Origin of the sequence: Sphingopyxis sp. USTB-05 (genome assembly GCF_023822045.1) — a bacterium.
Classification (GTDB): domain Bacteria; phylum Pseudomonadota; class Alphaproteobacteria; order Sphingomonadales; family Sphingomonadaceae; genus Sphingopyxis.
The window spans coordinates 3,010,858-3,233,954 of sequence record NZ_CP084712.1; the positions used below are offsets into that span (position 1 = coordinate 3,010,858).

At 63.9% G+C, this 223,097-nt stretch carries 228 protein-coding genes, 1 tRNA gene and 1 pseudogene (2 of these 230 only partly in view); 100 read left to right on the plus strand and 130 right to left on the minus strand.

The window, feature by feature from the left end; translation table 11 throughout:
- The 7 genes from KEC45_RS13910 to KEC45_RS13940 all read right to left on the minus strand — a co-directional run.
- Positions 1-517 carry the 5' portion of a hypothetical protein gene (locus KEC45_RS13910; RefSeq protein WP_152682296.1) on the minus strand. The gene continues 419 nt to the left of window position 1, outside the view, so only the first 517 of its 936 coding nucleotides appear in the window; it begins with the start codon at positions 515-517; its stop codon lies off the left edge, out of view.
- Between the two features lie 98 nt (positions 518-615).
- Complete coding sequence (locus KEC45_RS13915; RefSeq protein ID WP_152682295.1) at positions 616-978, minus strand: hypothetical protein; 363 nt, start codon at positions 976-978, stop codon at positions 616-618.
- Positions 979-1,040: 62 nt separating this feature from the next.
- Positions 1,041-1,649 carry a hypothetical protein gene (locus KEC45_RS13920; RefSeq protein WP_062178076.1) on the minus strand — a complete coding sequence of 203 codons (609 nt, stop codon included), beginning with the start codon at positions 1,647-1,649 and terminating at the stop codon, positions 1,041-1,043.
- Positions 1,650-1,788: 139 nt separating this feature from the next.
- Positions 1,789-2,415 carry a response regulator transcription factor gene (locus KEC45_RS13925; RefSeq protein WP_062178072.1) on the minus strand — a complete coding sequence of 209 codons (627 nt, stop codon included), beginning with the start codon at positions 2,413-2,415 and terminating at the stop codon, positions 1,789-1,791.
- 89 nt (positions 2,416-2,504) lie between these two features.
- Complete coding sequence (locus KEC45_RS13930; RefSeq protein WP_062178069.1) at positions 2,505-2,789, minus strand: Hpt domain-containing protein; 285 nt, start codon at positions 2,787-2,789, stop codon at positions 2,505-2,507.
- Complete coding sequence (locus KEC45_RS13935) at positions 2,782-3,153, minus strand: response regulator (protein ID WP_062178066.1); 372 nt, start codon at positions 3,151-3,153, stop codon at positions 2,782-2,784. The genes KEC45_RS13930 and KEC45_RS13935 overlap by 8 nt, the downstream gene beginning before the upstream one ends.
- Complete coding sequence (locus KEC45_RS13940) at positions 3,150-5,273, minus strand: CHASE3 domain-containing protein (protein ID WP_193749106.1); 2,124 nt, start codon at positions 5,271-5,273, stop codon at positions 3,150-3,152. Before KEC45_RS13940 ends, KEC45_RS13935 begins: the two co-directional genes overlap by 4 nt.
- Before the next feature lie 260 nt (positions 5,274-5,533).
- Here KEC45_RS13940 and KEC45_RS13945 point away from each other — a divergent pair, with 260 nt between their 5' ends.
- Both KEC45_RS13945 and KEC45_RS13950 read left to right on the plus strand, forming a co-directional pair.
- On the plus strand, positions 5,534-6,445 hold the full coding sequence (locus tag KEC45_RS13945; RefSeq protein WP_062178061.1) for a LysR family transcriptional regulator: 912 nt from the start codon (positions 5,534-5,536) through the stop codon (positions 6,443-6,445).
- 95 nt (positions 6,446-6,540) lie between these two features.
- Complete coding sequence (locus KEC45_RS13950) at positions 6,541-7,785, plus strand: acyl-CoA dehydrogenase family protein (protein WP_083435671.1); 1,245 nt, start codon at positions 6,541-6,543, stop codon at positions 7,783-7,785.
- A gap of 22 nt (positions 7,786-7,807) precedes the next feature.
- Here KEC45_RS13950 and KEC45_RS13955 read toward each other — a convergent pair whose 3' ends face one another.
- From KEC45_RS13955 to KEC45_RS13975, 5 genes are all read right to left on the minus strand, one after another.
- Positions 7,808-9,145 carry a hypothetical protein gene (locus tag KEC45_RS13955; protein WP_062178055.1) on the minus strand — a complete coding sequence of 446 codons (1,338 nt, stop codon included), beginning with the start codon at positions 9,143-9,145 and terminating at the stop codon, positions 7,808-7,810.
- Between the two features lie 12 nt (positions 9,146-9,157).
- Positions 9,158-11,314 (minus strand): polysaccharide biosynthesis tyrosine autokinase, encoded by a 2,157-nt coding sequence (locus tag KEC45_RS13960; RefSeq protein WP_083435670.1) that lies wholly within the window; start codon positions 11,312-11,314, stop codon positions 9,158-9,160.
- Positions 11,315-11,336: 22 nt separating this feature from the next.
- Positions 11,337-12,194 carry a UTP--glucose-1-phosphate uridylyltransferase GalU gene (gene galU / locus KEC45_RS13965; RefSeq protein WP_062178052.1) on the minus strand — a complete coding sequence of 286 codons (858 nt, stop codon included), beginning with the start codon at positions 12,192-12,194 and terminating at the stop codon, positions 11,337-11,339.
- 158 nt (positions 12,195-12,352) lie between these two features.
- On the minus strand, positions 12,353-13,450 hold the full coding sequence (locus KEC45_RS13970) for a hypothetical protein (RefSeq protein WP_252171117.1): 1,098 nt from the start codon (positions 13,448-13,450) through the stop codon (positions 12,353-12,355).
- Positions 13,359-14,630 (minus strand): aldehyde dehydrogenase family protein, encoded by a 1,272-nt coding sequence (locus tag KEC45_RS13975; protein ID WP_062178046.1) that lies wholly within the window; start codon positions 14,628-14,630, stop codon positions 13,359-13,361. Before KEC45_RS13975 ends, KEC45_RS13970 begins: the two co-directional genes overlap by 92 nt.
- A gap of 309 nt (positions 14,631-14,939) precedes the next feature.
- Between KEC45_RS13975 and KEC45_RS13980 the strand changes: the two genes are divergently transcribed.
- The 3 genes from KEC45_RS13980 to KEC45_RS13990 are packed head-to-tail and all read left to right on the plus strand — an operon-like array spanning position 14,940 to position 18,530.
- Entirely contained in the window at positions 14,940-16,292 is a 1,353-nt protein-coding gene (locus KEC45_RS13980; RefSeq protein WP_062178043.1) for a UDP-glucose/GDP-mannose dehydrogenase family protein, read from the plus strand.
- Positions 16,289-17,302: an NAD-dependent epimerase/dehydratase family protein gene (locus tag KEC45_RS13985; RefSeq protein ID WP_062178039.1), complete on the plus strand. Its 1,014-nt coding sequence runs from the start codon at positions 16,289-16,291 to the stop codon at positions 17,300-17,302. Before KEC45_RS13980 ends, KEC45_RS13985 begins: the two co-directional genes overlap by 4 nt.
- A gap of 37 nt (positions 17,303-17,339) precedes the next feature.
- Positions 17,340-18,530, plus strand: a complete 1,191-nt coding sequence (locus KEC45_RS13990; protein ID WP_062178036.1) for a glycosyltransferase family 4 protein — start codon at positions 17,340-17,342, stop codon at positions 18,528-18,530.
- Here the strand turns inward: KEC45_RS13990 and KEC45_RS13995 are convergent.
- Entirely contained in the window at positions 18,527-18,799 is a 273-nt protein-coding gene (locus tag KEC45_RS13995) for a hypothetical protein (RefSeq protein WP_062178032.1), read from the minus strand. The genes KEC45_RS13990 and KEC45_RS13995 overlap by 4 nt on opposite strands.
- Positions 18,800-18,833: 34 nt before the next feature.
- Positions 18,834-19,994 (minus strand): acyltransferase, encoded by a 1,161-nt coding sequence (locus KEC45_RS14000; RefSeq protein ID WP_062178028.1) that lies wholly within the window; start codon positions 19,992-19,994, stop codon positions 18,834-18,836.
- A gap of 185 nt (positions 19,995-20,179) precedes the next feature.
- Here KEC45_RS14000 and KEC45_RS14005 point away from each other — a divergent pair, with 185 nt between their 5' ends.
- From KEC45_RS14005 to KEC45_RS14015, 3 genes are read left to right on the plus strand one after another with little or no spacing between them, the layout of a single operon-like run.
- Positions 20,180-21,340: a glycosyltransferase gene (locus tag KEC45_RS14005; protein ID WP_062178025.1), complete on the plus strand. Its 1,161-nt coding sequence runs from the start codon at positions 20,180-20,182 to the stop codon at positions 21,338-21,340.
- A gap of 17 nt (positions 21,341-21,357) precedes the next feature.
- On the plus strand, positions 21,358-21,921 hold the full coding sequence (locus KEC45_RS14010; RefSeq protein WP_062183551.1) for a polysaccharide biosynthesis/export family protein: 564 nt from the start codon (positions 21,358-21,360) through the stop codon (positions 21,919-21,921).
- Positions 21,921-22,649, plus strand: a complete 729-nt coding sequence (locus KEC45_RS14015) for a serine acetyltransferase (protein ID WP_252171118.1) — start codon at positions 21,921-21,923, stop codon at positions 22,647-22,649. Before KEC45_RS14010 ends, KEC45_RS14015 begins: the two co-directional genes overlap by 1 nt.
- A gap of 6 nt (positions 22,650-22,655) precedes the next feature.
- On the opposite strand, the gene KEC45_RS14020 is transcribed toward KEC45_RS14015, so the two are convergent.
- The 4 genes from KEC45_RS14020 to KEC45_RS14035 are packed head-to-tail and all read right to left on the minus strand — an operon-like array spanning position 22,656 to position 26,699.
- Positions 22,656-23,954 (minus strand): outer membrane beta-barrel protein, encoded by a 1,299-nt coding sequence (locus tag KEC45_RS14020; protein ID WP_062178022.1) that lies wholly within the window; start codon positions 23,952-23,954, stop codon positions 22,656-22,658.
- Positions 23,951-24,868, minus strand: a complete 918-nt coding sequence (locus KEC45_RS14025) for an endonuclease/exonuclease/phosphatase family protein (RefSeq protein WP_152682292.1) — start codon at positions 24,866-24,868, stop codon at positions 23,951-23,953. Before KEC45_RS14025 ends, KEC45_RS14020 begins: the two co-directional genes overlap by 4 nt.
- Positions 24,865-25,830, minus strand: a complete 966-nt coding sequence (locus KEC45_RS14030; RefSeq protein WP_062178013.1) for a glycosyltransferase family A protein — start codon at positions 25,828-25,830, stop codon at positions 24,865-24,867. The genes KEC45_RS14025 and KEC45_RS14030 overlap by 4 nt, the downstream gene beginning before the upstream one ends.
- Positions 25,830-26,699, minus strand: a complete 870-nt coding sequence (locus KEC45_RS14035; protein WP_062178011.1) for a glycosyltransferase family 2 protein — start codon at positions 26,697-26,699, stop codon at positions 25,830-25,832. Before KEC45_RS14035 ends, KEC45_RS14030 begins: the two co-directional genes overlap by 1 nt.
- 225 nt (positions 26,700-26,924) lie before the next feature.
- Between KEC45_RS14035 and KEC45_RS14040 the strand changes: the two genes are divergently transcribed.
- From KEC45_RS14040 to KEC45_RS14050, 3 genes are read left to right on the plus strand one after another with little or no spacing between them, the layout of a single operon-like run.
- Positions 26,925-27,686: a glycosyltransferase family 25 protein gene (locus KEC45_RS14040; RefSeq protein ID WP_238586563.1), complete on the plus strand. Its 762-nt coding sequence runs from the start codon at positions 26,925-26,927 to the stop codon at positions 27,684-27,686.
- Complete coding sequence (locus KEC45_RS14045; protein ID WP_062178008.1) at positions 27,676-29,157, plus strand: oligosaccharide flippase family protein; 1,482 nt, start codon at positions 27,676-27,678, stop codon at positions 29,155-29,157. The genes KEC45_RS14040 and KEC45_RS14045 overlap by 11 nt, the downstream gene beginning before the upstream one ends.
- A complete protein-coding gene (locus tag KEC45_RS14050) occupies positions 29,154-30,152 on the plus strand; it encodes a polysaccharide pyruvyl transferase family protein (RefSeq protein ID WP_062178004.1) in 999 nt (332 codons plus the stop codon). Before KEC45_RS14045 ends, KEC45_RS14050 begins: the two co-directional genes overlap by 4 nt.
- Positions 30,153-30,174: 22 nt before the next feature.
- Here KEC45_RS14050 and KEC45_RS14055 read toward each other — a convergent pair whose 3' ends face one another.
- Complete coding sequence (locus KEC45_RS14055; RefSeq protein ID WP_062178001.1) at positions 30,175-31,563, minus strand: exopolysaccharide biosynthesis polyprenyl glycosylphosphotransferase; 1,389 nt, start codon at positions 31,561-31,563, stop codon at positions 30,175-30,177.
- A gap of 271 nt (positions 31,564-31,834) precedes the next feature.
- Between KEC45_RS14055 and KEC45_RS14060 the strand changes: the two genes are divergently transcribed.
- Positions 31,835-32,932: a thioredoxin family protein gene (locus KEC45_RS14060; RefSeq protein ID WP_152682291.1), complete on the plus strand. Its 1,098-nt coding sequence runs from the start codon at positions 31,835-31,837 to the stop codon at positions 32,930-32,932.
- Between the two features lie 4 nt (positions 32,933-32,936).
- Here KEC45_RS14060 and KEC45_RS14065 read toward each other — a convergent pair whose 3' ends face one another.
- Both KEC45_RS14065 and KEC45_RS14070 read right to left on the minus strand, forming a co-directional pair.
- A complete protein-coding gene (locus KEC45_RS14065; RefSeq protein WP_062177995.1) occupies positions 32,937-33,608 on the minus strand; it encodes a UTRA domain-containing protein in 672 nt (223 codons plus the stop codon).
- On the minus strand, positions 33,605-34,954 hold the full coding sequence (locus tag KEC45_RS14070; RefSeq protein WP_202966781.1) for a formimidoylglutamate deiminase: 1,350 nt from the start codon (positions 34,952-34,954) through the stop codon (positions 33,605-33,607). Before KEC45_RS14070 ends, KEC45_RS14065 begins: the two co-directional genes overlap by 4 nt.
- Positions 34,955-34,983: 29 nt before the next feature.
- On the opposite strand from KEC45_RS14070, the gene hutI reads away from it, so the two are divergent.
- The 11 genes from hutI (at position 34,984) to KEC45_RS14125 (ending at position 45,061) form a co-directional block, all read left to right on the plus strand.
- Positions 34,984-36,195 carry an imidazolonepropionase gene (gene hutI / locus KEC45_RS14075; protein WP_252171119.1) on the plus strand — a complete coding sequence of 404 codons (1,212 nt, stop codon included), beginning with the start codon at positions 34,984-34,986 and terminating at the stop codon, positions 36,193-36,195.
- Positions 36,192-37,724: a histidine ammonia-lyase gene (hutH, locus tag KEC45_RS14080; RefSeq protein WP_062177987.1), complete on the plus strand. Its 1,533-nt coding sequence runs from the start codon at positions 36,192-36,194 to the stop codon at positions 37,722-37,724. Before hutI ends, hutH begins: the two co-directional genes overlap by 4 nt.
- Positions 37,724-38,527 (plus strand): N-formylglutamate deformylase, encoded by an 804-nt coding sequence (gene hutG / locus KEC45_RS14085; RefSeq protein ID WP_062177984.1) that lies wholly within the window; start codon positions 37,724-37,726, stop codon positions 38,525-38,527. The genes hutH and hutG overlap by 1 nt, the downstream gene beginning before the upstream one ends.
- Positions 38,524-40,203, plus strand: a complete 1,680-nt coding sequence (gene hutU / locus KEC45_RS14090) for a urocanate hydratase (protein WP_062177981.1) — start codon at positions 38,524-38,526, stop codon at positions 40,201-40,203. Before hutG ends, hutU begins: the two co-directional genes overlap by 4 nt.
- 74 nt (positions 40,204-40,277) lie before the next feature.
- Complete coding sequence (locus KEC45_RS14095) at positions 40,278-41,441, plus strand: acyl-CoA dehydrogenase family protein (protein ID WP_062177977.1); 1,164 nt, start codon at positions 40,278-40,280, stop codon at positions 41,439-41,441.
- A complete protein-coding gene (locus KEC45_RS14100) occupies positions 41,441-42,283 on the plus strand; it encodes a MaoC family dehydratase N-terminal domain-containing protein (RefSeq protein WP_062177974.1) in 843 nt (280 codons plus the stop codon). The genes KEC45_RS14095 and KEC45_RS14100 overlap by 1 nt, the downstream gene beginning before the upstream one ends.
- 67 nt (positions 42,284-42,350) lie before the next feature.
- Positions 42,351-42,533 (plus strand): ATP-binding protein, encoded by a 183-nt coding sequence (locus KEC45_RS14105; protein ID WP_062177971.1) that lies wholly within the window; start codon positions 42,351-42,353, stop codon positions 42,531-42,533.
- A gap of 194 nt (positions 42,534-42,727) precedes the next feature.
- Positions 42,728-43,261: a hypothetical protein gene (locus KEC45_RS14110; protein ID WP_152682290.1), complete on the plus strand. Its 534-nt coding sequence runs from the start codon at positions 42,728-42,730 to the stop codon at positions 43,259-43,261.
- An 81-nt stretch (positions 43,262-43,342) separates the two neighbouring features.
- Entirely contained in the window at positions 43,343-43,744 is a 402-nt protein-coding gene (locus KEC45_RS14115; protein WP_062177966.1) for a hypothetical protein, read from the plus strand.
- Positions 43,745-43,760: 16 nt separating this feature from the next.
- Positions 43,761-44,486 (plus strand): C39 family peptidase, encoded by a 726-nt coding sequence (locus tag KEC45_RS14120; protein WP_193749103.1) that lies wholly within the window; start codon positions 43,761-43,763, stop codon positions 44,484-44,486.
- Positions 44,487-44,494: 8 nt separating this feature from the next.
- Positions 44,495-45,061 (plus strand): hypothetical protein, encoded by a 567-nt coding sequence (locus tag KEC45_RS14125; protein WP_062177961.1) that lies wholly within the window; start codon positions 44,495-44,497, stop codon positions 45,059-45,061.
- Between the two features lie 105 nt (positions 45,062-45,166).
- Here the strand turns inward: KEC45_RS14125 and KEC45_RS14130 are convergent, their stop codons facing one another.
- Together KEC45_RS14130 and KEC45_RS14135 are read right to left on the minus strand one after the other, a co-directional pair.
- Positions 45,167-46,618 carry a hypothetical protein gene (locus KEC45_RS14130; protein WP_062177959.1) on the minus strand — a complete coding sequence of 484 codons (1,452 nt, stop codon included), beginning with the start codon at positions 46,616-46,618 and terminating at the stop codon, positions 45,167-45,169.
- Positions 46,615-47,295, minus strand: a complete 681-nt coding sequence (locus KEC45_RS14135; RefSeq protein WP_062177956.1) for a helix-turn-helix domain-containing protein — start codon at positions 47,293-47,295, stop codon at positions 46,615-46,617. Before KEC45_RS14135 ends, KEC45_RS14130 begins: the two co-directional genes overlap by 4 nt.
- A 373-nt stretch (positions 47,296-47,668) precedes the next feature.
- Between KEC45_RS14135 and KEC45_RS14140 the strand changes: the two genes are divergently transcribed.
- Positions 47,669-47,920, plus strand: a complete 252-nt coding sequence (locus KEC45_RS14140; RefSeq protein ID WP_238586562.1) for a response regulator transcription factor — start codon at positions 47,669-47,671, stop codon at positions 47,918-47,920.
- Here KEC45_RS14140 and KEC45_RS14145 read toward each other — a convergent pair.
- From KEC45_RS14145 to KEC45_RS14160, 4 genes are all read right to left on the minus strand, one after another.
- A tRNA-Arg gene (locus KEC45_RS14145) sits at positions 47,921-47,997 on the minus strand.
- A gap of 49 nt (positions 47,998-48,046) precedes the next feature.
- Positions 48,047-48,514: a DUF1178 family protein gene (locus tag KEC45_RS14150; protein WP_062183516.1), complete on the minus strand. Its 468-nt coding sequence runs from the start codon at positions 48,512-48,514 to the stop codon at positions 48,047-48,049.
- 1 nt (position 48,515) lies between these two features.
- The gene (gene grxC, locus KEC45_RS14155) at positions 48,516-48,776 is read right to left on the minus strand and encodes a glutaredoxin 3 (protein WP_252171120.1); all 261 of its coding nucleotides are present in this window, start codon (positions 48,774-48,776) and stop codon (positions 48,516-48,518) included.
- A gap of 4 nt (positions 48,777-48,780) precedes the next feature.
- Entirely contained in the window at positions 48,781-49,695 is a 915-nt protein-coding gene (locus KEC45_RS14160; RefSeq protein WP_368389947.1) for a double zinc ribbon domain-containing protein, read from the minus strand.
- Between the two features lie 51 nt (positions 49,696-49,746).
- Here KEC45_RS14160 and KEC45_RS14165 point away from each other — a divergent pair, with 51 nt between their 5' ends.
- Positions 49,747-50,538 carry a methyltransferase domain-containing protein gene (locus KEC45_RS14165; RefSeq protein WP_238586552.1) on the plus strand — a complete coding sequence of 264 codons (792 nt, stop codon included), beginning with the start codon at positions 49,747-49,749 and terminating at the stop codon, positions 50,536-50,538.
- On the opposite strand, the gene KEC45_RS14170 is transcribed toward KEC45_RS14165, so the two are convergent.
- The gene (locus tag KEC45_RS14170) at positions 50,535-50,963 is read right to left on the minus strand and encodes a (deoxy)nucleoside triphosphate pyrophosphohydrolase (protein ID WP_083435651.1); all 429 of its coding nucleotides are present in this window, start codon (positions 50,961-50,963) and stop codon (positions 50,535-50,537) included. The genes KEC45_RS14165 and KEC45_RS14170 overlap by 4 nt on opposite strands.
- Before the next feature lie 66 nt (positions 50,964-51,029).
- Here KEC45_RS14170 and KEC45_RS14175 point away from each other — a divergent pair, with 66 nt between their 5' ends.
- Both KEC45_RS14175 and KEC45_RS14180 read left to right on the plus strand, forming a co-directional pair.
- Positions 51,030-51,200: a Flp family type IVb pilin gene (locus KEC45_RS14175; RefSeq protein WP_083435650.1), complete on the plus strand. Its 171-nt coding sequence runs from the start codon at positions 51,030-51,032 to the stop codon at positions 51,198-51,200.
- Between the two features lie 144 nt (positions 51,201-51,344).
- Complete coding sequence (locus KEC45_RS14180; RefSeq protein WP_062177648.1) at positions 51,345-51,512, plus strand: Flp family type IVb pilin; 168 nt, start codon at positions 51,345-51,347, stop codon at positions 51,510-51,512.
- A gap of 88 nt (positions 51,513-51,600) precedes the next feature.
- Here KEC45_RS14180 and KEC45_RS14185 read toward each other — a convergent pair whose 3' ends face one another.
- From KEC45_RS14185 to KEC45_RS14200, 4 genes are all read right to left on the minus strand, one after another.
- Positions 51,601-53,100 (minus strand): M48 family metalloprotease, encoded by a 1,500-nt coding sequence (locus KEC45_RS14185; RefSeq protein ID WP_062177645.1) that lies wholly within the window; start codon positions 53,098-53,100, stop codon positions 51,601-51,603.
- Positions 53,101-53,235: 135 nt separating this feature from the next.
- A complete protein-coding gene (locus KEC45_RS14190) occupies positions 53,236-54,183 on the minus strand; it encodes an acetyl-CoA carboxylase carboxyltransferase subunit alpha (protein WP_062177642.1) in 948 nt (315 codons plus the stop codon).
- A 9-nt stretch (positions 54,184-54,192) separates the two neighbouring features.
- Positions 54,193-55,116: a tyrosine recombinase gene (locus KEC45_RS14195; protein ID WP_062183514.1), complete on the minus strand. Its 924-nt coding sequence runs from the start codon at positions 55,114-55,116 to the stop codon at positions 54,193-54,195.
- Positions 55,109-56,926 carry a hypothetical protein gene (locus KEC45_RS14200; protein WP_062177639.1) on the minus strand — a complete coding sequence of 606 codons (1,818 nt, stop codon included), beginning with the start codon at positions 56,924-56,926 and terminating at the stop codon, positions 55,109-55,111. The genes KEC45_RS14195 and KEC45_RS14200 overlap by 8 nt, the downstream gene beginning before the upstream one ends.
- Positions 56,927-57,085: 159 nt before the next feature.
- Here KEC45_RS14200 and KEC45_RS14205 point away from each other — a divergent pair, with 159 nt between their 5' ends.
- The 3 genes from KEC45_RS14205 to KEC45_RS14215 all read left to right on the plus strand — a co-directional run bounded on the left by KEC45_RS14205 (position 57,086) and on the right by KEC45_RS14215 (position 59,296).
- On the plus strand, positions 57,086-57,676 hold the full coding sequence (locus tag KEC45_RS14205) for a shikimate kinase (protein WP_083435649.1): 591 nt from the start codon (positions 57,086-57,088) through the stop codon (positions 57,674-57,676).
- Positions 57,664-58,758 carry a 3-dehydroquinate synthase gene (gene aroB / locus KEC45_RS14210; protein ID WP_062177636.1) on the plus strand — a complete coding sequence of 365 codons (1,095 nt, stop codon included), beginning with the start codon at positions 57,664-57,666 and terminating at the stop codon, positions 58,756-58,758. The genes KEC45_RS14205 and aroB overlap by 13 nt, the downstream gene beginning before the upstream one ends.
- A 181-nt stretch (positions 58,759-58,939) precedes the next feature.
- Positions 58,940-59,296, plus strand: a complete 357-nt coding sequence (locus tag KEC45_RS14215; protein WP_062177633.1) for a hypothetical protein — start codon at positions 58,940-58,942, stop codon at positions 59,294-59,296.
- Between the two features lie 978 nt (positions 59,297-60,274).
- Here KEC45_RS14215 and nth read toward each other — a convergent pair.
- A complete protein-coding gene (nth, locus tag KEC45_RS14220; protein WP_062177626.1) occupies positions 60,275-60,931 on the minus strand; it encodes an endonuclease III in 657 nt (218 codons plus the stop codon).
- Positions 60,932-60,936: 5 nt separating this feature from the next.
- Positions 60,937-61,665, minus strand: a complete 729-nt coding sequence (gene dapB / locus KEC45_RS14225; RefSeq protein ID WP_062177623.1) for a 4-hydroxy-tetrahydrodipicolinate reductase — start codon at positions 61,663-61,665, stop codon at positions 60,937-60,939.
- Positions 61,666-61,789: 124 nt separating this feature from the next.
- On the opposite strand from dapB, the gene KEC45_RS14230 reads away from it, so the two are divergent.
- Together KEC45_RS14230 and KEC45_RS21985 are read left to right on the plus strand one after the other, a co-directional pair.
- Entirely contained in the window at positions 61,790-62,494 is a 705-nt protein-coding gene (locus tag KEC45_RS14230; RefSeq protein WP_062177620.1) for an NAD-dependent deacylase, read from the plus strand.
- 396 nt (positions 62,495-62,890) lie between these two features.
- Positions 62,891-63,001: an F-box-like domain-containing protein gene (locus KEC45_RS21985; protein ID WP_368389973.1), complete on the plus strand. Its 111-nt coding sequence runs from the start codon at positions 62,891-62,893 to the stop codon at positions 62,999-63,001.
- 104 nt (positions 63,002-63,105) lie between these two features.
- On the opposite strand, the pseudogene KEC45_RS14235 reads toward KEC45_RS21985, so the two are convergent.
- The 4 genes and pseudogenes from KEC45_RS14235 to radA all read right to left on the minus strand — a co-directional run.
- Positions 63,106-64,659, minus strand: a pseudogene (locus KEC45_RS14235) (cation:proton antiporter); the annotation flags it as partial.
- A complete protein-coding gene (locus tag KEC45_RS14240) occupies positions 64,656-65,084 on the minus strand; it encodes an iron-sulfur cluster assembly scaffold protein (protein ID WP_062177613.1) in 429 nt (142 codons plus the stop codon). The gene KEC45_RS14240 and the pseudogene KEC45_RS14235, both read right to left, overlap by 4 nt.
- A complete protein-coding gene (locus KEC45_RS14245) occupies positions 65,081-65,626 on the minus strand; it encodes a CvpA family protein (protein WP_083435648.1) in 546 nt (181 codons plus the stop codon). The genes KEC45_RS14240 and KEC45_RS14245 overlap by 4 nt, the downstream gene beginning before the upstream one ends.
- Before the next feature lie 10 nt (positions 65,627-65,636).
- Positions 65,637-66,998: a DNA repair protein RadA gene (radA, locus tag KEC45_RS14250; RefSeq protein ID WP_062177610.1), complete on the minus strand. Its 1,362-nt coding sequence runs from the start codon at positions 66,996-66,998 to the stop codon at positions 65,637-65,639.
- 147 nt (positions 66,999-67,145) lie between these two features.
- Between radA and fsa the strand changes: the two genes are divergently transcribed.
- The 3 genes from fsa to KEC45_RS14265 all read left to right on the plus strand — a co-directional run bounded on the left by fsa (position 67,146) and on the right by KEC45_RS14265 (position 70,261).
- The gene (fsa, locus tag KEC45_RS14255) at positions 67,146-67,796 is read left to right on the plus strand and encodes a fructose-6-phosphate aldolase (protein ID WP_062177607.1); all 651 of its coding nucleotides are present in this window, start codon (positions 67,146-67,148) and stop codon (positions 67,794-67,796) included.
- A gap of 166 nt (positions 67,797-67,962) precedes the next feature.
- Complete coding sequence (locus KEC45_RS14260; protein ID WP_252171121.1) at positions 67,963-68,757, plus strand: enoyl-CoA hydratase-related protein; 795 nt, start codon at positions 67,963-67,965, stop codon at positions 68,755-68,757.
- Between the two features lies 1 nt (position 68,758).
- Positions 68,759-70,261, plus strand: coding sequence for an acetyl-CoA acetyltransferase (locus tag KEC45_RS14265; protein ID WP_062177604.1), 1,503 nt, complete (start codon positions 68,759-68,761; stop codon positions 70,259-70,261).
- Positions 70,262-70,264: 3 nt separating this feature from the next.
- Here the strand turns inward: KEC45_RS14265 and KEC45_RS14270 are convergent, their stop codons facing one another.
- Positions 70,265-71,764, minus strand: coding sequence for an aldehyde dehydrogenase family protein (locus KEC45_RS14270; protein WP_252171122.1), 1,500 nt, complete (start codon positions 71,762-71,764; stop codon positions 70,265-70,267).
- 97 nt (positions 71,765-71,861) lie between these two features.
- On the opposite strand from KEC45_RS14270, the gene acs reads away from it, so the two are divergent.
- A complete protein-coding gene (gene acs / locus KEC45_RS14275; protein ID WP_252171123.1) occupies positions 71,862-73,826 on the plus strand; it encodes an acetate--CoA ligase in 1,965 nt (654 codons plus the stop codon).
- 183 nt (positions 73,827-74,009) lie between these two features.
- Here the strand turns inward: acs and KEC45_RS14280 are convergent, their stop codons facing one another.
- From KEC45_RS14280 to KEC45_RS14315, 8 genes are all read right to left on the minus strand, one after another.
- A complete protein-coding gene (locus tag KEC45_RS14280) occupies positions 74,010-75,212 on the minus strand; it encodes a serine hydrolase (protein ID WP_062177594.1) in 1,203 nt (400 codons plus the stop codon).
- A gap of 48 nt (positions 75,213-75,260) precedes the next feature.
- Positions 75,261-75,995, minus strand: a complete 735-nt coding sequence (locus KEC45_RS14285) for a peptidase (protein WP_062177591.1) — start codon at positions 75,993-75,995, stop codon at positions 75,261-75,263.
- A 46-nt stretch (positions 75,996-76,041) separates the two neighbouring features.
- A complete protein-coding gene (locus tag KEC45_RS14290) occupies positions 76,042-76,845 on the minus strand; it encodes a transglutaminase family protein (protein WP_062177588.1) in 804 nt (267 codons plus the stop codon).
- 2 nt (positions 76,846-76,847) lie between these two features.
- Positions 76,848-77,792, minus strand: coding sequence for an alpha-E domain-containing protein (locus KEC45_RS14295; protein ID WP_062177586.1), 945 nt, complete (start codon positions 77,790-77,792; stop codon positions 76,848-76,850).
- Positions 77,792-79,189, minus strand: a complete 1,398-nt coding sequence (locus KEC45_RS14300; RefSeq protein ID WP_062177583.1) for a circularly permuted type 2 ATP-grasp protein — start codon at positions 79,187-79,189, stop codon at positions 77,792-77,794. Before KEC45_RS14300 ends, KEC45_RS14295 begins: the two co-directional genes overlap by 1 nt.
- Positions 79,190-79,493: 304 nt before the next feature.
- The gene (gene secA / locus KEC45_RS14305) at positions 79,494-82,229 is read right to left on the minus strand and encodes a preprotein translocase subunit SecA (RefSeq protein WP_062177580.1); all 2,736 of its coding nucleotides are present in this window, start codon (positions 82,227-82,229) and stop codon (positions 79,494-79,496) included.
- Positions 82,230-82,337: 108 nt separating this feature from the next.
- The gene (locus KEC45_RS14310; RefSeq protein WP_062177577.1) at positions 82,338-82,604 is read right to left on the minus strand and encodes a hypothetical protein; all 267 of its coding nucleotides are present in this window, start codon (positions 82,602-82,604) and stop codon (positions 82,338-82,340) included.
- Between the two features lie 277 nt (positions 82,605-82,881).
- A complete protein-coding gene (locus KEC45_RS14315; RefSeq protein WP_062177574.1) occupies positions 82,882-83,397 on the minus strand; it encodes a hypothetical protein in 516 nt (171 codons plus the stop codon).
- Between the two features lie 109 nt (positions 83,398-83,506).
- Between KEC45_RS14315 and KEC45_RS14320 the strand changes: the two genes are divergently transcribed.
- Positions 83,507-84,310, plus strand: a complete 804-nt coding sequence (locus KEC45_RS14320) for an SDR family oxidoreductase (protein ID WP_062177571.1) — start codon at positions 83,507-83,509, stop codon at positions 84,308-84,310.
- A 484-nt stretch (positions 84,311-84,794) separates the two neighbouring features.
- Here the strand turns inward: KEC45_RS14320 and KEC45_RS14325 are convergent, their stop codons facing one another.
- Positions 84,795-85,517, minus strand: coding sequence for a head GIN domain-containing protein (locus KEC45_RS14325; protein ID WP_062177570.1), 723 nt, complete (start codon positions 85,515-85,517; stop codon positions 84,795-84,797).
- A 43-nt stretch (positions 85,518-85,560) separates the two neighbouring features.
- Entirely contained in the window at positions 85,561-86,310 is a 750-nt protein-coding gene (locus KEC45_RS14330; RefSeq protein ID WP_062177567.1) for a head GIN domain-containing protein, read from the minus strand.
- Positions 86,311-86,430: 120 nt separating this feature from the next.
- Here KEC45_RS14330 and KEC45_RS14335 point away from each other — a divergent pair, with 120 nt between their 5' ends.
- From KEC45_RS14335 to KEC45_RS14355, 5 genes are all read left to right on the plus strand, one after another.
- The gene (locus KEC45_RS14335; protein WP_062177564.1) at positions 86,431-86,907 is read left to right on the plus strand and encodes a GreA/GreB family elongation factor; all 477 of its coding nucleotides are present in this window, start codon (positions 86,431-86,433) and stop codon (positions 86,905-86,907) included.
- On the plus strand, positions 86,904-87,083 hold the full coding sequence (locus KEC45_RS14340; protein ID WP_062177561.1) for a hypothetical protein: 180 nt from the start codon (positions 86,904-86,906) through the stop codon (positions 87,081-87,083). The genes KEC45_RS14335 and KEC45_RS14340 overlap by 4 nt, the downstream gene beginning before the upstream one ends.
- A gap of 7 nt (positions 87,084-87,090) precedes the next feature.
- On the plus strand, positions 87,091-88,269 hold the full coding sequence (locus KEC45_RS14345; RefSeq protein ID WP_062177558.1) for an NAD(P)/FAD-dependent oxidoreductase: 1,179 nt from the start codon (positions 87,091-87,093) through the stop codon (positions 88,267-88,269).
- Positions 88,270-88,336: 67 nt separating this feature from the next.
- Positions 88,337-90,196, plus strand: coding sequence for a DEAD/DEAH box helicase (locus KEC45_RS14350; RefSeq protein ID WP_062177555.1), 1,860 nt, complete (start codon positions 88,337-88,339; stop codon positions 90,194-90,196).
- A gap of 100 nt (positions 90,197-90,296) precedes the next feature.
- Positions 90,297-91,283, plus strand: a complete 987-nt coding sequence (locus KEC45_RS14355; protein WP_062177552.1) for a quinone oxidoreductase — start codon at positions 90,297-90,299, stop codon at positions 91,281-91,283.
- Positions 91,284-91,307: 24 nt separating this feature from the next.
- Here the strand turns inward: KEC45_RS14355 and fghA are convergent, their stop codons facing one another.
- From fghA to KEC45_RS14420, 13 genes are all read right to left on the minus strand, one after another.
- The gene (gene fghA / locus KEC45_RS14360; protein WP_062177549.1) at positions 91,308-92,156 is read right to left on the minus strand and encodes an S-formylglutathione hydrolase; all 849 of its coding nucleotides are present in this window, start codon (positions 92,154-92,156) and stop codon (positions 91,308-91,310) included.
- Positions 92,153-92,656 carry a prolyl-tRNA synthetase associated domain-containing protein gene (locus KEC45_RS14365; protein ID WP_062177547.1) on the minus strand — a complete coding sequence of 168 codons (504 nt, stop codon included), beginning with the start codon at positions 92,654-92,656 and terminating at the stop codon, positions 92,153-92,155. Before KEC45_RS14365 ends, fghA begins: the two co-directional genes overlap by 4 nt.
- A gap of 9 nt (positions 92,657-92,665) precedes the next feature.
- Positions 92,666-93,046, minus strand: a complete 381-nt coding sequence (locus KEC45_RS14370; protein WP_062177544.1) for a VOC family protein — start codon at positions 93,044-93,046, stop codon at positions 92,666-92,668.
- Between the two features lie 56 nt (positions 93,047-93,102).
- Positions 93,103-93,963, minus strand: a complete 861-nt coding sequence (gene purU / locus KEC45_RS14375; protein WP_062177541.1) for a formyltetrahydrofolate deformylase — start codon at positions 93,961-93,963, stop codon at positions 93,103-93,105.
- A 123-nt stretch (positions 93,964-94,086) separates the two neighbouring features.
- The gene (locus KEC45_RS14380) at positions 94,087-95,199 is read right to left on the minus strand and encodes an S-(hydroxymethyl)glutathione dehydrogenase/class III alcohol dehydrogenase (protein ID WP_062177538.1); all 1,113 of its coding nucleotides are present in this window, start codon (positions 95,197-95,199) and stop codon (positions 94,087-94,089) included.
- 114 nt (positions 95,200-95,313) lie between these two features.
- Positions 95,314-95,643 (minus strand): SMR family transporter, encoded by a 330-nt coding sequence (locus tag KEC45_RS14385; RefSeq protein ID WP_062177536.1) that lies wholly within the window; start codon positions 95,641-95,643, stop codon positions 95,314-95,316.
- A gap of 342 nt (positions 95,644-95,985) precedes the next feature.
- On the minus strand, positions 95,986-97,365 hold the full coding sequence (locus KEC45_RS14390; protein WP_062177533.1) for an L-serine ammonia-lyase: 1,380 nt from the start codon (positions 97,363-97,365) through the stop codon (positions 95,986-95,988).
- 232 nt (positions 97,366-97,597) lie between these two features.
- The gene (locus KEC45_RS14395) at positions 97,598-98,212 is read right to left on the minus strand and encodes a superoxide dismutase (RefSeq protein ID WP_062177530.1); all 615 of its coding nucleotides are present in this window, start codon (positions 98,210-98,212) and stop codon (positions 97,598-97,600) included.
- A gap of 189 nt (positions 98,213-98,401) precedes the next feature.
- Positions 98,402-99,970, minus strand: coding sequence for a cisplatin damage response ATP-dependent DNA ligase (locus tag KEC45_RS14400; protein WP_062177527.1), 1,569 nt, complete (start codon positions 99,968-99,970; stop codon positions 98,402-98,404).
- Positions 99,967-100,980: a ligase-associated DNA damage response exonuclease gene (locus KEC45_RS14405; protein ID WP_062177525.1), complete on the minus strand. Its 1,014-nt coding sequence runs from the start codon at positions 100,978-100,980 to the stop codon at positions 99,967-99,969. Before KEC45_RS14405 ends, KEC45_RS14400 begins: the two co-directional genes overlap by 4 nt.
- Complete coding sequence (locus KEC45_RS14410; RefSeq protein ID WP_062177522.1) at positions 100,980-102,410, minus strand: UdgX family uracil-DNA binding protein; 1,431 nt, start codon at positions 102,408-102,410, stop codon at positions 100,980-100,982. The genes KEC45_RS14405 and KEC45_RS14410 overlap by 1 nt, the downstream gene beginning before the upstream one ends.
- Positions 102,407-103,657 (minus strand): putative DNA modification/repair radical SAM protein, encoded by a 1,251-nt coding sequence (locus tag KEC45_RS14415; protein WP_062177519.1) that lies wholly within the window; start codon positions 103,655-103,657, stop codon positions 102,407-102,409. The genes KEC45_RS14410 and KEC45_RS14415 overlap by 4 nt, the downstream gene beginning before the upstream one ends.
- Positions 103,658-103,707: 50 nt before the next feature.
- Complete coding sequence (locus KEC45_RS14420) at positions 103,708-105,255, minus strand: sensor histidine kinase (protein ID WP_062177517.1); 1,548 nt, start codon at positions 105,253-105,255, stop codon at positions 103,708-103,710.
- Between the two features lie 206 nt (positions 105,256-105,461).
- On the opposite strand from KEC45_RS14420, the gene KEC45_RS14425 reads away from it, so the two are divergent.
- The gene (locus KEC45_RS14425) at positions 105,462-106,256 is read left to right on the plus strand and encodes a response regulator (RefSeq protein WP_062177514.1); all 795 of its coding nucleotides are present in this window, start codon (positions 105,462-105,464) and stop codon (positions 106,254-106,256) included.
- 48 nt (positions 106,257-106,304) lie between these two features.
- Here the strand turns inward: KEC45_RS14425 and KEC45_RS14430 are convergent, their stop codons facing one another.
- A complete protein-coding gene (locus KEC45_RS14430; protein ID WP_062177511.1) occupies positions 106,305-106,907 on the minus strand; it encodes a sigma-70 family RNA polymerase sigma factor in 603 nt (200 codons plus the stop codon).
- A 409-nt stretch (positions 106,908-107,316) separates the two neighbouring features.
- Here KEC45_RS14430 and KEC45_RS14435 point away from each other — a divergent pair, with 409 nt between their 5' ends.
- From KEC45_RS14435 to KEC45_RS14450, 4 genes are all read left to right on the plus strand, one after another.
- Positions 107,317-107,547, plus strand: a complete 231-nt coding sequence (locus KEC45_RS14435; protein WP_062177508.1) for a NepR family anti-sigma factor — start codon at positions 107,317-107,319, stop codon at positions 107,545-107,547.
- Complete coding sequence (locus KEC45_RS14440; protein WP_062177505.1) at positions 107,547-108,182, plus strand: sigma-70 family RNA polymerase sigma factor; 636 nt, start codon at positions 107,547-107,549, stop codon at positions 108,180-108,182. Before KEC45_RS14435 ends, KEC45_RS14440 begins: the two co-directional genes overlap by 1 nt.
- Before the next feature lie 102 nt (positions 108,183-108,284).
- Complete coding sequence (locus tag KEC45_RS14445) at positions 108,285-109,463, plus strand: PQQ-dependent sugar dehydrogenase (protein ID WP_062177502.1); 1,179 nt, start codon at positions 108,285-108,287, stop codon at positions 109,461-109,463.
- 47 nt (positions 109,464-109,510) lie between these two features.
- A complete protein-coding gene (locus tag KEC45_RS14450) occupies positions 109,511-110,284 on the plus strand; it encodes a triacylglycerol lipase (RefSeq protein ID WP_062177499.1) in 774 nt (257 codons plus the stop codon).
- Here KEC45_RS14450 and KEC45_RS14455 read toward each other — a convergent pair.
- On the minus strand, positions 110,263-110,781 hold the full coding sequence (locus KEC45_RS14455) for a GNAT family N-acetyltransferase (protein WP_062177497.1): 519 nt from the start codon (positions 110,779-110,781) through the stop codon (positions 110,263-110,265). The genes KEC45_RS14450 and KEC45_RS14455 overlap by 22 nt on opposite strands.
- Positions 110,782-111,034: 253 nt before the next feature.
- On the opposite strand from KEC45_RS14455, the gene KEC45_RS14460 reads away from it, so the two are divergent.
- Entirely contained in the window at positions 111,035-111,499 is a 465-nt protein-coding gene (locus KEC45_RS14460) for an Rrf2 family transcriptional regulator (RefSeq protein WP_062177493.1), read from the plus strand.
- A complete protein-coding gene (locus KEC45_RS14465) occupies positions 111,492-112,187 on the plus strand; it encodes a class I SAM-dependent methyltransferase (protein WP_062177491.1) in 696 nt (231 codons plus the stop codon). The genes KEC45_RS14460 and KEC45_RS14465 overlap by 8 nt, the downstream gene beginning before the upstream one ends.
- Before the next feature lie 6 nt (positions 112,188-112,193).
- On the opposite strand, the gene KEC45_RS14470 is transcribed toward KEC45_RS14465, so the two are convergent.
- A complete protein-coding gene (locus tag KEC45_RS14470; RefSeq protein ID WP_252171124.1) occupies positions 112,194-113,309 on the minus strand; it encodes a fatty acid desaturase in 1,116 nt (371 codons plus the stop codon).
- A gap of 118 nt (positions 113,310-113,427) precedes the next feature.
- On the opposite strand from KEC45_RS14470, the gene KEC45_RS14475 reads away from it, so the two are divergent.
- The 3 genes from KEC45_RS14475 to KEC45_RS14485 all read left to right on the plus strand — a co-directional run bounded on the left by KEC45_RS14475 (position 113,428) and on the right by KEC45_RS14485 (position 117,213).
- Positions 113,428-114,594, plus strand: coding sequence for a hypothetical protein (locus tag KEC45_RS14475; RefSeq protein WP_062177485.1), 1,167 nt, complete (start codon positions 113,428-113,430; stop codon positions 114,592-114,594).
- 63 nt (positions 114,595-114,657) lie between these two features.
- Positions 114,658-116,088, plus strand: a complete 1,431-nt coding sequence (locus KEC45_RS14480; protein ID WP_062177482.1) for a DUF1800 family protein — start codon at positions 114,658-114,660, stop codon at positions 116,086-116,088.
- A 3-nt stretch (positions 116,089-116,091) separates the two neighbouring features.
- On the plus strand, positions 116,092-117,213 hold the full coding sequence (locus KEC45_RS14485) for a DUF1501 domain-containing protein (protein WP_062177479.1): 1,122 nt from the start codon (positions 116,092-116,094) through the stop codon (positions 117,211-117,213).
- A 3-nt stretch (positions 117,214-117,216) separates the two neighbouring features.
- On the opposite strand, the gene xth is transcribed toward KEC45_RS14485, so the two are convergent.
- The 7 genes from xth to KEC45_RS14520 form a co-directional block, all read right to left on the minus strand.
- Complete coding sequence (xth, locus tag KEC45_RS14490) at positions 117,217-117,987, minus strand: exodeoxyribonuclease III (RefSeq protein WP_062177476.1); 771 nt, start codon at positions 117,985-117,987, stop codon at positions 117,217-117,219.
- Positions 117,988-118,026: 39 nt separating this feature from the next.
- Complete coding sequence (erpA, locus tag KEC45_RS14495) at positions 118,027-118,368, minus strand: iron-sulfur cluster insertion protein ErpA (RefSeq protein WP_252172041.1); 342 nt, start codon at positions 118,366-118,368, stop codon at positions 118,027-118,029.
- 92 nt (positions 118,369-118,460) lie between these two features.
- A complete protein-coding gene (locus KEC45_RS14500) occupies positions 118,461-119,135 on the minus strand; it encodes a M23 family metallopeptidase (RefSeq protein ID WP_238586550.1) in 675 nt (224 codons plus the stop codon).
- 143 nt (positions 119,136-119,278) lie between these two features.
- Positions 119,279-120,070 carry a ferritin-like domain-containing protein gene (locus KEC45_RS14505; protein WP_062177470.1) on the minus strand — a complete coding sequence of 264 codons (792 nt, stop codon included), beginning with the start codon at positions 120,068-120,070 and terminating at the stop codon, positions 119,279-119,281.
- Entirely contained in the window at positions 120,070-120,534 is a 465-nt protein-coding gene (locus KEC45_RS14510; protein WP_193749092.1) for a peroxiredoxin, read from the minus strand. Before KEC45_RS14510 ends, KEC45_RS14505 begins: the two co-directional genes overlap by 1 nt.
- Entirely contained in the window at positions 120,531-123,239 is a 2,709-nt protein-coding gene (locus KEC45_RS14515) for a bifunctional [glutamine synthetase] adenylyltransferase/[glutamine synthetase]-adenylyl-L-tyrosine phosphorylase (protein WP_062177467.1), read from the minus strand. The genes KEC45_RS14510 and KEC45_RS14515 overlap by 4 nt, the downstream gene beginning before the upstream one ends.
- Before the next feature lie 64 nt (positions 123,240-123,303).
- Positions 123,304-124,098, minus strand: coding sequence for a response regulator (locus KEC45_RS14520; RefSeq protein ID WP_062177464.1), 795 nt, complete (start codon positions 124,096-124,098; stop codon positions 123,304-123,306).
- 209 nt (positions 124,099-124,307) lie between these two features.
- On the opposite strand from KEC45_RS14520, the gene KEC45_RS14525 reads away from it, so the two are divergent.
- Positions 124,308-124,478 (plus strand): NepR family anti-sigma factor, encoded by a 171-nt coding sequence (locus KEC45_RS14525; protein ID WP_193749091.1) that lies wholly within the window; start codon positions 124,308-124,310, stop codon positions 124,476-124,478.
- Between the two features lies 1 nt (position 124,479).
- Here the strand turns inward: KEC45_RS14525 and tgt are convergent, their stop codons facing one another.
- The 3 genes from tgt to KEC45_RS14540 form a co-directional block, all read right to left on the minus strand.
- Positions 124,480-125,619 (minus strand): tRNA guanosine(34) transglycosylase Tgt, encoded by a 1,140-nt coding sequence (tgt, locus tag KEC45_RS14530; protein ID WP_062177461.1) that lies wholly within the window; start codon positions 125,617-125,619, stop codon positions 124,480-124,482.
- 45 nt (positions 125,620-125,664) lie between these two features.
- A complete protein-coding gene (locus KEC45_RS14535) occupies positions 125,665-126,153 on the minus strand; it encodes a hemerythrin domain-containing protein (RefSeq protein ID WP_062177458.1) in 489 nt (162 codons plus the stop codon).
- A 61-nt stretch (positions 126,154-126,214) separates the two neighbouring features.
- Positions 126,215-128,353, minus strand: a complete 2,139-nt coding sequence (locus KEC45_RS14540; protein WP_238586549.1) for an EAL domain-containing protein — start codon at positions 128,351-128,353, stop codon at positions 126,215-126,217.
- Positions 128,354-128,623: 270 nt separating this feature from the next.
- Between KEC45_RS14540 and KEC45_RS14545 the strand changes: the two genes are divergently transcribed.
- Positions 128,624-129,289: a helix-turn-helix domain-containing protein gene (locus tag KEC45_RS14545; protein WP_083435885.1), complete on the plus strand. Its 666-nt coding sequence runs from the start codon at positions 128,624-128,626 to the stop codon at positions 129,287-129,289.
- A gap of 71 nt (positions 129,290-129,360) precedes the next feature.
- Here KEC45_RS14545 and KEC45_RS14550 read toward each other — a convergent pair whose 3' ends face one another.
- The 6 genes from KEC45_RS14550 to KEC45_RS14575 all read right to left on the minus strand — a co-directional run bounded on the left by KEC45_RS14550 (position 129,361) and on the right by KEC45_RS14575 (position 135,767).
- On the minus strand, positions 129,361-129,774 hold the full coding sequence (locus KEC45_RS14550) for a hypothetical protein (protein ID WP_062177449.1): 414 nt from the start codon (positions 129,772-129,774) through the stop codon (positions 129,361-129,363).
- 121 nt (positions 129,775-129,895) lie between these two features.
- Complete coding sequence (locus KEC45_RS14555) at positions 129,896-130,813, minus strand: hypothetical protein (RefSeq protein ID WP_062177446.1); 918 nt, start codon at positions 130,811-130,813, stop codon at positions 129,896-129,898.
- Positions 130,814-130,821: 8 nt separating this feature from the next.
- Positions 130,822-133,440, minus strand: a complete 2,619-nt coding sequence (locus KEC45_RS14560; protein ID WP_238586547.1) for a hypothetical protein — start codon at positions 133,438-133,440, stop codon at positions 130,822-130,824.
- On the minus strand, positions 133,437-134,240 hold the full coding sequence (locus KEC45_RS14565; RefSeq protein WP_062183492.1) for a molecular chaperone: 804 nt from the start codon (positions 134,238-134,240) through the stop codon (positions 133,437-133,439). The genes KEC45_RS14560 and KEC45_RS14565 overlap by 4 nt, the downstream gene beginning before the upstream one ends.
- A gap of 103 nt (positions 134,241-134,343) precedes the next feature.
- Positions 134,344-135,096, minus strand: coding sequence for a hypothetical protein (locus tag KEC45_RS14570; protein ID WP_062177443.1), 753 nt, complete (start codon positions 135,094-135,096; stop codon positions 134,344-134,346).
- A gap of 146 nt (positions 135,097-135,242) precedes the next feature.
- Entirely contained in the window at positions 135,243-135,767 is a 525-nt protein-coding gene (locus KEC45_RS14575) for a spore coat protein U domain-containing protein (protein ID WP_062177439.1), read from the minus strand.
- A 517-nt stretch (positions 135,768-136,284) separates the two neighbouring features.
- Here KEC45_RS14575 and KEC45_RS14580 point away from each other — a divergent pair.
- The gene (locus KEC45_RS14580) at positions 136,285-136,977 is read left to right on the plus strand and encodes a helix-turn-helix domain-containing protein (RefSeq protein ID WP_062177436.1); all 693 of its coding nucleotides are present in this window, start codon (positions 136,285-136,287) and stop codon (positions 136,975-136,977) included.
- 84 nt (positions 136,978-137,061) lie between these two features.
- Entirely contained in the window at positions 137,062-137,814 is a 753-nt protein-coding gene (locus KEC45_RS14585; RefSeq protein WP_062177433.1) for a MerR family transcriptional regulator, read from the plus strand.
- Here the strand turns inward: KEC45_RS14585 and queA are convergent.
- From queA to KEC45_RS14610, 5 genes are all read right to left on the minus strand, one after another.
- Positions 137,793-138,839 carry a tRNA preQ1(34) S-adenosylmethionine ribosyltransferase-isomerase QueA gene (gene queA, locus KEC45_RS14590; protein WP_062177430.1) on the minus strand — a complete coding sequence of 349 codons (1,047 nt, stop codon included), beginning with the start codon at positions 138,837-138,839 and terminating at the stop codon, positions 137,793-137,795. The two genes, KEC45_RS14585 and queA, sit on opposite strands and share 22 nt — an antisense overlap.
- A 23-nt stretch (positions 138,840-138,862) precedes the next feature.
- Positions 138,863-139,666, minus strand: a complete 804-nt coding sequence (locus KEC45_RS14595; protein WP_062177426.1) for a peptidylprolyl isomerase — start codon at positions 139,664-139,666, stop codon at positions 138,863-138,865.
- A gap of 87 nt (positions 139,667-139,753) precedes the next feature.
- Entirely contained in the window at positions 139,754-140,260 is a 507-nt protein-coding gene (gene coaD, locus KEC45_RS14600; protein ID WP_062177423.1) for a pantetheine-phosphate adenylyltransferase, read from the minus strand.
- Positions 140,260-141,141 (minus strand): polyprenyl synthetase family protein, encoded by an 882-nt coding sequence (locus tag KEC45_RS14605; protein ID WP_062183488.1) that lies wholly within the window; start codon positions 141,139-141,141, stop codon positions 140,260-140,262. Before KEC45_RS14605 ends, coaD begins: the two co-directional genes overlap by 1 nt.
- 45 nt (positions 141,142-141,186) lie before the next feature.
- Positions 141,187-141,450 carry an exodeoxyribonuclease VII small subunit gene (locus KEC45_RS14610; RefSeq protein WP_062177420.1) on the minus strand — a complete coding sequence of 88 codons (264 nt, stop codon included), beginning with the start codon at positions 141,448-141,450 and terminating at the stop codon, positions 141,187-141,189.
- 72 nt (positions 141,451-141,522) lie between these two features.
- Between KEC45_RS14610 and KEC45_RS14615 the strand changes: the two genes are divergently transcribed.
- From KEC45_RS14615 to KEC45_RS14630, 4 genes are all read left to right on the plus strand, one after another.
- Positions 141,523-142,176 carry a hypothetical protein gene (locus tag KEC45_RS14615; RefSeq protein WP_062177419.1) on the plus strand — a complete coding sequence of 218 codons (654 nt, stop codon included), beginning with the start codon at positions 141,523-141,525 and terminating at the stop codon, positions 142,174-142,176.
- A 130-nt stretch (positions 142,177-142,306) separates the two neighbouring features.
- Positions 142,307-142,603 (plus strand): hypothetical protein, encoded by a 297-nt coding sequence (locus tag KEC45_RS14620; protein ID WP_062177415.1) that lies wholly within the window; start codon positions 142,307-142,309, stop codon positions 142,601-142,603.
- Positions 142,604-142,686: 83 nt separating this feature from the next.
- Positions 142,687-144,930 carry a phosphoribosylformylglycinamidine synthase subunit PurL gene (gene purL, locus KEC45_RS14625; RefSeq protein WP_062177411.1) on the plus strand — a complete coding sequence of 748 codons (2,244 nt, stop codon included), beginning with the start codon at positions 142,687-142,689 and terminating at the stop codon, positions 144,928-144,930.
- Positions 144,931-145,060: 130 nt separating this feature from the next.
- Positions 145,061-145,798 (plus strand): DUF72 domain-containing protein, encoded by a 738-nt coding sequence (locus tag KEC45_RS14630; RefSeq protein WP_062177408.1) that lies wholly within the window; start codon positions 145,061-145,063, stop codon positions 145,796-145,798.
- Between the two features lie 30 nt (positions 145,799-145,828).
- Here KEC45_RS14630 and KEC45_RS14635 read toward each other — a convergent pair whose 3' ends face one another.
- Positions 145,829-146,608, minus strand: coding sequence for a Coq4 family protein (locus KEC45_RS14635; RefSeq protein WP_062177404.1), 780 nt, complete (start codon positions 146,606-146,608; stop codon positions 145,829-145,831).
- A 140-nt stretch (positions 146,609-146,748) separates the two neighbouring features.
- Here KEC45_RS14635 and KEC45_RS14640 point away from each other — a divergent pair, with 140 nt between their 5' ends.
- Positions 146,749-147,996: a DUF418 domain-containing protein gene (locus KEC45_RS14640; protein WP_152682274.1), complete on the plus strand. Its 1,248-nt coding sequence runs from the start codon at positions 146,749-146,751 to the stop codon at positions 147,994-147,996.
- On the opposite strand, the gene KEC45_RS14645 is transcribed toward KEC45_RS14640, so the two are convergent.
- The 6 genes from KEC45_RS14645 to panB form a co-directional block, all read right to left on the minus strand.
- Positions 147,990-148,394 carry an Hpt domain-containing protein gene (locus tag KEC45_RS14645; RefSeq protein ID WP_193749089.1) on the minus strand — a complete coding sequence of 135 codons (405 nt, stop codon included), beginning with the start codon at positions 148,392-148,394 and terminating at the stop codon, positions 147,990-147,992. The genes KEC45_RS14640 and KEC45_RS14645 overlap by 7 nt on opposite strands.
- A gap of 117 nt (positions 148,395-148,511) precedes the next feature.
- A complete protein-coding gene (locus tag KEC45_RS14650) occupies positions 148,512-148,742 on the minus strand; it encodes a sulfurtransferase TusA family protein (protein ID WP_062177401.1) in 231 nt (76 codons plus the stop codon).
- Positions 148,739-150,127: a ribosome biogenesis GTPase Der gene (gene der, locus KEC45_RS14655; RefSeq protein WP_062177398.1), complete on the minus strand. Its 1,389-nt coding sequence runs from the start codon at positions 150,125-150,127 to the stop codon at positions 148,739-148,741. The genes KEC45_RS14650 and der overlap by 4 nt, the downstream gene beginning before the upstream one ends.
- Before the next feature lie 46 nt (positions 150,128-150,173).
- On the minus strand, positions 150,174-151,508 hold the full coding sequence (locus KEC45_RS14660) for a PQQ-binding-like beta-propeller repeat protein (RefSeq protein WP_062177394.1): 1,335 nt from the start codon (positions 151,506-151,508) through the stop codon (positions 150,174-150,176).
- A 1-nt stretch (position 151,509) separates the two neighbouring features.
- Positions 151,510-152,283, minus strand: a complete 774-nt coding sequence (locus KEC45_RS14665) for a tetratricopeptide repeat protein (RefSeq protein WP_062177391.1) — start codon at positions 152,281-152,283, stop codon at positions 151,510-151,512.
- Positions 152,284-152,393: 110 nt separating this feature from the next.
- A complete protein-coding gene (gene panB / locus KEC45_RS14670; RefSeq protein WP_062177388.1) occupies positions 152,394-153,257 on the minus strand; it encodes a 3-methyl-2-oxobutanoate hydroxymethyltransferase in 864 nt (287 codons plus the stop codon).
- A 127-nt stretch (positions 153,258-153,384) separates the two neighbouring features.
- Between panB and KEC45_RS14675 the strand changes: the two genes are divergently transcribed.
- From KEC45_RS14675 to KEC45_RS14685, 3 genes are read left to right on the plus strand one after another with little or no spacing between them, the layout of a single operon-like run.
- Positions 153,385-153,807, plus strand: a complete 423-nt coding sequence (locus tag KEC45_RS14675; RefSeq protein ID WP_252171125.1) for a hypothetical protein — start codon at positions 153,385-153,387, stop codon at positions 153,805-153,807.
- Positions 153,808-153,846: 39 nt separating this feature from the next.
- On the plus strand, positions 153,847-154,272 hold the full coding sequence (locus KEC45_RS14680; protein ID WP_062183479.1) for a hypothetical protein: 426 nt from the start codon (positions 153,847-153,849) through the stop codon (positions 154,270-154,272).
- Positions 154,265-154,489, plus strand: a complete 225-nt coding sequence (locus KEC45_RS14685) for a helix-turn-helix transcriptional regulator (protein ID WP_062177383.1) — start codon at positions 154,265-154,267, stop codon at positions 154,487-154,489. The genes KEC45_RS14680 and KEC45_RS14685 overlap by 8 nt, the downstream gene beginning before the upstream one ends.
- Positions 154,490-154,548: 59 nt before the next feature.
- Here KEC45_RS14685 and KEC45_RS14690 read toward each other — a convergent pair whose 3' ends face one another.
- The 4 genes from KEC45_RS14690 to KEC45_RS14705 are packed head-to-tail and all read right to left on the minus strand — an operon-like array spanning position 154,549 to position 157,629.
- Positions 154,549-155,478 carry an aldo/keto reductase gene (locus KEC45_RS14690; protein WP_062177378.1) on the minus strand — a complete coding sequence of 310 codons (930 nt, stop codon included), beginning with the start codon at positions 155,476-155,478 and terminating at the stop codon, positions 154,549-154,551.
- Positions 155,475-156,548: a glycerophosphodiester phosphodiesterase gene (locus tag KEC45_RS14695; protein ID WP_062183476.1), complete on the minus strand. Its 1,074-nt coding sequence runs from the start codon at positions 156,546-156,548 to the stop codon at positions 155,475-155,477. Before KEC45_RS14695 ends, KEC45_RS14690 begins: the two co-directional genes overlap by 4 nt.
- Positions 156,545-156,895, minus strand: coding sequence for an ArsC family reductase (locus tag KEC45_RS14700; RefSeq protein WP_193749088.1), 351 nt, complete (start codon positions 156,893-156,895; stop codon positions 156,545-156,547). The genes KEC45_RS14695 and KEC45_RS14700 overlap by 4 nt, the downstream gene beginning before the upstream one ends.
- Positions 156,896-156,951: 56 nt before the next feature.
- The gene (locus tag KEC45_RS14705; protein WP_062177375.1) at positions 156,952-157,629 is read right to left on the minus strand and encodes a cyclic nucleotide-binding domain-containing protein; all 678 of its coding nucleotides are present in this window, start codon (positions 157,627-157,629) and stop codon (positions 156,952-156,954) included.
- 253 nt (positions 157,630-157,882) lie between these two features.
- Between KEC45_RS14705 and KEC45_RS14710 the strand changes: the two genes are divergently transcribed.
- On the plus strand, positions 157,883-159,256 hold the full coding sequence (locus KEC45_RS14710; protein WP_062177372.1) for a class II 3-deoxy-7-phosphoheptulonate synthase: 1,374 nt from the start codon (positions 157,883-157,885) through the stop codon (positions 159,254-159,256).
- 59 nt (positions 159,257-159,315) lie between these two features.
- On the opposite strand, the gene KEC45_RS14715 is transcribed toward KEC45_RS14710, so the two are convergent.
- Positions 159,316-160,818, minus strand: a complete 1,503-nt coding sequence (locus KEC45_RS14715) for a M28 family peptidase (protein ID WP_238586545.1) — start codon at positions 160,816-160,818, stop codon at positions 159,316-159,318.
- Positions 160,819-160,885: 67 nt separating this feature from the next.
- Positions 160,886-161,698 carry a CoA ester lyase gene (locus tag KEC45_RS14720; RefSeq protein ID WP_062177368.1) on the minus strand — a complete coding sequence of 271 codons (813 nt, stop codon included), beginning with the start codon at positions 161,696-161,698 and terminating at the stop codon, positions 160,886-160,888.
- Positions 161,699-161,781: 83 nt separating this feature from the next.
- On the opposite strand from KEC45_RS14720, the gene KEC45_RS14725 reads away from it, so the two are divergent.
- Together KEC45_RS14725 and KEC45_RS14730 are read left to right on the plus strand one after the other, a co-directional pair.
- Positions 161,782-162,696: an SPFH domain-containing protein gene (locus KEC45_RS14725; protein ID WP_062177365.1), complete on the plus strand. Its 915-nt coding sequence runs from the start codon at positions 161,782-161,784 to the stop codon at positions 162,694-162,696.
- 1 nt (position 162,697) lies between these two features.
- A complete protein-coding gene (locus KEC45_RS14730; protein ID WP_062177362.1) occupies positions 162,698-163,144 on the plus strand; it encodes an NfeD family protein in 447 nt (148 codons plus the stop codon).
- Here the strand turns inward: KEC45_RS14730 and KEC45_RS14735 are convergent.
- The 3 genes from KEC45_RS14735 to KEC45_RS14745 all read right to left on the minus strand — a co-directional run bounded on the left by KEC45_RS14735 (position 163,141) and on the right by KEC45_RS14745 (position 165,286).
- The gene (locus KEC45_RS14735) at positions 163,141-163,671 is read right to left on the minus strand and encodes a GNAT family N-acetyltransferase (RefSeq protein ID WP_062177347.1); all 531 of its coding nucleotides are present in this window, start codon (positions 163,669-163,671) and stop codon (positions 163,141-163,143) included. The two genes, KEC45_RS14730 and KEC45_RS14735, sit on opposite strands and share 4 nt — an antisense overlap.
- A gap of 31 nt (positions 163,672-163,702) precedes the next feature.
- Positions 163,703-164,263: a hypothetical protein gene (locus KEC45_RS14740; protein ID WP_062183467.1), complete on the minus strand. Its 561-nt coding sequence runs from the start codon at positions 164,261-164,263 to the stop codon at positions 163,703-163,705.
- Positions 164,264-164,395: 132 nt separating this feature from the next.
- Complete coding sequence (locus KEC45_RS14745; protein ID WP_062183464.1) at positions 164,396-165,286, minus strand: metal-dependent hydrolase; 891 nt, start codon at positions 165,284-165,286, stop codon at positions 164,396-164,398.
- Positions 165,287-165,342: 56 nt separating this feature from the next.
- Between KEC45_RS14745 and KEC45_RS14750 the strand changes: the two genes are divergently transcribed.
- The 3 genes from KEC45_RS14750 to KEC45_RS14760 all read left to right on the plus strand — a co-directional run bounded on the left by KEC45_RS14750 (position 165,343) and on the right by KEC45_RS14760 (position 168,011).
- Positions 165,343-165,957: a TetR/AcrR family transcriptional regulator gene (locus KEC45_RS14750; protein WP_062177344.1), complete on the plus strand. Its 615-nt coding sequence runs from the start codon at positions 165,343-165,345 to the stop codon at positions 165,955-165,957.
- 168 nt (positions 165,958-166,125) lie between these two features.
- Positions 166,126-167,166 (plus strand): GTPase ObgE, encoded by a 1,041-nt coding sequence (gene obgE, locus KEC45_RS14755; protein ID WP_062177342.1) that lies wholly within the window; start codon positions 166,126-166,128, stop codon positions 167,164-167,166.
- A gap of 50 nt (positions 167,167-167,216) precedes the next feature.
- Positions 167,217-168,011, plus strand: coding sequence for a MipA/OmpV family protein (locus KEC45_RS14760; RefSeq protein WP_062177339.1), 795 nt, complete (start codon positions 167,217-167,219; stop codon positions 168,009-168,011).
- A gap of 39 nt (positions 168,012-168,050) precedes the next feature.
- Here the strand turns inward: KEC45_RS14760 and KEC45_RS14765 are convergent, their stop codons facing one another.
- The gene (locus KEC45_RS14765) at positions 168,051-168,938 is read right to left on the minus strand and encodes an OmpA family protein (protein ID WP_062177337.1); all 888 of its coding nucleotides are present in this window, start codon (positions 168,936-168,938) and stop codon (positions 168,051-168,053) included.
- A 245-nt stretch (positions 168,939-169,183) separates the two neighbouring features.
- Entirely contained in the window at positions 169,184-169,618 is a 435-nt protein-coding gene (locus KEC45_RS14770) for a VOC family protein (protein ID WP_062177335.1), read from the minus strand.
- Positions 169,619-169,778: 160 nt separating this feature from the next.
- Here KEC45_RS14770 and KEC45_RS14775 point away from each other — a divergent pair, with 160 nt between their 5' ends.
- Both KEC45_RS14775 and KEC45_RS14780 read left to right on the plus strand, forming a co-directional pair.
- Positions 169,779-171,098: a S41 family peptidase gene (locus KEC45_RS14775; protein WP_083435647.1), complete on the plus strand. Its 1,320-nt coding sequence runs from the start codon at positions 169,779-169,781 to the stop codon at positions 171,096-171,098.
- A complete protein-coding gene (locus KEC45_RS14780; protein ID WP_062177330.1) occupies positions 171,082-171,561 on the plus strand; it encodes a MarR family winged helix-turn-helix transcriptional regulator in 480 nt (159 codons plus the stop codon). Before KEC45_RS14775 ends, KEC45_RS14780 begins: the two co-directional genes overlap by 17 nt.
- Here the strand turns inward: KEC45_RS14780 and KEC45_RS14785 are convergent, their stop codons facing one another.
- The 3 genes from KEC45_RS14785 to KEC45_RS14795 are packed head-to-tail and all read right to left on the minus strand — an operon-like array spanning position 171,562 to position 173,680.
- Positions 171,562-172,044, minus strand: coding sequence for a GNAT family N-acetyltransferase (locus KEC45_RS14785; protein ID WP_062177327.1), 483 nt, complete (start codon positions 172,042-172,044; stop codon positions 171,562-171,564). It lies immediately after the preceding gene.
- A complete protein-coding gene (locus KEC45_RS14790; protein WP_062177324.1) occupies positions 172,041-172,433 on the minus strand; it encodes a thioesterase family protein in 393 nt (130 codons plus the stop codon). The genes KEC45_RS14785 and KEC45_RS14790 overlap by 4 nt, the downstream gene beginning before the upstream one ends.
- Positions 172,430-173,680 carry a threonine ammonia-lyase gene (locus KEC45_RS14795; protein ID WP_062177321.1) on the minus strand — a complete coding sequence of 417 codons (1,251 nt, stop codon included), beginning with the start codon at positions 173,678-173,680 and terminating at the stop codon, positions 172,430-172,432. The genes KEC45_RS14790 and KEC45_RS14795 overlap by 4 nt, the downstream gene beginning before the upstream one ends.
- A 58-nt stretch (positions 173,681-173,738) precedes the next feature.
- Between KEC45_RS14795 and KEC45_RS14800 the strand changes: the two genes are divergently transcribed.
- From KEC45_RS14800 to KEC45_RS14815, 4 genes are all read left to right on the plus strand, one after another.
- The gene (locus tag KEC45_RS14800; protein WP_062183458.1) at positions 173,739-174,617 is read left to right on the plus strand and encodes an NAD(P)-dependent oxidoreductase; all 879 of its coding nucleotides are present in this window, start codon (positions 173,739-173,741) and stop codon (positions 174,615-174,617) included.
- Entirely contained in the window at positions 174,614-176,275 is a 1,662-nt protein-coding gene (locus KEC45_RS14805) for an amidohydrolase (protein WP_083435646.1), read from the plus strand. Before KEC45_RS14800 ends, KEC45_RS14805 begins: the two co-directional genes overlap by 4 nt.
- Positions 176,265-177,536: an FAD-dependent oxidoreductase gene (locus tag KEC45_RS14810; RefSeq protein ID WP_062177319.1), complete on the plus strand. Its 1,272-nt coding sequence runs from the start codon at positions 176,265-176,267 to the stop codon at positions 177,534-177,536. Before KEC45_RS14805 ends, KEC45_RS14810 begins: the two co-directional genes overlap by 11 nt.
- Before the next feature lie 98 nt (positions 177,537-177,634).
- Positions 177,635-178,783: an alpha-hydroxy acid oxidase gene (locus KEC45_RS14815; protein WP_062177317.1), complete on the plus strand. Its 1,149-nt coding sequence runs from the start codon at positions 177,635-177,637 to the stop codon at positions 178,781-178,783.
- A gap of 101 nt (positions 178,784-178,884) precedes the next feature.
- On the opposite strand, the gene creD is transcribed toward KEC45_RS14815, so the two are convergent.
- Positions 178,885-180,282 (minus strand): cell envelope integrity protein CreD, encoded by a 1,398-nt coding sequence (creD, locus tag KEC45_RS14820; RefSeq protein WP_238586544.1) that lies wholly within the window; start codon positions 180,280-180,282, stop codon positions 178,885-178,887.
- 225 nt (positions 180,283-180,507) lie between these two features.
- Complete coding sequence (locus KEC45_RS14825) at positions 180,508-181,257, minus strand: TorF family putative porin (protein ID WP_062177312.1); 750 nt, start codon at positions 181,255-181,257, stop codon at positions 180,508-180,510.
- Between the two features lie 265 nt (positions 181,258-181,522).
- On the opposite strand from KEC45_RS14825, the gene ispG reads away from it, so the two are divergent.
- The gene (gene ispG, locus KEC45_RS14830; RefSeq protein ID WP_062177309.1) at positions 181,523-182,674 is read left to right on the plus strand and encodes a flavodoxin-dependent (E)-4-hydroxy-3-methylbut-2-enyl-diphosphate synthase; all 1,152 of its coding nucleotides are present in this window, start codon (positions 181,523-181,525) and stop codon (positions 182,672-182,674) included.
- A 21-nt stretch (positions 182,675-182,695) separates the two neighbouring features.
- Here the strand turns inward: ispG and KEC45_RS14835 are convergent, their stop codons facing one another.
- Positions 182,696-183,592: a beta-1,6-N-acetylglucosaminyltransferase gene (locus tag KEC45_RS14835; protein WP_062177306.1), complete on the minus strand. Its 897-nt coding sequence runs from the start codon at positions 183,590-183,592 to the stop codon at positions 182,696-182,698.
- A 269-nt stretch (positions 183,593-183,861) separates the two neighbouring features.
- Here KEC45_RS14835 and KEC45_RS14840 point away from each other — a divergent pair, with 269 nt between their 5' ends.
- Positions 183,862-184,341: a GNAT family N-acetyltransferase gene (locus KEC45_RS14840; protein ID WP_062177305.1), complete on the plus strand. Its 480-nt coding sequence runs from the start codon at positions 183,862-183,864 to the stop codon at positions 184,339-184,341.
- A 96-nt stretch (positions 184,342-184,437) separates the two neighbouring features.
- On the opposite strand, the gene KEC45_RS14845 is transcribed toward KEC45_RS14840, so the two are convergent.
- The 4 genes from KEC45_RS14845 to KEC45_RS14860 form a co-directional block, all read right to left on the minus strand.
- Positions 184,438-185,556, minus strand: coding sequence for a S41 family peptidase (locus tag KEC45_RS14845; protein ID WP_062177302.1), 1,119 nt, complete (start codon positions 185,554-185,556; stop codon positions 184,438-184,440).
- 79 nt (positions 185,557-185,635) lie between these two features.
- The gene (locus KEC45_RS14850) at positions 185,636-185,833 is read right to left on the minus strand and encodes a hypothetical protein (protein WP_062177300.1); all 198 of its coding nucleotides are present in this window, start codon (positions 185,831-185,833) and stop codon (positions 185,636-185,638) included.
- Between the two features lie 13 nt (positions 185,834-185,846).
- Entirely contained in the window at positions 185,847-186,980 is a 1,134-nt protein-coding gene (locus KEC45_RS14855; protein WP_062177297.1) for an acyltransferase family protein, read from the minus strand.
- 108 nt (positions 186,981-187,088) lie between these two features.
- On the minus strand, positions 187,089-188,615 hold the full coding sequence (locus tag KEC45_RS14860; RefSeq protein ID WP_062177294.1) for an acyl-CoA carboxylase subunit beta: 1,527 nt from the start codon (positions 188,613-188,615) through the stop codon (positions 187,089-187,091).
- Positions 188,616-188,673: 58 nt separating this feature from the next.
- Here KEC45_RS14860 and KEC45_RS14865 point away from each other — a divergent pair, with 58 nt between their 5' ends.
- Both KEC45_RS14865 and KEC45_RS14870 read left to right on the plus strand, forming a co-directional pair.
- Positions 188,674-189,165, plus strand: coding sequence for a thioredoxin family protein (locus KEC45_RS14865; protein ID WP_238586542.1), 492 nt, complete (start codon positions 188,674-188,676; stop codon positions 189,163-189,165).
- Between the two features lie 10 nt (positions 189,166-189,175).
- A complete protein-coding gene (locus KEC45_RS14870) occupies positions 189,176-189,955 on the plus strand; it encodes an SDR family NAD(P)-dependent oxidoreductase (RefSeq protein WP_062177288.1) in 780 nt (259 codons plus the stop codon).
- Positions 189,956-189,958: 3 nt separating this feature from the next.
- Here KEC45_RS14870 and KEC45_RS14875 read toward each other — a convergent pair whose 3' ends face one another.
- Positions 189,959-190,522 (minus strand): VOC family protein, encoded by a 564-nt coding sequence (locus KEC45_RS14875; protein ID WP_062177286.1) that lies wholly within the window; start codon positions 190,520-190,522, stop codon positions 189,959-189,961.
- 86 nt (positions 190,523-190,608) lie between these two features.
- On the opposite strand from KEC45_RS14875, the gene KEC45_RS14880 reads away from it, so the two are divergent.
- Positions 190,609-191,511 carry a DMT family transporter gene (locus KEC45_RS14880; protein WP_062177283.1) on the plus strand — a complete coding sequence of 301 codons (903 nt, stop codon included), beginning with the start codon at positions 190,609-190,611 and terminating at the stop codon, positions 191,509-191,511.
- Positions 191,512-191,616: 105 nt separating this feature from the next.
- Here KEC45_RS14880 and KEC45_RS14885 read toward each other — a convergent pair whose 3' ends face one another.
- Entirely contained in the window at positions 191,617-192,549 is a 933-nt protein-coding gene (locus KEC45_RS14885; RefSeq protein WP_083435880.1) for an L-threonylcarbamoyladenylate synthase, read from the minus strand.
- A gap of 72 nt (positions 192,550-192,621) precedes the next feature.
- Here KEC45_RS14885 and KEC45_RS14890 point away from each other — a divergent pair, with 72 nt between their 5' ends.
- The 8 genes from KEC45_RS14890 (at position 192,622) to KEC45_RS14925 (ending at position 203,595) form a co-directional block, all read left to right on the plus strand.
- On the plus strand, positions 192,622-194,364 hold the full coding sequence (locus tag KEC45_RS14890) for an acyl-CoA dehydrogenase (RefSeq protein WP_062177281.1): 1,743 nt from the start codon (positions 192,622-192,624) through the stop codon (positions 194,362-194,364).
- 114 nt (positions 194,365-194,478) lie between these two features.
- Positions 194,479-196,770 (plus strand): EAL domain-containing protein, encoded by a 2,292-nt coding sequence (locus tag KEC45_RS14895; RefSeq protein ID WP_252171126.1) that lies wholly within the window; start codon positions 194,479-194,481, stop codon positions 196,768-196,770.
- A 723-nt stretch (positions 196,771-197,493) separates the two neighbouring features.
- Positions 197,494-199,452 (plus strand): ribonucleoside-diphosphate reductase subunit alpha, encoded by a 1,959-nt coding sequence (locus tag KEC45_RS14900; protein ID WP_083435643.1) that lies wholly within the window; start codon positions 197,494-197,496, stop codon positions 199,450-199,452.
- A gap of 120 nt (positions 199,453-199,572) precedes the next feature.
- Positions 199,573-200,634, plus strand: a complete 1,062-nt coding sequence (locus KEC45_RS14905; protein ID WP_062177276.1) for a ribonucleotide-diphosphate reductase subunit beta — start codon at positions 199,573-199,575, stop codon at positions 200,632-200,634.
- Between the two features lie 122 nt (positions 200,635-200,756).
- Positions 200,757-200,987: a hypothetical protein gene (locus KEC45_RS14910; RefSeq protein ID WP_062177273.1), complete on the plus strand. Its 231-nt coding sequence runs from the start codon at positions 200,757-200,759 to the stop codon at positions 200,985-200,987.
- A 69-nt stretch (positions 200,988-201,056) separates the two neighbouring features.
- Positions 201,057-201,350 carry a BrnT family toxin gene (locus KEC45_RS14915; protein ID WP_062177270.1) on the plus strand — a complete coding sequence of 98 codons (294 nt, stop codon included), beginning with the start codon at positions 201,057-201,059 and terminating at the stop codon, positions 201,348-201,350.
- The gene (locus KEC45_RS14920) at positions 201,343-202,002 is read left to right on the plus strand and encodes a Panacea domain-containing protein (RefSeq protein ID WP_252171127.1); all 660 of its coding nucleotides are present in this window, start codon (positions 201,343-201,345) and stop codon (positions 202,000-202,002) included. Before KEC45_RS14915 ends, KEC45_RS14920 begins: the two co-directional genes overlap by 8 nt.
- A gap of 855 nt (positions 202,003-202,857) precedes the next feature.
- The gene (locus KEC45_RS14925; RefSeq protein ID WP_062177264.1) at positions 202,858-203,595 is read left to right on the plus strand and encodes a hypothetical protein; all 738 of its coding nucleotides are present in this window, start codon (positions 202,858-202,860) and stop codon (positions 203,593-203,595) included.
- Between the two features lie 31 nt (positions 203,596-203,626).
- Here the strand turns inward: KEC45_RS14925 and KEC45_RS14930 are convergent, their stop codons facing one another.
- Positions 203,627-204,379 carry a hypothetical protein gene (locus KEC45_RS14930; protein ID WP_062177262.1) on the minus strand — a complete coding sequence of 251 codons (753 nt, stop codon included), beginning with the start codon at positions 204,377-204,379 and terminating at the stop codon, positions 203,627-203,629.
- Positions 204,380-204,552: 173 nt separating this feature from the next.
- Between KEC45_RS14930 and KEC45_RS14935 the strand changes: the two genes are divergently transcribed.
- The 3 genes from KEC45_RS14935 to KEC45_RS14945 all read left to right on the plus strand — a co-directional run bounded on the left by KEC45_RS14935 (position 204,553) and on the right by KEC45_RS14945 (position 206,043).
- Positions 204,553-205,167, plus strand: coding sequence for a hypothetical protein (locus tag KEC45_RS14935; RefSeq protein WP_152682273.1), 615 nt, complete (start codon positions 204,553-204,555; stop codon positions 205,165-205,167).
- Positions 205,168-205,243: 76 nt separating this feature from the next.
- A complete protein-coding gene (locus KEC45_RS14940) occupies positions 205,244-205,411 on the plus strand; it encodes a hypothetical protein (protein WP_193749087.1) in 168 nt (55 codons plus the stop codon).
- Positions 205,412-205,575: 164 nt separating this feature from the next.
- Positions 205,576-206,043, plus strand: coding sequence for a hypothetical protein (locus KEC45_RS14945; protein WP_062177257.1), 468 nt, complete (start codon positions 205,576-205,578; stop codon positions 206,041-206,043).
- 289 nt (positions 206,044-206,332) lie between these two features.
- Here the strand turns inward: KEC45_RS14945 and KEC45_RS14950 are convergent, their stop codons facing one another.
- A complete protein-coding gene (locus KEC45_RS14950; protein WP_056368769.1) occupies positions 206,333-206,572 on the minus strand; it encodes a DUF2171 domain-containing protein in 240 nt (79 codons plus the stop codon).
- Positions 206,573-206,711: 139 nt separating this feature from the next.
- Between KEC45_RS14950 and KEC45_RS14955 the strand changes: the two genes are divergently transcribed.
- On the plus strand, positions 206,712-207,452 hold the full coding sequence (locus KEC45_RS14955) for a hypothetical protein (RefSeq protein ID WP_062177254.1): 741 nt from the start codon (positions 206,712-206,714) through the stop codon (positions 207,450-207,452).
- A 99-nt stretch (positions 207,453-207,551) separates the two neighbouring features.
- On the opposite strand, the gene KEC45_RS14960 is transcribed toward KEC45_RS14955, so the two are convergent.
- The 4 genes from KEC45_RS14960 to mnmA all read right to left on the minus strand — a co-directional run bounded on the left by KEC45_RS14960 (position 207,552) and on the right by mnmA (position 210,700).
- Positions 207,552-207,863, minus strand: a complete 312-nt coding sequence (locus KEC45_RS14960) for a hypothetical protein (protein WP_062177251.1) — start codon at positions 207,861-207,863, stop codon at positions 207,552-207,554.
- Positions 207,864-207,918: 55 nt separating this feature from the next.
- Positions 207,919-208,611, minus strand: a complete 693-nt coding sequence (locus tag KEC45_RS14965; protein WP_083435641.1) for a DsbA family oxidoreductase — start codon at positions 208,609-208,611, stop codon at positions 207,919-207,921.
- Between the two features lie 455 nt (positions 208,612-209,066).
- The gene (locus KEC45_RS14970; protein WP_062177248.1) at positions 209,067-209,486 is read right to left on the minus strand and encodes a hypothetical protein; all 420 of its coding nucleotides are present in this window, start codon (positions 209,484-209,486) and stop codon (positions 209,067-209,069) included.
- 53 nt (positions 209,487-209,539) lie between these two features.
- Positions 209,540-210,700: a tRNA 2-thiouridine(34) synthase MnmA gene (gene mnmA, locus KEC45_RS14975; protein WP_252171128.1), complete on the minus strand. Its 1,161-nt coding sequence runs from the start codon at positions 210,698-210,700 to the stop codon at positions 209,540-209,542.
- A gap of 132 nt (positions 210,701-210,832) precedes the next feature.
- On the opposite strand from mnmA, the gene KEC45_RS14980 reads away from it, so the two are divergent.
- The 4 genes from KEC45_RS14980 (at position 210,833) to KEC45_RS14995 (ending at position 212,227) form a co-directional block, all read left to right on the plus strand.
- The gene (locus KEC45_RS14980) at positions 210,833-211,213 is read left to right on the plus strand and encodes a hypothetical protein (protein ID WP_062177245.1); all 381 of its coding nucleotides are present in this window, start codon (positions 210,833-210,835) and stop codon (positions 211,211-211,213) included.
- 2 nt (positions 211,214-211,215) lie between these two features.
- Positions 211,216-211,515, plus strand: coding sequence for a DUF1153 domain-containing protein (locus tag KEC45_RS14985; protein ID WP_037518529.1), 300 nt, complete (start codon positions 211,216-211,218; stop codon positions 211,513-211,515).
- A 101-nt stretch (positions 211,516-211,616) separates the two neighbouring features.
- The gene (locus tag KEC45_RS14990; RefSeq protein WP_083435639.1) at positions 211,617-211,823 is read left to right on the plus strand and encodes a hypothetical protein; all 207 of its coding nucleotides are present in this window, start codon (positions 211,617-211,619) and stop codon (positions 211,821-211,823) included.
- Between the two features lie 119 nt (positions 211,824-211,942).
- Positions 211,943-212,227, plus strand: a complete 285-nt coding sequence (locus KEC45_RS14995) for a hypothetical protein (protein WP_062177243.1) — start codon at positions 211,943-211,945, stop codon at positions 212,225-212,227.
- 213 nt (positions 212,228-212,440) lie between these two features.
- Here the strand turns inward: KEC45_RS14995 and KEC45_RS15000 are convergent, their stop codons facing one another.
- Complete coding sequence (locus KEC45_RS15000; RefSeq protein WP_062183438.1) at positions 212,441-213,088, minus strand: GNAT family N-acetyltransferase; 648 nt, start codon at positions 213,086-213,088, stop codon at positions 212,441-212,443.
- 183 nt (positions 213,089-213,271) lie between these two features.
- Between KEC45_RS15000 and KEC45_RS15005 the strand changes: the two genes are divergently transcribed.
- Entirely contained in the window at positions 213,272-213,613 is a 342-nt protein-coding gene (locus KEC45_RS15005) for a helix-turn-helix domain-containing protein (protein ID WP_193749086.1), read from the plus strand.
- A gap of 76 nt (positions 213,614-213,689) precedes the next feature.
- Here the strand turns inward: KEC45_RS15005 and lepA are convergent, their stop codons facing one another.
- Positions 213,690-215,513, minus strand: a complete 1,824-nt coding sequence (gene lepA, locus KEC45_RS15010; RefSeq protein ID WP_062177237.1) for a translation elongation factor 4 — start codon at positions 215,511-215,513, stop codon at positions 213,690-213,692.
- Between the two features lie 428 nt (positions 215,514-215,941).
- Between lepA and KEC45_RS15015 the strand changes: the two genes are divergently transcribed.
- Positions 215,942-216,892 carry a beta-propeller fold lactonase family protein gene (locus tag KEC45_RS15015; RefSeq protein ID WP_062177233.1) on the plus strand — a complete coding sequence of 317 codons (951 nt, stop codon included), beginning with the start codon at positions 215,942-215,944 and terminating at the stop codon, positions 216,890-216,892.
- A 9-nt stretch (positions 216,893-216,901) separates the two neighbouring features.
- Here KEC45_RS15015 and KEC45_RS15020 read toward each other — a convergent pair whose 3' ends face one another.
- The 6 genes from KEC45_RS15020 to argH form a co-directional block, all read right to left on the minus strand.
- The gene (locus KEC45_RS15020; protein ID WP_062177230.1) at positions 216,902-218,077 is read right to left on the minus strand and encodes an aminotransferase; all 1,176 of its coding nucleotides are present in this window, start codon (positions 218,075-218,077) and stop codon (positions 216,902-216,904) included.
- Positions 218,074-218,844, minus strand: a complete 771-nt coding sequence (locus tag KEC45_RS15025; protein ID WP_062177228.1) for a bifunctional precorrin-2 dehydrogenase/sirohydrochlorin ferrochelatase — start codon at positions 218,842-218,844, stop codon at positions 218,074-218,076. Before KEC45_RS15025 ends, KEC45_RS15020 begins: the two co-directional genes overlap by 4 nt.
- Before the next feature lie 70 nt (positions 218,845-218,914).
- On the minus strand, positions 218,915-219,448 hold the full coding sequence (locus KEC45_RS15030; RefSeq protein ID WP_062177225.1) for a GNAT family N-acetyltransferase: 534 nt from the start codon (positions 219,446-219,448) through the stop codon (positions 218,915-218,917).
- A 61-nt stretch (positions 219,449-219,509) separates the two neighbouring features.
- The gene (lysA, locus tag KEC45_RS15035) at positions 219,510-220,769 is read right to left on the minus strand and encodes a diaminopimelate decarboxylase (RefSeq protein WP_062177222.1); all 1,260 of its coding nucleotides are present in this window, start codon (positions 220,767-220,769) and stop codon (positions 219,510-219,512) included.
- A 134-nt stretch (positions 220,770-220,903) separates the two neighbouring features.
- Positions 220,904-221,155, minus strand: a complete 252-nt coding sequence (locus tag KEC45_RS15040) for a hypothetical protein (RefSeq protein ID WP_062177219.1) — start codon at positions 221,153-221,155, stop codon at positions 220,904-220,906.
- Entirely contained in the window at positions 221,155-222,531 is a 1,377-nt protein-coding gene (gene argH, locus KEC45_RS15045) for an argininosuccinate lyase (RefSeq protein WP_062177216.1), read from the minus strand. The genes KEC45_RS15040 and argH overlap by 1 nt, the downstream gene beginning before the upstream one ends.
- Between argH and KEC45_RS15050 the strand changes: the two genes are divergently transcribed.
- Positions 222,530-223,097: the 5' portion of a TlpA disulfide reductase family protein gene (locus tag KEC45_RS15050; RefSeq protein WP_062183435.1), read on the plus strand. 62 nt of this gene lie beyond the right edge of the window; 568 of the gene's 630 nt are visible here — the first part of the coding sequence; its start codon is at positions 222,530-222,532; its stop codon lies off the right edge, out of view. The genes argH and KEC45_RS15050 overlap by 2 nt on opposite strands.

A 223,097-nucleotide genomic window follows, 5' to 3' on the forward strand; every position in this document is an offset into this window, starting at 1 on the left:
GCGGCGATCCGGCGTAATATGCCTGCAGCGCGCTCACCGTGTTGACGTTGATCCGGATCGATCCGGTATCGCGCGTCGGGACCGACACGCTCGCCATGCCATTCTCGCCCGAACAGATATAAAGGAGGTCGAGGATGATCGGATCGCCCGCCGACAGGTCGGTCCCCGGCGGCACCGTCACGCGCAGGTTGAGCGGCGTCGACGTGTCCGCAGCGAGCAGGCTGCCGAAATCATAGCGGATCTCGCCCGCCGCGCCCGCACCACTGTCCTTCGAATTCAGCGAGCGCGGACGTCCGGCAGTCGCCCCCTCTGGATAGATGACGCGATAGCCGTTGTAAGTAACGTCGAGCGCGGGGGAGCCCGAGGGCGATACGATCACCAGGCTGACCTCCCGCGTGCGGCCGAGGATCAGGCCCCGGTTGCGGCGGAGAATCAGCGGGACCGTCGCTTCGGACAGGCCGCCGGGCGAAAAGGGATCATAGGTGATGCTGGCGGGTGCGGTCGCGGCGCCGGTCACACCGCAAACCGATGATATCTGCGATTGGGCGGCCGCTGGCTCTGCGAGCGCGAATCCGAACGCCAATCCCAGCGCTGATAAACCGGTCGTCCAAACCCTCATAGCTGAGGTGTTACGACGATCTCCAATGCTGTGCGAGCGGAGAGTGATGCGGCGGCGACGGGCCGCTCTGTGGCTGCGGGAACTCGCTTTATCAGCAATCCGTCCGAATCGACCATCCGCACTTCCGACGCCAGAACCGGCCGCCCGTGATTGCAGATCGCCCGTGCCGAAATCACCTTCGGCGCCGCGTTCGTCGCGACGATCTTCATCGGATCGACAACCCAGCATCGCGGGGCGACCTCGCCGTAAACGGCGATCTGATTGACCTCTTCGGCCATTGCCGGCGCCGCAAGATTCAGCCCCGTCAGCACAAGCGCGACGCGAGCGATCCGGTTCGAAATCAATCTCGTAGGTGTCATATCGAACCCCGAAATAGGGTCCGATAGTTAATAAGGGCGGATTCGAATTGTTCAACATCGCGTTAAGGACTGACACTGACGGTGATCGAGAGAGTATCGGTGTAGCGACCCGCGGCGAGCGTGTCGGTTCCCGAGTAAGCCGGCGCGCTGACACGCAGATACGAACCGTTCGCCTTGGTCGAAGCGCCGCCAAGGCGAAGCCCGGCGGCCGTGCTCGCCGTGCCGGCGAAGGTGCAACTGCCGCCCGCGGCGAGCGTCGCGGCGGCACAGCTCGCCGAGGCGTTCGTGCCATTGTCGGCCGCCACATAGAGCGCGACATTATAAGGCGCCTTGGTCTGGTAGCCGGTAGCGCCCGTCGCGGCATTGGCCATGCCGCCATTGGCCGACGACACCGCGATCCGCGATGCGCCGGAGCAATTGAGCTGGATCGCGAAATCCTTGGTAAAGCCGCTCTGGTCGAAATCGGCCTGGTCAATGGCGCCCGACGGTGCACCCGACGTCGCGAAACCGCAGCGGCCGAGCACCGACGCGCGGACCTCTACCCCGACTTCGATGCTGTTAACGGCTCCCTGCCCCGCGGCATAAGCGGTCACCTGCGCATGCGCGTGCTGGCTGGCGATCACACTGATCACCGCCAAGGCCAGCAAGAAAAGGGTGCGCAAAAAGCCCATGAATCGCCTGTCGTCGGTGACGGCCCGATGCCGCCAACTTGATCGAAAAATGCGCTAACTCTTGCGCATGCGATATTCACCGGGAGGCGACAAAGGCGCTCCCCAACGGCTAAAACGGCTTATATCTTTCGGTATAGATTCAGGCGCCGCGGTCCTGCGCCAAAAGGATCAATTCGGTGCGGCCACGGATGTTAAGCTTATCAAAAACCTTGTGAAGATGAACCTTCACCGTCCCTTCGGTCAGCCCAAGCTCGTCGGCGATTTCCTTGTTGCGCAGCCCGCGCCGCGCCAGCGAGGCAACCGCACGCTCACGCCCGCTCAGCGCCTCGAACGGGTCGCGTGGAGCGTCCGGCGACATCGCCTGTTCCATCACGCGCTGCATCACGTCCTGGTCGAGCCAGCGCCGCCCCTGCACCACGCTTTCAAGACAGGTCAACAGGTCGCGCGGCGCGGTCGCCTTGATGACGATGCCGTTGATCGAAAGCTGGATCGCCTCGCGCGCAAGTTCGTCGTTGAGACCACCGGTCAGCAGGACGACGGGCCGGTTGTCGCCGCGGCTGCGCAGCGTCCGCAGCACGTCGAGCCCGCTGCGTTCGGGCATGCCGTTATCGAGGATCAGAAGATCGGGCCGCGCGCTGCCCAGCGTTTCGAGTACCGCAGCGCCGGTGTTGACCGTCGCCACCACGTCGAAATTCGTCTTGTCGAGAAGCGCCGTGATGCCTGCCATGGTCAGCGGGTCATCGTCCGCCACGAGCACTTTCGTCATGTAACTCCACCGACATGCTGTTGGGATTTATATATTATCACTCGCTGCGGGCCGCGGTCCACCCCGTTGCGGTTACCCGAATTAACCAATCAGCGCCCATTCATCGCGCCGAGCTGGCCAAGCAGGTCACGCGTCAGCCCTTTGACGTCGTCGGGCGACCGTCCGGCATCGATTGCTTCCTCCACAGCGCGCGCCGCGTCACCGATCGCGCCATAGCCGAACATGCCCGCGCGCCCGGCGAGGCTGTGCGACAGGCGCGACAGTTCGGCCCGGTCCCCGCGCTCCAGACTATCTTCGATCGCCACACCCGTTTCAGCGGCCTGCGCCGCGAAGCGTTCGGCAAGGGCGGCGAGGCGAGCGTCGATTTCACCCATCGAGGAACGTCCGCACCTGCCGCGCCAGCGTCATCGCGTCGAAGGGTTTCGCGATGACACCGCGCGCGCCGAGTTCGCGGAGCCGCGCCACTTCGTGCGCCTGCGTCCGCGCGGTGATGAAGACCACGGGAATGGCCGTCGTCGCAGCGTCCTGCCGCAGGATTTCGAGAACGCCTGGCCCGTCGAGTTCGGGCATCATCACGTCGAGCAGGATCAGGTCGGGCTGCCAGTCGCGCGCCGCCTTAATTCCCTCGCGGCCCGACCCGCAGGTGCGAATATCGAAATCGGCATCGAGCGAAAGCGCCATCTCGGCGACTTCGCGAATATCCGCTTCGTCGTCGACATAGAGGATTTGGATGCTCATTTACCGCCTCCACCGTTGCCGCGCCCCGAAACGATACGCCCACTCACCTCGCTGACCAATCGGTCGAGACTGGCGCGCGATTTTACGAGGACCAGATCGATACCGTTCTTCGGCGCTCCGTCGACTTCCTGTGCGGTGAAGAGAATGATCGGCAAGGTCGGCGATCGTTTGCGAAGCGGTTCGACCAAGTCGGTCCCGCAGCCGTCGAGCATCCCGATGTCGAGAATCGCGGCATCATAGCGCGTGCGCCGGATCGCGGCCCGCGCCTCCGCGACGCTGGGCGTCGAATGGATCATCGCCTTGCCGTCGAATGCGCTGGCCACCACCGCGAGCATGTCGGGGTCGTCGTCGACGTGGAGCACGACCGGAAGCGCGCGATCCGTTCGCTGGCTTGGTTCGGCCGCGTCGGGCGCGGGCGCCATGCCCGGGGTCTCCGCCGCCGGCAGGTCGACATGAAATATACTGCCCGCGCCCTCGACACTCTCGAAATCGACCGCACCGCCAAGCCGTACGACAATCTCGCGTACGATGCTGAGGCCAAGCCCGGTGCCGCCCTTCTGGCGCGAATCCGACGCATCCGCCTGCGCGAACTTTCCGAAGATGCGGTTGCGAAATGCCTCGGGAATGCCTTCACCGCGGTCGATGACGCTGATCCTGTAACGCCGATCGAGCGGTGTTACGCGCACCGTCACCGCTTCACCGCGCCGCGAAAATTTGATCGCATTGGAAAGCAGGTTAGTCACGACCTGCATCAACCGATCCTCGTCCGCGAGGACGGCGGCCTCCGGCGCGACGGTTTCGACCTGCACCGATACGCCATATTCGCCCGCAAAACCGGCCGCCTGATGCGCCGCAGCCTCCAGCAGCGGACCGAGCGCCAGCGGCCGGACATCGAACTGCATCCGCCCCGCTTCGATCTTCTCGATATCAAGGATATCGTTGATCAACCGCACGAGACGCGCGGCGTTGCTGTGCGCAATTTCGACCAGTCGCGCGGCCTTCGGGGGAATTTCCCCCGCCGCTCCACCGCTGATGAGTCCCAGCGATCCCGCGATAGAGGTCAGCGGTGTCCGCAATTCATGACTGACCGTCGCGACGAATTCGCCCTTCATCTGTTCGATTTCGCGGCGGTCACTGATGTCGCGGATCACGGCGACGAACAAGGTGGCGTCGGCAAGATGGACCGGGCTGACCGACACTTCGAGCGGAAAAGTCTGGCCATTCTGGCGGCGACCGACGAACTCCTGGATCTGTCCGTAGCTTTCCTTGCGGTTCGCCTTCAGGCGGCGCAGGAAGGTCTCGATCTGTCCGCGGTCGGGCGCGATTTCGAAAAGTGCCCCGATGTCGCGGCGCAACAATGATTCAGACGGTACGCCGAACATATTGGCCGCCGAAGGATTCAGGCTTTCGATGCTCCCGCTCGGGTTCAGCACGATCATCCCGTCCTTGGCGCTGTCGAAGATCGCTTCCTGACGCGCGGCCAGATCGCGGGCGCGGCGATGCGCCCTCTTCCGCGCCAACTGGCTACGCGCGATCAGGAAAGCCGCGAGCGCGAGCAGCATGATCAAACCGACCTGCAAGGTGAAGGTCCGCTGCCGCAGACGTTCGCGAGCATTATTCGCGAGCACGGTTCGCTGTTCGAGTTTCGCTCGCTCGCCTTCGGAAATCGTGCCGATCAGCGTGCGGATATGGTCCATCGACCTCTTGCCCTCGCCGCCCGTTATCAGCCGCGCCGCCTCGTCGCGTCGGCCCTCTTCGACGAGCGCGATCGTTCTCGCGACAAAGCGACGTTTCTCGATCGACGTGCGTTCGAGCTCGGCCATCAGCGCCGCCTGACCGTCGGCCCCCGCGAATTTTTCGAAGGCTTCGAAATTGGCATCGATCCGCGCCTCGGCACTCCGGTACGGCGCGAGAAAGCTGGGATCGCCGGTGATGACATAGCCCCGCTGCCCCAGTTCGATATCCTGATGCAGCGTCAGCACCGCCTGCAAAACGGCGCGCGCATTATAGGATTCGGCAACATCCTGCCTCAGGCGCGCATTCTGTTCGAAACCGCGGTCGGTCGCGAGCGAGAGGAACGACAGGATCAACAGCACGCCTATCGCGGCGGTGATCAACACCCAATTCGCTTTTCCTGCCCGCAGCCAGGCTGATGCACGACCCATCAATGCAAGTCCCAACCTACCGGACCAAAGGGCCCGTTCGACGGTATCGATAGCAGAAGAGAAACGGCGATGCATTGAAAAGGGATGGTTAATCAATGGTGTCGCGACATTATAACGCAAAGGGCAAGACGGACGGCCTAGCCACGGTTTCCTTCCGGATCATTAGCGATTAGGGCCGATAATCCATCACATGTCACGTCGCGGAGGAGGACGTCTTGCGCCAGCTCGCCAGGTTCGATCTCAACCTGCTGCGGATATTCGACGCGATCTTCGTCAAGGGCGGCGTATCGGCGGCGGCACGCCATCTGAACCTGTCGCAGCCGGCGATCAGCCATGCCCTGACGCGCCTGCGAACGCAGTTCGACGACCCGCTGTTCGTGCGGCAGGGCAACGGGCTGGTGCCCACCCCGGCGGCGCGCGCTATCGCGGGGCCCGTTCGCGAGGCGTTGCGCGGGCTCGATGCCGCGCTCGATGCCGCCGCATCGTTCGACCCGGCCGAAGCGTCGCGCGAATTCCGTATCGGCGTGCGCCTTTCGGGCGAAATGCCGCGCTTCTCTTCGCTCGTCGCGCGGGTCCGGCGCGAAGCCCCGCATGTCGCACTCGCCAGCGTGACCTTCCGCCGCCGAGATCTGGTGATGATGCTCGCGAGCGGCGACCTCGACCTCGCGCTCGATGTCGCCCTGCCCGCGGACGACCGGCTCCAGCGGCATTATCTCGGCACCGAGCCTCTCGTCATCGTGGCGCGCATAGGGCATCCGCGCGTCGACGGCGCGATCGACCTCGATACCTATCTCGCGCTCGAACATATCATCGCGACTTCAAGACCCTATGGTCCCGGGATCGAAGACATGGCCTTGGACCGCATGGGCCTGTCGCGGCGCGTCGCGGTCCGCTGCCAGCATGCGATCACCGCCTGGCAAATCGTCGCGGCATCGGACATGCTGTTCTCGCTGCCGCGGTCGCATGCGGAGGTTCTGGGTGCGATGTGGCCGATGCAACTCGTTGACCTGCCGTTGCCGGTCGAACAGGGCGGCAGCTATCTTTACTGGCATCAGGCAGCGCAGGCCGACCCGGGTCTGGGCTGGCTGCGCACGATCATCGCCGACGAACTGGCGCAGCCCGCATAGTTATTCGCGATACGAATATCCTATATTCATCCATATCATTTTCTTCGATAACATGGTGCGACTAAGGCTGCGGGCGAAACCAGCGGAGAATTGTCATGACCGAGATCGAACTCGAAGCCGAACTCAACGACCTCAGAATGTCGAAAGAAGCGCAGCCGCTGTTCGATGCGGTCAAGCGCCACATCGCCGAGAATGTCGACCCGATCACCGAGGAGTTTTTCCGCCTCGGCGAAGGCCGCGCCGACCGCTGGAGTTGGGCGCCAGGACAGCTCGAACTGCTGGAAGGCGCGAAGAACAAGGCGAAGGCCGCGGGCCTCTGGAACTTCTTCCTGCCGCACGGCGATACGGGCACCCCGCTCAGCAATCTAGACTATGCCTATATCGCCGCCGAACTCGGCAAGTCTCCGCTCGCATCGGAATCGCTGAACTGCTCGGCGCCGGACACGGGCAATATGGAAGTGCTCGAAATGGTGGGCACGCCCGAGCAGAAGGAGCGCTGGCTTAAACCCCTTTTGAACGGCGAAATCCGCTCGGCCTATGTCATGACCGAACCCGACGTTGCCTCGTCCGACGCCAGCAATTTGGAAACGAGCGCGGTGCTCGACGGCGACGAATGGGTGATCAACGGCGAGAAATATTTCATCAGCGGCGCCGGCGATCCGCGCTGCAAGATCCTGATCTGTATGCTCAAGACCAACCCCGAGGCGTCGCGCAAGGGACAGCATTCGCAAATCCTGGTGCCGATGGACACGCCCGGCGTGAAGGTGCTTGGCCCGATGCGCGTCTTTGGCGCCGACCATGCGCCGCAGGGGCATATGCACATGCGTTTCGACAATGTCCGCGTTCCGCGTGAGAATATCCTGCTCGGAGAGGGCCGTGGGTTCGAGATTTCGCAAATGCGCCTCGGGCCCGGGCGCATCCACCATTGCATGCGCACGATCGGCAAGGCCGAGGTCGCGCTCGACCTGATGGTCAAGCGGGGCAATTCGCGCACCGCCTTTGGCCGCCAACTGTCGCAGCTCGGCAAGAATCTGGAGGTTATTGCCCGCGCGCGCGTCGAGATCGAAGCGATGCGCCTGATCGTGCTGAAGGCCGCGAAGGCGATGGACCTGCTCGGCAATCGCGAAGCGCGCGTCTGGGTTAGCATGGCGAAAGCGATGGTCCCCGAACGCGCCTGCCAGATCATCGATCAGGCGATCCAGATCCACGGCGCCACGGGCATCTCGCACTGGACGCCGCTCGCCGATCTTTACGCAGACGTCCGCCATCTACGCTTCGCCGACGGTCCGGACGAGGTTCATTATATGGTCGTCGGACGTGAAGAGCTGGGGCGGCACTGAGCCGCTTCCGGCGCTCGCCCGCTCAGCCGCGGGCGAGCTGCAACGCGCGGACGCGTGGCGGTGCCGCGCGGGCCGCGTGGATGGTATAGCCGCAGAGCAACCCGTAGAGCGCGAGCCCCTCGACCTGCCAAAAGGGCATCGTCGCCATGTTGAGCAGGAAGAAAGCGAAATGCGCGGCGAGCAGCTTGAAGCGTTCGCCGCGTGCCGAAGCCGCCGCGGCGAACATCGCCGTCCATAGCGTGACCATCGCCCCGATCCCGAACCAGCCGAGTTCGTAAAGCGTCGCGACCAGCGTGTTGTGCGGATAGACCTTGAACACGCCTTCCCAGCTCTCCGGCCCCAGGCCGAACAGATGCTGGATCGGCGTGCCTTCGGCCCAGGCGTAGATATAGCTGCTCCAGATCAGCGGGCGCGCCGACATCACCTGCCGTTCGAGGAGATCGAAATCGCGCGGCGGTTTGATCATGCCCGCCGGGTCCGCGAGGAAGGCGGCGAGATCGGTGAATTTCTCGCTGTAGAACAGCGCCGCAACCGAGACGAACAGGACACCCGCCACCGCCGCGCTCACCGCCATCGCGGCGCGCTGGTCGCGCCGCACACTCATCGTCAGCCCGCTTAGGAACACTGCCAGGGCGAGCGGCGCGAACGCAAGGATTGTCGTGCGATAGCCTGCGAGCAGGACGCCGACGAAGGTCGCGGTCAGGAAAGCGACGCGGACCGCGCGCGGCGCCGACTTCGCAAAACAGCCGACGAGAAAACCCGTCATCATCGCGACCGAAAAGGCCGCCTCGTGATTATAGCCGCCGATCCAGACCAGCCCGTCGCCATCCTCCGATCCTTTCGGCAGGTTCAGCGCCAGCGAGAGCATCTGGAAGACAAGCAGCGGCAGGAACGAAACCATCGCCCAGCCTAGGAAGCGCGCTTCGGGATCGACGCGCAGCGCCTGGAACACCGCGATCATGATGACGATCATATAGGCATATTTGACCGCCGCGTTGATTCCCCCGGCCGCATCGCCGTTGAGGCCGGCGCTGACGAGCGCGAGCAGGATCAGCGCATAGACGGGCAGCAGCCATTTGAGCGCCAGATTGGCGGGCCGCACCACGAAGAGCAGCCCGAACGCCGTCACCCCGATCGAGAGCAGCGCGTTGCCCGAAAGGCCGGCCGCCAGCGGCTTGAACATATAGAGGTGATAGGCACCGGCCGTATATCGCATCCACAACGCCACGACGACGAAGGCGCCCGCCACGCTGCCCGCCCGCCGCGCCGCGATGACGAGCGAGACGAGCAGCACCGCCGTGACCGGCAGCAGGATGCCGAGTCCGAATGACGGACCATAGGGTAACGCCTGTCCGGTCACGGCGCCGCCCGATCAGTCGGCATAATAGGAGCGATACGCCTTCATAAAGGTGCCGCCATCTTCATATCCCGCCCGCTCCTGCTCGCGCACGTCGACCAGTGTCAGCACCGCGCCCAGCATTTCTGCGTGGACGTCGTAGAGCCGCCGCAGCGCCACAGAAACCGCCTTCGACGGCGTCTTGCGCCAGCGCACCAAAAGCACCACGCCGTCGGCCATGCTGGCAATCACGCGCGCCTCGTCCACCGGCAGCACCGGCGGCGTGTCGAGGATGACGAGGTCGTAGCGCTCGCGCACCTGCTCGATCAGTTCGGCGAGCCGCGGGCTTTCGGTCAGGCCAACACCCTTGGAATCGATCCGCTGGGGCAGAAGGAAAGCGCCCGACAGGCTGTCCTTGACGATCGCCTGATCGAGCGTCGCCTGGCCCGCGAGCACCTCGTCCAGCCCAAGCGTCACCCCATCGGTGAATTGCCGGCTTGAGGCGCGGCGGCGCGCGTCGGCATCGATCAGCAGCACTTTGCCGCCCGCAGCGGCAACCGCCCGGGCGAGACCCATTGCGGTGGTCGTCTTGCCCTCGCCCGGCACCGCTGAAGTGATTGCGACGACGCGGATCGGACTCGCTGCTTCGGCGAACTGGATCGACGTGCGGAGCGTGCGAAAAGCCTCAGCATAGGTGGATTGTGGACGCTTCAGCAACAGCTCCGCCGGGGGTGCCGGCGGGCCCAGCTTGCGATAGCCCGGCAGTGTGTTGGCGTCGGGGATCGAAGCAAGCGTTGAAAGCCCCAACATATCCTCGATCGCGTCGCTTGTTTCGATGCCGCGTTCGAGCAACTGCAGCAGCACAACCAGCAACACGCCGATACCCAGCCCGCCGACAATGGCCATCGCGGCATAGATGAGCATGTTGGGCGAACTCGGCGCACCGGGTACGCGCGCCCGGCTGACGATGTAGGAATCGCTCTGCTCCAGCCCCGCTTGAGCGACCGTCTGGCGATAACGATCAAGAAATGCCTGATAGAGGGTCCGTGAAGATTCGGCGTTACGTTCCAGTTCGCCCAGCCGGACCGATGCCTCGTTATCACTGGCAAGCTTGCCCTGCGATTGCGCGACCGAACCCGCGAGCGAACCCGCGCGCTGGTTGGCGATGCTCGCCTGGATCGAGACGTTGGCGACGATACGCTGCACTTCGGCCGCGATCGCCGCGTCAGCGGTGCGAAGCTGATTCTGCGCCTGCATCAGCGCGGGATGACGCGGACCGTAGCGTTTCTCGAGCGCCGCAACCTCGCGACCCGCTTCGGCACGCTGAGCACGGAGCTGACTGACCACCGGCGAATCGAGTGAGTCGCCCAACTCCTCGCCGTTCCGTCCGCCGGCAAGCTGCGCGCGAGCGGCCGAGAGGCGCGCCTGTGCCGCGGCATTTTCCGCTTTCGCCTGAGCGAGCTGGGTCGAAAGGCCCGAGAGCTCCTGCTGCGTGATCGTGCTCGCTTCCGAGACGGCGAAAAGATTGTGCGCGGCGCGATAATCCGCGACTTCGCGCTCGGCGCGCAGCAATTGCGTGCGCAGTTCCTCTAACCTTTGTTCGAGGAATTTGCTCGCGCGCTGCGTCGCGTCGGTCTTGGATCCGACCTGCCCCGACACATAATCGTCGACCAGCGCATTGGCGATCTGCGCCGCCTGCACAGGCGTGCTGCCTTCGTACGATACGCTGATCGCATAGGAGAGGCCGTCGCGTTTCACGGTCAACCCACCGAGCAGCGTGCCGATCGCGCGCTGGCGACCGATCAGGTCTGGCTGCGCCGTTGGCTGACCCTCACCGGCCGCATTGTTGAACGCCGGATCACGGGCCAACCGTAACCGATCGACCACGCGCCCAATCAGTTCGGGCGAACGTAGGGCCTGCACCTCGGTATCGACCGCAGCGGAATCGGGATCGGACGTCGGCACCACCGAATCAACGTTGATCACGCGCTCGGCCGTCCGTTCGAGCGCAACCTGTGCGGTCGCGAGATAGCGCGGTTCAGCGGCAATATAAGCGGCCGCGGCGATGACGATCGCCGCGGCCATCGCCGCACAAAGCACCATCCATCGCCGGCGCAGGACTCCGCCGACACGGCGCAAATCGATCAGCGCGCCGCGATCGACCTGCGGGTCTGCTTGCCGGCTGCGCGGCATGTGTCGTGTAACTGCGTCCATATCACGCCGCGGCCAGGAACGCGCGCACCGCGGGCGCGATGTCGGGACGGGCCAGTGCCAGCGCCAGCGTCGCGGTCACGAACCCGCTCTTGTCGCCGCAGTCGTACCGCTTCCCTTCGAAGGTGACGCCGTGGAACGGCTGCTGGCCGATCATCCGCGCCAGCGCGTCGGTGAGTTGGATTTCACCGCCCGCGCCTTCCTCCTGGCTGCCGAGGACATCCATCACCTCCGGCTGGAGGATATAGCGGCCGATGACGGCAAGCCGCGACGGCGCGACGTCTGCTGCGGGCTTTTCGACCAGCCCCCGGACTTCGGTGACCGCCCCCGCACTCACGCCCGGCGTGATGATGCCGTATTTATGCGTATCCTCCGCCGCAACTTCCTCGGTGCAGATGAGGTTGCCGCCGAGCTCCGCATAGGCGTCGACCATCTGCTTAAGGCACCCGGGCTCGCCGACCATCAGATCGTCGGGGAGCAACACTGCAAAGGGCTCGTCACCGACGAGACGACGGGCGCACCACACGGCATGACCCAGCCCCAGCGGCTCCTGCTGCCGCACGATATTGATGTCGCCCGGCGGCGGACGGGTGCCGTCGAGCGCGGCAAGCGATTTGCCGCGCCGCGCCATCGCCTCTTCGAGTTCGAAGGCATGGTCGAAATGATCTTCGATCAGGCTCTTGCCGCGGCTGGTCACGAAAATGAACTGCTCGATGCCCGCCTCGCGGGCTTCATCGACCGCATATTGAATCAAGGGCCGGTCGACGACAGGAAGCATTTCCTTTGGCATCGACTTGGTCGCCGGAAGGAACCGGGTTCCAAGGCCGCCGATGGGGAACACGGCCTTGCGTATCTTTCGCATCTTTTCACCCTTTTCTGGTCACTGGGTTCCCCCCCAAAAAACCAGCTTTCGGATTGTGCAGACACGATCGTCTCGCGCTGACGGACGGCAACTGCGCCTTTACGCTGCATTGCAGCAAGAGCCCGGCGTCGAAGCGTGTGCAAAGTGCGCCGGGCCATTCAGAGCGTCGGAGGTGTACCAACGAAGGACACTCCGCCCGGCACCGAACCGCCACCTCGCGAACGCCATAGCTGGGTACCGGGCGGAACATTGATGTCGTGCGAGCCGATGATGATCCGCGCCGCACCATTGTGGACGTCGAAGATCGGCCAGCCCCGATCGCTCTTTACGACCAGATGCTCGATATGGATGGTCACCGGTTCGCTCGCGCCCCGCGCTCCCATGATCGTGAAATGGTTTGTGTCACCGATCCCGCCGATCTTGACGGGGTCGAGACTGGTGAGCCGCGTCGCGCGAATACTGGACCACAGCCGAAAATTACGTGCATTCCGGCCGCTGATGCAGTCATCGAGCGTCGTTTCGGTCGATTTGAGATCAAATCCGCCATCGCTGTTGTCCCACGCGGCGCATTGTCGGAAGAGGAAGCGCGAATTGCCGCGCTCGGTCGAGAAGCCGTCGCCGTTCCAATATTGGCGGGGCTTACGCTGCCATTGAAACCCGCGCATCAAGCATCGTTCGATCCGGAAGTCGTGGGCGGTGCCGTCGAAGGCGATACCCACCGGCAGATCGGTCTTACCGGTCGCGAGCGTCCCGGAAGCGCTGACATCCTCGATCACGCCGTCATGACTGTCGTAGCGAATGCGGGCGAAGCTGCGGCGGAGATTGCTCGCCCGCGCGCCGCTGACCCGGAGCCCCGCGCAGCCTGCGCTTACTCGATCAGGCGCCGCACCATTTTCGATAACCCGGTAGCCGCCATCGACCTGGATGCCGGAAATCACGACATCGCGGACCGGCTCGCGGATCACGAACAGGCCGTTGCCGACATTGCTCGCCCGCACGCCGCGATAGACCCCGCCCGATTGCGCGAAATAGACCGGCTCCCCGCCCGCGACGACCGAAACGGCACTGGCGAAAAGAGAGGGGGTGCCATCCATAGGCCATGGCTTTTGATGTGGCGTACCGCGCGGCACCAGCCATATGCGGCGTTGCGTGGCGCGGCCGGGATCAGTGTAGTGCGGGCGCTGCCCCGCCCAGATCGTCGCCGGTTTCGCGCGCGAAGCGGCGAGCGAAATCGGGCCAGGGCTGGCGATACACATGCCGGATCCGGCTAAATCGGCGGAAGCCCGCTTCGCCATGGTCGATGTTAAGTGTCATGCCCGCGTCGGGTTTTGCCGCCGATGGCGCCCGACCGTCGATCGCGATGGCCGACGAAAGCGTATGTTCCAATATGTGCCGACGCTCCGCAGCATCGCGACCGAAATAATAGATGGCGAGCGGCGGCGGACGCCGGTGGATCGTATCGATCGCATCCTCGATCCGCGCATAGTTCCGCAGCGGCAGGATGGGCCCCGTGCTATCCTCCTGCATCACCAGCATATCCTCGCTGGCGTGGCGGATGATGTGGAGCGGCGCCGCCGACCCGCGCGGCTGTGCCGTCATCACCTCGCCCCCGCGCGCGCGCGCGTCGTCCAATAGCCGCGCCAGCCGCTGCTGATCACCCTCGGTCGATGGCGCATCTTCGGCAACCGGCTGCATCGCCGCACGCCACAGCCATGCCGCGATCGCCTCTTCCTGTTCGTCGGGCACGAGAAGATAGTCGGGCGCGAGCGGCCCCCGTCCGTCCTTGAGCCACTTGCGCGCGACCACATTGTCGGCCGCCTTGGCAAAGTCGGCCGAACGGCCGAAAATGGCCGGCGACTTGCTCGACCGCGCGATCGTTACCCCCTCGCCGTCCTGGGGCTCACTCGTCACCAGCAGGTCGAACGCCTGTTCCGCAAAGACGTCGCCGGACGCTACCGCCAGTTCGAGCATATCAAAGAAGCCCGGCGCAAGATCGCCGATCAGCCGCGCGAGTTGCGGCGAAGCAGCGTCGAATTTCAGCATCACCCGATTGCCCGCGGCGAGCGCGCTCGCGACGATGCTGGCCGTCTGGAGCAGCGGCAAGGAAGCCGGCGCAGATATGCCGATGACCCCGAGCGGCTGATATTCGGCATAGTCGCCGCCCCCGCCCAATCGCGCGAGCAGCCCATGCCCGCCTTCGGGACGCATCCAGCGGCCGACATTGGTCATCGAAGCGCGCAGAGCCGCGATCGCCGGCTTCACTTCGGTCAGCATCGCCGAATCGGCATCCTGATTCGCCTGATCCGCAGCGAGCGCCAAACAGAGCGCATCGGCATTTTGTTCGATCATCAGCATCGCGCGCCGCAGCCGGTCGCGGCGAATGGCCAGCGACACCGGCAAGTCGGCGAAAAATGCCGCGCGTTGCGCTTCCAGCATCCTGCCCTTCCCACCACTTATCCCGTCTGGCTTCTACTCCGACGCCGACCCGTGGCAAGTTCAAGTCGAAACGTTTCGTCGCATTGCAGCCAAATCGCCTGACCATCGTTTAGGCAAAGCCGCGAATTATCTGCTTATAATATATCCCCTTTTCTCGACTTGTCCCGTTTCGGGCCGGGATTTTGGGAACGATCATTTCGCCTTTCAATTGCCTCCGCTCAAAGCTGGCAAGTTGACCGTTAACCGTCGCGACGCGATTGTTCGCAGGCGCAGCAAAATCGCCTTCATATAAAAAGGGAGCAACGCGTAATGCGTATCGTAATGATCGGGTCCGGCTATGTCGGGCTCGTTTCTGGCGCGTGTTTTGCCGATTTCGGCCATCATGTGACCTGCGTCGACAAGGACGCGAACAAGATCGCCCGCCTGCAGGCTGGCGGCATCCCCATCTATGAACCCGGGCTCGATGATCTGGTCGCGCGCAATGTTGCCGCGGGCAATCTCGCCTTTACCACCGAGCTGTCCGAGGCTGTCGGCGCCGCCGATGTGGTGTTCATCGCAGTCGGCACCCCCAGCCGCCGCGGCGACGGCCACGCCGACTTGTCCTATGTTCATGACGCGGCGCGCGAGATCGCCGGGGCGCTCTCCGGCTTTACGGTGATCGTCACCAAGTCGACCGTGCCGGTCGGTACCGGCGACGAAGTTGAGCGGATCGTCCGCGAGTGCAATCCCGTCGCCGAGTTCGCGGTCGCCTCCAATCCCGAATTCCTGCGCGAAGGCGCCGCGATCGAAGATTTCAAGCGCCCGGACCGCGTCGTGATCGGCATCGAGGACGAGCGCGCCCGCGGGCCACTGGAAGAAGTTTATCGTCCCCTGTCGTTGAACAGGGCGCCGATCGTCTTCACACGCCGGCGGACGAGCGAGCTGACCAAATATGCCGCCAACGCCTTCCTGGCGATGAAGATCACCTACATCAACGAGATGGCGGATCTGTGCGAACGGGTGGGAGCGGACGTCCAGGAGGTCGCGCGCGGCATCGGGCTCGACAATCGGATCGGCGGCAAATTCCTGAATGCCGGCCCCGGCTATGGCGGCTCATGTTTCCCCAAGGATACGCTCGCGCTGATGAAGACGGCGCAGGATCATGACGCGCCGCTGCGACTGATCGAGGCGACGGTCGCGGTGAACGACCAGCGCAAGCGCGCAATGGGCCGCAAGATCATCGCAGCGATGGACGGGCAGGTGCGCGGCTGCACTGTCGCGGTGCTCGGTCTGACCTTCAAACCCAACACCGACGACATGCGCGATGCGCCGTCGATCGCGATCATCCAGACGTTGCAGGATGCGGGCGCCAAAGTCCGCGCCTATGACCCCGAAGGGATGGACGCGGCCAAAGCGGTGTTGAGCGACGTCGAATATGCGTCCTCCGCCTATGCCGCCGCCGACGGCGCGGCGGCGACAGTGATCGTCACCGAATGGGACGCGTTCCGGGCGCTCGACCTGGTTCGCCTGAAGGCCGCAATGGCCGAGCCGGTGCTTGTTGATCTGCGCAACATCTATCCCCCCGCACGGGCCGAAGAAGCGGGCCTGCGCTATGTCGGCATCGGCCGACCGGGCCAGCTCGCCGACGAGGCCGGAGCCGCGAACGAAAGGCACGCCGCGTGACCGACGACAGCCCCATTTTGGTAACCGGCGCCGCAGGCTTCATCGGCCATGCGGTGTCCGAACGGCTCCTCGCGCGGGGCGAACGCGTACTCGGGCTCGACAATTTCACCGACTATTACGACGTCGCACTGAAGAAGGCGCGCACGGCGCGGCTGGTCGACAATTTCAATTTCCGGCTGATCGATGGGGACATCGCCAGCCCCGGACTGATCAGCGAGCTGGTCGAGGCGAACGGCATCCGCCGCATAGTCCATCTCGCCGCGCAGGCGGGGGTACGCTACAGCCTCGAAAACCCCTTCGCTTACGAACATAGCAACCTAAAAGGGCATCTCGCGGTGCTGGAGGCGGCGCGCCACGCGGGCAATATCGAGCATCTCGTCTATGCCTCGTCGAGCTCGGTCTATGGCGACCGACCGCTCGGCGGCACGGGCTTTCGCGAGGACGAGCCCTGCACCGCGCCGGTCTCGCTCTATGCGGCGACCAAACGCAGTTGCGAGCTGATGAGCGAAAGCTATGCCAAACTCTATCACCTGCCGCTGAGCGGCCTGCGTTTCTTCACCGTCTATGGTCCCTGGGGCCGGCCCGACATGGCCTATTATGGCTTCGCGCAGAAGATCCTGCTCGGCCAACCGATCGAGGTGTTCGGCGAAGGCCGGATGGCGCGCGACTTCACCTATATCGACGATATTGTCGACGGCGTGGTCGGCGTGCTCGACCGGCCGCCGGCGGGCGGTGAAAACCGGCTGCTCAACATCGGCGACTGCAACCCCGTCGGACTGATGGACATGATCGGCCTGCTCGAACGCGCGCTCGGCCGGCCAGCGATCAAGCTGATGCGGCCGATGCAGCCGGGCGACGTGACCGCGACCTACGCGGACATTTCGGCGATAAATGCGCTCACCGGATACAGCCCCAAGGTCCCGCTGGCGCGCGGGATCGAGCGGTTCGTCGACTGGTATCTGGGCGAAATAGAAAATGGTGGAAGAGGGCCGATGGCAGCGGTTGCCTGAGCCGGGAAATCCGGCCGGGCGCTAGTGGAGTTTGATAATGCTGCAACGGACAAGTGCGTCTTCCAGCGATCCCGCGAGGTCGCCCATCATCTGCGTGACCGGCCTTCGCGGCTTCCCGCATGTGATGGGCGGCATCGAAAGCCACTGCGAGGAGCTGCTCCCGCGGATCAAGGCGATATGGCCCGATCATCGCTCGGTCGTGCTCGGCCGCGCGCCCTATCTGCCGGAAGCGGTCGGAGAACATCGCGGTGTCGAGATCGTCGGCATCCCCTGCCCGCGCTCGCAAAATCTGGAGGCGGTGGTGTCCACCTTCCTCGCGGTCCTGTCCGCCCGCAAGCGCGGCGCCGGGCTGATCCATATCCACGCGATCGGCCCCGGCCTGCTCGCGCCGCTGGCCCGGCTGCTCGGGCTGAAGGTCGTCGTGACGCACCACGGGACCGACTATCACCGCGCCAAATGGGGTCTGCTCGCGCGCACCGCACTCCGCGCCGGCGAGTGGTTGGCGCTCAGCTTCGCGAACCGGGTGATCGCTGTCTCTCCCTCGCTCGCCACCCAGTTGCAGCAGAGCTTTCCTAAACGCGCGCACGCAATTTCCTATATTCCCAACGGCACATCGGATTTGCCCGGTGATGCCGATCCGGCGTTGGTGCTGGAACGGCTGGGGCTACAGGATGGCAATTTCCTGCTCGCGGTGGCCCGGCTCGTTCCCGAAAAGGGCCTGCACGATCTGATCGATGCCTATGAGCAGTCGAATTGCACGGCGAAGCTGGTGATTGCGGGGTCGGCTGACCACGAAAGCGAATATGCCCGCGAACTGCTCGCGCGCGCCAGCGACCGCGTGATCTTTGCCGGTGTTCAGTCGCGCGCGACGCTGAAGTGCCTTTATGAACAGTGCGCGCTGTTCGTGATGCCCTCCTATCACGAGGGTCTGCCCATAGCGGCGCTCGAAGCGGCGAGTTGCGGCGCGCGGATGCTGCTGAGCGACATCTCCGCCAATCTCGATATTGGGCTCGATCCGGAAAATTATTTCCCGGTCGGCGATGTCGCGGCGCTCACCGGGCGGCTCAACGCCGATTGCGCGGATTTTCAGGTCGATCGCGACGCGGTGCGCGCTCGCTTCAGTTGGGACAGGGCGGCGGAAGAGACGCTGGACGTCTATCGCGCCACGCTCGCGCCCGGCCGCCGGGCTCCGCGCGCCACCGGCTATTCGGGGGCGGTGGAAGCCTAGGCGCCGAGCCGGGCGATAACCGTCGCCCGGTCCGCCGCGTCGATCGGCCCGTTCACCGATATCCCGGCATCGGTCCGTATCGCCGATGCAATCAGCGGGTGCCACGCATTCGCCCGCCACTGCCAACTGCGGATGCGCCAACGCCCCGTACCTTCGGCATCGATCGCCAGCGTCGGCCGCCCGGCGGCTTTGGATCCGGCGTCTTTTGCGGTGCAGCCAGCAATGGCTGCGGTTCCCGCCATCGACGTCAGCAACGTTCGGCGATCCATCGAAACATCTCCTCGTAAATCCAGCGACCGGTGATTACGGCGCGGCGATTTTTTCAGGGGCCGTCTGAAGGGCGCGGGGGGTACCGCGCCCGGCCACCCATTTGATCGCCGCTTTGCCGAGGCGCTGCCCGGGCACCTCCACAAGCCTGTAGGTCAGGAAAGCAACGGCATAGGTCGCCGGTATCACGATCGCCCCGGTCAGGGCAAAGCGGCCGACCGCGCCGAGCCCGGTTCCGAAATGTCCGATCACCATCGCCGCGACGGGCTGCAGGATCAGCAGATGGATCAGATAGGTGCCGTAGGACAGCTCACCGAGCCAATAAAAGGGCCGGCTGCCGAGCAGGCGTGAAGCCCAGCCGACCGGCCCGAGCGAGTGCCAATGGACCAGCGCGAAAAAGCCGAGAACGAGCAGCTCGCGCACGACAAAATGGAGCATGTCCTGATCGCCCCCGTTGGGAATCGCGGCGAGCAGCATCGCGGCGCCGAGGCGTAACCATAGCTGTGCGCCGCTCTCGCCCGGCCCCGCGGCGATCAGCATGCCGGCAAGGAAAAGCTGAAGTTTCAATGGCAGGAAAGACGGCATCGGATAGTCGAGCCCTGCCCCACCGGCGACAAGGGCAATGACAACCCCGGCTCCAGCCGCAAGAAATGCCGACGGGACCCATCCGATCCGCCGACCGAGCAGGATGAGGAAGGGAAAGAGCAGATAGAATTGCATCTCGAGCCCCAGGCTCCAGTCGGGCAGCGGGGTGCGAAAGGCATAGTCGGGCAGCAATCCGAACAGGAAGGTCAGGTGCAGCGCGATGTTGGTCGGGCTCGCGTCGGTATAGCGTTCGGCGGGCTGGAGTCCTTGACCGAGGAAAGTGTCGATCGCGACGCGGTCGGCATAGATCGCCGGCCCCGCGATCAGTGCGGCCGCGAGCGCCACATAGAAAAGCGGCGCCAGCCGGAAAAAGCGGCGTGTCCAGAAGGCGGCCCAAGTGCCGGGGGCGTTCCAGTCCTCGCTGCCCGCGCGAAGCCGGTACTGATACATCATCAAGAAGCCCGAAAGCAGGATGAACAGGTCGACACCGAGGTCCGGCTTGCCGATCAGCGGCAGGCGGAAACCGGTCAGGATCATCATATGTCCGATGAGCACCCAGAGGGCCGCGACGCCGCGCAGGCCATCCAGACACTCGACTCGCCGAATGTCCATAAAATACCTCCGCAAAACGTCCGTCGATGTTCGCCCTGATAGACGTATCGGGGGGCGAAACCCTTTGAAATCGGCCAGCCGCCCCGCCGGGGCGATGAAGCGGGGGATGCTGTGTGCACTGCAACAAATGGCCGTGGTAAGCGTTCTCCCGAAGCGAATTCCGCACCCCATATCAGCGAGGAAATATGTTGCACCGAAAGCGGATTTTATTCGCGATCAACTCGCTCGCGGGCGGCGGCGCCGAGCGCGTGCTCGTCACCTTGCTCGGCGGTTCCGAGCCCTGGCGCACGCGCTATGATATCCATCTCGCGCTGCTCGACGACGAGCCGCGCGCCTATGATGTGCCCGAATGGGTCGGGGTCCATCAGCTGGACGCAAAGCATAAATTGCTGCCGAGCCTGATGCAGCTACGCGCGCTCGCACGGCAGCTTTCGCCCGACGCGACGCTCAGCTTCCTGACCCGCGCCAATATTGCCAACGCCTGGGCGATGGCGGGGCGCGGCAAGCCCTGGCTGATCAGCGAGCGCGTCAATACCAGCGCGCATCTGGGCGGTGCGTTCGCGGCCAAGGCGATGGTCCGCATGGTCTATCCAGGCGCGGCGCACGTCATTGCCGTGTCCGAGGGCGTGGTCGACGACCTTGCCGCCAATTTCGGCGTCGCGCGCACCCGCATGTCGGCGATCGCCAACCCCGTCGACCATCGGCGTATCGCAGAACTTGCGGCCGAGCCGCCAGCTTTCAAGCCAGCGGGCCCCTATATCGTCGCGGCCGGGCGCCTGATGCCCAACAAGAATTTCCCGCTCCTCCTGCGCGCCTATGCCAAGGCGGCGCCGCAGGAACGCCTCGTCATCCTCGGCGAAGGACCCGAACGCGGCGCGCTGGAAGCGCTGGCCGGGACGCTCGGCATTGCCGACCGCGTCGACATGCCCGGCTTCGTCGCCAATCCGTTCGCGCTGGTGTCGCGCGCGCAACTTTACGCGATGCCGTCGAATGCAGAGGGCTTTCCCAACGGGCTGGTCGAAGCGATGGCGTGCGGCGTCCCCGTCGTTGCGACCAATTGCGCGTCGGGCCCGTCCGAAATTCTGGCCGGCCGGTCGCGCGATGCGATTGGCGGCAGGATCGATGTCGAAGCCGGTGCGTTGGTGCCGACCAATGATGTGCAGGCCTTTGCCGCGGCGCTCGTCGACGTGCTCGCCGAACCGCGGCGCAGCGCTTGCGGGCAGAGCGCGCGTGCGCGTTCGCTCGCCTATGGCGTCGAACAGGCCGCGGCAAATTACTGGGCACGGATCGAGGCGGCGCTGGGCGCACCCTCCGCGCTGCCCGAACTCACCGATATTGCAGCATGAAGGCCGGGAGCAAGTTGATGAAATGGCACAGACAGATCGCGTTGGCGGGGGCGCTTGCGATACTCGGCGGGTGCGCCGGGCAGGCCCCGCTAGCGGGCAGCGGGGACGCGCCGCCACCCGCCGCCGCGTTCGTCCTTTCGCCTGGCGACAAGGTAAAGGTCGCGACCTTTGGCGAAGAAACGCTGACGGGCGATTTTGAGGTCTCGCCCGCCGGCACGATCGCATTCCCGCTGATCGGAGAAGTCAAGGCGGCGGGGCTTCAGACCGAACAGCTTTCGAGGGATATCGAGGCGAAGCTTGGCCAGGGCTATCTGCTCGAACCCAAAGTTTCGGTGCAGGTCGCAAGTTTCCGTCCGGTCTATGTGCTCGGCGAGGTGAACAAGCCGGGAGAATATCCGTATACGCAGGGGCTGACCATTCGCGGTGCGGTCGCGAAGGCCGATGGTTTCACTTATCGCGCCAATGAAAAACGCGTTTTCCTGAAGCGCGCGGGCGAAGCTGGCGAGAAGGAATATCCGATGACCGCCGATTTCGCCGTACTACCCGGCGACACGATCCGTTTCGGCGAGCGCTATTTCTGATGGATATGGCCACCGCATCGCTCACGCCCGTCCCGGCGTTCGACGAACCCATGTCCGACGAGGCGGGCAAGCCGCATCTTCGCGGCTGCCCCGTAAGCTTCGCCAAGCTGAAGGCGCTGCTCGCAGCCGATCTCTACCGCTATGCGGGGCGTGTCAGTTTCGGCGCCTTCGCAAAGCATTATGCCTTCACCCCCGGATATAAATATACGGTCCTGATGCGCACCGCCGGCTGGCTGAAGCTCAAGCCCGCCAAGGGTTTCGGACTCTATATCATCGCCAAATGGCTGCTGCTGCGTGCGCGCTACAAATATGGATTCGCGATCCCCGAATATATGGAGATCGGGCCGGGACTGTTCCTCAACCGCTTCGGCGGATTCTATTTTCACGGCGACACGGTGCTGGGCAGCAACGTCAATATCACGCACGGCGTCGTCCTTGGATATATGAACCGCGGCAGCCGGCGCGGCGCACCGATGATCGGCGACCGCACCTTCCTGGGATCGGGTGCGAAGGTCATCGGCGGGATTCATGTCGGCGCGGAAGCCGCGATCGGCGCCAACGCCGTCGTGACAAAGGACGTGCCCGAGCGCGGGGTCGTTGGCGGCATCCCCGCGAAATTGCTCTCGGATCAGGGATCGCACGGCTATATCAACCGCCTTGCACCGCCCGAGCTTCTCGCGGCCTGCGAAGGCGCGCTCTATGGCTCGCGGGCAAAAAGGGCCGACTGACCGGACCTAAAGGCCCGAGAAAGTCACACCGACCGAAACGCGATTATCCGCAAATTCCCGCCCGGCGGTCGCACCCCAGCTTGACTGGGTGCGGCGCTGGAGATCGACGCGCAGCGCCATCCGCTTGCTCACCAGGTACGTCGCGCTGCCGCGCCAGGTCCAACGGTCGTCTTTTCGGTCGATATTGTTGAAATCGCGCTTTTCCAACTCGCCGCCCGCGCTGATGATCAGGTTGCGCAGCAGTTCGTAATCGGCGCGCACCGTCATGTCGGTCGCGAGATAGCCGGTCGCGCCATTCACCCCCGTTTCCTTGATGCCGCGGTCGACGGTGCCGGTGATCGTCACCAGCGGGGTCAGGAAATAGGCAAGCTCGCCGCGCACAAGGAGGCCCGAGACATCCTCGAACTCGGTCGGCCGGTAATCCTGCTGGAAATAGCCGAGCCGCAGCGCCCCCCTCGCCTTGCGGCCGAGTTCGAAACTCGCGCCGCCGGCAAGCTCGAAACCTTTGGAATCGCGCGCCGGAACCGGGCCGATCCGCTCGCGATAGTCGCGTTTGTTGACCGACCCGGCCACGAACAGGGCGATGCTCGGGCTCAGCGCATATTCACCGACGGCGGTGCCGGTATAGATTGTGTGATCGCGAAAATCCTGGTCGATCTCTTCGCCGCCGGGGGTCAGGCTGTCGCCGTAATTGCGGTTCTCGACATCGAGCACGCCGCGAACGCGCAGCCGGTTGAAGACATGCGTATAGGTCGCCGTGCCGCCGTTCAAATCGAAGCGGACCGGGCGCGATGCCTGCGTCGGACTGTCGGGCGAAACGCGTTCCTGGCTGTAGCGCCCATTTCGCAAGGTGACGTTGAGCGTGTCAGACTTGCTGATCGTATAGAGCGCCCCCGCATTCACCGAATATTGCGTGGCGTTCTCGCTCGCACGATCCGCATAGCGCAAGAGGTCGAGCTCGCCATCGAGCGACAGCTTGAGGTCGGGCGAGGGCCGGACCAACGACAAGCGCGGGCGAATGCGCAGATAGGCATCGCCGATCCGGTCGTCCTCCTGCGCATAGAGATTGTCGTCGTAACCGGCGCCGATCGCCATGCGCGGCGTCAGTTCAAGGACGCCGAGTTGGATCGCCTCGGGCGTGTAGTCGGGCCGGCGGCGTTCGAGCACGGCGATATTGCGGTCGCGCCCGAAACTGTTTTCGCTCGAAACCGAGCCGAGGCCATCGGTCGCATCGGATTGCTGCGCGGTCGCAGGCATTGCGACGCCGCAGCCGCCGAGCAGCGCAAAGGTAATCGCGCGTTTCACGGGCGCGCCAGCGTCACGAGGATCGGAACATGGTCCGACCCGGTGGCAGGCAGCCGCCGCGCCGATACCAACCCCCAATCGGCCCCGGCATAAAGCTGGTCGATCGGCAGCACGGGAAAGGCGCGCGGCCAGCTAGGCAGCGCGCGCGTCATGCGGGTAAGCGGTGCGAGGGCGCGGTCCTGCTCGCGCATCGCCGCGGCCCAGGGGGTAAGGTTCATGTCGCCTCCAACGATCAAGGACCCGCGTTCGATCCGTGCCAATGCATGCGCCACATCGCGCCTGCGCACCGCCTGATCGCGCGATGTGGGGCGCGGATAGTGGAGCGTCACCACGGTAAACGGATCGACGCCGGGCTCCGCGATTTGCGCCCAGAGCATCGGGGGGCCGAATTTGCGGCCTTTCGCATCCTCTAGGAAATAGTCGCTGTCGGCGATCGGCCAGCGCGAGAAGATCGCAAGATCGCATCCCGGCGGACATTTGGTTGCATAGGCGAAATGCTGGCGCAGCGCCGCAAGCATCGGCTGAAAACTGCCGTCCACCTCCTGCAGCATCACCACATCGGGCTTTGCATCGATGATCGCCTGCGCGGTATCGGCGGGGTCGCTGTTCCCGCTCCAGACATTGTGGGTCAGCAGCCGGACGGGGGTCGCGCCCTTTTGCGCGGCTGGTATTTCGCGCGCCAGTTCGGGCATGACGCCGATCGCCACCGGCGTCAGCCCGAGCAAGGCCACGACGGCCGTCCAGCGCAGGCTTCGGCGGGCGAACAGCAATCCCAACAGGACGGCCGCGCCGAACAGCGGTAGAAACGACGCCAACACGTCGAGCGCCGGAACCAGCCCGCCCCCAAGCGACAACCAAGCAGCAAGGCAACCCCCGCCGGCCAGCAGGACACCAAGAGTGCGGATCGGCTTCACGCGCGGGCACGCAGCCGGTTGCGCAGCGCGTAGCTCGATTGGCGGAGCGAGGCAGGGATCAGCTTCGCGGCGAGGAGCAGCGCGGCGGTGCTCGCCCCCTCGGGCAGGTAAAGGTCGCCGACCCGGATCGCCGTGCGGCCGGGATATTTCATGGCGTAGCGCGCATAATGGGCGATTTCCTGGTTCACGAGCCGCCGCAGCAACGCGGCCTCGCGCCCGGTAGCGACGGCAATCATTTCGCGCGCGGTCTCGACGAGACAAGGGACGTCGAGCGTCGTCGTCGAATTGCTGACCTTGTTGTCGCTGTCGCGGTGAAAGACCGCGGTGACGCGCGGGTCGTACCGCAGCGCACCCCTGGCGAGCACGCGCAGCCACAAATCCTTGTCGCCGCCGCGTACGGCGCGCCCTTCGGGGAAAAGCCCCGCCTCGAACAGCGTATCGCGCCGGATCGCGATCGCACCCGTCCACATCGGGCACTCGCGCACGGCCAGCCAAGCGGCAAGAAAGCCGGCGAGGTCGAGGCTTTGCGGTTGCTCCAGCTCCGGCGCGATCCGCTGCGGCTGCACGCGATCGTCGAAAACATGGTCAAACCGCGTCGCTGCCGCGCGCGCAGCCGGGTCGGCACCTATGCTTTCCGCAAGGACAGCGAGATGATCGGGATTCCACAGATCGTCGGCGTCGAGAAAAGCGATCCAATCGCCACGCGCGGCGCGAATACCGATATTGCGCCCGGCATAGCCGCCCGGCCCCGGCGTCGACAGATCCAGCAGCTTGATCCGCTCATCCCCGATCGCCGCGACGATCTCGCGCCCGCCGTCGGTCGAACGATTGTCGACCACCAATATCTCGTGCGGCTGGAATCTTTGGGCAAAGATGCTCTCGATCGCCGCACGCACATGCGCGGCCTTGTTATAGAGCGGCATCACCACGGAAAATTGTGGGGCGTCATGGAGAGAAGTCATCAGTCGCGTGCTGCCTTTCGTCCCCCCGCAAGATTGAGAAATTCACCCACCGCCACCCCGGCGAGTTGCAACGTCAGCCCCATCACCGCCAGCCGGCGTCGCAAAGGCAATTCGCGTGTGATCGCCGCGCGGCGTAGTCGCCGGACCGTGTCGACCGCGGTGATACCGAGCACATGGGCAAGGCGTGGACGCTGCCTCGTCCGATCCCAACGCCCGCCGCTCAGCCGCTGACGCTTGCGCACCAGCTCGGCACGGCTTGCGCGCACCGGATGGCGTACGACCATCGTAGGAACATAGACGAGCGGATAGCCTGCATCGCGGATGCGTAGCGCCATCTGCCGGTCGCCGCCCGACTTCAGCGCAGCATCGAACCCGTCCAGCGCCTTCAACACCGCCGTCTCGCTCGCCCAGTTCGCGGTCGCGCAATTGCCGCGCGCGGCATGCGCCTGCGGAAAGCTGAACAGTCGTTCGTAATCGCCGAATACCTCGCGCTCCTGCGCGATCTCGTCGAACAGTTCGATCTTGCCCGCGAGCACACCGAAGCCGGGATTCGCCTCCGCCGCGCGCAATATCTGTTCCAGCCAGTCGGGGGCGGGTTCGCAATCTGCGTCCGTAAAGGCCGTGATCGGGGCGCGCACGCGCCCGATTCCAAGGTTGCGCGCGACATAGGAACCCGGCTGCTTCTCTTCGAGCAGATCGACACCGGGATAGCTGCGCGCGATGTTACGCGTTGCGTCGCTCGATCCATTGTCGACGACGATAATCTGATACGCGCTGCGGGAAAGCGTCTGACGCGCGAGCGCGTCGAGGCAACGGCCCAGCACGGCCTCGCCGTTCCATACGGGTATGACGACTGCGACTTGAAACATAGATACGCCTGTCCAGTGCCCCCGCACGGGACCCAATCGGCCCGCCGCCGCCTCCGGGTCAACCGGATGCTGCACCTGCGAAGACGAGTTGCCCTGTTGGCCGGACGACCGGAGCGCGAGCGCCTTCGCTCTCAAATAATTGCCCGCTACCAAGGATCGCGTCGGGCCCGTCGTTGGTTCTGAACCGCGCAGCCATGCGCAACCGCAAGTAAAAGGCGATATCAAGTGGGTGATTCCTTACCCGAATCGGGCGTAGCAACCGAAGTGCTGGTGGTGTCGCTCGAAACGGCCACAGCGCGCCGGGCAGCCTTTGCCGCGCGCGCCAAAGACACGTCGCTCGGCTGGCGCTTCTTCGATGCCTGCACCGCCCCCGCGCTGGGAATGACAATCGACGAACCCGCGATCCGCAGCAACAAGGGCCGCCCGATGAGCAAGGGCGAGATCGGATGCTACGCCAGCCATTTCTCGATCTGGCAGGACATGGTCGCGCGCGGCGTGCGGCAGGCGATCGTCCTTGAGGACGATACGGTCGTCGACTGGGCGTATCTCGAACCGCTCGCCCGCACCGATCTTCACGCCGAGGGTATCGATTACCTGAGGCTCTATGCAAAGCGCCCCACGTGGCAACGCGTCGTTCGGCGCGACTTCCTCCAGCATTCGCGCGCGATCGTCGAGCTGGTCGGACTTGCCTATGGCACGCAGGGCTATGCGATCACGCTCGACGGCGCGCGGCGGCTTGCCGAGCATTGCCGCACCGTCCGCCGCCCGATCGACGACGAGATGGACCGGTCGTGGGCGCATGGCCTGCCCAATCTCGCGCTCTATCCCGCGCCAATTCTGGAAGCGGCGATCGTTTCCGATATCGGCAGCTCGCGCTTCGGACCCAAGAGCGATCCGCTCTATCATTCGGTCAGGCAAAAGGCCTGGCGCTCGCTCGAACGCGCACGCATGCGGATGCTGAAAGCGAGACGCCTGCTTGAGCGCTGACCTCCCCGCCCGCTTCGACGACGGGTTACGCGCGCGCAGTCGCAGCTCGATTGGCTGGACGGTCACGCGCTTCCTGTCGGACCAGATTTTCTCGTTCATCGTCTTCGTGATCCTTGCGCGTCTGCTGACGCGCGCAGATATCGGCGCCTTTGCGGTGATGGCGGTGACCGCCGAAGCCTTCCGCATCATCGCGACCGCGGGGCTGGTGCAGACGATTGCGCGCAAACGCGACATCACCCCCGCCTTCCTCGACACCATCTATCGTTCGCAACAGGCCTTTTCCTTCGTGTCGGCGATCCTGATCATGGCGCTTGCGGCGCCGATCGCCGACTGGATGGGCGCGCCAAATATCGCCCTCCCGCTTGCGGTGATGAGCCTTGCGCTGCCGATATCCTCCTTTGGCGCCACCCATATGGCGCTGCGGCTGCGCGAATTCGGGCATCGGACCACCGCGCTCCGTTCGGTCGTCGGCGGGTTGATCGGCGGTGCCTGCGCGGTGGCCGCCGCCTTTGCGGGACTGGGCCTCTGGAGCCTCGTCATCCAGCGCCTGGTCACCGAGATCGTCGGCGTCGTCCTGTCGCGCGCCTCTTATGACTGGAAGCCCGGCTGGCAATTCGACTGGGCCATATTGCGCGGCAACATCATGCTCAACGCCAGCCTGATCTATGTCCAGCTCGCCTTCCTTGCCACCGTACGCGTGCAGGAGATGGCGATCGGCGCAGGAATCGGGCTGGCGGCCGTCGGCGTCTATCGCACCGCCTGGCGCACCGTCGAACTGATCGGCCGCGGCGCGATCCAACCTTTCACGCAGGTGGCAGTCCAGACGCTCGCGCGCGTGAAGGACGATCCTGCCGAACTGCGCGAAGCCTATCGCTGGATGATCTCGCGCGCCTCTGCTCTGTCCTTTCCGGCGCTCGTCGGTTTCGGCGCGCTCGCGCCGATCGCGATCCCCACCGTGTTCGGAGCGAAATGGGACGAGGCCGGGCAGCTCGCACAGATTTTCGCCTTCATGGCCGTGCCGTTCACGCTCAATTTCTTTGCCTCGCCGTCGCTCAGCGTCCTTGGCGCATCGCGCAGCCTGATTTCGCTTTCGACGACGCAATTGGCGCTGGGCGTGATCCTGACGCTCGCGGCGCTACCTTATGGGCTGTTCGCGGTCGCCGTCGCTTATGTCGGGCGCGCTTATCTGACACTGCCAATGCAGATATGGCTGCTGCGCCGCGCCTCTGGAATCCGACCGATCGACAGTTTCCGCGCCGTGCGCGCTCCCTTGTTCGCCTCGACGCTGATGGGCGTGGCGCTCGCGATCGCGATGCGGCTGCTCGATGCGCGCCTGCCGGACTGGCAATCGCTGCTGCTGCTCATCGCAATCGGCGGATTTTTCTATGCCATCGCGCTGCTCGCCATCTCCGGGTCGTGGCGCGGCCATTTCCTCTCCCTGTTCAGACGCTTTAGAAAGATCCCGACATGACACAGAAGACCGCCGACCAGCTCGTCGGCGAACTCGCTCAGCGGTTCTCGCAGCAACTCGACCGGGTACTCCCCGCGGGCCAGCTCGCGCTGGTCGACTTCCCCGATCATTCCAACGTCGGCGATTCGGCGATCTGGCTCGGCGAGATGGCCTATCTGCGACGGTCGGGCCGCCTTCCCGCTTATTATTCGGCGATCGCCGATTTCGACGACGCCGCGTGCCGGGCGGCGATCGGCGGCGGGGCGATCCTGATCCATGGCGGCGGGAATATGGGGACGCTGTGGCCGAAGCACGAAGCATTTCGCCTGCACCTGCTGCGCACGCATCGCGGACGCCCGATCATCCAGATGCCGCAGTCGATCCACTATGCCGACCCCGCCGCAGCGGCCGAAATGGCCGAGGCGATCCGCGCGCACGGGCAATTCACCCTGCTCGTTCGCGACGCGCGCTCGCTCGCCTTTGCCGAGCAGCATTTCGATTGCGATATCCGGCTGTGTCCCGATGCCGCGCTGATGCTAGGGCGCCAGCGGCGCGACCCCGCCACCGTCCCGGTCTTTGCCCTGCTCCGTACCGACCATGAACGCGCCGCCGACGAGGCCACCCTGCCCGCCGGCGTCGTCGCCGACGACTGGCTAGAGGAAGATGCGGGCCAGAAACGCCGCCTGCGCCTGTCGCTAAAGCTCGGCCGCCTCTTCACTCGCGATCCGATGGCGCAGCGCGCCGCGCGACAACGGCGCCTTGCCGAATGGCGGTTCCAGCGCGGCCTCACCATGCTGTCGGCCGGCGAGCTGGTCGTCACCGACCGGCTGCACGCGCATATCCTGTCGCTGCTGCTCGACATCCCGCACGTCCTGCTCGACAACAGCTATGGCAAGGTCGCGGGTTTCGCCGATCAATGGACGGGCGATTATGCGGGGCTGATGCGCGCCACCACCCGCGCCGAAGCCTTCGACACGGCCCTGGCCTGCCGCGCCCCGCAGATCGTGGACGGCTGAGCGCCGTCCACAAGCCTTTACCTCAATAAGCGTTGCGGTGGACGAGTACTTGCGCGGTGCGCGCGAGGATCGAAACGTCGCGCAGCAACGACCAGCCATGCTGATATTCGAGATCGGATTCGAGCCGGTCGAGAATATCGCGCTTCGTGTTGGTGGCCCCGCGAAAGCCGCGAATCTGGGCGAGCCCCGTGATCCCGGGCTTGAGTGCATGACGGTGCCAATATTGCCGGTCGACGCGCCAGAACAGCTCGTCCCCGGCGGTCGAACCCAGCGCGTGCGGGCGCGGCCCGACAAGGCTCATCTCACCCGACAACACATTGATGAGCTGCGGCAGTTCGTCGATGCTCGTCGCGCGGATGAATTTGCCGACGCGCGTGATCCGGTCGTCGTCGCGGCTTGCCGACCGCGCCCCGTTCGCGTCGGTCGTCTCGACGCGCATGCTGCGGAATTTCAGGATGCGGAAGATGCGATTGCCGCGTCCCATCCGTTCCTGACGGAAAAAGACCGGGCCGGGCGTATCGAGCTTGATCGCCAGCGCGACAATCATCAGCAGCGGCGACAACAGGATCAGCGCAGGGATCGTCACGGCCAGGTCGAGCGCGCGTTTCTTTACCCGGTTCGCCCGGTTGAGCGGGCCCCACGACACGACCAGCGTCGTCACCCCGCCGCGCTGCCGCGTGGTGAGCGGGCCCAGTTCGGCAATCTCGGGCATCACGATCTCGCCCACGATGTTGACGCCCTTCAACGCGCGCGCCCATTCGGCCCGATGCGCGGGGGCACAAACGATCGTCACGCGATCATAATCTTGCAGCACCGTACCGAGACGATCGAGCATATAGGGATCGTCCAGATCGGTCCGCAGCCCCGATGCGCGCGCGTCGATGATCTCGCGATCAAGGTAGGAGGACGGCAGGTTCGCGCCGTCGACGATGACCAGTTCGGCGGTCATATCGCCGAAAGCGCGGCGCACCATTCGGCAGATCAGAAGCCGCTGCGCCACCAGCAACGTCACCGCGGTCACCATGCCCATCCCGATGGCGAGCCGCGGCACCTTGCCGGTGATCCGTAGCGAGAAGGCGACCAACAGGAAGACGAACAGGGTTGTCGCGAACGACAAGAGCGTCTGCCGCACGCTTTTGACCGGATGCGTCAGGCAGCGCGGATTATAGGCCTGATTCTGGAATGCGATCGCGAAATGGACGAACAGGGCACCCAGCATCGCGGTCAGCAATCCATCCGAAATGACGCGCGGCTGTTCGATCATCAGCGTCACCGCAAAGCCGACCGCGAGCGCGGCCGCGTCCAGGGCGATCAGCCCGAGACAGAGCCATATTTTGGCATCGCGCCGTGCCGCTTTGGCGAGTGGCGTTCGAACGGGCGCACCGTGGAGCGCCAAGTCGATCTTTGTCATGGGATGGGGAGGCTCCCTGAATTTGCATGATATTGTTGCGATGCAACATGCCTGGGCCCTCGGCGAATACAAGCGGACCGCGCGAGCACGTGCCGGATACAGGATGATCCGTGCGGAGACCGTCGGTCCACCGCGTTCAAGCGGGCGCGCGCAGCCGCCGCGCGCGGCAGGTAACTTTTCTGTCCGCGTAAACGAAGGTGTCATTGCGGCCGCCAAGCGCAAGCATGATCCTCGGCCTGTGAAGCATCTTTTATCGAAGGAAAGACAGTTTATGCCCGGCAAAGGACGCCGTTTCGGTTTCGCCAGCATTGCAGCGCTTGCCGCGGTGGGCGCCGTCGTCGCCTGTTTCGGCGACATTCCCGGGGGGCCGCTCGTCGCTCGCCCAATCCCCGTCGCCGGCGCTGCCGAGACGTCTGTCCGCCCCCTTGCCGCGCTGGACGCCGACGGACCCTGGCTGGGCAATGACGCACCGAAAGCGCTGCGCGGAAAGGTCGTCCTCGTCAATTTCTGGACCTATTCGTGCATCAACTCGCTGCGCCCGCTCCCCTATCTTCGCGACTGGGCCCAAAAATATAAGGATGACGGCCTGGTGGTGGTCGGCGTGCATACCCCCGAGTTCGCGTTCGAAAAGAATGTCGGCAACGTCCGGCGCGCCGTCGCGGAGTTGGGCGTCAGTTGGCCGGTCAAGCTCGACAGCGACTATGCCACCTGGCAGAAATTCGGCAACGACGGATGGCCGGGCTTCTATTTCATCGACGCCAAGGGCCGCGTCCGCAGCCACCGCTTGGGCGAAGGCGATTATGCGGCGTCCGAGCGGCTGCTTCAGGAATTGCTGGCCGAAGCGAACGGAAGGCCGATCCATGCGCCGCTAACCGGCGATATCGGAAAGGGCATCGAGGCATCGCCCGATTGGGCCGAACTACGCTCGGGCGAAACCTATGTCGGCTATCGCCAAGCCCAGAACCTCGCCGCGCCGCAGCGGTTCAAATCCGACAGCTCGGCCCAATATGACGCCCCGGCGTCGATCGGCCCGAACCAATGGAATCTCGCCGGACGGTGGACCGTCGGCGGCGAATACGCGCGTGCGGATGCGGCGTCCGCGCGGATACGCTACCGCTTTCAGGCCCGCGACCTGCATCTCGTCCTCGGCGCGCGGCCAGACGGCAAGCCCGCGCGCTTTCGGGTGACGCTCGATGGACAGCCGCCCGCGGGCGATCACGGCGTCGATGTCGATGCAAACGGGATGGGCGTCGTCACCGGCGACCGTTTGTATCAACTGGTCCGACAGTCGGCGGGCGTGAAGGCGCGGACGTTCGAAATCGAATTTCTCGACCCCGGCGTCCGCGCCTATGCCTTCACCTTCGGCTAGTTCGTCACGGCCCGGCGTTGAATTCGGCGACCAGATCGAAACGATCGCCGCGAAATAGCTGCCGCACATGCGTCACGACGCGGCCCGCGCGCCAGGTCGTCCGGTCGAGTTCGAGGCAGGCAGTGCCCGTGAGCAGCCCCGCTTCCTTGCGCGTCGGGTTCACCGCGCGGATCACGTGGCGCGCCTGCGTCCAAGGGATATGGCCGAGCAGCCAGGTTCCAGGCGCCTCCTGCGCAAAGTCGGCATCCGCCGCCTCGGGCACTTCGCCGAGCGCGATGAAGCGGCGCTCCAGCGCAAACGCCTCGCCCGCCGCCATGTGGACGCCCTCGATGCATAGCGCCGGTCCGGGACATAGCTCTTCGCCCGCCGTCGATGTTTCGATTGACGTCAGTTCCCAGCGATAGGCTTCGCCGCGCGCCGCGATCAGTTCGGCAAGGTCGGGCACGGTCATCACCGCCGAATGGACCGGCGGATGCGCTACGAATGTCCCCGCCTTGCGTCGGCGTTCGACCAACCCCGATGCGGCAAGTTCGCCGAGCGCCTTGCTCACCGTCGCGCGCGCGCAACCGTAGCGCGCAGCGAGTTCCTGTTCGGTCGGCACGCGGTCGCCGGGGCGCCATTCGCCAGTCTGGATCGACGCGGTGATTTCGTCGCGGATACGGCGCGCAGGGTTCATGCGAGCAGCCGCGCGACGCAGGCGCGATAGGTCGCACCGACTGCCTCGCCCTCGACATGACGGCCATGCGCGACGCGCTTGACGCCCGCGCGCCAAACGCTGTCGATCGCACCTGAGCGTGCCGCAAATATCCAGCGGTCGAGCAGCGTGGCATCGTCGGTTCCCGCGAAAACGGGATGATCGAGATCGAGGGAAACGATGTCCGCGGCGTGCCCGGCGGCCAGTCCGGCCGGCACGCCCAGCGCCTGCGCCCCGCCCTTTACGGCATTTGCGAAGAGATTGGCGCCGACGAACGGCGCCGCGTCGCTTGCAAGCAACGCGCGCGCGCGCTGCGCCAAGCGCTGCGAATATTCGAGCGCGCGCAGTTCCTGCGCCGCATCGACGAGGATATTGCTGTCGGTGCCGACCCCGAAGCGCCCACCCGCGGCGAGATAGTCGACTGCCGGAAAAATGCCGTCGCCCAGATTACCTTCGGTGATCGGGCACAGTCCGGCGACCGCGCCGCTTGCGGCAAGCCGAGGGACTTCGTTGGCATCAAGGTGAGTCGAATGGATGAGGCACCAGCGTTCGTCGACCCCGGCGTTATCGAGCAGCCATTCAACCGGTCGCGCGCCGCTCCATGCGACGCAGTCGGCGACTTCCTTCACCTGTTCAGCGGCGTGGATATGCACCGGCCCCGTCGGCGACAGGTCGAGCAGCGCCGCCAGTTCATCGGGCGTCACGGCGCGAAGCGAGTGGGGCGCGACCCCGATATTGGCGTCGCCGGAGAGTTTCGACCGCGAGGCGTCGAGCAACGCGGCAAAGCCGTCGATGTCGTTGAGGAAACGCCGCTGCCCAGGGCTCGGCGGCGCCGCATCGAAATTGCCATGCGCGTAAAAGACGGGGAGCAGCGTCAAACCGACACCCGTTTCGGCGCTCGCCCGCACGATCGCGCCGGCCATTTCCGCGCGATCGGCATAGGCAGCGCCCGCCGGATCATGGTGCAGATAATGAAATTCGCCGACGCGGGTGAACCCCGTCTCCAGCATCTCGACATAGGCCTGCGCGGTGATCGCCGCGACATCCTCGGGCGTTAGCCGATCGAGGAAGCGGTACATGATCTCGCGCCAGCTCCAGAAATTATCGTCGGGGCGGCTGCGGCGCTCAGAAAGTCCGGCCATGCCGCGCTGGAAGCCGTGGCTGTGGACGTTGCAAAGACCCGGAAGCGCGACGCGATGCCGTTCGTCATCGGGCTCGGCCGCAACACCGGTTTCGATCGATGCGATCCGGCCGTCGGCAACACCCAGCCGCACGTCCTTTTTCCATCCATTGTCGATCCACGCACGTTCGAACCAGAGAGCCATCACCTGTCGTCCTCATATTATGTCTAGACATAATGGCGCATAAGAACGACAGTGTCCAGATGGAGCAACACTGGACGAACGCCCGACTCGCGACGATGGCCGATGGAGACCTCGGCCTGATCGACGATGGCGTGGTGGCCGCGAAGGACGGCCGAATCGTCTATGCCGGTCCGGCCGAAGGCGCCCCAGCAGCGACAGGAACGGTGCATGATTGCAAAGGCCGGCTGATCACCCCCGGGCTGATCGACTGCCACACGCATCTCGTCCACGGCGGCAATCGCGCGAACGAATGGGCGATGCGATTGGCGGGCGCGAGTTATGAAGAGATTGCCCGCGCCGGCGGCGGAATCGTTTCGACGATGCGCGCAACGCGCGAGGCGAGCGAGGCCGAACTGGTCGCCAGCGCGCTCCCGCGTCTCGACGCACTGATCGCCGAGGGTGTCACGACGATCGAGATCAAATCGGGCTATGGCCTGTCGACCGACGACGAACTCAAGATGCTGCGCGCCGCGCGCGCGCTTGGCGATCACCGCGCGGTCCGTATCGAACCGACCTTTCTCGGCGCGCACGCGCTGCCCCCCCAATATAAGGGCGACAGCGACGCCTATATCGACCTCGTCGTCGGCGAGATGATCCCCGCGGCGGCGCCGCTCGCGACCGCGGTCGACGCCTTTTGCGAAGGCATCGGCTTTTCGCCCGCGCAATGCTCGCGCGTGATCGAGGCGGCGCAGGCGCACGGCCTCGCGGTCAAGCTCCACGCCGAACAATTGTCGGCGCTCCACGGCAGCGCGCTCGCCGCACGGCATGGCGCGTTATCCGCCGACCATCTCGAACATGCGACCGACGATGATGTCCGCGCGATGGCCGAGGCCGGAACCGTCGCCGTGCTGCTGCCCGGCGCTTATTATTTCATGCGCGAAACCAAGCTGCCGCCCATCGACGCGATGCGCCGCCATGGCACGCGCATTGCGATCGCGACCGACAACAACCCCGGCACCTCGCCGACGACGTCGCTGCTGCTGATGCTCAACATGGGCGCGACCTTGTTCGGCCTGACGGTCGTCGAGGCGCTGCGCGCCGTGACGGTCAACGCCGCGGCGGCGCTCGGGCTAAGCGCCGAGGTCGGCACGCTCGAGCCCGGCAAGGCATGCGATCTCGCGATCTGGAACGTCAGCGACCCCGCTGAACTTGTCTATCGCATCGGCTTCAACTCACTTCACCAACGCATCAAGGACGGACAATGATCATCGAGCCCGGGCATATATCGCTCGCCGACTGGCGTGAAATCTATGAGGGCGCGAGCGCTGAACTAAGCGACGGAGCATGGGAAGCGATCGACGCGAGCGTTGCCGCGGTCGCGCGTATCGTTGCGAAAGGCGCGCCCGTCTATGGCATCAACACCGGCTTCGGAAAGCTAGCGAGCGTGCGTATCGCCGACGACGATCTGGCGACGCTCCAGCGCAATATCGTGCTCAGCCATGCCGCGGGCACCGGCGCTCCATCACCGACAAAGGTCGTGCGGCTGATGATGGCGCTGAAGCTTGCGAGCTTCGGCATGGGCGCCTCGGGCGTGCAACGCGAAACCGTCGCGATGATCGAGGCAATGCTGGCGAAAGGCCTCACCCCCGTGGTCCCGTCGCAGGGTTCGGTGGGCGCGAGCGGTGACCTTGCGCCGCTGTCGCATATGGCCGCCGCGATGATCGGCGTCGGGGCGATCGAGGTCGGCGGCAAGACGTTGCCCGCCGCCGAAGCGCTGGCGCAGGCCGGCCTGGCGCCGCTCGACCTTGGTCCGAAGGAAGGCCTTGCGCTTTTGAACGGTACGCAATTTTCGACCGCCAATGCGCTCTCGGGCCTGTTCCGCGCCGAGACCGTCTTCCGCTCGGCGCTCATCACCGGCGCGCTTTCGACCGAGGCCGCGAAAGGCTCCGACGCCCCCTTCGACGCGCGCATCCACGCATTGCGCGGCCATGCGGGCCAGCGCGAGGTCGGCGACACGTTGCGCACTTTGATGGCCGGATCGGCGATCCGCGCCTCGCACGCCATCGACGATCCGCGCGTGCAGGACCCCTATTGCCTCCGCTGCCAGCCGCAGGTGATGGGCGCCGTGCTCGATCTGCTGCGACAGGCCGCAACGACGCTCGGCATCGAGGCCAATGGCGTTTCGGACAATCCACTGATCTTTGCCGGAGCTGGTCCGTTTGGGGACGAGGCACTATCGGGCGGCAATTTCCACGCCGAGCCCGTCGCCTTTGCCGCCGACATGATCGCGATGGCCTTGTGCGAGATCGGCTCGATTTCGGAGCGGCGGATCGCGATGCTCGTCGATCCCGCACTTTCGGGTCTGCCGGCCTTCCTCACGCCGCGTCCCGGCCTCAACTCGGGCTTCATGATCCCGCAGGTCACCGCCGCCGCGCTCGTCAGCGAGAATAAGCAGCGCGCCTATCCCGCCAGCGTCGACTCGATCCCGACCTCGGCCAATCAGGAGGATCATGTGTCGATGGCCGCACACGGCGCGCGCCGCCTGCTCGACATGGCCGACAATGTCAGCGCGGTGATCGGCATCGAATTGCTCGCGGCGTGCCAGGGCATCGACTTCCACGCGCCGCTGAAATCGAGCGATGCGCTGGAGGCGGCGCACAAGCATCTGCGCGCCGAGGTGCCGACGCTCGAAGACGACCGGCATTTCCATCCCGATATGGAGGCCGCAACCGCGCTGATCCGCACCGGCAGCCTCGTCGCTGCCGTACCCGCCAGCCTGCCGGGCGTAGGCTGATGGATTGGCTGCGCGTCCATCGCGGCGACGCGCCGCTCGTTATTTCCTTCCCACACGGCGGGACCGATCTGGCGGGTCTCGACGAGCAGTTCGTCTCACCCTGGCACGCGCAGATCGACACCGACTGGTGGATCGCCGAGCTCTACGCCTTCGCCGCCGATCTGGGCGCAACGCTGGTCGCGACCGACATCTCGCGCAGCGTGATCGACATGAACCGCGATCCCTCCGGCGCGTCGCTCTACCCCGGACAGGCGACGACCGAGCTGTGCCCGACGACGACCTTTGACGGAGATGCGCTCTATCGCTTTGATCCACCGGACGAGCCAGAGATCATGCAGCGGCTGAACTCTTACCACCGACCGTATCACGATATGCTGACACGGGAACTCGACCGCCTGCAATCGGCGCATGGCCGCGTCGTCCTCTATGACGCGCATTCGATCCGCAGCCATGTCCCGCGCCTGTTCGACGGCGAACTGCCGCAGTTCAACATCGGCACCAATGGGGGCGCGACCTGTGCGCCCGAGCTGGAAACCATCGTTGCGAACATCTGCGCCGCGAGCGGCCGCAGTCATGTCGTCAACGGCCGTTTCAAGGGTGGTTGGACAACGCGCCACTATGGCCGCCCCGACGACGGCATTCATGCCATCCAAATGGAATTGGCACAGCGCGGCTACATGACCGAACCCGAACCGATCACCCACGCCAACTGGCCATCCACCCTTGCCCCCAATCCCGCGATCCGGCCCGTGCTGGAGCAAGTGATCGCCGCGACCCTCGATTTTGCGAAAGGACATTCATGACCACCCGCCCCCTGAATCCAAGACTCGATAACAGCCGCGTGATCCGCCCGGCCACCGGCAGCGAGATCAGTGCGAAAAGCTGGCTCACCGAAGCGCCGATGCGGATGCTGATGAACAATCTGCACCCCGACGTCGCCGAAGCACCGCACGAACTCGTCGTCTATGGCGGCATCGGCCGCGCCGCGCGCGACTGGGAAAGCTATGACAAGATCGTCGAGACGCTGAAGCGGCTCGAAGGCGACGAGACTTTGCTCATTCAGTCGGGCAAACCCGTCGGTGTCTTCCGCACTCACGAAAACGCTCCGCGCGTCCTGCTCGCCAATTCGAACCTCGTCCCCGAATGGGCGAATTGGGAGCATTTCCATGAGCTCGATAAAAAGGGCCTGATGATGTACGGCCAGATGACGGCCGGAAGTTGGATTTATATCGGCAGCCAGGGCATCGTTCAGGGCACCTACGAAACCTTCGTCGAAATGGGCCGTCAGCATTATGGCGGCAGTCTAGCGGGGCGCTGGCTGCTCACCGCCGGGCTGGGCGGCATGGGCGGCGCGCAGCCGCTCGCGGCCGTGATGGCGGGCGCGAGCTGTCTTGCGATCGAATGCCAGCCGAGCCGCATCGAGATGCGCCTGCGCACCGGATATCTCGACAAGCAGGCGAACAGCATCGACGAAGCGATCGCAATGATCGAGGCGAGCCATGCCGAGGGCAAGCCCGTGTCGGTCGGCCTGCTCGGCAACGCCGCGGAGATCCTGCCGGAGATGGTCCGCCGCGGCATTCGTCCCGACCTGCTCACCGACCAGACCTCAGCGCACGATCCGGTCAACGGCTACCTCCCCGCCGGCTGGAGCCTCGACCAATGGTTTTCGAAACGCGAGAGCGATCCCGTCGCGGTCGCCAAGGCCGCGAAGGCGTCGATGGCCGTGCATGTTCAGGCGATGCTCGACTTTCAGGCCGCGGGCGTCCCGACAACCGACTATGGCAATAATATCCGGCAGATGGCCAAGGATGAGGGCGTCGAAAATGCGTTCGACTTCCCGGGCTTCGTCCCGGCCTATGTCCGCCCGCTCTTCTGCCGCGGCATCGGTCCGTTCCGCTGGGCGGCGCTGTCGGGCGATCCCGAGGATATCTACAAGACCGACGCCAAGGTGAAGGAACTGCTTCCCGACAATGCTCACCTTCACAACTGGCTCGACATGGCGCGCGAGAAGATCCAGTTCCAGGGCTTGCCCGCACGCATCTGTTGGGTCGGCCTCGGCGACCGCCACCGGCTTGGCCTCGCCTTCAACGAGATGGTCGCCAACGGCGAGCTCAAAGCTCCGGTCGTGATCGGCCGCGACCATCTGGATTCAGGTTCGGTCGCCAGCCCCAATCGCGAGACCGAGGCCATGCGCGATGGCAGCGATGCCGTCAGCGACTGGCCGCTGCTCAACGCGCTTCTCAACACCGCGAGCGGCGCCACCTGGGTGTCGCTCCACCACGGCGGCGGGGTCGGCATGGGTTATTCGCAGCACAGCGGCATGGTGATCGTCGCCGATGGCACGCCCGAGGCGGCGAAGCGGCTTGAGCGCGTGCTGTGGAACGATCCCGGCACCGGCGTGATGCGCCACGCCGATGCGGGCTATGACATCGCGATCGACTGCGCGCGCGAAAAGGGACTCGACCTGCCAAGCGTTTAGCGCTTGTTTCAGTTGCGCCGAAACAGCTTCGCATTCTAAGGCTCTCCCCACACCAAGGGGAGAGCCAAAAGCCGATGTCCGAAGCGCAGTCGCAGAGCCACCCGGAAATCCGCGATGCAGTGCGCAGGCTCTGCGCCGAATTTCCCGGCGAATATTGGCAGCGGCTTGACCGCGATCGCATCTATCCGACCGAATTTGTCCGCACGTTGACCGAGGCGGGGTTCCTCTCGGTCCTTATCCCGGAACAATATGGCGGATCGGGCCTGGGGCTGAGCGCCGCAACCGCGGTGCTCGAGGAAATCCATCGTTCGGGCTGCAACGGCGGTGCGTGTCACGCACAGATGTACACGATGGGCACGCTGCTCAAACACGGATCGGACGCGCAGAAACAGGCCTATCTTCCCGCCATCGCCAGCGGCGAACTGCGGCTGCAGGCCTTCGGCGTCACCGAACCGACCGCAGGCACCGACACCACGCGCATCCGCACCTTTGCCAAGCGGGTCGGCGACAAATATATCGTCAACGGCCAGAAAATCTGGATCAGCCGTGCCGAACATTCCGACCTGATGGTCCTGCTCTGCCGCACCACCCCGCGCGAGGAGTGCGCGAAGCCCTCCGACGGGATGAGCGTCCTCCTCGTCGACATGCGCGAGGCGCAAGGGAACGGCCTCACCATTCGCCCCGTCCGCACGATGCTCAACCATGCGACGACCGAATTATTCTTCGACGACCTTGAGGTTCCCGCCGCCAACCTGATCGGCGAGGAGGGCAAGGGCTTTCGCTATATCCTGTCGGGCATGAACGCCGAACGCATCCTGATCGCATCCGAATGCATCGGCGACGGCCGCTTCTTCATCGACCGCGCCACGGCCTATGCGAAGGACCGCTCGGTCTTCGGCCGCGCCATCGGAGAAAACCAGGGCGTACAGTTCCCGATCGCGCGCGCTTATGTACAGGTCGCCGCAGCGGCCGAGATGGTCGACAAGGCGGCGCGCCTGTTCGACGCCGGGCAGGATGGCGGGACCGAGGCGAATATGGCGAAGATGCTCGCATCCGAGGCGAGCTGGTACGCCGCCGATATGTGTGTCCAGACGCACGGCGGCTTCGGCTTTGCCGAGGAATATGACATTGAGCGCAAATTCCGCGAGACGCGGCTCTATCAGGTCGCGCCGATCAGCACGAATTTGATCCTGAGCCACGTCGCGACCCACGCGCTCGGTCTGCCCAAAAGTTTCTGATGGACGACTATTCCGCCTGGGTCGGTCGCAGCGAAACGCGCGTAGATGTCGCCACCGCTGCCCCGCTCGCTGGCCTCGCCGCGCTGCTCGATCATGACGTTTCGCCATGGGTTCCCGGCGAAGTGCCGCCGCTTGGTCATTGGCTCTATTTCCTGCCCGATGCGCGCCAGTCGGTGATCGGCGAGGATGGCCATCCGCGCCGTGACGGCACGGGTCTGCTGCCCCCCGTTCCTCTCCCCCGCCGCATGTGGGCGGGAAGCCGCATCGACTTCCTCGCGCCGGTCGCGGTGGGCGCCGCGCTGACCCGCGTCACGACGATCGAGGCGATCAAGCCCAAACGCGGCGCGAGCGGGGACCTCCTATTCGTTACCCTGCGTCACGACATTGCGGCGGACGGCGTCGCCGCGATCCGAGAGGAACAGGACATCGTCTTTCGCGAACCCGCGCCGACGGTTCCCGCGCCCGCCGCCCTTCCGGTCGCCCCGCCAGAATCCGAGCCCGCCGACGCGGTGCGCAGCCTGACGCCCGACCCGGTACTGCTGTTCCGCTACTCGGCGCTTACCTTCAACGCGCACCGCATCCACTATGACCGCGACTATGCCCGCGATATCGAGGGTTATGCCGGTCTCGTCGTCCACGGTCCGCTGATCGCGACCTTGTTGATGGATCATTTCCTGCAATCCACGGCTGGCGCGAAGCCGCGCCATTTCCGCTTCCGCGCCGAAGCGCCTCTCGTCGACGGCGCGCCCTTCGACCTCTGCCTTGCCCGCGATGGCAACACCGCGCGCTTGTGGGCGCGTGACGCGGCGGGGCGTGCAACGATGCGCGCGGATATCGGCTGATGGCGCGGCCATTCCCGAGCATATTCCTCGCGAAAGTCGGCGCGAGGCGGATTTCGGACTGATCAGCATGCGCGAACGCGCCGAACGGATCGGCGGCAAATTCGCAATCGACAGCGCACCCGGAAAGGGCACGATGGTGTCGCTGAGCGTGGCGGCTAACCTCGTCTACAAGCACTCCCGACGTGCAGGCCTTTGGAAACGGCTCAAGGATTATTTCGCCGGCGGTACTTACGATTCTCGTCCCGACTGACCTCCGCAAATCCCCCTACGGGGATCATCTGGGTATTTCTCCACGCCCGACATTGTGAATTCGCAAAGCGGGCGAGGCATCGGCGGATCATGATCGCCTTGTTCGCACCGATGCGGACGGAGTCGGGGAGGATCCGCATCAGCAATGCCGTTCGGGCATCGCGAGCCATCCCCTTTTATCGAGAGGAAGAAGTCATGATGAAGAAAGTCATGCTGGCGGTGTCGACGCTGGCTCTTGCTGTCACGGCCGCACCCGCCTTCGCGCAGGGCAGCCAAGATCAGGACAACGACAACACCACGACCGGCGCCGCAGGCGGCCTCGGCAACGACACCACTGTCGTCAACGACCTGATCGATCTGTTTGTACAGGACAATGCGGCCGACACCTTCTCGGACGACGACCAGGACAATGACGGCAATGGCTCGGGCAACGGCAATAATTCCGTTGTTGCGTTCCAGGTTCTCACCGCAACCAACACCAACCAACAGATGGACGAACTCGTCGATCTGGACGGTGAAGACGACACCGATACGGCTGTCGGCTACAACAGCGGCAACAACTCGGTCTCTGGCAGCGCCTTCGCGGCATATGCCGGTATTCTGAACGCTGCTTGGAACACGGGCATCAACTCGAATGCCCAGGCTGCAACCAACATCGCAGCACAAGGCACGGTCAGCTTCGGCGACAGCGCTCCGGCCGCAGCCGGCGGCGGTGGCGGCGACGACTAAGCGTCCCCCCGGATGGCCGGCCCGGCACCACTGGCGGGCCGGCCATTTACACCAGTTTCGCTTTCAAGGAGCGCCCGTGTCATGAAACCCCCGATCGTCCTGCTGCTCATGGCGGGCTTATCAACGCCGGCTTGGGCGCAATCGCCTCCTCCGCAAGCCCAGCTCCCGATCGTGACCCAGGCGGCTCCGTCCGACATCGTGGTGACCGCGGACGTGCCGGTTCGCGCCGAACGCAAGTCGCCGATGTTGAAGGATGCCGAGCTTGAAACATTGCGCGGCGGCCAATCGCTCGTGATCACCAATCAGACCATGGACTCGATCGTCAGCGGCAACGTCCTCAAAGGCGACTATACCGCCGGCGCGGTCACGCTGAGCGATTTTGCGCTGTCCAATTTCAACGGTGTCGGCAATCTTTTGATCAACACCGGTGCGCAGGTGAGTGCCCAGAGTGGTATGAACCTGACCATCAACCTCGGCGATTGAGCCCGCGATGCGGCGCATGCGCTTCTTGATCGCAGGCCTGCTGTGTGCCCTCTCCGTCACCCCGGCCACCGCCGAGGTCCGGCTCACCGGTCCCGAAACGGGCGGCAATTACCAGCTTCACGTGATGACCTGGTGGGACATCCCTTTCCGTTCCGTCATTCGCCAGCGGTATGATTTTAGCTGCGGCTCCGCTGCCGTCGCGACCCTGCTCACCTATCATTATGGCGCACCGACATCCGAATCGATGCCGTTCCGTTCAATGTGGGAAAAGGGCGACCGCGAAGCGATCCGCAAAGTCGGCTTCTCGATGCTGGACATGAAGAATTATCTCGCGACGCGCGGCTACCGCGCCGAGGGATTCCGGATCACCGCCGAACAATTGAAACAGGTCAAGCGTCCGACGATCGTCCTGATGGACCTTAAGGGCTTCAAGCATTTCGTCGTGATCAAAGGCGTGCGCGGCGATCGCGTACTCACCGGCGATTCGGTGCTCGGCCTCAACGAATATTCGCTCGCGGATTTCGAGAAGCACTGGAATGGCATTGCGCTGGCGATCGTGGAGGGCGGACAGAAGCGCCCTTCCTTCAATCTCGCCGGTGACTGGGGTCCCTGGTCACGGGCTCCCTTGGAAAGAGAAGGGTCGCTTCATGTATCGGTCGGCGATCTGACGACCAACCTTCCCCCTCAGTATCAGCTGTCGCCGCAGATCCTGCTCGATGTGCGCGTCGGTACCGTGAAATGAGATCAACCATGTCCCCACGCATCCTCCTGCTCGTCTTCGCGCCCACGCTCCTCGCCGCGAGCGAGCCGGAGGATGCAACCCTGCTGGCCGAGGCACAGACCGTACCCGACGAAGTGCTCGCCATTCAGCGCGGCGGCTTCGCCTTTCAGGGCATGACCATTTCCTTCGGCGCCGATATCCGCAGCTTCGTGAACGATGAGCTGGCGCTCCGCACGATCGTCAGCTGGACGCCGGAAGGACAGACGATCGAACGCTTTGTGTCGCCGTCGCTGACCGCGGTCAGCGCAGCGCAGGTTCAGGGCGGCATTTTGACCAGCGGCGGCATCACCATGCGGGTGGGCGATGAATCGGTGTTCCTCGCGAACAACGGACAAACGGCGCTCGTCCAGAGCACCGATGCAATCCAGAATGTCCTGATCAACACCGCCAGCAACGTCTCGTTGAATCAGCAGGTCGACGCCGTGCTCGACCTCAGCGGTTATGAAGGTTTCCGCGACGCAATTGCTTCAACCCGGATGAGCGATGCGATCGGATCTGTGATGGGCGCTCAAACGGTCAGCGCACTCGGGAACTGAACGACCCCCCGCCCCCGTTTCGACAGGGACGGTTCACCTGGCCCCGCCTCTTCAGGCGGGGCTTCTTTCGTTATAACTGCTGTTCCGAACTTTCGGCGTCGGGATTTATATCTTGCCGCCGAACGGCATCCGCAGCGTGATCGACACGTCCGGCGCATCCTCGGTCACGCCGATTTCGAAGCCGAGGTTTAAGACGTCCCGCTCGGTCAGACGGTAGGACATACCGAAATTGAGCGAACCGACGTGCAGGTAGTTCGATTTCTGACGCGTATCGCCGATCTCGGTCTTTGTCGGAAAGATATAGTTGTGCCGATAGCCAAGCGAGAAGGAAAAGCGCGGATTGAGCGCGAAACCGAAACCGATATTGGCCGAAACGGCGTCGCCCGGATCAACGCGCCCGATCATCACATCCCCGACCATCTTATTTACGTCGCGCGGGATATGGTAAAGATAGGCCATTCCGCCGTAGATCACTGCGGGATCCGACGGCATCAGGAAATTGACCCCTGGCTGCACCGCCCAAAATCCCGAACCGGTGGCAAGGCCCGTCGCGACGCCGAATTCGTCGTAACCGACCTCGAACGGCCCCTTGCCCGTATCCGACTTCACGCGCAGCGTTCCGACGAAGATCGGTTTTTGTCCGACCGGGCGATTGAATTGATAGCGCAGCGAAAATTCCGCATCGCCGATTCCGTCCTCGCGCAGCGCGATCGAACGGACGATACCCTCGTCTCGCTGCTGTACGACCTCGATCCGATCGTTGCGATAGAGATAGGGTATGCGCACCTCGGCTTCGAGCCGGTCGCTGATCCCGTAGCGGAGCGAGGCGGTGCCGACGAGCGTGTCGCGGTCGGCGTCGGTCGCCTCGATCAGCCCGATCTGGATGCCGGGAATCAGCTCGATCCCGCGGAACACAAGGCGATTGGTCGACGAGCGCGTATATTCGAACGAGGGTTCGAAGATGAGATTGCCGGCGCGCGTCAACACGCCCTGCCCCTCTGGAACAGCGGCAACGCGTTGCTCAGTCGGCTCTTCCGGCGGCGGCGCCTCGCCCACCGGCGCATCCGGCAGGGCGACCGCGTCGCTCCCTGGACCGGGAAGCGCGGGGCCGGCCACACCTTGCCCCCCCATGCCCGTTCCGCGAAACATCTCAAGCGGGGCCTCGGCGAGGGCAAAGGAAGAGAGACGGTCGATCTGTGCCTGCTGGGCGATCAACTGTCCCTGCACCTTCACTATCTGTTGCCGCTGTTCGACGAGCATCGTGTTCTGCTGATCGATTAGCGCACGCTGCTCCGCGATGATCCGGCGCAGCGCTTCGATCTCACTCTCGACGCTCGCGGCCGGCGGGCTTTCCGCAACGCCCCCCGAACCCGCCGGCGCCGCGGCTATCGCCGTGTTCCACGTCGGCGCAGTATCCAGAAATGGCAACGCTTCGCACAAACATTCGAGCGTCGGCATTTCATGCGCCTCGGCCTGCGAGGGCGTAAGAACCGCCGAAAGGCCGACCGCCGCCACACCCATATGGCGCAGCATCGGCGGAGCAACGATGCCGCTCATGCCCCTGCCCCTTGCCCAGTGAATGTTCGCCGGGGCCGCATCGCACCCATATTGTCGATCGCAACGCCCATTTCCTCGCCGGCGATCGCGCGGAGCCCGTCGAGATCGACCAGCCGGCACAATTGGGGGCCCTCCAGCTCGATCAGCCCCTGACGAACAAAGCCCGAGATCGTCCGGCTAACCGTATGGATCGTCAGGCCCAGATGATCGGCGATATCGCCGCGCGTCATCGGCAACGGAACGCTGCCAAGCGCCGACAGCCGTTTCGCCGCGATCAATAAAAACGCGGCAACGCGCTCATTGGCATTGCGGCGACCGAGCAGGAATATGCATTGGTTCGCACTGTCCAGCGCCCGTTCGAGCGCTCGATTCTGTCCAAACGAATCGGGATCGACGTTCAATGCCGGACGGCGGGTCAGGATCGTGTTGGTGACGGCTTCGGCCGCAGCATCGCGGGCGCCATATTCGACGCCAAAGACATCGCCTTGATAGAAGAAGCCGGTCAGTTGGCGGTGGCCATCGACGTGAAAATGGCAGGTTCTGACGGTTCCCGAGATGACTTCGAACCAGCAATCACCCGGATCGCCCTGCGAAAAAATAATCTCGCCTTTACGAAATTTTAGGATGGTATCCTGCGGAATGGACCCGCGTTGAAACTCTGCCGACAGACCTTGCACGCCACGTCTCCAATCTGGAATTGGTATTTGCGGCGACCCCGTTTGCGAGTCTCATCTGCCTTTGCGGGTGTTGAATCCATCCGCATAAAAACCAAGGAATTCGTGTGTATGAACAGCTAAGGAAAATCACTTACGTAAATTTCCTTAGCATTTCAGGGCAGATTAAGACTGAATTTCAATATCATAGGCCTATTGTCATAGGCAGTGTCGCTAGATAGTTAATTAGCTTAGGTTAATTGATAAACAGCGCACAAACATATATCATCGAAAGCAGAGCAGGTGGGTTGCGGCTATTGCCGCGCAAAAGATGCTCGTCGGTCGCACAGAGTCTACGCCTTGGGTGTCAGGGGATTGCGCCGTGCATCGAAACGCATTGAACACCGAACCGCATTTGACCTTTCGTGAGCATCAAATACTAGAATTGGTAGCAGTCGGCTGCTCGGCCAAGCAGATCGCGCTTGAGATCAATATCGCTCCGCGAACCGTTGAACGTCATATCGAAAATGTGCGGCTGAAACTGAACGCGCGCAACCGCGCGCATCTCATAACGCAGGCGATGCATCTTGGCCTGCTGATCATCGAAACCCCGCCTCCGGACGAACCGACGCTTTTCGAACTCAAATAATGGTGCACCCGACTGGATTCGAACCAGTGGCCCCCAGATTAGGAATCTGATGCTCTATCCTGCTGAGCTACGGGTGCGCCGTCGTTCGTGTAGCGGCGCTGCGAGCGAAGCGTCAATCGCGATGGATCAATTGGCTGCTTCGGGCGGAACAATTGGTACGAGCAGGGGCATCGCTGCGATCCCATCGTCGCGGAGCGATTGCGCCTCTTCGGGCGACGCCTGGCCGTGGATCAGGTCCTCGGTCGCTCGGCCTTCGTGCATTGCGCGCGCGGCGTCGGCGAAATCGCGGCCCACCCAGCGCGACTGCGGCAGCATCTCGGCCTGTTTCGCCGCAATATCCGCGAGCAATTTACGCACCAGTTCGGGCGACGGCTCCCCCGGCCCAGCCGCTTCCCGAGGGGCGTGAGCCACAAGTTGCTGGTTGGATTTGGCGCCGACCCGGGGTGCCATCACCGCCTTTTTGACATCGTCGTCGCCGCACACGGGGCAGTTGATGAGCCCGCGCACCTGCTGATCAGCAAAACTCTCGCTACTCGCGAACCAGGCTTCGAAACGGTGATCTCCGGCGGCACAACAAAGGTCGAAAACGATCAAGTCAGGCCAGTCCCAGCAACGGATCGAGGCCGCCGCGCGCATCGAGCGCCGCCATGTCGTCGCTGCCGCCGATATGCTTCCCGTCGATGAATATCTGCGGGACGGTGCGCGCGCCGCCCGCGCGCTCGACCATGGCGTCGAATCCGGCGCGGTCCGTCGTCAGGTCGATTTCCTGATATTCGACGCCCTTGCGATCGAGCAGCGCCTTGGCGCGCGAGCAATAAGGGCAGAAAAATTTCGTAAACACTTCGATCTTGGCCATGCGGCTATCCTGTCATCACTAGGTCCGTCATATCGGAATCCAACGAAGCAAAGTCAAATATGTTGCCTGTCATCAGGGCCTCGGGGACCACCCGGGCCCAGGTAAGCGCCGATACGCGCGCCGTGCCGAGGCGTCCGAGCAAGCGCGCCGCCGCACGGAGCGTCGCGCCGCTGGCATGGACGTCGTCGACCAGCACCAGATGCCGCCCCGCGGCCCGCACCTTGGCATCCGCTGCCAGCGCAAATGCGCCTGCAACGATCCGCTCACGCTCACGCCGTCCCTTGCCGCGCAGCGATGCGGTCGGCTTGGCCCGCAAAAGCAGGTGGTGGTCGTGGGGTACGCCGGTCAGCCGCGACAGTTCGTCGACGACCAACGCGGCCTGGTTGAACCCACGCGACCAGAGTCGCCAGCGATGCAGCGGCACCGGAACGAGCAACATCGCCTCCATATCGCCGAGCATATTAAGTTGCCGCGCCATCAGCCGCGCCATCAACCGCGCATGGCCGGTACGCCGCGCATATTTGAGGCGAAGCGCCACCGTGCGCGCGACGGGACCGTAAGCGACGGCAGCGGGAGCGCCCTCGAACGGCGGAGCGTTTGCGAGACACGCGCCGCATTCGACAAATCCGCCGGACAAGCTTGTCGGCAGTGGGATCGAGCAGCGCGAGCAGGACGGTCCATCGAGAAAATCGAGCGAGGACCAGCACGTCAGACAAAATTGCCGGTCTTCGCCGACGACAACTCCGCAGCCGGGGCAACGCGGTGGTAACGCATAATCGATGATCATACGCGCCGCGACGTGCAAACCGCTGCGCCAAGCCCCCGACGGCGCGCCGTCTTTTTCGACATCCCCCTTCGTCGTCGCCATCCCCGGCTTGTGCAGCATCGCCGGGAACGGCACAAGCGGCGCATGTCGCAACCTCCCCGCCCGCTTTTCTCCCCATCCCGTCATCGTGCCCAGCGCGACCGCATGGCGCGCCTGCCCGCATCGGCCAATTTTCTTGCGCCGATCATCGCCGAAACGCTTCTCGACCGGCTGACGATGGTCACGCGCGAATTTTCCCGCACCCTGCTGATCGGCGCGCATGACCCGGCACTGGCCGACCATCTGCGCAACACCGGCACCGACCTTACCCTTGTCGAGGCGGGGCCGTATCTTGCGGCGCAAACCGGCGCGATCACGGTCGAGGCCGACGCCATCGACCTGCCCTTCGGCAGTTTCGACCTGATCCTTTGGCCGGGCGGGCTCGACAGCGTCAACGACGTGCCGGGCGCCCTGCTCCGCCTCCGCGCGCTGCTCGCACCCGATGGCTTGCTCCTCGGCGCATTTGTCGGCGACGGCAGCCTGCCGCGTCTCCGCCGCGCGGTAATGACCGACGGGGTACGTTCGATCGCGCGCCTGCATCCACAGATTGATCTTTCCGCGATGGGCAATCTGCTCCAGCGCGTCGGCTTCACGCTACCCGTCGTCGACGTCGAGGCGTTGACAGTGCGCTATGGCGACTGGTTCACGCTCGTCCGCGATCTGCGTGCCGCGGGCCTGTCGAGCCGACTCCTGCCCACGCCTTCGCCATTGACCCGCGAAGAAGTCGCTCGGATTGCGGCCGCTTTCGCCGCCCACGCCGATCCCGACGGTCGGATCGGCGAAACATTCCGCCTCGTGCATTTCAGCGGCTGGGCGCCGCATCCCGATCAGCCGCAACCTGCGCGGCGCGGCAGCGGCACTGCCTCGCTGGCGGCAGCGCTGAAACCGAAGGATTAAACCAGCGCCTCCAGCAAGCCGATCAACGGCTTGTCGGCGGGCGGCATATCGAGGCCGTGCAGTTCGACGGGGCGCACCCAGCGGAGCGCGCTGGCGTGCTGGGCAACAGGCGTCCCGCGCCATTTGCGACAGACGTAGAGCAGCAGAAGAAGATGCCGGTCGCCGATCATATCGCTCGCGAAACAGGCTGGTGCGAGGCAGGCATGGTCGACATCGATCGCGAGCTCCTCTTCGAGTTCGCGGATCAAAGCCTGCTCGGGCGTTTCACCCGGCTCCAGCTTGCCGCCCGGAAACTCCCACAGCCCCGCCATCGACAGGCCTTCGGGACGCTGCTGGACAAGCAATCGCCCATCGCGGTCGACAAGCGCCACAGCGACAACCACAAGCGAGGTTTTCTGCGGATTTCCGGCTTCGGACACGGACAAATTATTAACCTTCCTGTGTAAATATTGGCACCCTCGGGAACTATAATTTCAGTCAGGGGTGGAACAATGCGAAACTTTTACAGGCTGATGCGGTCGACCAGGGCCGCCACAGCCGTCGAATATGGGCTGATACTGGCCCTTGTCTTTTTGGCGGCTATTGTTGCGATAACCGATGTCGCGAACTCGACGAGCGCCATGTGGGGCAAGGTCTCGACCGCCGCCACAGAGAATATGTAGCATATAACGGCATTCTCATTTCGGGACCGCGGTTCGGCGTGTCTCCTTCAGCCATTAAGATTTTCAAAACCTATTCGCCCTAAACCCGCTGATGTTGACCCAGACCAGACCGTCAACAGGGTAAGTGAAATCAGGAGACCAGTCATGAAGTTCATCAAGAAGTTCGTCCGCGACACCAAAGCCGCCACCGCCATTGAATATGGCCTGATCGCCGCTCTGATCGCCGTTGCCGGCATCGCCGCGATGGGCGCAGTTGGCAACAGCGTTACCAACACCTTCGAAAAGGTCGATACTGGCCTCCAGAACCAGTAATCGACGTCGCACCCGGTTTTCGGGCGCAACAAAAAGAAAGGGCGGTGGAGCAATCCACCGCCCTTTTTCTTGTCCGTCGCAGACGGCGTTACCGGCTGGCATATACCACGATCTTCACCCTCTGCCCCGGGGTCAGGCGGCTCGATGCGGTCAGGCGGTTGAGCACCTGGAAACGCTCCGCCTGATAATCGCTATAGGCCATCCGCCGCGCCAGGCTGGCCATCGTGTCGCCGCGCCCGACCGTAACGACATCGATCCGCCGCGGTTTGATGGCCGCCGCCTCCGCGGTGCTCAAACGCCGGACGCTGTTGAACATCGAATTGAAGACGCTTCCGCCACCCGCCTGCGTCAGCGCGACGAAGTGAAACGCGCTGCTACGCGAAAATTCATAAGCGAAAATGGTGAGGTCGACCTGTCCCGATTGGGTATTCACCCGCGCAGTCGAATAGGATGCGGGGATGCCGTTCACCGTCGTGCGCTGGATCGCGCCGGGGGTAATCGACGCATTGCCCGCGACAGCCTTGAACGCCGCTGCGATATAAGCGTTCATGTCGCCGCTGTACGGCCCCGTCGTAAATTGCGCCTGCCCGCCATTACCGCTGACGGAAACTGCATCGGCGCCATTCTGCATGCCATAACCGTTCGGGACGGTGAAACGCAGCTTGAGATCGGGATGCAGGAAATCGCGCCCCTCGACCACGCCTTGTGCAGGGTCGTCGCCATAAAGCACGCCATCGACCGAGGCGAGGAAGGCGTCGGCGTTGCGATTGCCGCCACTGCCCCCCACCCTGCTCGCAAGCGTCTGTGCATTGCGCACGCGCGAAGCGGGGTCGGGGTGCGTGCTCGCCCATTCGGGCAGCGACCGCGCATCGCCCCCCGACAGACGCGCGTCGAGCGTGGTCTGGTTGGCAAGGCTCGTCAGCATCGTCGACAGCGCGAGCGGGTCATAGCCCGCGCTTCGCAGATATTGCACCCCGAGCTGGTCGGCCTGCAATTCCTGGCTACGCGAAAAGCCCAGTGTCGCAAGCTGCGCGACGCGCATCGAATTATTCTGGAGGAGCCCGCCGAGCCCCCCGAGCAGTCCGCCATTGTCCCCTATCGCGCCGCCGAGCACGGCCCCAAGCACGCCGAGGATCTGATTGCGCGTCGCGGCCGACTGGCGCTTCTTGCTATGCTGCGCGGCGACATGGCCGACTTCGTGCCCGAGCACGCCGGCAAGCTCGGCCTCATCGTTCATCAGCGCCATCAGTTGGCGCGTGACGTAGACATAGCCCCCTGGGATCGCGAAGGCGTTATTGACCGGCGAATTGAGGAGCGTGACGGTAAAATCGCTGGGCGACCGCGAAAGCCCCGACTGGACCGCGATATTCTGGCCGATGCGGTTCACATAGGCGGCCTGCGGTCCGCTGTATGCGCCGCCGAATTCCTGAAGTAGCTGCGGATGCGCCTCGTCGCCCTGCTTGCGTTCGGCGGGCGAAATATTGGTCTGGGTCCTGATCGCCTTCAACTGCGCATCGGCGACGCCGGTAAAGGCAAGGCCGCCCACCGCCAGCACCGCCGCCAGTTTTTTTCCGGTCTTCCAGTTCATCGAAAAGCCTCCCACTGAACTTCTTCGGTCAGGGATATCCCCATCGCGCGACAAGGCAAGCCGCGCGATGAACCGCGGTCGCCGATTTCGAAATGGGAACGCGATGACCCGCGAACGGGTTCCGCCGGAGCGCGCCTAAGCGCGCCCCATCGCAAGGAATTTTTCCTCGCGCGCGGCGAGCAATGTCTCACGCGGGAGGCCTGACAGCGCGTCGAGCTCCTGCGCGATGGCATCGCCCAGCGCCGCGATCGCGACGTCGGGCGCACGATGCGCACCGCCGACGGGCTCGGTCACGATACGATCGATGACTTTCAGACCCAGCAGGTCCTGCGCCGACATCTTCATCGCGGCGGCGGCATCGGCCGCCTTGTCCGACGTGCGCCACAGAATCGACGCGCAGCCCTCAGGCGAAATCACCGAATAGACGGCATGTTCGAACATCAAGACACGGTTCGCGGCTGCCAGCGCAATCGCGCCGCCCGAGCCACCTTCCCCGACCACCGCGGCGACCATCGGCACGCCCAACGCAAGGCATTGTTCAGTCGACCGCGCAATCGCTTCGGCCTGACCGCGCTCTTCCGCCTGGATGCCCGGAAAGGCACCCGAAGTGTCGACCAGCGTCACGACGGGCAGCCCGAAGCGGTCGGCAAGCTGCATCAGGCGGATCGCCTTGCGATAGCCTTCGGGCTTCGCCATCCCGAAATTATGCTTCATTCGCGACGGAATATCGTCGCCCTTTTCATGACCGATCACCATGACACGCCGGCCGCGGAACTGCGCCAACCCGCCCAGGATCGCCTGATCGTCCCCGAAATTCCGATCACCGGCCAGCGGCATCCAATCGTCGAACAGGCCGGCGACATAATGTTTGAAATGCGGACGATCGGGATGGCGCGCAACCTGCGTCTTTTGCCAGGGCGTCAGCTTCGAATAGATTTCCCGCAACAATTTCGAGGACTTGCCCTCAAGCTGCGCAATATCATTGTCGATGTTGAGCGTGGGGTCGTCCCCCATCTCGCGAAGCTCGGCAATCTGCCGATCGAGCGCGGCGACCTGTTTTTCGAAATCCAGAAAGGCTGTCATAGGGGAGCGCTAGGACGAAGGCGTCGCAACGTCAACTTCGGGGTGGGTGCCATCCATCCGTGCCAGCGGATGCCGTTTGTTGACCAGTTCGACGAGGCGGCGGCTATCGACATGCGTGTAGATTTCGGTCGTCGCAATATCGGCGTGGCCGAGCATCAATTGCAATGCGCGCAGATCGGCGCCGCCCTCGAGCAGATGCGTGGCGAAAGCGTGACGCAGGACATGCGGGCTGATCGCAGCGGGATCGATCCCTGCGCGCGCCGCCAGTTCGCGCAGCATCTGGAACAGCCGCACGCGCGAGATATGCGCCTTGCCCGACGGAAACAGCCAAGTCGAACCGTCAGCCAGCAACGGCACCCAGCGGTCGAGCGCCTCGCGCGCACGTTCGGACAGAGGAACCAGCCGTTCCTTGTCGCCCTTGCCGCGCACGATCAGATATTCGCGCTCGCCGGCGATGGCGCGGCGCGGCAGCGACACCAGTTCGCTGGCGCGGAGGCCCGAACCATAGAGGAGTTCGAGCAGCAGCAGCATCCGGACGGCGGCTGCGGGCGGCGTTTCGCCTGACGCCTCCTCGCCGGCCTGCTCGAACAGCCGCGCGACATGCGCGTGGGTCAGTATCCGCGGCAGAGGTCGGCGCGTCGCGGGCCGCGCAATGTCGAGCGCCGGATTGTCCGCCCGTTCGCCTTCGCCTTGCAGAAAGGCAAAAAACTGGCGCAGCGCCGACAGCTTGCGCGCCGCGCTGCTTGCTGCAAGCGACTGATAATCAGCCATCAATTTGCGCAGGACCGCCGCGTCGGCGTCAGCCAGCGGGCCCTTTACCCACTCTGCCGCCTGCTCCAGATCGCGGCGATAGGCGGTCAGCGTGTTACGTGACGCTCCGCGCTCGGCCGCCATCATCTCGAGAAAACGGTCGATCAGGACGCCGTCAGACACGCACCAGCGCTTCGGCGGCAATCATCCGCGCTTCCGGCGCAAGGCCCACGTCGCGCAACGCCCGGACGATATAATAGAGATGATAGGGCGGCACTTTCGACCACTCGCCCTGCATCCCCGCCGCCGCGAGAAGCGCCACCATGCCGGGTTCGCGCCGTTCGGCGGCCGCCATGATCGCCCGCGACCAGCGCGTCTGCTTGCCCAGATCGACCTCAAGGTCGCTCGCCGCCGATGCCGCCGCGCTCGTGTCGAGCCGCCCCAGGCCGGCGAGGCCCGCAAGCAGGAATTTCGATCGCAGTGCGTCGGCGCTGTCGTCGTCGCCCGCGAACTGACCGACAGCGCCGGCGCTCATGCCTGTCAGCGGTCGCGGCGATCCCACCGCGAGCACGCCCCACGCGCGGCTGCCGACCGAAACGGTCGGGACCCATGCGACGGCATTTTCGTCATATCCGCCAGCCAGCATCGATCCCAGGAGCTGCCAGGGATCGCCGCCGACGTCGGTATTCACAGGCAAGGCGGCTGCGGCGCGTGCGGTTGCGACCATCGCCGCATAACGGCCGGTCGGATTGGCATCGGCGCCCCAAAGACGCTCCATTGCCGCATAGCGATCGGCACCGGTTGCCAAACGAAAGGCTGCGCGCAGTTGCTCGGTCTGCGCGGTGACCGCCTCGGCGGGTTCCTCTTCGCTCGCAGCGGCGCTCAGCAACGATACATAGGCCTCGCTCGACAGCACGCCGCGCGCGGCGGCTTCGGGCGCTGCGGCGATGCGGCTCGCCATATCGGTCATCGGCGCCAGGACCGTCCAGCTCTTGATATTGGGCGCCGCCGATGTGCGCAGCGCCTCGGGCACCGGAATCGCGGTCGCCGTCGCCATGCCAAAGCGCCAACTGGTCAGTCGGTCGATATTATTCCATTCGATCGTTGTCGAACGGCGGCCGGCGCCCGTCGCGCCCAGCACACGCTCGGCCAGCAATATGTCGAAGTTCGATATCCTGCCGCTCGACCGCACGCGGCCGATCGCCCAGCCCGCAGGCCCGGCTTCGCCCGACAGCCCCGAACAGATCGCCGACGACAGGCGCCAGGCCTGCTCGTCACCATGCGCAAGGCCCGCGGGAACATAGGGACACATGCCCGCCGGGTCGGCGTTGGCAAGATAGGTCTGCTGTGCCGCGGCGACCAGGCGCGGGCTCGCGCGGTCATAGTCGACCGACTGGACGATCCGGCGCGCCGTGATCGATTCGCCCATGCGCAGCAGCAACGAAGCACGGTCGGCGGCAAGGTCGGCACCGTTGATCGTCTCGGGCGTGTCGATCGCCGACGCGAGCGAGCGGCGGAGCAATATCTGGCCCCAGCGCGAGGCAAGCTGGCCATTCGTCTTGCGCATGATTGCAGCGGCATATTGCCCGCGTACGCCAAAGGCATCGGGAGCCAGCCCGCCCGTTTCGGGCGTCAGCGGCCCGATCCGGGTGAGCAGACGGCGCGCGCCCGGCGGCAGGTCATATTTCAATCCGCCTGCTTCGGCTTCTTCGCCTTCCTCACCCTCTTCGCCATCTTCGGCGGGTGCACTGACGCTCGAAGCCCCGATCGTCGGCGCGACGGGCGGTGGGGTGCTGCCATTTGCGGGCGCCGAACTCGGCGTCGGGGTTGCGGTCGGCGATGGCGTCGGGGCTGGGCGCGGCGCGGGCGTCTCGGCGGGGTTGCCAAAGCCCTCGGGCAACAAGGATTCCTGCGCGAGCGCGGGCAGGACCAGCACGGCTGCGAGCGCGGTGCCCGAAAGGCCCAACGTCAGCGAGAGCGTTTTCATCTTCATCGCACTTCGCTTTCGGGCGCAACACGCCGGGGCGGCGCGCTTGGGGCAATCTCGTCGGTCACATCCACCTCAATCATTCGCGGCTCGATCGGCCGGTCTTTTCGCCGCAGGCAGTAAAGCATTGTCCCGCGCGGCACGGGCGGTATAGCCGCGCGGACCATGTCGCGAAACCCGAAAAGCCCGGGCCCCGTTTCTTCGGGCGCCGTCCCCGCGTCGATCCGCGACCGGTCGATCGTGCTCGTCGGGCTGATGGGGTCGGGAAAGTCGACGATCGGCCGCCGCCTCGCGCAACGCCTGGGCATGCGCTTCGCCGATGCCGACGACGAAATAGAGCGCGCGGCGGGCATGACGATATCCGATATTTTCGCGCGTTTTGGCGAGGCGCATTTTCGCGACGGCGAACGCCGCGTGATTTCGCGCCTGCTGGGCGAAAAGCCGATGGTGCTCGCGACGGGCGGTGGCGCGTTCGTCAATGAAGAGACGCGCACCCTGATCCTCCGCGACAGCCTGTGCATCTGGCTCGACGCCGATATCCCGACATTAGTCGAGCGCGTCGGCCGCCGCAGCCACCGCCCGCTGCTCAGGAACCGCGATCCTGGCGAAGTGCTGCGCGAACTGGCGGCGGTCCGCAATCCCATCTATGCCGAAGCGCATCTTCGCATCAGTTCGGCAAGCACGCCGCACGACCATACGGTGCGCGCGATCCTGGAGGCCCTGTCAAAGTGGGAAAATCCGAAATGGAAAGCCTGACCGTTGACCTCGGCAGCCGCAGCTACCCGATATTGATCGGCGACGGACTGATCCGCGAGATCGGCGCGCATGTCGCACCGCTGCTGAAACGCCCGCGCACGATGATCGTCACCGACAGCCATGTCGCGGACCATTATCTGATCCCGCTCGGCACGTCGCTGGCGATGGAGAATATCTCTTTCTCCTCCTTCGTCCTCGAACCGGGTGAAGGAACGAAAAGCTGGGCCGGGCTCGCGCGGCTGACCGAATGGCTGATCGGTGAAGGGGTGGAGCGCGGCGATCATGTCATCGCTCTGGGCGGCGGCGTGATCGGCGACCTCGTCGGATTCGCCTGCTCGATCGTAAAGCGCGGCTGCAATTTCATCCAGGTGCCGACCACCTTGCTGGCGCAGGTCGACAGCAGCGTCGGCGGCAAGACCGCGATCAACGTGCCCGCGGGCAAGAACCTCATCGGTGCCTTCCATCAGCCCGCCTTGGTCGTGATCGACCCGACAACGCTCGAAACGCTGCCGCGCCGCGAACTCGGCGCGGGCTATGCCGAGGTCGTCAAATATGGCCTGATCGACGACGCCGATTTCTTCGCATGGTGCGAAAACCATGGCGCGGCGCTGCTCGCGGGCGACAGCGCGGCACGCCACAAGGCGATTGCGCACAGCGTCGCGGCCAAGGCGCGGATCGTCGCTGCCGACGAGCGCGAGACGCAGGATATTCGCGCGCTGCTCAACCTCGGACACAGCTTCGGCCACGCGCTCGAGGCTGAAACGGGCTATTCGGACCGGCTGCTCCATGGCGAAGCCGTCGCGGCGGGCATGGTGCTCGCGCATCAATTCTCTGCCGCGAACGGTCTTTGCACCGCCGCAGACGCCGAACGCGTGCGCGCGCATCTGGCAAGCGTCGACCTTCCGCACAGCCTTGCCAGCGCCGGAGTCAACACCGATGGCGCGACCCTCGCCGGCCATATGGCGCATGACAAAAAGGTCCGCGGCGGCAAGCTGCCGCTGATCCTGACCCGCGGCATTGGGCAGAGCTTCGTCACCGAGGACTACGGCCTCGATGCGGTGGCGGCATTCCTCGACCGCTGAAGGGGGCGCAGCGAGAGTCAGGTCGGTCAAGCGAACGTACACTTTCGACCGGAAGTCGCCATTTGCGCAGCCATGGTCGATGTCGCGTATGGGCGCCCAACCGCACGGCGCAGCCATCGTGTGAAAGGGGTTTTTAGTTTAGTTTGGCTAGCGCAGTAATCGACATTGCAGGTGAAACGAAGTGAAGCTGCCATTTATCGTTGGGACTGCGCTGATGATGACGGGTTGTCAGGTCTCCGAACCGGAGCGGCCTCGCTTTATCCCAATAGCCTCCCTTTCAAACGAGCAGCTCTGGAGCGTCGGGGTTCGGTATGGCGCCATTCAGGAACTCATGTGCGAGAACATCGCGCGGCCCGATGCCGAGCGGTTGCTGGATCAGCGCTATGGGGCGCAAGAGCGTCGCATTGCTGAGCGCCTAGGCGAGAAGACGGCAGAGGAAATTATTCTCACTCTGCCGCCATGCTCTTTTTTTCGCGGAGCCACGGATCGCTACGCGGACAGCCTACGCGAGCTGGGAAAGCGTCTTACGATGTTTTAACCGGGTTACGGACCGCTGCCTCTAAGCCCCCGCCCCGCTGCCCTTGCGGGTTTCGCTATTACGGCGGGAATCGACCGGTTGCTGCCGTTGCAGGTGTGTGCCCCGCCGAAGGCCGGGGTCCAGAGCGCAACGAGCAGAGGTCGGCTCTCTGAAGCCCTGGGCCCCGGCCTTCGCCGGGGTGCGCAAATGGGAAACGACCGGTTGCCGACCAATCCTTTTTCGTCACCCCGGACTTGATCCGGGGTCCCGCTTGAAATCGAAGTCAGTCAGCGCGCCAAAAAGCGGGATCCCGGGTCAAGCCCGGGATGACGAGAGCGAAGAAACGACCGGACACTAACGACGGTATTGTGTGCCCCGGCGAAGGCCGGGGTCCAGGGCGGCGATCCGCACAGCTCGGCTTTCCAGAGCCCTGGGCCCCGGCCTTCGCCGGGGTACAACATAGTAGCAAACGTCCGCTCACCACCCCAAAACAGACATCACCTTCAAAATAGGTCTTTCCTACATTATCCGGCTATGCCAGCCTTCATCCGGCTCTTTCATTCGGTGAACAAAAAGGTGGTCGCTGCCCGAATTGCGGGTGCGACCATGATCGGACGTGCCGCGCACATCCAGCACCCCGCGACTTGCAAATCGGGGCGCTCATAGGGCTGAACTTTCCTGAACTTTGGAATATTGCGCGGCCCTTGCGCCGATCCGATCCGGATACAGCCGGGCGAAGTTCCGCGCTTCGCTTTGGCGGCGGACATCAGGATGCGTTCGACAATGGCGTCAAACTCTTCCCTGCCCATCGGGTGGAGCGAATCGTAGCTGGTGACGCTGTCCGGCCACCGTCCATGCCCCTCGCCCGACAAATATAGCTGCCGGCTACGGTCTCGACCTCTTTGGCGGTTGAGCGATCGCTGCCTATGAAACGAGGCTGATGCATGACCGACGTCTATCGAAGCCAATATCCTCTATCCCCCCAAGCCGTCGTCTCCGTCACGCCGCCTTTTTTGCTTTCGGCGCCGGCGTCTTGGGCTTGTAACGGCAGAGGTCGTCGACCGGACACCGCCAGCATTCGGGGGTGCGCGCCTTGCAGATATAGCGGCCGTGGAGGATCAGCCAGTGATGCGCGCCGACGCGGAAGGGCGCGGGCGTGTTTTTTTCGAGCTGCTTTTCGACCGCAAGAACCGTCTTGCCCGGCGCAAGACCCGTGCGATTTCCGACGCGGAAGATATGGGTGTCGACCGCGAAGGTCTCGGCCCCGAAGGCACAGTTCATCACGACATTGGCGGTCTTGCGCCCGACGCCGGGCAACTCGACCAGCGTGTCGCGGTCGGCGGGCACCTCACCGTGAAACTCGCGGACGAGGATTTCGCTGAGCGCGATGACATTCTTTGCCTTGCCGTTGAACAGCCCGATCGTCTTGATGTGCTGCTTCAGCCCCTCCTCGCCAAGGTCGAGCATTTGCTGGGGGGTCTTTACCTCCTGAAACAGTTTCCGCGTCGCCTTGTTCACGCCGACATCGGTCGCCTGCGCCGACAGCACGACCGCGACGAGCAACTGATACGTGTTGTCGAACTCCAGCTCGGTCTCCGGACTTGGGTTAAGCTCGGCAAGCCGACGATAAAATTCGAAGATATCGGCCTTTTTCATGGCGGTCAGTTCAGCCCCAGCACCTGCGGCATCGTATAACGCTCGGGCTTCTGGTTCATCAGCCACAGCGCCGCTCGCACCGCGCCGCGCGCGAAGATCATGCGATTCTCGGCGCGGTGCGATAGGGTGATCACCTCTTCGTCGCCTGCGAAAATCACGTCATGGTCGCCCGCGACCGTGCCGCCGCGCAGGCTTGCGAAGCCGATATTGCCGCGCCCGCGCGCGCCGGTGAGGCCATCGCGGCCGCGTTCGGAGGCGGTGTCGAGATCGATCCCGCGCCCTTCGGCCGCAGCTTGCCCCAACAGCAGCGCGGTGCCGCTCGGCGCGTCGACCTTCATCCGGTGGTGCATCTCGACGACCTCGATATCCCAACCGGCGTCGAGCCGCGTCGCCGCCTCGCGCACCAGATGCGCAAGCAGGGTGACGCCCAGCGACGTATTGCCCGTCTGAAGCACCGCGATGTCCTTCGCAGCATCGTCGATCAGCCAATGGTGGCGCTCCTCGAGCCCGGTCGTACCGATGACGATCGGGGTTTTCGCGGCAACGCAGGCGTCGAGCGTCGCCTCAAGCCCGGCTGGCGAAGAGAAATCGACGAGCACGTCGGCATCGCTGGCGAGCTTCAGGACGTTGCCGCCCTTGTCGACGCCGATATGCTGCTGCCCCGCCTCGGATATCGCGGCCGCGAGCGCCACGCCCATCCGGCCTTCGCTGCCGATAATCCCGATGCTGGTCATGATGCGTCCCCTTGCTTTCGCTCCCCCTTAGCCGTTCGTGTCGAGCGAAGTCGAGATGCCCGTCGGCCAGACATGCCATCAGCGTGTCTCGACTTCGCTCGACACGAAGGGATAGATAGGAGGGATGAGCAGCATACAGAATATCGTCATCCTGACCGGCGCCGGCGTTTCGGCCGAAAGCGGCATCGATACCTTTCGCGATGGCGGCGGCCTGTGGGAACAGCATCGTGTCGAAGACGTGGCGACGCCCGAAGCGTTCGCGCGCGATCCCGACCTTGTCCTCCGTTTCTATGACATGCGGCGCGAAGCCATCCAGACGAAGGCGCCCAATGCCGCACACAAGGCGCTCGCACGGCTCGATGCCGAGTGGTCGGGCGAGCTGCTGATCGTCACGCAAAATGTCGACGATCTCCACGAGCGGGCGGGGGCGAAGCGGCTGATCCATATGCACGGCGAACATCTGAACGCCTGGTGCACCGGATGCGACACACGCGTGCCTTGGACGGGCCCGCTGCTTGACCGGCCGGCGTGTCCGGCGTGCGGCGCGGTCGGCCTGCTCCGGCCCGACATCGTGTGGTTCGGCGAGATGCCGTATCGGATGGAGGATATTTATCGTGCGCTGAACCGCGCCGACCTGTTCGTCTCGATCGGCACGTCGGGTGCCGTCTATCCCGCCGCGGGTTTTGTGCGCGAGGCGCGCGCATCGGGCGCGCGTACGCTTGAACTCAATATGGAACCAAGCCAGGGCAGTTACTGGTTCGACGAGACGCGCCAGGGCCCGGCGACGCAGCTTGTGCCCGAATGGGTCGAGCAAATGCTGGGCAATTAGGTCCTCCGCGCACAAGGCAGAGGCGGCGGGGGGGCACGGAGGCGGCGACTGGACGTTGTCGATAGAGACGTGCACCAAGGCGAAAGCCGGGGGACACAGAATTGCAACGCCATCTATGCGCTTTTTCGCATTGCCCCCCACTTTCGCTGGCGTGCACATAGGAACTGCTAACGGCAGCGCGTCAGACCCAAGCCGACGCCCCTTCCCCGCACGTCCTTTCCGCTAACCAGCTGCCTGCGATTTCCGCCGGCCTGATGACGCGGCAATCAGCCCTCGGTCTTCAGGCCCATCGCCTCATCTTCTTCGCGCGCGGCTTTCGCTTCCAGCCGTTTGCGGCGGAATTTTTCGAGCACACTGTCGGCCTCGCGCCCGCCGCCCGGTTTGAAGCGATGATCCATGCCCGCCGAAATATCGCCCTCGTCGATCTGCGCCTGCAGTCGCGTCTCGTCGAGATGGCGGAGCGTCGCCTCGACATCTTCCATCTCGCGCGGGTCGACGTCGAGATAGCGCAGCGCCGTGAGACCCATCGCGACCGAGCTTTCAAAGACCTCGCGAACAACCCCGTCGACCCCTGCCCCGTCGATCGCCAGCAATTGGCGCCGGTCGAACACGCGCATCAGGACTTTCGCGTTGGGAAAGGCGTCGACCACCGGTTTCAATGCCGCGGCATCAACCGATGAGTCGTCGATGCAAAAGATGATCAGCCGCGCCTCGTCGGCGCCCGCGCGGCGGAGTAGATCGACGCGTAGCCCGTCGCCGAAATAGACTTTGGTATCGAATCGACTCGACAGCTCGATCTGGCTCGGTTTTTTGTCGATCAGCGTCACCGAACAGGCAACACCGTGCAGCATCTGCGACACGATTTGGCCGAACCGCCCATAGCCAACGACAATCGCCGACCCGCGCGGCGCTCCGGCGGGATCGTCGAGGTCGGCGGGCTCCGCTGCCGGCGAAAACTCCAGATTGCGCGCGAAGAGCATCAGGAATGGCGTCGTCACCATCGACAGCGTCACGACAGCACTGAACAGGCTCGCCGCCTCGGGCTGGATCAGCAGCGCGTCGGCCGCTTGCGTGAAAAGCAGAAAGCCGAACTCGCCGCCCTGGCTGAGGAGCAGTCCGAGCCCGAGCGCGACCGGCCAGGGTTTGCCGAACAGTTTCACGATCAACGTGAGCACGACGACCTTTACCGCAACAAGGCCGAGCGCCAGCCCGACGACAAGCAGCGGACGCTCCAGCACCGCACCGACGTCGAGCACCATGCCGACCGCGAGGAAGAAGAGACCGAGCAGAATGAGGCGAAAGGGTTCGACGTCCGACTCGATCTCATGCCGATAGGGCGAGTCGGCGAGCATCACGCCCGCGATGAACGCACCGAGCGCGGTCGACAGGTGCAGGCTGTGCATCAGCGCCGCGCTCGCCAGGATGGTGAGCAGCCCGACGACGACGAACAATTCGCGCTCGCCATAGCGGCCGATAATCCGGAGCAGCGGATTCACGATGAAGCGGCCGGCAAGGACGAGAACGACGATCGCCCAAAGCGTAAAGAAGGCCATCTGCCATCCCGGGGGTGCCGACGGATCCGCGGGCGCGCGCGACAATACCGCGACGATGGTGATCATCGGAACGATCGCCAGATCCTGGAACAACAGGATCGAAAACGCCTTTTCGCCAAAGGGCGAATTGATCCGCCCCGAACTCTTCAGACCCGGCAACACCTGCGCGGTCGACGACAGTGCGAGCGGCAGTCCCAGCGCGAGCGAGGCCGCGGGGCTGAACCCCAGCGTCAGGTGGATGAGCCCGGTGAGGACCAGCCCGGTCACCACCACCTGCATCAAGCCCAACCCGAAGATAGCGCGCCGCATGTCCCACAGCCGGCGCGGCGACAGTTCGAGCCCGACGAGGAAGAGCAGAAAAGCGATGCCGAGTTCGGCAAAGGCGAGTTTCGATTCGCCGCCGCCGACAAGTCCCAACCCGTGCGGGCCGACGACCGCCCCCGCGATCAGATAACCGAGCACCGCACCGAGGCCGAGGCGGCGAAAGATCAGCACGAACAGGGTCGCGACGCCAAGCAGAATCGCGCCTTCGACCAGCGCCGTGTCGGTCGCGGTTTCCCCCACTTTCTCGGCCGCTTCCGCAGCAGCAGCGGTGAGCGCGAGCAAGGTCATGCCGCGGCGGCCTGTTCCTCGAGCGCCGCGATGGCGGCATCGAAGGGGAGCAGGATCGCACCGTGACGCGCGGGATAGCCCTGCGCTGCCGCAAGCAGGTCGAAACCCGGCCAGTCGGGCCGATCGCTCTCACCGGCGAACCAGCCCGCAATGCAATCGCGCGCGGCGCGCAGTTCGGCGAGCCCGAGTCCCGGCGCGTGACGTGCCAGCAGCGTTGCCGACGCCTGCCCCAGCGCGCACGCCTCCACATGCATGCCGATGCGCGTCACCCGGCCCGCATCGTCGGCATCGAGGTCGAGGATAATCGCGCTGCCGCACAGCGGCGCCCGCTTGCTCACGCGGTAGCGCGCATCGGCGATCGGCAGATATTCCGACGTTGCGACGGCAAGCGCCAAAATGTCGCGATTATAGAGCGGTGCGCTCATGACTTGTCGGCCTTGGCAGCTTCCGTCTCGGCTTCGCGCGCTTGCGCGCGGCGCTCCGCGATCACTTTGCTCATCGCGCTACTTGTCGCATTGAGCGCCGGATAGGTCCGGCTGTCAGTCATCCATGCCGGACGCTGTGCATTGCCATATCCGATGTCATAGAGAAGCGTCACGAGCATGAAGCCGATCGACGCGATCAACAGGCCTTTCACCGCACCGAATCCCGCGCCGAGCCCACGATCGAACCCGCCGACGAGCGACGCGCGGCTGCGCTGTCCCATCGCGCGCGATCCCCATTTGGCGAACGCAAACACGCCGCCAAACAAGAGAACGAAGGCCAGCGCCGCCGCACCACCCTCAGTCCCAACCCATCCCGTCAGCAGGTCGGTGACGAGCGGGTGAAAGAAACGTACCGCCGCGATCGCAAGTATCCATGCGAGCAGCGTCGTCACCTCCTGCACAAGGCCGCGCGAAAAACCGAGCACCGCGCCGCCGCCAACAAGCGTCAGCACGAGGATATCCAGAGCCGTCAAACTTCCCATTCGCCGTGCGCTAATCGCGCCCGAGCATCAGGTCAACGAGTTCGCCGAGCCGGCCAAAACCGGTAACCGAAATCCCGCCCACCGCTTTCATCCCCTTAGGCCCCCAGCCGCGCGAGAAACCGAGCTTCGCCGCCTCGCGCAACCGCAGCCCGTCGTGCGAAACCTGCCGAACCTCGCCCGACAGCGACAATTCGCCGAATACGATTGCGTCGGCGGGCACCGGCCGTTCACTAAATGCGGAAATCAGCGCCGCCGCGACGGCAAGGTCGGCGGCGGGATCGGTAAGCCGATAACCGCCTGCGATGTTGAGATAGACTTCGGCAGCGCCCATCTGGAGTCCGCAGCGCGCCTCCAGCACCGCGAGCACCATCGCCAGCCGCCCGCTGTCCCAGCCCACAACGGCACGCCGAGGTGTCGCGCCACTCGCCAAGCGGACGGTCAACGCCTGCACCTCGACGAGCACGGGGCGCGTGCCTTCCAGCGCGGGGAATACGACCGATCCCGGCACATCGCGGCTGCGGTCGGTCAGGAACAGGCTAGACGGGTTGCTCACCTCGCCCAATCCCTCCTCGCCCATCGCAAACACGCCAATCTCGTCGGTACCGCCGAAGCGGTTCTTCACGGCGCGAAGGATGCGATACTGATGGCTGCGCTCGCCCTCGAACGCCAGCACCGTGTCGACCATATGTTCGAGCACGCGCGGCCCCGCGATCGTTCCGTCCTTCGTCACATGGCCGACGAGCACGATCGCGGTATCGCTGTCCTTGGCATAGCGGATCAGTTCCTGGGCGCTCGCGCGGACCTGGCTCACCGTGCCGGGGGCGCTGTCGATCAGGTCGCTGTGCATCGTCTGGATCGAATCGATCACGACAAAATCGGCATCGCGCCCATCAAGCGTCGCCAATATATCGCGCACCGACGTTGCACTCGCGAGCGCGACCGGCGCATTGCCTAGCCCAAGCCGCTGCGCGCGGAGACGCACCTGCGCCGCGGCTTCCTCGCCGCTGATATAGACGACTGACTTGCCCGCTTTCGCCAGTCGCCCCGCGGCCTGCAGCAGCAAGGTCGATTTGCCGATACCCGGATCGCCCCCGATCAGCGTCGCCGATCCCGCGACGAAACCGCCACCGAGCGCCCGGTCGAATTCTGCGATGCCGCATAGCATCCGATCGGGCATCTTGCTGTCGGCATCGAGCGTTTCGAGCGCGAGCGTCCGACCGCCGCGGCTCAAATCATGCTTCGCCGAAAAGACGGTTTCGGCCGCCTCTTCGACAAGCGTGTTCCATTCGCCGCAATCGGCGCACTGACCCTGCCAGCGATAGGTGGCGGAACCGCAATTCTGGCAGACATATTGACGCTTCGCTTTGGCCATGCCGTGTCGCATAATCGGAACAAAGATGGAACGCCAGTCCTTTCCCTCTGGGGCCACGAAGAAGGGGCGGCGACGGTTCATTTTACGCGCATGTTGCTCTAGGGGAGCAGCAACGCCCGAATCACCTTCCCGCAGGAAAGCCCCATCATGAAATTCTTCGCCGACACCGCCGAAATCGCCGACATCCAGGAACTCGCCGCGACGGGCCTGCTCGACGGCGTCACGACCAATCCGTCGCTGATCGCCAAGTCGGGTCGCGACTTCAAGGAAGTGACGAAGGAAATCTGCGCGCTGACCGACGGCCCGGTGTCGGCCGAAGTCGTCGCGCTCGATCATGCGACGATGATGAAGGAGGCCGAAATCCTCCGCAAGATCGCACCCAACGTGTGCATCAAGGTGCCGCTGACGATCGACGGGCTCAAGACGTGCAAGGCGCTGACCAGCGACGGCACGATGGTCAATGTCACGCTCTGCTTCTCGGCGGCGCAAGCGCTGCTCGCCGCCAAGGCCGGTGCGACTTTCGTTTCGCCCTTCGTGGGTCGTCACGACGACAATGGCTTCGACGGAATGCAGCTCATCTCCGACATCCGGCTGATCTATGACAATTACGGCTATGAAACCGAGATCCTCGTCGCGAGCGTACGCCACGGCATCCATGTGCTTGAGGCCGCAAAGATCGGCGCCGATGTGATGACCGCGCCGCCGTCGGTGATCAAGGGACTGTTCAAGCACATCCTGACCGAAAAGGGCATCGAAGGCTTCCTCGCCGACTGGGCGAAGACCGGCCAGTCGATCTGAGGCCATCGCCTCACGATATTTTCGTCACCCCGGCGAAGACCGGGGTGACGATGTTTGGTGTGTCAACTCGCGCCCTTTCCAGTTGACGTAAACGTTAACGTCGGCCGATAGTTTTTCCCGACAGCCGGATTCGCGCCCTCGCGCGTCCGGCACAGGGAGAGACATGATGACCGACACCACCATCCTCACCGAACGCCGCGGCCATGTGTTGATCGTCACGATCAACCGGCCCGAGGCGCGCAATGCCGTGAACGCGGCGGTTCATGTCGGCATCGGCACTGCTCTCGAAACCGCCGAGAATGACCCCGAAATCCGCGCCGTCGTGATCACCGGCGCCGGCGACAAAAGCTTTTGCGCGGGCGCGGACCTCGTCGCGCTATCGCGCGGTGAGAGCCTCTATCCGTCGGACCAGGCGCAACAGGCGTGGGGTTTTGCGGGCATGGTTTCGCACCCGATTTCGAAACCGATCATCGCTGCAGTCAACGGCTTTGCGTTCGGCGGCGGCTGCGAGATCGCGCTGATGAGCGACATCATTATCGCCGCCGACCATGCGCAATTCGGCCTGCCCGAAGTCAAGGTCGGACTGTTCGCGGCCGCGGGCGGTGCCTTCCGCCTTGCGCAGCAGCTCCCGCGCAAACTCGCGATGGAATATATGCTCACCGGTGATCCGATCCCCGCTGCGCGGGCCGCCGAGTTCGGGCTGGTCAACCATGTCGTCCCGCTGGCCGATCTTATGCCGACCGCGCTCGCTCTTGCCGAAAAAATCGCCGGCAACGCGCCGCTGTCGGTTCAGGCGTCGAAGCGCGTCGCACTCGGCATCGATCAGGGCCGTATCGCCGCTGATGCACCCTATTGGGAACATAACACGCGCGAGCGTTCGGTCCTGATGCGCAGCGAAGACGCACGCGAGGGCCCGCTTGCCTTTGCACAGAAGCGCAAGCCCGAGTGGAAGGCGCGCTGACATGACGATGATCGATCCTGAGCGCATTCCCGTCATCATCGGCGTCGGACAGGTGAACGACCGCCCCGACGACCCCGATCGTGGCCTCGACTCGCTCGGGCTGATGGTTGCCGCGCTCAAGGTCGCTGCCGAAGACGCTGGCGTTTCACTCGCCGAGATCGACAGCCTCGCGATCGTCGACCAGATTAGTTTCCACAGCCTCGGCAAGTTGCCCGAACCGCTCGCCGCCGCCATCGGCGCGACCCCATCGATCAATTACCAATCGGCCGCCCCGCACGGCGACACGCCGGTGCGCCTGCTCAACGAGGCTGCGAACCGCATCGGCGCGGGCGAGGTCAAATTGGCGGCGGTGGTCGGCGCAGAGGCGCTGCGCACCGCTGCGGGTCGCGTCGCCAAGGCCGCGAGCGGCGAAGACAAAAGCTATAATGCGATCCGCCAGGTCGCGACACGGCGCGAGCCCAATTACGCGCAAAAGCACGGGCTCGCCGCGCCGGTTGATGTCTATCCGCTCTATGAGAACGCCACGCGCGCCGCGTGGGGCGAAAGCCTTGCCGAGGCGCAGGCCGAAAGTGCCGAAATCTGGTCGCGCTTCTCCGAAGTCGCGGCTGCAAACGACGGCGCCTGGATCAGGAAGCCCGCCTCACCCGCGGACATCCTGCGCGTCGACGAGCGCAACCGTCCGATCGCTTTTCCCTATTCGAAGCTGATGGTCGCCAATTCGTCGGTCAATCAGGGTGCGGGCTTTCTCGTCGCGAGCCTCGCCGAGGCCCGCCGTCGGGGCGTTCCCGACGATCGCCTGATCTATGTCGGCATGGGCGCAGCGGCGAAGGAGCCAGCGAGTATCCTGCACCGCGATCGTTATGACGGCAGTGTCAGCATGGAAACGTCGATTACCCGCACGCTCGACCTCAACGGTATGACGGTCGACGATTTCGACTTCGTCGAACTTTATAGCTGCTTTCCCTGTGTACCCAAAATGGCGCGACGCACGCTTGGCTGGCCGGTCGACAAACCTGCTACGGTGTTCGGCGGCCTGACCTTCGGCGGCGGGCCGATCGCCAATTATATGAGTCACGCGATCGTCTCGATGGTCGACAGGCTGCGAAGCGAAGGCCGCTATGGCTTCCTCTTCGCCAACGGCGGTTTCGCGACCGACAATCATTGCATTGTGCTGGGCAACCAGCCCATCGCCGCGGCAATCTTCCCGCAGGATTTCGACTATCAGGCGGAAGCGGAAGCGAAGCGCGGCCCCGTGCCCGAACTTGTCGAGGATTATGCAGGGCCGGCAACCGTCGAAAGCTACACTGTCTTCTACAGCCGCGACGGCGCGCCAAAGGCTGGCGTGGTCGCTGCGCGGACGCCCGACGGCAAGCGGACGTTGGCGCATGTCGACGTCGGCGACGCGGCGATGCTTGCATTTTTGACCGACGGCGCGGTCGAGCCGGTCGGCACGGCAGGACAAATCGTCGCGCTCGACGAGGGCTTCGGCTGGCGGGCAGCCTGACCGCTACAGGTCGAAACTGACCCCCTGCGCCAGCGGCAACGCATCGGAGTAATTCACCGTGTTCGTCGCTCGCCGCATATAGGCTTTCCAACTGTCCGAGCCCGACTCGCGTCCGCCGCCAGTGTCCTTCTCGCCGCCGAAAGCGCCACCGATCTCTGCACCGCTCGTCCCGAGATTGACGTTGGCGATCCCGCAGTCGCTCATGACAAGGAATTGCTCGGCTTCGCGCATGTCGGTCGTGAAAACCGCCGACGACAGCCCGGCGGCAACGTCGTTGTGCAAAGCCATCACCGCATCGAGATCATCATAGCGCATGATGTAGAGGATGGGCGCGAAGGTTTCCTCGAGCACCGGCCCGACTTGCCCCGGCATTTCGACGAGCGCCGGTTTCACATAGAAGCTTTCGCCGTCGCCGATCCGCTCCCCACCATAGACGACACCGCCTGCGGCGCGCGCGGCGTCCAGCGCATCCTGCATCATCTCATAGGCCGCGCGGTCGATCAGCGGCCCGACGAGCACATCGCCTTCCAACGGATTGCCAACACCGACGCTGGCATAAGCCGTCTTCAGCTTGGCGACGAAACCGTCGTAGATACTGTCATGCAAAAACAGGCGCCGGGTCGTCGTGCAGCGCTGGCCCGCGGTCCCCATCGCACCGAAGGCGACGCCCCGCAGCGCAAGGTCGAGATCCGCCGAAGGCGTGACGATCACGCCATTATTGCCTCCGAGTTCCAGGATGGCACGCGCGAAGCGTCCGGCCAATCGTGGCGCCACCGCGCGGCCCATGCGCGTCGACCCCGTCGCCGACACCAGCGCGACGCGCTTGTCGTCGACCAACGCCTCTCCCGCCTCACGCTCACCGATCAGTATCTGCGCGAGCCCTTGCGGTGCGTCGCCGAACCGCCGCGCCGCGCGGTCGAAAATCGCTTGCGTCGCTAATGCGGTCAGCGGCGTCTTTTCCGACGGCTTCCATACCACGCTGTTGCCGCACACCAGCGCCACAGCGGCGTTCCAGGCCCATACCGCAACGGGAAAGTTGAACGCCGAAATCACGCCGACGACGCCCAGCGGGTGCCACACCTCCATCATCCGATGCCCCGGCCGCTCGGTCGCGATGGTAAGACCATAGAGCTGCCGCGACAGCCCGACCGCAAAGTCGCAGATGTCGATCATCTCCTGCACCTCGCCGGCGCCCTCGGAGGGGATCTTGCCCGCCTCTATCGTCACCAGCTTCGCAAGATCGTCTTTCGCGGCGCGCAATTCCTCGCCCCACAGTCGCACCAGTTCGCCGCGGCGCGGCGCGGGAACCTGGCGCCAGGCGCGAAAGGCAGCACTTGCCCCGTCGAGCGCCTCGTCGATCGCTGCGGCATCCGCGATCCTCACTATGCCGATTTGTTCGCCGGTCAGCGGCGTCACCGCCGGCATCGATCCTTCGGTCCACAGCGCGCGGGCGACGCCCAGCCGATCGAGCAGTCCACCTATCTCCTGGCCCAGTTGAACCATATTCCGTCCCTTCGTAAGCGCGCATGCGCCTTGCAACTTGTGGCTCGCGGGTTATCGCAGCCAGCAAGTGAGTCAAATCGAAAGCGGGAGAATAGCCGTGTCCGACCTGCCCCCCTCCGAACCGCTGGTTCCCGTTCCGGCCGACGCCGCTGCGAATACGCATTGCACCGCCGCCGACTATGACCGTCTCTATGCGCAAAGCATCGCAGACCCCGACGCCTTCTGGGCGGAGCAGGCGAAGCGCGTCGACTGGATCACCGCGCCGACGAAGATCGCCGGTTGGTCCTATGATCCCGTCGAGATCAAATGGTATGAGGACGGCGTCCTCAACCTTTGCCACAACGCCGTCGACCGCCATGTTGCGGCGGGCCATGGCAGCCGCACCGCGATCATCTTCGAACCCGACGCCCCCGACGGCGAGACGCGGACGATCAGCTATGCCGCGCTGCTCGCCGACGTCGTCCGCTTCGCCAACACGCTCAAGAAAATGGGCGTCCAAAAGGGCGACCGCGTCACCATCTATATGCCGATGATCCCCGAAGGAGCGGTCGCGATGCTTGCCTGCGCGCGCATCGGCGCGGTGCACAGCGTCGTCTTTGGCGGCTTTTCGCCCGAGGCGATCCATGGCCGGATCGAGGATTGCGCGAGCGACTGGGTGATCTGCGCCGACGAAGGGCTGCGCGGCGGCAAGGTGGTTCCGCTGAAAGCCAATGTCGACAAGGCATTGGAGCGCGTCGAGGTCAAAGCAGTGCTGGTGATCGCCCACACCGGCGGCAACGTCGCGATGAAAGAAGGCCGCGACCATTGGTACGACGCGCTGTCTGCCGATGTCGGCGACACCTGCCCGTGCGAGCCGATGAACGCCGAAGATCCGCTCTTCATCCTCTACACCTCGGGATCGACCGGCAAGCCCAAGGGCGTGCTGCACACCGTCGGCGGCTATTCGGTGTGGACCGCCAGCACCTTCTATTATGGCTTCGACTATCGCCCCGGCGAAATCTTCTGGTGCAGCGCCGACATCGGCTGGGTCACCGGCCACAGCTATGTCGTCTATGGCCCGCTCCAGAACGGCGCGACGACTTTGATGTTCGAAGGCGTACCGAACTACCCCGACCACGACCGTTTCTGGCAGGTCGTCGACAAGCACCGCGTCAATATCCTCTACACCGCGCCGACCGCGATCCGCGCGCTGATGCGCGAGGGCGACGATTATGTCACGCGCCACGATTTGAGTTCGCTCCGCCTGCTCGGCAGCGTCGGCGAGCCGATCAATCCCGAGGCGTGGCGCTGGTATCACCAGATCGTCGGCAAAGGACGCGTCCCCGTCGTCGATACCTGGTGGCAGACCGAAACGGGCGGGATCATGATCACCACCCTGCCCGGCGCACACGCAATGCAGCCCGGCAGCGCAGGCAAGCCCTTCTTCGGCATCCGCCCGCAATTGGTCGATGCCGAGGGCGCAGTGCTCGTCGACGAACAGACGGGCGGCGCATCCGAAGGCAATCTGTGCATCACGCATAGCTGGCCTGGTCAGGCGCGCACGATCTACGGCGATCACCAGCGCTTCGCCGAGACCTATTTCTCGACCTACAAGGGCAAATATTTCACCGGCGACGGCTGCCGCCGCGACGCCGACGGTTATTGGCGCATCACCGGCCGCGTCGACGACGTCATCAACGTCTCGGGTCACCGCATGGGCACTGCAGAGGTCGAAAGCGCGCTCGTCCTTCACGACCTCGTCGCCGAGGCCGCGGTCGTCGGCTTCCCGCACGACATCAAGGGTCAGGGCATCTACGCCTATGTGACGCTCAACGCCGGGGTCGAGCCGACCGAGGAGGTCGCCGCCGCGCTCAAGCAACAGGTCCGCAAGGAAATCGGCCCGATCGCGACACCCGACCATATCCATCTGACACCGGGGCTGCCGAAGACGCGTTCGGGCAAGATCATGCGCCGTATCCTGCGCAAGATCGCAGAGAATGACTTCGGATCGCTGGGCGATACTTCGACGCTGGCCGACCCGAGCCTGGTCGACGGGCTGATCGAAGGACGCAAGAACCGCTGAGCGCAGGCGCGCTACGCACCGGCATAGGCCTTATCATGCTTTCGTATGATTGAGCCGAGAGGCAGCAGGCGTCATATCGGAGGCACCCCCGAGTTCCGGCGGCCCCTCCCCCCTCCCTGGCGGCCGGAGCAACAAGGCCCGGAAGGTTACGTACCTTCCGGGCCCTCCCTTTCCGGACTGGCCTTAGCGGTTTGAACCCGCCGCCGCTTCGCACAAGCGATCGGTGGCAAGCGCGATACGCGATTCCGCGGTTTTTCGATTGGCGGCGCTATTCTCGACTCCGCGCGTTTCGGTGTTGAACGCGAGCAGGCTGCCAAGATGTTGGTCGGGACAGAGGCTGAGATAGGCGCGAAAGCCGTTCTGGTCGCCATTATGTCCGACGAACCGCACCGCCGCGCTGCGGTCGATGAAAAAGGATAGCCCGGCCTGCGTTGTCTTCGCCATCCGGCCTTGTGTAAAATCATCGCCAGCCGCGATTTGCGGTGCCCACATCTCCTCGATCGAAGACCGCTTCAGCACTAGGTCATAGTCTGACTGGCGCGCCGGATCGCCGAGCAGAAACGCAGCATATTTCGCCATGTCGGGCATCGGCGCATTGAGCCCGCCATTCGACACCGTCACCCCGGTATCGACATCGAACGGCGCCGCGACCCGCCGACCATCGCGGATATAATAGCTGTGCGACCGATGCGGCAGCAGGTGCGGCGGTGTGCGGTCAAAATAGCTGGCGTGCATGCCGAGCGGCTTCAGGATGTTCTTGTCGATATAGACTTCATAATCCTCGCCCGACAAACGCTCGATGACCTGCCCCAGGTAGACGATGCCAGGATTGGAATAGCCGAAGCGGCTGCCCGGTTTAAACTCCACGCGGGTGTAAGGCAGCATCGCGACCAACTGCGCCCATCCCTTCGGTTCGAACGGCTGCCAATCATGATCACGCCACGGCCAGGTTCCGCTGCGAAAGCCCGCGCTGTGGCTCATCAACTGGCGCAGCGTGATCGCGCCCGTGTCGCCATAGGGGTTATGGACGGCCGCCAGTTCGGGCACATGAAGGACGATTGGGTCGTCGAGCGACAGCAATCCGCGATCGCGCAATTGCAGTATCGCGATCCCCGTCATCGTCTTGGTGATCGAGGCCCAATGATAGATGGTGTCGGCATCGACGGGAATATGGGCATCGGCGTCCTGCTCGCCGAGATGGTCGGCAACGACGGTCCGGCCGTCGCGTATGACATAGAAGCTGCTCCCCGCGATATTCGCCCGGCGCATTTCCGTGCGATGCAACTCCCGGAAATCGCGCAGCGCCGTGTCGAAACCGGCTTCTTCAGCCACGGCCGGCTGGGCAATGGCGGCGACGGTAAGTGCGGCGGCAATCCAGCGCGGCATGGCGATCCCCTCTTGTTCGACAACGAAAGGGACGGTGGCCGAAGGTGATCAGAAATGAAAGTCGGGAAGCTCCGCGAGCGCAATCCCCAACGCCTCGGCCCAGCCGTCGGCGACGCTTTCGAAATAGGGATCGTTGCGCTCGAACCGGCGCTCGCGCACGGTCGAGAAATCGTCGCGCTCATGCACTTTCAGGTCGATGGGCAGATCGACGCCGGCATTGGCGCGGATCGTCGAATCGAACGAGACGCAAAGCAGCTTCACCGCATCCTCGAACGACATCGCCGGATCGTACGACCGCACGATGATCGGCCGGCCATATTTCGTCTCACCGATCTGGAAGAAGGGATTGTCTTCGCCCGCCTCGATGAAATTGCCTTCGGGATAGATCAGGAACAGCCGCGGTTCCGATCCCTTGATCTGCCCGCCCACGATCAGCGAGGCCCGGAACAGTGAATCCGCCGCAGATTGGCCCTCGTCATTGTGGCGCATCACGATGTGGCGCAGCGTTTCGCCGATGATCGTCGCAACCGCGAACATCGACGGCGCGGCCAGGATCGAGGGATGACGTTCCTCGGGCGCCTTGGTGCGCTCGTCGAGCAGGCTTACCACTGCCTGCGTCGTCGCCAGATTGCCCGCCGACATCAATGTTATCACGCGCTCGCCGGGCACGTGCCAGCTACGCATTTTGCGGACCTGCGAGATGTCGTCGACACCCGCGTTGGTGCGGGTGTCCGACATGAACACCAGCCCCTTGTTCAAACGCATGCCAACGCAATAAGTCATCGAATCCTGTTTTCCCCGCCCGGAAAGTCCTGATCGTCCCGCCCGCTTATTGCTGGACCTGCAATTGGACAACCAGATTTTCTTGCGCTGCACCATAGCGCATGCCGCGAACCGGGGCGGCGTCGCGATAATCGAGGCCGGTCGCGACACGAATATAGCGCTGGTCGGGTGAGTGGCCGTTGCTCACGTCGAAACCGATCCAGCCTATATGCTCGAAATACGCCTCGGCCCAGCCGTGGGTTGCATCCTGATCCGTCCGGTCGTTCATCATCAGATAGCCGGAGACGTAGCGTGCCGGATGCCCGAGGTGACGCATCGCGGCGATAAAGATATGCGCATGATCCTGACACACGCCGCCCTCGCCGGCGAGCGCCTGCTCGGCGGTCGTCTCGGCATCGGTGACGCCGATCCGGTAGGGAAGCTTCGCCAGGGTCAGCGCCGAAAGCGCATGTGCGCGTTCGATCTCGTTCGCAAAATCGCGGCCGAGCTCGGCGGTCAGCGAACGCACTGCGCGCCCCGCGCGCGTCAGCGGCGTCGGACGGAGGAAGGTCCAGAGCGGCATTGCGCCGCGATGCGGCCCGATCACCCCGTCCCACGTCACCAGTTCGACCTCGCCGGTGCAGCGAATGAGCAGTTCCGGCGCGCCGCTATGGACCGAGACGAGGTCGACGCCATTGCCATGATGATCGGTGTAGTGAAGCTGCTGAGTCCCGCCCTCGATCTCGATCGACCAATTGTGGATCAGTTGCTGCCCCGGGCGCTCCTTCGGCGTCAGCTTCAATTGCTGGAGCGCATATGCGACATGGCCGTCGAAATTATAGTGCGTGCTATGTTCGACACGAAGACGCATGCTCACTCCACGAACCGGTAGTCGCGCTCGATCTGCCGCGCGAGCACGGCATTGGCGCGGAGAAAATCGGTGATGAATTCGTGCAAGCCGCCATCGAAGATCGACTGGATGGGCCGCGATAGCCGGTCGCGGCAGATCGACATTCCCATTCGCACCGCCTCGGTCTCCTCCCCATAAGTGCGTTCGAGCAGGCCGAGGTTGTCGTTCATCTGATCGCAGCAGAAAGCGAGGCTGCGCGGCATCTGTTTATAGAGGATCAGGAATTCGGCAATCTTGAGCGCGCTGATCTCCGCCCCGTAAAGCCAGTGATAGGCGCGGTGCGCTGAAACCGATCGCAGGATCGTTTCCCACTGCACATTGTCGATCGAGCTACCGATATGTGCAACCGATGGCAGCAGCAGATAATATTTGACGTCGAGGATGCGCGCGGTGTTGTCGGCGCGTTCCAGAAAGGTGCCGAGCCGCGCGAAATTATAGCCGTCGTTGCGCAGCATCGTGCCCGAAAAGGCACCGATCACCTGCGCGCTCTGCTGGCGGATCGACGCGAGCACGTCAGGCAGATCATCCTCGCGAACCTGCCGTTTGAGCAGCGCGCCCAGCGTCATCCAGCTTGTGTTGACCGCCTCCCACACCTCACGCGTGAGATACGTCCGCGCGGTGCGCGCATTGTCGCGCGCGCGTTTGACGACGGACAATATGCTCGACGGGTTGGCGGGGTCGCGCAGCAGGAAATCGACGACGCGCTGCGACGTATAGTCCTCGCCGTGCGCCTGCCGAAACGTGAGATCCTGTCCCGCGGTGACGAGCACCGATCGCCATTCGGACCGCGCGGTGCTCGATCGCGTGAGAGCGATACGGAAACCCGCATCGATCAACCGCGCATTATTCTCGCTCCGTTCGAGGTAGCGCGCCATCCAATAGAGGCTTCCTGCGGTTTTCCCGAGCATCAGTCTTCCAATACCCAGGTGTCTTTGGTCCCGCCGCCCTGGCTGCTGTTCACCACCAGCGATCCCTTGCTCATCGCGACGCGCGTCAACCCGCCGGGCGTGATCCGGATCCTCTGCGGCGACATCAGCACGAAAGGTCGTAAATCCACGTGCCGCGGCGCCAAGCCCGCCTTGGTAAAGATTGGTACGGTCGACAGCGACAGCGTCGGCTGCGCGATATAATTGCGCGGGTTCGCTTCAAGCTTCGCGCGGAAGGCGGCGATCTCCTTCTTGCTCGCGGCGGGGCCGACGAGCATGCCATAGCCACCCGACCCATGGACTTCCTTCACGACCAGTTCGGGCAACCGGTCGAGCACCTCGCGCAGATGTTCGGGCTCGCTGCAGCGCCAAGTCGGCACATTGGGAAGCAGCGCCTTCTCTCCCGTATAGAATTCGATGATGTCGGGCATGTAGCTATAGAGCGCCTTGTCGTCGGCGATCCCCGTCCCCGGCGCATTCGCGATCGTAATCCCGCCGGCGCGATAGACGTCCCAGATCCCCGGCACGCCGAGCACCGAGTCCGGGCGGAAATTGAGCGGGTCGAGGAAATCATCGTCGACGCGGCGATAAAGGACGTCGATCGGCGTATAGCCCTGCGTCGTCCGCATCGCCACGCGGCCGTCGACGACACGCAGATCATGACCCTCGACCAGTTCGGCACCCATCTGATCGGCAAGGAAGCTGTGCTCGAAATAGGCGCTGTTGTGGATACCCGGCGTCAGCACCGCGACCGTCGGCGTTCCACCACACGCCGGCGGCGCGCAGGCGGCGAGCGACTTCAACAGGTTTAGCGGATAATCGCTGACCTCTCGCACCGAAATCTTCGCGAACAGCTCGGGAAACATCTGGAGCATCGTCTCGCGATTTTCGAGCATGTAGGAGACGCCCGACGGCGTGCGCGCATTGTCCTCGAGCACATAGAATTCGTCGGCGCCGGTGCGCACGATATCGATGCCGCTGATGTGCGTATAAACGCCGCCCGGCGGATCCATCCCCATCATCATCGGCAGGAAGGCTTCGTTGCGCGAGATCAGCTCGACGGGAACACGCCCGGCGCGCAATATTTCCTGCCGGTGATAGATGTCGTGGAGGAAGGCATTGAGCGCGCGCACGCGCTGCTCGATACCGCGCGACAGGCGGCGCCACTCGCTCGCCGAGATGATGCGCGGAACGACGTCGAAGGGGATCAGCCGCTCGTCGGCCTCATCCTCGCCATAGACGTTGAAGGTGATGCCCGTGGTCCGAAAAAATGCTTCGGCCTGCTGCGCCTTGCGCTGGATGCGCGCCGCATCCTCGCGCCCGAACCAGTCCGAATAGTCGCGATAGGGCGAGCGGACTTCACCGCCCTGCCCCGTCATTTCATCGAAAAAGGAGATGCCCCGACCCTTTCCACGCTGCACGCCACCGTCGGGCCGCACGCGGGGAGCGGCCCCCTATGTTCCTGCCTGCTGCGCTGCTTGTCTGGCTACGCGGCCGCCAAGCTTGTGAGACGGATGCTAATCGCGCCCGCACACCTTGGCAAGCGGACTCGTCGCGCCGATTGATACGGCAACTTCAAGAGCTTGCGAGATGGGCTGTCGCCCCCGCGAAGGCCGGGGGCGCCGGAAGCCTTTCGCTCGGCCGATAGCGGCCCCCGCCTTCGCGGGGGCGACGACTATCGGGTCAGATCGCCCCGTGGCAATGTTTGTATTTGCGCCCCGAACCGCACGGACATGGCGCGTTGCGGCTGATCTCCAGCTCGGCGTAGGGATTTTCGCCCTCGGGCAGATCGGGCTTCGGCACCTGCATCGGCGGGAGCGTATTCGCGATCACGCCGAGCGTACCCGCATCGATGTCGGCGCTGTTATCCTCGCCCGTGAACGGGTCGATGTGCGTCGTCAGGAAATCGGGCAGGTCGGGCAGCGGCATCGCCTCGGGCTCTTCGAAGCGAAGGTCGATGCGCGCAACGGTCCGCGTCACATCCTCGCGGATATTCTGCAGCATGCGTTCGAACAGGGCAAAGGCTTCCTGCTTATATTCGTTGATCGGCTGCTTCTGCGCATAGGCGCGCAGGAACACGACCTGACGCAGCGCGTCGAGCGTCGAGAGATGCTCTTTCCAATGGTGATCCAGCGTCTGGAGCAGGATCGACTTCTCAATCCCCTTCCACGTTTCGGCATCGACCAGGCCGGCCTTTTCGGCGGCGACCGCGTCGGCCGCCTGCTGAATGCGCTCCTCGAACATTTCGGCGTCGACCGCATCTTCCTGCATCCAGTCGTCGATCGGCGGCGAAAGGTCGAGGATGTTCGCCGTGCGCTCCTTCATCGCCTCGACGTCCCATTGCTCGGGATAGCTGCCCGGGGGGCACGCGTCGGCGACGATTGCATTGACCGTTTCCGCGCGCATTGCGGTCATGACCTCATCGACGGTCTCGCTGTCGATGATCTCGCCGCGCTGTTCATAGATGACCTTGCGCTGGTCGTTCATGACGTTGTCATATTCGACGACCTGCTTGCGGATGTCGTAGTTGCGCGCCTCGACCTTTTTCTGGGCGGTCTCGATCGCCTTCGACAACCATTTCGATCCGATCGCCTCGCCATCCTCCAGATTCTTGTTCATCATCTTGGAAAACAGCGTGTCGGGGCCGAAGATGCGCAGCAGGTCATCGTCGAGGCAGAGGTAGAATTTCGACAGGCCGGGGTCGCCCTGGCGTCCCGAACGGCCGCGCAGCTGGTTGTCGATGCGGCGGCTTTCGTGCCGTTCGGTCGCGAGCACGAACAGCCCGCCGGCGGCCTTCACCGCTTCGCGCTCGGCAGCGACTTCGGCCTGGATACGCGCGACCGCGGCGTCGCGCTCGGGGCCTTCGGGCAGGTCCTTGAGCTCGTCGTCGATGCGGAATTCTTCGTTGCCGCCGAGTTTGATGTCGGTGCCGCGGCCCGCCATGTTCGTCGCGATCGTCACCGCACCGGTGCGCCCCGCCTGAGCGACGATATGCGCTTCGCTTTCGTGGAAACGCGCGTTGAGCACGCTGTGCGGCACATTTTCCTTTTCGAGGAACGACGACAGCAGCTCGGATTTCTCGATCGACACGGTGCCGACGAGCACCGGCTGGCCGCGCTCGTTCGCCTCGCGGATCGTCTTTGCGATCGCGCCGAACTTGTCGGTGATATTCTTGTAGAATTCATCCTCGTCGTCGATACGCGCGATCGGACGGTTGGTCGGGATGTTGACGACGTTCATCTTATAGATGTCGAAGAATTCGGCCGCCTCGGTCGCCGCGGTGCCCGTCATGCCCGAAAGCTTCGGATACATGCGGAAATAATTCTGGAAAGTGATCGAGGCGAGCGTCTGGTTCTCGGGCTCGATCTGCACGCCTTCCTTCGCCTCGACCGCCTGGTGCAGGCCATCGGACCAACGGCGCCCATCCATCATGCGGCCGGTGAATTCGTCGATGATGACAACCTTGCCGTCCTTGACGATATAGTCGGTATCGATCCGGAACATCTGGATCGCCTTCAGCGCCTGGTTGACGTGATGGACGACCTGCGTGTTCTCGATATCGTAGAGGTTGCTGCCCTGCAGCAGCCCCGCGGCTTCGAGCAGGCGCTCGACATGCTCGGTGCCGTCTTCGGTCAGGCTGATCGACTTGGACTTTTCGTCCTTCTCATAATCATCCTCGGTCAGGCCCAGCACGACCTCGTTGACGCGGATATACAGCTCGGACTTGTCGTCCGTCGGGCCCGAAATGATCAGCGGGGTCCGCGCTTCGTCGATCAGGATCGAATCGACCTCGTCGACGATGCCGAAATTGAAGGTGCGGTGGACCATCTGCTGACGGTCGAACTTCATATTGTCGCGGAGGTAATCGAAGCCGAGTTCGTTGTTCGTCGCATAGGTGATGTCGCTGTTATAGGCGTCGCGGCGCTGCATCTCGTTGAGGTTCGGGACGATGATCCCTGTCGTCAGGCCAAGGAAGCCGTAAACCGTGCCCATCCATTCGGCGTCGCGGCGAGCGAGATAGTCGTTGACGGTCACGACATGGACGCCCTTGCCTTCCAGCGCGTTCAGATAGCAGGGCAGGGTCGCCATCAGCGTCTTCCCTTCACCCGTCGCCATCTCGGCGATCTCGCCGCGATGAAGGACGATGCCGCCGACCATCTGCACATCGAAATGGCGCATGCCGAGCGTGCGGACCGCGGCCTCACGCACCGTCGCAAAGGCTTCGGGCAGGATGTCGTCGAGCGTCTCGCCGGCTTCGAGCCGGTCGCGAAATTTCTGCGTCTGTGCCTGCAGCCCGGCGTCGTCGAGCGCCTGCATTGCGGGCTCGAAAGCGTTGATCTTGTCGACGATCTTGCGGATCGAGTTGACGTAGCGATCGTTGGACGAGCCGAAAAGACTCTTGGCAAGGCCAGCAAACATGGGATTTTCCTCGGAATTTGAATGAGTGGGCGGCGCTGTTGCCGCGCGAATGTACGAAAAAGGGCCCGTCGCGGGGCGGCGCCTCAAGAAAGGCGCGGGAACGGCGCGCTATTCCAGCGCGCGGTCGCTGCCGGTGAGAATGCCGGGAAGATGCGGCGGCGCCACCTTGCGCGGTTTTCCGGTTCCGCTGGAAACGCGCCGCGTCGGCGCCGTGGTCGTCGGACGACGTTCGGTATCGCTTGCCTCAGCCTTGCCTGCCGTCTCGGCAAACAGGACCAACGCCCCCATTGCCGCCGGCATGGCAGGCGCGGCAACGGCCCGGTCGGCGGAAGCCAGGCCGGTCAACAATGCCAAAAGGGTCAGCAACAGCCGCAAGAATCGCCCCTAACTACGTCGGAGCCCCAATTATTGCGCCCCGTTCCCTGAACATAGGGTGAAAGCGTCGCCGCGTCTAGGGGCGCCGATTGTCGGCTTGGGGTGGCAATTGCCTCAGCCCCATTCCACTTTCGTCATCCCGGGCTTGATCCGGATCCCGCTTCTTTGCCGATCGATCGGCTTCAGCATCAAGCGGGACCCCGGATAAGGTCCGGGGCGACGAGGATGATAGGTGCGGCTCCCGATCGAAAACGGCTCCCCGGTTCCGTTGCCGCCCTCAACCCAATTGCGGGTTCATCCCCTTGACCTCGATAAGGAAACTCTTCGGCTTTTTGAACAATTTGCTCTTGCGATCGACCTTCAACCCAACAACCTCGGCAAGTTCCATCACGAAATGGACGCAATTGCGTTTGTTCAAACTGTAACTCGGCTGCTCGCGGTCTCGCCATTCGGCGACCTTCGCCATCACCCGCGCATAGGTCGCATCGTCGACCGACACATCGAACTGCCGGTCGCTCTTGGCGATATAATCGGCCTTGGACGATTCCACCTTTCCCTTCACCGATCCCAGAAGAATCGCGGGACTGACCGAAACCGCGGTGAAGCCATAGTTGGTGTCGACAACCTCACCCGTCGCGTCGAGCGTGCCCTTCACCACGATGAAGGCGTGCGGGAAACGGTCGCCGAAATCATGGCTGTAAAAGCTTACGACCACTTCGGCCCGCGCCGGGACGGCGAGGCTCGCGCACAGCATCAGCAACGACAGGAAGATCAAGCGGAGGGCGCGGGTCATCCGCGCCCTCTTAGCGAGCGGTACTTCGCCTTGCCAAGCCGCGATTGCCGCTTGACGGAAACGTCAACTTGGCATCTTGTCACGCTGACATCAATGTAAGGAGGGTGCTGTGGCACGGAAGGCGATTTTCATCACCGGGGGCGGATCGGGCATCGGCCGCGCCGTCGCGCGTCATTTCGCCGGGCAGGGCTGGTTCGTCGGCATCGCCGACGTCAACCGCGCCGGAATCGATGAAACCGCCGCGCTGCTTCCCGAGGGGGCATCATCGCGCCATGTCATGGATGTACGCGACCGCGATCAGTGGAAGGCCGCGCTCGCCGAGTTTGAGAAGGCCGGCGGCGGCCGCCTCGATGTGCTGTTCAACAACGCCGGCATCGGGTCGGGAGGCCAGTATATGGACATGGCGCCGGAGGAGGCCGACCGATTGATCGCGATCAATTTCGGCGGCGTCGTCAACGGCATCTATATGGCGCTTCCGCTGCTCCGCGCGACGCCAGGGTCGACGATCCTCAACACCGGATCGGCGTCGGGCTTTTACGGCGTCGCAGGGCTCGCAGTCTATTCGGCGACCAAATTCGCGGTGCGCGGTCTGACCGAGGCACTCGAAATCGAGTTCGCCAAACACGATATCAAGGTGCGCTCGCTGATGCCGGGCTTCATCGACACACCCTTGCTCGACCAGGTCAGCGCCGACAGCAACGAACCCGCGCGCACCCGCCTGTCGGACAGCGGCTTCGAAATCGTCCCTGTCGAACGCGTCGCCGAGGCCGCTTGGGAAGCGGTGCACGGGACCAGCGTCCACACCACCGTCGGCAAGATGGCAAAGCGGCTGTCACGCCTCGCGCGCTGGTTCCCCGGATTGATCGTCCGCCAGTCGAAAAAGATCGACGGGCTGGGCGCGGCGGGACACTAAACCGGACGAATGCCTCGGGAACGGCGGGAACGGGGTGGCGAACGGACGTTACCCTCTTTGGGCATCGCCCGGCTGGCTCTGGGATCGGAACGGCGCAAGGGCCGCGCAATATTCCAAAGTTCAGGAAAGTTCAGCCCTATGAGCGCCCCGATTTGCAAGTCGCGGACTGCTGGATGTGCGCGGCATGTCCGATCATGGTCGCACCCATAAGCCAGGCAGCGACCGCTTTTTTGTTCACCGAATGAAAGAGCCGGATGAAGGCTCGCACGGCCAGATAATGTAGGAAAGACCTAATTGAAGGCGATGTCTTTTTTAGGGTGGTGAGCAGACATCCCGTCACCCTCTTCCGTCATCCCGGGCTTGACCCGGGATCCCGCTTTTTGACGCACTCACTGGTTTCGACCTCAAGCGGGACCCCGGGTCAAGCCCGGGGTGACGACGAAAGATAGGTCCGTAACCGGGCGAAACCGTACGTCGAGCGAGCCTATTTCCCCGGCCCGCAGGTCACCGACCCACTGCCGATATTGCGCACCGTACAGACCGGCTTGCCGAGCACGACAGTCTTGCCGATCCCGCGCGCGGTGACCGTGGCGCTTTTGACCGCGCGCAGGATATGGTCGCCTGCGCCCTCGCTGTCGCTGATCAGCTCGTCGACCGTCAGCGCGCCGGCATCAACCGAGCCGGCGCCGGACAGCGTCATCTGTGCATTTTTGGCGGCGCCCGCGAGGATCATCGTACCATTGCCGATCATCCCGACCTGAAGCCGGTCGGTGATAATCTGTCCTACCGTCAGCCTTCCCGGGCCGCGCAGACCGACCATCGCGCGCTGTCCCTTCAATCTGTCGATCTGGAGCGACCCCGCCCCGGCAAGCGTTGCCGCACGCAGGTTCGCGGCATTGATGCGTACGACCACCGGCCCGCGTGGGCCGCGGCGCTTTTCATCGCCCGCAAACTGGCGCTCGCTGATCACCAGCTTGCCATCGCGCGCTTCGACGTTCAGCCGGTCGAGCGCGTCCTGCGGTCCGGTCGCGACGGCGCTGACGGGGGCGCGGTTCACCACCTCGACCGTCACATCGGCGCTGACGTCGATCGTCTCGAAGCTGGTGAGGCCATAGCGCTTTTCAGCCGCCGATGCCGGGCCGGAGAGAAGCAGCGCAGTTGCCGCGAGCGCGGCTCCGCGCAGGATGTCGGACGATAAGCTGGTCATGATGCTGCCCTACCCTTTTCGGCCGGGCAGCACCATAGCCGCATCAGTTGCAGGTCGCGGTGCCCGACCCCATCGTGCGCGTCGAGCATTTGCCGCCACCGCCGATCGTCGCGTCGCCCGATCCGAGAATCGCGATATCGGCGCTGCTGCTCGCTTTCGCGTCGACGTCACCCGATCCGGTGATCGATACGTCGAGCGTCGTCGCTGAAAGCGCCCCCGCGTCGATGCTGCCCGATCCCGTCACATCGAAATCGCCCGATCCGATCGTGCCGCCGCCGACTTCGATGTCGCCCGATCCCGAAACGGTGATTTTTGCGCTCTTGCCGTTCAGGGTCGCGACTTTCAGGTCGCCCGATCCGGTGACGACCGCCTCGACCGCATCGCCGTCCACAGTGTCCGCGTCGATCTCGCCCGACCCGGTCAGGCGTACCGCGCGCAGCGCAGGCATGGTGATCGCGATCTCGACATCGTCGTCGCTGCTGCCGAAACTGAAGCCCGAATTCTTGCGCCCGATCGACAACATGTCGCCGTCCAGCTTGATCTCGAGTTCGTCGATCACGCCCTTCGGCCCCTTCGCGGTGATCGAGAAGGCCGCGCCGCGGCGGATGGTAACATCGTCGGGGCCGGCCACCTTCACACCGGTAAAATCTTTGAGATCATAGCTCTGCGTGGTCAACGGTCCGGCCTCGACCGTGCGCTTGCCATTCTTGCTGTCGCTCGTCACCTCGGCGCTGCACGCCGTGACGGTCATCGCAAGAGCCAGCGGCAAAACCGTCATCGTCCAGTTACGCATCGATAATCTCCTTCGTGTATTGCGCATCTAACACACTGAGGTTGCGCCTGTCCAGCCCGCGCGCCATCTTGTCGCCACCTTCATGGGCCAGGGGCGGCCCTTCAATCAGGAATAGAGACGATGAGCGTAGCATTTCGCCGCGAAAGCGACGACGAACATAAGGAACCCGAGTTCGAACTGCCGATCCCGGTCGGCGCGAACCTTGTGACGCCGCGCGGTGCACGCCTGCTCGGCGAAGAGGTCGTGCGTCTCGAAAGCGAGATTGCGGCAGCGGCGGATGAGGACGCGCGCAAGAAGTTGCAGCGCCGCCTCCGCTATTTCCACACCCGGCAAGCGACCGCCGAGGTGCAGGCGCCACCCGAGGTCGGCAGCGTCGGCATCGGAAGCCGTGTAACGTACCGGCTGAACCAGGCCGAAAAGACGATCACGATCGTGGGCGGCGACGAGGCCGACCCGGCGCGCGGCCATATCGCCTTTTCCGCCCCGCTCGCCCGCGCGCTGATGGGCGCAGAGGCTGGTGAGAGCGTCGAATATCAGGACCGTCAGGATGCCATCGCAATCCTCGCAGCCGAGCCCGATCCGGAGACGCAGGCATGAAAGACAAGTTCGAACGCCACAAGCAGCCGTGGACCCCGGCCGAAATCGACAAGCTCCACACGCTCGCCAAAAAGGGCATGGCGCTGAAGGCCATCGCCAAGGCGCTGACGCGCAGCGAGGAATCGGTGAAGGTCCGCGCCAAAGCCGACGGCCTGTCGATCGCAAAGCTGCACTGACGATCCGATGACCACGGTCAATTATGACGCCATCGTGCTGGGTGCCGGCGCGGCCGGATTGATGTGCGCCGCGGTCGCGGGACAGCGCGGGCGGCGCGTGCTGCTGCTCGACCATGCCGACCAGGTGGGAAAGAAAATCCTGATATCGGGTGGCGGACGTTGCAACTTCACCAACATCCACACCGCCCCCGACCGCTATATTTCGGCAAACCCGCATTTCGCCAAGTCGGCGCTCGCGCGCTACACCGCTGCCGATTTCATCGCGCTCGTCGATCGCTATGGCATCGCGCATCACGAAAAAACGCTTGGCCAGCTCTTCTGCGACGGTTCGGCGAAACAGATCGTCGCGATGCTGCTCGACGAATGCGCCAAGGGCGGCGTCGACGTCCGCTGCGGCGAAGCTATCGGCCAAATATCCCATAGCGATGCGACGTTCCGCGGCACTTTCGGCAACTTCCACTTCGCCGCCCCAAGCCTTGTCATCGCAACCGGCGGCCCGTCGATCCCCAAGATGGGCGCGACCGGCCTCGCCTATGACCTCGCCCGCCAGTTCGGCCTGAAGGTCGTGGAGCCGCGCCCTGCGCTCGTCCCGCTCACGCTCGGCGGCGATGATGTCCTGTTCCGCGAACTTTCGGGAATCGCGGCTCCCGTCGAAGCCCGCGCGGGCAAAATGGCGTTCCGCGAGGCGGCATTGTTCACCCATCGCGGCCTGTCGGGTCCCGCGATCCTGCAAGTGAGCAGCTATTGGCGCCATGGCGAGCCCGTGACGATCGACCTATTGCCCGACGCCCCGCGTGGCTGGCTGCTCGACGCGAAACGCACCCGGCCCCGCACCACTCTGCGCGCCACGCTCGGTGCGCTTCTCCCCGACCGCCTCGCCGAAACCCTCGCCGAACGCCTCGCGCTTCCCGGCGAACTCGGCGCCCAGACCGACCGCAAGCTCGCCGATGCAGAGGCGCAACTCGCGGGCTGGATTTTCCGTCCGAACGGCACCGAAGGCTTCGCCAAAGCCGAGGTCACGGTGGGCGGAATCTCGACTGCAAACCTATCCTCGCAAACAATGATGGCCAAAACCGTCCCGAACCTCTATGCGGTCGGCGAAGCCGTAGATGTCACAGGGTGGTTAGGCGGCTATAATTTTCAATGGGCCTGGGCCAGCGGACACGCTGCCGGACAGGTGATTTAAGCCCATTGAGCCCCTTTTCCGTCGGCCCGTCACCGCACCGGTGACTGCCCATATTATTGAGATAAAAATGCCTTTCGAAAATCTTTCTCCCGTCCTTTCGGACGCCCTTGTCGCGCGCGGCTATGAAGCGCTCACCCCCGTCCAGACGCAAGTCACCGAGGGCGAAGCCAAGGGCCGCGACCTGCTCGTCTCGGCGCAGACCGGGTCGGGCAAGACCGTCGCCTTCGGCCTCGCGATGGCCGACGAGCTGATCGAGGACGGCCGGCTGCCGTTCGCAACCTCGCCGCTCGCGCTGATCGTCGCGCCGACGCGCGAACTCGCGCTGCAGGTCAGCCGCGAACTCGGCTGGCTCTATGCCAAGGCCGGCGCGCGCATCGCGACCTGCGTCGGCGGTATGGACGCCAGCAAGGAACGCCGTGCGCTCGGCCAGGGCGTGCAGATCGTCGTCGGCACCCCCGGCCGCCTCCGCGACCATCTGGAACGCGGCGCGCTCGACCTCACCGCGCTGCGGGTCGCCGTGCTCGACGAAGCAGACGAAATGCTCGACATGGGTTTTCGCGATGACCTTGAGGAGATCCTCGACGGCACCCCCGCGACGCGCCGCACGCTTCTTTTCTCGGCGACGCTGCCGAAGCCGATCGTCCAGCTCGCCAAGCGTTACCAGCAAGATGCGCTGCGCATCTCCACCGTCGGTGAAGACCGCGGCCATGGGGACATCGCCTATCAGGCGGTAACCGTCGCCCCCGCCGACATCGAAGGCGCGGTCGTCAACCTGCTCCGTCTGCACGACGCCGAAACCGCGATGCTGTTCTGCGCGACGCGCGACAATGTGCGCCGCCTCCACGCCAGCCTGGTGGAGCGCGGTTTCGCCGCGGTCGCGCTGTCGGGCGAACATAGCCAGAATGAGCGCAACGCGGCGCTGCAAGCCCTTCGCGACCGCCGCGCCAAGGTTTGCGTCGCGACCGACGTCGCCGCGCGCGGCATCGATCTGCCGACGCTCAGCCTTGTCATCCACGTCGAAATCCCGCGCGACGCCGAAGCGCTTCAGCACCGTTCGGGCCGCACCGGCCGCGCGGGCAAAAAGGGCACCGCGGTCATCATCGTCCCCTATCCGCGCCGCCGCCGCGTCGACGGCATGCTGCGCGGTGCACGCATCAACGCCGAATGGATGGATGCCCCCACCGCCGCCGACGTGCGCAAGCGCGATCAGGAACGGCTGATGGAAAAGCTGCTCACGCCCGTCGAGCATGAGCCCGAGGATATCGAACTCGCGCAGCGCCTGATGGCCGAGCGCACGCCCGAAGACATTGCCGCGTCGCTCGTCCAGGCGCACCGCGCGCTGATGCCGCCGCCCGAGGACCTGCTCGACAACAGCCCGCGCGGCCGCGACGCCGCCGGCCGCCCCGAGCGCGGCGAGCGCTTCGAACGCCCCGAGCGTGGCGGCGACCGCCGCGACGGATTCGAGGATAGCGTCTGGTTCCGCCTCAACATCGGCCGCCACCAGAATGCCGATCCGCGCTGGATCCTGCCTTTGCTCTGCCGCCGCGGCCATGTGAGCAAGAACGAGATCGGCGCGATCCGCATCGGTCCCAAGGAAACGATGTTCAACATTCCGCGCGCGATCGCCGATCGCTTTGCCGAGGCTGTGGTACGCAGCGCCAACGAGGATGGCGAGGACGACAGCGGCGTTTCGATCACCCCCGCGCCCGACGGTCCGACCTACCCGCCGCGCCGCGATAAGGGCGGCCATGGCGGCCCGCGCGACGCCGCTCCGCGCAGCACGCTCGGCCGGGCGCCGGGCGGTGATCGTGGGTTCGGCGATCGTTCGGGCCCGCGCGGCCCGCGTGGCCCCGGTGGCCCAGGCGGCAACGAACGCTACAAGCCCAAGCCCTACGGCCAGCGCAGCCCGCGTCGCCCGTCGAAGTAAGCGATAAACCCCTCCCCCGACGGGGAGGGGCTTTCACCGCTCCGCCCTTGCGCTCTATGTTCCGGCCCACCAGATGGACCGGACAGCAGGAGCGCGCGACATGAAAGCGATCGAAGCCTTTATCGAAAGCCAGGGCGGACCCGAGGTCATCGACTGGCGCGAGGTCACGCTCGGCGATCCCGGCCCCGGACAGGTGCTGCTGCGCCAGACCGCGGTCGGGCTCAACTATATCGACACCTATCACCGTGACGGAACCTATCCTGTCGAGCTTCCCGGTGGCCTCGGCGTCGAAGCTGCGGGCGAAGTCATCGCGGTCGGCCCCGACGTCCACGGCCTCCAGCCCGGCGACCGCGTCGCAACCTTTGGGCCGCAGCGCAACGCATATAGCTCGGCCCGCCTCGTCCCTGCAGCGTCGCTGTTCAAACTGCCGCCGGCTATCGACGACGACACCGCCGCCGCCGCACTGCTCAAGGCCTGCACGGTCGAGGCGCTGGTCGAACGCTGCGCAAAGGTCGAGGCAGGGACAAGCGTGCTCGTTCACGCAGCCGCCGGCGGAGTTGGACTGATCCTCGTCCAGTGGCTGAAGGCGATTGGCGCGACCGTTATCGGCACCGTCAGCACCGAAGCCAAGGAACATGCCGCGCGCGAAGCGGGCGCCGACCATGTCATCCGCTACAAGCAGGACGATGTCGCGGCACATGTCCGCGAAATCACCGACGGTCAGGGTGTCCCCGTCACCTTCGACGGGATCGGTATGGCGAGCTGGGCGACTTCGCTAAAAGCAACTGCGCGGCGCGGGCTGATCGTCAGCTATGGCAATGCCGGCGGCCCCGTGGCTGGCGTAAACCTCGGCATTCTTGCCCAGCACGGGTCGCAGTTCGTGACGCGCCCGACGCTGTTCGACTATTATCTTCATCCCGGCGAGCGGGCTGCGGGCGCAGCACGGGTATTCGAGATGATAGAAAGCGGCGCGGTGAAGATCACCGTCGGCCAGCGCTACTCGCTTCAAGATGCGGCGCGCGCGCACGCCGACCTGGAAGCCGGACGGACGACGGGTTCGACCTTGCTGATCCCGGAACATTCCTAACCGTCGCCCTCACGGGGGCGACGTTTACGCCTTCAACCGCTCCGCGTGCCAGGCGACATGCTCGGCCATGAAGGTCGAGATGAAATAATAGCTGTGGTCATACCCCGGCTGCATGCGGATTTCGGCCTTCTGACCGGCGCGTTCGCATGCTGCGACCAGCAATTCGGTCTTGAGCTGTTCGACAAGGAAATTGTCGGCGTCGCCCTGATCGACGAGCAGGTCGGGCACGCGAAGCCCCTGATCGAGTAGCGCGCACGCATCATAGGCGTGCCAATCCTCGCGGTCGTCGCCGAGATAACCCCCGAGCGCCTTCTCCCCCCACGGGCACTGCGACGGCGCGACGATCGGCGAAAAGGCCGAGACCGAGCGAAAGCGATCCTGGTTGCGAAGGCCGATGGTCAGCGCGCCATGCCCGCCCATCGAATGACCCGTGATCGCCTGCCGCGTCAGATCCGCGCTCGCAAAGTTGCGCAGCACGAGCGACGGCAGTTCATCCTCGATGTACGAGCGCATCCGATAGTTTGTCGCCCATGGCTCGGCGGTCGCGTCGACATAGAATCCGGCACCCAGACCGAAATCATAGGCCGTATCGGGATCGTCGGGAACGCCCTCGCCGCGCGGGCTGGTGTCAGGCGCAATGAAAATCACGCCATGCTCGGCGCAAGCGGCCCGATATTCGCCTTTCTCCATCACATTGGCATGGGTGCAGGTCAGTCCCGACAGATACCAGAGCACCGGCAGCCGCACGCCATGTTCGTGATCGGGGACAAAGACCGCGAAGGTCATGTCGGTACCGGTCGTCGTGCTCGAATGTTTGTACACGCCCTGCGTGCCGCCATGACTGCGGACGGTGGAGAGGGTTTCGAGGCTCATACAGGCTCCTGAACGGGGATGGACGCGACGACGGGCTGATGCCCCCAATGACGCAAGAGGTCGAGGATCTTTGCGCCCGGCAAGCCGAGTGTCGCGGTGTTGCGGAGCGGATGGACATTGACGGTTCCAGCCCTCGCGAGCCCCTCGTCAAGCACCACCGTGATGCTGCCCGGCGCGGCGTTGATCGCAGCGAGCGGGGTTACCGACCCCGGCGTGATGCCAAGCAGCCGCTCCATGTCTTCGGCCTTGCCAAAGCTCACGCGCTTGCTGCCGATCGCCGCGGGCAGCGCCTTCAAGTCGACGCGCGCTTCGCCCGGAACGGTGACGAGCCAATAGGCGCCACCATTGTCCTTCAGGAACAGGTTTTTCGTGTGGGCGCCCGGAATCGCGGCATTCACGCCGTCACTCTCGGCGACGGTGAACACCGCGACATGTTCATAGGCGGCGAAGGAGATACCAAGCGCATCCAGATCGGTCAGCAATCCCGCTTCGCCGCGCATGACAGGTCCTCAGACGACGCGGTGAAGCGCGCAGAGCTTGTTGCCCGACGGATCGCGGAGATACGCAAGATAGAGCTGGCCGAAACCACCCTCGCGCACACCCGGCGGGTCTTCGATCGAGGTGCCGCCGTTGGCGACGCCCGCATCGTGCCAGGCCTTCGCCTGCTCCGGACCTTCCATCGCAAAGCCGATCGTGCAGCCATTGCCCGCGGTCGCCGGTTCGCCGTCGATCGGCGGCCCGACAAGGAACAAGCCGCCATTGTGCATATAGATCAAACGGCCCTTGTCGTCCTGGATCGCGGGCTTGCCGCCGATCGCCTGAAAGGTCGCGTCATAGAATTTCCGTGCTGCGTCGATGTCATTCGCACCGACCATATTGTGACTGTACATTGGCTTCCGCTCCTCCTGATTATGGTTGCGATTCGGGACTTATCTTGCCCCCTTGGCTAACGGAAGACCACCGTCTTGCGCCCATCGATCAAAACGCGCTGTTCGGCGACCCATCGCACCGCGCGCGCCAGCACCTGCGCTTCGGTATCGCGGCCGATGCGGATCAGTTCGTCGACCGAATCGCGATGATCGACACGTTCGACCGCCTGTTCGATGATCGGCCCCTCATCGAGGTCGCTTGTCACGAAATGCGCGGTCGCACCGATCAGCTTCACGCCACGCTCCTGCGCGCGGTGATAGGGTTTGGCGCCCTTGAAGCCCGGCAGGAAGCTATGATGGATATTGATGCAGCGCCCCGACAGCTTTGCCGACAGGTCCTGCGACAACACCTGCATATAGCGCGCAAGCACTAGATACTCCGCCCCGCCGCGCGCCATGATATCGAGGATCGCGGCTTCCTGTTCGGCGCGGTTCGCGTCACTGACGGGCAAGTAATGGAAAGGTACGCCGTGCCATTCGCTCAGCCGCCGCTGCGCCTCATGGTTCGACACGACCCCGACGATGTCGATCGCAAGATTGCCGGTCGACCAACGGTGAAGCAGGTCGTTGAGGCAATGGCTGCCTTGCGACACCGCGATCACGAAGCGCGGCTTGGCGGCGCGATCACTGATCCGCGCGTCCATCGCAAAGCGGGTGACGATCGGTGCGAAGGCGTCCTCCACCCCGGCCAGTCCGTCGGGAAAGCTCGGCCCCGCCCCGCGAAACTCGACACGCATGAAGAAGCGCCCCGAATCCAGGTCCGCATATTGCTGGCTGTCGAGAATGAAGCCGTCGCGTGTCGCGAGCAGGCCCGTCACCGCGGCAACGATGCCCACCGCGTCGACGCAACTGAACGTCAGGACATAGGGTCCGGTCAAACGCTTCCTCCCACAATTTCGTCATTGCGAGCGTAGCGAGGAAATCCAGGGCGGTTTACGCACACTCTGGATTGCTTCGCTATGCCCGCAATGACGACGCGGATAGGCCGAACGGCGGAAAGGTCAATAAACGACCACGCTGCGGATGCTCTCGCCCGCATGCATCAGGTCGAAGCCCTTGTTGATCTCTTCCAGCCCCATGACGTGAGTGATCATCGGGTCGATCTCGATCTTGCCGGTCATATACATGTCGACGATCTTCGGCACGTCGGTGCGGCCCTTGGCACCGCCGAATGCGGTGCCGCGCCAGTTGCGCCCGGTGACAAGCTGGAACGGCCGCGTTGCGATTTCCTTGCCCGCTTCGGCGACGCCGATGATGATCGAGGTGCCCCAGCCGCGGTGGCAGGCTTCGAGCGCGGTGCGCATCACATCGGTATTGCCCGTCGCGTCAAAGGTGTAATCGGCGCCGCCGTCGGTCATCTGCACGATCGTTGCGACGACATCCTCGCGGCTCATACCCTTTGAGTTGAGGAATTCGGTCATGCCGAACTTGCGGCCCCATTCCTCGCGGTCGGGGTTGATGTCGACGCCGATGATCTTGTTGGCTCCCGCAAGGCGCGCGCCTTGGATCACGTTGAGCCCGATGCCGCCGAGCCCGAAGATGACGACATTGTCGCCGACCTGGACCTTCGCAGTGTTGATTACGGCGCCGACGCCGGTGGTCACGCCGCAACCGATATAGCAGCTCGACTGGAACGGCGCATCCTCGCGGATTTTCGCGACCGCGATCTCGGGCAGCACGGTGAAGTTCGAGAAGGTCGAGCAGCCCATATAATGGAAGATCGGCTGCCCCTTGTAGCTGAAGCGCGTCGTGCCGTCAGGCATCAACCCCTTGCCCTGCGTCGCGCGGATCGCGGTGCAGAGGTTGGTCTTGCCCGACAGGCAGCTTTTGCACTGGCGGCATTCGGGGGTGTAGAGCGGGATCACATGGTCGCCCGGCTTCACGCTGGTGACGCCCGCGCCGACTTCGCGCACGATGCCCGCGCCTTCATGCCCCAGCACGCTCGGAAAAATGCCCTCGCTGTCGAAGCCGTCGAGCGTATAGGCATCGGTGTGGCAGATGCCCGTCGCCATGATCTCGACCAGCACCTCGCCCGCCTTGGGGACTTCGAGATCGAGTTCGACGATTTCGAGCGGCTTCTTCGCTTCGAACGCAACGGCGGCGCGGGTCTTCATGGGGCTGTCTCCTTCTCGCTCGTCCCAATCAGGCAAACGCCGCAGCAATGCAAGCCACCAGCGATTGCATAGCTATGACAACGCTATCATCGTTTCTCTAGGGCGGCGTTGCGACTAGTGCGCGGCTGCCTTCGAAAACAGGTTCATCACGACCACGCCCGAGATGATCAACCCCATCCCGATCATCGCGGGGGCATCGAGTTTCTGCCCCTGGAAAATCCAGGCAACTGCGGAGATCAGAACGATCCCGACCCCTGACCAGATCGCATAGGCGACGCCTGTCGGAATGGTTTTCAACGTCAACGACAGACAGTAGAACGCGGCGACATAGGCCGTGATCGTGATCAGGCTCGGCACCAGCTTCGTAAAGCCTTCGGACTGCTTCATGAAAGATGTGCCGACGACTTCGGCGACAATGGCAAGTCCAAGAAGAAAATAGTTCATTTCACGCTCCGCTTTGCAGGTGGCCTGAGCGCGTTGCCTCACCGCGTCACACCGAACCCAAGCCAGTTGACGCCGAGGCTGAGAAGAACCCGCAATGCGGGCGCAGGAGCCACCACCCTGCTGCTCTATTTTCGACCGCTCCCATATAGGTGGCCAAGAACCGCGTGTCACGCGTCCGGCCCCGTCACGCCTCGCGGCAAGCATGTCCTGTTCCCCGGCGAAAGCCGGGGCCCACGAGGCGCAGCGCTGTATCTTCTGAGCCCCCGCCTTCGCCGGTGAACGCTCGCTTACTCGCCGGGGATGATCGCCGACCGGGTAAGAAGCCGCGTGAGCAATGTCAGCTCAACACTCGACCACACTAACCGCCAACCCACCTTTCGAGGTTTCCTTATATTTGTCGCGCATGTCACGGCCCGTCTGCAACATGGTGACGATGACCGTGTCGAGGCTGACGACATGCGTGCCATCACCGATCATCGCGATGCGGCTGGCGTCGATCGCCTTGATCGCGCCCATCGCATTGCGCTCGATGCACGGGATTTGCACAAGCCCGCCGATGGGGTCGCAAGTCAGCCCCAGATTATGCTCCATGCCGATTTCGGCGGCATTTTCGACCTGCGCATTGGTGCCGCCGAGCGCCGCGGTCAGACCCGCTGCGGCCATCGAGCAAGCGACGCCGACCTCGCCCTGACAGCCGACTTCGGCGCCCGAGATGCTGGCGTTGCGCTTATAGAGCGCGCCGACCGCGCCGGCGGCGAGCAGGAAGGTGCGCACGCCCTTGTCATCGCCGCGATAGCCGCGGCGGTAGAAGCGGATGACTGCGGGAATGATCCCCGCCGCGCCATTGGTCGGCGCGGTGACGACCTTGCCGCCCGCGGCATTTTCCTCGTTCACCGCCATCGCCCACAGATTGATCCAGTCCATCATCGCGAGCGGATCGGTCAGATTCTGTTCGTGGCGATTGCGGATGTCGGCGGCGATCTGCGGCGCGCGGCGCTTGACCTTCAATCCGCCGGGCAGAATGCCCGTGCTGCAACAGCCCGCTTCGATCGACGCGTCCATCGCGCCCGCGATCGCATCGAGCCCAGCCTCAACCTCTTCGAGGCTGCGATGCGCGAGCTCGTTCTCGAGCATCATCTCGGCAAAGCTCTTGCCCGATGCCGCACCCATCTCGAGCAGGTCGGCACCCGAGGTGAACGCGAAAGGCAGTTCGACCTCATCCTCGGCGCCGCGGCTGTTGCGCCCCGCTTCATCCTCGTCGACGACGAAACCGCCGCCGATCGAGAAATACATGCGCTTGGCGAGAATCTCGCCTTCGCTGTCGCGCGCGGTGAAGCTGACGGCATTGCTGTGAAAGGGCTGGCGCTGGCGCATCTGGAAATGCAGGTCGCGCGCGGGCTGAAAGCGCGCGCGCTGGCGCCCGAGCAGATAAAGGAAACCTTCGCTCTCGGCGCGATCCCAATGCGCCTTGATCGCGGCGAGGCTGGTCGAAGCCGGGATTTCGCCGGCAAGTCCCGCGACGATGGCAGTGTCGGCGGCGTGGCCTTTGCCCGTCAGCGCCAGCGAGCCATAAAGGTCGGCTTCGACATGCGCGGATTTGGTCAGCAAATCCTGCTCGTCGAGCCAGACCGTGAAGCGCCGCGCGGCGACCATCGGGCCCACTGTATGCGAGCTGGAGGGGCCAACACCGATTTTGAAAAGTTCGAAAAGGCTGATCGTCATGGCGGCCCTATAGGAGAAGCGCCAGCGTCGGGATAGGCCCGGACGGGCCAAAAATCCCTTCCCCCTTGATGGGGGAAGGATACGGCAGCCTTGCCGCAAAGCGGCTAGGCGGAGTTGGATGGGGGTGATGGTGCGACCTTATACTACGCCAAGACCGCACCCCCACCGCTGCGGCTAGCCAGCAAGCTGGCAAGCCTCGCTGCCTCCCCCATCAAGGGGGAGGGATGGCGAATTACGCCGGGTAGGTCCAGGTCGTGTCGCGCGCCAAATTCTCTGCGGCGAAATCCCAGTTGAGCAGTTCGTCGACGACCGCGTCGACATAGGCCGGGCGCAGATTCTTGCGGTCGATATAATAGGCATGTTCCCACACATCGATCACGAGCAGCGGCTTGATGCCCGCGACCAGCTCGGTGCCTGCGTCGTGCGTGTCGGTAACCGACAGCTTGCCGTCGCGCGAGACGAGCCATGCCCAGCCCGAAGCGAAATGGTTGACCGCGGTTTCCTTGAGCTTCTTTTTCAGGTCGTCGAGCGAACCGAAATCGCGTTCGATCGCGGCGAGCAAGTCACCCTTGGGTTCGGTCTTGGTCGGCGACAGGCTTTCCCAATAAAAAGCGTGGTTCCATGCCTGTGCGGCATTGTTGAACAGGCCCTTGTTCCCCGAGCCTTCGGCGTGATGGACGATTTCTTCGAGCGGCTTCGACGCCAGTTCGGTGCCCTCGATCGCGGCGTTGGTCTTGTCGACATAGGCCTTGTGATGCTTGCCATGATGCGTCGCCAGCGTGTCGGCCGAAATATGCGGCTCCAGCGCGTCCTGAGCGTAAGGAAGGGGAGGATGGGCGATAGTCATGGCAGTCTCCATTTTATTATCGAGGGGTTTGCGGCCTTAAACTCGGTATCGAGGCCGCGGGTTGCAACCCTGTGACGAGGAAATATTAGGCACCTTGTCCGTCATTGCGAGCGTAGCGAAGCAATCCAGAGCGGCTTGTGCCTACTCTGGACCGCCGCGTCGCTTCGTTCCTCGCAATGACGAAGCGACCTAAGTCACCATCGACTGAAGCGTCGCAATCCGGTCGGCTTCTTCAGCGGGCTTGTCGCGGCGGATGCGCGATATGCGCGGGAAGCGCATCGCGAGCCCCGATTTATGGCGCTTGCTGCTGTGGATCGAATCGAATGCGACCTCCAGCACCAGCGATTTCTCGACCTCGCGCACCGGACCGAAGCGGTTGAGCGTGTTGTCGCGCACGAATTTGTCGAGCCATTTCAATTCTTCGTCGGTGAAGCCAGAATAGGCCTTGCCCACCGGCAGCAACTCGCCGCCATCGGACCAGCATCCGAACGTATAATCCGAATAAAAGCTCGCGCGGCGGCCATTGCCGCGCTGCGCATACATCATCACGCAATCGGCGGTGAGCGGATCGCGCTTCCATTTATACCAGAGACCGGCGCGCCGCCCCGCGACATAGGGGGCATCGCGGCGCTTGAGCATCACGCCCTCGATCGCGGCATCGCGCGCACCCGCACGGCGTTCGGCGAGATCGTCGAAGTCGCTGGCATCGATCACCTGCGACAGATCGAAATGGCTGTCGGCGAGCCGCGGCACAAAGGCTTCCAATTGCCGCCGCCGCTCGGTCCAGGGCAGCCCGCGCAGATCTTCGCCGTCTACGCCCAGCAGATCATAGACGCGCACGAACGCCGGATAATCGGCGAGCATCTTCTTCGACACCGTCTTGCGCCCGAGCCGTTGCTGCAGCGCATTGAAGCTCGCCGCTTCACCGCCTTGCACTTCGCCGCGAACAAGCAGTTCGCCATCGATCACCGCATCCTGATCGAACGCCGCAACCAGTTCGGGGAACGCGCCGCTGATCTCTTCGCCGCCGCGGCTATAGATGCGCGTCTCGCCCCCGCCATGGACAATCTGGACGCGGATCCCGTCCCATTTCCACTCGGCGGCATAGTCGGCCAAATCGACGCTCGCTTCTTCCAGAGGGTGCGCGAGCATGAAAGGCCGGAAGAAGGCGACATTGGCAAGATCGGGTCGCTCGGCCCTGCCCTCGCCCCACGCGAACAGCGGCGCATAGGGCGGCGGGATTGCGTGCCACAGCTCCTCGACATCATCGACGGGCACGTCGAACGCCTGCGCAAACGCCTGTTTCGCCAGCCGCGCCGACACGCCGACGCGCATCCCGCCCAGCGCGAGCTTGAGCAAGGCATAACGTCCATCGGCGTCGAGCCGGTCGAGCAGTGCAGCGACGATCGCGGGGGCATCGCTGCGCGTGGCCGACGCAAGGGCGTCGACGGCGGCGGAGACACTGAGGTCCGCTTTCGCGCCCGGCGCGTCGGGCCACAGCAGCGCCGCCGTCTCCGCCGTATCCCCCACAAAATGCCGCGACAGCCGGAACAATTCCTCATCGACCCGCGTCGCGAGCAAGGTCCGCACTGTCCCCGCCTTCACCGCCGGAAAATCGAGGCTTTCGGTCAGCGCCGCGATCGCCCAGCCGCGGTCGGGATCGGGTGTGTGCCGCAGATAATCGACGATCAGCGCCAGCTTGCTGTTGCGCGATCGCGTATAGATCAGCCGGTCGATCAGGGCGGCGAAGCGCTTCACGCCTCTTCTTCCAGATCGCGGCCGACCAGATGCAAGGCGCGCGCCTTGCGCTGATGCAGCTCGCACCAACGGAGCAGCCCGTCTTCGCTGCCATGGGTGATCCAGCTTTCCTTGGGATTCACCTCCGATATCGTCGTTGTCAGCTCGTCCCAGTCGGCATGATCCGAAATCACAAGCGGCAACTCAACCATCCGCTGCCGCGCGCGCTGACGCACGCGCATCCATCCCGATGCCATTGCGGTCACCGGATCGGGCAGCCGCCGCGACCAGCGGTCGTTGAGCGCCGACGGCGGCGCAATGACGATCTGCCCCGCCATCTCGGCCTTGTCGGTTTCGCTGACGAGCCGGAGTTCGCCGAGATCGACACCATGCGCAGCATAAAGCTGGCACATCTTCTCTAGCGCGCCGTGCATATAGATCGGCGCATCCCAACCCGCGCCCCGAAGCTCGGCAATCACGCGCTGCGCCTTGCCCAGCGCATAGGCGCCGATGAGCACCGACCGATCGGGCTCGGCGCGCACCGCGCCGATCAGCTTGGCGATTTCGTCGGCGGTCGGCGGGTGGCGGAACACCGGCAATCCGAACGTCGCCTCGGTGATGAAGATGTCGCACGGCACGACCTCGAACGGCGCGCAGGTCGGGTCGGGGCGGCGTTTATAATCGCCCGTCACGACGATCCGCTCGCCCTGATATTCCATCAATATTTGCGCGCTGCCCAGCACATGCCCCGCCGGATGAAAGCTGAAGCGAACCCCGCCGCGCTCGAACCCGTCGCCATAGGCAAAGCCCTGATTATGGCTCGCCTCGACATCGACACCATAGCGCAGCGCCATGATCGCGAGCGTCTCGGGGGTCGCGAACACCGCGCCATGCCCGCTGCGCGCATGATCGGCATGACCATGCGTCACCGCCGCGCGCTCGACCGGGCGCGACGGGTCGATCCAAAGGTCGGCGGGCTTCACATAGATGCCGCTCGGATGCGGCTCGATCCAGGACTTGGCCTTTACCATCAGGCGGCGAGTTCCCGCACCCGAATCAGATCGGCAACGAAGGCCTTGCGCTCTTCGGCGGCGCGGTCGCGGTCGGGCAGGCGCAGCAGGAACGACGGGTGGATCGTCGCCAACAGTTTTCCACCGCCCGCCAGTTCATGCACTCTACCGCGCATCGACGCGATGCTCGCGCTCTTGCCCGTCACTCCCCGCAGCGCGCTTCCGCCCAAGGTGACGATCAGCTCGGGCTGAACAAAGGCGCGTTCCTTGTCTAGCCACCAGCGGCAGATATCGATCTCGCCCGCAGTCGGATTCTGATGCAGCCGCCTTTTGCCGCGCGGCTCGAATTTGAAATGCTTGACCGCGTTCGTCAGGAACAATCGCGTGCGGTCGATGCCCGCTTCCTCGAGCGCTTCGTTCAGCACCTGCCCTGCGGGTCCGACGAACGGGCGCCCCTGCAAATCTTCCTGATCGCCCGGCTGTTCGCCGACGAACATGATGCGCGCCGACTGCGGCCCCTCGCCGGCGACAGCCTGCGTCGCGTTACAATGAATCGGGCAGCGCGTGCAGCGATCGACCGCGCGCGCCAGCTCGCCCAACGTCTTCACATCGTCATCGAGAAGCAATTCGTCGGGCACACGCGTCCGCCATTTGTCGGTCAAAGGGTTCGCCAAGGAAACGGCCGTTTCACGCATGCGTTCCACCCGCGCCTCCGCGCCAGCGAGCAACGGCGCAATATCCTGCGCCTCGGGCAGGTTCTTCCAGTATTTCTTCGGCATTTCGGCGCGCATCGCCTCGATCTTCACCCGCGCGGGATTGAAGATCGCGCCATAATAGGTGCGCCACTGATCCTCGACGACATCGCTGTCGGGAACATCGCTTTTCGTGCCGCCGGGACCATAGCTCAAATTTTCGGCCTGCCAGATCGCGCGCGCGTCGGGCGTGACGATCGCCCAGTCCATTCCATAGAAACGCCGCTGAAAGAAGGGCGCGGTGATCCGCAGGATGCGATGATCGGGCTCGAACCAAGCGGCAAAACTTTCGCGTCCTGCCTCATCTTCGCCAAGCCGCCGAAAGCGCACGAAGGCGTGCATCTTGTGAACATCGCGGCGGATCGCCTTGTCGGCTTTCATCAACCAGTCGACGTCGGGGTCGGTGGTGCGCGCGAGCAATTGCCGGTCGCGCGACGCGCGCCAGATGATCCGGTAGAGCCGCGCCGGAACTTCAGCGTCGCGGTGGCAGATCACGCGCTCGGCGATCCCCAGCAATTCGCGCGGCAGCGACACCGCCCCGGCCGACGCTTCCACCACTTCATCGCCGAACAGCGACGCGCCTGCTTCGCTGTCACGCCAGCTCACCGCATCGGGCGCCACCCCGCCGATCAGTAGTCCGCGCGCGGCGCTCCGCCATTCGGCAAAATCGCCGGACTCCTTCAGGACGATCTCTTTCACAGCGCGAGCGCCAGTTGCTCGGGCGGCGGCGCGAAGCGCGCGCGCAGGTCAGCACTGTCGGTCAGCATCCCCGGCCGCCAGTCGGGCAGGACGACAAAGGGCAGCAGCTTTTTGACCGATCCCGTCAGCTTCGCCAAATCACCGAGCCGCAGCTTGCCTAGTCGCCGCGCCGCAATGATACGCTCGACCGCACGCGTCCCCAGCCCCGGCACCCGCAGCAGCAATTCGCGCGGCGCGCGGTTGATGTCGACGGGAAAGGCTTCGCGCCGCTTCAGCGCCCAAGCCAGCTTGGGATCGATCGTCAGATCGAGCATTCCGCCGCTCGCCCCCTCCATAATCTCCGCGCGCTCGAAGCCGTAAAAGCGCAGCAGCCAGTCGGCCTGATACAGGCGATGCTCGCGCATCAGCGGCGGCCGCACCGGCGGCAAGTCGCTGCTCGCATCGGGGATCGGGCTATATGCCGAATAATAGACGCGGCGGAGCTGATAACCCGAATAGAGGTTCGTCGCGGTCTTCAATATATCATCGTCGCGCGACGCGTCGGCGCCGACGATCATCTGTGTCGACTGACCCGCGGGCGCGAAGCGTGGCGGCATCGCCTTGCCAATCAACCGGCTCTTTGCGGCATCGATCGCATCTTCGGCGCCGACGCGCACCGACGCCATCGTCTTGCGGATCGTCTCGGGCTTCTTCTCGGGCGCGAAGCTGCTCAACCCCGCTTCGGTCGGCAGTTCGACATTGGTCGACAGCCTGTCTGCATAGAGCCCCGCCAGAGCGATCAAACCCGGATCGGCCCCCGCGATCGTCTTAAGGTGAATATAGCCACCGAAACGATGCTCCTCACGCAGGATGCGCGCGACCTCGACCAGTTGCTCCATCGTATAATCCTCGGAGCGAATGATGCCCGACGAGAGGAACAGCCCTTCGATATAGTTGCGCTTGTAGAAATCGAGCGTCAGGCGGACGACCTCTTGGGGACTGAAACGTGCACGCTCGACGTTGCTCGACGCGCGGTTGATGCAAAAGCGGCAATCGTAGATACAGAAATTGGTGAGTAGAATTTTCAGCAGCGAGATGCACCGCCCGTCGGGGGCATAGCTGTGGCAAATGCCCATACCTTCTGTCGAGCCAATGCCTTTGCTCGCGACCGAATCGCGCTTTACCGTCCCCGACGACGCACAGGATGCGTCATATTTGGCCGCATCGGCCAAAATGCTCAGCTTTTCCAGAATTGGTTTGGCGGACATGACCCATGACTAGCACAAGAACATAGGCAGAACAAATCGCCCTGCCGCGTTTATGCCTCACGCCATTTGGCAGGCAGCGCGATTTCGACGATCAGCCCCGTCGGCTCCCAGCGTCGTGCGATCGATCCGCCCAGATTGTTGCGCACGCTGCGTTCCATCAGCAGCGTGCCGAAACTGGTGCGGTCGGGCGGCCCGATCAGTCCCTGGGTCCCGGTCTCGCTCCAGGTCAGCCGGAATATCCGTGGCTCGCTGCCCTCGGAATCCTGCGACCAATCGACGACAACGCGGCCCTCGTCGTTCGCCAGCGCGCCATGCTTGACCGCATTGGTCGCGAGTTCGTTGAACAGCAGCGCCATCGCGACAAGCGCATTCTCGGGCAGCAGCAGATCGGGACCGGACCAGCGGACTCGCGGAAAGGCGGCCTCGACCTCGCGCATCAGCGCGTGCATCGACCCGGTCATGAAATTGGAGCTGAGCAGGACGTTCTGCGCGCGGTTGAGCGCATCGAGGCGGCTGCTGATCCGATCGACATAATCATCGACGTCGCGCGCGGCATGTCGCGTCAACGAGATGATCGCGCTGACTGTCGCGAACAGGTTTCGCATCCGGTGGTGCAACTCGCGCATCAACAGATTGGCATTTTCCTGCCGGCTTTTCTGCTCGGTGATGTCGATGCTGACGCCGGTCAACATCGCATCGTCGGAATGCACGACCCAATCGCCGCGCACCGCATTCCAGCGAACGCCCCGTTCCGAATTCAGCACGCGATATTCGGCCGAATAGGGCGTACGATTGGCGACCGTTTCTTCCAGCAAAGTCCGAAGCGCCGCGCGGTCGTCGGGATGAACAAGATCGAAAAAACCGTTCCCCGTGGCCAGTATCGCCTCGAAACCCGAACCCCAGAGTTCGGCACCGGCACCCTGCGTGCTCAGCCGGTCGGTTCGCGGGTCATATTGCCAGGTTGCTATCCCTGAAAAATCGAGCGCCCGCTCAAGCGTGCGACGCGCTTCGTCGCGCTCCGCGCCGATCCGGCGCAAATCCGCCTCGGCCATGATGATCCCAGCGAAATCCTCCAACCGCGCCAGATCGACCTCAGTCAACTCGGAGCGCTCCTTGCGATCAAGGACGCAAAGACTCCCGAGGATCGCGCCATTGTGCGCGCGAAGGGGCACCCCTGCGTAGAACCGGATATGGAAATTGCCAGTCACGAGCGGATTATCGCGCGAGCGGGGATCGACCAATGCATCTGTGACCATCACCGGCGCATCCTTTGCGATGACGTAGGGGCAGAAGCTATATTCGCGCGGCGTTTCGCGAGTATCGATGCCGTACGCCGATTTGAACCACTGACGGCGATCATCGACGAGCGATATCAGAGCGATCGGCATGTCGAACAGTTCGGCGACCATTCGCGTCACCCTGTCGAACGCCGCCTCGGGCGCGGTATCCATGATCCGATATTCGCGAAGCGTGTCGAGACGCAGCCGTTCGGCCTCGATTGCAGCTTCGTTACCCCCGTCCGCCAAATGCCGTCCCTCGCTGTCGTGCGATTCCGGTGTCCCCATATCGCTCAATTCCCCGGGGCGCCGCTCTGCCATGAATATGGTCCCTGTAAAAGCATACACGCCTCGTAAAAGGAAAGTAGTTTCATTCCACTCACTTACGCTGCAACATCTTTGCGTCCCGGCAGACTCTACGCTTTGGCGCGCGACAAGTTGCAGCCGTCCGCGCCGCTTTCCCTCGCCGCGCGGGAACCGACCTCGACCTGGGCGCGTATGACTGCACTCAAGAGGGAGCAATTTTGATGACATTGGGTGAGGAACTTCGCGGACATCTACCCTTTCTGCGCCGCTACGCACGGGCTTTGACGGGCAGCCAGCAGCATGGCGACAATTTCGTGCACACGACGCTTGAAGTCATCGTGGCGGCGCCGGACGAATTCTACAGCGGCGACGGTGCGCGGATCGACCTCTACCGCAATTTTCACCGTATCTGGGAAAGCGCCTATATCGACGAAGGTGAAGACAGTGATGAAGGCGAGCATCCGCTGGTCCGCGCCGCACATCGACGTCTTGTTCAGATCACCCCGCTGGGGCGGCAGGTTCTGCTCCTCACCGCTCTCGAAGGCTTTTCGGTCGAGGAAGCCGGGCTGATCACTGGCGCAGACAGCCGAACAGTCGAAACACTGCTCGCCGATGCGGTGGGCGAACTCGACCGCGAATCGCGCACCTCGGTGCTGATCATCGAAGACGAACCGTTGATCGCCATGGAACTCGAACAGATTGTGCGCGATCTTGGCCATCGCGTCGCAGGAATCGCAACGACGCACGAGGACGCGGTCGCGGCGTTCGAGGATACGGATGCAGGGCTCGTCCTTGCCGACATCCAACTCGCGGACGGATCGTCGGGTATTGATGCGGTGCAGGATATATTGGCGATCGCCCCAGTCCCCGCAATCTTCATCACCGCTTTTCCCGAAAGACTGCTCACTGGTGGCCGGGTCGAGCCGACCTTCCTCATCTCGAAACCGTTTCGCGAAAACACGGTGCGCGCAGCGATCAGTCAGAGCCTGCTCTTCACGCCGCAACTCGCGGCATAGGCCGTCCAGCTATAATACCACCTGCGGGAGGGCTTTGCCGGGGCGATCTCAGTCTCCGGCGGGCCCGCTCCCAGTCAGCTGGTCGACATTGTCCATGATCGTTCGAAATGCCTCGCTCGACGGCATTACGTCGGTGCTACGCCGCGGCATTTCGCCGCTTTCCAATATCGTCTGAAGCGCCGCACGGCCGCGCGATACGCGGCTTTTCATCGTGCCGACCGCGCAACCGCAAATCTCGGCGCCCTCTTCATAAGAAAGCTGCCCTGCGCCGATCAACACCAGCGCCTCGCGCTGGTCGACGGGTAGCATCATCAGCGCACGCTGCACGTCGGCAAGGTGGAGGCTGTCGTCCTGATCGTCGGGCGCGACAAGCAATCGCTCGGCCGCCATCTCGTCATATTCGGCGGTGAATTTCTTGCGCCGCATCTGCGACAGGAAACAATTGCGCAGGATGACGAAAGCCCAGCTTTTCATGCTGGCGGGCCCGGGCACATATTGCGCGCGCGCTTTCCAGGCCTTCAGCATCGTTTCCTGAACCAGATCGTCGGCGAGGTCGGCATTACCCGTCAGACTGCGCCCAAACGCGCGAAGATGCGGCAGCATCGCCGCGAGTTCTCGCTTGAAGCTGGCATCGTCGAGCGGTTCGGGCATTACGTCGCTGATAAAAATGGCCTTTGCCTGGCAGGGGTTAATCGAGTTCCAACCGGCTTAGCGCCTCGACCTTGCAATGCAAGCGCCCCGCCGATCACCGGACATACGGGCATCGGCCCAGAGGTATGAAGTTGGCAAACTTCCTTCCGTTCCCGGCATCGATCCGGTCCTTGGCCGCGAGCCACCCGTGGCCGCGATGTGGCCCGGAGGCACAGATGCACAAGTAATGGAAAGCACCGGCCACCTCCTCTGCCTTCGACATATGCCCGGCGAAGTGTGACCCCTCACATGACGTTGCTTAAGGCTAGTGTGATTTATTGGCAACGCGTTCGTCGCAAAAAATAGAATGCGTGGAACCAGCGGGCTTCTTCATCGTTGCTCCCGCATGGCTACGCAAGGCAACAATAGGATGAATGGCAAGGCCCCGCTCCCCCCGGGCACAGAAGCACCGCGCCGTGCGCAAGGAAGCTTTCCCGGGACGAACGGCGACCAGTGGCACCGCACGTTGACGGGGCGACAGGCGCCCGAGCCTGTGAGTGCGAAGCTGCGCATGATTTATGGCAATGTCGTCGCCGAAAAACTGCCCGATAATATGCTCGATCTTCTTTCCCAGCTCGATCAGAAAAGTCCGAAGCAATAATGACCGGAACTACCGCCGCTGCTTCGCAGCCGCAGGCCGAAACCCTGTCTGACAGCGAATTCAAGACGCTGCTCGCGGGCGTTATTCCGCACCTTCGCGCTTATGGTCGCAGCCTGTCGGGCAATCCCGACCTCGCCGACGATCTGACGCAGGACACGATGGTCAAGGCATGGGCGTCGCGCGAACGGTTCGAGCGCGGCACCTCGATCAAAGCGTGGACCTTCGTAATTCTACGCAACACCTTCCTGTCGCAGATGCGCCGCAACAAGTTCGTCGGCGAATATGACGAGACTGCGGTCGAGCGCACCATGTCGACCCCCGCTAGTCAGGAAGATAGCGGCGAGATGGCCGATCTCCAGCGCGGCCTGATGGAATTGCCGCAGGACCAGCGCGAGGCGCTGATCCTCGTCGGCGCCGGCGGCCTGTCTTACGAGGAAGCCGCGAGCATCTGCGACTGCGCGCTCGGCACGATGAAAAGCCGCGTGTCGCGTGCGCGCGCCGCGCTCGAGGAGATCATGAACAGCGGCCAGTTCTCGCAAAAACGCGCCGATGCGCCGCCGTCGAGCGAGGCGGTCGACGCAATCATGGACAGCGTCGAGACGATCACCGCGCGGCGCGAGGCGGCGAACCGCTAGGGGCTTCGGCCGTACAGGCGAGACAATCGTATACGCCCTCGACAAGCGGCGGCGGGGGCGTCAGAACGACGCATCCTTCCCAAGCAAAGCGAGCCACTTTCGATGAAAAACCTGCCGCATCTTGCCCTCATTTTTGCGCTGGCCGTCGCCGCCTGTTCGGCCGCCCCGGCATCGACCGAAGCCGCCCCGGCCGATACTGCAAAGCTCGACGCCTCGGGCGCGCAGCCCGCGACGCCGCTCGCCGACGCGCCCTTCACGGTGAAGGAAGTCGCGAGCTTCAACGAGCCCTGGGCGATGACTTTCGTGCCCGGAACCCGCGCCGCTCTCGTCACTGAAAGGTCGGGCAAGCTCAAACTGTGGCAGGAGAATGGTCCGACGCAGGATGTCGCCGGCGTGCCCGCGGTCGCCTATGGCGGTCAGGGTGGATTCGGGGACGTAATCGTCGCGCCCGACTTCGCGACCAGCGGCGTTATTTATCTGAGCTGGGCCGAGGCCGGCACCGGCGACACCTTCGGCGCCGTCGTGGCAAGGGCAAAGCTGGTGCAAGGCGCAGCACCGCGGCTCGAGGGGCTGCAAATCATCTGGAAACAGGACCCCAAGGTGCCCGGCCGCGGCCATTATTCGCACCGCCTCGCCTTCTCGCCCGACGGCAAATATCTGTTCATCGGGTCGGGCGAGCGTCAGAAATTCGATCCCGCGCAGGATATGAACGCCAATCTCGGCAAGATCCTTCGTCTCAATCCCGACGGCAGCATTCCCGCCGATAATCCCTTCGCCGATCAGGGCGGGGTGACCGCGCAAATCTGGTCGCTCGGCCACCGCAATATCCTGGGACTCGCCTTCGACGGCACCGGCAAGCTCTGGAATCAGGAGATGGGGCCGAAGGGCGGCGACGAGGTCAATCTGGTCGAGGCCAAGGCCAATTACGGCTATCCGATCGTGTCGAACGGCGATCATTATGACGGCAAGGATATTCCCGACCATCCGACGCGCCCCGAATTTGCGGCGCCCAAGCTGTGGTGGAACCCGTCGGTCTCGCCCGCGGGACTCGTGTGGTACAATGGCGACCTTTACCCGGGCTGGAAAAACAGCCTGCTGATGGGGGCGCTGTCGGGCGCGGGGCTCGTTCGTATGCAGATCGATGGCGACACGCTCCATAAGTCCGACCGCTGGGACTTCCGCGAGCGCATCCGCGAGGTCGAGGTGCGCGACGACGGGTCGGTCTGGCTGCTGACCGACGGCGAAAATGGCAAGCTCGTTAGGCTCGTTCCGAAGAGGTAAGCGCCGTTCCGCTTTCGCCCGAAGCCAAGGATCACTATATCGCCCCCATGATCCGCGGCTTCCTCACCCGGCGCGCCGAATGGCCCGCGCGCATTCCCGACCCCGACGCGCTACCGCCGCTGACCTTGCTGTGGCGCGAGATCGGGTCGTTGGCGCGCGCACTTGGCGGCCGCATTCGCCCGATGCCGCCCGAACCCAATCCCGACAGCGACCATCCGCCGGTGATGATCCTGCCGGGCTTTCTGTCGGGCGACTGGGCGACGAAGGGGCTGCGCGCCGACCTTCGCCGATCGGGCTTTCGCTGCTATGCGTGGGGCCTCGGTTTCAACCGCGGCGCGACCGCCGACATCATCGATCGCATCGACACCCGCGTGCAGTGGATCATCGACCGCACCGGCTATGCCCCCGCGCTTGTCGGATGGAGCCTTGGCGGCATCTACGCCCGTGAATATGCCAAACATCACCCCGAAAAGGTGGCGCGCGTCGTCACGCTCGGTTCGCCCTTTTCGGGCAGCCGCCGCGCCAACCGCGCCTGGCGCCTCTATCATCTTATCGCACGCCACCCGGTCGATAATCCGCCGATCGATTTCCACCCCGCGCCGCGTCCCGAAATGCCGACCTTCGCGCTGTGGTCGAAGCATGACGGCGTCGTGGCGGTGAGCAGCGCACGAGGGCTTCCGCATGAAAGCGACCGGCAGGTCGAGGTCGATTGCGGGCATATGGGCTTTGCCTACGCCCCGACCTCGGTCGCCGCGATCGTCAAGGCGTTGACCGAGGAGGTCGCCTCGACCGATCCCGATCAGCAGACGTCGATGCGATAAGCCGGGGCCGCGCGCCACATCATCAGCATCCGTCCCGGACGTTTTCCGGGCCGGCCGGTCGAGACAAAGCCGATCCGGCGCAGCAGCGCGCGCGAATGTTCATTATCGGGATGGCATTCGGCAACGATCGAGCAGCCCGGCCGTGATGCGGCGAGCGCCTCAATCACCGCACGCACCGCCTCGGTCGCGATGCCCTTGCCGCGCACGCGCGCCGCGAACCAATAGCCGATCTCATACTCCTGCCCCAAACGGCGATGCACGCCGATCACGCCGTTAAGGTCGAGGCCGCTTTCGTCGCGTACCGCGTGGAATACGTCACCGCCGCCCGATCCCGCGATCAACGCGCGGGCATCGGCTTCGGTGAAAGGTGCGGGCAAGAAATGGACCCGCGAGGTCACCGTCTCGTCGGTGATCGCGGCCAGCGCGCGCGCATCATCGGCAAAGAGCGGCGTGATGCGGCAATGGTCGGTCGACAGGGCAAGCAAAGTATCGGTCATGTCGCGTCTTCTTCAAAAAGCGCGCGCCGTACCCGGGGGGTTCTGGTCTGATGATGTGATGACAACCATTCGCCTTCCGGACACGGCGGCGATGGTCACAGGTGATGCCATGCCGCTCCTATGTAAAGGAGCGCCAATACGCCTTGAATCGGGTGGATCGGTCGTTGGTCATCGTCGCCGGACCTAACAGCGCCACGCCGAGCGATCAACCCCCGGGGTTGACGGCGTCGTTTCACGTACTATTTAAAGTTGCATGAAACGCGACAGCCGACTCTCGGGCGTGCTCCACGTCCTCCTCCATATGGCCGAGCATCGCGCGCCGATGACGTCGGACCAGCTCGCGAAAGCCATGCAGACGCATCCTGTGGTCGTCAGGCGTATTCTAGGCGGACTGCGTCGGGCGGGTTTTGTCCATAGCGAAAAGGGCCATGGCGGCGGTTGGACGACCGCGCGCGATCTTGCCGACATCACGATGCGCGACGTCTATGTCGCGATCGGTCAGCCGAGCCTGATGGCGATGGGCAACCGCACCGAGGCGCCCGGCTGCCTTGTCGAACAGGCGGTCAACGCCGCGCTCGACGCCAGCTTTCAGGAAGCCGAGGCACTGCTGCTCGCGCGTTTCGGCGAGGTGACGCTGGCTGCGCTGGCGGCCGATTTCCACGCGCGCATGGCCGCGCGATCCACCTCCCCCACCCTACAGGAGCATATCCATGGCTGAAGGCGCCCAACATTTCCTTGATAGCTTCAAGGACCCGGCGGCGGTCGCACGCTATACCGAGGGACCGCGCCGCTTCGTCCCCGGCCTCGACGGCCTCCACCGTATGACCGGGCTGCTGCTTGCCGAACGTGTAGCCGACGACGCGCATATCCTCGTGCTCGGCGCGGGCGGAGGCAGCGAAATGAAGGCGATGGCCGAAGCGCATCCGGGCTGGCGCTTCACCGGTGTCGATCCTGCAGGACCGATGCTCGATCTTGCCGCCAAGGTCATGGGAGCAAACGCGCATCGCGCCGCGCTGGTCGAAGGCTATATCGATGACGCCCCCACCGGGCCGTTCGACGGCGCGACCTGTCTGCTCACGCTCCATTTCCTGGACACTGAAGAGCGCATCCGCACTGCCGCCGAAATCCGCCGCCGCCTGAAGCCCGGCGCACCATTTGTCGCCGCGCACGGCAGCTTTCCGCAAGGCACGGGCGAGCGCGACCGCTGGATGGACCGCTATGCATCCTATGCCATTGCCTCAGGCGGCGACCCCGAACAGGTCGCCAAGGGCCGCGAAGCCGTTGCGACGCATGTCGCGATGCTCAGCCCCGAAGCCGACGAAGAGATATTGCGGGCCGCGGGTTTCACCGGCGTCGAACAATTCTACGCCGCCTTCACCTGGCGCGGCTGGGTCGGTTATGCGTAAGGTCGGCTAGCGCCCGGCCGCCGCGGCGCCGCGCGCCGAGCCGGCGACAAGGTTCATCACCAGCTTGGGCAGGCTGTCGTAATTCGCGCCATGATATTGCGAATCCACGGGCAGCGCATCCTTCAGGCGGCGGTGCGCCACGGCGAGCGAATGATAGGGCACGCCCGGCAGCAGATGGTGGAGCGCATGATAGCGCAAGCCCACAGGTGCCCAAAGCTCGGGCAGCAGGCCCGGCGGCGGGACGTTGACGCTGTCGAGGAACTGACCGGTCACGGTCAATACTTCGCCGTCATTTTCCCACAGATGCGCGACGAGCGTGCGGATCTGGTTGAGCACCAGAGTCGCCGAAGCGATCGCGCCAAAGATGATCAGCGCGCGCAGCGGCACCCAGCCAAAAACGCCCGCGGAAATCAACAGCGTCGACCACGCCCAGGCGCCGCCTTCCTGCCAGGCCCACTGGCGGCGGAACTCACCTTCGGGCGGCTTGCGGCGAAACAGCGGGTTGATGATCATCCCTGAATAGCGTTCGACGACCGTCCGGCGCAGCGGCGGGATCAGGAACGAGAGCGGGGTCAGGACGGCATAGCGAAAGACGAGCGCAACCGGCGCGAAGGCCGCGGCCACGACGAACAACGGTACCGTCCACGGCTTCATCAGCGCGAGCGGCAGATATTCGGGATCTTCGACCGTGCCATATTTGGTGCGGTTGTGGTGCAGGCTGTGAATGCCCTCGTACATGAATGACGGGATCAGCATCGGCACGCCGACAAGAATGTTCCAGCCAAGGCGGAAACCCGGCAGCGAATTTTTGCGGATATGCGTGAGTTCGTGGATGAAGCTGCCTGCGCGATAGAGCGCAATCACCGAAATCACCGCTGCAACCAGCATCCAGGCCGTCGACGGCGCGAGGATCGCCGCCGCGATGCCTGCATAACCGATGAAAGCCGACGCCAGCATATCGGTCCAGTAAATGCGCGGCGAAGGCTGCACGAGATCGCGCGTCAGCTCCGAAGCCGCGCGGATCATCGCCATATCGTCGGCGATCGCCGACTTGGGAGTTTTCGTTACCGACGGTGCGAAGGGGGTCGCGACCCGATCGGCGGGGGGATTGATCGTCGTCATACGGGTGTCTTCACCATTATTTCATGGCAGCAAAATGGCCGAATGCGGGTCGCCAGCGCCATTTCTATGCCCTAATGCGTCGCCACAAAATATAGGAAGCCCTTTTCAGGAAACCAGTATGAGCGGACATTCGGACGGCCCGATCACCATCCACCCGGTTAAGGACAAGGCGGATTTGCGCGAGTTCGTCGAGCTTGCCTTTCGTCTCAATCGCGGTGATCCGGCGTGGGTGCCGCCGCTGAAGGGCGAGGTCTACGGCCTACTCACGCCTGGCAAAAATCCGTGGTTCGAACATGGCAAGGCGCAATTTTTCCTCGCGCGGCGCGACGGCCGCACGATCGGACGCATATCGGCGCATATCGACGAGTTGGCGCTCGCGCAGCCCGTCGAACAGGGCATGGGCCCGGGCACAGGCAATTGGGGTTTGCTCGAAGCCGAGGATGAAGCAACCGCGCAAGTCCTGCTCGGTGCAGCAGAGGACTGGCTCCGTGCGCAGGGCATGCACCGCTCATTGGGGCCGCTGTCGATTTCGATCTGGGACGAACCGGGCCTGCTGATCGAGGGGTTCGACAACCGGCCGACGGTTATGATGGGGCACAACAGCCCGCTCTATCGCGGCTGGGTCGAGGGCGCCGGCTATCAACCGGTGAAGCAACTGCTGAATTACGACGTCGCGATCAACGAGGGTTTCCCGCCACTGGTCAACCGCATCGTCGCGGCGGGCGAGAAGAACGCACGCATCCGCATCCGCAAGGTCGACAAGCGTCGCTTCGCCGCCGAAGCGACGCTTATCATGGGGCTGCTCAACGATGCATGGTCGGACAATTGGGGCTTTGTCCCGCTGACCGACAGCGAGATTGCTTATGTCGGCAAGAAGCTGAAGGACATCGTCTTCGAGGATCTGATCCGCGTCGCCGAAGTCGACGGCGAACCCGTCGCATTCATGATCGTGCTGCCGAACATCAACCAGTTGCTGATCGACATGGACGGATCATTGCTGCCCTTCAACTGGGCACGCCTGCTCTGGTGGCTGCGCAAACCCCAAAGCCATATCCTGCGCGTGCCGTTAATGGGCGTCGCCAAAAAGCTGCAAAACAGCCGGATGGCGAGCACGCTCGCCTTCATGATGATCGAATATATTCGCCGCGACGCGGTCGCCGATTATGGCACCAAGCGCGGCGATATCGGCTGGGTGCTCGACGACAATCAGGGGATGAACGCCGTGGCCGACGCCATCGAGGCCAAGGTCAATCGCGTGTACCAGATTTACGACAAATCACTCTGACCGCGGGACAGCTTTGCGACAAATAGCGGCCATGATGCGTTTGGGGCGCGGAAAGGCTTTGTCATGGCTGTCCAATATCTTGCCACTAACCGCTTCGGCCTCGGCCGCCGGTTCGACGATCCCGCAATCGCCGATCCCCGGGCTTGGCTGACGCGCCAAATCGTCGACTATGATCCCGCACCACCCGCGCTCGCAGGATTGGCGGGGCGCGACGCGGTCGCTGCCGCCTATGTTGAATATCGCGACGAACGACAGGCGATACGCCGCGAAGCGGCCGACATGCCGATGAGCGAGGAGGAAAAGGGCATGGCCCCCGAACTCCGCCGCCTCTCCCGCTCGGCGATCCGCCGCCACTATGTCGATGCGAGCGCCGCGCGCCTGTCCGCCGCGGTCGCGACGTCAACCCCCTTCCCCGAGCGGCTCGTCCATTTCTGGGCGAATCATTTCGCGGTTTCGGCGGACAAGCAGACCGTCATCGGATTCGCTGGAAATTATGAGAATGAAGCGATCCGTCCGAATATCATGGGCAAATTCGCCGACCTGCTCATCTCCGCTGTGCGTCATCCCGCAATGCTGCTCTATCTCGATCAAGCGCAGAGTTTCGGTCCCGACAGCCCGTTTGCGACACGCGTGCGAAACCGGGGCAAACGGCAGGCGCCGGGGCTCAACGAGAATCTCGCGCGCGAGATACTGGAACTGCACACGCTCGGCGTCCGCGCCGGCTATACCCAAACCGACGTAACGGCTTTTGCGAAGGCACTCACTGGCCTTACCGTCGCGGGCCTTGGGCGCGGTGCAGGACAGCGCCTGATGCCCGCCGACGCGCGCCCCGGCGAGACGGTCTTCATCGGCGCACTCCACGAACCCGGCGCACAGACGATCCTCGGCAAGCGATACGACGACTCGGGTGCCCGGCAAGCCGAAGCCATTCTGCGCGACCTCGCCGTTCATCCCGCGACCGCGAAGCATATCGCTGCCAAGCTGGCGCGTCATTTCACGGCAGACGAGCCGCCGGCGGCACTGGTGGATCGGCTGTCGGCCGACTTCCTCATGACCGGCGGCGACCTCCGTTCGCTATACCGCACGCTCATTGCCTCGCCCGAACCGTGGGCGGCGGCACCCGCGATGTTCAAATCGCCATGGGACTGGACTGTGTCGATGCTGCGAGCGTTGAAGGCACCGGCTCTCGGCGAGCGGCAGAATATCGCCGCGATGTTCACCCAACTTGGCCAGCCCGTGTGGCGCCCCGGGTCGCCCGCGGGCTATGACGACAAAGTCGCAACATGGGCAGGGTCGGCCGCACTGATGCAGCGGGTCGAATTGGCGAGCCGGATCGCCGGACGGATCGGTGATCGCGCCGATCCCCGCCAACTCGCCCCGCTCATCCTCGCCGACGCGCTTACCCCCGACATGACGCAGGCGATCGCGCGGGCCGACAGTCCGGGACGGGGCATCGCGATGCTGTTCGCCAGCCCGGCCTTTTTGCGGAGATAGACGATGATCCTCTCACGCCGCTCGATCATCCTGTCAGGGATCACAGTCGCCGCCGCGGGCACCTTGCCCCGCTTCGCCTATGCCGCCGCAGGGACGCCGAAACGCCTCGTCTTCATCATCCAGCGCGGCGCCGCTGACGGCCTAGGGATCGTCGCGCCGACCGGAGATCCCGGCTTTGCCGCGGCACGGCGCGCGATGGCCGACGAAACAGCGGACGGCGCGAAACTCGACGCCATGTTCACGCTGCACCCGGCACTGGCCGCAACCGCAGGTCTCTATTCGCGCAAACATGCGCATTTCGCGCACGCAGTTGCCACCGGTTATCGCGACCGGTCGCATTTCGACGGGCAGAATATGCTCGAGGGCGGCGGATCGCGACCCTATGGGCGGGACGACGGTTGGGTCGGACGCTTGCTCACCCTGCTCCCGGCAGCCGAGCGCGACGCGATCGCGATCGCCCCCGCCGTCCCGCTTGCGCTGCGCGGGCCATTGCAGGTCGGGACCTATGCCCCCAGCCGCCTGCCGCAGGCCGACGCCGACCTGGTGGCGCGGCTGACCGCGCTCTACGCCGACGATCCGCTGCTCCATCCGTTATGGGACAGCGCCGTGAAGACCCAGGAACTCGCGAGCGACATCGGGGGCAATAATGGCCGCAACGGCGCCGAACTCGGCAAGCTCGCTGCCTCGCTGATGCTCCCCGCCGATGGAGCGCGCGTGATGATGGTCGAAACCGGCGGCTGGGACACGCACAGCGGCCAGCGCGGCCGGCTTGCGGCGCAGCTTCGCGGGCTCGATCAACTCGTCGGTGCGTTGCAAACCGGCATCGGACCTGCGTGGAACGACACGCTCGTCATCGTCGCGACCGAATTCGGCCGCACGGTCGAAATCAACGGTACCGGCGGCACCGATCATGGCACCGCTTCGACCGCGATGCTGCTCGGCGGCGGGCTGGCGGCGGGCGGCAAGGTATCGGCCGATTGGCCAGGCCTGGGCGTCGCAGCACGTTACGACGGCCGCGACCTCAAGCCGACGCGCAGCCTCGAAAGCGTGATCGCCGGAGCGGTCGCGCATCATTATGCGCTCGACCCGAAGCGAGTGATGACGACGCTTTATCCCGACGCTTGAGCGCTAGTCGAGCATGGCCCAGGTTGGTGCATGGTCGCTCGCCTTTTCGCGACCGCGATGATCCTTGTCGACGCCGGCGTCGACCAGCCGGTCGGCGAGCGCGGGGCTGAGCAGCAGATGGTCGATGCGAAACCCGTGGTCGCGCTGCCAGCCGCCCGCCTGATAGTCCCAGAAGGTCCACACGCCGCCCGCCGGATGGCGGCTGCGGATCGCGTCGGTCCAGCCGTCGCCGAGCATCCGAAAATATGCATCGCGCGATTCGGGCTGCATCAGCGCGTCGGTCGACATAGCACGCGGGTCCCACACATCGTCGTCGTGCGGGATGACATTGTAATCGCCGGTCAGGATTGTCGGGATTTCACTCGCGAGCAGGAATTTCGCGCGCTCGCGCAGCCGCTCCATCCAGCGCAGCTTGTAGTCGAATTTCGGCCCCGGCTGCGGGTTGCCGTTGGGAAGATAGATCGACGCGACGCGGAGGCCATGGATGTCGGCCTCCAGATAGCGTGACTGTTCGTCTTCCGCCTCGCCCGCGAGCCCGCGTTGCGTTTCGACCGGCTGCGTACCCTTGGCGAGAATCGCGACGCCGTTGAAGCCTTTTTGCCCATGATAGAGGAAGCCATAGCCCGCCGCCTCGATCTCTTTCGTCGGCATCGTCTCGTCGCTCGATTTCAGTTCCTGCAGGCAGGCGATATCGGGCTGCGTTTCCTCGAGCCATTCGACGAGGCGCGGCAGACGGGCCTTGATCCCGTTGATATTGAAGGTCGCGATTTTCATTGGCTCGCTATGCCAGCAAGCACGCCGCTGTGAAAGGCGTCAGATCGAGAAGCTGGATCCGCAACCGCAACCCGAAGCCGCATTGGGGTTTTCCACCTTGAAAGACGACCCACCGAGCGAATCGACGAAATCGACGATGCAGCCGCGCACAAGGTCGATGCTGATCGGGTCGACCACCAGCTTCACGCCGTCAGTCTCTGTGACGATGTCATCGGCATCGATCCCCTCGGCAAGGCCGAAGCGATAGGTGAAGCCCGAACAGCCACCGCCATCGACAGCGAGGCGGAGCGCCGCATCGGCCTCGCCCTTACGATCAGCGATCCAGCGGACGCGCGCCGCGGCGGCCGGCGACAGGGTGATTTCGGAAAGCTGCGTTGCCATGATCATTAGATAGGAGCCTTGTGCCCAAATAAAAAGGGCGCCTCGACGGTTGACCCGCCTGGCGCCCCTCCTCTCCGACCCAGGAAAGCTTGTTATTCGGGACCGCCCATCGCGACATTCTTGCCGGTGATTGCAGCGATCGCCATCTGGTCCGACCGCACGAACGGCATCGGATTGACCGGCGCGCCTTCGATGCGGACTTCATAATGGAGGTGGTTGCCGGTCGAACGGCCGGTCGACCCGACATAACCGAGGACCTGACCCTTCTTCACCGACTGACCGGGGGTCACGATGTACGACGACATGTGGCCGTAGCGCGTCTGGATCGCGTTGCCATGCTCGACTTCGACATAGTTGCCATAGCCGCCGAGGCGCTGGGCGCGGCCGACGATGCCGTCGGCGGTCGCGTAAATCGGGGTGCCGTGCGGCGCCGGAATGTCGATGCCGTTGTGGCGGGCGACCTTGCCGGTAACCGGGTGGACGCGCATGCCATACGACGAGGACAGCGACATCTGGTCAATCGGGCGACGCGAAGGCACTGCAACGCCGATCGAGGCGGTCAGACCGGTGTCGAGGCGCTTCCACGCCTGAAAAATTGCGCGGGCTTCACTGTCTTCACCGGCCGACGGAACGCCAGCGGTAAAGCTGTCGTCATCGGGTTCGTCGGGAACGACAATGCTAGCATCGGCGCTGGTTTCGGCGGCGTGGACGGCCGGGGTGGCCAGTCCGAAACATGCTGCCGCGCAGACGATTGCGACTTGGTGCAACTTCTGCGCCAGAAGAGTGTTAATCAAAACGACGACCCCGCGTTTGCCATGTCGCCAAAGTCCGTAGATGGGCCTTGGCGCCGGTGTTTCTTGGTTTGGATGATTGCTCATCCCCCGCGGAAGCCTGTGTGCTGTTCCAATCCTTACGAAGCAATAACGGCGTAGAATTCTTGCGTTAAACCGGCGTCGTGGCGCGCCGAGTCGTTGAACGGTGGCTTCAAACTGCCCCGAAAGCGCGATTTTACTAGGGCGTGCCACGTTTCGACGACGTTGAATCCCATTTCATCGCACTTTCGCCGAAACCAGACTGTGCCGGCGGTCACATGGCGAATTTCATCGTTGTAAATGCGTGATAAAATCTTCGCCGAGGTCTCGTCGCCCACAGCGCGGAAGCGTTCCACGGTCGACGGCGTGACGTCGAGACCCCGCGCTTCAAGGACCATTGGCACGATCGCAAGCCGCGCTAGCACGTCATCGGCGGTGGATTCGGCCGATTCCCACAATCCGGCATGTGCAGGTAGCGCGCCATAATGACTCCCGAGCTGGCGGAGCCGCCGGTCGAGCAACGCAAAATGCATCGCCTCGTCGGCCGCCACCCCGATCCAGTCGTCGACGAACTGCCGCGGAAATTGATCACCGAACCGGCCAACCAGATCGACCGCAAGATCGATCGCGACGAACTCGATATGCGCGAGCGCATGGAGCAGCGCGATGCGCCCACGCTCGGAACCGCCCCTGCCGCGCTTCGGCATCCGGTTCGGCGGGAGCAGTTCGGGCGCGGCGGGCCATGCGGGCTGGTCGGGCATCGGCGTGTCGCAGCGATGCGCGAGCAGACCCTGCCGCCATGCCCGCGCCAGGCCGCGTGCCGCGCGGCGCTTGTCGTGTGGGTCCGGCGTCAGCAGGACCGCCCGCGCGGCTTCACCCAGCGAGTTCATCAAAGGGCCTTTGCGGCCTCCAGCACGGCGTCGGCATGGCCCTTCACACGCACCTTGCGCCATTCTTTCGCGAGCTTGCCGTCGCGGCCAAATAGGAAGGTCGAGCGCTCGATTCCCATATAGGTGCGGCCGTAATTCTGCTTTTCGACCCAAGTGCCAAAGGCTTCGCACACCGCCCCCTCTTCATCGGATGCGAGGCGGACGGTCAGCCCATATTTGTCGCGAAACTTGCAGAGCTTCGCCGGGGCGTCGCGCGATACGGCAAGAACCTGCGCGTTCAGATGCGCAAATTCGGGCGCTAGGCGCGTAAAATCCTGCGCCTCGGTCGTGCAACCCGGCGTGTCGGCCTTGGGATAGAAATAGACGACGAGCGGAGCGCCCTTCATCGCTGCAAGGTCGATCGCCGCGCCATCGGCATCCAATAATTTCACGGCGGGAATGGCATCTCCGATTGCGAGGGTCACGGCTTTGTCTCCTGCTTTGCGGGGCGAATCGAGGCCCACCAGTTCGCGATCTCCTGCCGCGCGGCGTCGTGCGCGGCAAGCAGTTGCGGCCAGCCGGGCTCACCGCACTGGCTCGCCACCAACTGCCGCGCCGCCGCGGTCGGCGGCTCTCCCTCAGGCGCGGTGAGACGAAGCATCACCAGCATCCGCGCGAGCAAGCCGTGCGCGTCGACCAGCTCGGGCGGGGCGAGCCCGGCCGCTTTCATGCACCCGAGTGCTGCCGAGATGTTCGGATCGTGGCACTGGCCGCTGACGAGCTGGGTCACCTGCATTGCAAATTCCAGGTCGACGAGCCCCCCGGGGCCGCCCTTTATGTCGAGCGGCCCCTGCGGCGGCTTGTGCGCCGCAATTTTGCTCCGCATTTCGGCGGCGTCGGCCGCGAGCTTCGCCGCGTCCCGCGGAATCGAGAGCAGTTCGTCGACAATGCGCTGCACCTCGGTCTTCGCCGCGTCCGAGCCATAAACCGGCCGCGCGCGCAGCAGCGCCATATGCTCCCACGTCCATGCTTCCTCGCGCTGGTAGCGTTCGAAACTGTCGACCGTCACCACCAGGGGGCCCTGCGCGCCTTGCGGACGCAGCCGCGTATCGACATCGTACAGCTTGCCCGCTGCGGTCGGCACCGACATCGCACCCGTCACGCGCTGCGCAAGGCGGTTATAATAGGTCGTCGCACCAAGCGGGCGCGGCCCGTCGGATTCGGCGAGATGGTCGCCGGTGAAGAGGTAGATGAGGTCAAGGTCCGACGCGTGCGTCAGCGCCCGGCCACCGAGCCGGCCGAGCGCGAGCACGACGAGTTCGCTGTCGGGGACGCGGCCGTGCGCCGCGACGAATTCGGCCACGGTCGCGTCGGCGAGCACCTGCAGCGCCGCTTCGGCAAGCTCCGAATAGCCGCAGGCGATCGTCAGCGGGTCGGTCGCGCCCGCCACGAGCTGCGCACCATAAGCGAAGCGCCGTTCGCCGACATGATCGCGCACCCGGTCGAGCAACCGCTCATAATCGAGCGCAGCCAGCCCCGGCCCCCATTCGGCAGTCAGTTGCTCCTTGTTGGCCGGCGCATCGAAAGCACGCTGATCGATCAGCCCCTCGATCAGCTCGACGCGAGTGCCGAGCGCGTCGGCGAGCGTCGGGGCGAGCGACAATATCCGCGTCGCGATCCGCGCCAGAGCCGGCTGCGCAGCGAGCAGATGAAAGAAGTTTATCGCACTCGGCAACCCCGCAACAAGCTTGTCGAAGCGCGTCAGCGTCGCTTGCGGATCGGGTGCCGCGCCCAGCGCCTTGATCAGTTCGGGCAGCATCGTCTCGAGCGCGTCGAGCGCCGCCGGGCTGCGCAGCGCGCGCAGCTTTCCGCCGCGCCATTCGGCGATCGTGCGCACCGCGGCATCGGGCGGGTCGAACCCCGCTGCGGCCAACTGCGCCGCAAGGCTGTCCTCGTCGCGCGGAAGGCCGGTGGTCACCGCGCGCTCCGCGACCAGCCGGTCGTAACAGGTGCCGACGTCCGCCACGACGGGTTCAAGCATCGCGAGCAGCGCCGCACCATCGGCCTCGCCATCGAGCTGTGCGACGCAGTCGAGAGCCGCCCCCTGCGTCGGCAGGCTATGCGTCTGCTGGTCCTCGATCATTTGCAATCGATGTTCGATGCGGCGGAGCGTCGCATAATGGCCCGAAAGGCGGGCCGCATCCTCAGGCTCGATCCGGCCCGCCGCTGCCAGCGCTGCTAGCGCATCGACCGTCGCAGGCACGCGCAGCGAGGGATCGCGCCCGCCATAGATGAGCTGATGGACCTGAGCGAAAAACTCGATCTCGCGGATGCCGCCGCGCCCGCGCTTCAGGTCAAAGCCCGGGCCGAATGCCTGCCCCTGCGCGAAATGGTCGCGGATCCGGTCGCTCATCGCACCGATTTCCTTGAGCTGCCGGAAATCGAGGCTGCGACGCCAGATGAAAGGTTGGATCGCCGACAGGAACTGCTCGCCCAGCGCTCGGTCGCCGGCCGACGCGCGGCTGCGGATGAACGCCGCCTGTTCCCACGCCAGCGCCTCCGATTCATAATAGGAAATCGCCGCATCGACCGGCAGCACGATCGGCGTCACCTCCGGATGCGGACGCAGGCGCAGATCGACGCGCAGGACATGGCCGTCGCCGGTGCGCGCCGACAATATCTCGGTCATCCGCCGCGCGATCCGCACCGCCGCCTCGCCAGGATCGTCGCGTTGCCGGCGCGGCAATGTCTCCGGATCGAAAATCAGGATCGGGTCGATGTCCGACGAGTAGTTGAGCTCGTGGCTACCGAGCTTGCCGAGCGCGATCACCGAAAGCCCGCGCGGCTCCTCGTCGGGAACACGTTCGGCGAAAGCCGCCGCAAGCGCCGCGTCGCACGCCTGGTCGGCAAAGTTCGACAGAAGCCGCGTCGTCGTCGCGACATCATGCTCGCCCGACAGGTCGCCGAGCGCAAGCAGCAGCGCCATACGGCCGCGCCACTGGCGCAGCGTCCGCATGATATCGTCGCCGACCGTCGGTGGCGCGACCGCCGTCAGCGCTGCATCGGTGCCTTCGCGCAGATAGCTGGCGACATCATCGGGATTGAGGTCCGCGAGCCGCGCGAGAAAAGGCGCATGCGCGGTAAGCCGGTCGAGTGCCGACTGGCGGCTGGAAGCGTCGAGGATAGCCATCGCCCCGCCCTATCACCCGCGGCGCCGCGTGTGACAAGGGTGCGGGGCGAAACGCCGCCGGGCGTCAGGCCGGAATCGTCGATTCGTCGAAGAACAGCACCTGCGAGATCGCTGCGCGCAGCGTTGCGGGCTGGTAGGGCTTGGTCAGCAGGAACGCTGGCTCGGGCCGGTCGCCGGTGAGCAGCCGCTCGGGAAAGGCCGTGATGAAGATTACCGGCACTTTAAGGTCGGTCAGGATTTCCTGCACCGCCTCGATCCCCGAACTGTTGTCGGCGAGCTGGATGTCGGCGAGCACGAGCCCAGGCTGATGCTTCTGTGCCTCGGCGACCGCCTCGCGGTGCGTCGTGGCAACGCCGACGACGTCGTGACCGAGTTCGCGGACGATCATTTCGATATCCATCGCGATGATCGGTTCGTCCTCGATGATCAGGATACGCGCGCGCGTCTGGCGGTCGATCTCGTCGGTCGCATCGGAGATCAGGCCGCGCACGGCCTCTCCATCGCGGCCGATGATGCGGCCGGTATCCTCGACGCTGAACCCCTCGACCGCAGTCAGTAACAAGGCCTGCCGCGCCAGCGAGGGTATGCGGCGCAGGCGCGCATCGGCAATCGCGATATCGGTCAGGGCGTCGCGGTCGTTCGCGGCCGCCTGTTCGGCCATCAGGCCGAAATTGTCATGGACCATCCGGTACAATTGGATGCGCAGGTCGGCGCCGATGTCGACCGCCCCGGGGTTCGCCACCAATGTTTCGAGCAGACGTGCGACCAGCGCATCCCCGCTTTGCTGGCTTCCGGAAATGGACCGGCCATAACGCCGCAGATAAGGAAGGTGCGGCGCAACCGACTGACCCAATGACATATTTTACCTCCTGATAACCGCACAAACTTTGGCAGACACGTCCGAAAAAGGGCCGGCTCACCACGCTTCCCCGGCATCATCCAATATATTTCGTCGATAGGGAACGATTTAGCATTAAAATAGTTTCATGCCGAAGGAACAAACGCGCCATTGCTCTTTGGTGTATGCGCGGTTAGCAAAAGGCCCCATGTCCAGCGGATGCTTCAATAATGTCGTCTAAAACCGGTTCGCCGCGCGGCGAGTCCTCCGGAAAGGACGCGGATAAGAAAACTTCCGCAAAAGGACAGGACGTCAACGGCGCCCTGCGCCGCGCCTATGAATCTACCGTCGACGAGACAATTCCCCAGTCGCTGCTCGATCTGCTGAGCAAACTCGACTGAGTCAGCTTCCCTTCGCCTCGCGCTTGTAGCGCGCGCCGAAATCGCTCTGGAACGCGGCGAAACTGCCCGCCCCGATCGCGTCGCGCATGTCCTGCATCAAATCCTGATAATAATGCAGATTGTGCTGCGTCATCAGCATTGCGCCCAGCATCTCGTTCGAACGGACGAGGTGATGCAGATAGGCGCGCGACCAGGTCGCGCACACGGGGCAAGCGCATGAAGCATCCAGCGGCGTCTGATCCTCGGCAAATTTCGCGTTACGGATATTGATCGGCCCGTCGCGGGTGAAGGCCTGCCCGTTGCGCCCGGACCGCGTCGGCAGCACGCAGTCGAACATGTCGACCCCGCGCGCGACCGCGCCGACAAGGTCGTCGGGCTTGCCGACCCCCATCAAATAGCGCGGCTTGTCGGCGGGAAGCTGGCCCGGCGCATAGTCGAGTACCCCGAACATTGCCTCCTGCCCTTCGCCAACGGCGAGTCCGCCGATCGCATAGCCGTCGAAACCGATGTCGGTCAGCGCCGCTGCCGAACGCGCGCGAAGCTTCTCGTCAAGCGATCCTTGCTGGATGCCGAACAGCGCCGAACGCGCCGCATGTTCCTCGCCCGCGTCGAAACCGGCGCGGCTGCGCGCCGCCCAACGCATCGATCGCTCCATGCTAGCCTCGGCACGCTTGGCGTCGACCCCGTTCGGCGGGCATTCGTCGAACGCCATCACGATGTCGCTGCCGAGCAGGCGCTGGATTTCCATCGAGCGTTCGGGGGTCAGCATGTGCCGCGAGCCGTCGAGATGGCTCTTGAACGCGACGCCCTCCTCGCTCTGCTTGGTCAGCGCCGACAGGCTCATTACCTGATAGCCGCCGCTGTCGGTCAGGATCGGTCGGTCCCACGCCATGAATTTGTGAAGGCCGCCCAGTCGCGCCATACGTTCGGCGGTGGGACGCAACATCAGATGATAGGTATTGCCGAGAATGATGTCGGCCCCGGTCGCGCGCACCTCGGCCGGGCGCATCGCCTTTACCGTTGCAGCGGTGCCGACGGGCATGAAAGCGGGGGTACGGATTTCGCCGCGCTGCATCCGGATCGTGCCCGTGCGTGCGGCGCCGTCGGTCGCTGCGATGGAAAAGGTGAATCTGTCACTCATGGCGCGCGCCTATGGCGGCGCGGACGCCAAAAGTCGAGCCGGAGGTCAGGCCTTCGCGTGTTCGCTTGAGGGTTCGTCCTCAGCCGCCTTCGCCTTTTCCTTTGGCTTCTCCTTCTCGAATATCTTGATGAGTTCGCGCTTCTTCGCCTCAGACAGCCCCTTTTCGGCCTGCGGGAACATCTCCTCCTCCTCCTCGTCGATATGGTGGAGGTAGCGTTCCTTCATCGACCGAAAGCGCGTAAGCCATCCCGTCGAAGAAAACTCCATCTCATACAGCTCGGTGAGGAAGTCCTCGATCTCCTTGTGCTCGGCGACGCTGTGCTGCGCCTCGTCGCGCAAATCGGGATTCGCGAGCATCGTCGCGTAGAGCGACATTTCTTCCGACGCCGCATGCGCGGTCACCTCGACCCGGAAAGTCTCGAACAGATAGCGACGCTCATCGCTGTCGCCCTGGGTCGCGTCAATGCGATCGAGAAGCTCGCGGTGCCGATCATGATCGGCCTTCAGTCGCGCAAAGATTTTGGTCTCGGTCATGTTCGTCTCCGTCCAATGGCGATCGGAGAGAGAACGGGTCAGCGCGCGGAGGGTTCCGGCGTCAGGCTGCCTTCCAGTCGCTCGTCGTCGTGAACGACGGCAGCGCCAACGCCGAAGTCGATTGGGTCGCGGCCGCGATCAGATAGGGTGACACGCGGTGCCGCGTGCAGAGCCCGCCATTGCCATCGCTGACCATCGTCTGTTCGAATTCCACGCCCTGCTGATGCTTCATCGACCGGCGGACCGTAGCGGTCACAAGCTGCCCTTCGCCAAAATCGATAACGAAGCGCGTGCCGACGGGCACATCCAGCAGGCCCTCGATAAAGGCGCCGGTGGCCGACAGGTTGCGGATCACGACCGCATAGCGATGATTGTCATGGATCGCGCCGACTTTGCGGAACAGCGAGAAACGATCATTGCGCTGGCGCGCGGGGCCCGTCGGCTTGATCGTCCACGTCCCCGATGTGTGTTCGAGCAATTCGGCCTGCGGCACCGGCTTGCTATAGACATAGCCTTGGACGTGGCTGACGTTCAGCTTGCGGATGAGTTCGAGCTGGTCGAGCGATTCGATGCCCTCGGCGGTAGTCTCCATTTCGAGCGCCTCGGCGAGCGCGACGATCGCGGCGATGATCGCGCCGTTGCGCGACCCGGCAACCGTCGCATCGCGGACGAAACTCTGGTCGATCTTGATCTTGTCGAACGGCGCCGACTGCAGATAGGCGAGCGAAGAATAGCCGGTCCCGAAATCGTCGAGGGCCAGACGAACCCCAAGTTCCTTCAGCGCCTTGAACATACGCGCGGTCTCGGCGGTATCGCCGAGGAACACGCTTTCGGTGATCTCCAGTTCCAGTCGTTCGGACGAGAGGCCGGTCGCCGCGAGCGCTTTCGCGACAACCTTGGGCAGATCGGCATTCGCGAACTGGATCGGCGAGACATTGACGGCGACCCGCATGTCGCCCGGCCAGCTCGCGGCATCTTCGCATGCGGTGCGCAGTACCCATTCGCCCAGTTTCCAGATCAGGCCGGCCTCCTCCGCGATCGGGATGAAGACCGAGGGAGAGATTATGCCGCGTTCGGGATGGGTCCAGCGGATCAGTGCCTCGACCCCGCTCACCATGTTCGATCGGGCATTGACGACGGGCTGATAGATCAGCGCCATCTCGCCGCGCAGCAGCGCGTCGCGCAGATCGTCCTCAAGCGCGCGGCGATCTTCGGCAGCGGTGTGGAGCTCGCTCGAATAGAAACTGAACCGCCCGCGGCCGTTCCCTTTTGCCGCATAAAGGGCCAGGTCGGCATTGCGAACGAGGTCGTCGCTGCTCAAACCGTCGAAGGGCGCAATCGCGACCCCCACCGAAGCGCCGATGATACAGCGGCTGCCCTCGACCGAATAGGGCTGCGACAGGCTGCCGATGATGTCCGCCGCCATGTCGCCGAGCTTGCCGCGATCCTCGATGTCGGGAAGGATGATCTGGAATTCGTCACCGCCCAGTCGGCTGACCATTTCCTTGTCGCCGACAATCTTGAGCAGACGTTCGGCGACCTGTTTGAGCAACGCGTCGCCCGCCGGATGGCCGAGCGTGTCGTTGACTTGTTTAAAGCGATCGAGATCAAGCAGCATGATCGCGCACGACCGCTGCTGCTGCGCGAAGGCAGCCAGTGTCGTGTCGAGCTTTTTCGAGATGTTGAAGCGGTTGGCGAGCCCGGTCAGCGAGTCATAAAGCGCGAGCCGCGATGCATCCTCGGCCGAGCGGCGCTGCGCGGTCACGTCGGTCCCGCTGCCACGATAGCCCGTGAACTTGCCACCGCCATCGAATTGCGGACGGCCCGAAATCGCCCACCAGCGATCGTCGCCCTCGAACGCACTGCGCAGCGGCAATTCGTCGAACTTGGACTGTTTTGTCAAAAGGAAGGGCAAGGTACGCTGGCGTTCGCCGTGGCTGTCGACGGGCAGGAACAGATCGACGAATGCTGTGCCGAGCAATGTGCCGGCCGTGCGCCCCATCAGTCGAGCGACGGAATCGGTGATATAGGTGAGACGCCCCCCGGCGTCGGTCGACCAGAACCATCCCTGGCCGCTTTCCTCATAATTCTGGAGAAGCAGCAGCGCTTCATGGGTGTGCAGATTTGCCGCGGAGTCGCCGCGCGGTTTGCCGGCACGGGCGCCGAGCAGGCCGAAAAAGCCGCGTTGGCCTTCGCCCACGTCATCATCCCCCCGCTCGCTGGAACTCATCCGCGATGGCACGTCCATCAAACAAACTCTTCGCCTGATCCCCACACTCCAGCCGCTATGCCGGGAAGGAATTGCGATAGTGTAAATATCTAAGGGTTTTCCGGAAGCTGTTCCGTTTGAAGACGTTGGCATCCTCACTCATCATATGCCCAGGCTCGTGCTGGTGACTTTCAGTCGCCCTGCCCTATTAACCTTCTCGCGAAGCCAAATATTAAGATAGGGCTCGCGATGGATGCGCGCATGGCGATGACTGTGTTTCTAAACAATATGCCGCGATCGGCTGGCAACGGTCGTGCATCGCGGCGGCAATTACGGCTTCCCCTGCACGGATCGAAAGCCACCGGCGCCGAAATCGCGGCGCTCGTTCACAATATTTCCGCGACGGGCATGCTTGTCGAAACCAGCGTAGCGTTCGAAATCGGCGAGGTGATCGAGGTTAATCTGCCGCATAGCGGTAAAACCGCGGCGCGGGTGATCTGGATCAGCGGCGACCTTTGCGGATGCCAGTTCGAGATATCGATCTCGCCCGCGACGCTCAGCGCCGCGCAACTGCGAAGCGTGGTAGGGCCGGACGCGTCAGCGCCAGACGACCAGCCCGCCCCCGGCGCCGAAAGCTTCGGCCTCCGCCTGCAGCGACTGCGAACGACAAGGGAATTGACGCAGGGCCAGCTCGCGCTCCGGCTGGGAGTCAGCGAGCCCTCGATTTCTGCCTGGGAGCTCGACAAGGCCAGGCCAAAGGCCGGCCGGATGGAAGCCCTGTCGGTAGCGCTCGGCGTCGAAATCACCGAGCTTCTCGGCGTCGGCGAGGTCGAAAATCTGAGCGAGCTGGTCGAGCGGGCCAAAGCCCAAATCGCCAAGGCGGCCGGCGTCACGCCCGACAAGATCAAGTTCACGATCGAGATGTGATTCGGACCTTGCACAACACAAAACCCCCCGGGAATGCCGGAGGGTTTGTGCTTGCGTTCATACGGCTGGCATCAGCTCGGAACGATTGTCAGCTCGAAACGATCGGTATCGAAACCCTGTTCGCCCGGAACCGCCGCGATCGGTCGTTCCCTTACCCGCGGCCCTGTCGCGCGGCTGAGCACCGCTTGGCCCGAGCCGTTGAGGATGATTTCGTCATTTCCGGCGATGATCCGCGTGCCTTCCAACGAACCGGGCGCATAGTTGATGACAAGATCATAACCCGTCGGCGCGTTGCAATATTCGCGGAAACTGCCGAGCGATACGGCATTGCCGCTGATCGCACCAAATCCCGTCGCCTGATGCTGGACCGTGCAATGCACGGGAACCGTCAGGCTGAGATTGAAACCGAAGGTTGCCGCCGTGGCGGTCGTCGGCGCCACTGCGAGTACGAAGCTCGCAACGCCGAGCGAGAATTTCTGAATCATCCGCCAAACCTTTCCGCCTGTAGGCCGAAGCTGTTGGAGGATGATTTAGCGGCGCAAATCTAACATTCAGTTAAGGCGGGGGCCCAGAATCCGGGCAATGAGCGTGATTCAGGCGAGCAGGTCAGCGGGCCGTGACGGAGATCGAAACGACATCACTATATACACCGGCACGACGGTCGGAGATGTCCCCGATCAGGAACTGAATCGGCAGCGCATCGCGACGAAGGTTGCCGTTCGTCGAACCCGATATGGTGCGCGCGCCCGTCAGATTGATGGCGTTGCCACCGATCGCAAGGCTATAGGGCACATACCATTCGCTCGAACCGAGACGCAGACGGCCCGAATTGGCCGATGTGACGCTCAGATCATAGGAACCGGTGCTGGCGACACGAAGCTGTAGTGGCACGGGCGCGACGCCGGGACGCAATTCGCCCAGATCGACGACCGCATGCCCCTCGCTCATCCTGTAAGCGCCGGCCAAACCGATCCTCGCCGACGGCAGGACGTCGATGCCAAGGACGATGCGCGTACCGCCGAGCGAACGGAGATTGCCGTCCTGCGCTTCCAGCGTGACGTCCTGGGTAAAGGTTCCCGACTCCTTCACATCATCGGGGTCGGCGACCAGCTTGTAGAGCAGGGTACGCGAGGCATTGGCGCCGAGCGTCAGCATCCGCTGCGACGGGCTGCGCTGCGTCCGCCCAACGCGTGGAGTCACATCCTGCGTATCGGTCAGGTTGAGCAAGGCATAGCCGATCGGCTTCCCCGTCCCCTTCGACAGACCAAAGGGCGGCTGGCTCAGTTCGAAGGTCGGAGTGAAGCGGCATTCCGCCGTGCCTTCGTTGACGAAGGTAATGCTGAACGTCCCTTCCGGAATCGCAGTGTCGAACGGGTCATAGCCCTGAATCATCCAGCTCGTCGGTGTCGCATTGGCGCGGATAAGACAATCGATGCCGCGGGCGTTCGCGCCCGGCGTCGGCGTCTGCGCGTGGAGAGGCATGGCGATGATTGCAGCAGCAAAGAAAAGCGTTGGGCGCAGCATGATGCCTCCTAATTTTTCGTACCGGGGCTAACGGTGCCAAGGTTCAACAGACCATCGGTATCCGCGGGCACGGTGAATTCGAAGCCCCGATCGACCGTGCCGTTCCGGCCAAAGGTTTCGACAAGATAGCGGCGGCCGGGCAGCAGATTGGTGATCGCGAAGCGGCCGGCCGAATTGGTGAAAAACGGGATCGGCTTGGGACTTTCATTTTCTTTGACGTCGAGCAGCGTTACACGCCCGCCGACGAGAGAGACCGGCTTGTCGGGCGCCAGAACTAGCGTACCCATGGCACTTGCAAAAGCGTCTGTGCCGATGCGCGCCGAATAGCCGCTCTTATATGGCGGGTGGACGCGGAACACGCCGGGTCCGGTATCATATCCCGTTGGCGGATCTTCGACGTCATACTGCACCGACTGGGTCGCATAGGAGCCGAGGAAGTTGTTGACCGCCGCACCCAATGGGCCGCTCTTCCCGATATAATTATTCTGAGCGAGCGACTGACCGGCGACGACGCTCCGCTTGCCCAGATTCTTGTGCGGCGATAGCAACATGAAGCTGTCGTTGATGCGCCGCCCGATGCCGAAATTGCCATCTGCAAAGGCCAGCGAAGTGCCGACGCGGACCGTCGTGGCATTGAGCTGCGCCACATCGCCCAGATTGGGCCCGAAGGTGGCGTGGCTGATCGCCGCATCGAAGCGGTTGGCGGCATAGGTCGCATAGCCGAGCGCCTGCGCGCTATTGTCATCGCGTGTCACGACACCGCCAAAACCAAAGCTATTCAACTGATTAAGTCCGCTTTGGTTATAGGAAAGCTCGCCCAGATTGTCGCGGCTTTCATACCGCGCCTCGGCGCGGCGGCGATAATCGGGTTGGAAGACCAAGCCTACGTTGAAACTGAAGCCGCTGCCGCGCGAAAAGGAAGACGGGTATTTTGTGTAGTCGGCCCCGGCCCGCACCGTCCAGCGACGATCGAGGCGGTAATAGGCCGTCGTTCCGGCTCGATAGCTGTCTCCGAGGATGCCGCGACCGCGCAGGTAGGTCGCCGTCGATGTCGTCGTCAGCTTGAAATTGAACTGGCGGGTGTATTGGGCAGACACCGTTGCCGACGTCGTGTTGATCCCTTCGAGATTGCCGAGGGTCGCAAATTTGGGCGAGAGATAATCGGCACGCAGCGTGAAGCTGTCCGATAGCCCTCTCCGATCAATGAAATGTTCGTAACTGACGCCGCCGGCAAAGCCCTGCCCCGCCTTTTTCGCGTTGCTCCCGCCAAGGTCCAGCAGCAACCTGCCCCCGTTACGCAGAACGAACTGCGTTTGTCCGGTCAGGGTCTGGACGTCCTTGCTGGCCTGCAATCCGATGCCGAGGGCAGGGCGATTGAAGAAGGCCTTGCGGAAAAAGCCGCTGAACGCGACCGGGCCGTCATAATCGGGCGAACCGCCAAACTTCCGGCTGGTCGGACCGAAGAATGCGCCATATTCATAGTCGCCCGGATCAAGGTCGATCGGGTCGAGATACTGTTGAAATGACAGATTCTGGACGGCGCCGCTGTTATCGGTCACCTGGATATCGACGTCGTTGCTGCCCGCGACAAGCGGCAGCGAACTGAAGTCATAGCGACCGGGTTGGAGCCGGAGCTCGCGATAGAGCGACCCGTTGCGCAGAAAGCGCACGGTCGATTCGCGTTGCAAAACGAGTTGGCGGTTGGCTTGAAGGACGGCCGATCGGAAGCTGTTGAACCGTCGCCGCTGACGCAGCACGCCGACGCCGCCCATCTCGACAAAGGATTGTTGCCCGCGGACTTCGGGATCGAGGTCACCCAGAAAAAAGCGCCGGTATTCCTCGGGCTGGTCATATACGAGCCGCGCATAGTTGCGCGAGAATTTGTAGGAATCCCCGGTCAGGCCGAATTGCTGGCCCAGTTGGGCGTCGCCCTCGAATACGACGCGACCGAACCGGAGTGCTCCGTCGAAGTTGATCGTCGGCGGATCAGCCCTGCTCCCCTCCCAGACATAGGTCTGAACGGCGCTGAGATTCAAATAGGCTGAAAAGTCGGCCGGTTGCAGCGAAACATCGTTCGCATCTTCGCGTGGCGGGGCGAAAATATCCTGGATTGCACGTTGTTCGGCCGACACCTCGACGACGACCACGGCCAGCGTACTCGGATCGTAGGTCAGCTGGACACCGGTTTTACCGAGATCGTCGGGACCGAAATTCGTCAGCGGTGCCAGCTGCGCCGACAAGGCTGCATGTGCCTCCTCGTTCAGCACCGGCTGCATCAGTCGCAGGAACGACGCGGATTCGAGCAGGAAACGGTCGTCCGCGGTCAGCAGCATGGGAATATCGCCCAAGCTGCTGCTTTGGAAATTCAGCGGCACCGTCATTTCGATGTCGCGATCGTAGGGATTTATGTCTGGCCGACCGTGCGCGCCGATCGGAAATTGCGGCGTCATCGGTGCTGGTGCCGGAGTCGGGGTCGGGGGCAGCGGGATCGGCGAGCCGGGCAATGGGATCGATGTCGGCGGAGAGGTCCGCGGTGCCTGCGGCAAGGGAATCGACACCTGTGCAGCGGCCGTGCCGACGCACAGCGCCGGCAACGCTACCGAACAAAGTACGAGACTCTTCTTCACCGCTTGAACGACAGCTTGATCGGTCCGGGGCCGAAACCGGGAACCGGAACGCGGAACGTCCGCTCGCCGAGGGCGGGGACATAGCCGGTGCCGACGGCACGGTTCAATTCTTCCGGCGAAATATCGACGCGAAGCCATTTGCCGGCGGCATCGGTGCCTTCGATCTGCCATCCGAAATTGGCCATCAGCGCATGACGCCGACCATCATTACGCAGGGTGATTTCCAGCCCGTCCTGCATCGGCGGCAGTTCGGTCGCCCCGGGAAGCGCCGGCGGCTGATAATTGAGTTGCTTGACCATAGAGGCCTTCACGTCGGGCTTTGCGCCCGGGGGCGCCACGACGACCAGCGCGCGCATATTGTAAAGCACCTGGACCTGGGCACCGACAGAATCGGATGAACCGGCTTCGAACGGAACCGGCAACTGCTCGACCGACACGTAATAAGCCTGCGATGCGGCCATTTCGGTGTCGCCGACCCATTGCAGACGGACGACCTGACGGCCGCCGGCAGCCAGAACGCCTTGCGGCGGGAAGACGAGGAACTGATCGTCGGCCGGGGTTTCGGTTATTGTCCCGTCCTTGTCGATTTCCATCCGGAAAACGCGGGTCTGGAACGCAAGATTGGCGGGGTTGATGTTCTGGACTTCGATCCGCGCCACGGCATTGGAACCGCGCGATTCCATTTCGATCACCATCGGCGATACGCGCATCGCCAGCGCAGGGGTCACCAGCACGGCCAATGCGACAAGCGCAGCCAGTAATGCGCGCGCATGACGCTTCACCATCGCCAAAGCTGTCATGATTCCCATCCCCTTGTCGTCCCTTGGCGACGTAATTTCACATATTCATAAAGAAAGGGGAAAGATTGCTCTTTCCCCTTCCCCTATTGGTTACCGCGCGAACTTAGAGGGCGCGCAGCGTCAGCGTGGTCGTGCCGCTGTAGTTACCGGCGACCAGGCCCTTGTTGGTGATCGCAGGAGCAACGAAGTCGATGTCCATGTTCGAACGCCAAGCGCCCTGCTGCTTCTGACCGCTGTTCTGCGTGGTCGTCACGTTCAGCGACTGGCCGGTACCGGCAGCAACCGAGTTCAGCGTCACGCCGGTCCACGAAGCATTCACGCTGTACGGAATGTGCGCCTGGAATTCGTCGGTGTCGTAGCCACCAGCAGCAGCGTTGACGAGGCCGCTCGAACCGTTGTTCTTGGTGATCACAACTTCGTTGTTGAAGTTGCAACCAGCGGTCAGCGTCTTGACGCTGGCAACAGCCGGACCAACCATTTCGAACGCCGAGTTGACGTTTTCATTGTTGCCCGTGCGGACGCCGATGGTGCCGAAGCTGATGTTCGTCGCGTTCGCATTGTTGCCCGAATAGAACGAGCAGTCCTTGCTCACCGAGCCGCTCAGGCTGAAAACGACGTCGACGGTCGGGGTTGCGGGGTCGCTGTTGGGCAGCGCGCCAGCAATGGCGGTGTAGCGCGTGCCAATGCCGCCAGCGATGGCGAGTTCAGCACCGATCTGCGCAAGTGCGCCGCCGAGGCCCGTCGGGTTCGTCAGCTGAGCGCCGGCGATGTTGTAGTGGACCTGGTTGGTCTGGGCGACGGCCGGGGTCGCGATGAGCGCGATGGCGGCAACGGCGCCGCTAAGGATCTTCTTCATAATCTTCTTCCCTCTATTATAACGCCCCTGCCCGAAAGCCGGGCGATGGCGTGATATTTTGCACCGTCTGGTCGGAGAACCGGGAGGGCATCGGTGCCTACCCTTCCGGCTTAATTCCGCCCGCGACCCACGTCGCAGGCGAATCTTCAGATCGGAGAGACCGTGATCGTGATCGTTTCCGAATATTCGCCAGCCAGCAGCCCGGCCTCGCCCGAAGGCTGACCAAGCTGGACCGCCAGACGCATGCCGTCCGTCGCGATCCCGCCGTTGCTGGAAATGACGCCACCGGCCAGAAGCTGATGGCTGTCGAAGGATTTGCTTACCGTCTGCTGCGAGGGATATCGCACGGGCATTTCGACGGCGAGATTATAGGGCAGGACGCCGCCGTACGGCCCTTGACCGTTGGGCATCGTGGTGTGGGTCAGGCCGCCTCGTGCGCCCTTGATCGTCATGGTGAAGGGCACGTTGCAATCGAGCGCGACGCGCGTCTCGATGCCAAGGCCTCGGCGTTCGAGATTGCCGAAATCCATGTTGGCGATGCTGCCCATCGCACAATGTTGCCGGATCGCCCCGCTGACCGCGATGTCGAGCGATCGGACGTTCTGGATTTCTTCTGCGTTCGCGGGCACAGCAAAAGCCGCCGCGGCGAGCGCAAAAATCATGAACCTCATGACACGAACCCCCAAAAATTTGCTGACGGTTCAGGCTCCGCTTTGCGGCTGGCCTTTGGCACCCCCGTGCCCGATGAGCTGCAACCCGACTCATCAACCCGTCTGTTAATAAAAACTTAGTACAGAAATTAAGTTGGCCGGGCACCCCCCAATTTGCCCTCCGGCGAAAATCCAGGCCGAGGATGCCGTTCATCTACAACGAGAATCCACACTTTTGTAGGGGTCACGACGGTTAACCGCACACACGGACGCGTCGACGGAAAAGCCGCGCTGTTCAGAATCGGGACAGCGACAGCTCAAATATTAACATTGAAATTAGCCGCGACTTAATCTGGGTTAAGAAAACTCTCAGAAAAATCAGGGCGATTTGCCGATTCACCCGCCGCAAGCCGCGCACAGTTCGCCCCGGGTCGGACCAAACTGACCTTGTTTCCAAGGGTCCGGCGGCGCATGGGCTCGCGATGAGGCATAGGCCATTAACTACTCGACAACCGATCACCCCGCATAGGGCTGGATCATGGCCATTCATGCGATGATCGAAAAGCAGCAGACCGTCGAAAGCGAGCGCGGTGCTCCCCGCATGCATATGCGCTTTGAAGCGCCCGGATCACTCGACGGCAACAATGCGGGCACCACCGTTGTGATTCACAATTTGTCGGCGACCGGGATGTTGATCGAGACGGCATCCGATCTGGCCATTGGCCAGCGGCTTACGGTGGCGCTGCCCGAAGCTCCCGATTGTGCGGCCACTATCGTGTGGCGCAGCGAGGCGCTGGCTGGCTGCCGTTTTGACCGCCCCCTATCGCGCGCGGCGCTTAGCGCGGCGCAGCTGCGTAATCCGCTTCCTGACGACGTCGATCCTGCCCGCACGCCCGATGGCGACGAGCTATTGGCCCAGCGCCTTCTCCGGCTCCGCAAGGAACATGGGCTCAGCCGCGCAGCCCTTTCGGATCGAACGGGATTCAGCAAACCGAGCATCTGGGCATGGGAAAGCGGCAAGACCGTCCCGCGGCGCGGAAATTTGATCGCGCTGGCCGATGCCTTTGGAATTTCGGAACGCGAGCTGCTCGCCGGCGATACTTCGACCGCGCATGGCGACCCTGCGGCGAACGCACAGCAAATGCATGCGCTAGTCCGGTCGAGCCGCGAAGAGATTGCCGCGCTGGCCGGCGTCGAGCCGGGCAAGGTCCGGATCACGATCGAATATTGATCGGCGCTTGCACCGCGTAAAAAGGGCTTGACCCTCACGCTGCGTCATCCCCGATAGGCCCGTCCCGCTATGAGGAGACGGTGAATGCGGACGGTTCGGCAAGTCGCAAAAGCGGCGGGCATCAGCGTCAGGACATTGCATCATTATGATGCGATCGACCTGCTGAAGCCCGGCCATGTCGGCGCCAACGGCTATCGCTATTATGGCAGGGAGGAGTTGCTGCGGCTGCAGCAGATCCTTTTCTACCGCGAGCTTGGCCTGCCGCTGGCCGGGATCGCTGCGGTGCTCGACGACCCCGCCTTCGATCCGCTTGCCGCGCTGCGCGAGCACCGCACGGCGCTCGACGCCCGGATCGGCCATTACCGGACCCTCATCCGAACCATCGATCGCACGATCGCATCACTGGAAAAGGACGAGGATATGGAAGACAATGACTATTACGCCGGCATAGCCCCCGAAACGCGCGACCGTTGGCAGCGCGAGGCCGAGGATTTTTGGGGCAAGGACGCCGTCGCGGCGGCGGCGGCAAAGGCGCGATCATTCAGTAAGGAACAGGTCGCAGCCATTCAGTCCGAAATGGAAGTAATCCGCGCTGATTTCCAGCGCCTGTTCCGCGACGGTGCCGATCCCGCTTCCGACGCGGTGCAGGCCGTGACGGACCGCCATTATCGCTGGGTATCGCATAGCTGGACGCCAGACGCCGAAGCCTTCGGGGGCCTCGGCCGCTATTATGTCGAAAATCCGGAGTTCCGCGGCACCTATGACGACGACAAAATAGCGGGATGCCCCGAGTTCATCGCGGCCGCGATGGCGGTTTACGCTGACCGGTCGCTCTGACGCGGAAGCAGCAGGCTGGAGTCGCCATAGCTGTAGAAACGATAGTCGTTTCCGATGGCGTGGGCGTAAGCGGCCTGCATCGTCTCCAGCCCCATCAGCGCGCTGACCAACATGAACAATGTCGAGCGCGGTAGATGGAAGTTGGTCATCAGGCCGTCGATCGCCCTGAAGCGATAGCCTGGAGTAATGAATATTGCCGTGTCGCCCGCGAAGGGCGCGATCGTGCCATCATCCTGCGCCGCGCTTTCGAGCAGGCGCAGGCTGGTGGTCCCGACCGCGATGACGCGGCCGCCCGCCGCGCGCACCGCATTGAGCCGCGCCGCGGTGTCGGCGTCGATCTGGCCCCATTCGGCGTGCATGACATGATCTTCGGTGTTGTCGGCCTTCACGGGCAGGAAGGTACCCGCACCGACGTGCAGTGTCAGCGTTTCGGTTGCGACGCCCGCCGCGGCAAGTGCATCGAGCAGCTTCGGCGTGAAGTGTAGCGCGGCGGTGGGTGCCGCGACCGCGCCATCCTCGCGCGCGAACATCGTCTGATAATCGCTGCGGTCGTCTTCATCGGTGGGACGCTTGCCCGCAATATAGGGCGGCAGCGGCATCGTGCCCGCACGTTCGAGCAGCACTTCGACCGGCTCGTCGCCGGCGAAGGCCAGGATGAAGCTGCCGTCGGACAGCCGCTCCTCGGCGAACGCTTCGACACCGGCGCCGAAATCGACCGTCTCGCCCACGCGCAGCCTTTTGGCATTGCGGATGAAGGCTTGCCAGCGGCGCAGGTCGATCCGCTTGTGCAGCGTGGCGCCGATGCGCGCGTCCCCGCGCCGTCCCTCGAGCTGCGCCGGAATAACGCGCGTATCGTTGAAGACCAAACAGTCGCCGGGGCGCAACCACATCGGCAGGTCGGCAACGCCCGCGTCGACGATCTGGCCGCCATCGACGACGAGCATCCGCGCCGCATCGCGCGGCCGCGCGGGGCGAAGCGCGATACGCTCATTGGGTAGATCGAAATCGAAGGCGTCGACGCGCATGATCTTGACGCGCGTCCCCGCGCTTACTGCTTGATCGGCGCGTTGAGCTGGTCGAGCGTCACTTCAGGCGCGGCAGCGGGCGCGGGTACCGTTTCCGTGAGCATCGAGGCCGGCGGCATCGGCTTGTTATCGGCCGCGACCGAAACCTGCACCATGCGCGACATCACCTCGGGCGGCTCGCCCTTATGGATCGCGTCGATATATTGCATGCCCGAAATGACACGGCCGAACGCCGTGTATCGGCGGTCGAGCGAAAAGCGCGGCTGGAGCATGATGAAGAATTGGCTGTTCGCGCTATCCTCATTCTCGGCGCGCGCCATCGACAGCGTACCGCGCAGATGCGGGGTCACGTTGAACTCGGCTTTCAGGTCGGGAAGCTGCGAGCCGCCCTGCCCGGTCGCGCTCGGATCGCCCGTCTGCGCCATAAAACCGTCGATCACGCGGTGGAACTTGATCCCGTCGTAAAAGCCCGCGCGCGCAAGCTGCTTGATACGATCGACATGGTTCGGCGCGACATTGGGAAAGAGCTGGATCACAACCCGGCCGCCCGTCGAAAGGTCGAGGTTCAGCATATATTCCGGGTTGTTGATATATTGGTCGGGCGTCATCGTCGGCACTGCGGGCGCCTGGACCGCGGGCGCGGCTTCAGTCGCCGCGGGTGCAGCCGGGGTGTCGAGCGGCGGCGGAGCCGGGGTTTCCACCGGCGGCGCCGGCTGGCTTTCTTCAGGATTTGGGCCGGGCGCGGGCGGCGCATCCTGTGCGATCGCCGCAACCGAGAGACCGAACGCCATCGCCGTAAGAACCAAGGGGCGGAAGGAAGATGTCATGCTGGATCGGCCTTTAGAAAAATAAACTGAATTTGCGCCCTGATGGCGCGCCCTAGCGGGAAAAAGCTGAACGCTCAATGATCGGTGTCAGCGCTCGCCCTGAAGGAGCCCCCGCTCGGCGATGCGAGCGACGACCGCATCGCGTACCGAGGGCGTCACGAATTTGTGGATGTCGCCGCCAAAGATCGCGATTTCCTTGACCAGCCGCGATGCGATCGGCTGAAGACTGACGTCGGCCATCAGAAAGACGGTTTCGACACGGTCATTGAGTTGGCGGTTCATGCCCGTCAGCTGATACTCATATTCGAAATCGGTGACACCGCGAATGCCGCGGACGATGATCGAGGCGCCCTGGGCATCGGCGAAGTCCATCAGCAGCGAATTGAAGCCGACGACCTCAATGTCTCCATCGATTCCCGCAACCTCGGCTTTTACCATTGCGATCCGTTCGTCGTCGTCGAACAAGGGCGATTTCGCGATGTTGGTCGTCACCCCGATGATCAGCCGGTCGACGAACTTCGCACCGCGGCGGATGATGTCCATATGGCCGAGCGTGATCGGATCGAACGTACCCGGATAAACCCCCACCCGCATCAACGGTCCCTTTCCACGACATAGCGCGCGATCGCGCGTAGCAGCGTCGCTTCTTCGCCGAAGCCGGCCAGATGCGCAATCGCCTGTTCGACGAGCGCGGTCGCCTGTTCGCGCGCACGCTCGATCCCCATCAGGGTGACGAAGGTCGCCTTGCCCGCAGCGTCGTCCTTGTGCAGCGCCTTGCCCGCCAGCGCCTCGTCACCCTCGACATCCATGATGTCGTCGGCGATCTGAAAGGCGAGCCCGATATCACGCGCATAACCGCGCAGCGGAGTGCGGCTGTCGGGCGGAATCCGCGCAAGTATCGCGCCGGCTTCGACCGAAAAAGCGATCAGCGCCCCGGTCTTCAGTTGCTGCAGGCGCGTCACCGTCGGCAAGTCGAAATTCGAGGTCTCGGCGGCAAGGTCCATCATCTGCCCACCCGCCATGCCAGCCGGGCCCGCGGCGCGTGCAAGTTCGCAGCACAGTTCGCTACGCACGAACGGGTCGCTGCTCGTCACCGGATCGCACAGCCATTCGAACGCGAGGGCATGAAGCGAATCGCCCGCGAGCACCGCAGTTGCTTCATCAAAGGCCTTGTGCACCGTCGGCTTGCCGCGGCGCATATCGTCATCGTCCATGCACGGCAGGTCGTCATGGATCAGCGAATAGACGTGCATCGCCTCCACCGCCGCCCCGACGCGCAGCGTCAGCGAGCGGTCAACATGGAACAGATCACCCGCCGCACGCACCAGCAAGGGCCGTAGCCGCTTGCCGCCCGCAACCGCAGCATGCCGCATCGCTTCATAAAGTGGCCTGCGCGGATCGGACGGTACCGCGAGAAGCTGTTCGAAGAGATTGTCTGTTCCGGCCGCGACCTCGGCCTGGGTGGACAGCAGCAATTGCCGGCCGCGCGAAACTTCGTCGTCGTCGAGCGCCACCCCGGATCAGCTTTCGCCGAAGGGAGTGGTTCCCGTGGGCCGGCCATCGGCGCCCAGGCTGACCTGTTCGATCCGCGCCTGCGCCGCTGCAAGCCGCGCTTCGCAATGGCCGCGCAGCGCATGGCCGCGTTCATAGAGCGTCACCGATTCCTCGAGACTGACGTCCCCGCTCTCGAGCCGACGCACGATCGTTTCAAGCTCGCCCATCGCCGCTTCGAATGACAGAGAAGCGATGTCGACAGCGGCGGCGGTTTCGGGGGTATCCGTCATGGCCCTGCTTTGGCCCCATCGCCCCCGGTCGGTCAAGCTTGACGTCGCGATTTCGCCCTATAGCGTCGCGCCATGTTCATCGGCCATTTCGCTCCGGCTCTGATCGCCGCGGCCCGCCCCAAGGCGGCGGGGCTCGGGACCTTGTTCGTCGCGGCGCAGCTCGTCGACATCGGTTTCGCCGCGCTGCTCATCCCGGGCGTGGAGGCGATGCGGATCGTTCCCGGCATCACCGCGATGAACCCGATGGACCTGCATCATATGCCCTATACGCACAGCCTGCTGGGCGCGTTGATCTGGGCCAAGATTTTCGGGGTGCTGGTCTGGTTTGCGACCAAACGCAAGGAAGCGGCAATCGGCGCAGCACTGGTTGTGGTGTCGCATTGGTTCATCGACCTCATCGTCCATATTCCCGACCTGACACTCTATGGCATGCCGCCCAAACTCGGCCTCGGGCTGTGGAATCATCCACTGATCGCGATGCCGCTGGAGATCCTGCTGATCGGCGGGGCATTCCTCTATTATATGCGCCGAACAGAGGCACCGGGTGGCAATCGCCGACTCTGGGTTCTTGCCGCGCTGCTTGCCTTTGCGCAGGCGGTCGACTGGTTCGGCCCGAAAGAGCCAGCCTATTCGCTCGCCGTCCCCGCGACGATGCTTTTCGCCTATGCGCTACTCGCGGGCACTGCGGCGTGGGCTGGTGCGAACCGTCGCGCGGCTACCCGCTAAGCCATTCGCCTTAGCGCAATCGCGGTTCTGTTTTTTGCAATTGCTCACATGGTGTGAGCCCGTCATGCTGCACTGCACAAGAAGAGAGGGGCTCGAAGGCAAGTTTTGTTTTTAGACAAGGACTTGCATCATGAAAAAATTCATTATCCCCGCCCTTGGCCTGCTCGCGCTGGCGCCTTCCGTTGCTCTTGCGAAGGACGCGCCGACCAACCGTTTCGAGCATGAGGGCAGCACCTACAGCTATACCGTCACGCAAGTTGGCGACACGCGCGTGATCAACGGTGTCGAGGAACGCACCGGCAAGCCGTTCACGCTCCGCGTCGGCCAGCACCGCGTTCGCGGCACCGTCGGTTCGCAGCAGGTCAGCTTCGCGCTGCGCGACGTCGAGCCGCTCAAGATCGAGACGGCCACTCTCGCTTCTCGCTAAAACGTCTCTCCGACCGCAGACCCCATGATGTTTTCGCATCATGGGGTCTGTTCGTTTTGCGCCTGTGCGGCTAAAGGCGCGCCATGACTCAGCAAGCGCCCACCATCACCCCCGAAATCGTCGCCGAGCATGGGCTTTCGCCCGAGGAATATGATCGCGTCCTGAACGCGATCGGGCGTGAGCCCAACCTCGTCGAACTCGGCATCTTCTCGGTCATGTGGTCGGAGCATTGCAGTTATAAAAGCTCGCGCCTCCATTTGAAGAAACTGCCGACGGAGGCCCCATGGGTGATCTGCGGCCCCGGCGAAAATGCCGGCGTCATCGATATCGGCGAAGGGCCGGACGGCAAGAAGCTCGCCGCCATCTTCAAGATGGAGAGCCACAACCACCCGTCGTACATCGAACCCTATCAGGGCGCGGCGACCGGGGTTGGCGGCATCTTGCGCGACGTATTTACGATGGGCGCGCGCCCCGTCGCGAACCTCAACGCGCTGCGCTTCGGCCGCCCCGACCATCCGAAGATGAAGCACCTCATCTCGGGCGTCGTCCATGGCATCGGCGGTTATGGCAATTGCGTCGGCGTCCCGACGGTCGGCGGCGAAGTCAATTTCCACAAGGCCTATGACGGCAATATCCTCGTCAATGCGATGACCGTCGGCGTCGCCGAGCAGGACAAGATTTTTTATTCGGCCGCCAGCGGCGTCGGCAATCCGATCGTCTATGTCGGATCGAAGACCGGCCGCGACGGCATCCACGGCGCGACGATGGCCTCGGCCGACTTTGGCGAGGATGCCGAAGAAAAGCGCCCGACGGTTCAGGTCGGCGACCCCTTCACCGAAAAATTGCTGATCGAGGCTTGCCTCGAACTGATGGCGTCGGACGCAATCGTCGCGATTCAGGATATGGGCGCCGCGGGCCTCACCTCGTCGTCGGTCGAAATGGCATCGAAGGGCGGCGTCGGCCTCCACCTAAAAATGGACGACGTGCCGCAGCGCGAAACCGGCATGACGGCGTATGAGATGATGCTGTCTGAAAGCCAGGAACGCATGCTGATGGTGCTGAAGCCCGGCCGCGAGGATTTCGCCGCCGCGATCTTCCACAAATGGGAGCTCGACTTTGCGGTCATCGGCACCGTCACCGACACCGGCCGGATGGTGCTCGAACATCATGGCGAGATCGTGTGCGACATTCCGCTCGCGCCGCTCGCCGACGACGCGCCGCTCTATGACCGCCCACATGTTCCAACGCCGAAGCAGGGCGAACTCACCAACGTCCCCGAGACGAAGGATGTCGCCGCCGACCTCAAGACGCTGATGGGCACCCCCGACATCGCCAGTCGCCGCTGGATTTACGAACAATATGACAGCCAGGTCGGCGCCGACACGCTGCAGACCGGCGGTGACGCCGCGCTCGTCCGCATCCACGGCACGAGCCGCGCGCTCGCCATGTCGACCGACTGCACCCCGCGCTATTGCTATGCCGACCCGGTCGAGGGCGGCAAGCAGGCGGTCGCTGAGACCTGGCGCAACATAACCGCGGTCGGCGCGACCCCGCTCGCGATCACCAATTGCCTGAACTTTGCCAATCCGCAGCGCCCCGAAATCATGGGGCAGATCACCGGCTGCCTCGACGGCATGGCACAGGCCTGCCGTGCGCTCGACTATCCGATCGTCTCGGGCAACGTCAGTCTCTATAACGAGAGCAAGGCAACCGGCGGCGGCAGCGCGATCCTTCCGACCCCCGCGATCGGCGGCGTCGGCGTGATCGAGGATCTGAACCGCGCGGTCGGCATCGGCTTCAAGCGCACCGGCGACATCGTGCTCGCGGTCGGCGAACGCGCCGGTCATCTAGGCCAGTCGGTGTGGCTCCGCGAAATTCTCGGCCGCGAGGAAGGCCCGCCGCCGCCGGTCGACCTCCGCGCCGAAAAACGCACCGGTGACTTCATTCGCGGCGCGATCAACGCCGGCTGGATCACGGCCTGCCACGATGTATCCGACGGCGGCATGGCGGTGACGCTGGCCGAAATGGCATTGAAGTCGAACATCGGCGTGCTGGTCAGCGAAGAACAGCCCTTCGGTGTCGCTGAAAGCTTCTTCGGCGAGGATCAGGGCCTGTACCTCGTCACCGTCTGCGACACCTGCCTCGCCGACTTCCTCGACGCCGCCGGCCGTGCCGACGTACCGGTCGATCCCGTCGGCCGCACGATCAAGGACCGCATCGTCTTCGAACTCGAAGGCAGCGACCATCAGGTGACTCTCGCTGAACTCCGCGAGGCGCATGAGGGTTTCTTCCCGAATTTGATGGGAGCCGACGCGGCGCTCGCCTAATTAGCTCGGCGTTTGCCTCATCCGTCATTGCGAGCGTAGCGAAGCAATCCAGAGCGGTGTACGCCTGCTCTGGATTGCTTCGCTACGCTCGCAATGACGAAAAATGATTTGGCACGGAGGTCACGCGCATATGAGCATCTATGTCGGCGTCGGGGGCTGGACCTTCGAACCGTGGCGCGGCCCCTTCTACCCCGCCGGGCTCGCGCACAAGCGAGAGCTCGAATATGCCGGCCAGCACCTGACCGGCATCGAGATCAACGGCACCTACTATGGCAGCCAGAAGCCTGAGACCTTTGCCAATTGGGCCGCATCGGTCCCCGACGGCTTCAAATTCAGCGTCAAGGCGTCGCGTTTCACGACAAACCGTAAGGTGCTGGCGGAAGGCGCCGCCTCTATCGAGAAGTTCCTGACGCAGGGCCTGACGCGGCTCGGCGACCGGCTCGGCCCGATCCACTGGCAGTTCATGGCAACGAAGAAGTTCGACCGCGACGATTTCGCAGGCTTCCTAGACTTGCTGCCCGACAGTCAGGATGGCCTAAAGCTACGTCATGCGATCGAGGTCCGCGACGAAAGCTTCCGCGACCCGAAGTTCGTCGACATGCTCCGCGACCGCAACATGGCGGCCGTCTACGCCGACAGCGACGAATTCCCGTGCATCGATGAGCAGACGGCGGACTTCACCTATGCGCGGCTCCAGCGCAGCGAGGAGGATGTCGAAACCGGCTATGACGCCCAGGCGCTCGATCATTGGGCGAAGCGCGCCAAGGATTGGGCGGCCGACGGCCGCGATGCCTATATTTTCTTCATATCCGGCGCGAAGGTCCGCAACCCCGCGGCCGCGCAGGCACTGATCGCAAAGCTGGATTAGCGGGGTCCCCGGCTTTCGCCGGGGCGCAGTTCAGGCCATTGCAGCCTTTGCCGCAAGGAAATTGTACGGATCGATGCCGCGGTTGCGGTAAGCGCGGTGCGCTTCCTGATAAAGCGTCGGCTCGCCGATGCCGAGGCGCGCACGCGCGGCGTCGAGCGGTTCGGCAAGCAGCGAGCGGATGTCCTGCTCGATGATTGCTTTCGACGCTTTGCCGTGGCGCTGGCCCTGGCGGATCGCGCCCATCACCGGCGCGTCGCTCTTGACGCCGCGCTTCACTTCATAGCCGCCGGCATAGGCGATGAAGGCATTGCCGTAATTGCCCGTCTGGCCATAGGTGAAACCGAGCACGCACTGTTCGCCCAGCGCATCGCGGCCATAGCCGGTCAGAATGTGGAACAGGTCGTGTGTGTCGCGCAGGCGGTTCGAATACCATTGCACTTGGTCGTCATATTGCGGGCGGCCCATCTTCTCGCTCTCGGCGACAAGCCCCGCCGCCGACAGGCCTTCACGGCGCATGAAGGTGACATAGGCGTGGCCGACGGTGCCTTCGGGCAAAGCATCGATCCAGCTATGATCGTCGAGCAGGTCGGGGAGATAGGGTTCGCGCTCCATGAGCTGCTTGCCAAAATCGCTTTCGACGAAGGCGCGCGCGTCGTCCATGAAGCCCTTGCGCGGCAGATTTTCAAAGATGTGGAACACCTGTTCGGTGTCTTCCTTGTCCTTGATGAGCTTGCGGAAGTGCGCGAACGCCTTGAACGGGCGGAACTTCGCGGGAATGCGATCGGGGTGGGAGAAGATCGTGGGGGTCATGACTATTCTCGTTCGAATCAGGTGATGCTGTGCAAATAGCATTACTGACATAGATGTCAATAGTCGCTGAATGCCGAAACTCCTCGACGCGTTTTACGGCGCGCGATACGCCTTGCCATCCACCGAAGGGGGCAGCGGGCATGGCCATGGCATCGACACGTTACGAAAGCCTCGACGCGATCCGCGGCGTGGCGGTTATGGGCATATTGGCAATGAATATTGCCGCCTTTGCCCTGCCCTTTGCGGCCTATTCCAACCCGATGGCGGGGGGACCGGTCGGCTCGATCGATCTTGGCACCTGGTTCTTCAACTTTGTACTGATTGATTCCAAGATGCGCGGAATGTTCTCGATGCTTTTCGGCGCGAGCACCTTGCTCGTCATCGAGAGCGCGGACAGCGCCGGGCGCAGCGCCGCGAGCGTCCATTATTCCCGGATGTTCTGGCTGGCTCTCTTCGGCCTCGCCCATTTCTACCTTATCTGGTTCGGTGACATATTGTTCCTGTACGCGATGTGCGGCTTGCTCCTTTTCGCGTTCCGCAATCTTTCGGTGAAGGCGCTGACGATCTGGGCGATCGTCTTTTTCGTCATCGGCATCGGTTTTCTCGGATCGGGATGGGCCGTGATGGCGCTGGCCGAAGCAGGTAAGCTGCCGGCCGACATGATGGGCGAGATGCGCAAGGGCCTTGCCGAAATGGATGCCGAGATGGGCCCCGGCGCGGCGAGTTATGCCAAGGAAATGGCAATCTATCTCGGCAGTTACGCCAGCATCGTCGCGCATCGTACCGGCGAGACGCTGACCGAGCCCTTCGTCGCGGTAATGATGTTCCTGTGGGAGACGATGGGCCTGATGCTGCTGGGCATGGCGTTGTTCAAGTCGCGCATGCTGACCGGCGACTGGGAGCCCGCCCGGTATCGCAAATGGGCGCTGCGCTGCTTCCTGATCGGCGTACCGCCGCTAATTGCACTCGCCTGTTACCAGATCGCGAGCGGGTTCAGCGCGGTGTCGACTTTCGGCGCGACGCTGTCGCTGTCGACGCCATTCGATATTGTGATGACGATCGGCTGGGCCGCACTCATCATGTGGCTGATCAAGGTGAAAGCCAACGACGCGATCCGTATGCGACTTGCCGCGACCGGACGCATGGCCTTCACCAACTATCTCACGACATCGATCGTCATGACGACGATCTTCTATGGCTATGGGCTGGGCTTGTTCGGGAGCATTGGCCGGACCGCGCTCTATCTCTTCTGTTTCGGAATGTGGGCCGCGATGCTGTTCTGGTCAAAGCCGTGGCTCGCGCGCTTCCACTATGGACCACTCGAATGGTTATGGCGCAGCCTGTCGCGCTGGCAGGTGCAACCGATGCGAAAAACTGCGGCTCAATAGCCGATGGCGCGATCGAAGCCCGACGGGCGACGCTGGACGAGCGGATTGGCCTCGCGTTCAAGCGCGCCGAGCGTTTCCTCAAACATCGGACGAAGCGCGACGACGCGCGGCAGATATTCCTCAGGACTGATCTGGCTCTCGACACAGTGCCGCGCGAAAACCTCGATATCCTCGGCGAGCGCGCCGAGCCTTTCGCCGCCGAACTGACGCGCTTCGCTTTTCAGCGTGTGCGCGGGCATGACAAGGCCGCCCGCGTCGCGCGCGCGCATCGCCTCTTCGATCGCGGCAACCGATTTGATGCCGTCTTCGCGAAAATAGCCGAGAATCCTTACAAACGCCGCGCCCAACTGGGTGCGCGTCGCGCGAAATTCATCCCAATCGACCAGGATTTCGTCCAATGTTCCGTCCCTTGGTATTCAAATTCGGTCGTGGTCCCGGCCGATCCATGCCCCAGCTTCGGTAAAAAAGACGTTACAATACCCGCGCCCGGATGACGAAAGGCGCCCCATTTTGGATCAGCGCCGGACTCGCCAGCCTGCGTCACCCGAAGGGGACACGGTATCTTCGACCGACCAGCCATGCTCGCCTGCCAGTGCTGCGACCTCGCGCGCCGCCTGCGGATCGTCGGCGAGCAGCAGGACATCGGCCGTCTCGCGCAGCGCCCGCGCCAGCCTGAGCGCCGGCCAGGGGCAGCGCATCCCGCGCGCATCGACGACGCGCGTCCCCAATGCGTCAGGTCCGGTCATTCGTCATAGGGATTGCGCGAATTGCGGAAATTGAGGCGTACCGGCACGCCCTGGAACCCCAGTTCCTTGCGCATCCCGTTGACCAGATAGCGTTCATAACTTCCCGGCAAACTGTCGGTACGCGACCCGAAGACGACGAAGGTCGGCGGCCGCGTGCGCGCCTGCGTGATGTAACGCAGCTTGATACGCTTGCCGCCCGGCGCCGGTGGCGGATTATTCTCGACCGCCCCTTCGAACCAGCGATTGAGCCGCGCGGTCGAAACACGGTTGGTCCAGATATCGCGCTGTTCGAAAGCGACACGGACCAGCGTATCAATCCCCTTGCCCGTCGCGCCTGAGATGCTGAGCACGGGAACGCCCTTCACCTGGCTGAGCCCGTCGTCAAGCGCGTTCCGAACGCCGTTGAACAGTGCCGAGGGATCTTCGGCGATATCCCATTTGTTGAGCGCGACGATCAGCGCCCGCCCTTCCTGCAGCACCTTGTCGGCGATGCGCAGATCCTGCGCCTCGAGGCCCTTCGTGGCATCGAGCAGCAGCACCACGACCTCGGCGAAATCGACCGCGTGGAGCGCATCGGCGACCGAGAGCTTTTCGAGCTTGTCGACGACCTTGGCGCGCTTGCGCATGCCCGCGGTGTCGAAAAGCTGGATTTCGTGGACCTCGCCGTCATTTTCCCATTGCCAGTCGACGCGGATCGAATCGCGCGTGATCCCCGCCTCGGGCCCGGTGATCAAGCGATCCTCGCCGATCATGCGGTTGATCAGCGTCGATTTGCCCGCGTTCGGACGGCCGACGATCGCCAGCTTCATCGGTCCGAGCGGCGCGTCCTCATCCTCTTCGCCTTCCACCGGCGGCGGAAAGGCTTCGGCTTCAGCCGCGTCATAAGCCTCGATGATCGGACGCAGCGCATCGAACAGGTCGACGACCCCCTCGCCATGCTCGGCGCTGAGCGCGATCGGATTGTCGAAGCCGAGCGAATAGCTCTCCATCAGGCCGTTTTCGCCCTGCTTCCCCTCAGCCTTGTTGACGAGGAGAATGATCGGCGTGTCCTCGCTGCGCAGCCAGCGCGCGATTTCCTCGTCGAGCGGAGTTACGCCCGCACGGCCGTCGATCATGAACAGCGCCGCATCGGCCTCGCGCACCGCCTTTTCGGTCTGCACGCGCATCCGGCCGGGCAGCGTCGCCGCGTCATAATCCTCGAAACCGGCGGTATCGACGATGGTGAACTTCAGGCCGAGCAGTTCACCGTCGCCCTCGCGCCGGTCGCGCGTGACTCCGGGCTGGTCGTCGACGAGCGCAAGGCGCTTGCCGACCAGCCGGTTGAACAGCGTCGATTTGCCGACATTGGGGCGGCCGACAATGGCGATCGTCGCGAATCGCGACATGGCTTGGTTCCTATCCTATCCGGGCCACCCCGGCCCGGACGCTGTATCAGCGCCAGGCCGTGAGCTTTCCATCGTCCGCGAGGACGTACAAAATATTATTCGCAACCACCGGCGGCTGCGACAGCGACGATTTGAATTCGGTCGATCCCAGCAGCGATCCGTCGGTCGGCGAGAATTCGGACAACGTGCCTTCGCTGTTCACCGCGATCAAACGGCCGCCCGCAAGAATCGGGCCGGTCCAGCGGATCGGGTCCTTCTTCTTCTTTTCGGTTTCAACGCGGAAACGCGCGAGCTGCTGCATCCAACGTACCTTGCCGCTGGTGCGAGCGACGCACAGAAGCTTGGCATCGTCGGTCATGGCATAGACCCACTCGCCAACGACATAGGGCGTCGAAATGCCGGCGATCGAGATTTCCCAGCTACGCTGGCCCGTGACGAGTTCATAGCTCGCCATGCGGCCGCCCTGACCGAGCGCGAAGACGCGGCCACGGTCGACGACCGGATCGGCATCGACGTCGGTGAGCGTCGAAACCGACAGCGCCATCGACGTGCGCGCAAGCGCATCTTCCCACAGGTCGCGGCCGTTTTCGTAACGATAGGCCTGCACTTCACCCGACGAGAAGCCAGCGACGATCGTCCCCTGCCCGGCTGCGGGCGACGCGGCGCCAAACACGCTGCCCGGCTCCATCGATGCGGTCGCCTGCCACTGCACCGCGCCATCGGCGGCGTTGAGGGCAAAAATCTGATTGTCCTGGCTGATCACATAGACCCCGCCAAAGGCGATCGTCGGCGCGCCGCGCAGGGGCCCCGAAGGCTTTACCTTCCAGATCACCGAGCCGTCCGCAACGTTCAGCGCCGCGACATCGCCGACGCCGCTCGTGGCATAAACCACATTGCCGTCGACCCCGGCACCACCGCCGAACAGCGATGCCTTGAAATCCTTGCCCGTGCTGCCGATCGCGGCGCTCCACAATTTCGCGCCCGTATCGGCGGCGAAAGCGGTGACGACAGCATCGGTATCGACGACGAACAGCCGGTTGTCGGCAATCACGGGCGAGGCCGCGATCCGCTGTTTGTTCGTGTTGCCCGCGATGCTGGTTTCCCACAGCTTGGTTCGCGTGGCGGCGAGCGCCGGATGACCCATCGATTTCGAAGCGTTGCCGCCCGACTGCGCCCAATTGGCGTTGACCGCCGGTTCGGGAAGCACGACCGCGATCGATGCGGTGGCGGGATCGACCTTGACGCTGTTGTCGTTCGACAGGATCGACACGCGGTCACCCACCGTCGGGGTCTTCGGTCCGCCGTCGCCCTTGAGCACCCCACATGCCGTGAGCGGCAGCGCCAGCAGCGCCGCATAAATTCCGTAACGCGCTTTCCGCATATTAATTGGCTTTCTCAGTCTTTGCGGCTGCCGCTGCCTTCGGCGCAGCATTGCCTTTCTGGTCCTTTTCGGCGCTTTCGTTCGCGCGATCTGCGACCGCGTCGACGCCGAGCATACCCGCCATCTGCACCGAGCGCGATTGCAGCGATTTGGAGACGTCGGGCAATTTGGCGATGCGTCCGTAAAGCGCGCCCGCCTGATCGAACTGCCCCAACTGATAATGCGCGGTCGCCGAAAGTTCGGCGGCGCTCGCGAACCAGCTCGACGCCGGATCCTTTGCGTCGACCATCGGCTTCATTCGCGCGATCACCACCTCGGGCTTCAGCGTGTCATATTCAAACGCCGTCTGGCGGATCAGCGCAAGGTCGCGCAGCGCCTGGTCGAGCTTCGTGTCGGCAGCGACTTTCGCCATCAACGCAGCGGCGGCTTTCAGGTCGCCGGTCTGCGCCTTGATATTCGCTTCCTGCATTTGCGCGACGGCGCGATAGGCGGGATCGCCTTCGGCAACGAGCTTCTCCAGTTCGGCGGTCGCGGCGCGCGGCTGGTTGGTGCTGAGCTTTTCGAACGCCGCAATCAGTTCTTCGGCCTGTTCGCCGCGCGCGGCATCCTGACGATGGCTCCAGAAGAGATAGCCGCCGAACGCGAGCAAAGCGGCGAGCACGCCGCCGATGATCCAGCGGCCGTAGCGCTGCATGATCGTGTCGAGCCGGTCCTTGCGGACGGCTTCGTCGACTTCCTGCAACAGCGCGGCATCATTCGTCGGGCTCAGGGCCAATCAAACCTCCATATACTCGTCATGGCTCTGGGCATTCGTCCCGCCGGTCGCTTCCTTAGCGACAGCACCGAAAAAGGCCAAGCGTTTCACTTTGGTGGATCGCTGAGCCATCAACCGGCGTAGGTCTGATCCTCGGTCGGGAATGAACGGGACCTGACTTCGTCGGCATAGTCCTTCACCGCGGCTTCCACGACGCCCGCCATATTCCCGAAGCGCTTCACGAATTTGGGGACACGTTCGAACATGCCGAGCATGTCGTCGGTGACGAGCACCTGGCCGTCGCACTGTGCCGAGGCACCGATGCCGATCGTCGGGCAATCGACCTTGTTCGTGATCTCGATTGCAATCGATTCGAGCACGCCTTCGATGACGATCGAAAACGCACCGGCCTGCGCGACCGCAATGGCATCTTCGACGATCGAGCGCGCCTCTTCCTCGCTCTTGCCGCGCACGCCATAACCGCCGAGAATGTTGACCGCCTGCGGGGTCAGCCCGACATGACCCATCACCGGGATGCCGCGCTGGGTCAGGAATTCGATCGTCGGCGCAAGCACCTTGCCGCCCTCGACCTTCACAGCGGCCGCACCGGTTTCCTTGAGCAGCCGCGCGGCATTGTCGAAGGCCTGCTGCGGGCTCCCTTCATAGCTACCGAAGGGCATGTCGACGATCACTGCGGCATGATAGCTGCCGCGGACGACCGCGGCGCCGTGCAGCGCCATCATGTCCATCGTCACGCCGACGGTATGCGGCAGACCATAGATCACCTGCGCGAGCGAATCGCCGACGAGCAACATGTCGCAATGCGGATCGAGCAGTTGCGCCATGCGGACGGTGTAGGCGGTGAGCATCACAAGCGGCTCGCCGCCCTTGCGCTGACGGATACGCGGCACCGTTAAGCGCTTCATCGGCTGCGGCGTCGGATTGGCGCGGCTCGTTGAGGTGTCGAGGGTGAGCGTTTTGGGGAGTGTAGACATGGCGCGGGGGCTTAGCGGCTAAAGCGCATACGCGAAAGCGGCAAAGGCCAAGCATGTCACTGATTATTGACTCCATGTTAAAAATATATAACATAGAGTTCGAATCATATGACATGGAGTAGGGCGAATGTCTTTTCGGGAAAAGATTCACTGGGTGACGCTGGTGACGATGATTCTGGCGTTCGGCTGGTATTTCCTCCTTTATCCTTGGCGGATTGTCGGGAGCCCGGCGGGCGTGATGGCGACCGCAGGAATGCTGGTTCCCGTGACGATTGCGATCATCGTGGCGATGACCATCGCGACCGCCTTTCTGGCGATCCGAAGCCCCCGCGAGGCAGAAGCGCGCGAAGATGAGCGCGACCGCGACTTCCATTTGCGCGGAACGCATTTCGGCTACTATCCGCTCGTCATCGGAATCTGGATCAATATCTTCCTGATCTTCTGGGGCATCGGGCAAGCCGAGCAGCTCAACCTGATGATCGCGACGCTGGTCGTGGCCGAGCTCGTGAGGATCGGCACGCAGCTCTATCTCTATCGCCGAGGCTATTGAGCCATGGCGTATCGCACCGCTGACTTCGAAGGATGGCAGATGACCTATCGGGAAAAGACCGCCTGGCTCAATCTCGTCTGCATGCTGATTGCCTACAGCCTCTATTTCAGCCTCGTCATTGCCGGCCATCCCGCTGGGCGGGAGATGTTCCCGATGCTGTGGCTGTTCGGGGGAATCGCCGCTACGCAGGCGGTGGTCGTTATCGCGGGGACGATTGCCCTGCTTCTCGCGACGCCGAAAGCCGATCGCAAGCCAGCCGACGAGCGCGACCGCGCGATCAGTCGGCGCGGCCGGGCGGCCGCCTATTATGCCATGCTGGTTGGGATGATCCTTGTCGGAGTGGTGATGCCGTTCACCGACACCGGGGTGAAGATCGCCAATGCCGCCCTTTTCGCCATCGTGCTGGCCGAGACGGTCCACAGCGTCGTCGTCCTGCTGAGCTACCGGCGAGGCTGGCATGGCTAAGCCTCCCTTCACCAACGATATCCGGACGCTGCGCTTCCTTTCCGGCGAGATGACGCAGGGCGATCTCGGCGACCGCGTCGGTGTCACGCGACAGACGATCGCCGCGATCGAGCAGGGTAAATATTCGCCTTCGCTGGAGGTCGCATTTCGCATCGCGCGCGTGTTCGACAAGCCACTCGAAGCGGTGTTCCAGTGGACTGACACCACCAACGACTGAGACAGCGCGGCCGCGCGGGCCCGGACCGATGCCCCTCCCCGGTGGTGTCGGGCCGGGCCTTAGGCGGCGCTCAGCGCAGAGAGTTGTTCATCGTCGAGGCGAAGATCGAGGCTGCCCATCAACTCGTCAAGTTGCTCGACGGATGTCGCGCTGGCGATCGGCGCGGTGACGCCCGGCTGCGCGGCAACCCACGCAAGCGCGATCTGCGAAAGGGTAGCACCGGTTTCTGCCGCGATGCGATCCATCACCGCCAGCACCGCCGGCCCCTTGCCTTCGAGATAGGGCTTGGCCCGCGCACCGCGCGCACTTTTTCCCAAGTCGTCGGCGCCCCGATATTTGCCCGACAGATAGCCCGACGCGAGGCTGAAATAGGTGACGACGCCCAGGCCTTCGTCGACGCATGTTTGTTGCAGCGCGCCTTCATATTGGGCGCGGTCGAGCAGATTGAGTTCGGGCTGCATCGCGGTGAAGCGCGGCAGGCCCTGTTCGTCAGCCACGCGGAGCGCCTCTGCAAGGCGCTCCGCCGAATAGTTCGACGCGCCGATCGCGCGGACGATGCCGGCATCGACCAGTTCGGCAAACGCACCGAGCACTTCACCCAGCGGCACATCGGGATCGTCCTTGTGCGCGAAATAGAGGTCGATCGTGTCGACGCCGAGACGATCGAGCGATCCCTGCACGGCCTCGCGGATGCGATCGGGCTTCAGCCCGCCCGGCATCATCCCCACCTTGGTCACGATCAACACCTGTTCGCGCGCGCCGCTTTCCTTCAGCCAGGCTCCTAGCATGCTTTCGGATTCGCCGCCCTTGTGCCCCGGAACCCACGCCGAATAGACGTCGGCGGTGTCGATCATCCCGCCGCCGAGCTCGACGAAACGGTCGAGGACGGCGAAGCTCGCATCGCGCCCTGCGGTCATGCCGAAGACATTGCCGCCCAGCACGAACGGACGGATCGAAAGGCCGCTCTGGCCCAATGGCTTTTCGCTCATTTTCCGTTCCCTTTGACTGCGACCACCGCTTCGCGCGGATTGTCGCTGAACAGACCGTCGATCCCCGTCGCAAGATAGGCGGCGATCTCGCCCGCGAGGTCGCCGTGCCCCGCCGGATTGACCCCGCCCTTGTCACCGAGCGGCAGGAAATAATTTTCGCGCCGGAACGTCCAGGGATGGACTTTCAGCTTCGCCGCATGCGCATCGTGCACAAGGCTGGTCGGCGTGCCAAGCCGACCGAGCGCGCCGCGCGGGATCACCATCGCCTTGTTCGGGCCGATCCCGTCGGCGTAGGCGGCGATCATCTTCAGCCCCTCGGGCGACGTCATGGCGGCATAGCTGGTTCCGGGCCGATCGGCCGGTCCGCCCTCGGCATCCATCAACTGGATCAACGGCAGATCGCTCTTTGCGCGCAGGTCCATCAGATTGCCGACTTCGAAGCTTTGGATGAACACATGCGCGGCGCGGCCGCGATAGCCGAAGCGATCGAGCATGGCGAGCAACGGCGCCTCGTGCGGCAGGCCGATCGAGACGAAATAGCTCGGATGCTTGGTTTCGGGATAGACGCCAACCGGCGTCTTGCGGCCTTTGTTCACCTCCGCGAGCAGCGTGAGGATCTCCTCGAATGTCGGGATTTCGAACTGGCCGTCATATTCGGTACTGCGCAGCTTCGGCAGCCGCTCTCGCGCGCGCAGCGTCTTGAGTTCGGCGAGCGTGAAATCTTCGGTGAACCAGCCGGCAACCTGCTGCCCGTCGATCGTCTTCGTCGCCTTGCGGCCGGCGAATTCGGGATGCGCGGCGACGTCGGTGGTTTCCGAAATCTCATTCTCGTGCCGCGCGACGAGCACGCCGTCTTTCGTCAACACCAGATCGGGCTCGATATAATCGGCACCGAGGTCGATCGCGAGCCGGTAGCTTGCCAGCGTATGTTCGGGACGTTCGCCCGACGCGCCGCGATGGGCGATCACGATCGGCGGCTGGCCATCGAGAGTGGGCTGCGCTGTCACCGTGTCAGCAGTGCAACCAGCGGACAGCATGACGGCCAGCAAGGCCAAAAACGACCGGATCATGCTGCAAAACGCGCCTTCCATTCATCGGCCGAGAAACCGACGCTGATACCATTATCTGCTTCGACAACCGGCCGACGGATCATCGCAGGCTGATCGAGCATCAGCGCCTTCGCCGACGCCGCATCCAGCCCATCCTTCTGCGCATCGGGCAGCTTGCGAAAGGTCGTACCGGCCTTGTTGAGCAGCTTTTCCCAGCCGAGCGCGTCGATCCAGCCCTGCAGTCGCGCTGCGTCGAGCCCATCCTTGCGCACATCGTGAAAATGATAGGCCACGCCTTGCTCGTCGAGCCAGCGCCGCGCTTTCTTCACCGTGTCGCAGTTCGAAATGCCATAGAGAATCATCGTCATGGGTCAGGGACTAGCAGGCGCCGGTTGCAGTTTCGAGGCCGAGAGAGTGAACGCGCTCAGGAAATCGACGGTCGGTCCGCGATGCGCGTGTTCGCGCTCGCCAGCTTGCCGCGCAGCGCGCGCGCGAACCCTTCGTGTAGCGCACCCGCAATCCCCGGGTTCGCCGCCAGATAGGCGCGCAGCGCCGCCGCGGGCACGAACCACAGGCGGGCGTTGGTGCCCAGCAGCACCGTCCCCGTCGCATGGGTGCCGTCGAGGACGGTCGCTTCGCCGATCAGCGCGCCGTCCGAAAGCTTTCCGATCTCGACCCCGTCGCGCAGGATCGTGGCCTTGCCCTCCGCCAGATAGAAGAGGCTGGGCGCCGCCTGATTTTCGCGGATCAGCACCTCGCCGCGCCTTGCCGATATCCAGTTTCCCTGGTCGATCAGGTCGCGCGCGACCATCGCGCCAAGCCCCGGAAAATGCTGCCTGCGCAATTCTTCTTCCTCGGCGGTGAAGCGGATATTCGCCCCGCCGAGCCATAACCGCGCCAATATACCGATATTGATCGCTAGGATGGCGAGTACCAGCAGGCCGTAACCGACGTCGCCTCCCCTGAACAATGTCAGCGGCAGCGCCACCAGCGCCGCCGCGGCAAGGCCGATGCGCGCATATTCGATCCTCACGACAAGGCTTGTCGCGAGCAACAGGAGCAGCACCCCATATACGAACCACGCGGATTCGAAATTCGCCATTGCTAGTCGCTCGCATCCCGACCCGCCGCCGGGCCACCGGGTGTATGACGTTGCCGATCGCAAAAAGCCTTGGCCGCAGACCCCTCCACATCCAAAGCACGTAACAAACTAACCGTTTTTGCCGCTCAAGAAAAGCATAGGTGCGCAAATGTCACGATAATGCTAATTTTCGGGTTTGATCGTGCCGGAAACATTGCTTCCGCGCGACATAGGCGCCATGTGGCGCTCGATTCGAACGCGAAAAGACAGGCATATGACGAAAAACTGGCAACCGCATAGCTGGCGCTCGCACGAAGCCCGCCAGCTTCCCACCTATCGCGACGCCGATGCGCTGGCGGCCGCCGAGCGTGAGCTCAGCAATTATCCGCCGCTGGTCTTTGCCGGCGAAGCGCGCGACCTGACCGCCGAACTCGGCCGCGTGGCCGAGGGCAAGGCGTTCCTGTTGCAGGGCGGCGATTGCGCCGAAAGCTTTGCCGAATTCCATCCGAACAATATCCGCGACACCTTCCGCGTGCTGCTTCAGATGGCGGTCGTGCTGACCTTTGCGTCGAAAATGCCCGTGGTGAAGCTCGGCCGCATGGCGGGTCAGTTCGCCAAGCCGCGCTCGGCCGACATGGAAGATATCGGCGGCATCGAGTTGCCGAGCTATCGCGGCGACATCATCAACGACATCGCGTTCGAGGAAGCGGGCCGCGAGCCCGACCCGCAGCGCATGGTGAAGGCGTACAACCAGTCGGCGGCCACGCTGAACCTGCTGCGCGCCTTTGCCAATGGCGGCTATGCCAATCTGCACCAGGTCAACGCCTGGACGCACGATTTCATGGACCGCAGCCCGTGGGCGAAAAAATATCAGGAAACCGCCGCGCGCATTTCCGAAGCGCTCGCCTTCATGGAAGCGTGCGGCGTCACGCCGGAAACCGTGCCGCAGATTAAGGGCACCAGCTTCTACACCAGCCACGAAGCCTTGTTACTTCCTTATGAGCAAGCACTGACCCGTCAGGACAGCCTGACCGGCGGCTGGTACGATACGTCGGGCCACTTCCTGTGGGTAGGCGACCGCACCCGCTTTGAAGGTTCGGCGCACATCGAATATTTGCGCGGTATCGGCAATCCGGTCGGCATGAAGTGCGGCCCGAGCCTCGAGCCCGACGCGCTGCTGCGCCTGCTCGATACGCTTAACCCGAACCATGTCGCCGGACGCATGACGCTGATCACGCGTTATGGCCACGACAAGATCGAAGCGCATCTGCCCAAGCTGGTACGCGCGGTGAAGGAATCGGGTCACCCGGTCGTCTGGTCGTGCGACCCGATGCACGGCAATGTGATCAAGACGCCCAACGGCTATAAGACGCGGCCGTTCGATCGCATCCTCGCCGAAGTGCGCGGCTTCTTTGCCGTGCACCGCGCCGAGGGCACGCATGGCGGCGGCATCCATATCGAAATGACCGGCCAGAATGTCACCGAATGCACCGGCGGCGCGATGGATGTCACGCAGATGGATCTTGCCGACCGCTATCACACGCATTGCGATCCGCGCCTGAACGCCGGTCAGAGCCTCGAGCTGGCATTCCTGCTGGCCGAAATGCTCAATCAGGAAATGGCGGATCGCGCCAAGCAAGCGGCGTAAAACCAACTTTGTCATTGCGACCCCGGCGAAAGCCGGGGTCGCAATGACAATCTAAGAAATTACTTACCCGGCCACTGCTTCGTATCGGCGAACGCCCGGCCCAGCGCGACATGCAGATCGGCATCCTCCGCCGCACCGCCAAGCGGGATCTTGTCCGAGAAATTGTCGGCGGCACTGTGATAGTCGCTGCCAAGAAAAGCTTCGAGCAGCTTCATGTCCGAGAAGCTGCCGCCGACCATCAGCGACGTCACGCCCTTTGCACCCAGCGCCCAGCCGTCCTGCCGCTGGATGAAGGCATCGGCCTCGCCATCCTCGTCGAGCTTGCGGCCGAGCTTCGTCGCGGTCTCGCGCACAACAGCGTCATAGGCGGGCTTGCCGCGTCCGATCGTCGCCACCGGGGTGCCGCGCGGGGAGATGGCGATCGTATCGATGTTGAGCGCGACCGTGATGTCGGACAGCGGCACGACCGGATGATCGGCAAAATAATGTGCGCCAAGCAGACCCTTTTCCTCTGCTGTCGTCGCCATGAAATAGATGTCGCGGTCGGGGCGAGCGCCCGAACCCAGGCGCTTTGCCACCTCGATCAGCACCGCGATACCGCTCGCATTGTCGACCGCGCCGTTACAGATACGATCAGCGGCGCCTTCGGGCTCGCAAATGCCGAGGTGGTCCCAGTGCCCCAGAAACAGGATCGCCTTACCATCGGGCTTGGCGCCGGGAAGCTTTGCGATGATATTGTTGCTGGCAAAGGCTCGTGAGGTCGATTGCGCCTTCATGCTGGCGGTCACCGGCAGCGCCGCGCCCTTATAGTCAGGCGATTTCGCCGCCTCTCGCAGTCCATCGCCATCCTGCCCTGCCTTTTTCAGCAAGGCATCAGCCGCCTCGATCGACAGGAAGCCGCTGATCGGTGCGCCCGGCTTGGCGCTCGCGAGCCGTACCGACTTGGCGCCCGCGCTTTCGCGCAGTTCCGTCCACGGCACCGCATCGGTCGCGATCACCAGCACCGCCGAGGCACCCGCATCGGCAAGCATCTGGCGCCGCTCGCGATAGCGCGGCAGCTTGTCGCCGAAGGGCGCATTGTCGAACAGCATGATCGCGAGCTTGCCCTTGACGTCGGTATTGACCTTGCCCGCGCCATCGAGGCCATAGCCGACGAAGACGGCGGGAAGATCGTCAAAGGAGGCCGACGCATCGCGGCTGCTCAGGATAATCCCGTCATTCCCCAGCGCGAAGTCGCGGCCGTTGACCTTGAATTTCGCAGAGCCGCCAAGCGCCTGCGTTTCGACGAAGGGTACCGGCTGGAGCCAGGGTGTCGCGCTGCCCGGAACAGCTTCGAGCCCGGCCTTCGCCCATTCGCCGACGATATAGGCGATCGTGCGATCTTCTCCCTCGGTTCCCGGCGCACGGCCTTCGAACGCATCGCTCGCGAGGACCTTGATATGGTCGGCAAGCTCGGCCTCGGTAATCGGGGCGTCGCCCTTGGCGGGCGCGGCCGAGCAGGCGGGAGCGAAAGCGGCAAGGGCGATGGCCGCGACGGCGGCGTGGAAACGGGTGGTTTTCATGGCGCCGCCGCATGGCATTTCCGCCGCGGCGCGGCAAGGCGCGTTCGTCGAAAGACGAACGGCGGCGTCAACCCCGCCCCGCGCGCTCCAGCAATGCCTTGGCCGCTGCAACATGCATATCCTCGATCATCCGCCCATCATGCCGCTGCGCCCCGCCCGTTGCCGCCGCGACCAGCGCTTCTGCGGCGGCGACCTCGCGTTCGGAGGGCGCGAACGCCATGTTGCACGGATCGACCTGCAACGGATGGATCAGAGTCTTGCCGTCGAAACCGAACCGTCGGCCCTCAGCCACCTCGGCGGCGAAACCTGCGGCATCGTCGATCGCATTATAAACGCCGTCGAAACACCATACGCCGCCGGCGCGCGCCGCCAGCACGATCGTCTGGATCGCGTGGCTCATCGCGCCGCGGTCCATTCCGTCGGGCAGTTTGAGTTCGTGCGCGAGATCGTTGAGCCCACCGATCAACCCCGTCACCACCCGGTCGGCCGCGATATCTCGCGCCGCATAGATCGCAGCGGGCGTCTCGATCATGGCAAAGACCGGCAGGCCCATGTCGCGGAGCGGGTCGAGGTCGGCTGGCACGTCGACTTTCGGCAGCACGACCGCATCGAGTGCAAGACCATAGAGCGCCGCAATATCGGCCTCCTGCTCATAGGCGCCGGTGGCGTTGACGCGCACCGCGACGCGCTTGCCGGGATATCCGGCCTCGACCGCGCGGCGCATCGCATCGCGTGCCTCGATCTTGCGGTCCGCCGGCACCGCGTCCTCGAGGTCGATGATCAGCATGTCGGCGGCGAGCGCGTGCGCCTTTTCGAGCGCGCGTGCGTTCGAACCGGGGACATAGAGCAGCGAGCGCGGCGGATAGTCACTTGGGGTCATGCGCTTTTCTGTGGCGCAAGGCGGCCATTGCCGCAATAAGGAAGCGGGTTTGCAAAGTCGCAATTTTGCAGAGGGGATGATCGATGGAATTTGCGCTTGCACTGGTGGTTTTGGCTCTTGTGTTCCTGATCTGGGCGCTCACGCCCGTTCGTCAGGGCTATGCCTATACGATCGAACGCTTCGGCCGCTACACGCACACCGCGCAGCCTGGGCTCAACTTCATCATGCCGATCTTCGACCGTGTCGGGCGCAAAGTGAACATGATGGAGCAGGTGCTCGACATCCCGGGCCAGGAAATCATCACCAAGGACAATGCGATGGTCGCGGTCGACGGCGTCGTCTTCTTCCAGGTGCTCGACGCCGCGCGCGCCGCCTATGAGGTGAGCGACCTCTATCTCGCGATCATGAACCTTACGACCACGAACCTTCGCACCGTGATGGGTTCGATGGACCTCGACGAAACGCTGTCGAAGCGCGACGAGATCAACACCCGGCTACTCCACGTCGTCGACGACGCAACGACCCCATGGGGTGTCAAGATCACGCGCGTCGAGATCAAGGACATCCGCCCGCCCGCCGATATCTCGAACGCGATGGCACGGCAGATGAAGGCCGAGCGTGAAAAGCGCGCAAACATCCTCGAAGCCGAAGGCATGCGCGCCTCCGAAATCCTCCGCGCCGAGGGCGAGAAGCAGGGCCAGATCCTGCAGGCAGAGGGCCGCCGCGAAGCCGCTTTCCGCGACGCCGAAGCGCGCGAACGCGAAGCCGAGGCCGAAGCGAAGGCGACGCAGATGGTGTCCGACGCAATCGCCAGCGGCAATGCGCAGGCGATCAACTATTTCATCGCGCAGAAATATGTCGAGGCGGTAAGCCAGTTCGCAACCAGCCCGAATGCTAAGACGATCCTCTTCCCCGTCGAAGCAACGCAGCTCATCGGCACGCTCGGAGGGATCGGCGAACTCGCCAGGGATGCGCTCGAACGCAAGACGGGAGCCTGACATGCCCGACTGGCTGACGAATATGGAACCGCACTGGGCGTGGCTTTCGCTCGGCGTGCTGCTCGCCGCCGCCGAGATCGTCGCGCCGGGCTTTTTCCTCATCTGGGTCGGCGCCGCGGCGGTCGTCACCGGCGTCGTCGCCTGGATCGTCCCGCTCAGCATCCCGCTCCAGCTCGGCATCTTCGCCATATTGTCGTTCGTCGCGCTCTACGGCGGGCGCCGCTGGTTGAAGGCGAACCCGATCACGACGACCGACCCGCACCTCAACCAGCGCGGTGGCCGCCTGATCGGCGAAGTGCTGACGGTGACCAAGGCGATCGAGGACGGCCGCGGCCGGGCCAAGGTCGGCGACGGCGAATGGCCGGTGCGCGGGCCCGACGTTGCCGAAGGCGCGAAGGTGCGCGTTGTCAGCGCCGACGGCGGCGTGCTGGTGGTCGAGGTGGCCTAGCCGCCCTTCGACCGCGAATAGATTGCGACGACATGGCCTAGCGCATCGCTCTCGCCGATCCGGCGGAAACCGAGCTTCGCCGACACGCGCTCGGACGCGTCATTGCCCGGATCGATGATGCAGCGCACCTCGGCCTCATCCAGATGTTCGTCGGCCCAGCCTAGCGCCGCGCGCATCGCCTCGGTCGCATAGCCCGCGCCCCAATGGTCGGCGTCGAACGCCCATCCCGCTTCGGGAACCCCCTCCAGCTCGGGGATGCCGCGGCAAAAATAGCTTAGGCCGCCCATTCCGACCAGCGCGTCGCTCGCCCGGTCGGCGAACACCCAATAGCCAAAGCCCATCACCGGCCACAGCCCCGCCGAGCTCAGGAACTTGCCCCAGCTGACGTCGGGTGCGCGCGGTTCACCGCCGATGAAGCGCGTGACGCGTTCGTCGGCCCACATCGCGATATGGACGTCCTTGTCGGACAGGCGCCCCGGGCGCAGGCGCAAACGGTCGGTTTCGATGACGGGAGGCGATGTATACATCGCCCCGATGTGCCGAACCGGCGCGGGCCGGTCAATCCGGGTTCAGATAATGGTCGAACAGGTCGTGCAGCACGGCCTTGCCGTCGACCTGCTGCTTCGCGCGCATCACGCCGAGAGTGTCGACGCGCGTCAGCACGTCCACATGACGAAGCACGCCATGATATTGCGGCCGGTCGTTGAAATCGTGGAACAGGAAGATACAGTCGGGCTTGCAGTGGATGATCGACTGCAACAGGCAGGCGACACGAAAGCGGCCGTCGATAAACACCGCATCGGGGCTGCCGCCCATGACGCGCCAGATATGCGTGTGATAGCGCGGCCAGTCGCGCAGCCGGTTTTCATCGACCGGATAACCCCATTCGCCCACGGGTCCGATGTCGACATGAACGGGGGTAAATTCCACCGCCTCGCGGGAGACCTCGGTGTGAACCCTGGTCAGCCAGTCGGTATCGCTGTCGACGCTGACGATGCGCTGCACCTGCCGCGCCGCCACCACGGTACTGCCGCCGCACCCGAATTCGAGCAAGGAAGCCAGCCCAGCGAGCTGCAGTTCGAACTGCACGACCTCGGCCGCGGTCATATGTGGTTGCATGGTCCCCTCCACCGGTCGGAGGATATGGGAGGACGAACGCCGCGTCCAGCCTGCGTTGCCGGTCATGCCCGCGAAAGCGCGATCCAAAGGAGGGGAGAGAGAAACCGTCCCGGATCGCGCTTTCGCAGGGGGTCAGGCTGCCGCGGCAGCCAGTTCGGGTTTAGACGAATGCGCCGGCATGATCGCGTCGGCATAGTCGCTTTCATATTTCTGGATCAGCGACCGGTCGTCATGATTCCACGGGTGGAAGCCAGGCATGAAATAGGAAAGCCAAGGGAAGAAGCTCTTGCGCAACACGCCGGGCGTGCCGAGCAGATACCACCAGATGCGCGCCGTGACGCGCCAGCCGGTGAGGCCGTCCTGCCTAAGCAGCGCCTTCATCCCCTTCACGCGCTTCGGCCAGAAGCGAGTGGTGACAAGGATCATCATCAGCGATTTCGCACGCCAGCGCCGGAAACGGCTCCAGTCCTTCGTCGCGTGAAGCCAGGTGTCGTAGGCGACACCCTTATGCTCGATTTCCTCGATCGCGTGCCATTTCCATAAGCTGGCCCACTCGGGCTCGGCGCCCGCATACATCTTGTCCTCGCGCAGCATCACCGCCGCCATCATGGCGGTATAATGTTCGAGCGCGATCGTCGCCATCAGGTTGACGATCTGCGGCCGCGTCTTGATGAGGTCGAGGACCTGGTTCACATCGGCTTCGAGTTCCGACAGGTCGTACCCCGCTTCCGCTGCCTTCTTGTTAAAGACGACATGCTCGCGGCTGTGGATCACTTCCTGCTGGGTAAAGGCCCGGATTTCGCGTGCCAGCTTGTCGGGCACACCATCGCGGTGCGCCTTCACCGCCTCGATGAACATCGCCTCGCCGCGCGGAAAAGTTACCGACAGCGCGGTGTGGAATGCCGAGGCGATCGGGTCGCCGTTCAGCCACCAGCGGCCCTGCCGATCGTCACGGCCAAAGCGCATGTCGCGCGGAGTGATCGACAGATCGGCGGGCGTCGGCGACTGGGAAATGCTGGACATATGGCTCATACCGTCGAAAAGGGGAGACGGGCCAGCAATAGGGTTTACTTACACACATGTCAATAGTGAAGAAGCGTTTGAGTCCCGAGGAAAGCCGTTCGGCGGCGCTCGAGGCTGCACGCCAGATTTTGGTCGAAACGGGGCCTGCGGCGGTGACGCTGAAGGCCGTCGCGGCGCGGATCGACCGCACCCACGCGAACCTGCTCCATCATTTCGGTAGCGCCGCGGGGCTGCAAAAGGCCCTAGCCGCCTATCAGGCCGAAACCGTATGCGCGACGATCGGCAAGAAAATGGCCGAATCGGCGCCCGGCGACCGTAATGTGCGCGAGATCGTCGACCTCGCCTTCGACGCCTTCAATGAGGGCGGCGCGGGCGCTCTCGCGACATGGATGGCGGCGACGGGCAATGATGATGCGCTCGACCCGATCGTCGATGCGATCCACCGGCTGATCGACGGCATGGCGCCCGATGCGCATGAAAAGAGGCTGATGCATGAGGATACGCTTGCACTGGTGCTCATGGCGCTCGGCGATGCGCAGCTTGGCGGGCCGATGGCCGAGGCACTCGATCTGCCGCGCGACACCTCGCGCGTGCTGGCGACCGAGCTCATCACGGGGCGGATCGCAAAGTTCTGGGCCGAGCATGGCGGCAAGCCTGGCGCTGAGGGGTAGCATTTTCGTCTTTTAGGCGTTAGGAGCCGCAGCAATCCCTTCATTCCGTTTGCATCGAGCGAAGTCGAGATGCCCATCGGCCTTGCGCCATTTCGATGGGTGTCTCGACTTCGCTCGACACGAACGGAACTTGATGTGCAGTCAAGTTTACGCCCTAAAGGCCTCGCCATGCATTTCCTCGACCAAGCCAAGATCTTCATCAAATCCGGCGACGGCGGCCCTGGTGCCGTGTCGTTCCGGCGCGAGAAATATGTCGAATATGGCGGCCCCGACGGCGGCAACGGCGGCAAGGGCGGCGATATAGTCTTCGAAGCCGTCGCCGGCCTCAATACGCTGATCGATTTTCGCTATACCCAGCATTTCAAGGCGAAGCGCGGCACCCCCGGCGCAGGCCGCGACCGCACCGGCGCAGGCGGCCCCGATCTCGTCATCCAGGTGCCGATTGGCACCCAGATCCTCGACGATGATGAGGATCGCAGCCTGCTTGCCGACCTGACGAAAGAAGGCGAACGCGTTCATTTCCTGCGCGGCGGCGACGGCGGGCGCGGCAATGCAAGCTACAAGACGTCGACCAACCGCGCACCGCGTCAGCACGGGCCGGGCTGGCCAGGCGAGGAACTGTGGGTGTGGCTGCGGCTGAAGCTCCTTGCCGATGCCGGTCTCGTCGGGCTGCCCAATGCGGGCAAGTCGACCTTCATCAACGGCGTCACCAACGCGCAGGCCAAGGTCGGTGCCTATGCCTTCACCACGCTCCGCCCGCAGCTCGGTGTCGTCAGCCACAAGGGGCATGAGTTCGTGATCGCCGACATTCCCGGGCTGATCGAGGGCGCTGCCGAAGGCGCCGGCGTTGGCGACCGCTTCCTCGGCCATATCGAACGCTGTCGCGTATTACTGCACCTCGTCGATGCAAACGACACGGACGTCGCGACAAGCTATCGCATCGTGCGCGACGAACTCGAAGCCTATGGCGCCGACCTGATCGACAAGCCGGTCATCGTGGCGCTCAATAAGATCGACACGCTCGACGACGAATTGGTCGCCGCGCTTTCGGCCGAGCTCGCCGAAGAAAGCGGCCACCCCGTGATGGCTCTCTCGGGCGCGAGCGGCGCGGGCGTACCTGCGGTACTCGACAAGCTGCTTGAAGCGATCGGTCACCCCGAACCGGGCGAGGACGAAAGCGACGAAGCCGCCGGCTGGTCGCCGGTCTAGGAACGAAACAATGCCGCTGTGAATTTCATGCGGAACAACAAGGATTTCGCATGACCGATCGCAGCAAGTTTCCCGCCCTGTTCCTCACTGCACTCGCACTGGCAGCCATGCCGGCGCACGCACAGGAGGGCGATGGCGGCGGAGAAAAGCGCACGCGTATCATCCTCGGACCGCAGCTTTCGCCGTCATGGCCCGGCGCGGACAAGTTCAGTGTCGGCCCCTATATCGACGTCTCGCGTACCCGCGACGCCGAATTTGCGTTCGAGGCGCCCGACGAGAGCTTCGGTTCGCCACTGGTCCGTTCGGGCAATTTCGCCTTTGGTCCGGCGTTCGGCTTCATCGGCAAGCGCAAGGCATCCGACATCGGCGCCGATCTGCCCAAGGTTGGCCTGTCGGTCGAGGCCGGCGCGTTCGGTCAGGTCCATTTGACCCCCGAACTCCGCCTCCGTCTCGAAGGGCGCAAGGGGCTGAGCGGCCACAAGGGCTGGACCGGCGAAATCAGCGCCGACTATGTCGCGCGGCAGGGCGACGACTGGCTCTTTTCGATCGGTCCGCGCGTGACGCTGGGCGATGCGAAATATACGCGCGCCTATTTCGGGGTCACGCCCGCTGCGGCGCTCACTTCGGGCCTGCCCGCCTATGATCCGGGTGGCGGCGTCCAGTCGGTCGGTGTGACCGCCGGCTATCACCGAATGTTTGGGAAGAATTGGGGCATCGCCGTCTATGGCCGCTACGACCGGCTTGTCGGCGACGCGGCGGACTCGCCCGTCACGCGCCAACTCGGCTCGCGCAGCCAGCCCTCCGGGGGAATCGCGCTCAGCTATACCTTCGGCGGTAACCGCTAAGTCGGTTTGCCGGGGTGGGCGCCGCCCACCCCGAACATCTTACAGACCGTCGAGGCCCTTGCTCACCAGAATATTCACCGCAACGCGGCGATTCTGGGCCTTGCCCTCGGGCGTTGTGTTATCGGCCGCCGGGTCGGCTTCGGCCATCCCGGTGGGGGTCAGCATGCGATAGGGCTTCCAGCCGCACGCCTGCTGAAGGTGATTGACGACGCGGCTGGCGCGCTTTTCGCTGAGTTCCTGGTTGAACTCCTGGCTTCCCGTCGAATCGGTGTAGCCGACGACGAGCAACAGTGCGTTGTCCATCCCGTTCGCCTGATTGGCCGCGGTGCACAGATCGGCCTTCGCCTGTTCGGACAATACCGCCTTGCCGGTGTCGAAGTTCACGTTGGTCGTGCCCTTGACATTATACTGATCGATATCGCCCACGCGGCTGCGTAGCGCATCGGTCGCAGCCGTCTGTTCGGCAAAGCGCTGGTCGGTGCCCGTGCGGATCATCGACGCAGTCCGAAGATCCTTGTTCTTCAGCGAGACCTGGCTCGCCGCGAGGCCGCCGCTCCACTGAAGCGTATCGACCGTCACCGGCAGACCGTTGAGCAACGAATCTGCCGCCAGCTTGCTGCTGGCAAGACCAAGGAAACCGCCGCTGCCCTTTACGCGGGTTTCAGGAATGATCGAGAGGATCGTGTTGTTGCCATCAGCGGTCGTGACCTGAATCCGGCCTTCACTGCGCGCCGAGATAATACCTTCAACCTTGGGGCCCTTGGTCATCTCCGACGCAGGGGGAATCTGGGCAGTTACGGTCGCCATGACATCGCCACCCGACGCGTCCTGCGGTTCCTGCGACTGCGCGGCTACCCCCATTGTGGCGGTTCCTGCCAGCATGGCCAGCATCAGCAAAATTTTCGGACTCTTGGAAACGGCGCCCATATACTTCTCCTTACAAAACTGCCGCCCACGCAGGTCGGCCCGCGTATTCGCGTGGTCCGTTCTGGGACAAGATTACTCGCGGCGAAGTCGAAAGTTGCGCAGACTATCGGGCGCACGGCACGGACGGCCGATAAGGCCGTGTGTCAAAAGCGTAATTTTTTCGCCTGGAAATTTACGTAGGGATAAATTCCACGGCATTTGCTGGCTGGCAGTCGTCATTTTTCCAGGAGAAGTCTATGTTGCCGTCACCCTTCGAAACGAATTTTCACCGACGGCGCACTCCGATCATGCGCGCCATGATAGACCGCCTCGATATTATTGCCGTCGGGGTCGAGCAGGAAGGCGGCGTAATAGCCGGGATGATAGGGCCGCTCGCCTGGCGCGCCATTGTCGCGGCCCCCCGCACCGAGGCCCGCCTTGTGAAAATTGTCGACCGCGGCGCGGTCCGCCGCCTGAAACGCCAGATGATGCCGGCCGGTCAGTTGACCCAGCGCCGCCTGACTGTCTTTCGTCGATACGAATAACTCGTCCGCCCAGAAATAGTCCTCGGCCTCCCCGCCGATCGGTACACCCAGAACTTCGAAGATCGCACCGTAAAAGGCGCGGCTGGACTTCAGATCGGCGACCACCAGTTGAAGGTGGTCGATCAACCGGCCGCGGTGCAGCAATTGCGTTTCCATCGAGGTCTCCACTCGCGCCCGCACCGCATGTGGAAAACCACTCCGTCGGGCGATAGTTCCCCCGACACTCTCTGCCGTCGATTGATCGCAGGCTTGCGCCGATGAGAATTACAATATATTGCGCAATATATTGTATAAATCGCATCACGGCAGGACAACCATGAATATCCGTCACTTGTCTATAATTTTCGCTGCAACTGCCGCATCGGTTGGCTGCGCTGCCTCGGCGCAAGACGCACCTCTCACGGCGGTCGACAAGCGCGCCATAGTTGAACAACTCAGCCGGATGATCGAGGCGAACTATGCCTTCCCCGACAAAGCCAAGAGCATCGCCGCGGCGCTGCGTCACCACATTGACGCCGGCGATTATGACGCCGTGCCAGACCGGGGGGCGCTCGCGCACGAACTGACCGACGACCTGATCTCCGCCAGCAACGATCTGCATTTCTCGGTCGGTTTCGATCCGAAGTGGGTCGCCGATTATGCGGCGCGGCGGGATCCCGCGCGCGCCGCGGCGCTCCGCGAAAAGGACCGCCGCGACGAAGAGCGGCAAAATTTCGGCTTCGCCGGCCTCCGTTATCTGGACGGCAATATCGCCTATGTCGACCTGACGCATTTCGCGGACCCCGAACTCGGCTATGACGCGGCGGCCGCGGCGATGCGCTTTATCGAGAATGGCGACGCAGTGATTTACGACCTGCGCTACAATAATGGCGGTCATCTGGAGATGGCCCAGTTGCTCGCCAGCCAGCTCTTTCCGGGCGACAAGGATCAGGAGCTGTTCGACTATGAATATACGCTCGACGGCCGCCGGGTTGAGCGTGGCCAATGGGTCCTCCCCGCACTCCCAGCCAAGCGGCTGACCGGAAAGCCCGTCTATGTTCTCACCGGTTCGACCAGCTTTTCCGCCGCCGAATGGTTCGCCTACACGCTGAAGAAGCTGGGACGTGCAACGCTGGTCGGCGAACGCACCGCAGGCGGCGCGCATCCCGTCGACCGCAAGCCCGTTGGCACCGACTTTTTCGTGCAGGTGCCGATCGGCCAGATTCGTGACCCGATCGATCGCGGCGATTTCGAGGGTCAGGGCGTCACGCCCGACCATCAGCTCCCATCGGCCGACGCCCTTGCCTTGGCGCACCGCCTCGCACTTGCCGACCTTGCCAAGGCCGATCCGGCGAAACGGGCCGATGCCGACTGGCTCGCGCCCGAACTTGCGGCGCACCCGCAGCTATCCGGCCCTGCGCTCAAGGCGATAGCGGGACGCTACGAAGGACGGCGCGTCGACCTCGTCGGCGGCAAATTGCTCTACACTTGGCGTGAACGCTTCCGCCTGGCGCTCGAACCGCTTGCCGGCGATCTGCTGGCGATCGAGGGGGTGGACGACTTCCGCTTCCGTATTGTGCGCAAAGGCGGCAAGGTCACCGCGCTCGAACGTATCGACCGCGACGGAACTACCCAGACCTATGCCCGCCTCGACTGACATCTCGACTGATCTCGACGACATCTCTTTCCTCGGCCGGCTCAGCGAAGCGCTGAGCCAGCAGATCGAGGAACAGACGCGGCCGCTGTTCGACGCCGCCGGGATCACGGTGCCCGTCCGCTCCTGCTCCTTGCTCACAGCATTGAACAATGCCGGCGAAGCGACGGCGGCCGAGCTGGCGCGCGCACTCGGCCAGTCGCACCAGTTGGTGATGCAGAAATGTCCTGCATTGTTGCGTCTCGGCTTCATCACCCAGCACGCCGACCCTGCGGACGCGCGGCGCAAGATCTTCCGGATCACCGACGCGGGCCGCGACCAGCTCCACCGCATCGACGCCTATAGCGCCCGGATTACCGAGGTCTATCGCACGCTTTTCGAAGAGGTTGGCGATGTTCACAGCGCCATACTGAAAGCCTTGAACGCCCTAACCAAAAAGCCCCTGACCGAACGCTTCAGCGAATAGTCATAGGGACCGGAACATCACCAGCGCGTCGACGAACCCCTCTGCCGGATGCTCAAAGGCGGCGGGCAGGCGCCCGACCACTTCGAACCCCAGCGACTGCCACAGCCCGGCCGCGCGCACATTGGTACTGACGACGAAATTGAACTGCATCGCACGAAAGCCGCGCGCCTTTGCATGCTCGATCGAATGCAACCCCATCGCCCGCGCGATGCCGCGACCGGTTGCCCCCGCGCCGGTGACATAACCCGCGTTCGCGACATGCCCGCCGCCGCCCGTCTGGTTCGCGCGGAGATAATAGGTACCGAGGACGACGCCGCCATCCTCAGCGACGAACGCCTCCTTGTCGGCACCGAACCAATAGGCCAGCGCGTCATGCTCGGTCATGTCGCGATCCAGCGTCAGTGTCTCGCCCGCACGGATCACGGGCGCGATGATTCCCCAGATCGCCGCAGCATCGGATTCAATTGCCGGCCGAATGATCATCCGAGAAACGGCGCGACTATGTCATCGGTGACGCGCAGCGGCCGCCCGCTTGCCTTGTCGAGCAGCGCCCATACCGTCCGCGCCCGCACATGCACTTTCCCCTCGGCGCCCGTGAACTCCATGAAGCGATCGAACTTCGCGCCCTGCGGCTTGTCGGCGACCCACGTCCGCGCGGTCACCGTCTCACCGGGGCCGAGCGCGCGCAGATAGTCGATCTCGTGCCGCACCACGACCCAGATATACGCATCCTTGTGCGACTGCGGCGCTGCAGCGTCCCAATGCGCCGTCGCGACCTGTTGGATCCACTGGACCCAGACGGCATTGTTGACGTGGCCGAGTTCATCGATGCTCTCAGGCGTCGCCGTGAGTTCGAGCGTGAACTCCCTCATGCGAGTTCGACGGTGGTCACCATATAGCCCGCATCGCGGAGCGCCGCGACGAGGCTGTCGAGATGCTCACGGTCGCGCGCTTCACACTCGATGTCGGTGATCAGGCCCTTGGCGGGCAGCGTCGTGAAGATGCGCTGGTGATAGATTTCGATGATGTTGACCTGCTTCTCATCGAACAGCTTCATCACCTTGAACAAAGCGCCCGGACGATCCTGCAAGCGGATGCGCAGGCGCGCGATGCGGCCCGAGCGGGCGAGATCGCGCAGCAGCACGTTCGCGAGCAGTCGCGTATCGATATTGCCGCCGGTCAGCACCAGCCCGACCTTGCGTCCGGCGAACTCCTCGGGATGCGCGAGCATCGCAGCGAGCCCCGCTGCGCCCGCGCCTTCGACCACGGTCTTTTCGATCTGCAGCAGCAGGCTCACCGCGCGCTCCAGATGCCGCTCGGCGACAAGAACGATATCATCGTTGAGTTCGGAGACGAGCCGCCGCGTATAGCTGCCCGGCTCCTTCACCGCGATGCCTTCGGCCAGCGTGTCGCCCTCGCACGCCATGTCGACGCCGTTGAGTTCGGCATACATCGACGGATAAAGCTCGGCCTGCACGCCGATCAAACGCATGTCATTCTTGATCCCGCGCGCCGCGGTACCCATGCCCGCGAGCAACCCGCCGCCGCCGATCGGAACAATGAGGGTGTCCAGTTCGGGCACATCTTCGAGCATTTCGAGCGCCACTGTCCCCTGCCCAGCCGCAACGTGGGGATGGTCGAAGGGATGAACGAAAGTCAGTCCGCGCTCGACTTCAAGCAGCCTTGCATGCGCATAGGCGTCGTCAAAGGTCTCGCCATGGAGCACGATCGTCGCGCCATGGCTCGCAGTCTGCGAGACCTTCACCTGCGGGGTCGTGCTCGGCATGACGATCGTGACCGGCACGCCGAGGCGCTTGCCATGATAGGCGAGGCCTTGCGCATGATTGCCTGCCGACGCCGCGATCGCGCCGCGCGCCTTCGCTTCGTCGCTGAGGAGGAGCAGCGCGTTCAATGCGCCGCGTTCCTTGTAGGCGGCGGTGAACTGGAGATTCTCGAACTTCAGCCACACCTCGGCGCCGACCAGTTCGGACAGCGTCTGCGAATGCAGCGTCGGTGTCCGCACGACCGCGCCGTTAATTCGCCCGGCCGCCGCGCGCACATCGTCCAATGTGATCGCCGGAAGATCGGCGGCGGAGGTCAGCGTGAGTTGATCTGTCATAGCGGAAGCGCCCTAGCCTATCTGGCGCGCCGCGCAAACTATGCTTATGGACTCGGCCATGAGCGAACAAAAATTGCGCATCAGCTTCATCGGCACCGGCGTCATGGGCGGACCGATGGCGGGGCACCTCGTCAAGGCGGGGCACGCCCTCACCGTCTATAACCGCACGCGCGCCAAGGCCGACGCCTGGGTCGCGCAGCACGGCGGCACCGCGGCCGCGACGCCGGCTGAGGCGGCGCGCGATGCCGATGTCGTCCTGACCTGCGTCGGCAACGACGATGATCTGGCACAAGTCACGCTCGGCCGCGACGGCGCGTTCAAGGCGATGCGAAAGGGCGCGCTGTTCGTCGACCATACGACCGTCTCGGCGCGCATCGCCCGCCAGCTTTCGGTCGAAGCCGACGGGCTCGGTCTGCTATGCGTCGACGCCCCCGTTTCGGGCGGCGAAGCCGGGGCACAGAATGGCACGCTTTCGATCATGTGCGGCGGAACGAAGGAAGCCTTCTCGGCCGCCGAACCGGTGATGCAGGCCTATGCCGCGCGTATGGTCCATATCGGCGGCCCCGGCGCGGGGCAGACGACGAAGATGGTCAACCAGATCGCGATCGCCGGCGTGATCGAGGGGCTATCCGAAGCGCTTCGTTTCGCGCAGGCGTCGAAACTCGACACCGACAAGGTGTTCGAGGCAGTCTCGGGCGGCGCGGCGGCAAGCTGGCAGATGCTCAACCGCTGGGGCACAATGGCCAAGGATGAATTCGACTTCGGCTTTGCCGTCGACTGGATGCGCAAGGATCTGGGCCTCGCGCTCGACGAAGCGCGGGTCAACGGCGCAACCTTGCCGGTCGCCAGCCTGGTCGACCAATTTTACGCCGACGTCCAAAAAGCCGGCGGCGGGCGAAAGGATACGAGTTCGCTCGTGACGAGGTTGCCGAAGTGAAGCGCCTCCTTCTGACCGCGCTGGCCGTCACCCTCGCGGCGCCCGCGCACGCCGATACACTCGTCGATAATGTCAACGGCATCACGCTCGACAAGGACGGCAAGCTCGTCCGCTTTACCGGCCTCGTCATCGACACGCAGGGCAAGGTGAAGCAGTTGCTCGACCGCAAGGACAAGCGGCCCGAACGCCCCGATTTCAAGGAAGACGGCAAGGGCCGCACGCTCATTCCCGGCCTGATCGACGCGCATGGTCATGTCATGGGGCTGGGCTTCCAGCTCATGCTGCTCGACCTGTCGAACACGAACAGTCTCGCCGAAGCGCAGGCGGCGATCCGCAAATATGCCGCCGAAAATCCCGAAATGCCGTGGATCATCGGGTCGGGATGGAATCAGGAAAAATGGGGTCTCGGCCGCTTCCCGTCCGCGGCCGACCTCGACGCCGCGGTGCCGAACCGCCCCGTCTGGCTCGAACGCGTCGACGGCCACGCCGGCTGGGCGAATACAGCGGCGATGACGGCCGCAAAGATCACCCCGGCGAGCAAGTCGCCCGAGGGCGGCCGTATCGAAATCGAGGGCGGCAAGCCGAGCGGCGTTTTCATCGACGCCGCCATGAGCCTCGTGGACAGCGCCAAGCCCAAACCGCTCGCGCGCGACCTCGACCGTGCGCTGTACCTCGCGCAGCAGAAATTGCTCGAACAGGGCATCACGACGATCGCCGACATGGGCACCAGCATCGCCGACTGGCAGGCGTATCGCCGCGCGGGCGACAAGAAGCAGCTTTCGGTTCGGATTCTGAGCTATGGCGGTGACATCGACAATATGGCGATCATCGCCGGATCCGAACCTACGCCCTGGCTGTACGACGACCACCTCCGCATGGTCGGGGTGAAACTCTATCTCGACGGCGCGTTGGGTTCGCGCGGTGCGTGGTTGAAGGCGCCGTACAGCGATGCACCGGGACAGAAGGGCCTGCCGCTCCTCACCCCCGCACAGCTTCGCAACAAGATGGTGCGCGCGTCGATGGACAAGTTCCAGGTTGCGATCCATGCGATCGGCGACGCCGCGAATGCCGAGGCGCTCGCCGCCATCGGCGACCTCACCGCCGACCTTCCCGGCGAGCGCCGCTGGCGCATCGAACATGCGCAGATCATCGACCCCGTCGACATTCCTCGCTTCGCAGAGCTGAAAGTCATCGCGTCGATGCAGCCCGTCCACCAAACGAGCGACCGCGTGATGGCCGAGGCGCGCCTTGGCCCCGACCGCCTCAAGGGCGCCTATGCCTGGCGCAGCCTCGAAAAGGCGGGCGTCCGCCTCGCCTTCGGGTCCGACGTGCCCGTCGAAAGCGCCAATCCCTTCCCCGGCATCGCCGCCGCAATCTCGCGCACCGATGCCAAGGGCGAGCCGTTCGGTGGCTGGCGCCCCGAGGAAATCGTGACGCGCGAAACCGCGCTCGACGGCTTTACGCGCACCGCCGCCTTTGCCGGTTTCGCCGAGGACCGCATTGGCACGCTGATGCCCGGAATGCGCGCCGACTTCCTGCTTATCGACGCCGACCCGATGCTCGCCAGCCCCGACGAGATCCGTCGCATGACCCCGCTTGAAACCTGGATCGGCGGCTATCGTTATTACAAGAAAGAGGCTTCATCGGGTGGCCGATAACAGTCCCTCGCGTCGCGCGCTCCTGACTGGCCTTGCCGCGCTGCCCGTTGCGGCGGCGGCCTCCGCCGCGGCCGAAAGCAAGGAACGCAAGCCCAAGAAGCGAAAACCCGCCAAGCCGAGGGTCCAGCATGTCGATGTCGCGATCATCGGCGCTGGCGTGTTCGGCGCATGGACCGCATGGCATTTGCTGCGCGCGGGCAAGACGGTGCGGCTGTTCGACGCCTATGGCGCGGGCCACGCACGCGCATCGTCGGGGGGCGAAAGCCGCGTTATCCGCATGGGCTATGGCGCCGACACCATCTATTCGGAGATGGCGCGCGACTCGCTCAAATATTGGAAAGACCTCTCGGACAGCGCGAGCGCGCCGATCTTCCACAACACCGGTGTGCTCTGGTTCGCGCCGCAAGGGGACGCCTACACCGCGCAGTCGCTCGCCTGGCTGCAGGCGAACCGCGTCGGGCACGAACATGGCGACGTAAGCTGGCTCCAGAATAAATATCGCCAGATCCAATTCTATCAGGGCGAGACCGGGATTCTCGAAACCGAGGCCGGCGCGCTCATCGCCGCTCGCGGGGTGCAGGAGTTGATCGCCGACGCCCAGATCGAGGTCGAGCGCGTCGTCATGCCCGCGCCGCTCTTTTCGAAAAAGACGAAGCGCCACACGCTGCCCGACGGCGGCACTGCCGACCATCTCGTCTATGCCGCAGGCCCGTGGATCGCCGAACTTTTCCCGCAGCAGTTGATGAACAAGATCGTCGCGACGCGGCAGGAGGTCTATCATTTCGGCGCGCCGCAGGGCGATACGCGCTTTGCACCGCCCGAACTGCCGGTGTGGGCCGACTTCAACAACGGCCGCATCGTCTATGGCGTCCCCGATCTCGAAGGCACAGGGTTCAAGATCGCGATCGACGTCCATGGCCCGACGGTCGATCCCGACACCATGGAACGCCAGCTTTCGCCTGCGGGTATAGCCGAGGCACGCACCTATATGCAGCGTCGCTTCCCCGGCCTGGCGTCGGCGCCGCTGCTCGGCGGACGCGTCTGCCAATATGAGAATAGCTCTAACGGCGATTATCTGATCGATCGCTTTCCTGGGCAGGAGCATGTCTGGCTCGTCGGCGGCGGATCGGGCCACGGGTTCAAGAACGGCCCCGCGGTCGGCAAGCGCATCGCCGCGCATATCCTCGACGCCAGCCTCGCAATCGAACCGCGCTTCAGCTTCGCGACCAAGGGGACGGTGGCGGCGCGGACGGTTTTCTAGATTCGTCATTGCGAGCGTAGCGAAGCAATCCAGAGTTGCGCAAACCGCTCTGGATTGCTTCGCTACGCTCGCAATGACGGGATAAAAGCAGGGCACGCATGAAACTCACCGACTGTCACAATATCGACGACTTCCGCGCACTCGCAAAGCGGCGCCTGCCTTGGCCCGTGTTCGACTATATCGATGGCGCCGCCGATGACGAGGTCACGCGCCGCCGCAACCGCGCCGCTTTCGACGATTGCGACCTCATCCCGCGCGTCCTAGCCGGTGTCGAAAGCGTCGACATGCGAACGACGCTGTTCGGGCGCGAGATGGCGATGCCGCTTTTCCTGTCCCCGACCGCGCTCCAGCGCCTCTTCCACTGGCAGGGCGAGCGCGCCGTGCTCCGCGCCGCCGCGAACGCCGGCACCGTCGCAGGCATATCGAGCCTCGCGACGATCAGCCTTGCCGAGGCGGGCGCGCTCACCGACGGCCCCAAGCTTTTCCAGCTCTACGTCCACCACGACGAAGGCCTAAATCAGGCGATGCTCGACGCCGCGCGCGACGCGAAGTTCGACGCCGTCGCGCTCACGGTGGATACGATCGTCGGCGGCAATCGCGAACGCTGCCTGCGCTCCGGCTTCACCTCGCCACCGCGTTTCACCGCCGGCAACATGCTGAGCTACGCCGCCAAGCCGGGCTGGGGCCTCAACTATGTCCTCCGCGAAAAATTCAGCCTGCCCAATCTTGCGACGCACGTGTCGGAAGGATCCAGCGTCCCCAAATCGGTCGCCGAATATTTCACCTCGATGCTCGACCAAAGCCTCGATTGGAACCGCGCCGAGGCCATCCGCAAGAAATGGGACGGGCCCTTCTGCCTGAAGGGCATCGTCGCGGTCGAGGATGCGAAGCGCGCCGCGGAGATCGGCGCCACCGCAATCATGGTCTCCAACCACGGCGGCCGCCAGCTCGACGGCAGCATTTCGCCCTTCGATGCGCTCGCCGAGATCGTGGATGCGGTCGGCGATAAGGTCGAGGTGATCTGTGACGGCGGCATCACCCGCGGCACGCATGTGTTGAAAGCGCTATCGGTCGGGGCGAAGGCCTGTTCGGGCGGCCGCCTCTACCTCTATGCGCTGGCTGCCGCGGGCGAGGATGGCGTCACGCGTGCGATCGCCTTGCTCCGCGCCGAAATGGAGCGCGGAATGAAATTGATGGGGGCCAAGGCCCTGTCGGATCTCGGCCCCCAAAATCTGCGCTGGCGGTAGACGATATCGTCATTGCGAGGAGCGAAGCGACGAAGCAATCCAGCGAAGTGGAACCGCTCTGGATTGCTTCGCTTCGCTCGCAATGACGAAGTAAAGCGACGCTAAGCCGCCACTTCATCCTTCTTGCCGATCCCGCCCCAGTCGATGTTGCGCGTCATATACATCACCCCGGCGAGGGCAAAGAACATCAACACCGAACCGATGAGCAGCGAATAGGCTTCGAGATTGAGCAGCACATAGAGCAGCGCATAGAGCCCGATCAGCATCGCCGCGAGGAAGCGCGCGCGCTTCCAGCTCTTGAGCACCGCCGCGCTGTAAAAGGCCAGCAAGCCGATGATCGCCGCCGACGCCAGCATATAGGCGAAGGTGAACCCGATCACTTCGGCAAAGGCGAGCAGCAGCACGAAGAACAGCACCAGCGCGATGCCGGTCAGCAGATATTCTGCCGGCGCCACCCGTGCGCCCGCGATGATGTCGAACATCAAAAAGGCGACGAAGGTGAAACCGATGAACAGGAAGCCATATTTGATGCTGCGATCGACCTGGCTGTAAAGGTCGACGGGCTCGATCAGGCTGATCGCGACCGCCTTCGCCGTGCCCCCCGACGCCTCGCTGCCGCCGCCACCGCTGGCAGCCTCGACCGCCACCGGTTCCATATAGGCGTCGCGCGGGCCGTAACTGGTCGTGACCGGCGGCGACAAATCGCCCGTCAGCACCTGCGCCTGCCCTAACGCCAGGTTCGGGACAGCATAGGTCGCGGTAAAACCGCTGCTCTTCACATCGCGCTTCGCCGGAAGGAAATCGCCGCCGAAGCTCGGATTGGGCCAGCTCGACTTCACCGTCCAGCGCGTATCGACGCCGCGCGGAATCAGCTTGAAATCGCCCAGCCCGCGGACGCCGATCTTGTAATCGACCTTCATCGGCGCCGCCGCGCTCCAGTCGACGAAAGCGAAGGTTCCCGAATTGCCAGTGGAGAGCAGCCCCTTACCGGGCTGGAGCGCAAGCGGCGTGCCGTCGACTGTCAGGCTGTTGCCGTCTACCAGCCCGCGTGCATCACTGATGCCCAGCCGCACTTCGGCGCGGTCGAGCATCAATGCCTCGCGGCTGACGCCATAGCGCGCTATGTCGGCGGGCAGAACGAACTCGGCGCTCCCAGCGATCTGGCTTTCGTAAACAACGGTCTCGTATATCGCTTTCTTGCGCTTCTCGGGTTTGATGACGACGTCGGCCTTGTTCGTCTGCGGCGACAGATAGAGGTTACGGATCGTGTTGACGGTGCGCGTCACATCCTTGCCATTCTCCTGCACCGTCGTCGTTTCCGTGGCGCGATAGGGGATGACGATCACCGGTCCGGCGATCGTCTGTTGCCCGCCCCAGCCTTGGCCGATCGAGGCCTGGGCGGTTTCGGCTTGCTGCTGGCGATCCCAGAGCAGGCCGTAAATCATCAGGAGCGGGACCATCAGCGCCACCGCAATCAACACTGCGATGACCAGCTTCACGCCGGGACTTCGCTCTGACCGCGCGGGCGGTACGGGGGGAAGGGAAACACTCTGAGTCATGGGGGATAAACTCCGCTGCTTCAACTCGTCGATGAAATTGCACGGTTCGTCTACACGGTCAAGCGCGTTGCGATGAGGCGTCGCCCCCCTTCTTCGTGCACGAAAAAGGGGGCGGCCTCCCCCGAAGCCGCCCCCTTAGCGCGTGGTCGCTGACCCGCTAGGCTGTCAGAAAGAGACGCCCAGCGTAAAGACCACGGTTGGATCGTAAAGTGTGTCGACGGCCTTGACGCCCGTCTTTTTAACGTCGGTGTCAATATATTGGACCGTCAGGGTCGCGGGACCGGCGGCGTAGGAGGCGCCGACCGACCAATCGACATATTTGCCATCGGGCGAAACGAGGCCCAGCGATCCATCATTGTAACCGATGCCTGCGGTCAGCGTGATCGGCGTGTTGGGTACGCCAAAGCCGGCGCCAAGGTTCAGATAGATATTATCGGCATCGCCCAGCGAATCCTGCTTGGGCGCATAAGCCACCATGCCAGTGATCGAGAGGGGGCCGATGTCGTGCGACAGCTTGCCGATGCCCTCGAAATAATCGGTCGGCGCGCCGCCGTCTTCGCTACCCGGATAGGTATAATAAGTGACGCCAACGTCGACCGTCGTGCCGGATGCGATTTCGGTCGCGAACCCGCCATAGACGTCGAGTTCGAACTTGCCATAGGCCGGGCTGTCGGGAAGCGAGGAACCCCAGACGCCGGCATAAAAACCGCTTTCGTGGCTGACGGTCAGCGTCGGCTGCACTGCGACCTTTTCGTTCGACAGCGAAATTCCGCGGAAACGATAGTCGCTCGTCACGGCGATACCGCCCGAAAGCGAGAACGGACCGCTGGCTTCTTCTTCCTGGGCAAAGGCGGGCGTCGACATGGATGACGCGGCGAGCAGCATGCCGAAACACGCTTTGGTAAGAAACTTCATGGGTGATCCCCCTAACCAAAAAAACGGATCGTCCCGGCCTGCCGTACGCGTCCGCGCCTCTTCAATATGGGCGTGTGACGACGAACGCTTAAGAAGTTGCCGATTTTGCTGCGATGCACAAACAGAAATTGCTCAAAAGTTACAAATCGGTGTCAAACTGTGTCTTTCCAGCAACAATTCACCTTAACTACGGCGGGCTTTGCCAAGCCGATCCCGGACGGCTAAAGAGCGGCACACACACTTCCCTTCGTATCGAGCCCGCATCATGAGCGATCACAACCCCGGCCTGCGCCCCTGGCGCGACATTGCGCGGCGCGAATGCCGCCAGATCATGGTCGGCAATGTCCCCGTCGGCGGCGGCGCGCCGATCAGCGTGCAGACGATGACCAATACGCTGACCAGCGATCCGGTCGCGACGATCGACCAGATCCGTCGCTGCGAGGAAGCCGGCGCCGACCTGATCCGCGTCTCGTGCCCCGACACCGAATCGACCGCCGCACTTGGCAAGATCGTCCGCGCGTCACGCATCCCGATCATCGCCGACATCCATTTTCACTATAAGCGCGCACTCGAAGCCGCCGACGCTGGCGCGGCGTGCCTGCGCATCAACCCCGGCAATATCGGATCGTCCGAGCGCGTCGGCGAAGTCGTTCGCGCCGCCAAGGCGAACGGCTGCGCCATCCGCATCGGCGTCAACGCCGGCAGCCTCGAGAAAGACCTGCTCGAAAAATATGGCGAGCCCTGCCCCGAGGCGCTCGTCGAAAGCGCGCTCGACCACATCAAGCTGCTGCAGGATCACGACTTCCACGAGTATAAGGTCGCAGTGAAGGCCAGCGACGTGTTCCTCGCGGTCGCCGCTTATGCGCAGCTCGCCGACGCGGTCGACTGTCCGCTGCACCTCGGCATTACCGAGGCAGGCGGGCTGATCGGCGGCACGGTCAAGTCGGCGCTCGGCATCGGCAACCTGCTATGGGCCGGGATAGGCGACACGATCCGCGTCAGCCTTTCGGCCGAGCCCGAGGAAGAAGTGCGCGTTGGCTATGAAATACTGAAATCCTTGGGCCTGCGCACCCGCGGCGTCCGCGTCGTCTCCTGCCCAAGCTGCGCGCGACAGGGCTTCGACGTCATCCGCACCGTGCAGGCGCTTGAGGACGCACTCAGCCACATCAAGACCCCGATGTCGCTCTCGGTCCTCGGCTGCGTCGTCAACGGCCCCGGCGAGGCTCGCGAAACCGATATCGGCATCACCGGCGGTGGCAACGGCAAGCATATGGTCTTCCTGTCGGGCGTCACCGACCATCATGTCGAGGACGCCGACATGATCAGCCATATCGTAAAGCTCGTCGAAGCAAAGGCGGCCGAGATCGACGCGGGCAGTTCGGTCAGCATGGACACGCTGCACGGCAAGGCGGCGTAAGCCACCCTGCCGCGCGGGAATTCAGGCGACTTCAGGCGTCCGTTCGAGCGGCTTTGCGGCCGGATCGCCGGCATAGACGCTCGCCGCCGGTGTCTTCAAATGCGCTTCGAGTAGGTCGAAAATCACCGAGTCCTCCTCCGCATCGAACTTGCGTGCGAACAGGTCGGGACTCAGCGTCAGGCGCAGCGCATCGGAGGTGACGAAGGTTCGCGGGCGCAGCTTGATGTCGCCGTCGGGCACCCAGTCAATCGTGCGCAAGTCGTCATTCATCACTTCGCCCTGCGCGCGGCTGTTCATCATCAACGTCTGGAAAAATGCCTCATCGGGAATGAAGCTGCGGCGATAGAATGTCTTGAAGCGCTCGGCGCTCGGATGATGAACTGCGAAATGGCAAAAGCTCCGCGTCACGGCTTTCCACTGCGTCCCGATATAGGGCGTCGCGTCTTTCAGAAACGCGCGTGGCAGACGGGTACGAAACATACGACCCAGAGCCTCGACGAACATATGGCTGACGCGGTTCATCGTATCGGGCCGCGCCGCTCGCTGGTCGAGCGCGCGAATATATTGGCGCCGCGGATTGGCGCGCAGGAAAGCCCGTATATACGCCTGTGACTTCAGCGGGAAATCCTGTCCGCTGAGGTTGATATAATGGGTCCAGCTGCGATTCATTTTCAGCAGTTGCTTCATTCCTCGCAATTCGGCGTCAACAAGGCTGTAGCCGCCCCACAGCGCGTTTTTCGATTCGATGATCTCAACCCCCTGAAAGGGCTTCAGAAATGCGGCGATGTCGGCCGCGAACTCGGATCCCGATCCCTTGTCGACATGGACCACATAGCTGTTTCCGGGCGCATAGATCGCATGGAACATTCGTTTGAACTGTTCGGGGAAGCGGTGGAGGAGGATGAAATAGCCGATCATGAAGGCACACCTTTCGGATCGCCGCCCCGGGCTGTCAGCCCACCGGAAGCGCGATCATTTTCCTGTCCCGGAAAACCCAACCAAAGTCATTTTGATCGATAGGAGACAATGCCCGACAGCTGGCCCGCTGCGTTGCGACGCCGCTTGGTCCAATGGCATAGCATCCATATGGGGCCACGGGCGGCGATTGTAAGGGCAGGACCATTGCCCATCGGCATCCGTCGCCGCTAAGGGATCGCCACGCCCCGTCTCTTCGCAGGATAATCCGCGTGACCCTATCGATCCGCCCCGCCACCCCCGCCGACCTGCCATTGATCGCGCAGTTCATCCGCGACCTCGCCGAATATGAAAAGCTCGCGCATGAGGTGCGCTTCGACGAGGCGAAGCTTGGCGACAATCTTTTTGGTCCGCGCCCCTATGCCGAGGTCGTGATCGGCGAGATCGACGGCGCGGCGCAGGGCTTTGCGCTTTTCTTCCACAATTTCTCGACCTTCGAGGGGCGCCCGGGCATCTATCTTGAGGATCTGTTCGTGCGTCCCGAAGCGCGCGGATCGGGGCTCGGCAAGGCGCTGCTCGCGCATCTTGCGAAGCTCTGCGTCGAGCGCGACTGCGCGCGGCTCGAATGGTGGGTGCTCGACTGGAACACGCCGTCGATCGGCTTCTACCAGAGCCTCGGCGCAAAGCTGATGGACGAATGGACGGTGATGCGGGTGGACGGTGAAGCGCTGACCAGCCTCGCCGCTTCCTAAACTTTCGTCACCCCGGACTTGATCCGGGGTCCAAGCCGCACCGGCGGGATGGATGCCGGATCAAGTCCGGCATGACGAGAGTGGAATATCGCGTGCCTAGCCCGCGGGCTTCATCCCGCGCGGCTTCCGCCGCTCCATCGGCCAACTTGGCATATGCGCATCGGACAGCGTCTTCGCCTCCGCCGGCGCGACGCCAAGCTCGGTCAACGCGCGCACCAGCGCATCCGCGGGCGCTACTGCGATGTCGGGCAAAACGCCCTCGCCTTCCCAATCCTTGCCCGTCACCGGATCATAGGTGCGCCCGACCGGGATGAAGGCACTATAGCCGCCGCCCAGATCCTCACCGCGCCCGAAATGATTGGCCCCCGCGGTGGGTGCACCGACCAGCGTGCCGCGTCCCGTATGCTTCATCGCGAGCGCGAAATGCTCGGCCGCCGAGGCGCTCGCCCCCGATGTCAGAACATAGACTTTGGCATCGCGCAGCCGTTTGTCGGCATTCGGCGTCGCCCAATGCTCGCGCGCGACCATATCCGCATCGCCCTTCGCCATCCGCATCGACGGCACCCCGGCGATCGGCGAGCCGCCCTCCGCGTCGACCGACGCGCGCGTCGCCATCGTCACCAGCCGCGTTTCCTTGCCGAAAAGCCAGGGAAAGATGACGTCCATCTGGTCCAGCCCGCCGCCGTTATGCGTGCGGATGTCAAAGATGATCGCCTTCGCATCGGCATGATCAGCCATGAATTTCGCCGCCTGCGCGGTAACTGCCTCGTCCTGCGGAAACATGTTGAAGCGAATGAAGGCAATCCCCGGTGCGATCCAGCCTGCCTGCTCGACAGGCACCTTGGGCGGGCGGCGCACCGGCGCGGCGCTGCCGGGTGCCGGGGCCGCCGCGGTCGCTGCCGCTTCAGGAACGCGCAGGCGCAAATGGCCATCCGGCGATACCGCATGGACATCGCCGTCGATCGCGGCGCCCAGCGCTTCGCCGTTTAGCGCCTTATAGCGGCCTGCGGCGATACCGGCGCGGATCGCATCGGCGTAGCGCTTGCCCGTCTCGGGATAGACATAGTCACGTTCGAGCAGCGCTGCATAAGCCTCTGCGATCGTATCGGCGGCGACCTCATCGGCCGCCATCGCCGGCGGCGGGGCAAGGACGGGCCCGACCGCCATCCCGGCGGCGAGCAAAAGCGCGGGCAATATACGCGACGAACGAATCATTCCTGTCTCCAATCCAACCCCGGCCGGATCGTAGTGTATCATAAGAGCAATACAGATCAACTACATTTGTAGTCGATAGTCAGCGCTTGCGCGCGAACCATAGCATGATTGCACCAACGACCGCGAGGATGGCACCATTTCGCGTCCATGTCGTATCACCGAGCATGAAGCTGCTCGCCGGCCAGCGGATGATATCGAGGCCCTGCAACACCCACAGCCCGCCGACAAGGATCGCCGCGATGCCGATGATCCCCAAGATGCTTTTCAAAGCCGCCATGCCCGGTCTCCCCCTATTTGCGCTGCAATCCGATCAGCGGCCGCAGCCAGCCGATGCTGCGCCCGATCAGGTAGAAAAGCCAGCACCCGGTCACCGTCGCCGCGACGAGGATCAGGAAGGAGGGAAGAGCAGCTACGTGCGCCCCCAGCAGATACCAGCCGACCACGACGATGATCGTCTGGTGAATGATATAAAAGGGGAACACCGCCTCGGCGAGCATCGCACGCCGCGGATGGTCGCGGTTCCAGTAACGGTCTGCAATCCCGACCAGCGCGACGATCGTCATCCAGCCCTGCACCTGATGCGCGATGTCGAAGGGCAACCGCCCCCATTCGGGCGGCTGCGACCCACTCAGCCACAGATACATGATCCCCGCCACCACTGCGAAAGCCGCAACCGCAACGCCCAGCGAAAACCGCCACCAGCGCGCGACCACCTCGAACAGCGCGGGCCGCACGCGAAGCAGCCAACCGACGAAGAAGGGCATCAGATAATGGAGATGCGACGGCCCGTCGTCGAACAGTGCATGCGTTTCGTCATGATCGGGAAAGAGCGCGAGCAGCAGCAGCCACCATGCGAGCGGCAGCACCAGCAGCCCCCAGCCGCCGAGCCACCGCACCGCGCCATCGGCGACCTTCGCGCGCGCGGCCACCGGCACCCACGCCAGAACCGCCGCGGCGAGTAGGGTATAGACCCAGAGATACACAACGAACCATAGATGCTGCCACGTCGGCAGGACGATGCCATCGAGCGTCCCGAAATGGAAATAATCGCTGGTCCAGAAGGCGCCGAGACTCTTCGCATAACCATGCTGCGTCACCAGCTCGATCCACGGTTGCGGCGGGATGACGACCAGGACGCCGAAGAGCAGCGGGATCAGCAGCCGGGCGCTGCGCGACCGCACGAACGCCCCGCTGCCACCGAGCTTCGCGAAGAGCGCCGCGCTCGCATAACCCGATACGAGGAACAGCAACGGCAGCCGCCAGCTATTCGTCGCGAGCATCGGCACCTGCACCCAGTCGAGCGGCTGCGCGATCTTCACGTGCCAGCCCCACGGCACGAAATACATGCCAATATGATAGAGGATCAGCAGGGCAAACGCCGCGATCCGCAGCCAGTCCATGCCGTAATGGCGCACGCCGGTCATTCCATATCCCCCCACCGTCATTGCGAGGGCCGGAGGCCCGCGGCAATCCAGAGCGTATAGTGAACCGCTCTGGATTGCGTCGCTTCGCTAGCGATGACGAGCCTTATTCTACGAACGACTGTTCAGCACCCGCCAGGCCAGCTCGGCAAACTCGCAAAGCAACGGCCGCGTATCGCGCGGGTCGATAATATCCTCGACCCCGAATTTCTCCGCCGTCCGGAACGGGCTTCGCACGCGGTTCAATCGCTCGCGGATCGCCTCCAGATGCGCCGCGGGATCTTCCGCGGCCTCAAGCTCGCTCTTGTATGCGACCTCGACCCCGCCCTCGATCGGCAGGCTGCCCCAGTCGCCCGACGGCCAGGCAAAGCGATATTGGAAACGCTCGGCGTTCGACATCGCACTCCCTGCAATCCCATAGGCGCGGCGCACCACGACCGACGCTAGCGGCACCGTCGCGCGGTAAATCGCGTTCATCGCCTGCACGCCATAGCGGATCGTTCCCGTCCGCTCGGCTTCGCCACCGATCATGAAGCCCGGATTGTCGACAAGGTGGACGATCGGCAGCCGGAACTGGTCCGCCATCTTGACGAAGCGCTCGGCCTTCTCGCTCGTCTTCGCGTCCCACGATCCGCCAAGATAGGACGGATCGCTCGCAAGCACGGCGACCGGATATCCGTCGAGCCGTGCGAATGCGGTGATCACCGCGCGTCCCCAGCGCGCGCCCATCTCGAAAAAGCTGCCTTGATCGAACACCGCATTCGCGATGCGCCGCATCGAATAGACCTGCTTCGCCTCGCGCGGCACGACCGCCAGCAGCGACTCCTCGCGCCGGTCGACCGGATCGCTGCACGCGGTCCGCAAAGCCCGATCGTGGATCGACGAAGGCAGGTAGGACAAAAACCGCCGCGCCGCCGCGAACGCCTCGACCTCCGACGCCACCTCATCATCGACCACGCCGTTGCGCGTATGGACGTCGACGCCGCCCAGTTCCTCTCGGTCCAGCGTATCGCCGATCGCCGCCGCAACCGCCGGCCCCGCCGCGAACAACTGCGACAGTCCGCGCACCATGACGCTGTAATGGCTCGCGACGACGCGCGCGGCGCCCAGCCCTGCGGTCGGCCCGAGCGCAAGCGCCACCACCGGAACCGTGTCGAGGTTGGCGATAATCTCGTCCCAGCCGGGCACGTGCGGGATATAGGTATAGCCCATGTCTTCCAGCGTCTTTACCGAGCCGCCACCGCCCGTGCCGTCGATCATGCGGATCAGCGGCAGGCGATATTCATGCGCCATCGCCTCGCACTGGACGAACTTCCTGTGCAGCGCCGCGTCGGCCGCGCCGCCGCGCACGGTAAAATCGTCAGCACTGGCGACCACCGGCCGGCCGTCGATATTCGCGCGTCCGAAAATGAAATTGCTCGCGGCTAGGTCTTCCAACTCGCCATCGGCGCCATAGCGCCCGCGCCCCGCGATCTTGCCGATCTCGCGAAAGCTGCCTGCATCGACGATCCCCGCGAGCCGCGCCCGCGCGTCCATCTTGCCGCGCCCGTGCTGCCGCGCGACCTTTTCCTCGCCGCCCATCTTCTCGGCCATCGCGCGGCGTTGACCCAGCTCGTCGATCTCTTTTTTCCAGCTCATGGCAGAAAGCTATCTTACGTTGACGGAAACGTCATGCAAAACCTATCGTCGTGCCATGATGCGCAAATTTGCCCTCGCCGTGGCCGCTACCATGCTCCCGCTTGCGCCCGTTTCGGCGTCCGAAACGCGTAGCATTCCTGGCGTCGTCGATCCCTACAAGACCGATGCCTTCAACCCCGACGCCGATCCGATCGCGCAGATCGATGCCGCGCTCGCCGAGGCTCGTAACACCGGCAAGCGCGTGCTGCTCGTCATGGGTACGAACGGTTGCCACGACAGCGCCTGGCTTGCGAACCTGCTTGCGACCGACCGCTTCGCCCCCGTGCGCGACCGATATCAGATCGTCTATGCCGACATCGGCATGCCGCATATTCGCGGCCTCGGACGCAACCCCGATGTGCCCGCGCGTTTCGACTTCAAGATCAAGGGCACCCCCACGGTCGCTGTGCTCGACGCCAATGGCCATGTGCTCAACCGCAAGGCCGCGCCCAAATGGCGTAACGCCGCGAGCCGCAGCGACGACGACATTTATAATGAACTGATGGGTTAGGGAGAGAGACATGGCCGAGATGAACCTTACGGGGCGCGTCGCGCTCGTCACCGGCGCCTCGCGCGGCATTGGCCGGGGCATCGCGACTGGGCTGGCGGAGGCGGGTGCCGACGTCGCGGTCAACTATACGCGCGGCCAGGAAGCCGCCGCCGAAACCGTCGCCGCGATCGAAGCGCTCGGCCGCAAGGCGAAAGCTTACCAGGCCTCCGTTACCGACGAAGCGGCGTGCGCCGCGATGGTTGCCGCCGTCGAGGCCGATTTCGGCCCGATTTCGATCCTCGTCAACAACGCCGGCGTCGCGAGCCGCGGGCTGTCCGTGGCCGATACCAGCCCCGAAGAAGTCGACAAACTCTTCGCCGTCCACGCCGCCGGCCCGCACCGCCTGTCGCGCCTCGCGCTGCCGCAGCTACGCAGCCACGCGCGCAGCGACATCATCGTCATCTCCAGCATCGCGACCTACACCCACTCGCCCAACGGCGCGCCGTACACGATGGCCAAGGCGGCGGGCGAGGCGATGGCCTATGCGCTCGCAAAGGAAGAGCTTGCGAACGGTGTCCGCGTCAACATCGTCGCCCCCGCGCTTACCGTCAGCGACATGGGCGAGAAGCTTTCCCGCGCGATCACCGGCAACGAGGATATCCATCACCTCGACACCAAAATGCCATTCGGCCGCGTCGCCGTTCCCGCCGACGTCGCCGCCGCAGTCGTCTGGTTCGTCAGCGACGCCAACTCTTATTGTTCGGGCCAAAAACTCAACATCGACGGCGCCGGACAGGCAACCTTCCGCTAACCCTCAAGCCATCCCATGCTCGGCGGGAATCCCCGACGGCGGGCCGACGGGCATAACCATTAACTCCGCCTCGCTCGCGCCCGCTTCATATCGCGCCAGCAATTCGTCGGGATCATATTCGATCCCGATCGGATTGCCGCCGAATGCCTCGCTTTTCATATAGGCAACCGCGTCGGCAACGGTCCCGTGGTCGACCTGGAACTCCATCCGGTTGCCGTCGGGATCGGCATAGTAGAGCGATAGCGTCGTCCCGTGATGGATCGGCCAATAAGGCTTGATCCCGTCGACCTTCAGCCGCTTGTAAACGTCCATCAAGTCGCCCGCACTCGCAAAGGTATAGGCGACATGATTGACGCCGACGTCGCCACGCCCGCCGTCGCCGCCGGGCTTCAAGAGGTCGAGGTTGGCGAAGGCGAAGCGGTGATGCTCGTCATCATAAGTCAGGAAAGCGAGCGCCGGGTCCTGATGCACGACATCGGCCTCGAACACCTTTTGGTACCATGCGATCATCTCGTCATAGCGCCGCGTCATATAGACGACATGCGCGAACTTGCTCGGTTTCGTCATGGCCCCACTCCATCCAACGACCCGCCGCGATGCTGCGCCGCTTCGTTTCATTGTGCAAGTCCGAACCCCTCCGCTAGAGGCGGGCCATGCGCCCCGATTCGCCCTCGCCCGTCATCCCCTTTCTGATCGCTTGCGCGGGGATCGCGACCTTTTCGGCGATGGACGTGCTGATGAAGGGGCTGTCGATCGACATCGGCGCGTATAACGCCGTGCTGTGGCGCACCGGCACAGGCACAATTTTGGCCGGCCTCCTCTATTTCGCGAGCCGGCCAAAATGGCCCGACAAGGCGACGATGCAGATCCATGCCTGGCGCTCGCTCTTCGTCGCCGGGATGGCGCTCAGCTTTTTCTGGGCGCTCGCGCGGCTGCCGATGGCCGAGGCGATCGCGCTCGCTTTCGTCGCCCCGCTGATGGCGCTCTATATGGCCGCGATCTTCCTGGGCGAGAAGATCGGCCCGCGCTCGATCGCCGCCTCGATCCTCGGACTGTGCGGTGTGATCGTCATCGTCGCGGGGAAGCTCGGCGGCAGCGACTATAGCGACGAGGCGCTGCTGGCGGTCGGCGCGGTGTTCCTCTCGGCGATCTTCTACGCCTACAACCTCATCCTCGCGCGGCGACAGGCCAAAATGGCCGAGCCGATGGAAATCGCCTTTTTCCAGAATTTCTTCGTCGCCGCGATCCTTGCGCTCGGCGCGCCGTGGTTCCTTGCGGTTCCAGCCGCGAGCCACGCGCCACATATCCTGGGCGCCGCGATCCTCGCGACGACCTCATTGCTGCTGCTGAGCTGGGCCTATGCCCGCGCCGAAACGCAGATTCTCGCGACCACCGAATATACCGGCTTCCTGTGGGCGATGCTGTTCGGCTGGTTCTTCTTCGACGAAGCGGTGACGCTGCCCACCTTCGCCGGCGCGCTGCTGATCGTCGCCGCCTGCCTGATCGTCGCGCGCAAGGCCCCGCACGGCGACCCGATCGAACCCGCAGCGGCGTAACCAGCAAGCCTCCCTATCTCCGTTCGTGTCGAGCGAAGTCGAGACACCCATCGTGCGAGCAGGACCGAGGGGCATCTCGACTTCGCTCGATGCGAACGGACATTTTCAGACCGCCGCCCGGCTCAACCGGTCGTTGATCGCCGCGCCCAGCCCCTCGGCCGGGATCGCCGCCACCGCGATCTTTGCCTTCGCGCTCGCCGCCCCCGCATGCAACGCATCGAAAAGCCGCGCCGCCGCCTCGGTCAGATCGCCGCTTGCGCTCAGGTCATAGTCGCCCGCGACCGCCCCGAACCCGATCCCAAACTCGTCGCCCGCAAATTCGCGCGCGCCCAGCCGCACCGGCTTGCCCGGCGCATAATGGCTCGCGAGCATCCCCGGCGCGACGATCTCCGTTCCCTTGACTCCCGTTACCGACATCCCGCTCGCCGCAGACAACATGTCGGCGGTCACCGGCCCCGGGCGCAACACTTCGACGGCACCATTCTTCACCCTCGCGATCGTCGATTCCACGCCCGCCGTCGTCGCTCCGTCATCGATCACCAGCGCGATCCGCCCATCGAGGCTCGCCAACACATGCTCAGCTTTGGTGGGGCTCACGCGTCCGCTCGCATTCGCGCTCGGCGCAGCAAGCGGTGCCCCCGTCTCCGCCAGCAAGGCCTGCATCGCGCGGTGCCCCGGCACGCGCAGCGCAATCGTATCGAGCCCCGCCGTCGCGATGCTCGCCACCGGGCAATCGGCGGCCCGCGGCACGACAATCGTCAGCGGCCCAGGCCAGAAACGCGCCGCCAGCGCCCGCTCGACCGCGCCGAACACGCCCAGCCGCTCGGCGGCAGCCAAGTCCGGCACATGCACGATCAACGGGTTGAAATCGGGCCGCCCCTTCGCGGCATAAATCCGCGCGACCGCGTCTGCGTTGCGCGCGTCGGCGGCGAGGCCGTAAACCGTCTCGGTCGGGACCGCGACCGGCTGCCCCTCCCCGATCAGCCCCCCGGCGCGCGCCATTGCCTCCGGCCCGAACGGGCGGATATCGGTCCTCATGCGCGTTTGACCATCAGCCATGCCGCGCTATAGCGCCCGCGCAACGATATTCACCAGGAAAGTCGGCTCTTCATGTCTTACACGCCGCCCACCACCGAACAGCTTTTCGTTCTCAACCATATCGCGCGTGTCGACGCGATGGCCGCGCACGACAAATTCGCCGCCGCGACCCCCGACATGGTGGAGGCGATCGTTACCGGCATCGGCGAGTTCGCCGCAGAGGTCTACGCCCCGCTCAACCGCGTCGGCGACACCACCAATCCCAAGTGGCAGGACGGCAGAGTCACCATGCCCCCGGGCTTCAAGGACGCCTATAAGCAGTTCGTCGAGGCGGGCTGGGGCAGCATCGACGGCCCCGGCGAATATGGCGGACAGGATCTGCCTTTCACGCTCGCGACGGTGGTGATCGAGGCACTCGGCAGCGCGAACATGGGCTTTTCGCTGTGCAGCATCCTGACCCCCGGCGCGATCCACGCGCTGATGGCCTATGGCACCGAGGAACAGCGCCAGACCTGGCTGCCGAAGTTGATCACCGGCGAGTGGAACGGCACGATGAACCTGACGGAGCCTGCCGCGGGCAGCGACGTCGGCGCGCTGCGCTCGACCGCCGAAAAGGTCACCGAGGGCGAGCATGCCGGCCTCTACAAGATCAAGGGCCAGAAGATATTCATCACCTTCGGCGAGCATGACCTCACCGACAATATCGTCCACCTCGTCCTTGCGCGCACCCCCGGCGCGCCCGAGGGAACGCGCGGCATTTCGCTTTTCCTCGTCCCCAAATATCGCCTCGATGCCGACGGCAAGCCCGCGCATTCGAACGGCGTCCAGTGCGCGTCGATCGAGCATAAGCTCGGCATCCATGGCTCGCCGACCGCCGTCATGGTCTATGGCGAGGACGAAGACTGCCTCGGCGAGATCGTCGGCGACGAAATGGGCGGCATGCGCGCGATGTTCGTCATGATGAACAACGCCCGCCTGATGATCGGTTGTCAGGGCATCCAGATCGGCGAGCGCGCGACGCAGCAGGCGCAGCGCTTCGCCGCCGAGCGCGTCCAGTCGTCGCTCGCGGGCTCGCCCGACCGCACCCCCGTCACGATCGACCAGCATCCCGACGTCCGCCGCATGTTGTGGCGGATGCGCGCCCAGACAGAGGCAGCGCGCGCACTCACCTATTACGCGGCAGCCCAGATCGATTTCGGCAAGCTCGGCGACGAAGCCGCCGCGATGCGCGCCGACGTGCTGATCCCGCTGGTAAAGGCGCATGCGACCGACATCGGCTGCGAGGTCGCCAGCCTTGGCGTGCAGGTCCATGGCGGCATGGGCTTCATCGAGGAAACCGGCGCCGCGCAGCATTATCGCGACGCGCGCATCGCCCCGATCTATGAAGGCACCAACGGCATTCAGGCCGCCGATCTCGTCGGACGCAAGCTCGGCATGGCGGGCGGCGATCTCGTCCGCGGCCTGATCGACGATATCGCAGCGGGTGCGGCCGATTTCCCCGAATTGCAGCAGTTGGTCGATGCCTGCCGCGCGGTCACCGACTGGATGATCGGGGCCAACACCGGCGACCGGCTTGCCGGCAGCTATCCCTATCTCACCATGCTCGCCACGGCGACCTGCGGCTGGCTGATGGCGATCCAGCACAAGGCGGCGCGCGCGGCACTCGATGAGGGCAGCGGCGACCGCGCCTTCCTTGAAGGCAAGATCGCCTCGACACGCTTTTACCTGCAACAGATCGTCCCCACGGCAACGGGTCTTGCGGCCTCGGCGCTGGCCGGCGACGCCGCGCTCGAACCGCTGCCGGCGATCGCCTGAAACCTCTGGAATCCTGCGCCTCGCGCCCCGGCTCGGGACGCAGGATTTTGTTCATAATTAACGCGATGATAACCATCTGGAGCTAGACGCGACCGGCAATTGCTGGAGACGTGCGTGCCCATCCCGGTCAAAAGTCTGATCATCAGCTGGCGAACCATCGCGCTCTCGCTGCTGCTCAGCGTGATCGTCGGCTTTTCGGCGATCGGTGAGCCGGTGGACCGCGTGATCGAGGCCGCAATCGGGCGCGCCGCGTGGCGCCCCGTATCGGGCGACACCGTCATCGTCGGCGTCGACGACAAGACTCTGCAGTCATTGCAGGATCAGGAATTCTCGGTCGCGAACCATGCGCGGCTCATCCGGGCCGTCGACGACGCCGGTGCGAAACGCCTGTTCATCGACTTTTCCTATTATCGCCGCCTGACGCATCCCGACTATTCCAAGGTCGCGGCCGCCGTTCGCCGGATGGACGACCGGGTCGTTCTGGCCGTGCCGGCTGCAAAAATGACCGGATCCGACGTAAAAGTCAGCTATTGGCCGTCGCAGGCGATGGGCGACCGGGCCGTGCGGGCCTGCATCTGCTGGGAATATGAATTCTGGCAGGTCTGGCGCGTTCCCCTTGCGGTCATCGCCGACGGCCGCCATCTGCCGAGCTTCGCGGCGTTGCTCGCGGATCGCCCGCTGGACAAGCCCGGGCTGTTCCTGCTCGATTTTTCCTACGATACCTCGACCATCACCGAATATAGCGCGATCGACGTGTTGAACGGCCGCGTGGGGCGCCAGCAGCTCGCCGGTAAATATGTCATTTTTGCTCCCACCAACGCCTCCTCATCGGATCAGCACTTCCTGCCCGGGCACGAAAAACTGCCGGGAGCTTACATCCATCTGATCGCCGGCGAAGCGCTGAAGCGTGGCAATCCCGTCAACATCGGATTTTTCCCGGGCCTTGCCCTCACCTTTGCAATCCTGCTTGGCGCCCTCGCGGTCCGGCGCGGCCGGTGGTTCGCTTGGGCGGCGTTTGTGACGACGTCCGCGCTGATCGCTGCCAAGATATTCCTCGGCCTCTCGCTCGTCTCGACCCAGATCGGCGCTGCGTGCTTCCTTATCGCCGCGCTTAGCGCAAACGTCTCGCGTACCCGCCGCCGCGCGTCGGCACAGCGCGAAAACCCCGTCTCGGGCCTGCCCAATTTCGAGGCGCTGCGCTCGCAGGCCGCTTTCGGCAGCGCCACCGTCGTCGCCGCCAAGGTCGTCAATTTCGAAGATCTCGCCGCCTTCATCCCGGGCGACGGGATCGGCAAGCTCGTCGAACAGGTCACGCGCCGCCTCCAGCTCGCGTCGCAGGGCACGACGCTCCATCACGATCTCGACGGCACCTTCGCCTGGCTCGTCCCCTATTATCAGCACAGCCAGATCGAGGGGCAGCTCGCGGGCCTTGCCGCGCTGTTCAACGCACCGCTCACGATTGGCGAATTGCGCGTCGACGTCGCGATCGCCTTCGGGGTCAACGACGAGTTTGAGGGATCGAACGCGCAGCGCCTCGCCGCCGCGCTCGTCGCCGCCGAACGCGCGATCCGCACGCGCTCGCTGTGGACCAAATATACGTCGCGTCAGAAAGAGGATGCCGGCTGGCAGCTCAGCTTCCACTCGCAGCTCGAGGACGCACTCACCGGCGGCGACATCTGGGTCGCCTTCCAGCCGCAATTTGAAATCGCGACGAACCGGCTCGTCGGCGTCGAGGCGCTCGCGCGCTGGACGCATCCGACGCGCGGCCCGATCCCGCCCGACGAATTCATCGTGCAGGCCGAAAAGAGCCAGGACATCTATCGCCTCACCCTGTTCGTGATGGATCAGGCGATCCGTTCGGCGGCGCAGCTTCGCGAGCGCGGCATCCATATCAACATGTCGGTTAACCTGTCGGCGAGCCTGCTCGACCACAGCGACCTCGTCGGCACGATCCGCGTGATGCTCACCGCGCACCATTTGCCGCCCGAAATATTGACGGTCGAAATCACAGAAACGGCGCAGATCGAAAACAGCCGCCAGGCGCGCCATACACTCGCGCAGCTTCGCCGCACCGGCATCCGCCTGTCGATCGACGATTATGGTACCGGTCAGTCAAACCTCGAATATCTCACCGAGATCGAAGCCGACGAAATCAAGATCGACAAGCGATTCGTCATGACCATGCGCGATTCGCAGCGGAACCTCGAAGTCGTCAAATCGACGATCGATCTTGCGCACCGTCTCGGGGCCGTCGCGGTCGCTGAAGGCATCGAAGATGCCGAAACCGTGACGCTGCTCGCCAATCTCGGCTGCGATGTCGGTCAAGGCTATCATCTTGGAAAACCTCAACTGTTTTCCGAACTGACCGCGACGCTAAGCGCCTCCCCCCAGAACCGCACAGCATAACTGCCAAAATGGCGGTAATCATGTTGGTTAAGACTCGATTTACCATATCGATTAAGGTATATGCTCCGTTAACTGTTCGTCGTGGGCAGTGCCAACAGGAGATCTGACATGGGTTGGTTCTGGAGATTTCTCGGCGGCGGCGGCACCGGTAACGGTGGCGGCGAAGCGTAAGCCAGAAACGAGATAAAAAAGGGTCCCGGACATTTCCGGGGCCCTTTTTCTTTGCCCGGAACACGCGCGCGACCGTGCGCTGAATACGACCCGATCGATGCATTTCCTGCGGCGCGAGCGGCATGCCCGCTGCCCCGCTTGTCCGGGCTCGCGGCCGCAAAAAAATTTGCCCTTTCGGACGGCCGGCACCGATCCGCGCGCAAAGCCGCGGAATGCCTTGCCCTCACCGCCCGGCACGTCCATCAGCGTCGACGAGACGAATCAAATTATCGACGAGTTGAGTCCCCGTTCTGTCATTTACCGTCTTGCATCGTCGCGCCGACGTGGCACTATAGGTGGTGGGTCAACCACGGGGGCACCCCAATAAATTGTATCAGGCTGCAAGTGGCGGATTTCCGTCGTCCATCCCATATGGACACGGGAAAACCCTTCATGCGGCCAAAATAAGTGCCCACGGGACAGGTTTAGATGCTAGGATCGGGGCTTCGCCCTGAGTCGAACAAGACAGGAACAAAGCGCACCGGGTGCGCGTTCAAATCGGGGGCGAGTAAGATGGATTTTCGGGAAACGGAACGGGTGGAGACGAGCGACGTGGCGACGATGGAACTGGCAAAGAATGACGCTCCGGCAGCGCCCGAATCGACCGGCGAATCGCTTGCCGATGCGGCGCCCGCGGCCAAGCTCAACGACAGCAGCGAGCCCAAGGTCCACGCGCGTCGATTCGACATCGTGACCGATCGCAGCCGCGACGCGCTGCTCACCGACTTCGGCAAGGAAACGCTCGAGGACCGCTATCTCCTGCCCGGCGAATCATATCAGGATCTCTTCGCGCGCGTGGCCGACGCCTATGCCGACGATCAGGATCACGCCCAGCGCCTGTACGACTATATCTCGAAGCTGTGGTTCATGCCCGCGACCCCCGTCCTCTCGAACGGCGGCACCGGCCGCGGCCTGCCGATCAGCTGCTATCTGAACTCGGTCGACGACAGCCTTGAGGGGATCGTCGGCACGTGGAACGAGAATGTCTGGCTCGCCAGCCGCGGCGGCGGCATCGGCACCTATTGGGGCGCGGTGCGTGGCATCGGCGAACCCGTCGGCCTCAACGGCAAGACCAGCGGCATCATTCCCTTCGTCCGCGTGATGGACAGCCTGACCCTCGCGATCAGCCAGGGCTCGCTCCGCCGCGGTTCGGCCGCCTGCTATCTCGACATCTCGCACCCCGAGATCGAGGAGTTTCTGGAGGTCCGCAAACCCTCGGGCGACTTCAACCGCAAGGCGCTGAACCTCCACCACGGCGTCCTCATCACCGACGAGTTCATGGAAGCCGTCCGCGACGGCGCCGAATTCAACCTCCGCAGCCCGAAGGACCAGAGCGTCCGCGGCACCGTCGACGCGCGCGGCCTGTTCCAGAAGCTCGTCGAAACGCGCCTCGCAACGGGCGAGCCCTACATCATCTTCATCGACCAGGTGAACCGCATGATGCCCAAGCATCATCGCGACCTGGGGCTCAAGGTCACCACCTCGAACCTCTGCTCGGAAATCACGCTGCCGACCGGCCGCGACCATCTGGGTCAGGATCGTACCGCGGTCTGCTGCCTCTCGTCGCTCAACCTCGAAACCTGGGACGAGTGGAACGGCGACAAGCGTTTCATCGAAGACGTGATGCGCATGCTCGACAATGTCCTTCAGGACTATATCGACCGCGCCCCGCCCGAAATGGCGCGCGCCAAATATAGCGCCAGCCGCGAACGCTCGGTCGGCCTTGGCGTCATGGGCTTCCACAGCTTCCTGCAGGCGCGCGGCCTGCCGTTCGAGGGCGCGATGGCGAAATCGTCGAACCTGCGCGTCTTCAAGCATATCCGCGCGCAGGTCGATCAGGCGTCGATGCTGCTCGCGAACGAGCGCGGCCCCTGCCCCGACGCCGCCGATCAGGGCGTGATGGAACGTTTCAGCTGCAAGATGGCGATCGCGCCGACCGCGTCGATCAGCATCATCTGCGGCGGCACCAGCGCGTGCATCGAACCGATCCCCGCGAACATCTACACCCACAAGACGCTCTCGGGCAGCTTCTCGATCCGCAACCCGCACCTCGAGGCGCTCCTCGTCGACAAGGCGAAGAACAGCGACGCGGTGTGGAACTCGATCCTCGAACGCGGCGGCAGCGTCCAGCACCTCGACTTCCTGACGCAGGACGAGAAGGACTGCTACAAGACCAGCTTCGAGATCGACCAGCGCTGGCTGCTCGAACTCTCGGCCGACCGCACGCCCTATATCGATCAGGCGCAGTCGCTGAACCTGTTCATCCCCGCCGACGTCGAGAAATGGGATCTGCTCATGCTCCACTATCGCGCGTGGGAACTCGGCATCAAATCGCTCTATTATCTCCGCTCGAAATCGGTGCAGCGCGCCGGCTTCGCGGGCGGGGTCGAGGCCGACAACACGCCCGAGGCCGCAAAGTTCGAACTCTCGGCCGAGAGCACCGATTACGACGAGTGCCTCGCCTGCCAGTGACGCTCCCGCCGCGTGAACCCCGGCGAAAGCCGGGGCCCAGCGCGCGGTAACGCAACATAGAATGGGCCCCCGGCTTTCGCCGGGGAGCACAACAAAAGATCAGACCCGAGGATAGCCGCTATGCCGTTGTTAGAAGCCCGCAAGACCTACAAGCCCTTCGAATATCCGTGGGCCTATGATTTCTGGAAACGCCAGCAGCAGATCCACTGGGTTCCCGAGGAAGTGCCGCTGGGCGAGGATTGCCGCGACTGGGCGCAAAAGATCAGCGATCATGAGCGCAACCTGCTCACGCAGATTTTCCGCTTCTTCACCCAGGCCGATATCGAGGTGCAGGATTGCTACCACGACAAATATGGCCGCGTGTTCAAGCCGACCGAGATCAAGATGATGCTGACCGCGTTCAGCAACATGGAGACGGTGCATATTGCGGCGTACAGCCACCTGCTCGACACCATCGGCATGCCCGAGAGCGAATATGGCATGTTCCTCGAATATGACGAGATGCGCGCCAAGCACGACTATATGCAGCAGTTCGGCGTCGAGAATGACGAGGATATCGCCCGCACGCTGGCGATGTTCGGCGGCTTTACCGAGGGGCTTCAGCTCTTCGCCAGCTTTGCGATGCTGATGAACTTCCCGCGCTTCAACAAGATGAAGGGCATGGGCCAGATCGTCAGCTGGTCGATCCGCGACGAAAGCCTCCACTGCGAAGGCATCATCAAGCTGTTCCACGCCTTTACCAAGGAACGCGACTGCCTGACCAAGGCGGTGAAGGAAGACATTATCGACACGTGCCAGAAAACGGTGCGGCTCGAGGATGCGTTCATCGACCTCGCGTTCGAACAGGGCCCCGTCCCCGGCATGACGCCGAAGGAGATCAAGCGCTACATCCGCTACATCGCCGACTGGCGCCTTGGGCAGCTTGGGTTCCAGCCGATCTATATGATCGACGAACACCCGCTCCCCTGGCTCGCCCCGCTGCTGAACGGCGTCGAGCACGCCAACTTCTTCGAAACCCGCGCGACGGAATATTCGAAGGGCGCGACGCGCGGCGACTGGAACACCGTGTGGTCCAGCTTCGACAACCGCAAAAAGGCGAAAGCCAACGACGACACCGGCGCCCTCGAAGCCGACGCCGACGGCGAAGACATGTTCGCCAAGGCCGGCATCGCCGCCGAATAAGCCATCAGCCCCTCCCCAGACGGGAGGAGCCCTATTTGCGAACCCCGGCGCAAGCCGGGGCCCACCGACCAAAGAGCCAAGCCCGCGAGCAAACGCAGGCCAACAAGACGTCAGAGGCCAAAATGACCGACAAGCAAAAACAGAAACTGCTAATCCTCAGCCAGCCGCAACGCGCGACCCTCGAAGGCCTCTCGAACCGCCGCCCCCAACTCCCCACCGACCCGATCCGCGACGAACTCGTCGCGCTGGGCCTGGTCGTGAAACAGGGCGCGAAATGGGCGCTGACCCAGACGGGCAAGAAGGTGCTGGCGGCGAGTTCGAACCGGCGCAACTCGGGCGGGTTTTCGGTTTGATGAAAGTATCGAAAGATTGCCTATTTATGCTAGAAGCTCCCAACGAATAGGGGCTTCTTCTGAGACACGATGGAAATCCACGGATATTGGACTTGGGATCAGAACAAGAATGCCGTTAATCTCGGCAAGCACGGTCTTTCTTTCGAGACAGCAACCTTAGTGTTTACAGACACCCTAGCGCTAACAACTATCGATCCATATGAACATGAAGAGCGCTATCGGACGATCGGCGTCGTTGGGCATCTGACCATAGTTGTGATACACACCGAACCCGTGGATTCCAGCGATGCCTTCATACCCGGCCGCATTATAAGCGCGAGGAAGGCGACGCGTATCGAGCGCCTCGACTACGAAAATGGATAAAAAGGCCCTTCCCGAACATATTCAACGAGAGCTGGACTTTGCGTCCTCAATCTCGGACGATCAGATCGACCTGAGTGACATTCCTCAGACAAGCTTTAGAGGTGGGGACCGCGGAAGGTTTCTACCCTATTCGCTCATGCGTAGCGCATATGATGTACGGTCAATCGCTAACTGGTTCATCGACAAGGCAGGCCAAAAGAAAACCTCGATTTCCAACATGTCTTTGAATAAGCTCGTATATTTTACTTATGAGCAGGCGATTTTACTTTTGGGGCGCATCCTTACAGAGGCTCGCCCTCAAGCTTGGCAACACGGCCCAGTATTTCGAGAAATTTATCATCCCAACAAGGGGAATGCCTCGGAAACCGTCTCAAAGCGCATTCAAAAATTCGACCCCAAAACTCGTAAGCTTGCAGATTGTGAGGATAATTTTCCCCTTGAAGTGATAGAGCTTTTAGAACAGATTTGGAACAAATTTGGCTCTAAGAGCGGATCAGACCTTAGAAATATTTCTCATGATGTTGACGGAGCCTGGAAGCATTCGAGAGATCAAGGAAATCGCGGTAACGCAACACTTGAAATAACCCCTGCAACAATCCTTACATCAGCGCCGAGGCGCCTACGAAATGGATATAATTCAGCAAAAAATTGATCGCCTTCTTTCGCCGCGATCAGTGATTAACTGGACAAGTATAAATTTCCCGAGATCTGATGACACGGAGGAGGCGATTTGGAAAATTGCCAATCTTCTAAATTTGCCATCATTGAACTCAATCTATGCGCGATGCTCGCGCCTAGCATATCGCCAATCCACGATCGAAGAAGAAATGGAGAAAATAAGAAGAAGTAAATCTTCATACATACAGACAATGGGGTCAGAAATACTTCCTGCATTCCAAGAATTTTTGTCCACAAGACAAATTGATGCGATCCCGGACCTCCACGAATTTACAGACTATATACACATATATATTGGGGACGATATCCCTGACTTTCCGATAAGAATAAGGCCTTCATTCATCGCGATAGAAGATGGAAAACTTACCCCATATTTCCTCATAGGTTGGTCAGATCTTTCTCTTAGCCCTTACCAAAAACAACTTCTCTCGACCGTCATTTGCAATTCCATTTTAACTCATCAAGATTTCATTGGCTCCGATGCAATGATTGTCGTTATGCCGCGTATGGAATATTCGAATGACAGAGATGTTCGATGGTGGAAAGCTCGCTCCTACGCGTCGCTAACCGATGACCAATTCGCAGATCAGGCGTCTCGATTTCAGCGAGGCTTAGTCAATACGATACATAGATTGAGGAGATCTTAGTGGAATTACGGTGACAGCTTACTGAACCCCAAATTGCCCTGAGCAGCATGGATCCCGGATCAAGTCCGGCATGACGATGAGGGAAGGACTAACCTCTTACGTCTGCACCCCAAATCCTATTTCGCACACCCCACCCAAAAAACCCCTGTCCTACATTCTCCCGCCATGCTCCAAACTGGCAGATGAGCCACATCGCCCCCATCCCCTCGCCCGGCGCCATCCCCGCCCAGACCCCCACCCCTACCCCCACGGCCGCCGCCCCCGCGCTCGACGCGCACGGCCACGACCCCGCCGTTTACGACTGGATCCCGGTGCTGAAAAAGCGCCGCCACGATGGCTGGTCGCCCGACAAGCAGCGCGCCTTTATCGAGGCGCTGGCCGACTGCGGCTCGGTCGCCTGTGCCGCGCGCGCCGTCAATATGTCCGAATCCTCCGCCTATCGCCTGCGCCGCGCGCCGGGGGCGGAGGCGTTCGATCGCGCTTGGGGCGCGGCGATCGATGCGGCGTCAAAGAAATTGCTCGACGCCGCCTTTGAACGCGCGCTGGTCGGCACCGACGAGCCGGTGTTCAACCGCGAAGGCAACCGCGTCGGCCGCCGACTGCGCCAGAGCGACCGCTTGCTGATGTTCCTGCTGCGCGCCTATGGCCCCGATTGTTTCCGCAGCAACGCCGCCGGCCAAGCCGCCCCCACCGCGCCCCCGGTCGCCGAAGCGCTGGTCCATCTTCACCCCGAACCGCCCGCCGCGCCTGCCGCCCTGATGGCGCCCGAGGATCTCGCCGTGGCGCTGGAGGTGGCCGATCTGGGGGAGGGCGAGTTGCCGCACTGGTATCGCGACGGCCCGGCCGAAGCGGTCCCGGTGTCGCGAGCGATGCCGGCACCCGATACCCACACCCTTGACGATGAGGCTGAACTTTACTGAACTTTGGCGCCGCCGGAACGACCCCGCCCCCTCAATGCACCGTAACCGCCTCCAACCGGCCGCCCGCCCGCGCCACCGCGAACATCACACCGTCGCGCACCACCTCGGGCGGGCCTTCCAGCATATAGAGCTTCACCAGCTCGCGCGTGACCTCGCTGTCGTCGTCGACGACCAGCCGCAGCGACTCCAGCCCCAGATTGCCGCGCGCCACCACCACATCGCGGACCAGCGCGAGCGGCCACTGGGCGCTGCCGCCGCGATAGAGCGTCACCCCGTCATGGCGCAGATAATCGCCGCGCCGCCGCCACATGCCGATGATATAGGCCCACACCGCCAGCACCGCCGCGATGGCAAGCAGCAGCAGCGGCTGCCCGAATATCATGGCCCGCAGCGCATCGATCGGATCGCCGGCCCAATCGAGCCGCACCGCGAGCACGCCGAGCAGCACCGCGCAGGCAAACTGCCATCCCACCAGCGGCGCCGCGCGCAGCCGGGCCACCACCACCATCTTCCGGTCCATATCAGTCATCGCCGCCCAGATAGGCATCGCGGCCGCGCCGCGCCAGTCCGTGGTTTCGGCGGGCGCAACCTTCCCGTCCGGCATCCGTACTGACCAGGGGCAAGTCCGCCCCTCCCCGGAGCCGATGACATCGAACCCAGAACCCTGGTCGCCTACGCCCTGCTCGCCCTGCTCCTCGCGGCGCTGGTCGCCGGCATATTCTATCTGCGCCACAATAGGTACGACCGAAAAATCGAGCGCCAGCGCGAGCGCGAACGCCGCCAACGCGAGGAGCGCAACGATAGCACCTGACGCGCGGCGTCATGCGTGCAAGTCGCCGCGTGCCGCGCCCATCATGGTGCGCCGGCGTGAAATGGGACCGAGCGCCCCTTTCCTACATCGCCGCCGCTTGACACGCCACAGCGCCGCGCGCACCCAGAACCGAGGAGGGTCGCCATATGATGTCGCGTCATCGCACCGTCGCCGCGGCGCTCGCCGCGCTCGCTTTCGCCGGGCTCGCGTCGCCCGCCGCATCGACGTCGCTGGCCGCCATTCCTCCCCACAAGCCTGCACGCACATGCGGCATCGTCGCGGGCCTGTTCGACCGGCTCGCGGCCGCCGATCGCGGTGAATTCACCAGGCTGCTATCCGGCATGCAGGTGACGACCGATGCGCTGGGCCGGGTGCAGCCGAACGAATGGGATGCGCTGCTCGCGGGGCTGCGCACCCATAATGGCAAGCCCGACAAGGCGCCGATGCGCTTGATCGCGCTCCGCCGGATCGACGATCGCAACGAGGAAACCGTCGCCCTTTATGTCGCGCGGGTCGAACGCGAACGCTGGGAGCTAGAACGTTATGCCGGTACCGACGGCATGCTGATGCCGGTCTATAACCCCGACCCGCATTATGAAACGGCCCACCACACATGGCTGGTCGGTTTTCGCGGCAACAATGTCGTCAGCCTGCGCGAGGCTGACGAGCTTTATGTGCTGGGCTTCGACAAGGCGACCGACTGCCGCGGCGCCATCGATCCCGACGCACCCGGGGCGATTGCCGCTCCCGGAAAGGATTAACCGGGCCCCGGGCGCGGCAAGCCGGTGCCGCGCTCGCCCGATCGCTGCTATACTGGCCCGCGAAAGGAGAAAGCCAATGCAGGCCGTAACCGAAGGCGACCGCCGCAAGGAGGTTCGCGTCCTCCTTGAACAAATTCAGGCGCATCCCGAGCGCGACTGGACCGCAGCGCGCCAGCGCCTTGCCACGCTCAACAAATTGATCGCCGGGCCGCCCGGAAAACCGTCGCGCCAACAGCCGCATTAACCGCTCGCCGCGCGCCCGCGACGGTCCGTCGCAACCCGCCCGCCGCGATGCAACAATCGGACATTGCACAGGTTTCTTGCGTCGAAGGCATCGGCGCCGCCCCTACCCCCCCCCCGCGGGGCGGACGCCGATGCCGGACCACCGGTCCCAAGACGGAGACAGACATGCGCAAGGCATTCGCCCTTCTGACGGTCGCACCCGCTCTCATCGCTTTCCCCGCGTTCGCCCAGCTCGCGCCCGACGGCAGCGCCAACGTTAATCTGGTCGGCAAGGTCGGGTTGAAAGGCGGCGCGGTTCAGGACCCGGTCGATGGCGTAACCAATCCCGTCGGCAATACCGTCGGCAAAGTCGATGGCGCGGTGGGTAAGGCGGTCGACGCCGCGAACCTCACCCTTGCGACGCGCGAACAGGTGCGCGCGGGCGCCGAGCTTTACGACACCGGCGGCAACAGCCTTGGCACGGTACAGAGCGTCGAGGGCGACACCGCGGTCGTGGTGCGCGCCGGCAAGCTCTATAATGTGCCGATCGCCCAGATTTATCATGGCGCGGTGGGCGCGACCCATGGCCTCGTCACCAAATTGTCCACCGCCGAAATTCAGGCGCGCACCACAGCAGCGATCGAATCGCGCTGATGGACGGAAAGGAATAGGAACAAGCCGCGGCGACCCCTTGCAAGAGGGACGTGGCCGCGCTGGGGGGAGCCGGGTGCACTCGGCTCCCCGCCTTGGGCCTCAAGACACCGCATCGCGAGCGCGATCGGGGAGGGAGCCGGGATGCCGGCTCCCTTTCGTTTTTCGGGGACGGCGCCGCGCATATGAAAATGGGCGCATATGAAAATGGCCCGCCCCAGGGGAAGGGGACGGGCCAGTTTCGGTGCCGGCGCGCCCGATTGCGGCGCCGGCCCTCTGTTGTTCGGGAAGGCTATTCGGCCTCTTCGAACAGGTCGACCGCGTTCGCGGCGTTTGCCGACAGGCGCACAGTGTCGCCCTCGACCGCCGCGACCAGTCCGGCGGGCAGATAATGATGCTTGCCGTCGCCGCTGTCAGCTTTGGTCAGCTTGATACGCTCGCCGTCGAGATGATCGACGGTACCGATGTGGACGCCGTCGGCGCCTACGACATTCAGGCCTTCCTTGATCGCGCTATGGTCATGCTCTGCCATGGTCAGTCTCCTTGTCGCTCCGGAGGGGGGAGCCGTGCCATCATACGCATGGAAATCGAGTCGGCTCCATATACCAAGATAGGGTGACCCAAAGTCGCGCCCGCTTCCCAATCAGCGTCCGCATCGCTACCTTTCGGCCATGCGCCCCCTCTCCCTGTTCGCCGCCGTCGCGCTTCTTGCCGCGCCGCTCCCCGCCCTCGCCTGTTCGGTCGCGCCGGGCTACAGCGTCCCGACCAACCTCGAACTGGTCGAGGATGCCGATCTCATCCTGCTCGGCACCGTCACCGACGGCGATTTCGCGCCCGACAGCACCGAAGAACAAATGATCGAGGTCGAACCCGTCGCTGCGCTCAAGGGCGCCATGCCAAGCGCGCCGATCGCCCTTCCCGCGATGATCGCCACCGACGCGGACGTCCAGCTCAGCAATCCCTACGACCTCAGGGACGCGCATCCGCAAAGCCTGGCCGGCGCCTGCGTCCGTTATGTCTTCCCGCGCGGATCGCGCATACTCTTCTTTCTCGATCGGCAGGACGGCATGTGGCATCCCGCCGGCGGCGCATTCAGCCGTTGGGCCGAAGATGTGCTGACCGACGACGCACCGTGGCTGCAGGCGGTTCGCTTCTATATCGAAGTGGCACGGCTGCCCGAAGAAGACCGCGTCGCCGCGCTGGCGGCACGGCGCGACGAACTCGGCGCGCTTGCCGACGATCCGGTCGCGCAGCTGATCGCCGCCGACATCGACCGCCAACTCGCCGGGCCGAACGCGCCGCTGAAGGGCTCGATCGAACTCCTTCCAGCAGACGACGGCACGATCGAGGAAGCAGCAGACGCAGCCGAGGCGGCGGCCGAAGAGGTCGGAGACGCCATCCCGAACGATTAACATCAGGGGCGCCGCCTTGCCTCCCAAGGCCGCGCCAGCCCCTCATCGATCAGCACCGAGCGGACGCTCGTCCGGTCGCGCGCGACGATGCGCCGACAATCAGGGCGCGCCACGCGGCTCGTCATCGTCGATCCCGCCGGGACCAAGCTCATCATCTTCGTCGTCGTCGCTGCGCTCGCCGCGATAGGCATCCATATCGATCACGCCCGACCGCTCCATCTGCCGCATATGGTCGACCAGGTCCTGCGCGTCGTCGCTCTCGTCGCCGCTGCGTTTCTTCTCGCTATCCTGCAAGCGGGCTTCGCGCCGCGCCGCTTCCGCAACGCTCTGCGCCTGCGCTTCTTCGTCGTCCTGCTCGCGGTTGCGTGCCTCCGGGGCATCTGCCGCGGGTTTGTGGGGATCGTCAGCCATGACCTGCTCCTTGACGGGGGAGGCCTGAAAACGCGCCGCCGCGCCGCGGGGTTCCTCAGGCGGCGGCCGCCAATATCTTCGTCTCGATCACGCGGATAAAAACATCGGGGTCTTGGGCGCCGGGAATCAGCATTCGCCCGCCCAGAATGAAGGCCGGCACGCCGGTGATATTCTGGTCGGCCCAATAGGCTTCCTCGGTGCGCACCATCTCGCCGAACTCGCCCGATGCAAGGATCGCGGCCGCACGCGCGGGGTCCAGCCCCACCGACGCCGCGACATCGGCCAGCACCGCATGGTCGCTAACGTCGCGATTGTCCGTGAAGTGCGCGGCGAATAACGCTAGCTTCAATGCGGTTTGCACGCCCGTCGCACCATCCTGTTCAGGCTCCTCGAGTGCCCCCGCCCAAGTCAGCAGACGATGCGCGTCGAAACTATTGCGCATCCGAAAACCCGGCCCGCGATTGAAAGTGAAGCCCAAGTCGGCGGCAACCCCGGCCATCTTGCCGCTGTTCGCGCGGCTCTGCTCGGCGCTGATGCCATATTTGCGCATGACATGCGCGGAGGCATCCTCGCCTTCGGGCGGCATGTCCGGGTTCAGCTCGAACGGATGCCACTGAACTCGAAAATCGAGCCGCCCCGCAAAATGATCCATCACATTCCGGAATTTCAGCCAGCCGATGATGCACCAAGGGCACATCACGTCGGACACGATGTCGACACTGAGGCGCGGCACGCGCGGTTCGGTCAAAACTCTTCTCCTGCCGGCGCGCGCCGCGGCGCTCAATCGGAACGGCGGTCCTTGCCCGTCCGCCGGTCGCCCTTGCGACGATCCGGTCCATTATAATTCGGGTCGTCGGTTGTTCGGCGATCTCCCGACCGCCGCTCTGGACTTGCCCTTTTATCGTCATCGCTTGCCATACGCTTCCTCCCCACCACAAAGGAAAACAGAAGCGACCCGGGGCGCAGTAACTCACAAATTGGTTAAAAACACAAGCAACGCCGGAAATCCGCCGATTGTGGCAGCCTGTGTTCATGGGTGGGGGCCGCCTCAGCCCCACTCCACTTTCGTCATCCCGGGCTTGATCCGGGATCCCGCTTTTTCGAGGATCTGGGCCTCCACGCAAATAGCGGCCCCCCCCGGATCACGTCCGGGGTGACGAGGATGGATAAGATGACCCCCGCCCGAATGCAGCCGTTGCGGCTTTAATGTGCCATATCATTCGCAACCGGCTCGCTTGCCACCGGTCGCGACAGCACCCACCAGCTGCCAATCATCAACAGCACCGTCAGCGCTTCGATGATCATCGCCTGCACGATCCCCGAATTCACCTGATCGCCACTCGCGACGCCGAACAGCCTGCCCGCAAGCGCGGTCCCGTAAAGCGCGGCGGGTACCAGCAGTGCGCGCAGCCAGCCCGGCACCAGCGCGCCGACGGCGGCCGCTCCGGCGGCGACGAGGAAAAAGGCGGACAAGTCGGCGCGGATCGTATTGGTCGCGGGCCCCTCAACCAATATGCCGAAGGTCTCGCTATAGCTCGCAGGGTCGAACAGCCCGCGTGCGCCGACGATGACAAAGAACAGCGCCCACAGCAGAACGGCGCCGCGCAAGACCCAATTGACCATCACTCTTCTCCCTGTTTGCCGGCAGGCTGCGGCATCGGGGCAAAAAGTGCAATCTATTCCGGGCTAAAGTCCGCAGCGAACGTCGCGTCGATCCAGCCACCGCCAAGCACGCGCGAGTTATCGGCGATATCGTACAGCACCGCCGCTTGTCCTGGCGCAACACCATATTCGGGTGCAGCAAAGACCAACCGGTCACCCGCCACGCGTGCGGGAACGGGCTTTGCCATGCTCCTTACCTTCGCAAGCACATCGCGCCCTTCGATCGCTGCGAGCCAGTTCGCTTCACCCAGCCGTGCCCCCGAAACCGCGAGTGCGCGCCGCGGCCCGACGACCACCGTTTTCGTATCGGCCTCCAGGCGCACCACATATAATGGCTCGGCCTGTCCGCCGATCTCGATCCCCCGTCGCTGTCCGACGGTATAATGAATCAAGCCCTTGTGCGTGCCGAGTACCGTGCCGTCGATATGGACGATGTCGCCCCGATCGTCGGCTTCGGGCCGCAGCTTCTTCACCAGCGTCGCATAATCGCCATCGGGAACGAAGCAGATATCCTGACTGTCAGGCTTGCCCGCGACACCAAGCCCGAGGTCGCGGGCGATCTCGCGCACAACGCTCTTTTCGAGCCCTCCCAAGGGAAAGCGCAGGAAGTCGAGTTGGTCCTGCGTCGTCGCGAAGAGAAAATAGCTTTGGTCGCGCGCCGGATCGACCGCGCGGTGCAGTTCGGCACCTGTAGGCCCCATCACACGGCGCACATAATGGCCCGTCGCCAGACAGTCAGCGCCGAGTTCCTTCGCGAGACGGAACAGATCGGTGAACTTCACCCCCATGTTGCAGCGCACGCAGGGAATCGGCGTACGCCCCGCCAGATATTCGTCGGCGAACTGGTCAATAACCGTATCGCGGAATCGGCTTTCATGGTCATAGACATGATGCGCGAAGCCCAGCCGGTCGGCGACCGCGCGCGCGTCCCGGATATCCTGCCCCGCGCAGCAGGCACCGACGCGCTTCGCCTTGGCACCATGATCATAGAGCTGGAGCGTCACGCCGATGACCTCGGCGCCCGATCGCGCGGCGAGCGCGGCGACCACACTCGAATCGACGCCGCCCGACATTGCGACGACGATTCGCCGGTCCTTCATGGGCTCGGCGAGCTGAAAGTCGGCCCCGGCGAGCGCGGCAGGAGAGGAAATCGTGTCGATCATGATCGGTGCCATCTAGGGATGCGAATGCAAAAATGCCAGCTTTTCCGCCGTAGCTGTCAAGATATTGACGCCGGTTAAGCTTCGCTAACGGGTTCTGAAACAGCCATTTACTGGACCTTAGCTCCTATCGCGTAGACGAGTCGCATGAACCTCGTACCGTCCGATCTTCCACGCATTGCAGGTGCGGCCAGACTGTCGAAGCCCGGCTTCGACATCTTGCTGGCTGTGTCCAGCGCGCGTCAGGCTGCGTTGCCGACCGTGCGACAGTTGCGGGAGTTGGCGCACCGCGAGCGCCACAATGCGAAGCTTAACGCGTTGCGCGATACATTCTGCGGAACGCGCTCTTCAACGGAACAAAAAGCGCCGCGTATCGTTCGCTTCCTCGATTTGTCCGACGATGTGAACGCCCTGCCCGAAACTATGAACAGCCTGTTTACCAGAGGATTTCAGCCGATGTTGAATCCCTCTGTTTTAGAGCCGAACGCGTCGGACACACCCCCCTCCGACGTTTCAAATATGGAATGACTATGATCGAGAATCAGAAAATCCGGCCCGCACAGGTTATCGGCCCCCTCGGGGAACCGCTGACGTTGGACTCGTTGCCTCCCCCGTCGACGACCCGCTGGGTCGTTCGCCGCAAGGCAGAGGTCGTAGCGGCCGTCAACGGCGGGCTCCTGTCCGTCGACGAAGCGTGCGAACGCTATGGGCTGACCCTCGAGGAATTTGCCGGATGGCAGCGGTCGATCGACCGCAGCGGCATGCCCGGACTGCGCGTCACGCGCATCCAGCACTACCGCGACCTGTATGAACGCCAACAGCGCTTCTAAGGCCGCGAGACCGGACCAGGCACGAGAGAGGGCGCTTCAGGCGCCCTCTTTTTTTGGGTACCGGCTGGACAGGCATGTCCTGCGGCCGCTACCGGCGCCCCATGGGTATCACCGCAACGATCATGAACACCGCCACCGGCCAGCCGATCCAGAAGATGAGCTTTGGCCGAATGCCCAAACCCTGGGCCAGCTTCAATCTAGCGACTGGCGAACTCGTGACCGCCGAGCGGATCGACGTCACCCCGCCCGCGCCCGGCAAGTTCGCCGCGACGGTGCAGGTCTGGGTCAAGGTCAAGCCGCCTGCCTGACGCAGATCGCCTTGGTAAAAAAAGAAAAACGGCGCGATTTCAGTGCCATGACGATTTCATTGCAACCCTGACGTTCATCCCGCGTTAAGCCCCCGAGTCAACTTTGGGAGTCACTCGATATGCGTAAGATGTTCATCACCCTCGCCGCCACTTCGGCCCTCGCGCTCGGCGCCTGCCAGAGCCCCGCCGCCGACAAGGTCGAGGATCAGGCCGAAGCCAAGGCCGACGTGATCGACGAACAGGCCGATGCCATGCCGGAAGGCCCGGCAAAGGAAGCAACCGAAGCGAAGGCCGACGCCGTCGAAGCAGCCGGCGAAGAAAAGGCCAATGCAATGGACGACAAGGGCGAGATCGCTCCGTCGGAAACCGGCGCCACACCGCCGGCCGACCCCGCCAAGAAGTAAGGGCTGCCTCCCCTAAAGGGCAGGGTGAAGGGCGCCGGTCGTTTCCGGCGCCCTTTATCGTGCGCGCAATATTTTGCGCCCCTGTGATTACGATCACCGCGCCGCCCGGCGATCAGGGTTAATGCGGAATTCGGGACGGGAACGGCGCTTTTAGCGACAGTCTCCACGAACCACCCTCCCGCCGCCCCCAGCGACCCAAGGCGGCGGGAGGGACTAGTCCGCCTGGCCCAGCCCGTCGGCCGCTACCGCGCGCAGCACATCCTGCACGCCCGGCGCATCACTATCGGCACGCAACGAAGCGATCCCTGCCGCAACATCGAGCTTATACTCGGCGACCCCCGCCGACTCGCCCGCCCACACCGCACCCAGCGATTTGACCAACCGCCGCGCTGCCGCATTTTCGGACAGCATATGCACGTCAAGCACGTCCAACCCCTCGACATGGCAATGGACGAGCAGCGCCGCAGTCATCATCCGCGCCAGTCCCAGCCCGTGAAATTCGTCGAGCACCGCGACGGAAAATTCCCCGACCGGCCCGTCATGCCGGTGGCGCACCGCGTGCACGGCGCCGATCGGCGGCCGGCCGGGACATTCGATACAGATCGCGCCCCACGCGATATGGTCGTGCCCGTCGACGTCGGCGAGTTTCTGCACCACCGCGTCGGGCAGCACCGGCGCGGGCGAGAAAAAGCGCAGATAGCGCGATTCCGCCGACAGCTTGGCGATCCCTTCACGAATCAGCGGCGCATCGTCGGGAGTGATCGTGCGCAGGCGCACCGCCGTGCCGTCGTTGAGCGCGCAATGCACGACGATGTCCTCGATCCGCATCCGCGCCCTTGCCTCTCTGTCCGTTCCGGTCATCGCGGCCTCCTGCGACGGCACGATAGGCAAGTGCCCGCCTGCCCGCAATCCGTGCGCGCTCACTCTCGCAGCGGCCATTAACCCTAAGCATTTTCACCGCGGCCGATGGGTGAAATGTTGAAAGCGAACCGCCCTTAACTTTGGTAAATGTTGCTTCCAGAAGTCGGAAAGGTTGCACGTTCTGTGATCCATGCTCACCCGGATAACAGCACTCCCTATGAGTTGCTCGGCGACCGCCTCTCGCGGCTGCGTCAGGCTCGGGGATATAGCAAGACCGACGTCGCCGGCCGCCTTGGCGTTACCGTCACCTCGATCTGCTATTGGGAGCAGGGCCGCTCGCGCCCCAGGCTCGCACGGCTAGAGGCGCTCGCCGACCTTCTTGGCACCTCGCCGACCGAGCTGCTGAGCCGCGACAGCACGCCCGGCGGCGATCATCTCTCCGACCTCGTTGCCCGCATGCGCACCGAAATCGCCCACGCCGCGGGCACGACCCCGTCGAAGGTGCGCATCACGATCGAGATGTAGCCGCCCGCACGCACGCCCCCTCCCCCTTCGTCACCCCGCTCCTGACCGGGGTGGCGTTGGGTGCTCATTCTGCGGATCAGGCGTCGTCGCCCATCCGTAGCGCCGCAATGAAGGCTTCCTGCGGAATGTTCACATTGCCATATTCGCGCATCCGCTTTTTGCCCTCTTTCTGCTTTTCGAGGAGCTTCTTCTTGCGGGTCGCGTCGCCGCCATAGCATTTCGCGGTCACGTCCTTGCGCAGCGCGGCGATGGTTTCGCGGGCGATCACTTTCCCGCCGATCGCGGCCTGGATCGGGATTTTGAACATGTGGCGCGGGATCAGATCCTTCAGCCGCTCGCACATGCCGCGGCCGCGGGTTTCGGCCGATCCGCGATGCACGATCATGCTCAGCGCGTCGACCGGTTCGTTGTTGACGAGGATGCTCATCTTGACGAGGTCGCCGGGGCGGTGGCCGATCTGGTGATAGTCGAACGACGCATAGCCGCGGCTGATGCTCTTCAGCCGGTCATAGAAATCGAACACGACCTCGTTGAGCGGCAGTTCATAGGTGATCTGGGCGCGGCCGCCGACATAAGTCAGGTTCTTCTGCACCCCGCGGCGGTCCTGGCACAGCTTCAGGATCGGGCCGAGATAGTCGTCCGGCACGTAAATCACCGCCTCGATCCACGGTTCCTCGATCTCGTCGATGCGGTTCGGGTCGGGCATGTCGGCGGGGTTGTGGAGTTCGATCTCCTTCGCCGCCTCATTCTTCGTATGGCCGAGCTTCAGCTTGTACACCACCGACGGCGCGGTGGTGATCAGGTCGAGGTCATATTCGCGCGTCAACCGCTCCTGGATGATCTCGAGGTGAAGGAGGCCCAGGAAGCCGCACCGGAAACCGAAGCCGAGCGCGGCCGAGCTTTCCATCTCGAACGAGAAGCTCGCGTCGTTGAGGCGGAGCTTCTGGATGCTCTCGCGCAATTTCTCGAAATCGTTCGCGTCGGTCGGAAACAGGCCGCAGAAGACGACCGGCTGGACTTCCTTGAACCCCGGCAGCGGCGCCGCGGCGGGTTTCTTGGCGTCGGTCACGGTGTCGCCGACGCGCGCCTGCGCGACGTCCTTGATCTGCGCGGTGATGAACCCGATCTCGCCCGGGCCGATTTCCGTCAGTTCCTCGCGCTTTGGCGTGAAACAGCCGACGCGATCGATCAGGTGACTCGTGCCCGCCTGCATGAACTTGATTTGCTGGCCTTTTTTAAGGATGCCATCGACGACGCGGACAAGGATGACGACGCCCAGATAGGGGTCGTACCAACTGTCGACAAGCATCGCGAGCAGCGGCGCCGCAGCGTCGCCCTTCGGCGGCGGGATCTTGGTCACGATCGCCTCGAGGCATTCCTCGATACCGATCCCCGACTTCGCCGAGGCGAGCACGGCGTCGTCGGCGGGCAGGCCGATGATGTCCTCGATCTCGGCCTTCACCTTGTCGACGTCGGCCGCGGGCAAGTCGATCTTGTTGATCACCGGCACGATCTCATGGTCGTGCTCGATCGACTGATACACATTCGCGAGTGTCTGCGCCTCGACCCCCTGCGCCGCGTCGACGACAAGCAACGCTCCCTCGCACGCCGCGAGCGACCGCGACACTTCATAGGCGAAGTCGACGTGGCCGGGCGTGTCCATGAGGTTGAGCTCATAGGTCTCGCCGTCGTGCGCCTTATATTTCAGGCGCACCGTCTGCGCCTTGATCGTGATCCCGCGCTCTTTCTCGATGTCCATATTATCAAGGACCTGCGCCGACATCTCGCGCGCGGTCAGCCCCCCGGTAAACTGGATCAACCGGTCGGCGAGCGTGGATTTCCCGTGATCGATGTGCGCGATGATCGAAAAATTGCGGATATGGGACAAGGGCGTGGTCATGCGCGGCGCGTTAGCAGGCGAAAGCCCCGCTGTCAGTAGGGAGTGGCGTCGATTGCCGGAGTCCCGGCCTAACTTGTCAGACTTGTCACTTCCCCAGATCGGAAATCAACGGGTTAGCGAAGCACGCTGGAGCAAAGGTCGCGAAGGTTCCCTACGGCGCCGACAGGCGAAAGGTCGCAAAGATCGCACGCGAGCGCGATGTTTCGCGCAGCGGCGGTGCAGCAGATTTCGAAGATTCAAAGAGCCGGACATGAAGCTGACATGGCGAAATAAAGTAGGAAAGGGATTTTGTGGCTCGGCGACATGGCCAGGAAGCGTTGGGATGCTACTCAGTTGACCTGCAATCGCAGTCATGTCGCTCGTCGAAGCGGGGTTGTCCGCGGTGCTCTGCTGGATAGGGTGCCGCCGTCGCAACCGGGAGATCTGTCATGCACCGCACCATCGCCGCCGCCTTCTATGCCCTTGCGCTTGCTGCGCCCGCCGCTGCGGAGACGCTGCTCGTCGGCAACAAGGGCGAGGATACGCTGAGCGTCATCGCGCTCGCGTCGGGGGAGGAACTGGCGCGGCTGCCGACCGGCAAGATGCCGCACGAGATTGCGGTGTCGCCCGATGGCAAGCAGGCGGCGGTCGTCGCCTATGGCAGCACCACGGTCGATGTGTTCGATGTCGCGAGCCGGACGAAGGTCCGCACGATCGACCTTAGCCCCAATCAGCGGCCGCACGGGCTGCTGTGGCTGTCGGACGGGCGGCTGGTCGCGACGACCGAAGGCAGCGAGTCGGTCGCCGTGGTCGCGCCCGATGGCAAGCTGACGTCGATTTCGACCGGGCAGAAGGGCACGCATATGATCGTCGTCGCGCCCGATAATCGCACGGCCTATACCGCGAATATTGGGGCAGGGACGGTGAGCGTGCTCGACCTCAAGACCGCGAAGAAGCTGCGCGACCTGACGATCGGCGGCAAGCCCGAGGGGCTGGCGCTGACGAAGCGCGGGCGCGAACTGTGGGTCGGCGACCTCGATGCGCCGCGCGTGTCGATCTGGGATACGAAGACCGGCAAGAAAATCACCGAGTTGCCCGTCGATCCGGTCGCGATCCGGGTACTGGCGAGCCCCGACGGCAAGCTTGTCGCAACGAGCAATATCGCGAGCGGTACGATCAGCCTGTTCGACGCCGAAACGCGCGCCCCGCTGAAAACGATCAAAGTGTCGGGCGAGCAGGCGAAGGGGCAGGTCACCTTGTTGTTCAGCGCCGATTCGAAGCGGCTTTATGCCGCCGAGACCGGGCACGACAAGGTAGCGGAAATCGATGTCGCGAGCGGAGAAGTGCTGCGCCGGATCGCGGCGGGCAAGAATGGCGACGGGCTGGCGATCGCGCCCTAGGGCGTGACCCTAGGCCTTTTCGGCCAGCAATTTGTCGCGAAAGGCGGCGAGGCGCGCGACCGCCTCGTCGAGTATCGCGCCCTCCTTCGCAAAGCAGAGGCGCAGGATATTGCGCGGGCCATCGCCTTCGAAAAGCGCCGAGACGGGGATCGAGGCGACCCCGGCTTCGCGCACCGCGCGTTCACTGAACTCGCGGTCGGACAGCGCGATCCCCGATGCGGCGAGGTCGATGCACAGGAACCAGGTCGCGGCGTTGGGCAGCACGGCGAAACCTGCGGCATCGAGCGCGTCGCGGAGATGCTGGCGCGACGCGGCCCAACGCGCGCGCTGCGGCGCGAACCAGCTATCGGGCCGGCCCAGCCCCTCCGCCACCGCCCATTGCAGCGCAGGGGGCGTCGTAAAGGTCAGGAACTGGTGCGCGCGGCCAAGTGCCGTCGCGAGCGTGGGTGCGGCGCACATCCAGCCGGCCTTCCATCCCGTCAGACCGAATATCTTGCCCGCCGATCCGATCTTTACCGTGCGTTCGGCCATTCCCGGAAAAGACATGAGCGAGCGATGCGGCACGCCGTCGAAGCGGACATCCTCCCAAACCTCGTCGCAGATCGCCGAAAGGTCGTGCCGCACACAGATGTCGGCGAGCATCGAGAGTTCGGCTTCGCTCGCGACTGTACCCGAGGGATTGAGCGGGTCGTTGAACATCAGCACACGCGTGCGCGGAGTGATCGCGGCGGCGATCCGCGCTGCGTCGTAACGCCAGCCGGGCGGCGCGAGCGCGACCGACACGGGCACGCCGCCCGCGCGGCGGACCATCGGCGCGTAGCTGTCATAGGCCGGCTGGAACAGGATCACCTCGTCGCCCGGCGCGACCAGCGCGAGGATGGCCGCGGCGAGCGCCTCGGTCGCGCCCGACGTTACGTTCACCTGCTCGCGCGAAAGGGCGAGGCCCTGCCGCCGTGCATAGAAGGCGCAGATCGCATCGCGCAGTTCGGGCAGGCCGAAGGCGGGGGGATATTGGTTCGATTGTTCGGCGAGCGCGCGCGCCGCAACAGCGATCATGTCGGGATGCGGCGGCTCGTCGGGAAAGCCCTGCCCAAGGTTGATCGCGCCATGCGCCCGCGCGAGCCCCGACATATGCTCGAAGATCGTCGGCTCCATCGCGGCATAGAGCGGGTGGACCGAGCTCATGAGAGCAAAAGCCAGATCGACAGGCCGACCGGCGCGTCGGTGGGCGGCGCATCAGCGACATGGCGCACCGCATCGGCGCGCGCGCGATCGAGGATGGCGGCGGGAACGCGCGCCGGGTGGAAGATATGGTCGGCCTCGCCGAGCAGGCGCGCGGCGCGGAGGGTGAGGTCGTCGGGATCGGCGCTGGCGAGGCGGACGGTTTCGAGGCGCGATGGCTGGATCGAGGCGTCGCTCTCCAGCCAGGTTTCGACCCGATCGGCAGCCCCGGGATCGAGCGGGTCGAGCGCACCGCCGCTTGCAAGCGCCGCGTCGATCGCGCGGCGGCGGTCGGCAGCGGCGGGCCAACGTGCCTTCATGGCGCCGCGTGCCGCATGGAGCGCCGAAGCGAGCGCGCCGAGCCGGGCCGGGAGCAAAGCTTCGATCCGCTGGCGAACAGCCTTTGCGAGACCCGCCGACGCGCCGCCCGTCCCGATCGCGATCGTCACCGGCGCGCGGTCGACGATCGCGGGCGTCGTGAAATCGCAAAGGTCGGGGCGGTCGACGACGTTGACGAGCAGCCCGCGCGCGCGGAGCGCCTGCGCGGCGGCGCGTGCTTGCGCGTCATCGTCGAGCGCGACGAAGGCGATTGTGGCGTCTTCCCGCCACTCCGGCACGACCCGGCCGCCGGCGCGCGCGATCAGCCGCGCCTTGGCATCGGCAGCCTCCCCCTCCCCGACCAGCACGACCGTGCGGCCGCGGAGATTCAGAAAGACGGGGAACTGGTGCATCAGACGGTCCTGCCATTATTCGTCGGCCCGGGCGGCGAGCCTGGCGCGGATCGAGAAAGCCGTGCAGCTTTCACCGCAAATCCTTGTACCAAAAGAGCGCGACTTCGCCCTCATGGGGCCCGCCCGCGTAAAGCTTTTGGTCGAAGCCGCCCAGCGTGTAGCCAGCGCGGGCATAGATACGGCAAGCCGCCGGGTTATTCGACTGGGTTTCCAGACGGATCAGCTCTAAGCCCGTATCACGTGCCCAGACCTCGACCCTTGCCAAGAGTGCGGCCGCCACCCCGCGTCCCCGCGCCCAGCGGTCGACCGCAATTTCCGCAAGGTCCGCCATCCCGTTCCAGCATTCGCACATTCTGGCATAACCCAGGATCCGATCGCCCGATCGAGCGATGAAGAGCGCCTTGCACCCCGGTGCCACGCCATCCCAGTCGGCAGGATCCCAGTTATAATCCTTGCGTCGCGGCGAGACAGGATGGAGCTGCCGCGGGTCATCATATGGGAAAGCGATGGCCTGCGAAATGTCGAACGAAAAATCGCACGCGGCAAAATCGGCGGTCGGAAAATCGTCCACCTGGCTGATCTGCATCGGATCGGTCGGCCTCATATGCTTACTCTCGCCGACCGATCCGATATTTTCAACCTGGGTAGGACTTCGAAGACCCGCCTCAGTCGATCCAGTCGGGCACGCGCTCGGCGGCCATGATCGTGCCCGCGGTGATGCGGTCGGCGACGACGACATAGCGGTCGCCATCGACGAGCACCTCGGGCACCAGGCTGCGGCTGTTGTAGGTCGACGCCATCGTCGCGCCATAGGCGCCCGCGGTGCGAAACACGGCAAGATCGCCCGGTTCGACCTTGTCGGTGACGCGGTCGCGCGCGAAGGTGTCGCCGGTCTCGCACACCGGGCCGACGATCGACGCCGTCATCGTCTCACCGGTCGGCTTGACGGCAACAAAGTCGTGATAGGCGTCGTAGAGTGCGGGACGCGCGAGGTCGTTCATCGCGGCATCGACGATCACGAACGGGTTCGTCGCGCCGGGCTTGACCCAGAGAACCTCGGTCAACAGCACGCCGGTGTTGCCCGCGATAACGCGGCCGGGTTCGAACATCAGAGTGACGTCCCAATCCTTTGTCACCCGCGCGACCATCGCACCATATTCGGCGGGGCTCGGCGGATTGTCGTCAGCCTTGTACGGCACGCCGAGGCCGCCGCCGAGATCGACATGGGTGATGCTGTGCCCCGCAGCGCGCAGTTCGGCGACGAGTTCGCCCACACGCTTGAACGCCGCTTCGAGCGGTTCGAGGCTGGTAAGCTGGCTGCCGATATGCACCGCAATGCCGCGCATATTGAGCCCCGGAAGCGCCGACAGCCGGCCGAAGATTTCGGGTGCGACGTCGATACCGACGCCGAACTTGTTTTCGGCCTTGCCGGTCGAGATCTTGGCGTGCGTGCCCGCATCGACGTCGGGATTGACGCGCAGCACCGCGGGGGCGGTCATTTCCTTTGCGAGTGCGATCTCGGCGAGGGCGACACCCTCGGGCTCATGCTCGATGTTGAACTGACCGATACCGCGGTCGAGCCCCTGCGCCAGTTCGGCGCGCGTCTTGCCGACGCCCGAAAAGACGATATCCTCGGCCGCCATACCCGCCGCGAGCGCGCGTTCGAGTTCGCCGCCCGACACGACGTCAGCGCCATAGCCCTGCCGCGCGAGGACGCGCAGCACGCCAAGGTTGGGGTTGCACTTGATCGCGAAGGCGAGATGCTTCTTGGGCACGTCCTTCAGCCCGTCGCGAAACGCCTGTGCATGACGTTCGAGCGTCGCGCGCGAATAGACATAGACTGGGGTGCCGATTTCTTCGGCAATGCGTGGCAGCGGAATATCTTCGGCGTGCATCACGCCGTCCCGAATTTCAAAATGATTCACAAGTAGATCCTAAATATATGCGCCGTTTGCCCCGAGCTTGTCGAAGGGCCGTCCTTCCCCTTTCCGACGTTCAAGACGAACGGTGCTTCGACAAGCTCAGCACGAACGGAATGGAGGGCGGCTCCCGACTTCAATCAGCCCGGAGGCGGCAAGTCAAAATCGTCGGTTTCGCGTTGTTCGGATCGTTTGAGAAGTTCGTCGCTGCGCGCTGGCCGGGCCTGCGCGTCAGGCGTCGTAAGCTCCTCCGTTGTCGGGGCACTGGTGGCGCCGACGGGAATCACCGGTGCAGGCTGGCCTGCCACGGGCTTCAGATCTTCCCTGCTGCCGCACGCGCCGAGCAGCGCGGTTGCGGCGAACACAGTCATGATGAGGCGCTTGGTCGCCATCATATTTGTCCTTCGAGCGCCGCGCGGGCTGCGGCCACGGCCTTCCTTACCCCGTCCGGCGCCGTGCCGCCATAGCTGGTGCGGCTGGCGACCGATGCCTCGACGGTCAGCGCCGCGAGCACCTCGGGAGTGACCTCGGCATGGATCGCGGCGGCGTCCCCGGCGGGCAGCGCTGAGAGTTCGACGCCCAATTCCTCGGCGCGCTTCACGCAGGCGCCGACCACATGATGCGCCTCGCGGAACGGGAGGCCCGCCTCGCGCACCAGCCAGTCGGCAAGGTCGGTCGCGGTCGAATAGCCCGACGCGGCGAGCGCGCGCATGCGGTCGGTACGAAAGGTCAGCGTCTCGACCATCCCGGTCATCGCCGCCAGCGACAGCGCGAGCGCATCAAAGGCGCCAAAGACCGTTTCCTTGTCGTCCTGCAGATCCTTCGAATAGGTGAGCGGCAGGCCCTTCACGATCACGGCGAGCCGCTGGAACGCGCCGAGCAGCAGGCCCGCGCGCCCGCGCACCAGTTCGGCGGCGTCGGGGTTGCGCTTTTGCGGCATGATCGAGCTGCCCGTCGACCATGCGTCCGGCAGGCTGATGAAACCGAAGGGCTGGCTGGCCCAGATCACGATTTCCTCGGCGAGGCGCGAAAGGTGGATTGCGGCGATCGACGCCGACGCGCAGAATTCGAGCGCGAAGTCGCGGTCGGAGACGGCATCGATGCTGTTCGCCATCGGGCGATCGAAACCGAGCGCGGCCGCGGTGGCATGGCGATCGACCGGAAAACCGGTGCCCGCCAGCGCCGCGGCGCCGAGCGGCGATTCGTTGAGGCGGCGGCGCGCATCGGCGAAGCGCGAACGGTCGCGGCCGAACATTTCGACATAGGCGAGCAGATGATGGCCGAGCGTCACCGGCTGCGCGACCTGCAAATGCGTGAAGCCGGGCATGATGCTGCCCGCATGTTCGTCGGCGCGCGTCAGCAGCGCGGTCTGGATCGCCTGCAACCCCGCGTCGATGCGCTCGCACGCGGTGCGCGTCCACAGACGGAAATCGGTCGCGACCTGGTCGTTGCGCGAGCGCGCGGTGTGGAGGCGGCCGGCGGCTTCGCCGACCAGTTCCTTGAGCCGCGATTCGACGGTCATGTGGATGTCTTCGAGGCTGAGGTCGACGGGCACACCGTTCGCGGCGAACTCGTCGGCGATCTGCGCCAGCCCGCGGTCGATCACCACCGCATCCTCGGCCGCGATAATTCCCGCGGCGCCGAGCATCGTCGCATGCGCGCGGCTGGCCGCGATATCTTCTTCCCACAGGCGCTTGTCGACGGGAATCGATGCGTTAATCTCTTGCATGATCGCCGCGGGTCCGCCACCGAAGCGGCCGCCCCACATGCTGTTGCTATCCGGAGTATTCGCCATCCGCCGCGTCCCAAATCCGTCTCTTGCGATCCTCGCCATATTTCTGGCCGGATCAATCGCGGGCTGCGATAGGGAAAAGCCGCCGGGCGAGCAAGCCGCAGACGGCCAAGCAAATATTTCGCCCGGCCAAGCGAAGGATGGCGGCGTCGGCCATTTTCAACATCAGGTCGAGCGCACGGGCAAGGGCAAGGCGGCACCGACGGTCGGCTTTCGCGGCCCCGACGATGCGCCCGTCACGCTCGCCGACTTTCGCGGCAAACCGCTGCTCGTCAATCTGTGGGCGACATGGTGCGCGCCGTGCGTCGCCGAGATGCCGACGCTCGACGCGCTCGCGGCGAAAAGCGGCGATCGCATGACCGTGATCGCGGTGGCGCAGGATCTGAAAGGCGCCGAGGTGGTCGATCCCTGGTTCCAGAAAGCCGGCTTGAAGGCGCTGCAACCCTATGTCGATCCCGAGAACGGCCTGCTCGACGCCGCGAGCAGCGCGCTGCCGACCAGCATCTATTACGATGCCGAAGGTCGCGAAATATGGCGCGTTG

What these genes read in the sequence shown, in the direction of transcription:
- KEC45_RS13915 (WP_152682295.1), bottom strand. Translation starts at nt 978, where the DNA reads ATGACACCTACGAGATTGATTTCGAACCGGATCGCTCGCGTCGCGCTT.
- KEC45_RS13920 (WP_062178076.1), bottom strand. Translation starts at nt 1,649, where the DNA reads ATGGGCTTTTTGCGCACCCTTTTCTTGCTGGCCTTGGCGGTGATCAGT.
- KEC45_RS13925 (WP_062178072.1), bottom strand. Translation starts at nt 2,415, where the DNA reads ATGACGAAAGTGCTCGTGGCGGACGATGACCCGCTGACCATGGCAGGC.
- KEC45_RS13930 (WP_062178069.1), bottom strand. Translation starts at nt 2,789, where the DNA reads ATGGGTGAAATCGACGCTCGCCTCGCCGCCCTTGCCGAACGCTTCGCG.
- KEC45_RS13935 (WP_062178066.1), bottom strand. Translation starts at nt 3,153, where the DNA reads ATGAGCATCCAAATCCTCTATGTCGACGACGAAGCGGATATTCGCGAA.
- KEC45_RS13950 (WP_083435671.1), top strand. Translation starts at nt 6,541, where the DNA reads ATGACCGAGATCGAACTCGAAGCCGAACTCAACGACCTCAGAATGTCG.
- KEC45_RS13960 (WP_083435670.1), bottom strand. Translation starts at nt 11,314, where the DNA reads ATGCCGCGCAGCCGGCAAGCAGACCCGCAGGTCGATCGCGGCGCGCTG.
- galU (WP_062178052.1), bottom strand. Translation starts at nt 12,194, where the DNA reads ATGCGAAAGATACGCAAGGCCGTGTTCCCCATCGGCGGCCTTGGAACC.
- KEC45_RS13970 (WP_252171117.1), bottom strand. Translation starts at nt 13,450, where the DNA reads ATGTGTATCGCCAGCCCTGGCCCGATTTCGCTCGCCGCTTCGCGCGCG.
- KEC45_RS13975 (WP_062178046.1), bottom strand. Translation starts at nt 14,630, where the DNA reads ATGCTGGAAGCGCAACGCGCGGCATTTTTCGCCGACTTGCCGGTGTCG.
- KEC45_RS13980 (WP_062178043.1), top strand. Translation starts at nt 14,940, where the DNA reads ATGCGTATCGTAATGATCGGGTCCGGCTATGTCGGGCTCGTTTCTGGC.
- KEC45_RS13990 (WP_062178036.1), top strand. Translation starts at nt 17,340, where the DNA reads ATGCTGCAACGGACAAGTGCGTCTTCCAGCGATCCCGCGAGGTCGCCC.
- KEC45_RS13995 (WP_062178032.1), bottom strand. Translation starts at nt 18,799, where the DNA reads ATGGATCGCCGAACGTTGCTGACGTCGATGGCGGGAACCGCAGCCATT.
- KEC45_RS14000 (WP_062178028.1), bottom strand. Translation starts at nt 19,994, where the DNA reads ATGGACATTCGGCGAGTCGAGTGTCTGGATGGCCTGCGCGGCGTCGCG.
- KEC45_RS14005 (WP_062178025.1), top strand. Translation starts at nt 20,180, where the DNA reads ATGTTGCACCGAAAGCGGATTTTATTCGCGATCAACTCGCTCGCGGGC.
- KEC45_RS14010 (WP_062183551.1), top strand. Translation starts at nt 21,358, where the DNA reads ATGAAATGGCACAGACAGATCGCGTTGGCGGGGGCGCTTGCGATACTC.
- KEC45_RS14015 (WP_252171118.1), top strand. Translation starts at nt 21,921, where the DNA reads ATGGATATGGCCACCGCATCGCTCACGCCCGTCCCGGCGTTCGACGAA.
- KEC45_RS14030 (WP_062178013.1), bottom strand. Translation starts at nt 25,830, where the DNA reads ATGACTTCTCTCCATGACGCCCCACAATTTTCCGTGGTGATGCCGCTC.
- KEC45_RS14035 (WP_062178011.1), bottom strand. Translation starts at nt 26,699, where the DNA reads ATGTTTCAAGTCGCAGTCGTCATACCCGTATGGAACGGCGAGGCCGTG.
- KEC45_RS14050 (WP_062178004.1), top strand. Translation starts at nt 29,154, where the DNA reads ATGACACAGAAGACCGCCGACCAGCTCGTCGGCGAACTCGCTCAGCGG.
- KEC45_RS14055 (WP_062178001.1), bottom strand. Translation starts at nt 31,563, where the DNA reads ATGACAAAGATCGACTTGGCGCTCCACGGTGCGCCCGTTCGAACGCCA.
- KEC45_RS14060 (WP_152682291.1), top strand. Translation starts at nt 31,835, where the DNA reads ATGCCCGGCAAAGGACGCCGTTTCGGTTTCGCCAGCATTGCAGCGCTT.
- KEC45_RS14065 (WP_062177995.1), bottom strand. Translation starts at nt 33,608, where the DNA reads ATGAACCCTGCGCGCCGTATCCGCGACGAAATCACCGCGTCGATCCAG.
- hutI (WP_252171119.1), top strand. Translation starts at nt 34,984, where the DNA reads ATGGCGCATAAGAACGACAGTGTCCAGATGGAGCAACACTGGACGAAC.
- hutH (WP_062177987.1), top strand. Translation starts at nt 36,192, where the DNA reads ATGATCATCGAGCCCGGGCATATATCGCTCGCCGACTGGCGTGAAATC.
- hutG (WP_062177984.1), top strand. Translation starts at nt 37,724, where the DNA reads ATGGATTGGCTGCGCGTCCATCGCGGCGACGCGCCGCTCGTTATTTCC.
- hutU (WP_062177981.1), top strand. Translation starts at nt 38,524, where the DNA reads ATGACCACCCGCCCCCTGAATCCAAGACTCGATAACAGCCGCGTGATC.
- KEC45_RS14095 (WP_062177977.1), top strand. Translation starts at nt 40,278, where the DNA reads ATGTCCGAAGCGCAGTCGCAGAGCCACCCGGAAATCCGCGATGCAGTG.
- KEC45_RS14100 (WP_062177974.1), top strand. Translation starts at nt 41,441, where the DNA reads ATGGACGACTATTCCGCCTGGGTCGGTCGCAGCGAAACGCGCGTAGAT.
- KEC45_RS14105 (WP_062177971.1), top strand. Translation starts at nt 42,351, where the DNA reads ATGCGCGAACGCGCCGAACGGATCGGCGGCAAATTCGCAATCGACAGC.
- KEC45_RS14110 (WP_152682290.1), top strand. Translation starts at nt 42,728, where the DNA reads ATGATGAAGAAAGTCATGCTGGCGGTGTCGACGCTGGCTCTTGCTGTC.
- KEC45_RS14115 (WP_062177966.1), top strand. Translation starts at nt 43,343, where the DNA reads ATGAAACCCCCGATCGTCCTGCTGCTCATGGCGGGCTTATCAACGCCG.
- KEC45_RS14120 (WP_193749103.1), top strand. Translation starts at nt 43,761, where the DNA reads ATGCGCTTCTTGATCGCAGGCCTGCTGTGTGCCCTCTCCGTCACCCCG.
- KEC45_RS14125 (WP_062177961.1), top strand. Translation starts at nt 44,495, where the DNA reads ATGTCCCCACGCATCCTCCTGCTCGTCTTCGCGCCCACGCTCCTCGCC.
- KEC45_RS14130 (WP_062177959.1), bottom strand. Translation starts at nt 46,618, where the DNA reads ATGAGCGGCATCGTTGCTCCGCCGATGCTGCGCCATATGGGTGTGGCG.
- grxC (WP_252171120.1), bottom strand. Translation starts at nt 48,776, where the DNA reads ATGGCCAAGATCGAAGTGTTTACGAAATTTTTCTGCCCTTATTGCTCG.
- KEC45_RS14165 (WP_238586552.1), top strand. Translation starts at nt 49,747, where the DNA reads ATGGCGCGCCTGCCCGCATCGGCCAATTTTCTTGCGCCGATCATCGCC.
- KEC45_RS14175 (WP_083435650.1), top strand. Translation starts at nt 51,030, where the DNA reads ATGCGAAACTTTTACAGGCTGATGCGGTCGACCAGGGCCGCCACAGCC.
- KEC45_RS14180 (WP_062177648.1), top strand. Translation starts at nt 51,345, where the DNA reads ATGAAGTTCATCAAGAAGTTCGTCCGCGACACCAAAGCCGCCACCGCC.
- KEC45_RS14185 (WP_062177645.1), bottom strand. Translation starts at nt 53,100, where the DNA reads ATGAACTGGAAGACCGGAAAAAAACTGGCGGCGGTGCTGGCGGTGGGC.
- KEC45_RS14190 (WP_062177642.1), bottom strand. Translation starts at nt 54,183, where the DNA reads ATGACAGCCTTTCTGGATTTCGAAAAACAGGTCGCCGCGCTCGATCGG.
- KEC45_RS14200 (WP_062177639.1), bottom strand. Translation starts at nt 56,926, where the DNA reads ATGAAGATGAAAACGCTCTCGCTGACGTTGGGCCTTTCGGGCACCGCG.
- KEC45_RS14205 (WP_083435649.1), top strand. Translation starts at nt 57,086, where the DNA reads ATGTCGCGAAACCCGAAAAGCCCGGGCCCCGTTTCTTCGGGCGCCGTC.
- aroB (WP_062177636.1), top strand. Translation starts at nt 57,664, where the DNA reads ATGGAAAGCCTGACCGTTGACCTCGGCAGCCGCAGCTACCCGATATTG.
- nth (WP_062177626.1), bottom strand. Translation starts at nt 60,931, where the DNA reads ATGAAAAAGGCCGATATCTTCGAATTTTATCGTCGGCTTGCCGAGCTT.
- dapB (WP_062177623.1), bottom strand. Translation starts at nt 61,665, where the DNA reads ATGACCAGCATCGGGATTATCGGCAGCGAAGGCCGGATGGGCGTGGCG.
- KEC45_RS14230 (WP_062177620.1), top strand. Translation starts at nt 61,790, where the DNA reads ATGAGCAGCATACAGAATATCGTCATCCTGACCGGCGCCGGCGTTTCG.
- KEC45_RS21985 (WP_368389973.1), top strand. Translation starts at nt 62,891, where the DNA reads ATGCCCGCCGAAATATCGCCCTCGTCGATCTGCGCCTGCAGTCGCGTC.
- KEC45_RS14240 (WP_062177613.1), bottom strand. Translation starts at nt 65,084, where the DNA reads ATGAGCGCACCGCTCTATAATCGCGACATTTTGGCGCTTGCCGTCGCA.
- KEC45_RS14245 (WP_083435648.1), bottom strand. Translation starts at nt 65,626, where the DNA reads ATGGGAAGTTTGACGGCTCTGGATATCCTCGTGCTGACGCTTGTTGGC.
- radA (WP_062177610.1), bottom strand. Translation starts at nt 66,998, where the DNA reads ATGGCCAAAGCGAAGCGTCAATATGTCTGCCAGAATTGCGGTTCCGCC.
- fsa (WP_062177607.1), top strand. Translation starts at nt 67,146, where the DNA reads ATGAAATTCTTCGCCGACACCGCCGAAATCGCCGACATCCAGGAACTC.
- KEC45_RS14260 (WP_252171121.1), top strand. Translation starts at nt 67,963, where the DNA reads ATGACCGACACCACCATCCTCACCGAACGCCGCGGCCATGTGTTGATC.
- KEC45_RS14265 (WP_062177604.1), top strand. Translation starts at nt 68,759, where the DNA reads ATGACGATGATCGATCCTGAGCGCATTCCCGTCATCATCGGCGTCGGA.
- KEC45_RS14270 (WP_252171122.1), bottom strand. Translation starts at nt 71,764, where the DNA reads ATGGTTCAACTGGGCCAGGAGATAGGTGGACTGCTCGATCGGCTGGGC.
- KEC45_RS14280 (WP_062177594.1), bottom strand. Translation starts at nt 75,212, where the DNA reads ATGCCGCGCTGGATTGCCGCCGCACTTACCGTCGCCGCCATTGCCCAG.
- KEC45_RS14285 (WP_062177591.1), bottom strand. Translation starts at nt 75,995, where the DNA reads ATGACTTATTGCGTTGGCATGCGTTTGAACAAGGGGCTGGTGTTCATG.
- KEC45_RS14290 (WP_062177588.1), bottom strand. Translation starts at nt 76,845, where the DNA reads ATGCGTCTTCGTGTCGAACATAGCACGCACTATAATTTCGACGGCCAT.
- KEC45_RS14295 (WP_062177586.1), bottom strand. Translation starts at nt 77,792, where the DNA reads ATGCTCGGGAAAACCGCAGGAAGCCTCTATTGGATGGCGCGCTACCTC.
- KEC45_RS14300 (WP_062177583.1), bottom strand. Translation starts at nt 79,189, where the DNA reads ATGACGGGGCAGGGCGGTGAAGTCCGCTCGCCCTATCGCGACTATTCG.
- secA (WP_062177580.1), bottom strand. Translation starts at nt 82,229, where the DNA reads ATGTTTGCTGGCCTTGCCAAGAGTCTTTTCGGCTCGTCCAACGATCGC.
- KEC45_RS14315 (WP_062177574.1), bottom strand. Translation starts at nt 83,397, where the DNA reads ATGACCCGCGCCCTCCGCTTGATCTTCCTGTCGTTGCTGATGCTGTGC.
- KEC45_RS14325 (WP_062177570.1), bottom strand. Translation starts at nt 85,517, where the DNA reads ATGACCAGCTTATCGTCCGACATCCTGCGCGGAGCCGCGCTCGCGGCA.
- KEC45_RS14330 (WP_062177567.1), bottom strand. Translation starts at nt 86,310, where the DNA reads ATGCGTAACTGGACGATGACGGTTTTGCCGCTGGCTCTTGCGATGACC.
- KEC45_RS14335 (WP_062177564.1), top strand. Translation starts at nt 86,431, where the DNA reads ATGAGCGTAGCATTTCGCCGCGAAAGCGACGACGAACATAAGGAACCC.
- KEC45_RS14340 (WP_062177561.1), top strand. Translation starts at nt 86,904, where the DNA reads ATGAAAGACAAGTTCGAACGCCACAAGCAGCCGTGGACCCCGGCCGAA.
- KEC45_RS14345 (WP_062177558.1), top strand. Translation starts at nt 87,091, where the DNA reads ATGACCACGGTCAATTATGACGCCATCGTGCTGGGTGCCGGCGCGGCC.
- KEC45_RS14350 (WP_062177555.1), top strand. Translation starts at nt 88,337, where the DNA reads ATGCCTTTCGAAAATCTTTCTCCCGTCCTTTCGGACGCCCTTGTCGCG.
- KEC45_RS14355 (WP_062177552.1), top strand. Translation starts at nt 90,297, where the DNA reads ATGAAAGCGATCGAAGCCTTTATCGAAAGCCAGGGCGGACCCGAGGTC.
- fghA (WP_062177549.1), bottom strand. Translation starts at nt 92,156, where the DNA reads ATGAGCCTCGAAACCCTCTCCACCGTCCGCAGTCATGGCGGCACGCAG.
- KEC45_RS14365 (WP_062177547.1), bottom strand. Translation starts at nt 92,656, where the DNA reads ATGCGCGGCGAAGCGGGATTGCTGACCGATCTGGATGCGCTTGGTATC.
- KEC45_RS14370 (WP_062177544.1), bottom strand. Translation starts at nt 93,046, where the DNA reads ATGTACAGTCACAATATGGTCGGTGCGAATGACATCGACGCAGCACGG.
- KEC45_RS14380 (WP_062177538.1), bottom strand. Translation starts at nt 95,199, where the DNA reads ATGAAGACCCGCGCCGCCGTTGCGTTCGAAGCGAAGAAGCCGCTCGAA.
- KEC45_RS14385 (WP_062177536.1), bottom strand. Translation starts at nt 95,643, where the DNA reads ATGAACTATTTTCTTCTTGGACTTGCCATTGTCGCCGAAGTCGTCGGC.
- KEC45_RS14390 (WP_062177533.1), bottom strand. Translation starts at nt 97,365, where the DNA reads ATGACGATCAGCCTTTTCGAACTTTTCAAAATCGGTGTTGGCCCCTCC.
- KEC45_RS14395 (WP_062177530.1), bottom strand. Translation starts at nt 98,212, where the DNA reads ATGACTATCGCCCATCCTCCCCTTCCTTACGCTCAGGACGCGCTGGAG.
- KEC45_RS14405 (WP_062177525.1), bottom strand. Translation starts at nt 100,980, where the DNA reads ATGGTAAAGGCCAAGTCCTGGATCGAGCCGCATCCGAGCGGCATCTAT.
- KEC45_RS14415 (WP_062177519.1), bottom strand. Translation starts at nt 103,657, where the DNA reads ATGTCCGCCAAACCAATTCTGGAAAAGCTGAGCATTTTGGCCGATGCG.
- KEC45_RS14420 (WP_062177517.1), bottom strand. Translation starts at nt 105,255, where the DNA reads ATGGCAGAGCGGCGCCCCGGGGAATTGAGCGATATGGGGACACCGGAA.
- KEC45_RS14425 (WP_062177514.1), top strand. Translation starts at nt 105,462, where the DNA reads ATGACATTGGGTGAGGAACTTCGCGGACATCTACCCTTTCTGCGCCGC.
- KEC45_RS14430 (WP_062177511.1), bottom strand. Translation starts at nt 106,907, where the DNA reads ATGCCCGAACCGCTCGACGATGCCAGCTTCAAGCGAGAACTCGCGGCG.
- KEC45_RS14435 (WP_062177508.1), top strand. Translation starts at nt 107,317, where the DNA reads ATGAATGGCAAGGCCCCGCTCCCCCCGGGCACAGAAGCACCGCGCCGT.
- KEC45_RS14440 (WP_062177505.1), top strand. Translation starts at nt 107,547, where the DNA reads ATGACCGGAACTACCGCCGCTGCTTCGCAGCCGCAGGCCGAAACCCTG.
- KEC45_RS14445 (WP_062177502.1), top strand. Translation starts at nt 108,285, where the DNA reads ATGAAAAACCTGCCGCATCTTGCCCTCATTTTTGCGCTGGCCGTCGCC.
- KEC45_RS14450 (WP_062177499.1), top strand. Translation starts at nt 109,511, where the DNA reads ATGATCCGCGGCTTCCTCACCCGGCGCGCCGAATGGCCCGCGCGCATT.
- KEC45_RS14455 (WP_062177497.1), bottom strand. Translation starts at nt 110,781, where the DNA reads ATGACCGATACTTTGCTTGCCCTGTCGACCGACCATTGCCGCATCACG.
- KEC45_RS14460 (WP_062177493.1), top strand. Translation starts at nt 111,035, where the DNA reads ATGAAACGCGACAGCCGACTCTCGGGCGTGCTCCACGTCCTCCTCCAT.
- KEC45_RS14465 (WP_062177491.1), top strand. Translation starts at nt 111,492, where the DNA reads ATGGCTGAAGGCGCCCAACATTTCCTTGATAGCTTCAAGGACCCGGCG.
- KEC45_RS14470 (WP_252171124.1), bottom strand. Translation starts at nt 113,309, where the DNA reads ATGACGACGATCAATCCCCCCGCCGATCGGGTCGCGACCCCCTTCGCA.
- KEC45_RS14475 (WP_062177485.1), top strand. Translation starts at nt 113,428, where the DNA reads ATGAGCGGACATTCGGACGGCCCGATCACCATCCACCCGGTTAAGGAC.
- KEC45_RS14480 (WP_062177482.1), top strand. Translation starts at nt 114,658, where the DNA reads ATGGCTGTCCAATATCTTGCCACTAACCGCTTCGGCCTCGGCCGCCGG.
- KEC45_RS14485 (WP_062177479.1), top strand. Translation starts at nt 116,092, where the DNA reads ATGATCCTCTCACGCCGCTCGATCATCCTGTCAGGGATCACAGTCGCC.
- xth (WP_062177476.1), bottom strand. Translation starts at nt 117,987, where the DNA reads ATGAAAATCGCGACCTTCAATATCAACGGGATCAAGGCCCGTCTGCCG.
- erpA (WP_252172041.1), bottom strand. Translation starts at nt 118,368, where the DNA reads ATGGCAACGCAGCTTTCCGAAATCACCCTGTCGCCGGCCGCCGCGGCG.
- KEC45_RS14505 (WP_062177470.1), bottom strand. Translation starts at nt 120,070, where the DNA reads ATGAACTCGCTGGGTGAAGCCGCGCGGGCGGTCCTGCTGACGCCGGAC.
- KEC45_RS14515 (WP_062177467.1), bottom strand. Translation starts at nt 123,239, where the DNA reads ATGGCTATCCTCGACGCTTCCAGCCGCCAGTCGGCACTCGACCGGCTT.
- KEC45_RS14520 (WP_062177464.1), bottom strand. Translation starts at nt 124,098, where the DNA reads ATGTCATTGGGTCAGTCGGTTGCGCCGCACCTTCCTTATCTGCGGCGT.
- KEC45_RS14525 (WP_193749091.1), top strand. Translation starts at nt 124,308, where the DNA reads ATGTCGTCTAAAACCGGTTCGCCGCGCGGCGAGTCCTCCGGAAAGGAC.
- tgt (WP_062177461.1), bottom strand. Translation starts at nt 125,619, where the DNA reads ATGAGTGACAGATTCACCTTTTCCATCGCAGCGACCGACGGCGCCGCA.
- KEC45_RS14535 (WP_062177458.1), bottom strand. Translation starts at nt 126,153, where the DNA reads ATGACCGAGACCAAAATCTTTGCGCGACTGAAGGCCGATCATGATCGG.
- KEC45_RS14545 (WP_083435885.1), top strand. Translation starts at nt 128,624, where the DNA reads ATGGCGATGACTGTGTTTCTAAACAATATGCCGCGATCGGCTGGCAAC.
- KEC45_RS14550 (WP_062177449.1), bottom strand. Translation starts at nt 129,774, where the DNA reads ATGATTCAGAAATTCTCGCTCGGCGTTGCGAGCTTCGTACTCGCAGTG.
- KEC45_RS14555 (WP_062177446.1), bottom strand. Translation starts at nt 130,813, where the DNA reads ATGCTGCGCCCAACGCTTTTCTTTGCTGCTGCAATCATCGCCATGCCT.
- KEC45_RS14565 (WP_062183492.1), bottom strand. Translation starts at nt 134,240, where the DNA reads ATGACAGCTTTGGCGATGGTGAAGCGTCATGCGCGCGCATTACTGGCT.
- KEC45_RS14570 (WP_062177443.1), bottom strand. Translation starts at nt 135,096, where the DNA reads ATGAAGAAGATCCTTAGCGGCGCCGTTGCCGCCATCGCGCTCATCGCG.
- KEC45_RS14575 (WP_062177439.1), bottom strand. Translation starts at nt 135,767, where the DNA reads ATGAGGTTCATGATTTTTGCGCTCGCCGCGGCGGCTTTTGCTGTGCCC.
- KEC45_RS14580 (WP_062177436.1), top strand. Translation starts at nt 136,285, where the DNA reads ATGGCCATTCATGCGATGATCGAAAAGCAGCAGACCGTCGAAAGCGAG.
- KEC45_RS14585 (WP_062177433.1), top strand. Translation starts at nt 137,062, where the DNA reads ATGCGGACGGTTCGGCAAGTCGCAAAAGCGGCGGGCATCAGCGTCAGG.
- queA (WP_062177430.1), bottom strand. Translation starts at nt 138,839, where the DNA reads ATGCGCGTCGACGCCTTCGATTTCGATCTACCCAATGAGCGTATCGCG.
- KEC45_RS14595 (WP_062177426.1), bottom strand. Translation starts at nt 139,666, where the DNA reads ATGACATCTTCCTTCCGCCCCTTGGTTCTTACGGCGATGGCGTTCGGT.
- coaD (WP_062177423.1), bottom strand. Translation starts at nt 140,260, where the DNA reads ATGCGGGTGGGGGTTTATCCGGGTACGTTCGATCCGATCACGCTCGGC.
- KEC45_RS14610 (WP_062177420.1), bottom strand. Translation starts at nt 141,450, where the DNA reads ATGACGGATACCCCCGAAACCGCCGCCGCTGTCGACATCGCTTCTCTG.
- KEC45_RS14615 (WP_062177419.1), top strand. Translation starts at nt 141,523, where the DNA reads ATGTTCATCGGCCATTTCGCTCCGGCTCTGATCGCCGCGGCCCGCCCC.
- KEC45_RS14620 (WP_062177415.1), top strand. Translation starts at nt 142,307, where the DNA reads ATGAAAAAATTCATTATCCCCGCCCTTGGCCTGCTCGCGCTGGCGCCT.
- purL (WP_062177411.1), top strand. Translation starts at nt 142,687, where the DNA reads ATGACTCAGCAAGCGCCCACCATCACCCCCGAAATCGTCGCCGAGCAT.
- KEC45_RS14630 (WP_062177408.1), top strand. Translation starts at nt 145,061, where the DNA reads ATGAGCATCTATGTCGGCGTCGGGGGCTGGACCTTCGAACCGTGGCGC.
- KEC45_RS14635 (WP_062177404.1), bottom strand. Translation starts at nt 146,608, where the DNA reads ATGACCCCCACGATCTTCTCCCACCCCGATCGCATTCCCGCGAAGTTC.
- KEC45_RS14640 (WP_152682274.1), top strand. Translation starts at nt 146,749, where the DNA reads ATGGCCATGGCATCGACACGTTACGAAAGCCTCGACGCGATCCGCGGC.
- KEC45_RS14650 (WP_062177401.1), bottom strand. Translation starts at nt 148,742, where the DNA reads ATGACCGGACCTGACGCATTGGGGACGCGCGTCGTCGATGCGCGCGGG.
- der (WP_062177398.1), bottom strand. Translation starts at nt 150,127, where the DNA reads ATGTCGCGATTCGCGACGATCGCCATTGTCGGCCGCCCCAATGTCGGC.
- KEC45_RS14660 (WP_062177394.1), bottom strand. Translation starts at nt 151,508, where the DNA reads ATGCGGAAAGCGCGTTACGGAATTTATGCGGCGCTGCTGGCGCTGCCG.
- panB (WP_062177388.1), bottom strand. Translation starts at nt 153,257, where the DNA reads ATGTCTACACTCCCCAAAACGCTCACCCTCGACACCTCAACGAGCCGC.
- KEC45_RS14675 (WP_252171125.1), top strand. Translation starts at nt 153,385, where the DNA reads ATGTCTTTTCGGGAAAAGATTCACTGGGTGACGCTGGTGACGATGATT.
- KEC45_RS14680 (WP_062183479.1), top strand. Translation starts at nt 153,847, where the DNA reads ATGACCTATCGGGAAAAGACCGCCTGGCTCAATCTCGTCTGCATGCTG.
- KEC45_RS14685 (WP_062177383.1), top strand. Translation starts at nt 154,265, where the DNA reads ATGGCTAAGCCTCCCTTCACCAACGATATCCGGACGCTGCGCTTCCTT.
- KEC45_RS14690 (WP_062177378.1), bottom strand. Translation starts at nt 155,478, where the DNA reads ATGAGCGAAAAGCCATTGGGCCAGAGCGGCCTTTCGATCCGTCCGTTC.
- KEC45_RS14695 (WP_062183476.1), bottom strand. Translation starts at nt 156,548, where the DNA reads ATGATCCGGTCGTTTTTGGCCTTGCTGGCCGTCATGCTGTCCGCTGGT.
- KEC45_RS14700 (WP_193749088.1), bottom strand. Translation starts at nt 156,895, where the DNA reads ATGACGATGATTCTCTATGGCATTTCGAACTGCGACACGGTGAAGAAA.
- KEC45_RS14705 (WP_062177375.1), bottom strand. Translation starts at nt 157,629, where the DNA reads ATGGCGAATTTCGAATCCGCGTGGTTCGTATATGGGGTGCTGCTCCTG.
- KEC45_RS14710 (WP_062177372.1), top strand. Translation starts at nt 157,883, where the DNA reads ATGACGAAAAACTGGCAACCGCATAGCTGGCGCTCGCACGAAGCCCGC.
- KEC45_RS14715 (WP_238586545.1), bottom strand. Translation starts at nt 160,818, where the DNA reads ATGAAAACCACCCGTTTCCACGCCGCCGTCGCGGCCATCGCCCTTGCC.
- KEC45_RS14720 (WP_062177368.1), bottom strand. Translation starts at nt 161,698, where the DNA reads ATGACCCCAAGTGACTATCCGCCGCGCTCGCTGCTCTATGTCCCCGGT.
- KEC45_RS14725 (WP_062177365.1), top strand. Translation starts at nt 161,782, where the DNA reads ATGGAATTTGCGCTTGCACTGGTGGTTTTGGCTCTTGTGTTCCTGATC.
- KEC45_RS14730 (WP_062177362.1), top strand. Translation starts at nt 162,698, where the DNA reads ATGCCCGACTGGCTGACGAATATGGAACCGCACTGGGCGTGGCTTTCG.
- KEC45_RS14735 (WP_062177347.1), bottom strand. Translation starts at nt 163,671, where the DNA reads ATGTATACATCGCCTCCCGTCATCGAAACCGACCGTTTGCGCCTGCGC.
- KEC45_RS14740 (WP_062183467.1), bottom strand. Translation starts at nt 164,263, where the DNA reads ATGCAACCACATATGACCGCGGCCGAGGTCGTGCAGTTCGAACTGCAG.
- KEC45_RS14745 (WP_062183464.1), bottom strand. Translation starts at nt 165,286, where the DNA reads ATGTCCAGCATTTCCCAGTCGCCGACGCCCGCCGATCTGTCGATCACT.
- KEC45_RS14750 (WP_062177344.1), top strand. Translation starts at nt 165,343, where the DNA reads ATGTCAATAGTGAAGAAGCGTTTGAGTCCCGAGGAAAGCCGTTCGGCG.
- obgE (WP_062177342.1), top strand. Translation starts at nt 166,126, where the DNA reads ATGCATTTCCTCGACCAAGCCAAGATCTTCATCAAATCCGGCGACGGC.
- KEC45_RS14760 (WP_062177339.1), top strand. Translation starts at nt 167,217, where the DNA reads ATGACCGATCGCAGCAAGTTTCCCGCCCTGTTCCTCACTGCACTCGCA.
- KEC45_RS14765 (WP_062177337.1), bottom strand. Translation starts at nt 168,938, where the DNA reads ATGGGCGCCGTTTCCAAGAGTCCGAAAATTTTGCTGATGCTGGCCATG.
- KEC45_RS14770 (WP_062177335.1), bottom strand. Translation starts at nt 169,618, where the DNA reads ATGGAAACGCAATTGCTGCACCGCGGCCGGTTGATCGACCACCTTCAA.
- KEC45_RS14775 (WP_083435647.1), top strand. Translation starts at nt 169,779, where the DNA reads ATGAATATCCGTCACTTGTCTATAATTTTCGCTGCAACTGCCGCATCG.
- KEC45_RS14780 (WP_062177330.1), top strand. Translation starts at nt 171,082, where the DNA reads ATGCCCGCCTCGACTGACATCTCGACTGATCTCGACGACATCTCTTTC.
- KEC45_RS14785 (WP_062177327.1), bottom strand. Translation starts at nt 172,044, where the DNA reads ATGATCATTCGGCCGGCAATTGAATCCGATGCTGCGGCGATCTGGGGA.
- KEC45_RS14790 (WP_062177324.1), bottom strand. Translation starts at nt 172,433, where the DNA reads ATGAGGGAGTTCACGCTCGAACTCACGGCGACGCCTGAGAGCATCGAT.
- KEC45_RS14795 (WP_062177321.1), bottom strand. Translation starts at nt 173,680, where the DNA reads ATGACAGATCAACTCACGCTGACCTCCGCCGCCGATCTTCCGGCGATC.
- KEC45_RS14800 (WP_062183458.1), top strand. Translation starts at nt 173,739, where the DNA reads ATGAGCGAACAAAAATTGCGCATCAGCTTCATCGGCACCGGCGTCATG.
- KEC45_RS14815 (WP_062177317.1), top strand. Translation starts at nt 177,635, where the DNA reads ATGAAACTCACCGACTGTCACAATATCGACGACTTCCGCGCACTCGCA.
- KEC45_RS14825 (WP_062177312.1), bottom strand. Translation starts at nt 181,257, where the DNA reads ATGAAGTTTCTTACCAAAGCGTGTTTCGGCATGCTGCTCGCCGCGTCA.
- ispG (WP_062177309.1), top strand. Translation starts at nt 181,523, where the DNA reads ATGAGCGATCACAACCCCGGCCTGCGCCCCTGGCGCGACATTGCGCGG.
- KEC45_RS14835 (WP_062177306.1), bottom strand. Translation starts at nt 183,592, where the DNA reads ATGATCGGCTATTTCATCCTCCTCCACCGCTTCCCCGAACAGTTCAAA.
- KEC45_RS14845 (WP_062177302.1), bottom strand. Translation starts at nt 185,556, where the DNA reads ATGATTCGTTCGTCGCGTATATTGCCCGCGCTTTTGCTCGCCGCCGGG.
- KEC45_RS14850 (WP_062177300.1), bottom strand. Translation starts at nt 185,833, where the DNA reads ATGGCGGCTTTGAAAAGCATCTTGGGGATCATCGGCATCGCGGCGATC.
- KEC45_RS14855 (WP_062177297.1), bottom strand. Translation starts at nt 186,980, where the DNA reads ATGACCGGCGTGCGCCATTACGGCATGGACTGGCTGCGGATCGCGGCG.
- KEC45_RS14860 (WP_062177294.1), bottom strand. Translation starts at nt 188,615, where the DNA reads ATGAGCTGGAAAAAAGAGATCGACGAGCTGGGTCAACGCCGCGCGATG.
- KEC45_RS14865 (WP_238586542.1), top strand. Translation starts at nt 188,674, where the DNA reads ATGCGCAAATTTGCCCTCGCCGTGGCCGCTACCATGCTCCCGCTTGCG.
- KEC45_RS14870 (WP_062177288.1), top strand. Translation starts at nt 189,176, where the DNA reads ATGGCCGAGATGAACCTTACGGGGCGCGTCGCGCTCGTCACCGGCGCC.
- KEC45_RS14875 (WP_062177286.1), bottom strand. Translation starts at nt 190,522, where the DNA reads ATGACGAAACCGAGCAAGTTCGCGCATGTCGTCTATATGACGCGGCGC.
- KEC45_RS14880 (WP_062177283.1), top strand. Translation starts at nt 190,609, where the DNA reads ATGCGCCCCGATTCGCCCTCGCCCGTCATCCCCTTTCTGATCGCTTGC.
- KEC45_RS14885 (WP_083435880.1), bottom strand. Translation starts at nt 192,549, where the DNA reads ATGAGGACCGATATCCGCCCGTTCGGGCCGGAGGCAATGGCGCGCGCC.
- KEC45_RS14890 (WP_062177281.1), top strand. Translation starts at nt 192,622, where the DNA reads ATGTCTTACACGCCGCCCACCACCGAACAGCTTTTCGTTCTCAACCAT.
- KEC45_RS14900 (WP_083435643.1), top strand. Translation starts at nt 197,494, where the DNA reads ATGGATTTTCGGGAAACGGAACGGGTGGAGACGAGCGACGTGGCGACG.
- KEC45_RS14905 (WP_062177276.1), top strand. Translation starts at nt 199,573, where the DNA reads ATGCCGTTGTTAGAAGCCCGCAAGACCTACAAGCCCTTCGAATATCCG.
- KEC45_RS14910 (WP_062177273.1), top strand. Translation starts at nt 200,757, where the DNA reads ATGACCGACAAGCAAAAACAGAAACTGCTAATCCTCAGCCAGCCGCAA.
- KEC45_RS14915 (WP_062177270.1), top strand. Translation starts at nt 201,057, where the DNA reads ATGGAAATCCACGGATATTGGACTTGGGATCAGAACAAGAATGCCGTT.
- KEC45_RS14920 (WP_252171127.1), top strand. Translation starts at nt 201,343, where the DNA reads ATGGATAAAAAGGCCCTTCCCGAACATATTCAACGAGAGCTGGACTTT.
- KEC45_RS14925 (WP_062177264.1), top strand. Translation starts at nt 202,858, where the DNA reads ATGAGCCACATCGCCCCCATCCCCTCGCCCGGCGCCATCCCCGCCCAG.
- KEC45_RS14935 (WP_152682273.1), top strand. Translation starts at nt 204,553, where the DNA reads ATGATGTCGCGTCATCGCACCGTCGCCGCGGCGCTCGCCGCGCTCGCT.
- KEC45_RS14940 (WP_193749087.1), top strand. Translation starts at nt 205,244, where the DNA reads ATGCAGGCCGTAACCGAAGGCGACCGCCGCAAGGAGGTTCGCGTCCTC.
- KEC45_RS14945 (WP_062177257.1), top strand. Translation starts at nt 205,576, where the DNA reads ATGCGCAAGGCATTCGCCCTTCTGACGGTCGCACCCGCTCTCATCGCT.
- KEC45_RS14950 (WP_056368769.1), bottom strand. Translation starts at nt 206,572, where the DNA reads ATGGCAGAGCATGACCATAGCGCGATCAAGGAAGGCCTGAATGTCGTA.
- KEC45_RS14955 (WP_062177254.1), top strand. Translation starts at nt 206,712, where the DNA reads ATGCGCCCCCTCTCCCTGTTCGCCGCCGTCGCGCTTCTTGCCGCGCCG.
- KEC45_RS14960 (WP_062177251.1), bottom strand. Translation starts at nt 207,863, where the DNA reads ATGGCTGACGATCCCCACAAACCCGCGGCAGATGCCCCGGAGGCACGC.
- KEC45_RS14970 (WP_062177248.1), bottom strand. Translation starts at nt 209,486, where the DNA reads ATGGTCAATTGGGTCTTGCGCGGCGCCGTTCTGCTGTGGGCGCTGTTC.
- mnmA (WP_252171128.1), bottom strand. Translation starts at nt 210,700, where the DNA reads ATGGCACCGATCATGATCGACACGATTTCCTCTCCTGCCGCGCTCGCC.
- KEC45_RS14980 (WP_062177245.1), top strand. Translation starts at nt 210,833, where the DNA reads ATGAACCTCGTACCGTCCGATCTTCCACGCATTGCAGGTGCGGCCAGA.
- KEC45_RS14985 (WP_037518529.1), top strand. Translation starts at nt 211,216, where the DNA reads ATGATCGAGAATCAGAAAATCCGGCCCGCACAGGTTATCGGCCCCCTC.
- KEC45_RS14990 (WP_083435639.1), top strand. Translation starts at nt 211,617, where the DNA reads ATGGGTATCACCGCAACGATCATGAACACCGCCACCGGCCAGCCGATC.
- KEC45_RS14995 (WP_062177243.1), top strand. Translation starts at nt 211,943, where the DNA reads ATGCGTAAGATGTTCATCACCCTCGCCGCCACTTCGGCCCTCGCGCTC.
- KEC45_RS15000 (WP_062183438.1), bottom strand. Translation starts at nt 213,088, where the DNA reads ATGACCGGAACGGACAGAGAGGCAAGGGCGCGGATGCGGATCGAGGAC.
- lepA (WP_062177237.1), bottom strand. Translation starts at nt 215,513, where the DNA reads ATGACCACGCCCTTGTCCCATATCCGCAATTTTTCGATCATCGCGCAC.
- KEC45_RS15015 (WP_062177233.1), top strand. Translation starts at nt 215,942, where the DNA reads ATGCACCGCACCATCGCCGCCGCCTTCTATGCCCTTGCGCTTGCTGCG.
- KEC45_RS15020 (WP_062177230.1), bottom strand. Translation starts at nt 218,077, where the DNA reads ATGAGCTCGGTCCACCCGCTCTATGCCGCGATGGAGCCGACGATCTTC.
- KEC45_RS15025 (WP_062177228.1), bottom strand. Translation starts at nt 218,844, where the DNA reads ATGCACCAGTTCCCCGTCTTTCTGAATCTCCGCGGCCGCACGGTCGTG.
- KEC45_RS15030 (WP_062177225.1), bottom strand. Translation starts at nt 219,448, where the DNA reads ATGAGGCCGACCGATCCGATGCAGATCAGCCAGGTGGACGATTTTCCG.
- KEC45_RS15040 (WP_062177219.1), bottom strand. Translation starts at nt 221,155, where the DNA reads ATGGCGACCAAGCGCCTCATCATGACTGTGTTCGCCGCAACCGCGCTG.
- argH (WP_062177216.1), bottom strand. Translation starts at nt 222,531, where the DNA reads ATGTGGGGCGGCCGCTTCGGTGGCGGACCCGCGGCGATCATGCAAGAG.